The sequence below is a fragment of the Pseudanabaena sp. UWO311 genome, assembly GCF_006937785.1.
GTDB lineage: Bacteria > Cyanobacteriota > Cyanobacteriia > Pseudanabaenales > Pseudanabaenaceae > Pseudanabaena.
Window position 1 is genome coordinate 57,672 of the sequence record NZ_SJEE01000001.1, and the last position, 230,686, is coordinate 288,357.

Genomic DNA, 230,686 nt, shown 5'->3' on the forward strand with positions numbered 1-230,686 from the left:
CCAAATAATAGGAATGGTTTGTTGGTAGAACGCGATCGCATTAATGAGCGGTTTCAAAACAAGAGGTTTAGACGGTTTGCAAATATTACGCAGTTGATGGTCTTCTCTAATAATATGGAGTATGACAATCAATCAGAATCGAGTTCGCTACTGGCGGGAGCTTTTTATGCTTCGCCATCCTATAAAAATCATGATTTTAATTATTTTCGAGAAGAAGAATCACTAGATTTATCGGCACTTTTAGCAGATGAAAGTGAAGAGATTGAAAATTATGTGCTGAAGGATAATAATTTACAGATTATTAAACATAATCCTGAATTTATTACCAATAAGGACTCTGATACGCCGACAAATCGGTTGTTGACTTCGCTATTTAGCAAGGATCGTTTCAAGTTTATTTTGGGCTATGCGATCGCCTATTTAAAAGAAAGTCTTGGCTGGCAGAAACATGTCATGCGTTATCCGCAGATGTTTGCAACTAAGGCGATCGCGAAGACTTTAGATAAAGGGCTTAAAAAAGGGATCATTTGGCATACTCAGGGCAGTGGCAAGACGGCTCTGGCTTTTTATAATGTCAAGTTTTTGACGGATTATTTCCAACAAAAAAAGATTGTCCCTAAGTTTTATTTCATTGTCGATCGCATTGATTTATTAACGCAAGCTAAAGGAGAGTTTGAAAGTCGTGGTTTAAAGGTGAAGACCATCAGCTCAAGAGAAGAATTTACCAAAGAGATCAAGTCAACGAGTGTCATTCACAATTTGTCGGGTTCGCCCGAAATTACAGTGGTGAATATTCACAAATTTAAGGATGATCCTGATGTGCTGCGAGATGAAGATTACGATGTAAATATTCAGCGTATTTACTTTTTGGATGAGGTACATCGCAGTTATAACCCCAAGGGCAGCTTTTTAGCGAATCTGGAAGAATCAGATCGGAATGCAATCAAGATTGGCTTAACGGGTACACCTTTGTTGGGAGATGAGTATAATTCCAAGGTTCTATTTGGCGAGTATATTCACAAGTATTATTACAATGCTTCGATCGCTGATGGCTATACGGTGCGATTGATTAGGGAGGAGATTGCGACTAATTACAAGCTGATTTTGCAACAGGCTCTGGAGCAAGCGCAGATATTGCAAGGGGATATTGATAAAAAATTAGTATTTGCTCATCGGCATTATGTGGAGCCGTTGTTAGATTATATTTTGGATGATTTTGAGAATAGCCGATCGCGTTTTGGCGATCATTCTATCGGTGGAATGGTGATTTGTGATAGTTCAGAACAGGCAAAAATGCTCTATGAGATTTTTCTTGAAAGATTTCCTAATCTACAAAATTTGACAAATCCATCCTCTCGCCTAAGTGATGTTAGCGCTGAATATGAGGTGTTGCTCAACAAAAAGAAGACAAAGCAACGATCCAAGCTGACGGCGGCGCTGATTCTCCATGACATTGGCACTAAAGACGAACGCAAGGATTGGAGAGACGAGTTTAGAGAAGGTAGGATCGATCTGCTGTTTGTTTACAATATGCTGCTGACGGGGTTTGATGCGAAGCGGTTGAAAAAATTGTACTTAGGACGAGTGATTAGAAAACACAATCTATTACAGGCTTTGACTCGTGTTAATCGACCTTACAAGAATTTTCGTTACGGCTTTGTGGTGGATTTTGCTGATATTAGTCAAGAATTTGATGCGACAAATAAGGCTTATTTTGATGAGTTACAGGCGGAGTTGGGGGATGAGTTAGAGCATTATTCTAATCTGTTTAAGTCGAAGGAGGAGATCGAAGCAGAAATTGAAGAGATTGAAGATGTTCTGTTTCGTTACGACACGCGCAATGCTGATATTTTCTGTACACAAGTTACGGAAATAAGCGATCGAGAAACTGTTCTTGCACTGAAGAAAGCGTTAGGCAATGCGAAAAGCCTCTATAACTTGATTCGGTTAATGGGTCATTATGAGCTTTTGGAGAAGGTGGATTTTCAGCAGCTTAATCGAATGTATCAGGTGGCTAGCGATCGCTTAAATGCAATTAATACTCTTGAACGAATAGAAAGCGGTGCGGATGTAACAAATCTACTGAACGAGGCACTAGAAGAGGTGATCTTTTCGTTTGTGAAGATTGGGGAAGAGGAACTGGTACTGGCGGACAAGCTAAAAAATACGCTGAGGCGGACTCGTGAGGCTTTGGCTAGTAATTTTGATAAGACCGATCCTAAATTTATTAGTTTAAAGGAAGAGTTAGAGCGTTTGTTTAAGCAGAAAAAGCTGAGTGAGGTGAGCCAAGATGAGATGAATGCCAATATTGGTAGCCTAAATAAAATCTACGACAAGATTAAGGAGCTTAATCGTCAGAACAATCTCTTGCGAGATAAATACGACAATGACGTGAAGTATGTGCGGGTTCATAAGCGGATAGTGGAAGGCAAAAAATTGTCGCTGAATGAGCGCAAAATCTGTGAGGCTTTGCTGGGTATAAAGGTCAGCGCCGATGGGTTTGTTTTGCAAAACACGAAAATTCTAAATAATGAAGTTTATTTTAGTAAGGAGATGGTACTCTTACTAATTGGGCAGTTTACAGAGCAAAAAATCGAGCTAAATGCAGAAACCTCGAACTATATTAATAATCTGGTTGTGAAAGAATATATGAATGAATTTAATGGATTGGTTGGTTGAATGCGTTTCAAGGCTCTGGCTATAATATGAGAACTTAGTTCGTTAGTTAGGTAAACAAAAATGATTCAAGCTTTAGCTAAGACTGAATTGGTAACTTTTGCAGAATTCGCAGAATGGAAACCAGAGAATAAGTTTTATGAATTACATAATGGAGTAATTGTTGAGATGCCGCAGCCAACAGGAGATCATGAGGATATTGGTAGCTTTTTGGGTGAAGCGATTACGGCTGAATATTTGCGGTTAAATTTGCCTTATAGAATTCCTAAAACTGTTCTAGTAAAGCCCCCAAGTGCAGAATCTGCTTATGATCCTGATGTTTTGGTTTTAAATCGCTCGAACTTGGTAAATGAGCCGCTATGGAAAAAATCAGCAACAGTTGTGCAGGGATCATCGATCGCGGTGGTAATTGAGGTAGTAAGTACTAACTGGCGTGATGATTATTTAACTAAATTGAAGGAATATGAGGAGATGGGGATTCCTGAATATTGGATTGTGGATTATTTGGGAATTGGTGGTCGGCGGTTTATTGGTAATCCTAAGCAGCCAACGATTTTAGTGCATGAGTTAATTGATGGAGAGTATCAGGTAACTGCTTTTAGGGGAGATGATCGCGTTATATCACCAACTTTTCCAGAATTGAATTTGACGGCTAATCAGATTTTCCAAGCGGGTAATTAACAGGGATATGAATCAACTTAACGATACAGATTTTGGGCAAAAGATTAAAGAGTTGATCGATAGCCTCAAGGGGATTTGCGCTGCCTATGGGTTGGGGAATGATGGGAATGAATTTAAAATCATTACTCAGGTATTTTTGTATAAGTTGATGAATGATAAGTTTGCGTATGAGGTGAAGCAGGCTGTACCAAAGGCGATCGCTCAGTCTTCAAGTTGGGAACAGTCTTTAAAAGCGATGTCTGAGGCTGATTATGAGTTTTTGTTGTTGAAGTTGCCTTCTAATACGGCAAATTTAAAGCCCGATCATTTTCTGGCGACTTTGTATGAGAAGCAAAATAATCCTGATTTTGCGAAGTTGTTTGATGATACGTTGCGGGATATTGCGATCGCAAATAATGATATTTTCTCGGTCAAAACGGAAGGGGATACGAAGATTCCATTATTCGATCGCGTGAGTGAGTTTGTTACGGATACTTCTAAGCGCGATAATTTCTGTCGGGCGGTGATAAATCAGTTAATCAAATTTAGTGCAGAACATATTTTTACGCAGAAGTATGACTTTTTTGCGACGTTGTTTGAGTATTTGATTAAGGATTACAACAAGGATAATGGCGGTAAGTATGCTGAGTACTATACGCCTCATGCTGTAGCAAGGATTATGTCGGCGATCTTGGTGAAGGGGCGGGTGCAGAATGTGACGGTTTATGATCCTTCGGCGGGGTCGGGGACTTTGTTGATGAGTATTGCCCATGCGATCGGTGAGGAGCGCTGTACGATTTATTCGCAGGATATTTCGCAAAAGTCGTCGAGTTTGTTGCGATTAAATTTGATTTTAAATAATCTGGTACATTCGATTCCTAATATCATTCAGGGGAATACGCTAGAGCATCCCTATCATAAAGATGGAGCGCAGTTAGCGAAGTTTGACTATATTGTGTCAAATCCGCCCTTTAAGACAGATTTTAGCGATTATCGGGAGTCTCTGGACAGTAAGGATCATAAGTTACGGTTTTTTGCTGGGATTCCGAAGATTCCGCCAAAGGATAAGGACAAGATGGCGATTTATACGCTATTTTTGCAGCATATTATCTATTCCCTAAAGCCCAAGGGTAAGGCGGCGGTGGTGGTTCCGACGGGGTTTATTACGGCGCAGTCAGGGATTGATAAGGCGATCCGTCAGAAGCTAGTCGATGAGAGGATGTTGGCGGGGGTGGTGTCGATGCCGAGCAATATTTTTGCAACGACGGGTACGAATGTGTCGATTTTGTTTATGGATCGCGGCAATAAGGGTGATGTGGTGTTGATTGATGCGTCTGGGTTGGGAGAGACGGTGAAGGATGGCAAAAATCAGAAGACGGTGTTAACGGAGGCGGAGGAGGCGCAAATTATCTCGACTTTTAATGAGAAGAAAGCCATTGATGATTTTTCGGTGGTGGTGAGCTATGAGGATATTGCGGCTAAAAATTATTCGTTGAGTGCGGGTCAGTATTTTGATGTAAAGATCGAGTATGTGGATATTTCGCAGGATGAGTTTGAGGAGAAGTTAAGGGCTTTTTCTAGTAATCTAGATCGCTTTTTTGCGGAGTCTAGGGATTTGGAGATCGAGATTAAGAGCCAGTTGGCGGGGTTGACGTATGAAAGATAAGTTACATATTGGTATTGCCTGTAATATTACTACTGGTAAGCTCGACTCTAATCATGCAATTGAAGGTGGGGAATATCCATTTTTTACTTGCGCTGCCGAACCTATTCATATTGACCACTATTCATTTGACGGTGATGTTGTTTTAGTTGCTGGGAATAATGCTCAAGGCAATTTTCATATTAATAGATTCAAGGGAAAATTTAATGCTTATCAAAGAACTTATGTTTTAACAGCCAAAGAAAATTTCGACATTGATTATATTTATTATTCACTCAGATTAGAACTTAAACGCTTAAAAGAAAAAGCTCAAGGTTCGCAAACTAAGTTTCTTACAATGCCTATTCTAGAAGGTATAGCTCTTCGTGAAATAAATAGTAATATACAGAAAAAAATTGCAGATGTTCTTTCTGCTCTTGATGCCAAAATTGAACTGAATAATCGAATTAATGCTGAGTTAGAGAGTCTTGCTAAGACGATTTATGATTATTGGTTCGTGCAGTTTGACTTTCCTAATGCAGATGGCAAGCCCTATAAGTCTTCTGGCGGTGAGATGGTGTATGTGGATGGTGGAGGTTGCGATCGGGCAATTCCTGCGGGTTGGGAAATTGGATGTGTTTCTGATTTATTTGAAATCAATCCTTCTGAGACGTTATCCAAAGGAAATATTAGTGCTTATATAGATATGAGTGCTATCCCTACATCTGGCTTTATGACAGGAGAAATCCAATATAAACCCTTTAATGGTGGTATGAAGTTTAGAAATGGAGATGTTGTAATTGCAAGAATAACCCCATGTTTAGAGAATGGTAAAACAGGCTTAATTACATTACTAAAAGATAATGAGATAGGATTTGGATCAACAGAATTTATTGTTTTGAGAGGGAAAAATAGATCGTTAAGTAGTTTTGCAGCTTGTCTTTCACGCTCTACATCTTTTAGAAATTTTGCTATTTCAAATATGACTGGTACATCAGGACGTAAACGAGTAGATGCAAAAGCAATTGAAAGATTTTCTATCCCAATTCCTGAGAATGGATTGATTTCTCAATTTGAAAATGTTGTTAGTAGATATTTTCAGCTATTAACGATTAACACTAGAGAAAATCAACAACTAACCAAACTCCGCGATTGGCTGCTACCGATGCTAATGAACGGACAGGTCAGCATTAAGTAACCTTCAGCAGTTGAGATCTCCGACTTTTTCTATAAAATCAGAGATAACCTATGTCATGCACAAAAAAAGTCGGAGATCTGGATATCAGCAACTAACCCAACTCCGCGATCACCTGTTGACGATGATAGCGATCGGGCAAGTTAACATTAAATAAACCTAAATAAAAATAAAATCATGCAACTAATTGACATCACCCACGCCCAAACCCAACTCCCACAACTCATGCAAATCGCCCTGCAAGGCGAAGAAATCATCATCACCCGCAACAATCAACCAATCCTCAATCTAAGTCAAATATCCTCCACACCCAAAAGAAGACAAAGAGGCAGCGCCAAAGGACAAATCAAAATTGCACCCGATTTTAAAGCACCACTTGAAGTTAATCGCCAATGGTAAATAACAACTAAATCTAAATTGGCGATCGCCTGTTGGTGATGGTAGCGATCGGGCAAGTCAGCGTTAAGTAAATATTTCATTAACTGGAGAAAAAATGTGACTGTTACTTTAATCAATCAAACCTATACATTTGACGAATATTTAGCAATGGAAGAGCTTGCTACTGAAAAACATGAATATAAAAGCGGAGAAATTATTAGCATGACAGGTGGCACAACAGACCATAATAAAATCGCCTTAAATTTTGCCGCAAACTTAAAATTTGCCCTCAAAAAGCAAAACTACAACATATTTATCGGTGATGTTAAGCTCTGGATTCCTGCTTACTCAGAGGCAACCTATCCTGATGTGATGCTGATTGAAGATGAGCCAAATTATTACGGTACTGGCAAAACAACCATCACAAATCCCTCTTTGATTGTCGAAGTTCTATCAAAATCAACGCAAAATTATGATCAAGGCGAAAAGTTTTATTATTACCGCTCAATTCCTGAGTTCAAAGAATATATTTTAATTAGTCAATATCAATATTATGTAATGCAATTCAATAAAACAAATCAGGGCAAATGGATATTATCTGAATATCGAAATGATAATTCAGCATTATCTTTACAAACAGTGAAATTTGACATTTCTTTTGAAGAAATTTATGAAAATGTCAACCTCGGCTAACTTAAGAATTAATAACTATCTAAGATCCGCGATCGCCTGTTGATGATGGTAGCGATCGCGCAAGTTAGCATTAAGTAAATCAATCGTTAAAAACAATGAGTAAACTAGAAAAACTAATCCAAAAACTTCTAAGAGATCCACCTGAACTAAGCTATGACGATGTTTACTACATTCTCACTCAATTTAATTTCCAAGAAATATCTAACAAAGGAAGCCATCATACCTTTCGCAATGAATCAAGCCTCAAAATAACCATACCAAAGAAAGGAGGTCAAACCGTTAAAAGAACTTATCTCAAACAAATTGTAAAACTTCTAGAACTCGACAAATAACGCCATGAACACAGTACAAACTCTCAAGACCTTAGAAGACTATATCAACCTCAACTATCCCATCACCTTTTATCCAGAAATAGAAGGCGGCTATACCGTTGTTATCCAAGATTTATCTGGTTGCATCTCCACAGGTGAAAGTCTTCAAGAAGCTATGGATAACATTCTTGAGGCAAAGAGACAATGGCTTGAAGCTGCAATCCAATATAAAGATCCTATTCCGCTTCCTTCAAATATGATCTAAATATGCGATGTAAATTGAAATGTTTAACACCATAACCCTTAATTCTCTCGAACAAACCACAAGAAAAATCATTAGCTTGCTAGATCAGTTAACCCATGACTATCATCAAATACAACAAAATGAGGCTAAATATCTCATAGAAGCATTTTCTCTCAATGAGCAAGAATTCTCAATCATGGAAGAAATAGACCTAATTGCGACCGATTTGCGTGGTTATGCAAGTCAAATAAAAATCACTAATCAAATTCAAAAACCAGAGCAAGCATTAAAATATCTCCGTCAAATCTTTATACTAAGTAACCCTTTGGTTGCCGATCTATACTTTTCTCAGAAAGAGAAATTTCCCCTCACCCATCAGTATTTACAAAAACTAGACTACCTAAAGTTCTTGTTAATAGATTCACTAACAAATAATGGCGATCGTTAAAATCAACAATTAACACAAATCTGCGATCGCCTGTTGATGATGGTAGCGATCGCGCAAGTCAGCCTTAAGTAAACTTTCCTTTACACAATTACACCAGCTATGAGGATTTGACTTTTTATTTGTATAGGAGATTACCTGCCATAGTATGATGCTGTCAGCCCATAGCCAACGATTCCGTACAGTCATCACTATGCGTATCGCCATATTTACCGAGACATTTTTGCCAAAAATTGATGGCATCGTTACTCGCCTCAAATATACCGTCGAATATCTGGTCAAGCTCGGTAACCAAGTATTGGTGTTTTCGCCCGATGGTGGACTTAAAGAATACTGTGGTGCAAAGATTTATGGCGTATCAGCCTTTGACTTCCCGCTATATCCAGAACTAAAAGTAGCTCTCCCGCGTCCTTCAATTGGCTATGCGCTAGAGGAGTTCAAGCCCGATATTATTCATATTGTAAATCCTGCAATTTTGGGCATGGCAGGTTTATATTATGCCAAATCGATGAATTACCCACTTATGGCTTCCTATCACACACATTTACCCCAGTATTTGCAGCATTACGGATTGGGGTTTCTTGAGGGTGTGATGTGGGAATTGGTCAAAAATACTCACAATCAAGCAGCGCTGAATCTTTGTACTTCAACAGTGATGATCGATGAATTGCGATCGCATGGTGTCGAGAGGCTTGATCTTTGGCAGCGCGGTGTTGATACCGTGCAGTTTCATCCGAGATTTAAAAGCGCGGAAATGCGATCGCGCCTCACCCAAGGACATCCTGAAGAAGTTTTATTTCTGTACGTTGGTAGACTCTCCGCCGAGAAAGAAATTCAGCAAATTTTGCCAGTGCTAGAAGCAATCCCCAATAGTCGCCTTGCTCTAGTTGGAAATGGCCCCTATCGCCAAGAGTTAGAGAAGATTTTTGCAGATACTAAAACTAATTTTGTTGGCTATTTACGTGGGGATGATCTTGCCGCAGCTTTTGCCTCCAGTGATGCCTTTTTATTCCCATCGCGCACTGAGACTCTGGGCTTAGTTCTGCTCGAAGCAATGGCGGCTGGTTGTCCAGTTGTTGCTGCAAATTCAGGGGGAATTCCTGACATTGTCACCAATGGCATTAATGGCTATTTATTTGAGCCTAATGACAGCAATGGCTTGACCTTGGCAACTCAAAATCTTTTGCAAAATCGTAATGAATATATGTGCATTGAAGCCCGCTTGGAGGCAGAAAAGTGGGGTTGGGATGCTGCCACGCGACAATTGCAAAATTATTATGAACAGACAATAGAGGCTTGTAAACCAGTTTTAAGTGCTTAAAGTGCAGGAGAGTGGGCCCCTCTGGGGCACACTCTTACATAAAGAAGTATTGCGATCGCGCTCCCAAGCGGTATTGCTTCACAGTACAATGGCGATCGCTATCATTATGTCGTAAGCATAAATACTCTTTTGATTTCCCTTGAATCTGTCACCGAAATTTACCATAAACCATTGCTGTCTCTAGTTTTTGAGGCGCAATCAATACATCGGCAATATCATCAAACTGATGCTGTGCAGATGTGCACATTATCAAATATCAAATCAGGTCGCTGTCCTGAAGATTGTAAATATTGTCCGCAAAGTGCTCGCTATCCGACGGGGGTAGAGACTTATCCCCTGTTACCTTTGGATGAAGTGATTAGCCAAGCAAAAGAAGCTAAGCAACATGGGGCAACTCGTTTTTGCATGGGAGCAGCATGGCGCAATGCACCTGATGGGGAAGAGTTTGAACGGGTTTTGCAAATGGTCGAAGCCGTAGCAGGGATGGAAATGGAAGCCTGTGTAACCATGGGGATGTTGCGTCCAGATCAGGCTCAGCGCTTAGAAAAAGCAGGCTTAACCGCCTATAATCATAACCTCGATACTTCCGAAAGTTTCTATCCCGAAATTATTACGACTCGTACCTATCGCGATCGCCTCGAAACGATTCAGCATGTGGCTGATGCAGGTATTCAAGTTTGTTGCGGCGGCATCGTCGGCATGGGCGAAACTGACAGCGATCGCATTGATCTTTTACACACATTAGCAAACCTCACCCCACAACCTGAGTCAGTGCCAATTAACGCATTGTCTCCTGTTGCGGGAACTCCATTTGGAGAGCTTGAGGCGATCGATCCTTTGGTTTTAGTGCGCATGGTCGCAACTGCAAGAATCCTGATGCCCAAGGCAGTTGTGAGACTCTCCGCAGGACGCGATCGGCTCAGTGTCTCCGACCAAGCACTTTGCTTTCTCGCAGGTGCAAATTCGATCTTCTCCAGTGAGAAGTTGCTCACGACTGCTAATCCAGACTGGCAAGATGATGCGGAGATGTTTCAAAAATTAGGTGTAAAACCGAAAGAATTCGCATAATAAAAAAGGCTCCCTTTGGGAGCCTTTTTTATTATGCGAATTCAGGTCGCCCTTGAGACATAAAGTGCTTTTGTGAGCTCATTTCAGGCTCTCCATCCTTGGGAGAGCGCTGAATATAGGTTCCATCTGCTTTAAGATCCCAAGCTTGACGATTATCGGCTAGGATGATTTCTAGAATCTGCTTCAGTTCCTTGACTAGAGATCCTTCCTCAACGGGGGTAATTACCTCAACCCTTGCATCAAGATTACGCGGCATCCAGTCAGCACTACCGATATATACCTGCTCTTCGCCGCCATTACTAAAGTAAAAGATGCGTGAATGTTCTAAGAAGCGACCGATCACACTGATCACCCTGATGCGATCGCTTAATCCCTTCACCTTAGGACGAATACAGCAAATACCACGAATGATCAGATCAATATTTACACCGACTTGCGAAGCCTCATACAGCGCCGAGATAATCTCAGGATCGACCAGTGAGTTCATTTTAGCAATGATGTAGGAAGGATAGCCCTGCTTTTGATGTTCAATTTCGCGATGGATCAGTTTCAAGAATTTCTCGCGCATATTCACAGGTGCAACTAGCAGCTTGCGATAATCGCGCTGACGGGAATAACCAGTCAGGTAGTTAAACAAATCAGTCAAATCTGCACCCAAATTATCATTGCAGCTAAAAATACCAAGATCGCTGTAAAATCTCGCTGTTTTGGGATTGTAATTACCAGTACCAATGTGAACATAACGAACTAAGCGATCGCCTTCTTGCCTTACCACTAGAGCAGTTTTGGTGTGGGTTTTGAGATTCTTAAAGCCATATACGACATGTACTCCCGCATTTTCTAGCTTCTTCGCCCAGAGAATGTTATTCGCCTCATCAAATCGCGCTTTTAGCTCTACTAACACTGCTACCTGCTTTCCATTCTCCGCCGCCCGAATCAGCGCATGGACAATTGGAGAATCTCCAGATGTGCGATATAGAGTTTGTTTGATCGCAAGTACATTGTCATCATTTGCCGCCTCTTCGATAAACCTCTGTACTGTGGTGGTGAACGACTGATAAGGATGATGAACTAAAAAATCACCTTCGCTAATGATGTCAAAAATGTTCTTCCCATCCTCATCCCCTTGCTTTAATCGAGTATGAGTTACAGATTTCCATGGCTTATCTTGATACTCAGGCATTGGCAAAAAAGAGATCGCCATCAGACTACCTAGACCAATTAGCCCTGGGATATCGTACACATCAGCTTCAGTAATTCCTAATTGCTCAATCAACTCCTTACGGATTTCTGGCGGGATATCGCTAGCGATTTCCATCCGCACAACTGAGCCGAACTTTTGTTTGCGTAGTTCTTCTTGCAGAGCCGAAATCAAGTCATCTGCTTCTTCTTCTTCGATGTCTAGTTCTGCATCACGGGTAATCCGAAATGGATAATAACTGATAATCTCCATTCCAGGAAATAACGCATCAAGGTTATGGGCGATTACCTGTTCCAACGGCACAAAAGTATGATCGTCAGTTTCAGGGATTTTGACAAAGCGTGGTAATACATTTGGTACTTTTACTCGTGCAAAGTTTTTTTCCTTAGTGTCGCGATCGCGCACAATCACCACCAAATTGAGACTGAGATTAGAAATGTAGGGAAATGGATGCGCAGGATCGACGGCTAGTGGCGTGAGAACAGGAAATAACTTGTCTTGGAAATAAGCTTTGAGATATCGCTGATGTTTCTTATCGATATCCTTGTAGTCAAGGAGCTTCACTCCATGATTATGTAATTCTGGACGCAATGTATTCTCAAAAAATTCATGCTGCATCGTAACCAATGGCACAAGAGCCTCGCGAATTGCTTGCAACTGCTTTTCTGGATTAAGCCCATCATCGGAGATAATATCCATCCGCTCAGCAAACTTTTTCTTTACCCTAGCCACTCTAACCATAAAAAACTCATCAAGGTTAGTGCTAAAAATTGCAAAGAATTTAGCTCGCTCTAGCAATGATGTGCGCGAGTCAAGTCCTTCGCTTAAAACTCTCTTATTAAAAGCAATCCAGCTTAGTTCACGATTAAAAAAATACATAGAGCGATCAACTGACTTTTCATCTTGCTTGTCAATTGTCACTAGTGTAGATTCTGAGGTTTCTGACGACACAACACTTTCTATGATGTCAACTTCTAGCGAAACATCTAAATCTTTATTCTCTAAATCTTTTTTGGTTCTAGTCATAGGGGCAAAGCTATCGGCTGGAGTAAAACACTTAATACTAGATTAGCGAAGTATAGGTCATTACTATGTGAGCTTAAACACTTCTAAAAATAAAAGGCGGCACTTCGTGCCACCCTTTCTTTACAAAACTTAGCCTAAAAGTGCTTCGATATCTTTACGCAGACCAGTATCTTCAGGTGCAACGCTGGAAGGGTAGTATTTCACAACTTTACCTTCTTTATCAACTAGAAACTTATTGAAGTTCCACTGCACTTGGCTACCTGTGGTCTCAGTGAGGTACTTGTAAGTATCGGCAATACCACTGCCACTTACCTTCACCTTGCTGAACATATCAAAGGTGACATCATAGGTGAGCGAGCAAAAGCTCTTGATTTCTGCCTCAGTACCAGGTTCCTGTGCGCCAAAATCGTTGCTAGGAAAGCCAAGAATCTCGAATCCTTTGTCTTTGTATTCACGATAAAGAGATTCTAGTCCTTTGTACTGCTTAGTGTAGCCACATTTGGAGGCAACGTTAACAACTAAGGCGACTTTGCCTTTGTACTGAGCGAGATCGACTGGTTGACCGTCAATATTAGTGATCTTGAAATCGTAAAGAGTGGACATATTTTCGTTTTTAGGGTTATTTGAGAATTGTTAGTGTCAGCAGCAATTTTAGGGTTTTCAGCACGAAAATCCTAAAATTGCTGCATAGTTAAAAAACTTACTTAGCTTTTTATAGCGATCGCATGGCAAGTGTAATTATTCTGATTGGTGTACCCGCGTGTGGCAAATCTAGCCTCGCTGAGAAGATGTTGCGTGCTTCTAATCAGACTTCTCATCAGAATAGTAGCAGCCTCACCCATGGGCAAACCCAGCTAATCAGTCCCGATCTGATTCGAGCATCACTCTATGGATCAGCCGAAATACAGGGAGACTGGACAGAAATTTGGGCGCAGGTGCAAGAAGCATTTGCAAATGCAGCGAAATCGCAACAATCTGTAATATATGATGCCACAAACTATAAACGCGAATATCGTAAAAATATTATTGACCTTGCCAAAGAACACCGATTTAAGCCAATCACAGGGATTTGGCTAGATGTGCCGCTCTGGATTTGTTTATCACGAAATGACATGCGCGATCGCGTTGTCCCTGAAGATGTCGTAGTAGAAATGTATCGCACCCTTTCCTATAGCCCCCCAACCCTCAGCGAAGGCTTTGATCGCATCTTGCTGCGAGATCAGAAATTAGACAACGAATGGATTGACTGACGAAAGGCGTTGCTTAGCAACGCCTTTCGTTTATGGTTTGGTAACCAGTGTTTTACTTAACGCAGCAGTCTCTTGAGACTTGTTGTCATTGGGCATAATCTTTCGTAGAGCATCATTAGTTGACTCAAAACAATTCTCTTGTCCAATTTCCTTGAGTAAGCCACTGCGATCTAAAAGTTGCTCGACTTCAGGACGCAAACCACTCAAAAACAACTGGCAATTGTGGCGTTGTAAATCGTGATAAATCTCTTCTAGAGCAACTAGTCCAGTCGTATCCATACTCGGTACATAGCGCATTCTCAAAATCAAATACTTAACTTCAGGTGCATCACGAAGGAAGCTAACAAATCTCTCGGCTGCACCAAAGAACATCGGCCCATCAATCCGATAAATGGCGATTTGTTTGCCAAAATCTAGGGGTACGCCAGCAAGGAAGACATTATCTTCAGGCATTTTGACAAGACTGAGTTCACTCATCCGTTTGATAAAGAGAATACCAGCGGCAATTAGACCAACTTCCACCGCTAAGACTAGGTCAAAACAGACGGTAACTAGCCATGTCAGCATCATTACTCCGAAGTCAGCATAGGTAGTATGGATCAGTAGCCCGATCGCTTCCCACTCCATCATGCGAATACTGGTAATCATTAGGATTCCAGCGAGGGCAGCAAGCGGAACTTGCGAGGCAAGAGGTGCAAAAGCTAAGACGATCGCAGCAAGCGCGACACCGTGAATCACTCCTGATAAGCGAGTTTTACCACCAGCCCGCACATTTACCGCTGTACGGGCGATCGCACCAGTTGCAGGAATCCCACCGAAAAATGGCACGATCATATTCGCTAAACCCTGTCCAATTAGCTCTTGATCGCTATTGTGGCGATCGCTAACACTCATACCATCGGCAACCACGGCTGCTAATAAAGATTCGATGCTGCCTAATGCGGCAAGGGCGATCGCGGGATTAATCAGCTCTCTAATTAATTTGAAATCATTCCAATGGGGAATCCCTTGGGGTATTGGTAAAGATTGGGGAATTAGCCCAATAGTAGGTACTTCTAGATGCCATTGTGATTTGGCGATGACTGCGGCTATGGTAGCGACGACTAACCCAACTAAAGACCCTGGAATCGAGTGATTGATTCGGTTCCATAATAATTTTGTGCCTATGGTCAATAGGGCTAAGGCGATCGCTAACCAGTTATAGCCTTCCAAATTGGTGACAGTTTGCCAAAGTGCTTGGAGGAAATGCTCTTGATTTGGCAGGTGCAACCCAAAGAAATTATTTAACTGTCCACAAAAGATAATTACGGCAATACCATTGGTGAATCCTGCGGTGACAGGATAGGGAATGAATTTCACTAAACGCCCTAACTTTGCCACGCCGAGAGCAATTTGGATAATTCCCGCCATTACGCCAGCAATCCAAACTTTCTCGATGCCATATTTAGCGACAATTCCCACTAAAACAACAGCCATCGCTCCCGTGGGGCCCGTAATCTGCACAGGTGAGCCACCAAATACAGCGGCAACGACTCCAGCCACAATCGCTGTATAAAGCCCTGCTTTCGGCTCCACACCACTGGCGACTGCAAAGGCAAGCGCTAAGGGTAACGCGACGACTGCGGCGGTAAGTCCCCCCGTCAGATCGCCACGAAAATTACTAAATAATCCCTTGAAGGGTTTATTTTTGGGACTTTGATTGTTGCCTAAGCTTACTGCTTGTGCCATGAGATTCTAATTACTCCAATTTTTGCAGGGATTCCCGCATTTCAATTACATGATTGTTAAAAAGTTCTAGCGCCGCATCCAACACCTTAAAAATCGTGGGATCACCGACGGAATAGTAAGCAAAGTTTCCTTGTTTCCGCGATCGCACTAGGTTGTATCGCCGCATCACTGACAACTGTTGCGAAACTGCTGATGGCTCTGCCTCAATCCCCTGCGCGATCGAATTAACGCTCTGCTCACTGATCCGCAAAGCATCTAATATCTGAATCCGAACGGGATTGGACAAAACCTTAAATAAATCAGCCTTGAAATAACTCGGTTGAAATGTCATATGAACGACCTTACTCACTTACGCCTCCTAAACTTTACGAGATTGAGTTGCAAGGTTAAGAGTGTATTCAGTAGATCTTTTATACTTAAAGATGCATGTATTCTAACCTATGAATCTTCAAAGTATTGCGGATAAAAGGTAAAGAGGTAGCTTTTTATTTAGTGAAACTGATTTTGGGATTTTCAACGCTTCCGATGCTGAAAATCCCAAAATCGATTTTTTGAAAGCCCGCCTACGGGCTTTCAAAAAATCGATTTTTATAATCAGAATTGCTATTAAAAAATAATTGGGCTTTGTCTATTTCTCGTTTTGTGTTAGCTTAAATAGACTCAATCTCTAAGGGGTACAGTAGGTTAAAATGGCTAAGCGCCGCAATCAGAAAAAAGAAAAAGCTCTTCGCAACCAAGCGTATGCGCGTAAGTTTCGTAAGCGCACCCCAATGGGTCGCTTTGGGCGTAGAAGACCAATGGGCAGCTATAACGATCCAGAAGATTCTGAATCCAATGGAGCTGCTGATACAGGTGCAGCCGATACTGGCGCTGCTGACACTGGCGTTGGTGGCAATAAATTCTAATTTGAATTCTGGTGATTATATTCCAGTATTCTACGGATCATGACCACAAGTTTTGCCCTTGCTTTACATACAACGACTACCAAATTAGAGCTTGCGATCGCTGAACTTAACCCAAATTCTGATCGCAATCCTCAAATCTATAGCATTCACAAGCAGCAGTCATGGGAACTAGGCAGAGAACTATCTCTACAGTTACATGACTGCTTAGGTTTGTTTGTGGGTGACCGCGCATGGACTGATTTTGCTTTTTTAGCGATCGCCACAGGTATCGGTAGTTTCACTGGCACAAGGATTGGCATTGTTGTCGCAAGAACAATTGGCGAACAGTTAAATATCCCTGTATATGGGATTGACTGCCAAACAATTATTTCTAGAGCACAGCAGTCTAAACCAGCCTTATCTCTAAGTGAAAGTTTGTTAGCGATCGCTCACGATCAATGGCAAGCAGGTATTTATCCTAGTTGGCAAGATGCTTTGCCAATCTATGAATAAAAAGCAGAAGGGACGCTATGCGTCCCTTCTGCTTTTTCGTATCTCAAAGTGATAGAATTACAGTGTTGAAAGTACATAAAAGTTGAACTTTCTTAACTAGCGATCAATCGTTAGGATTAGAAGGGAAAGATTTTATTACTTAAGCAAAACCCACTTAAGACGGTAGTTATTCCCAGCTTGACCTATGCTTCAAGACGCGATCGCCATTCGTCAATATCAAAAGATTACCGACTCTCTAGTCGAAATGTCAGAACGTGGTTATCGTTCTACGGACGAAATGAGACTTTTTTTAGACGGTTATCTCTCGGCTCTACGCTTTACTAATGCTGTAGAAGCTCATCATATTCATCGTCTTGAAGAAGAAGTAATCCGATTTTTATATGATTCCTCCAACTTTGCCTCTCCTTATGAGTTTGAGTTTGAGGTTGAACGGGGTGAAAGATAAACGCTATGGCGAATCCCTGCTGTAAGCGGAGTTTGAAAGCGATCTTGCTTAACGACTTGTAACCCTTGTTGCTCACAAAATATATCTAGATGTTCACTCTCTTCGGGTAGCCATTGACCACGATATAGTACTGCTGTGCCGCTTTTTTTGAGAAATGGTAATGCGTAATCAGCACAAATATCTGGCTTGCCTACGGCTCTTACAAGGGCTAAGTCGTACTTTTTTTTATAATCTGAGAGTTTATTAATTTCTTCGCTACGCCCTGATAGCGCGATCGCATTAGATAATTGCAGAGTTTCAATTGTTTCTTGGACAAAGGCAACCTTTTTTTGCTTGCTATCTAACAAGATGACTTGCCACGACGGCTTGGCGATCGCGATCGGCAGCCCTGGAAACCCTGCACCAGTGCCAATATCAATTACCTTAAGATCTTCACGATCCCAGAAAGCTAATACGCCACGTAATGAATCCCATAAATGCTTTTCCCAAAAATCATCAGCAGCCGTAATCCGAGTCAGATTTTGTTTGCTATTGCCTTCTAGGACAAGTTCGTACAGCTTTTCAAATTGATCAATTTGATCAGGGGTTGGTGACCAGTTGAGGGTAGATTGCCAATGCTCGAATAGATGGGAAAAGTGGGGCATAAAAAACATGAAGTAAATACTGCGCTTCGCGCAATCTCTACTTTATACCAAAACACAAAATGGCTACGCCATTTTGTGTTTTTAAAACCCTTACGGGGTTTGGGTTTTAATTCACAGAAGTATTGCCACACTTTTGTGAATTGGTATTACTAGCGATCTCGGGATCTCTTATTCGATGTTTGTGGAATTTCGACATTAGACGATAAGATCAAACAAACATTAAGATTCATGTAGCATTGCTAAGCGATGATAGATGAATAGCTGCGCGAAGAGCTGTCGCTTATTGCCTGCTACCGATATAACAAAAAAATATAATAATTAAGGATGAAATCTAATGACCGAAGAACCTAAAGTGCGGACTGCTTTTACAAAAGATGAGCGCGGCATCTTGAATAATTGGGCAATCGAACCCAAGATGTATTTTGATGACAAAGCCGAGAAAAACTCTGACAATCAAGTCAATAAGCAGACTGGCAAAATGCCGAAAGGACGATTGGCAATGATTGGGATTACCTTGCTCGTCTTGGCAATGATTGGGATTACCTTGATTTCTATTGCTTAGGGCTTGGTCGTAAAATAAAGAAGCAATTTTTGGATGGCGCGGCTTTGCCCCGCCATCCAAAAATTGCTTCTTTGATTCAATTTCAGATTCTTTGGGTAGTTACTGGTAAAGAATTTTTACGAATTATCGGCTTCTAAAAATGGAGGTAAAGCTTGCCTTTGCTACTAGAATTATAATTTTATGACAATTCCCCAAGACCCAATTCAGTTTTTAACGCTTGCCGAAGCCCATGCGATCGATGGGGCTATGCTTTCCACGATGGAAAAATTTATGACTCGCATCACGATTTCATCAATGCGGATCATCACCAAAATTGCTCAAGAATTGAATATTCATGCTGAAGAGATCGGAGCTAGCCAAATCGTGCAATGGATTGAGCATGATTCGCAGATTCGTAAAGAGCAAGGTGAAGATGCTGCATTTTTGAAATGGACTTCACCGCATCCTGATTTAGACTTTGAAGATAATCGTCAGGATGAAGTTACACCTGCGAATCTTTCTAGTCATGAAAAATTTCTCACGCGCATGGTGATTTCTGCTATGACGGCATTAGTTGCGATCGCGAAAGATCACAGCGCTCACATCGAAGATTTGACCGTATCGCAAATAATTTCTTGGGTGGAACGCGATGCCAAAGTTAAGCGTGAACAGGGTGTCGAAGCAGCATTTTTATCATGGTGACATAAGGATATCGCTTAATTTTGACAATGCCCGAAACGATGAGTCTAGAGCGTCGCGCTAGTGATTGGGATTTCCGATGAACAAGTGAGCGCATATGGTCGCCGACTTGCCCGTGAAGAAGGTTTGCTATCGGGAATTTCTTCGGGTGCAGCATTAGCAGCAGCTATTGAAGTTGGTATGCGGGAAGAAAATCGTGATCGCCTAATTGTGGTCATCTTGCCAAGTTTTGGTGAGAGATATCTCAGTACAGCACTCTTTCTGAATCCTGATTTTGCCGCTAAGGCTACAGCTTCTACTAAACATTAATACCAATTCACAAAAGTGTGCCGACACTTTTGTGAATTAAAAACTAAACCCTGAAAGGGTTTTAAAAACATGGGACAAGCAGAGCTTTGCTCGGCAACCCCATTTGTTGAACTAAAGTTAATCTACTAATACCCAACAGATAAACCGTAGATTTTATTTGTATGATACGAAAAAGTATTGTATGGTATTTAAATACGGTAATCCTCCCAAGATGTCGTAGATTAATTTTTGGAGATATAAGCTCATGAGTTCAAGACAACATCCTTTAAGCACTTCCAAATCTGCGTTCAAGACGATCGCCAGCCTATTTAGCAGTATATTCAGTCATAAATGGGGACGTAAATTTGTCTCTTTCTTTCTAGCTGGTGCATTGATCAGTGTCACTATGGCTGCTTGCACAGCAACTACCGACACCAAACCCACAGCAGCAACTAGCCCAACAACTGGTGGTATTCCAGTTGCTCAAACAAAACCAGCAGGTGAGCCTAAAAAGGATGTTGAATTAACTCTTGTTTCCTTTGCTGTAACTAAGCAGGCGCATGAAGCAATCATTCCGAAGTTTGTCGAAAAGTGGCAAAAAGAGCAAAATCAAAAAGTTACTTTTAAACAAAGTTATGGTGGGTCGGGTTCTCAAACCCGTGCAGTTATCGATGGTTTAGAAGCAGATGTCGTCCACCTCGCCCTTGCTGCGGATACCAGCAAAATTGAAAAAGCAGGTTTGATCGATAAAGGATGGGAGCAAGAATATCCTAATGATGGAATTGTCTCTAAATCTATTCCAGTTCTAGTGACCCGCGAAGGAAACCCTAAAGGTATTAAGGACTGGTCGGATTTAGAAAAGGATGGCATTAGCTTAATTACCGCCGATCCTAAAACTTCGGGTGTGGCTCGTTGGAACTTCCTCGCTTTGTGGAATGCCGCAGTCAAAAAAGGCGGTAGCGATGAAAAAGCGCTAGAAGCATTGACAAAAGTATATACAAATGTGCCAATTTTGACCAAAGACGCTAGAGAAGCAACCGATGCTTTCTTTAAGCAAGGTCAAGGCGATGCATTGATCAACTATGAAAACGAGATTATTCTTGCTTCTCAAAAGGGACAGAAGGTTAACTACGTCATTCCTGATGTCAATTTCTCCATTGATAATCCGATCGCTGTAGTCGATAAAAATGTCGCAAAACATGGAACCAAAGAAGTCGCAGAAGCGTTTGTGAAATTCCTATATTCTCCCGAAGCCCAAACTGAATTTGCCAAGGTTGGTTTCCGTCCTGTAGATGAGACTGTGGCTAAAGAAAAACAATTTGTCGATCTTTATCCTAAAGTAAAAGATCTTTCAACCGTTAAAGATCTTGGTGGTTGGGATGCGATCAACAAAAAATTCTTTGCTGATGGTGCAGCTTTTGACCAAATTCAAGCCAAAATCAAGCGCTAGAAATTACTAGAAGCTAGCTAGTTTAAACATTTACAAGGGGCTTTAGCCCCTTGTTTGATATACCCCAAGCTTTTTGAAATTAAAGACAACATGGTCACGACACCTTCTTCTCTACCTGAACGAAAGCAAAAAGCTAATCCCGTTCTGAAGTTCCTTGGCAAAATACCTTGGACATGGGTAATTACTTTTACTTATCTGGCTTTCTTGCTGATTTTACCGATTGCTGCAATGCTGACAAAAGCCGCCAGTGAGCCATTTGAGAGCTTCTGGAAGACTGCTACTAGCCCACTCGCCCTATCTAGCTATGAAATTACTTTTGTAACAGCATTTGCTGCTGCCGCCGTAAATGGTGTATTTGGCACTTTAATAGCTTGGGTTCTAGTTCGTTACGAGTTCTTTGGCAAACGGTTTCTGGAAGCTGTAGTCGATTTACCTTTCGCCTTACCGACCGCAGTTGCAGGGCTTACCTTGGCGACTGTCTACAGCGAAAAAGGCTGGATTGGTTCATTATTTGTGCCATCAGGCTTCAAAATTGCCTTCACTCGTCTGGGAGTTTGGCTCGCCATGATGTTTATTTCACTACCTTTCATCGTGCGAACTGTCCAACCCGTTCTCACAGAATTAGAAAAGGAAATTGAAGAAGCAGCATGGTCATTAGGAGCTTCTAAATTGCAAACATTTGTGCAGGTGATCCTTCCTCCTCTAACACCTGCAATTCTTACAGGTGTCGCGCTAGGTTTCTCTCGCGCAGTAGGTGAATATGGTTCAACCGTAATTATTGCCTCTAATACCCCATTTAGGGATCTGATCACCCCAGTTTTGATCTTTCAACGCTTAGAACAATACGACTATGTTGGCGCAACCGTAATTGGGGTAGTAATGCTAGGCATCTCCTTTGTCAGTTTACTCACAATTAATTTATTACAAGCATGGAGTAAACGATATGGCTAATCTGGAGAATTCTCCCCAAAATTTTGAGGGTGTTCGCCCTCAAAATTTGCCAGAACCAATCAAAATCACTCAAAAAAAAAGTTGGGTTCCGACAATCTTAATTGCGATCGCCTTTATTTATCTGGGACTGGTATTGCTCATCCCTGCGGCGAATGTTTTTGTTACGGCTTTTAGTAAAGGCTTCGGTCCCATACTAGATGCTGTAAAACGACCCGATTTTCAAAATGCTGTCAAGCTCACCGTCAGCTTAGCGGTAATTGCATTACCTCTAAATACGATTTTTGGTTTAAGTGCTGCTTGGGCGATCGCCCGCAACAAATTCCCTGGGAAAGCATTATTACTAAGTATTATCGATTTGCCATTCTCGATTTCGCCCGTAGTTGCGGGTTTAATGATTGTCTTGCTATATGGTCGCCTAGGCTGGTTTGGCTCATGGCTTGAATCCAATGACATCAAGATCGTATTTGCCTTTCCCGGAATGTTACTCGCCACCATTTTTGTGAGTATGCCCTTTATTGCTCGTGAAGTAATTCCTGTCCTTGACGAAATGGGAACTGATCAAGAAGAGGCTGCGCGTACACTTGGCGCAAATGATTGGCAAATATTTTGGCGAGTTGTTGTTCCCAATATTCGTTGGGGATTACTCTATGGATTAGTTCTAACCAATGCTAGAGCCATGGGTGAATTTGGAGCTGTATCCGTAGTCTCAGGTAATATTGCCAGTAAGACTCAGAGTTTACCGCTCTTTGTTGAAGAATCTTATAAACAATATGAAACAGAAGTGGCTTATTCCGCTGCTGTGCTGCTTGCATTGCTGGCGGTAGTTACACTAATTCTCAAAGAAATCTTAGAACGCAGAACCAGTAAGGTTCAAAAATAAATGAAGATGGCAAAATCCATAAAATCTGAGACAACCCTTAAGGGATTCTCTAATTTCTGGGTTTTGTAATCCACTAAGCGTAAAAAAATTAGTTCTAGAAAGGAGTTTCTGTGATGACTGTTGATACTCGCCCTGTAATTAAAGATATTCGCCTTCGTATTCCCGAAAACTTGCATGAGGAACCTGTAATTTCACAGTTAACTTCCCATTGTGGTGTAACTGTGAATATCGTTTCCGCAACTTTAGGTGTAAATGCTGGTAGTGGCTGGTTTCATCTCAGCCTCAAAGGTAATGCTGCTCAAATTCAAACAGCGATCACCTATCTCAACGATCTAGATATCGAACTTTGGCAAGAGAATATTGAAACAAATACATCCCTTTAAATCAGAATCGTTACTAAGCAACTATTATGATCAGCAATTCTCATTTTGAGAATTTGTTTTAAGCAAAGTCCACTAATGGCAATATTTTTGATTAGCAATTCTCATTATGAAAATCGGTTTTTTGAAAGCACGCCATGGGCGTGCTTTCAAAAAACCGATTTTGGATTTTCCAGCGCCGCAGGCGCTGGAAAATCCAAAATCGGTTTCATAATGAGAATTGCTGGTTTCCGATTTAAAATTTGCAACAAATTACCTTAGTTTGTTATAATCATTCTCCGTTCGGCGGCATGGCCAAGTGGTAAGGCAGGGGTCTGCAAAACCCTCACCCCCAGTTCGAATCTGGGTGCCGCCTTTAACAAAAAAGAGTGAATGCATAGCATTCACTCTTTTTTTACCACGTAGTATCTTCAGCGATCTGCTTTCCTTCAGTTTGCAAATATTCCAGAAAAGCCTGAGCTACCACGGATAACTGCTTACCAGCCAGATGAATAACGTACCAGTTACAAGGAATCGGGAAATGCTCCACATCCAAAACTGCAATCTGGCCCGAAGCCCCCTCCAAAGCAATCGTGTGTCGCGACAAAACTGAGATTCCTAAACCACCTGCGATCGCCTGTTTAATCGCCTCATTACTTGCAAGCTCCATTTTTATTTTCGGAGTAACTTTGTGTTCATCAAATAGCCTTTTTACATATCCCCTTGTACCAGAGCCAGACTCTCTGGTGATAAATGGCTCATCCGCTAACTTTTGAATGGGAATATTTTTCTCGTTAGCCAAATGATGATCGTGACTTGCTAGAACCACTAATGGGTTTGACAAAAACTGATGAGACTTTACATCAGGCTCATCAGGAACTTGGCTAAGAATATATAAATCATCCTTATTCTCAGCAAGCCTCTCTAAAACACCGCTATGGTTAGTTACCTTCAAAGATATTTCTACCCCTGGATAACGCTGACAAAATGGTCCTAGTAAACGCGGGATTACATATTTTGCTGTTGTTACGACCGTGATCTTTAAATATCCCTGTTTTAGACCTTTCATATCGGCAACACTCATCTCAAATTGAGATATGCGCCCAAAGATCTCTTGACAAGTTGTAAATAACTCTCGTCCAGCCTGAGTTAAAAAAAGTTTTTTGCCAACCTGCTCAAACAATGGCATCCCAATTGCCTTTGTTAAATGCTTAATCTGCATCGAAACAGTTGGTTGTGTTAAAAATAGCTCTTCAGCAGCACGGGTATAGCTGCCGTGTCGAGCCGCTACCTCAAAGACCTGCAACTGATGCAAGGTAATATGAGTAGCTAATTGAGCATCAGATAGGCGGTAACTCATATTAGTGATAAAACCATAGATTATGTTCTATGATTTTATCACTAATATACATTTTTAGTCTATGCATTTAATCTATATAATCTTTTTTAGTGCGATTACCAGTAAATTTATGTAGATGAGCATAATTAATTTCAAACTCCAACCCGTAAGGTTGAGCAACCTTACGGGTATTAGACAGGTAGGCGGCGCTTCGCGCCGCCTACCTGTCTAATACCAAACGGGTCGGTGTAATTTATTTTGCATGAGAGCTGTTTTGCCATCTCCATCTATATCATTCTGGTTCTGTCGAATAAAAAATCAAAAGGTGTGGGTCTGGAATGAGATTAAGGCAACAAGTTACAAATTTATTTCGCTTTTTGACTCTTGCCTGTAAAGATGAGAGTTTTTTAAAAGCAATTAGAACAGTCGAAAACGTTGTTTCTAAAATAATGGCGATCGCGCTAGTATTTGTCATTTTTGGCGCACTATTTGACTTGTTGCGGATACTAACCTTTGATCTTTTTTTTACTGACCCAAGAGGAGCTTTTAGCATCCCTTTACTCAAAATATTTGGGATGTTTCTGAATGTATTGATTGCCCTTGAACTCATGGAAAACGTGACGGCTTATTTGCGCCATCACACAATCCAGCTAGAGCTAGTGATCATTACCGCCTTAACTGCGGTTGCGCGTAAAGTCATTATCTTTGATAGCAAAGCTGATGGTGACCTTACAGGGCTCGCGATCGCAGTGCTTTCTCTGTCTATCAGTTACTGGATTGTTCGCAACCAAAACAAAATTCACAAACATTAAAACCAATTTTTATGTTTGCGGTGCTTAAAGCACCGCAAACATAAAAATTGGTTTTAATGCGAAGAGCTGACTCCATAGCTTTTTAAGCTAAAATTATGTTAAGAATTTAATTTGTATATCAAAACTTTACCTACATATCTATATGACACAATCATTAACTAATTTTCTAGGTAGCCTTGTCGCAGGTGGCGTAGTACTTGGGCTGATCTTCGCAGCAGTGTTGCTCGTTAGCCGAAAGGATCGCATCATCCGCCGAGGTTAATCAAAACCCAAAAGACAAGAGGCGGCGCAAAGCGCTGCCTCTTGTCTTTTGGGTTTTGATTTAGAGAAATTTGCGCCATGGCAAAGCTCTCTGTTGTTATACTGAATGACGTAGATAGACTGAAAGCATTGTACTAGTTATACATACAGTGTTTGGGTCAAAAAATGCAGGTACTTTAGGAGAAATATAGAGCCATGATCAACATCGGTGGCAACCCGCTAATGATTCTTTTGGCAATTGTTGCCGCTTTAGGAGGCGTGGGTTTATATTTTGTGCGGAACTTTCGCCCTGAACTAGCCCGTGACCATGACATTTTTTTCTCGGCGATCGCCTTGGTCTATGGCATCATCTTGCTAGCTTTTAATTTTCGGATGGAAATTACTACTCAGCTAGCCCAAGTTTTGGTAGTAGGCTTCGCAGGTTGGTTTGCTGTAGAGTCCTTGGTCTTACGTCAAGCCTTAGCCAATCAAGCCCGAAGAGCACCTTCCTTCAACCCTCTGGTTGATGATGAAGAACCCATCGGTTCTGATTATCGAGTTGAGATTGATCCCACTCGTGAAATTGCGCCGCGCCGCGATCGCGATCCTTCGCGTCGGATGCGTGGTTCTATTTCTAACAGTGCCGAAGCAAGCGAACTTCGCGGAGATACCACTGATACACGCCGTTCACGCCGTCCAAAGCGCAGTAGTGGTGATTCCAATGGCAATGATTCAGTGATTGATATTGATGAAAGTGATATTCGTCCTGTGAGCCCCAAGCGTCGCCCACGACCTAGCGATGATAATATAAGCGGAGAACGCCCCAGAAATCGTAATAACGAATCTGACAACTTTGGTACTGGGGAATCTAACAAAGACAATGCTTCTGCATCTGGACGCAGACGAAGACCATCAAGCCGTCCTTCCCCATATGCCAATAACGACGGAGCAAATACTGATGATTTTTAGATTTATTTGCTAAAGTTAATCACAAATATAATTTTGATTTTATCTAGATTCACAACTATTTAAAGTTGTGTAAATAACTTTAAATAGTTGTGACCTCTCTCCGCAACTCCCATAAGTTTCAAAAATCCCCAGATTTTTTGAAATTGATATAAGCTATGAGTCTGAGTAGGGCAGTGACATATTAAACTGTTATTATCCCTGCAACTTGATTTGATCAACCATCACTTGGGCTTTCGATCAACCGTGAGTTATTGCGTTAATCCGAACTGTGCTAATCCGAATAATGAACCATTTGCCATGAATTGTGCGGCTTGTGGTTCTAATTTAAAGCTGCGAAATCGTTACCGAGCTAGTCGTCCACTTGGCAAGGGTGGGTTTGGTGCAACATTTTTGGCTGCTGATGAGGGTCTTCCTGGATTCCCATCCTGTGTAGTTAAGCAATTGCGCCCAAACACTCAATCCGCCAGTGTGCTGAAAATGGCGCGAGAATTATTTGAGAGGGAAGCTTTTACTCTTGGCAAAATCGGGAGTCATCCTCAGATTCCTCGCTTACTAGATTATTTTGAAGAAGATGGTAGTTTTTATCTGGTTCAAGAATTTGTCGATGGGGAAACTTTAAAACAAGAATTTGAGCGTCGGGGCGCATTCAATGAAATTGAAATTCGGAAAATACTTGCAGAAATATTTCCAGCACTAGGGTTTATGCATGAAAACGGTGTGATTCACCGTGATATTAAGCCTGCTAACATCATGCGTCGGAAGCAAGATGGACAGTTAGTCTTAATTGATTTTGGCGCAGTTTCTAGCCAAGTTAATAAACCCACAGCGGATGATGATCCCAGCGGTCTGTTAACTAACTTTGCGATCGGTACACCAGGATTTGCGCCGCCAGAACAGATGGCAATGCGCCCTGTTTACTCAAGCGATCTGTATGCTACAGCGATGAGTTGTCTATATCTCATGACAGGGCGATCTCCTAAAGATTTACCCCACGATCCCTATACAGGTGAAATTAATTGGAAATCGCAGGTTAAGCTTAGCGATCGCCTCAGAGTAGTTTTTGAGAAGCTCCTCCAGCAATCAGTTGCCCAAAGATTTCGCTCAGCGGAAGAAGCTTTGCGTGCTCTAGAGTCGGGCGGAATTCCTGAAGAACCACCCAAAGCTACAACTCCAGCAGCAAATTATGCCCCTCCAAGTGCACCTTCTTCTGTAACCGTGAGACCTGCCACTCAGATACCCAACTCACGCATTCAATCACAGAAACATGGCAATGGTCTTGATAATAGTGGCATGTTGACATCCGGAAATACAAGAACAGGTAGTCGGATCGGTACTGGCGAGCTTAAAGGTGGGCGTAGAGTGATTGTGGAATACAACCAAGGCAAACGTAACTTTGCTAACCAAGATTACACTAAGGCTGCTTTTGGTAGTGCAACCCTTACAGGCATTGTGATGAGCCGATCTAAGTTAGTTGAGGCAGACTTTTGTCATAGTGACTTAACTGGTGCTAGTTTTCAAGGGGCTAATTTATCTCAGGCTAAGTTGAATAGTGCTAATTTGCGGGAAGCAAAAATGCAACGAGCCATCCTGATCAAATGTGATTTGGGGAGTGCATCAATGATTTTGGCTGATTTGCGCGAGGCAAATCTCCAATCAGCTTATATGAGTAAGGCTGATTTATCTGGAGCTAATTTAAGTGGAGCTAATTTGAAGGGAGCGTATTTAAGTCAAGCAAACTTAAATGGTACAAATCTTTGTGGTGCAGATTTAAAAGGGGCTAAGATCTCTGAAGATCAATTAGCCCAAGCCAAGACGAATTGGGGTACGATTCGTCCTGATGGTAGTAAACGCTTATTTTAATAGCTTATATATTGGGGCAGCACGAACTGCGTCAAATAGCATGTATGAACGGACATTAATTTTGTGAGACTTACTGATAATCAACTGATTGCATTATTTACTGGCTGGCTTGGAGTCGATAATATTGTTTTATTCGATCGCTTAGCACCAAATTTGCATCAGCGAATTGTGAGTAGCCTTACTCCTGACAGCCTGTCACCTACCTGTGTACTTTATCCACAGACGATTGCTGACTTATCAGCTGCGATCGCGCTAGCTTACGAACATCGATTACGAGTTTTGCCTTGTGGTAATGCCACTAAGTTAGATTGGGGTGGGTTGGTAAGTCGAGCAGATGTGGTAATCAGCACATCAAAGCTAAATCAGGTAATTGAACATTGTGTCGGCGATCTCACAGTTACGGTTGAAGCAGGAGTGAAATATCAAGATTTGCAGACTAGCTTAGCCAAAGCAGGACAATTTTTAGCAATTGATCCCCCTTATAGAACTAACGCGACGATAGGTGGGCTTTTAGCCACAGGTAGTGCTGGTTCATTGCGACATCGCTACAACAGTGTGCGGGACATGTGCTTGGGTATTGAGTTTGTGCGAACCGATGGGGAAGTGGTGAAAGCAGGTGGGCGTGTAGTCAAAAATGTTGCTGGCTATGACCTGATGAAATTATTAACAGGTTCTTATGGAACTCTGGGAATTGCTTCTAAGATTACTTTTCGACTTTATCCATTGCCTGAATACACGCAAATTGTTGTGGTTACTGGCTCAGCTGAGGCGATTGCCAAAGCGCAGCAAAAAATTAGTACATCGGTACTTACTCCCACTGCCTGTGATTTACTGTCAGCAACTGCGATCACCGATCTTGGATTAGGACAAGGTATTGGCTTAGTTCTGCAATTCTCAAGTCTCAAGGCTAGCGTGATTGAGCAATGCGATCGCATTGCTACCTTAGCGAAAGAATTAAATTTAGAAGTGCAAATGCTGGGCGCGGCTGAAGAATTCTGGGAATTGTTAGAGATTATGATTTGGCAGGGTGAGCAGCGGAATTTGGTGCAACCCGACAATGATGAACATGTGGTTTGCAAGTTGGCAGTATTGCCATCGACTAGCACGTCCTTCCTCAAACAATGTGAACTAATTTTTGAAGAGCAATCCTATTATTTACAAATACATTCTGGAAGTGGATTAGGTGTTTTACGTTTAGAGGATTTGCAGGATTTAGGTGCGATCGCAAATCAGATCACTAAAGTGAGAAGCATTGCCGAATCTTGCGGTGGATTTCTATCAATTCTTGAATCACCACAATTGCTAAAGTTTGGGAATGTAACATTAGGAAATGCTTCTAGTAATCTCGAAAATGTCTGGGGCTATCGTGGCAATGCTAGAGATGTTATGGTTAAAATCCAACAACAATTCGATCCTAGGGGTTTGCTCAGTTGTGATCGCTTGTGATCACAAATTAATTTAGGAATATTCCCAAAATATCTTCTCATCAAAGGCTTGCCTGCTCTACCTCCTGCTTGCTTTTAGTTCGTCGAACTCATGTTTAATTAATCTTTCCTACTAACCAATAGGTCATCATTTCGCCCTTCCCTTTAACTGGAATCAAGCCGCGTTTCTCAAAATTAAATTGATCACGTAAACGGGAGTAAGTCTCTTCAGTGACTTGAATAGCCTTTGCGGCTCCCAATGATTCCATCCGACTGGCGACGTTGACAGTATCACCCCATAGATCGTAAATAAATTTCTTCGTTCCAATCACTCCAGCAATTACAGGTCCTGAATTAATGCCAATTCGCATCGAAATCTGGATACCTTCCCTTGACTTAACTTGAGAGATAGCCTTTTGCATATCGAGAGCCATACTAGCGATCGCAGCCGCATGATCAACTCTAGGTTCAGGCAATCCACTCACCACCATATAGGCATCACCAATAGTTTTGATTTTTTCGAGTTTGTATTGATCACACAAATTATCAAACATCGAAAAAATACGATTGAGTAGACCGACTAGTTGTACAGGCGACATGTGACTGGATAGCTCAGTGAATCCAACAATATCTGCAAACAAAACTGATACTTCCTCAAAGCCATCTGCCATGGAAGCACGACTATGCTTAAGCTTTTTTGCAATCTTTTCGGGTAGCATATTAAGCAGCAAACGCTCAGAACGCTCTTGTTCGGCGCGGAGTTCTTGTAATATGCAAATGCGTTCTGTCACATCGCGAAAATACCAGACCATCCCATAAAATTTGCCCTCAGGAGAATGTACCTGTCCTGAATAGCAATCAATCACGCGGCGATCGGCAAGATAAATTTCGCGTTGAGTATACTTCTCAGGAGAATCATAGGCATTTTCCAGAGCCTCAACTAATCCATCAGGTAATTGAAGATGATGTTGCAAAAGGCTTAGTAATCCTCCATACTCCACAGATTGCAGAACTGAGTCAGGAATTTGCCATAATTCGCAAAATTGATTGTTATAGCTAACAATACGACCTTGCTCGTCTACTGCCAGAACTCCATCAAATGAAGTTTCACGCTGAGCTTTTAAAAGTGAGTTACTACGCTGTAATGCTTCTTCAAATTCTTTGCGCTGAGTAATGCTTGATAATTCGCGCGATCGCACAAGTGAAATTGCTACCTGTTGGCATAGCGATCGTAATACTTGTAGGTACTCAGCTTGTAGTAGTTGGTTGCTAACGTTATCCTCTAAATAAATTGCTCCTAATAATTCTTCTGCTTCGCATAGAGGTATACACAACCCTGCTTGAGGAGAATTAGCCAACCAATAGGGGTCATCGGCAAAATGCGGATCAGGATTATCTTGATTCCAGATTGCTTCTATTTGATTGTCTAAGGTATATTGCACCATCAACATTGGCAGATTAGAAGGCTCAAAACCTGCTAATGTTATTCGCTGAGCTAATAATAAATCTGGCGATCTCTCAGATGTTATGGCAGCGATCATAAATTCTTTGTTGTCTGATAAAACGACAACACCAGACTGAGCTTTTGATAGATTTAATAATGCAGAAAGACCGATTTCAACGAGCTTGTCAACATTTAACTGTCGTGAAATGTCATGTGCTGCTTGGAATACAGCAACAAGATTAACTTGTGACTGATTGGCATTGTTTGTTGCGCTCATCAATTTCATCTATCACTAAATTTTGAGGGCGAATAATTGATCTGCGATCGTAATGAGAACAATGACATATATCAATCAGAGCCTGAAAAACTTGCTCAACCGTAACCCAAATCATCAATTTGTAGCATCAGGCATTTTACTGAACATATTGCATTAAAAAAGGAAATCGACCGCATAGCGATCGATTTCCTTTTTTAATGCAATATGTTCTGATTATAAAAATTGTTTTTTTGAAAGCCCCATAGGTGGGCTTTCAAAAAAACAATTTTGGTGCTGGAACCACAGTCGATTTCATAATTAGAATTGCTGTTTTTGGTACAGCTTATTTGAAAGTGTTGCTTTGCAACACTTTCAAATAAGCTGTTGTGGTTCGTTACTCTATTGTGCGAGTTAGCAACACTGGCACTGTCGCGTTGACTCGCACATAGTCAGATACTGAAGAGCCTAACAAGCGATCAAGATCGGGTAAACTACGTGCGATCGAAGGACGGCGATCGGGAGAACCAATCATCAAGAGGCTAGTATTCGACTCATCGGCAAGTTTGCAGACTTCTTTACCCATATCTCCAGTACTGATAAAAGAGCGCGATGGAATATTCATCCGTTTGAGTTTGGCGCTAGCTTCAACTAATACAGGGTCAGTGCTGACATTGGCATCTTCCTTGCGCTTCACTACTCTTGCTAAGAAGATTTCTACATCCTTTGCACCACTTACAATTTTAATAGCAAGATCAAGGCAGTTGTTGGATGAAGCAGAGCCATCGACGGAAACCATGACGCTACGAATGGTTTTGATGTATACATCGTCTTTAATCAGCAACATTGGTGCGTCGGCTAATTGGAAAACATACTGACTAACGGAGTTTGCCAAAATTGCCTGCAATCTCCCCATGCCACGAGATCCCATGATCATTAAATCGGGCTTCAGATCTTCAGCTACTTTGCAAACAACGTCTTTGGGTTCGCCTTCTTTGAGCATCGTTACGGTGGCATTACCTGATGTCAAACGCAAACTTTTGACTTCTCTTTCGAGAATCTTTTCACCCGCAATGCGATACTCTGTGACTGCTTCTGAGTTGGTTGCATTGGGGATTACATGCAGTACGTTAATTTGTAAAGTTTGCATACTAGGCAGGGCTAGCAGCATATTCATCATTTCGCGCGATCGCCCAGAACCATCAACAGCTAATAAAACTTGTTGAAACATACTTTTAGATATTTAATGAATTTGCTATATCTTGAGTAAAGCTTAATTACAAGGCGATCGCAGCAAAACGTTGAGATTCTTAAAAATTAAAACCAAAAAAAGGGGCGCTTAGCGCCCCTTTTTTACAGGGTAATTATTTGATTAGCGATCGCTGACTTTTCCGCAGCATTGGCAACTGCAAGAGAATGCAAAATACTCTCATGGCTGGTATAAAGCGGCGTACCTGTAAATAAATGCAAAAGAACGTTTTCGGTGTCTTTCTTAAACAAACCTCTTGTCGTCCCTGCGTCAAGTTCCAATGTTCCATCCACCGTAATTAATTTTCCCTTATCTCCAGAAAAAATCAGCGCTCCGTCACTCCCCTGTAACTCCATAATCCGCTCTGGCTGCCAAAAGTTTTCGCCTTTACTGTAGCCAATATCAGCAATAACTCCATTCTCAAACTGAAGTTGAGCATTGCAAACGCAGGAAGTAAAATGACGCGGCAAATTGTCGCCACTATAGCGTAACTGACAAGAGACAGACTTCACTTTTCCGAAGAGAACGATAATCCGATTGAGGCGAGAGACTGCTGCTGTCAGGGGGAATCCAAACAAATCTGGTTTGTAAGTCCATTTATCAGGAACAGGACGTTGTGGACTTTTAGTGGAATATCTTGCATAGAAGGGAGTGCCAATTTTAGCTAAATATTCCATCACCAATTGATGCACACCGCCCAAAAGTTCAATATGTTCGACATGCAGCATTAAGTTCTGTTGCTGAGCAAGTTTTACCAATTCCTCTGCTTCAGAAAGGCTAAATGAAAGGGGATACTCTACAATCACATGCTTGCCCGATCGCAAAGCTTGCCCAACAACCGCCGCATGGTCTCGATTAACATTACAAACCACAACTAAGTCAATATCGGGACGCATGACTAGTTCTGACCAATATTGATGCACATTTGCGATCGCGAATTCATTGGCGATCGCTTGTGCTTTTTCGAGATTTCCTGCGATCGCTGTCACGATAATTCGTGGATCTTGACTGAAGATTTCGGTGCGTAACTTGGCAACAAAGCCAGAGCCAACAATGCCAACTCGCAAAGGTTGATGAAAGGTCGCGTAACTGGTCATGATTTGGAAGTTATGTAATTATTGCAAACACGGAAGCCCTGCACTCAAGTGCGGGCTAAAAGCTCAAACCCGTTGAAACGGGTTAATTTAAGATAATTCTTCAGTCTGCTTCAGCAGACTTGAGCTTTTAGCCAAGAACTTGAGTTCTTGGCTTATTTGAGACGATTGAGCTTAGAAGGAGGTAATAGTTTGCGTTCTGGGGCAACTTTTTGACGAGGCGATCGCACGTAAAAAACTTTGCGCCCTGTTGTCTCATTCACCCAACGCGCAAAGCGACTCCAAACTTTTTCTGACAAATATTTCTGAGCAACGATCGCTAGCCCAATCACCACTGCGATCGGAAATACGGAATCAAAAGGATTTCCGTCACGACTGCCAACAAATAGCAGCACCACTGAGGAAATCAGTGCAGAGATTAGTAAAAATTGAAATTTAGACATATATTTCCTACAGTGTCGGTCAAATATAGCAATTTTTGATCAAGCGAACCAATAGATTTTTCAAAAGTGTTGCGAAGCAACACTTTTGAAAAATCTATTGGTTCGGGTTTGCACATAAAATCTAACGAGTTTTAAATGTTGTACCATCTTTAGCGATCGCTAGACATTTGGTAATAGCCGTTACACCAATTGCTTGCCATGCTTGTTGCATTGCTTGGGCGACTGATTCTATTGTACCCATTGGGGCTAAAGAAAGTAGTGTTGGACCAGCGCCACTGATTACCATGCCATAGGCTCCCGCTGCGATCGCTGCTGTCTGTACATCCTCCATGCCTGTGATCAAACTTTGGCGATAGGGCTGATGTAAGCGATCCTGTAGTCCTGCCTTAAGCCAACTAGCTCTCCCTGTCTGAATCCCATGGGTTAACAATGCCAAGTGAGAAGCGTTGAAAACTGCATCATGCATCGAAAATTGTTTCGGCAAAACCTTGCGTGCCTCGGCAGTCGATAGCTCAAAGTCAGGAATTGCGACAGCGATCGCAATATCTTGATGCCATTGTAAATCGCAAAATTCCCAGCCATCTGCTTGATTTGATGCCATCAGTTGACATCCGCCGAGCATCGCTGGAGCCACATTGTCAGGATGTCCTTCCATCGCGATCGCTAAGTCCAATAACTCCATGCGCTCAAGTGGTGAACCTGCCAAGAGGTTCGCGCCAAAAATCCCGCCGACAATCGCGGTTGCCGAGCTGCCCAAGCCTCGCGATAGTGGGATGGCTGTATCGGTATGAAATGCGATCGCGGGGATTTTGCGATCGATATGCTGATAAAGCTTAGCAATACCCTGATACACAAGGTTTGTCTCGTCCCGTTCCACCTTGTCTGCACCTTCACCCGACGCTGTGATTGTGAGGTGATCGGCTAGGGAGAATTCAAAACGGTTATAAAGTGATAGCGCAGCACCAAGGCAATCAAATCCGGGGCCAAGGTTGCCTGTAGTCGCAGGAACGGAAACTTCAAAAATGGTCATGTTGAAAAAATATGATAGATGTTATGTTCCAAGAGATTTAAGTTTTTGTAATTTAGATATCTGATTAATCTAGAACTAATTACTCAACCATATTCTTGAAACTTTTTAACAATGGTATTAACTAGTAAATCTATGCGGGGATTAGAAAATTTTGCCCCCATCTCAAGAAGATTTTTTTGACTATACTTAGACTCTCGGTTCTTATGGCTTAGAAATCTCAATAAAGCTTGAAATAAGTTTTTGCCACGCAAAGCTCTTGTATATTGACAGTAAATTTTCTCAATTATCTCTTCAGATGGATCGCTAAAATTGATGCTTTCTTTAAAACTATTAGACAGAGTATTGTCTGGACAAATTTGATTTATATGAACATCACATAAAACTTCCTTAATCTCTTGATATCGATTAACTTCAAAAGCGAACCAAATAGATAACTGCTTAATTAAGTCGTCAAATTTTTTTGCTTCATCATTATCAAGTAGTGTATTAAAAAATGATTCGATATAAAGATCATTCTCTAAGGAATAACCATCTGTAAACACTATTTTGTGTTCATATTCTTCTGGAACACCTTCAAAAAACCACATATCTTTGTCAGCAACAAAGATAACTTTAGATTTTTCAAATTCTTCTCTTCTATGAAAAATCTTAAGAAGTTTAGGTCTTGCTCCACAAGGAAAAATACTAACATCTTCAATAGCAATTCTACTTTCTAAATATCTTTTATATACTAGTGAATCATCATCTCCTTCAACCAAGATAGTTGGAAGTGTTGTTTTTTTTAAGTGAAGTATCAGTTCTTCCTCATTAAGATGTATCCTCCTACTCATTCACCTTTCTCCTGAGACAGAACAAATTCTTTGTCTGCATACTTAGAGTAAATGAAAGGAGAATGGGTAGCTACAATAAACTGATTACTGGACTGTTGCTTCATCAAATTGGGGAATAATCTACGCTGCCAATCTGCATGAAGACTTAACTCAGGCTCATCAATAAATATTATTGAGTCTTCATAAAATGCGTTATAGCAAAGGAAACTCAGCATTTGTTGTTCACCAGCCGACAACAATCTGGAATCAATTGCATCGGTTGACTCTCCAATGACAAAGTCATCAAGCTTAATACCTTTATAGCGTAAAACTTTGATCACTAGTTCAGATAGAATCTTAAAAGGTTTAAGAAGTTCATCACGCTTACTATTAACAGCGTTATTCGCTTGCTGAAGTTTAGTGAGAATAGTCAGAGCTTCTTGTTGATCACTTTGAATATCAGACTTAATACCTTCGATTTGATTACTCATTAAAGTACTAAATCTAAGAAACTCCTCATTAGTTTTTTCGGATGCATGAGCATAACGTGAAACTAGTAACAAACCAAGATCGTAAGTTGAGATAGAACATATAAATTTATGTGCTGCAATACTTAAACTTTTGGACAATTTATCAAATTCGCTTTTTATACTTACCTTATCACTATTCCTTTCACTCTGTAATATGCTAACTGTTAAAGGAAATGCACTTCTAAAAGGAGGACTAAGAGATTGCAATGGTTTTGCAATTCGCCCACTAGTTTGAACATTTGCCATTAAATATCCTCCCTCAATCCTTCTAAAAGTTGGGAAGAAAAGAGATGATGTATTACTTTCTATTATCAGTGATTGCAATGTTGCAATTTCTAGTGCTGAACTATATGAATCTAAATGAATAAGACCATTTTTTTGAATCTCATTGCCATTATATTTCCACTCAACAACAGTATCTTTACTGCTTAGAGATAGGTTAAAACAGCTTGTTTCTAAGTTAAATGATTCAAAGCTTATTTCAGATATAAGATGCTCGATATTTCCTGAAATGGCATACCAGAGTATTTTTAAGAAAGTTGTTTTCCCACAGCCATTGATGCCTGTGACAATATTTATATCATCGTGAAATCCTAAATCACAATCAACTTTATTATTTAGACCTTTGATAGAGACTCTTTTAAGTTTCATATTTTTTGCCGATCGTGATCGCTATTAATTGTACAAGAAATTTAGTGTAGGCGTTTTGGCTGAAAGGCGATCGCTGATCTGCAAATACTTTAGCGTTTTTGAAAATTGGTATAAAATTTTGATCGAGCACATCGAAAAAATGTAATGAAAGCCAATATCAAAAAGAAATTCAAAGTATTTCGCTAAATCATCTAGTCTACGATGATTAGTATTAACCTTTTGGGAGAGAGATGACCATGCTAGAGCTTTGGCTAGAAACTATCGCACTACTATTCAATTTTACGAAGGGCTTTAAAGTCTTATCTAGTCCCAAAGTTATTGGCTATGCGTTGATTGTCGCGATCGCAGCTTTGAGTGCGATCGCGACGGGCTTGGAGCTAAATGAAGTCCAAAGACTCGAAAGACAGACCCAATCAGCATTTTTTAACTGGCGTGGCCCGATTGCTCCACCTAAAGATATTGTGATTTTGGCGATCGACGATCTCTCCTTACGTCAAGGCGAATTTTATGATCCTAAAACTCGTCCCTTTTTAGAACCATTTCGCACGACCACATGGAAGCGGGTAGTCTATGCCCAAGCACTCGAAAAGCTGGTTAAAGCTGGCGCTAAAGTCGTTTCCTTCGATATTTTATTTGTGACTCCTGGAGATCATGGAACTGCTGATGATGGTAAGTTCCAAGCAGCGATCGCTAAATATGGTGAGAGAGCAGTATTCGCTGCTAGCTATGAATTTACGCAAATTGGTGAAGCGAATATTATGCAGCTTGCCTCGCCTGAAGGAGTTTTTCAATTAAAGCCAAATACGCTAGGACTAATTAATTTTCGTCCTGAAGTTACTGATGGAATTCACCGTTTGGGCGTGCAGCCGCCAGCAGATAGTGGGTTACCGATTGTGCCAACTTTTGCCGCTTCAAGTCTGGATGTAGCGAAAATTAATTATCCTAAACCCAAGGGCGATGGAATTTATTTCTTTGGTGGTGCGGATACATGGACAAATGCTCGACAACAACTTCCCTTTTATTATGTGATCGATCCATACAATTGGAATAGTGAACAACTTCAAGGTGGCAAATTTTTTAAAGATAAAATCGTTCTAATCGGGGCAACGGCTGCATCAAAACAAGATATTCAAAACTCAGCGATGGGGAGAATGGCAGGAGTAGAAATTCATGCCAATGCGATCGCTACGCTCATGCAAGGGAAAAGCATGGCTGGGCTATTTGCTAATCCAATGCAGGATGGTATCTTTACGTTGTTGTTTGTCGGTATATCAGGTGTTATCCTCTGCCGATTCAAGCGTCCAACTACCCAGATATTAACGGCTTTTATCATTGCGATCGCTTGGTTTGGGATTGGGTATGTCAGCTTTATTTACACCAGTACGATTTTGCCTGTGGCAATTCCTGCGATCGCAATCAGCTTAAATGGAATAGCGCTTTTAACTACAGGATCTATTGCCGCTCAAATTGATAAACTCTTGCTGCGACGCACTCTAGAGCGTTATGTCGCAGCGCCAATTGTCGAGGAAATTATCAATCAGCCAGAAGGTTTTCGTGATTTATTAGAAGGTCACACACTTAAAGCGGCTGTTCTCTTCTCGGATATTCGTGGCTTTACTACCCTCTCTAGCCGTCTTCCTGCGAAATTACTAATCCAACAGCTCAATACTTATCTTGGCGGAATGGTGGATGCGATTTTGGAATACCAAGGCACAATTGATAAATTTATTGGTGATGCGATTATGGCGGAATTTGGCTCGCCTGTCTCGCGGGGGGAGAAAGCCGATGCGATGAATGCGATTAATGCGGCTCTAAATATGCGATTGGCTTTAATGGAACTGCGTAAGGTCTGGCAAGCTGAAAACAAAATCCCTTTCTCAAATGGAATTGGCATTAATTACGGAGAGGTAACAGTTGGCAACATTGGCTCCTCGCGCCGCCTTGAATATGCAGTAATCGGAGATACGGTCAACGTGGCAAGTCGTGTCGAAGGAATGACTAAGGATCTTGAGACAGATATTGTCATTACTGGTGCACTTTACGAAATTGTCAAGGATGAAATCGATGTTGTTGATTTTGGCGATCATGCGCTCAAAGGTCGAGTAGGCAATGTAAGACTCTACGGTGTGATTGGTCTCAAGGGTAGCGATCGCCAAATTTATGATCAAGTTCATAATGATCTCAAGCGACATACTGCGGTGATTGACATCCTGAAAAAAGGTCAGCTACCACCATTGCGTTGATTAAGAGTGTGGCTTCGCCACACTCTTAATCAACGCGATAATTTGTGCGATCGCATTCGCATCTTCGCTCTTGTTCATATTCTCGATATACTCGTCACGACGCATATTAAGATCTGCGATCGCTGACAATAAACTTTCGCTAGTTAAATCTTCTTCAAACAGAACTGCACTATAGCCGCGAGATTGAAACGACTTAGCATTGAGGATCTGATCGCCGCGACTGGATAATTTTGATAGAGGAATTAATAAATTTGGCTTTCGTAAAGTCAAAAATTCAAATACAGCATTTGCTCCAGACCGCGACACAACTAAATCAGCGATCGCTAAAATATCCGCAAGTTCAGTTCCCAAATATTCAAATTGCTGATAGCGGGGATGTTCTTTAAGATTACTATCTAGATTGCCTTTACCACAAGCATGAATAACTTGATGATTTTGTGTAAGGATATCTAAAACTGAACGTACAGCTTGATTGATCTTTGCGGAACCCGTACTACCACCAACCACAAATAGAATTGGAAGCTCAGCATTAAATCCACATAATGCTCTCCCCTTATCTACATTTCCTTGAAGAATGTCAGACCGAATTGGTAAGCCAGTGTGCTTTACCTTTGCTGCATACTTTGCCAGATGTTTAACAGTCTCAGGAAATGTGACACAGACTTTGGTGGCAAAGGGAATTGATAGGCGATTGGCTAAACCTGAAGAAAAGTCTGACTCGTGGATAATTACAGGAATCCGTTGCAGCCAACTAGCAAAAATAACGGGAACGGTGACAAAGCCACCCTTAGAAAAAACAACTTTGGGCTTGATTTTGGCGATCGCAAAATAAGCATCAAATATGCCTTTAATTACTTTAAAAGGATCGATGAAATTCTGCCAAGAAAAGTAACGTCTTAGTTTCCCAGAAGAAATCCCGTAATAGGGAATTCCAGCTTCGGCAACCAGCTGTTTCTCAATCCCTTGTTTAGAGCCAATATATATAATCTCCCAGCCATCGGATTCAAGACTTGCAGTTAAGGCGAGATTGGGGCTAACATGACCAGCAGTGCCGCCACCCGTAAGTACAATTTTGGGTTTCTCGGCTAATTTTTTATGGTCTGATGGTAAGTTCGGCTGATCTTCGATCTGATTAGTTGCGCCCACAGGTATTTATTGTCTCTAGATATTAGATTATTGAGAATACTTATACCAAAGCACAAAATGGCGAAGCCATTTTGTGCTTTTACAACCCTGTAAGGGTTTGGTTTTTAATCCACAAAAGTGTGATAGCACTTTTGTGGATTGGTACGAATTATTCATTGCAAGTATTGTATCGATTCCATGGCAATTTTCCAATAAGCATCACTATGCATTGTAAAGCCCAAAGATTGTGAGGTGGCGTAAAGCGGCGACCCACAATCTTTGGGTAATATTTCTATTTTTGGATTTTGATAGGTTTTATGTGAAAATTAAATCAGGACACAAAAACTCAAAGCCAAAGAGTTATGAATCACATCTGGCAAGATTTCAAAAGACCAATCCGTAATAGTCTTAAATATGCAAAAGCTTTAGCCAAAGGATATCCATTCCATTATGCTAATCAGCAAAATCCCGATCATAGCGATCGCTACTTTCACAAATGGACTGAGTTCATTACTCCAATCCCTGATCGTGGCACACCAGAAATTCGAGCTAATCGGATTTGGAACTTGCAACTTGCTGCTCAAAAGCTGAACTGCCTTAACATCGCTCCACAAAAGATTTTTAGCTTTAGCGATCGCATAGGTGAACCGACTAAAACTAATGGGTTTCGGGAAGCTCCAGTATTTGTCCGTGGTCAGGTACTAACTGATGTGGGTGGAGGTTTGTGTCTAATTGCTACTAATATTTTTAATACTTTGCTTTATGCAGGATGCGAGATTTTAGAACGGCATTGCCATAGTATCGATGCCTATGGAGAATCAAGATTTTATGAGTTAGGACAAGATGCAGCGGTTGCGAATGGATATAAGGATTTAATCGTTCGCAACCATAGTCAAATCCCTTTACAACTGCGCTTTCAAGTATTAGAAAAGGAAGACAAGGTTAAGTCTAGTCTTTGGGGTAATGCACCAAAACCTTGGCAAGTAAGGGTGGAATCGCAAATCATTGAGCAGATACATCCATCAGATTCTCAATACCTATCAGGTTGGATTGTCAAAACTTCGCGTTATACCAAAAGTGAATTAGAGCAATCATCTACATGGCTACGTGATTATGAGGCTGTTAGCTGTTATCAGCCATGCATGAAGTCTTAATACGAGTGGTGGCGCGTGCCACTACTTGGTTTTTTTTGCTAAATTTTTTGAAAGTGTCGCAAGGCGGCACTTTCAAAAAATTTATTGGTTCGGACTAGGAAATTTAAGCCAAATCAAAAATTAGAATTTCGGCATTCCCTTTGCCAGTCAATTTCAAGTCGCCAATCTGATCACTAGAAATAGCATCTCCAGCATTGAGTAAGCGATCGCCTACTAACACACTGCCTCTAGCGACCTGTATCCATGCATAGCGATTTTGACTTATTGTATGTGTTACCTCAGCGCTATCTTCGAGAATAGAAGCATAAATATAAGCATCTTGATGAATAGTGACTGAGCGATCGCGTCCATCGGGTGAAGCGATCAACCGCAATTGGTTAAGCTTTTCCTCCCGTGAGAAAGAGATTTGTTCATAACTTGGCTTTACGCTCTCTTGATTCGGCAAAATCCATATTTGTAATAAATGGGCGGATTCCGTCGCTGAATGATTAAACTCACTATGGGTAATGCCAGTCCCAGCACTCATTCTCTGCACATCACCAACACGAATAACTGAGCCATTTCCCATGCTGTCCTTATGCTCTAAAGCGCCATCCAGCATGTAAGTAATAATTTCCATATCGCGATGGGGATGCGTTCCAAATCCTTTGCCACCAGCAATCTGATCTTGATTAATTACCCGTAATGAACGGAATGCCATATGTTGAGGATCGTAATAGTTAGCAAAGGAGAAGGTGTGATAACTATCAAGCCAGCCGTGATTAGCATGACCTCTTTCTTCTGATTTACGAATAGTCAACATAATTTTTACCTCTGGTAATTGTTTGTTTTTTTTGGATAATTTGCAGCGCTATTAGGCGCTGCAAATTGTAAATTAGAGTTTTGTATGCGCACCGTCACAGAATGGCGCATTACCAGTGTGTTTGCATAGACAGAGAGCAACTTTCTTGGTTTCAGTCACTTCAAAGGCAAGAGGTGTAAAACCTGTTCCTTTGTGTGCGCCATTACAATAGGGTTGATTAGTAGATTCACCACAGGTGCACCAGTAATAAGTTTTGGGTTCTAATTCCAAGACAACAGGTTTCTTGTCAACAATCTTAGGTTCGCTCATTATTTTTTCCAAATGCGTTGGTTACTGACAAAATTAAATATAATTGCTTTACACTCTTTTCGTAAAGTATGCACTTTTTTGTAAGGTACATACTAAAAAGATACTATGGAAAAATATTCTGATACTTTTATCATTAATCCTTTGCCTGATGTGGATTGTAGTGCTTCTTACCAGAGCGATCGCCTTAGTTGTCCTGTCGAAGCTACCCTTGAAGCGATCGGCGGAAGATGGAAAGTTTTAATCTTGCACGAACTGTTTAATGGCACGAGGCGCTTTGGAGAATTACATCGCAGTTTGCATGGCATCACTCAAAAAATGTTGACTCAACAATTGCGAGAAATGGAACACGATGGGCTAATACATCGAGAAGTTTATATGCAAGTCCCACCAAAAGTAGAGTATTCTCTAACACCTTTGGGCAAAACCTTACAACCTGTATTGGATGCGATGCATTTTTGGGGCAAAAGATATTTAGAACAGCAATAAAAAAAGACGCACTTTGTGCGTCTTTTTTTATCGTGAAAAAAGCGCGATCGCTTTATTTACTTACCGCCTTTTTTTAGCGCCAAGATTACTTCGACTTCGGCAGTGTCTGCATTAGGATAAACCGCAGTTCCAGCTAAGCCACGGATAGATTCAATCAAAGCTTTTGCCTCAGGAGGAGTTTTTGCTTTCTCGGCTGGAGGAATGAACGTTTGGAAAATACTCCAAGCGCGATCAGCATCAATATAGAAGTAGCCGACATTGTTAGAAGGTAGAGTGCTAATTACGGACTTGAAGGTCGGATCAGCATCGATCGCAGTCGCAGGCTTCGGCACGAATAGAGAAACAATGGGAGATGCCGTAATAAAGAATACGTCTTGTTGGCTCCAGCCATGAGAAACGATCGCACCAGCTCCAGCCGCCGACCATTCTGTAACTGATACTCCACCGACATCTTTTTTGGCTACCGTTGCACCATTCTTAGATGCAAAATCATCCAGTTTCTTAAACAAGGATTCAGCAGCAGCACGGTTTGTGGTTTGCAGCATTAATAGAGGTGCAAGCCCCTGAGATTGTGCCAAAATTCCTTCTGCTTTTCCAGATACAGCAGTGAAAGCAAATTCGCCGTCCATCCAGCCAAAGATATCCTTATCAAGATCGATCGCCAAGGGAGAAGTCTTCAGTTGGGTTCTGATTTCGTCGATTCCCTTCTTGACTTCAGGTGTATTATCGGCTGACTTGACAAATTGCTCCCATGAATTCTTGATATTAAACCCAGTGGTTAACATAAATGCTTGGGCAGGAATTTGACTGATAACCTTATTAGGTGAGTTCTTGAGGGCAGAAATAGCAGCAGGATCAAACTTACCAGTTGCTTTAAAGCGAATGCCTGCATCATCAATGCCAAATCCCATATTGACAGATTTAATCTGTTTCAATTGAGCTAGAGTCTGTGGAGGAATTGTCTCTGCTTCAGGGTTTAATGCAGCAAGCTCAACAATCGATCCACCAAAGTTAGGGATATAAAATTGGACAACAGGATTTTGGATCTTGAGATCGTCAGCACTTGCAGCACTTGCTAACGAAGCCTCACCTTTAAAGGTGTCGATCGCCATTTTTACATCCTCTTCACGAGGACTGAGGACGAGGTAGTCGCCAATCATGGCAGTTTTACCAGCCTTAGCACCTTCACCATATTGCGTAATTTGTACGCCTTTGTAATCAGTTTTAGTTTCTTTGCCGCCTGCTTTAGCCTTCACCTTGTCAGTTAAAAACTTCTCAGCTCCAGCCTTGTCTTTAACCTCAATTACGATCAGTCCATTTGGTTCTGTCTTGACTTTAGGAGCGTCTTTGTCCTGAACAAACTGAATCGAACCTGTATCGCTCATAGGGACATAGCGATTTTGAATAGCTGATTGTGATTTGCTAGGTAAGAGGTTGGCAGTTTTTCCAGAAGGTAAAAGGGCGATAGTCACACTTTTGCCAATCCAAGGCTTTACATCTTTTTCGTAGTCAAAGTCACTTGAAGCAAGTCCTTTCTTAGCATCAGTGATCGCTTTGTCGTAAAGCTTTTTAGTTTCTGGGGACAGGAACTGCTCAATTTTGGACAGAGAGGTACTGTCGGTTGATATAGAAATTGCTACCAAGGACTTTTTAGGCACAACTGCAAGTGTTCCCGCAGTACTACTACCTATCGGAGGAATAACTGGCTTATTAAGAAAGAAATAAGCGCCTACGCCTCCTGCAACTACTACAGCCGCGCCACCAATAATTGGTAGTAAATTTGGTTTTGTTTCAGTCATAAATGCATACCTCACACTTGTCAATTTCAATATGTCAGTATAGAGCTTAACTTAGAGGCATCCATAGACTCGATTCACTGATGTATTGTGAGTTCGCTCACATCAACCCTGTTTAAATAACAATTTAAAGCTTGTCCTAAATCCCTTATTTACTTATGTAGTGATACTTTCGAGTAGATATTCCTATCACAAACTACTTAGTAAAAATTGATACAAAATCATCCAAAAGGATGAGGCTTAAAAATTCAGCAATTTTAAAAAATATTTTGAAGAGATTTGATGCGATCGAAGTTGAGAAGCATAGCGACCCAAGCTCACTTAAAAGTCAAGCCATGCTGGGATAATTTGCCAAAAAATTCAGCAATTTTAAAAAATATTTTGAAGAGATTTGATGCGATCGAAGTTGAGAAGCATAGCGACCCAAGCTCACTTAAAAGTCAAGCCATGCTGGGATAATTTGCCATGCTTGACTAAGAGATTTATCTAATGTTTTGTAATTTGGTTCAAACTTACTGACTAATTTCCAAAATTTGTCTGAGTGGTTCATATGTACTGTATGACAAAGCTCATGAATCAACACATATTCAACTACATTGGTTTCGAGGAATAGTAATTTGTAGTTAAGGCTGATGTTGCGGTTGCCAGAACAGCTACCCCATAAAGTCTTTTGACTTCTTACTGCTGTAGTGCGATAGGGTAACTTGGCTCGGACACTGACTTTGCGTAGCCAACTAAACAAATGTTTTTCTGCCTTTTGCATTAGCCATTGCTTCAGGAAAAATTTGCAAGCTTCAACATCAGCAATATTGCCATTTACAACTAGCTTTAGCTCAGACTTATTTTCTTGGATCGCGATCGCTCTTGATTTCGTAGGAGAGTTACGATACTCGATCTGCCATTCTTCGCCTAGCGATCGCAGATTGATGCTATCAGGTAACTCATGGGGAGCCTGTGACTGAAAAAAAGCCTCACGCTGATCGAGTTTAAGCTGATTACGAATAATCCAATCGCGCTTTGTTTGGACAAGCTCAGGAACTTTCTGGCGATCGTAATCAACAGGGATAACAACTTCTAAACCAGCTTCTACAGAAAGAGAAAGGCGAACAGATTTGGCGCGATCGCTTACACGTACTGTGTAGGCTGGTAAATCAGAATTAATTAAAGACTTAGAACCAGAACCAGATGCCATAGGTTTAATCTTGAGCTTTAGTCTTGAAGCAAAATTGTGCCAGCAAATAGAGCATTTAAGCGATCTCGCTCACGGTGGGCATTACTTCGGTTAGTATATGTCCGCACTTGAATATAGGATTTCCCTTTAAAAATAGTCACAAAAGCATCGGGTGCAAGTTCACGTATTTGTTTGAGGGTGTTAGCGCTTACATTGGGAACTAGCACCCGATAAACCTTAGCAGTAGAAGTAGGTTTAGAAGTTGGGACTGAATTTGTGGGGACAGAACTTGTAGAGCTTGTTGATGGAGAAGCTATCAGAGATGCCCCAATTACTTGAGCTGCTAGCCCTTGACCTCGAAGCTTTGTCGCGATCGCACTGGCACTCTGTTGACTTGATAGTGGTGCAACTAAAAGCACCGAACGATTATTAAATGTTGCTAAAACTGCACTCTTTCCAGATAGAGCTTGCACCTGTTGAATTGCCATACTTGGTTCTTGGTTTAATTCCACTAAAACTACAGCAGCTTGTAAATTAGCAGGAATATCATTTACTTTTGTTGAGAAGGAATGTACAACTGCATCTAGTCCTAATGCGCGTAATTGATTTGCTCGAAATGTAGAAGACTGGATATTATCAAACCCACCAAAAAAAGTCATAGAAGTATTCAGATAACCACAGGGTACGGCGGCAATCGCGAGAAATTCTGGTAACTGGGGTAATTGATTGGCTGGACGATCCAGTACGACGACGTAACGACGATTAGTCAGTTGTTGACAGGTTAGTGTAGAGCCTACAGGCTGAGCGATCGCTGGATTACTGAGGCTGTTAGTTAAGGCAAGGCAAGTTAGAAAAATACTACTAGCGACAAAATTGGTGGCAATTGCCCCCGAAAATCTGCTGCTAAGTTTTAACGGTTTCATGCTGTTAAACCCATTACCTTTAGAGCCACTATTTTGGTCATCTCTTTGCTGACCAATTTGTCATAGTTGAGATATACCACTATATACCGTGAATTGTCATGACTAGAGCAAACTTTTTCGGTCTTGATTTATAGAAATCAACTGATATTTACAGCGCTTTGCGCTTCTAAAACACTGATCTTCATGCAGCTATGTTGATAGCGCTAATACACACAAGGCTCGCAAAGCGAGCCTTGTGTGTATTAAAACCCATTTTGGAGTTTTCGCAGATACTGAAAACTCCAAAAATATCTATCCTTCCCAGATTTTGGATAGGACTATTTGCGGGTCAATCTCTTTAAGCGATTGACCTGCGATCGCTTGTACATATTTGATGCGTTTTTCGGTAAGCGGGAGCAAATATCCAGCAGGAGTATTAGCGCCTAAAATCGCCACTATTGCTGTACCAACTGCAACACCCAATTGCATTGCGTCACCTTCAGCACAAATAAATAGATTTGCTGAGGCAATAAATGCGGTCAGCTTGCCGATATCCGTTGGACTAGTAATTATGAGATTTGTGACTTTGGCTGTTAATTGCTTCAGCAAATCAGCATTATTGACGCTGTCGATCGCCACAATTGGTAAATCGGGGAGTTTCGCTTGAATACTGAGCGCAATTGTTGCCCAACTCTCCGCAGGGTAGTTAGCATAAGCGCCACAATTTAGCAGGATAAAACCACTTTGCTGAATGCCGAGACGCTTCTGCTCGCTCGTGGCCCAATCCAAATCACTTTTGGCGAGCGTAACCTTAATTGGTGGACATAACTTCTGGATATTGATCGCCATCAGCAAGTTATGTTTTTGGACTGCTGCATATTCTTGGGGATCGGCAGTAATAATATTAGTCAGCAAAAAGTCACCCTGCCCTGCAAAGGATATTCGCTGGGGAATACCGCTTAACCACAACAAGATATTAATCGAAAAAATAGGCTGTGTAACGATCGCTGCATCATATTCACGATCGCGAATGGTTCCGAGTAAGTTGCCAAAATCTGCCAACGAGTTGCGATCGCCGAAATCAAACTTGAGGACTCGGTTCACAGATTGGCAAACGCGATAAGCTGCCATTGCCCGTGGTTCGACTACCACATCAATCTCGGCATTGGGATAACTTTGTTTAAGCGTATCCAGTGTCGGGAAAAATAGTAACTGATCGCCAGTTCCACCTGGAACCAAGGCCAGTATTCGCATCATATTTATACATCTCTAGACGAAGACCGTATGTAATATTACTTTGTTTTTGGGAGTTGATACAGATAGCATTAATACAATGTGATTCCGATAGCCGCCATTTATGCCGTGCGAATGAGAGCCTCAAGGTATAGCAAGGTATAGCTAGCTATTAACCACTCTAAAAAACAAAAGCGAGTGGCGGCGCTTTGCGCCACCACTCGCTTTTGTTTTTATATTAAATCTCCTAATAAACTCGATACTTCACCTTGCATATTGGTGCGATTGTCGTCGTAGAGCATGAGGGTATCGAGCTTTTTGTGTCGTGATAATTTCTGGACTTTACGTACATTGCCATTAGTCGCATCTAGAGCAGCTGTAATTGCAGAGTGCCGAATGCGATGCGGGGACATATGTTTAGAGATTCCTGCTGCTTGCGCAATCTGTTTAACAATTTGGTAAATAGCTGTCCCAGTCAGTCTATGTCCGCGATTAGCCAGGTCTAGGGAGTGAAATAATGGCTGATTTGAACTTTTTGTCCCAAAGCAAGATAGCCAGTCTTGTATTGCGCCAGCTGTTCCAGTGTTAAGACTAATGAGACTCTTTTGAGAGCCACGTCCTTTACCTAAAATTTGCAGCGATCGCGATTCATAATCAAAATCACCGATATTAGCGCTAACTACTTCATTGCGGCGGAGAGCATTGTCCCAAAGTAGTCTTAAAATCGCAAAATCACGTTTTCCTTTCATCGTGTCACGTTTGATGCTTAGTAACATGGTGCGAATACCTTCAGGCTTAATCCCCGTAGTATCACGATAGGTTTGGACTGTCTCAGTTTGGACATCATCAAGATTCCAATTGCATTTTCCTAATTTTGCCGCGAAGTTTACTAAGGACTTAAGCGCTGATAACCGCCGATTGATTGTGGATTCCTTTAAGCCTTTAGCAATTAGGTCTGATTTGTATCGCAAAGCGATCGCGATCGCCTCAAATCTATTCAATTGCAAAAATTGAGCAATTACAGCTTCAGTGGGCTTCTGCCCATAGGCTGCAAGGAAAAAATATCGCAAGTCTTTTTCGTAGGCGCGTCTAGTATTGAGACTCCGTTTGTCAGAAAGTAAAGCCGTTAATATATCGAGTTTACTTTCTGCAAGTGCGTAGGGAGTATTGCTGGAATTTGTTAATTGATCGTCTACTCTTATTTGAGACTCGCAAATCTCTAGCTGAGTCTCGTTTTGATTCTTGCATTCTAATTCAGATACATCGGTGATTCTCGATTGAGACTCGCGAGTCTCAATCATAGTCCTATTTTGCGTCTTATAATCTTGAATTAATACATATTTTTCTTGGCTAAATCGGAGCTGTTCGGGGGCGATCGCATTATTAACACCTGCATTAACTGCTGCGCGTTTGACAATCCCATAGATCGCTGTTCCCGTCAGCCTATGTCCATAATTAGCGCGATCTAGCGATATAAATAATGGTGAATGAGAATCCTCTAACCCATTCTCATCGCTGATATGAATCAAATTCAGCCAGTCTTGTAATGCGGTGACTGTGTTCAAGCTGAGACTAATAATTTCTGGCTGATTTTGCTGATCTTGACGCTTATAGGGTTGTTGAATCAGAAGCGATCGCAACTTAAAGTCAAAATCGCAAATACTAATAGCTGTAACCTGCTGCCGTTTTAGTGAATTCTCGATTAATAGTCGCAAAATTGCGTAATCGCGCTGACCTGCTAATGTGTAGCGATCGCAAGCCATGAGAATTCGCTCTAAACTATCTATTCCTAGATCTATCATGTTGGCTCATGATTTACTACTAAGGACTTTGTAGATAATCGCAATTAACGCGACACCTCCCAAAAAAGGTAGCCAATGGTATCGAACGTAATAGAAAAGATTATTAAAGAAGTAGCTAGCCTCACGAGATACCCATGCAGTGATTACGATCGCACCCACAAACATAGCGAAATACATAGCGAATTTAAGCATTGTTCTATTCCCTAAAGAATCTTTTTGAAAAATGAGTCGGTCATAAATGCAAGACAGATTAGTGTCCATGTACCTACCATACATACTATTCGTGGATACCAAAGCTTAACCATTTAAGTGCTTGTGATATAGCTGGTGCACTGGCAACAGGATTGTCCGTGAAAAACATCGTAACATTGAACATAAGGTGAGTAGCACGGATTGCTATAACTTTGCTTATTAGGCTTTTACTCATTTTTATTTTATCTGATATTCATTCACAATCATAATAAAAAGATTATGTCGCAAACTACTCCATATCAGCCTGTTTTACTAAGGTTATTGCATGGTGCGATCGCTTTACTTGTCTTTGCTGCATTGATTACAGGCTTTATGGTCTATGACCGTTTTGACAAGAGGTTTGGCACTCTTAATTTGCCAATAGTTCCCAATACTCAGGGTATTCATGGCACGATCGCTTTAACATTTTTGGTTCTCTTACCACTGTTCGCTTTATATTGCTTTCATATTGGCTCACGGCGATTAGTTCAGCCCCAATCCCTCGTTCAGCTTAAAGAGTTTAATAAACCGATTTGGTGGGTATCTCTACAGCGGCTCACAAATACAATCATGCTTCTATCTGCTACCTTTGCTGTGATTACAGGTCGGATGATGAAGGAAGAATGGTTACCTAGCAAAGAGTTAAATCATGTTTGGTATATCGGACATCTGATTTCATGGGTATTAATGATTCTTGCGATCGCAATGCATCTATTGATGAGCGCAAAGGTAGGTGGATTTCCACTATTAATATCTATCTATAATTGGAAAGTTCGCTCTGAAGACATGCCCAAGTCTTGGTTCAAAGGTTTTAAGCTGAATCCTTCCAGCAAAACTCTACTCATTTTTGAAATACTAGTTATAGGTGGCATTGCGATCGCCTTTGTTTTACCAGCCTTATCACCGCAGTAGGTTGGGCATTGCCCAACCTACTAAGAAAATAATTTGTAGTACTAGCACCCAATTTAAAAACATGAGAAAAAAAGACCTAACTTTACGCAGCGATCATGGCTGGGAGTCGGAAGAAGGATACAAGATCTTTGTTGCCGATCGCGGTGCGGTGCGGTTTGACTTCCCTAAAGATTGGATCGTTAAGTTTAAGGAAAAGTCCGTAAGCTTTCACGATTTTGAGCCAACCGACGATACAGGCGCATTAGAAATGTCCTTTAATCGTTTGCCTCCCCACGATTGGAATACCTTCCCGCTCAAAAAAGCCCTACAACAAGTCCTCGATGATGACGATCGCGAAATTCTCGCCAAAAGCAAAATTACTAGTGCTAATCGAGATGGCATGAAACTAGTCTGGGCGGATTTGCGATATATCGATGCTACGGAGAAGAGAGAAGCAACTTCCCGTATTCTGATTGGCATCGGCGGCAATGTCCAAGTCCTATTTACGTTTGACTACTGGACAGAGGGCGAAGAACAAATGCACGAGGTCTGGGAAGTATTATTGCGATCGCTGCGTCTTGGCTTATTTATTCCTGACCCCACTAGAGGTCATGTTGTTAACCCAAATTTAAACTAGCCAGCAACTTAGAGAAGAATCTTGGCATAAGGCTAGATGTAGTGATTTTTTACCGATGACTTAGCAGTCCAATGGTGTATTGTTAACTCACTAAAAATGATTTAGGATCATCGGCTTAAAACTCATCTTCTTAAAACTGTATTTTGCGGGTATTGAAATAATGGGAAAAGTAATAGCAACTGTAAATATGAAGGGTGGAGTCGGTAAAACTACCCTAACAGTAAATATTGCCACCTGCTTGGCTAAAATCCATCGCAAAAAGGTCTTAGTTATAGACTTAGATACCCAAATTAGTGCCACCCTCAGCATGATTTCCCCAGCCGAGTTTGCCAAATGCCGCAAAGAAAATCGCACATTGCGAAATTTGGTTAGTCAGGCGATCGCACGTTATGGCGTACAAGTTAATGATCCAGAAGAAAAAGTCTATCAAATCAAAGATCTCGTAATTCCTCATGTTTGCAAAGTGCAAGGTTTAGATCTATTAGTTGGTGATATCGATCTATATGATGAGTTTCTTGTCTCCGAAATGCTCTATAACCGATCACTGCTATACGATGAGAAACAAACCTTTCAGCAGACTTGGAGCAAGTTCGAGCAAACCTTAATTAAAAGTATTCTTGCTTCAGCGCTCAAAACCTATGATTTCATTATTCTTGATTGTGCCCCTGGGTATAACTTGATCACTCGCAGTAGTATTGTGGCAAGCGATTATTACCTAATGCCAGCAAGACCTGAGCCTTTGTCTGTAGTAGGGATTCAGCTATTAGAAAGACGGATTGAGAGATTGCGTGAAGTCTATCGAGAAGATAACTCAATCAATATCCAACTATTGGGGATTGTGTTTAGCATGTCCGCAGGATTTACTCTAAGCAGATATTACCAAAAAGTAATGGATCGAGTAGCTGCGGATTTTAGCAGTGCCAAGATTTTTAAAACGAAGATTCCCAATGATGTAAACATTGCCAAAGCTGTAGACAATTTCATCCCAGCTTCCTTAGCTAATCCCAATTCAGGCGGAGCAAAAGCTTTTGCTGAGGTTACAGTCGAGCTTTTGAAAAAGCTAGAAGTTTCTCTAGGCAAAAAAGAACAAACTTCTCGATTGAGTTTAGTTGACTTGGAGTAATTTAATGACAACTGAAAACAAGTCAACACATATTATTGAGCTTTGTAAGGAGCTTCTTGATGATATTGAGTTGAGTAGAATTAATTCTGAAGCAATTTTATTAAAGGCTACTCGTCTTGCAAGACTTTCTGGTTCAGATGAAATTAGACAGTGGCTCAGATATGAAATGTCTGGATATAACGCTACGGAATCTTTATCCCTCAAGTATATGACTCAAACAGGACGATGGATAGACAAAAATAGTAACAAGGGTTTTTGGGGACCACTTGCTCAGCATGAATCTACTATAGAGGCTTTGAAACTTCAGCTTATAACTTTAAAATTAGATAGTGTAGGCGGTGACAAGGCTTATATTGTTACACACAATATTGCAAATGAGGCAGAAAAAATAGTTAATAAGGTCTCACAGTTCAGCTCTATTAGTAGTCGTGTAAAAGGTTTGATTCATAACTTTGTCTCTGGTATTTATTATGAGAAGATTTTTAGTGGACTTTCTGAAAGTATATTTGAAACTTATAAATCATCAATTGATACATTATTAACTGGTAAATGTAATGATGTTCTTGAGAAAATACCTTCAATTTTTGAGCGACTTTCCAATGGTGAAAGTGAAGCAGTTAGTCATGCATTAACAACTTGCAGACGGATAATCGACTCTTTCGCTGATTCAATTAGTCCACCTAGCGAAGAAGCAATTGAGATAGATGGTAATACTCTTAAATTAGACGCAGCAAAACATCAAAACAGAATAAATGCTTATATTCATGTAAAGACTGATAGTAAATCTCGCAAGCAAAAGTTGCGACAAACCCTGAGTAATTTGTATGGCAGGGTATCTAGTGGTGTACATTCTGACGTTTCTGTTGATGAAGCTAAAGCTCTTTTCCTTGAAGTGTATCTTTTCCTCGGAGAAGTTTTATCTCTTGAAAATAAAGGCGATTAAAATAGAATTAGGAGTTTGATTTATGCTGATCCAGAAGATTGTCCAAGAACTGCAAGACTTACCAGAGGACAAGTTTGCTGAAATTTATGACCTAATTCATTACTTTCGACTTGGCTTAGGAAAAGAACCTTTGCAACCTCGGATTCCTGGTTTATTAATAGGAAAACTTGGTGACGCTTTTTTTGAGCCATTGCCAGAAGAGGAACTTCAAGCATGGGAATGAGTTATTTAGGGCTTCCTGAAAAAGTACAAAAGCTTGCTACATAATGACTTTAAGCTTTTTTTGCCATAACAAGTGCAAGGCTATAGCGTCTAGAGGCTTAAAATCCTTGCACTTCCGTGGAAAATCGCTGGGTAAATTTGGGAAATATGCGCCAAAATACTATTTTTAAGGCTGTATTGACTTTAAATTCGCTCTGTAGACTTTTTCAGCAAGCCCTATTTAATTCAAGTAATTCCTAAATGATGTATGAAAAATATACTTTTTAATTTAGGATTAGCGACACTCTCTACCCATGAGCTAGATGCTGTAACCCAATCAGAGTGGCATTTACTTTATATATTGAATAGTCTGCCAGAGCATATTGCTGAAACTTCTTTTGTGGCTATCCATGTTCCATTCTTCGCAATTATTTTCTGGTTAGGATTTAATGAAAACACTAGGATTAGAGAATGGTCAAGAATTGTATTTGCGATATTTCTGATTGTTCATGCTGGATTACACAAGAGGCTAGAAAATCACCCGCTATATACCTTTAACTCGCCATTGTCTCAAGGATTAATTTTTGGTGCTGGGTTATTGGGGCTTCTGTATTTAATAGTTGCTTATGTATCGAATAGTCGCAATTCTAATTATGACAATCGACCTCAAATGTAAAAAGCCGTGACAATAGTATTATCAGTTAGCAACTTTATTAATCGTGAAAAGCTTAAGGTAAAGACCAACGATGTATTTTTGCTTTCGGGATTGTTATGGCTAGATGGTGATGGGGCGAGACTTTATAATTAGGAGGATGACCAATCTATAACCCTCAATGATCCTGAAGCTTGCTCAATATTGCGATCGCATTTTTCTGATGAGTACCTTGGGGGCGTAATATTGCAAGCTTGGATAAAAGATGGAAATGAAGGGTTAGAGATTTATAATGTGTATTGGTTTGCTAGCTGTGAGCCAAACCATAATCCTTGCGCCCCAAGTAAATTTGGAGCAAAGATAATTATTCGACCTGTACCAGAGCAATATCAATATTGCAGAGAGCCTTTTTAGCTTGAATTTCTAAATATGCCAAAAATTGTGCAAATAACCATGCAAATAAATACAGAAGGCGATCGCATTTTATCTACTACTCAAACAACTAAATCTTGCCACCCCTGCGAAGGCAAAGGCTATATATCAATTCGTGATTGCTCTGGAGAAATTCAACGCGAAGAAAACTGCTCATTTTGCAATGGCTCAGGCAAAATCGAAATAGAGATTTGAATTTAAAAATCAATCAAGTGCTTACAAAGTAAAGATTTTGACATTAAGCATAAAAGCACTTGCCTAGTTTTTGTGACTATGCAAACATCTATTTAGAATTTATTCTAAATTTTAGATGAGATGTTCTCATGAAACGTTCTTTGTTAATGCCTGCTATAGCGATCGCGCTATTTAGTTGCGAATCTCAGCCAAATTCTGCGCCCACAACTCCAGTAACTGATGCTACACCTAAGCCCATAGTAGTTAAAGAACAAGCGATCGCTAAAGTATCATTGGTTGAAGAAAAGCCTGTGTCAGTATTATCAAAGAAAGATGCTAAAGAAACCGATGCTAAAGTTGGAATGGGTTTACATGTAGCGGATACCGTCCGCACACAAGGAAAAGGGAAAACTCAAATTGAATTTAATAATGGGATAGGATTTCGGATTGGTGGTAACTCAAGTGTACAGATTAAACCCAACAATCGACTTAATCTTACTGAGGGCAAGATGATCACTTGGGTAAAACCAGGTTTAAAAGTTCCAACTGAAATATCTACAGCCTATGCCACAGCTGCAATTCGTGGTACGACTGCTTTTGTCGAAATCCCTAAAGACCTCAATAAGGGTATTAGGTTTTTCTCATGGGAAGGAACGGTGGTAGTTAAGCTAGCCAATCAGTCAAAGGAAATTACTTTGTTAACTGGTGAAGAAATAATTGTGATTCCTAATTCCACAAAACCTCCTGTTGTGCGTCGGTTGACCCTAAATGAGTGGAAAGAAATTTCTAAAACCAGTGAATTATTGCGAAGCTTTAATTCTCCACTCCCCACTCAAAAAGTCATCGACAAGCTTGTTCCTGGACAATCAAGCCTCAGTCAAACGCCTCCAGATAAATAATCCTAGAGTTACTAAGCAACTCTAGGATTATTTATCTTCATCATTTTTTGATTTTAAAAGATTCAATAAAGCGATCAGCATCGGCTTGCGAGAATTTGTCTGAAGGAGATACTACAACTACCTGATAGAGACGAATATTATCTGCAATACAAATTCGTCCTTTTGCAGTTGCATCAATCGATTGAATTTTCCCAGTACCATCGAAATCTAGGCATGGCGATTCGCCAAGTTTAGACTCTTTGGAAGAATTGATTTTGCCTTGAATGCTACCAGTAATAAAACCTTTCGCACCTAGATTGATCCGTTCTTGGAGTTCAGAGTCAGTGAATTTTGCTGGGTAGTCATTATAGCTAACCATATAGGCTGAAGTATTGGACTCAGATATTGCCATATTTATCTTGACTGCACCAACTTCAGTCTTCTTTTCTTGAGACTGTTCTTGTGGTTTAGTTGGCATTTGCACGCTGAATTTCCCAGACTCAGAGCTGTAATCTTGCCAACCATTTGTAGCTGAGGGTTGAGGTTTAGAATCTGTATTTTTAGCTTGATCAGATGAATTGCTTGGAGTTGCTGATTTGGATGAACTTGCGGTTTCGTTTGTAGATGGGGTACAAGCACTTACAGCAAATAAAACCAAACTAACTGCAAAGGAAAGATATTTTTTCATGTTTATTGCATGTTTTGTTTTTAATTAGCAATGGGATGAGCATCCCGATAGAAACTACAGTTACGCTAATGCTTAAAGACTTAATTAGCAATAGTTTCAGTCGCCAAATTTTATCTTGATTCGGGATTACTCATGCAGGACTGCTCATATCATATCTATCAGAACTCCCTATCAATAACTAAAACTAGCTTACGAATTTAAGATTTATAGTTTAGCTTACGTAAATATCCAACGATTCCCCAAAATGCTTGCTGTGAAAGGATTTTAGTATTTTGAACGGTAATCAAAAATAGACGGTGAGACTACAAACAAGTCCTACAATAAGACATACAATCTTATTGTAGGACTTGTTTGTATGGAGGGTGCAAAATGCCTAGAGCGAAAGGTCAGCTAACAAAAAAGCAACAAATTGGGACACAAGGAATCAGATCGACTATCCCGTTAACGGTTTTTAGTGAGGATGAGGTCAAATTATTACTCTCCTACCTTTGGCACTGGGATATAGCCACAGACCAAGATAATAATCCTAAGCTCGTTCGTGCTTCCAAGAGTTGTAAACCAGCAATGGCGATCGGTCAGACTAACTACTGTAGATTGCGCTATAAGTTAGAAAATTTCCTAACACCAAAAAACCTCTAGCTTTCAAAATGATCGGAAACCCTAAACTTCCGATTTTGTTTTATTTCAGACTTAATGTCTTTGTTGTCTTCCTTTAGAGCTGCAAGTTCAGTATGAATAACCGCGATTTTCCCTAACACTTCAGTTTTTCCCACTTCTTGGGCTTGCTTTATCTCATTGATAGCGCTTGTCACTCTCACCGTACTGATAAGAATGCCAATAGCTAAACTAGCTTCGATTACAAACGGGGGCATAATTACAAATTTCCTAAGAATAAATTTGAATTGTCTAGTCTGATAACTTCGATAGATGGATCGTAGAGACTCTCGTAAATCGTGATAACTGTTACGGCTTTCAGCTTGGTTGATGGCACGATTACGAGCTTATATTTAGTCGCGGTTGAAATGTCGATATCGACTAGATTTTTATCGAATTTCAAGGATTGCGATCGCGCCGCCGTAAAGCCTAAAGTCGGGATAAATAGAAACGGTTGCAAACTTCCAAAATAATTAGAGTTGCCTCTGATTTGCCTTGAAATATTCGCAACCGATAGATCTATAACGAGCCTAGACTGTGTAAGCAATAGAGGGATAGCGTATTCACGTTTGAGTCCGAAATTGACGCTAGCCCTATGCAACAGCTTAAGGTTGTTCATTAGTTCCTACTTCTTGGAAGTATCGCCAGTCTCGTATTTTGTACCCGCTGGGGTAATAAATACCTTAGCCTTGCTGTTTTTTGTTAGAGCCTCAATAGCCTTACTGTACGAGCAACCAGACGGAACGATAACGGAATAGAATTGAACACCATCGGCAGAGCAACGAAGCTTCCGACGGGCGCTTTTAGTACCGTTCTTTCGAGGCAAGTATTTAGCCGTCTTAGACTTGTTATCAACTAGGCTAGGAGCTTTCGAGGCGGCTGCTTTCTTGAGTTTGATATCAAGAGCAGTAATGGTACTTTCTGAGACTTTTGCAACCAGATCGATAGAGGACTTTGCATTCTTGGGCTTAATGCTTGCGAACACAATCGAAACCTTCTTACCGCCTCCAGCGCTCTTTCCCTTAGTACCAGTCTTTTTAGTTGATGGCTTTTTGGTCGTTGCCATAATTTAGGATTCCTTTAAGAATGAGATTTGATTGAATCAAGAGAGATTTATGAGAGATAGAAAAAGCTATTTCTATCTCTCATAACCAACTACACGTAATCGAGTGCAGTGAGGGTGATTTCACCAGCCGAGCCGAAAGAAGGGGTAAAAGGAATTTGTGCGGTGATTGTTGCGATACGAGTTTCCAAGCTGATATCAACTTGAATATTCGTAGGACGATCGGTCTCAGGCGTAACAGCAAGTTCAGCAGCAGATAACTTTTGAGCGATTTCCAAGGTAGCACCTTGCAATGTTGTAGACTTCGCGGTACCAGTGCCGGGAACGAAAGCACTGTAAGAACCGCCTAAATAATCGGTTGGAACGGAAACAATTCCACCTGAAGTATTTGCACTTTCAGAGATTGGAAGTGTGACAGCAATATCGTAAGAATTTGTATCGAAATTCGCCGACATCGCGACATTATTTTTCGGAGCTTGGCTAGAGTTAGCAGCATTGCGAGTCTTTTCAGCTTCGTTCAACTTGCGAACAACTTCTACAAAAGCACCTGCTAAAGTTGTAGAGTCTAAATCTGAACCAGTAGGGGTATATACGGACATACGTTTAAGCGTTGGATGTGGAACGTTTACGAGGTTTAGTAATGCCTTAAAATCAAAAAATCGTAAACTCATAAAACCCCAAAAAGCTTTCACTAACTGGCATTTTGGTACATAGCGAAAACATTTCGACAGTAGGGGCGAAATGAGCTTTTATGCCTTTACGAAAATTTTTTTTATGACCATAATCAAACCCATAAATTTATTAAGAATTCGGGTTAATTGCAATGACAGCAATGGTTAAAACGGGGTCGCCCAGTAGTGCCCAACATCGCTTACCTGACAATGTCGATACGGTTGAAAAGGCTATTGCATGGGGTCTCGAAATTATGTGGGATTTATACGGAGCTTCAGAGTTCTACCCTGTAAAGAATGCAGCTCCCGTAATGAGAGTGCAAAAGAATACTTTTAAAGCTGGCAATGGCAAGCGGACTAATCTTTACTCGGTTTACCTTACTGTTGACGAGGATTTTGGGCGGGATGGTAACACGAAAGAATGGCTAGCTACTGAAGAAATCGGGGCCGCTGTGGCTAGCAATGGATTTAATAGCTAACAGTAAAAATTGAACTATAAACACTAAAATCGATGACTCTATTTACAAACATTTGGAATGCTGATCACGAATTTTCTGACGGCAATATTGAGATTGCAAACACTCTAAGCAGTCTGCGTAAAGCTTATATCGAAACTCTCGTTACAGGGCTTTCTGACAGCTTGGCTTATCCAATCTTGCTAGGGTTCTTATATCAGATTGATGCTAGCGCAAAGCGCTCGAAACCTTATCCAATTGTGTCTCAACGTCAAACGATCAATCTAGATTTGTCAGAGTGCGAGACATTCATTTTTATTCCATCAAATCGACTGATTGATGATTACACCTTGAAGTTGTATGTATCGACAGAATCAGGCGACGGGGAATCTGTTGACCTGACTGCATACGCTCTTAAAACTGAATTACCAGACTTTGACAGCTTCGTTACTCAAGAATCTCTAGTGACAGCTTTGAGTGACTATGCTTTGGTTTCACAACTGCCAGATCTATCGAGTTATGTGAGTGAATCAGAACTAGAGACGGCATTAAGTAACTACGTCTCGGTTTCACAACTGCCAGATCTATCGAGTTATGTGACTGAATCAGAACTAGCCACGGCATTAAGCTCAGTCGCTAGTTTTCAAAACTTTATCCCTAGTGCGACAAGCACAACCCTTGAAAGTGGTAAAAGCTATCAATCTACAGCATCAGATTTAGTTTTTACGCTTCCATCTTCGCCAAGTATTGCTGATGTAATTAAGCTAGCAACTGGTGATTTTTCGCTACTCACACGACATGGCAATGCTTTGCAGCGAATCTTGAATAGCAATACTTTTACTGTCACAGGCTCAAACAATGGAATCATGCTCAAACCTTATAGCTCTATTAGCTTGAGGTTCTGTGGATTCAATATATGGGCAGCTTTTGACAAAACCAGAACCGTAAATAATTTCACCCCAATTACTCAAGAGTCAACCGCGACAAAGAAAAACTACACAGCTACAGCCCCTGTAGCTGCATACGGCGCTCTCATTTCTGGTATTTGGAATGGAGTGAAATCATTAGGGGCACTTGCTAATGGATATCTCTCTGACGCAACCACAGGCGATATTTTAGTCACGGTTTCCGAACCAATTCTATTAAGCCAAATCAGGCTGTGCAATGGACAAGCTAATGTAGGGCTCGGAATCAATGATCCTTATTCTGTGAGAGACATTAAAATTTATGCTGGCAGTACAGATACAGCTGAATACTTAGGTGTATACACTTTTTCTAATACCAGTGCTGCTGAGGAGAACAAGGCTATTACTCAGAATACGGCTCCATCAAATACTTTCTTGTTTAGGGTGAATTCCGTCACGCCGCGAATAATCGGTATTTTAGAGCTTGAGCTTTGGGGGAAAGGCGCGACAGGGGGGGAAGTGTCGGTATCTTAGAGGAATTTGATTTAAAAGTTGATTTAATAAAAATATGGCAACCCAAAACTCATTAACTGCGGACCAACTGAGACAGCTAGAGAGGCAATTAAACCAAGGAGCTGTGCCGTTCAGCCCTCCTACCGTTCCTAGTGACAATGGTTTGCTAAGGCAGCCTCCAAACATCCCAAATACTGCGCCTACTGCATCACAAGCACAAAGACTGATTGAAGATCTAAACAAACGCACTGCGCCCACTCCAACAACAGCGCCCACACCTAGCACCCCTATCCCCCCGATAAATACACCGCCAAGCGCTTCTCTAGGGCAGAGGGTAAATACTGCCTTAACCTCTCCTATCTCCTTTCCTGCTGCTGACAAAGTAAATAATGTATTGAATAAAGCGGGAAATGCCGCTGCTGTTGCAAGTGTTGCGCTAAGCGTTGGTGGATCGCTTGCTAATGCTGTACGAAATCCTAATGCAAATGCATTAGCACAAAGCGCGGTAACCACTGCCGCTGGAGCTTTGTTACTTGCGCCAAATCCTTATGCTAAGGCGGCTGGGTTAGCTTTGTCAGTGTTGGGCTCTCCAATAGTTAATCTAGTATTCCCTAGTAAAGAAAATGTCGCTCCAAGCAGATCGGCGTTACCTTTTTCTGGAGGGCAAAACGATACACTGTATAGGCTTTATATTTCCTATACCGTAATAGCGACAGGGGCTAGAGTTCCATCCTTCCCATTCAACTCTATTCAGGGGGGGATACGTGGAGCTGAATCATTCACGAACATAAACGAATCGAGTGGAATAATCGTTTATGGGAAAGATGGACAGGTTTCATTCTCTGCAAATTCTTCTTTCTATAGAGATTTCACTTTAGATCGGGTAGAGAGAGTTGATGGGCTGCCAGATCCTGACAAAATAAATTATGTCCCTTTAGTTATTAATGATGGGAGGTCTACAGCTCCTCCTTTCGATTTCGACCCTAGCGCTATTGGTGACGCATTAAAGAAACTTGAAGACTTGAAAAACAGCGTCAATGGCTTAAGTGATGACAACGTAGAGATCCTTAATCAATTAAGGAATTTGGCTAATCCATCGACTTCTAATCCGTTGCAAAGTGCTCCTGTTGCTCCAAATTCAGCACCATTGCCAAGTATTGCGCCGCCTGATAGCAAAGCCCCAAAGAAGGATGATGATAAGGAAAGCTTGGCGGATAAGCTAAAAAAACTAGCGCCTAATAGTACTCCTTCGGCGGCTTCAGCACCTTTAGCCAAAGCTGGTAGTAGCAATCTTGTCGATCAAGTCAACCAGATAAAGAAAGCCAATGAAGAACATGCTCTAAAAGACACAAAAAATACTACACAAAATCAACAAGATAGATTTAGAGATCCGAAGGATTGCCAGTTTAGTTGCGAGAATTTGGCTAAGTGCTTTACTGATTTAAAGGTTCAAATATTTGATGGGTGTAATCCTGAAAATGGAACTGCGAAAACTAAGGAGATTACTATTCAAGTTTTGCCAAAGGATAAGGCTAAAACAGAGGCATCATTCAAGGAATTACTTGATATTAGGTCTAGAGAATGTAGCTTGAATGATCGTGTGCTATCGGTTCCAGAATACTGGCAAGTGAGGGTTGGACAAAAGCCACAGGCGGCGATTGTTTACCGTGAGTTTAAGGATGGTAAATTTACTAATAGCTGTTGGACTTTGCACATTCCACATTACACAGGGAATAAGAATAGCAAGCCGAATTTATCGCAATATAGCAAGGGTGAATCCAGTGCTATCTATGTCTGTAAGGATAATTCTCAATTACAGGTGTATGCCTCAACTGAGGCTGAAGCTAAGCGATTAATCAATCAATTAGAGAAGTATATTGACCCTAAATTTAGAGGCGATATCGTTAAGTATGGAACTCGTAAAGGTATCAAGAAAACCACTGTCCGCCCTGTGAGACTTGATTACTATTCGACTGGGCAATTGTCGCTTAGTCCTGATTGGAGTATTGCTTTATGAGCGCAATTACCGACGGCATGAGACAAGTATTTATAGAAACTTGTAGGCTCTATCAAGCGGAAAGAGAGTATAACTATTTGAATTATGGAAAGTATCCCTATAGGGAACGAAAAAACTCTGTTCAGATAATTGCTGATTTTAACGAGAATGCTTACAGTGTAAACGGTCTGTTTACTGTAGAGAGTGAATATACGCAGGTTTATCCGCCTGAAATCATTGAATCTATTGAGCAGGTTTTAATCGGTACTACGTCTGTTTTTACTACGATCTATGAGGTAATTGAGAATCCTATGCCAAATGAATCAGGGGTGATACTTACGGCTACAGTTACTCCCGAATTGCTTGCAGAATACGAGATATACAATACGATTATCACTCGTGATTATGTGGAGCGCGAAGCGGTCACGATCCAAGTCGTTAGTTATGCTTTTCCGTTTAATTGTGTGGCTGATAGTTTGGGTAGGTTAGTTTTAAGTTTTTAAGGAGTTTTAAAATGCTTACTATTTTTGAAAAGATTGAAAGAGGTCATGTCAACTTATCAGATACCAATAATGATAAAGACTTGATTATGTTTTATCTAAAACAAGCCTATAACGAAGGCATACAGGCAGGTAAAGAAGAAGTCAGAGTCAACATGGATAATATTTATAGGGCTATTTATATTTTTCTAGAGAATGGCAATGAAGAATTCTTTGATAAATAAAAGGCGATCGCAGATTTTGCGATCGCATCTATCATGAGCTAATATAAAAACATCGTGGTGATTTACAGCTTAAGCGCTGCCATGAAAAGCGATAGACTCGCTCGACAGATAAAGGGTGATAGCAGTCTTTGGGGTTCGACTCCCTGCAAAAACTTCCGCAATTGCGGCAATAACAAGAAAGGCGATCGCAAAATCTGCGATCGCCTTTCTTGTTATTGCCGATCTCTCAAAACATCCTCTATAGCCTTTTCGATTAACCATAGCCTAGACCTGTTCGGGTAATTTCTCCTTAGTCCTTCAAGAATGCGATCGCAAGTGGCTTGATCTCTTATTAGGGATAGCAGGTATTGTTCTTTCTCTCTCTTGTTTTCACGTCTTGAGACCTTGTTTCTACTAGGCTTGACTTTATCTAACTCATACTTGATTCCTAGCACTAATAAAATCAAAAATATTGACGAAGACACCACCACAAAAAGCCCTTGGGGTATCGTCAATCCGAAAAATACCAAGAAGTTTGCAAAAAGGAAAGCGATCCACCCTAACAAAAGTATGATCGCCGCCCAAACTAAATATTGAATAAGTTTTTCTAGTTGGTAACTACCCTGAAAAGCCCAAAATATCGTACCTGCGGCGATCGCAAAACATACCAATCCTAGAAATAAACTCATCTACCTTCCTGCACTCTCCGCGATCGCGACTAACCTATCACTAACAGCTCTATAAAGCTGAGTTAGATCTTGGATACTCATGGTTTTAAGTTGACCCATGACATATAGAGGGTTAACTGAATTATCAATCTTTTGATCCGAATCTCCGTTAATAGTTGACATCAAATCTTCAAGAGATAACCCAGCATAGTTGGCAATTTTAGATAAATTTGCCGAACTCGGACTATTAACTTCTTCGTTTTCCCATGCTTGTATTGCTCCATAGGTAACACCAAGAATGTGAGCGAACTCCTTCTGAGTAAGGGTTCCCCGAAGATTCTTAACTAATTCTGCAAATTTTCTTTTAGCATTGCTGTCCATGGACTTTACACAGAAACACATATATATGTTTTACCACAAATACACCTGTATGTATTGACACACTTATGCTTATGTGTTTAGATCAGATCTGTCCATATAAAACATACAGATATGTATACGATAGAAAAAGCACGGCTGAACCTTACTGTTTCAAATGACGCAGATGACAAGTTACGGGAGCTTGCTCTGAAGCATCGTAAGTCTTTAACCCTCAGCGAGATCGTTGAGGAAATGATCCATCATTGTGTTCACAATCCCAACTTCATCGAAAAACTCACCAAAAAAGAAGAGATCGATCGCTAGTTCCAGCTAGTAATCAATCTCTTCTTTTTTGTTTTTGCACAGACACATCAAACCAATTAGAGACTATGCAACCAAACAATCTTACAGCAACCATCTGGCTATCGCCTTACCGATTGACCTATCGGACAAGTGACCACGAACTCACAGGTGCAATCAACCGCCCCGATCCAGACCTCCTACAGAAAACCCTAGAGCGTCTCTACGCCTATCTAATCAACGAAGGCTATTCACCCCTAATTTTGCACATGGAGCATTAATTAACTATGACATTCCCACAACCCGCTGGCTATTACAGCTTGCCGCTATCAGAATCCGCAGAGAGTTTGATTACCAGCTTGGACTATAAACAAACCTTTAACTTGCTTTATGACGTTGTTTTTTGTGAATCCGCAGAGGTCATTGGTACTCGCTTTTATGCAATGAGCCTATCTCTAGTTAAGTGGTTTGAAGATGAGATCGACGCATTGAGTCCAGCAAACAAGATTGCTTTGATTCGTTGGTTAAGCGATCGCCTTGCATTCCTGCACAACGTACCAGTCCAAGAGGTGACCAAATGATTGACACACTCAAGATTGATTACCATCTCAGCTACTACAACGCCGCCGCAAGTACCTTAGCTAGAGGGATTGACGACCCAAAGGAGTTTGCAAGAGTTGACACCATTCGTAAGGCTAGCTTCGTAGCGATCGCTCTAGAGATAGGGGTAATAACTGCGATCGGTGCTGCCGATCTATCCCGTGAAGAGTGGGAAAGAACTATTTCTTGGATTAGTGATTACGAGAATAAGGAGATTGCAGCATGAGGAACTATGAACATTACCCACAAGCGATCGAAAGACTTGTTGATTTCACTGAAAGCATGGCTACGTTCTTGGATGATCTTGTTATTTCGATGCTGGGTGAGGATGCAGCCTGGTCTAACCATGTTGGGGTGGAGAGCATCCCTCTAAAGTACGTCGAGACAGATGTTGCCACCGTTTACAACCATAAAAACAAGGTTTGGCGACTCCGTAAAGAGGCTAATTCGCTCTTACTAATCGAAACTGATCACCACGTAAAGGAATGGGCAGAGATTGTATCCGAGGTGAATGAAACCTGTAAGCAGCAACGTAAACAGCTTGAGTCCCAACGGGGGACTATTGACCTAGCTCGCAAAGAAATTACACGGCTGGATAAGGTCATCACCGAAATGAAAAGTGATGTTGTCAACAGGTTTCACAGCATCAATATCTTGATTGCAACTTCAATCCGCAATTGCGATATAGGTCTATCTCACTGGAAGCGAGATGAACGTCTTAAGCATTTGAGAGATGTAGTACGCGACCAAATCAAGGAGGTGCAAAGCCATTGCCACTCCTACAATGACGACTTTTAACCAATTCATGCGATCGCAACTTTACCCAGTGAAATTGCGATCGCTATTTTTCAACAAGTTAAAAGATATGGCAAAGAAACCACCAAAGCCGCTATCCAAAGCCCAATTACACCTTAAAGCTTGCCATCTCCTAGGCTTGCCCCCCAGTTGCATTTTAAATGTTGTCCAAAATTCGGGTAAATCAAAATACTTCATTCATTACGTGACTCTTTCTCCCAGAAAGAAAGCAATTTACTCAACTGAGCTAGTTCCTGCCAAGGACTTAGAGAGGTCGAAACCATGCCGATGAACCGCAAACTTTATCCACCTGACTGGAATGCGATCGCTTTTGAAGTAAAGCAAAAGGCTCACTGGATTTGCCAGAAATGTGAAAAGCAATGCCTTAGACCTGATGAAGTAGCTGAAGCCCATAAAGATTGGGCTATTCATACACTCACAGTTCACCACATCGATCATGTGCCGATGAATTGCGATCGCAAAAATCTAATCGCACTTTGCAGCGTGTGCCACCGTCGCCAACACGCCCATGACAAGAAATTTGGAATCACCACCCATCAACCAAGTCTTTTTCAGCTATGAAATTTTCCATCTTTGATCACGTTCAATTCAACAAAACAGGTAGGGCAATATGTCCATCGTGCCTACTGACAAAGGGGGAAGGATACCGCAAATACAATTTATCGGTATCACTTCAACCCGCCGATCATGGTGCATACACTTGCCATCGTGGCTGCACAACCGAGCAAATCAGAGAGTCGATCGGGGATGCAAAGCCACTTGAGAAAACTTATATCCCTACAGCCAAGCCGCCTAAGCCAGTCGAGTATAAAAGCACCCGTGAGATTGAGTCACGGGCGCAATTGCTATTTGAGACAGCAGGGTATAACGCCCCCAAGGCTCTTCAATATTTATTAGACAGGGGGATTCAATCAAGGACTTTAGAGTATTTCAAGATCGGACTTACTTACAAAAAATTTCAGTGTGGGGAAAATTGGGAAGATTATCCTTGCATCTTCATTCCCTACGAAATTGAGACGGGTAAATGGTTAGGGAAATATTTCCCTAACAAATGGCTGCCAGAATCGGAACGACCAGAACAACAAATGGCACAACCATCGGTAACCGCACGATGGTACTTTACCTATCAACCTGATGGGAAAGAATTGTGGATTTGTGAGGGTGAATGGGATGCACTTTTATTAGGGCAAGCCCTCTATGACCAACAATTAGAGATCAGCGTCTGCACTGCAACTTGCGGCGCTGGTGGGATTCCTAAGGACTTGTCTCTCCTGATCCAATATGATCGCATCGTGATTTTTTACGATCGCGACGATGCTGGCGAAAAAGGTTCTGAGAAACTTGCTGAAGCAATTGGCGATCGCGCCTTTGTCTCAACTATTCCCGCCCCCGTTGATCACAAAAATGGCTTTGATATCACCGACGGCTTTAAAGAATTTGGCGATCAATACCTTGAAATGCTTATCCAAGCATCAGTTTCAGAAAATACTATTGATGTTGTTTCAGAGGAGATTGCTGCGGATAATCCACAAATTGCTGCGGATAATCCACAAATTGCTGCGGATAATCCACAAATTGCTGCGGATAATCCACAGGCGGCGCAAAGCGCCACAGAGGAACCAGAGCAAGAAGTTATCCATCTAGACCGATACGACCCCGACGAACCGCCAATTTCTGAGCATTTCAACCAAATTGCACAGAAAAAACTATTCAGTGATAAGCACTGGGTTTGCATCAATGACACCTTGCATTATTGGACAGGCACACATTACGAAGCCAGTCCCGATCCAGTCGAAAAGCGTCGCATCAGTGAATTTTGTAATAAATTTCTGGTCTACGATGACCGCACCAACAAGAGGACATACAAATATGCCAACGAGCAAAGCGTCAACGCTGTAATGAAATGGGTCAAAGTTGGCTTTGGTGTTGACCCTACAACCGTTAATCCCACAGGGTTAAATCTTGCTAATGGTGTATTAACTATTGAATGGGAAGGTAAAAAACCATCTTGGAAACTCAGAAATCATCACCCAAATTTGGTTTATACCTATTGCTCCAAAGTCAAACATGACCCCAAAGCCGATCATGAAACTTGCGATCGCTTATTAGTTGCGCTTGATGATGCACAGCGAGACGTATTTCTAAAAACCATAGCGGCATGTTTCGACTTGGCAAATGTGCGTAAAGTCATACCAGATCGTCTACGTGGTTTACTTTTGCAAGGTGACGGCTCAAACGGTAAGGACACACTCAGAGAAGCGATCGCTGAAATATTTTCTCGTGGTATCACTGGTTGTTCCCTGCGAGATTTCCAACAATATGACGAGGGCAAAAAGTTCCCACTTGCCAAGCTGGAATACAGTCGCATCAATTGGGCATCAGAGAACCACTCACGCTTAAGCCTTGACAGTCTGCAATCTCTTAAAAATGTGCTTACTGGTGATCCGATTGACATCGAACGTAAAAACGTAGATGACTATGACATCAAACCCGCATGTATCGTGCTTTTGAACTGCAACGAAGCACCGTCAATCGTTGGCGCACAAAAAGCCATTGAATCAAGATATGCGATCGTCAAGTTTGCCAAAACATTTACCAGTGACCCGCAATCACCAGACGAACTACCCGCCGATCCACGATTCAAAAACGACCCCGAATTTCTTCAAAATCAAGTCTGTCCATCTTTACTCAATCGCTTACTAGATGCACTGGTTACTCTTATGCAAGATGGTATCGATTACAAACCTTTGGCGGGCGCAATTCAAGAAGCGAAAGAAGCAAGCTGCCATTTAATTAGATGGGCGGCTGATATCAAATTAGAACAGGGTCGTGGACGAATCAAAGTTGGCGATCTTTATGAAAGCCTTAAATCTTGGTATGTCGATCAAGGCATTGTAGAAATCGAAACTACCTACAGAGGTACAGAGAAAAAAGAAAAATTTGATTGGCTTGACGATGGCAACCGATTCGATCCTTGGATAAAAGCATCTCGCATGATGAAACCAGCGTTAACCAAAATCTTCCCAAGAGCAACTTTTAGCGGTCGAACTAAGCAAGGCTTCTTTGTCTATGGTATCTGCTCTGTAAATTTTGCAAATTCTAATGATTTTGATTCATTTGATTCACCAGAGGAAGAAAATCAATATACAGAGATAGTTTTAGCCGATGAATCAAATGATGAATCAAATTATTTTGATTCGTATTTGGTGAATCAAAATAAAGCCAATCAAAATTTAAGTATTGGTGAATCAAATTTAAATGGTGAACCAAATTATTTTGGCGGTGAACAAAAAAAAGCTGACAACCACGCCATTGGTGAAGCAAATACATCTGGTGAACCAAATCTAGGTGTCACTAATAATTACTCACAGAAAAAATCAAAAACTTTACGAGTTGGCGATCGCGTTCGTGTCAAAGCGCCGCATTTCTTAGCGGGTAAAGCAGGTGATCTGCTTTCTTGCGATCGCGACAGAACACCGCAAGCAATTGTCGGTGGCGATGGGTGGGCGGTAACCCAGTATTTCAGTATCGATCAATTGGAGGCTTGCTAAATGTCTGAGCTTACGGAAATTGCAGCCATAATTCTTAAGCATCTCTCGGATGCTATGCTCAGTGCTGCTTCTGAGCTATCCAAAGGCAAAAATAGCGATCCCATTATCGAAAGCTCAAAACCTGAAACAGCTATCTTAAATGTCGGCTGTCATGTCATTTTCGATCTGAAAAACGGTAAACGGTATGGCGCTATTGTAAACAAGCTTGATGGCGATCGCCTTGAAGTCGAGAATAAGGAGATAGGTAAAAGCTGGACTATATCTATATCTGACGTGATTCAAGTTGTCAAAGGAGACTTTTATTATTGATAATTGGCTTACGAAATTGGCTAGCTTGCGTAAATATCCATTATCGTAAGCTAGGGGTTTTTAAGCAAATTCGTAAGCCAACTCTAAATAGAGATAGCTTACGAGCTGGTAGTCGTTACAAAATAGCGGTAGTGATTGAGTTGTAATGGATTGCAGATTTTAGATTCATGTTTGAATAGTTCTAGAGGAAAATGGAGATAGCTTAAGGCAGAGGTATATGGCAATGGGTCTGTATGAGTCGGATTTTTATCGTTGGACAATAGAGCAATCTGAAAAATTACGATCATGTGAAGTTGATGGGCTTGACTCAAAAAATCTAGCTAAAGAGATTGAATCTTTGGGGAGGCAAGAAAGTAGAGAGTTGCGGACTCACTTTAATGTTTTGCTTGGTCATTTGCTAAAGTGGCATTTACTGCCAAAAGAGCATAGTAAAGTTTGGCAAGTGACAATTGACAGCGAACGTCGGGAAGTTCACTGGATCTTGAGGGATAGCCCTAGCCTCAAAGATAAGCTTAGAGAAATAATTAAAGATAGTTATGAGGCGGCATTATATATAGTGGTGCTTGAAACTCCTCTGGGTGCTAAAAGTGTGCCTCAAGAATGTCCTTATACGATTGAACAAATTTTGGATTTAAATTTTCCTGAAGATATCGCTAAAGAGTTGGACTAAAGTAAGTGATTTAGTTGGATTTTGGTTGTGATAGCGATCGCTCTATAAGCTTAAATTTTCCTGATAGCAATAAAGATAAAAGTTGCCGTGCAAAGCACGGCAACTTTTATCTTTATTGCTATAGAGTAGATAAATCGTCTTAATCTATTGGTAAACCTAGCTAGAACTAATTTTATGTCGTCAAATAGTTCAACTACGCTATCTATGCAAACGGCGATCGCGAATGGAGCTTTACGAAGAGTGCATCACATTGCTCTGAATGTGCGGGACATGCAGGTTTCTTGTAATTTTTATGGCAACATTTTGGGACTGCATCAACTTGTTGGTGATGAGATTCCTAGTACTTTAGTTAATCTAGTAGCAGCAGGCAAAGTTGCGAATTTTAGAACTCCTGATGGCACTGTTCTCGATTTGTTTTGGGAACCTGAACTTACGCCGCCCGATCCTGATCCGCAGCAGCAATTTACTCGTGCTAATCATCTAGCCTTTGATATTGCTCCAGAACTTTTTGAGCAAGCGGTATCGGTATTGCGATCGCAGCAAGTCCAAATTGAGGGTGAGCCTGTTACTCGTCCTACTGGTAGAGGCATTTATTTTTATGACCCCGATGGATTTCTGATTGAAATACGCTGCGATCCTAGTTGACACAAAAGTTACGACATTTAAAAAACTAATGCTCGCGAAGTGGACAGTATCAGCTTTTGACTTAAGTTAGCTTTGCATCAATAAATTTTTGCCAAGTCTCGTTGGGCAGCCAAATTTTATGTAAATCCGCGATCGCTTGTTCGCGATCGCAATTGAGATGCAAGCGACGATAGAGATAGACAAAGGCAGAAACGCGCATATTCTTAGCACAATGGACAAAAATTCTTTGCTGTTGGCGTTGTTCCATTGCTTGCAGGAATTTGTCTAAATCTGCCATCGTTGGAGTTTTCCAATTTACAGGAATGGCTATATATTCCATTCCGAAAGATTGGACTAGTTGTGCTTCATTAGCAATCGCTCCGTCAGAAGTCGGTAAAGCCAAATTAATTACTGTTTCATAACCAGCATCAGCAATTGTCCGAAACTGTTTGACAGTTGGCTGTCCTGCTGTGGCTAGGTTATCGGAAATTTGCAGAAAGTTAATAATTTCTGCTAAACGATCACTATTTTGGTTCATAAATAATTTAGTTCCCATTTCTGTCTTGGCTGAGAAAAATAGATACAGAATCAAGAATGCGATTCCTCCCAAAAGTTGAAACCAACGATTATCCATAGTTTTTTAAGGTATTTGATTTGAAAATTGATTGGTGCTTATCGAGTCTCAAAACAAGAAATGTAGTCTACTTATAGGTCTAATAGAGTGTCTCATTATATTGAGATTAGATGAAAAAAGTCGTGATCGCAATTAGCTTGAAACTGACAATGTCATAGTGGCGTAACTTCATAAGTCAAAAGTATAGTAAAGTTCGCTAAAATAAATAGGAATTAATTGCAAGTAGATATACTTAATGGATCGACAACGCAGAAAAATATTAGAGTTGGGGCTTGGGGGAATGGGATTAATCGGCGGCGCGATCGCTTGTAGTCCGATCATCTCAAATCACAATAACGATCAGGATAAATCTTCAAGCAATCCGCCGAAAAAAATTGTGATTCCATCGATGAAACTTACAGAAGCATCGCAGGAAAGAATCAAAGTAAGCGGACTCGACCCGATCGCGACTTTACGAGAATTTGATTATGGGAAAGTTACCCAAGAAAATGGTCGCACAGTACGAGAGTTTCAGCTAACGGCGCAAAGTAAGACCGTAAAGTTAGACGCGGCGACTGACTTTATTACTTGGAATGTCAATGATCGCGTGCCTGGTCCAACCCTCAGAGCAACAGAAGGCGATCGAGTGCGAATTGCTTTTGCTAATAAAGGTGGGCATTCTCATTCATTGCACTTTCACGGTGAACATGCTGCGGAAATGGATGGAGTGAAACCAATCCGTAATGGTGCTGCGACTATCTATGAGTTTGATGCAATGCCCTATGGAGTGCATCTCTATCACTGTCATATTGAGCCAGTTGCCCGTCATATCAGCAAAGGTCTATATGGCATGTTCATCATCGATCCGCCCACACCTCGACCACCTGCGGATGAGATAGTTTTAATCATGGCTGGCTATGACACCAATGGAGATGGGCGCAATGAGATGTATGCCTTTAATGGTCTACCTCACTTTTATATGCAGCAGCCGATCGCAGTCCAGCAAAATCAGTTATTGCGCTTATATGTCCTTAATATGATTGAGTATGACCCAGTAGCAACATTTCATGTCCATGCCAATATGTTTCAGGTTTATCGTACTGGGCGCAGCATGTCTCCAAGTGAGGAGAGTGATGTGATCACAATGGGGACTGCCGAGCGACATATTCTGGAGTTGACCTATCGATTTACGGGTAAATATATGTTTCATCCACACCAAGATACGATCGCTGATGCTGGCTGTATGGGTTTGTTTGATGTGGTTGCTAGTTAAAGAGCATCAGCATTTTTATTTACATAAATACTTATTGATAATTATTAGCAACTTTCATGTTCTAATATTTGTAGATCACTTATTGCAAATAAATGGCATTACCTAGTTTTTCAATTACCCTTTTTCACCATTTAGCTATCTTCATGTCTTATCTCTTTTCTCTCGTTAAAAAATTATTTCAAACTGTAATTAAAACCAAAGCGTTTTTAGTTCTGTTTTTACTCTCACTAGTAAGCGCGATCGCGATATCGGCATGTACTAATGAGCCTAAGGTCTCAAAACCTCCGACTACAATATCTAGTAGTGCGACAAATGAGTCCAAAGCTGAGACTCCTAAAGACTCAAAAATGGCTGGTCATAATAGCAAAGTCAAAATCAATATTAACGAAGCAATTTTATCTTCGCTAGATAAAATTGAAGCCGAGTTAGGAATTGCTGGCTTGTCTAACAAAATCCAAGCAGCCAGACCCTACGCAAAGGTCGAAGACTTAGTTTCAAAAAAGGTGATAACTGCTGAACAATTTGAAAAGATCAAAGACATGGTTAGCATCGAAACTATTGTCTTGACAGGTGAAGCGAAGGATGTGGATTATTTGACCAAACTCGGCTTGATGAAAGGTCATATGATTGTGGCAAAAGAATTATTGGATCTTCAGAAACCAGATCAAGCTTTTCCTCACATCGAGCATCCTGTAGAAGAAATTTATGCTGATGTAGAAGCTCAACTTAAAGAGCGTAATGTCAAAGAATTTAAGCAAGTGCTAATGGATCTACAACAGTTGGTCAAGTCTAAACCTAACGATCCAAGCATCGCAGCTAAATATCAAGAGGCAATGGCTAGCATTGATACTGCGATCGCCGCAATTCCAGAAGCTCAACGTCAATCACCAAAGTTAGCGCTACAAGTAATCAATGCAATTCTTGATACTGCTGGCACTGAATATATGGCAGCGATCGCTAATGACAAGATCAAAGAGATTATCGAATATCAAGATTCTCGCGGCTTCACGATCTATGTGGAGCAATTGTATAAGAGCATTGCCGCAACAATGGAAAAGGATCATCCTGAAACTAACAAACAATTTATAGCTAGTCTAGAAAAGCTGAAATCAGCTTATCCTAGTCCGCTTGCTCCAGAGAAACCAGTTCTATCTGTTGCTGAGATGTCGGCGCTGATCAAAACGAATGAACAAGCTGCGACTAAAGTTTACACAAAATCATAAAGATCTAAAAGCTATAACGTCTGCTGCGCAGGCGTTATAGCTTTTAATTTGTAAATACCCATTACTAAACATTATCTAGATAATTCCATGGACTTCAGCTTAACTCTTCCAACCTTTGTCATTACCTTACGCGAAGGTGTTGAAGCCGCCTTAGTAATTGGCATTGTCATGGCATATCTCAAACGCGCCAAACGATCGCACCTTAATCGATGGGTATTTGCGGGTATTGGTGCTGGGCTCATAATTAGTGGCATAGTCGGCGTAATTTTTAATTGGTTTATGCAGAGCGTCGGTAGTAGCAATCCTTCTGTATCGCCAATTTTTGAGCCATTACTCGAAGGTGTGTTTAGTGTTGCCGCGATCGTCATGTTGACTTGGATGTTGATCTGGATGACAAAACAGAGTCGGGCTATTAAAGGAGAAATCGAAGGCTCTTTATCGAATGTGTTAGACAAAGGTAGAAAAGCTGGCTTAGGAATTTTTGGACTAATCTTATTTGCAATTTTGCGAGAAGGTTTTGAAGTCGTTTTATTTATTTCAGCAAAATTCCAAGAAGGATTTATGCCTGCACTTGGAGCCGTAACTGGAATCGCCGCTGCCACAGCGATCGCGTTCGCTTTATTTAAGTTTGGTGTTCAGATTAATATCCGTGCCTTTTTTAAAATCATGGGATTTATGCTGCTATCGATTGTTTCGGGGTTAGTAATCTCTGCTCTCGGACATTTCGACAATGCTTTACGGATTTTGTCTCAAAGCGATCGCAAGTCCGAATCAATTTGTTTCTACTACGAGCATTTTGTGCGCGAGCATTCTTGTGTCCTTGGCAATATGGTGTGGAATAGCAGCAAAGTATTACCTGCTGAGAAATTTCCTGGAGCGATCCTCAGTTCACTATTTGGCTATACTGACAAACTTTATCTAGTTCAAGCGATCGCTTATGTAATGTTTTTTGCGATCGTCGGAACAATTTATTACCGAAGTTTAGGCGATCGGCTAAAAACAAAATAAAAAAGGTTAAGTTTTAACTGTTGCTTCCTATAGCAAGCAGAACCTATGATGAGATCTAGGTGAACTCTAGTTTTTGAGGAAATTTCTATGACTACTATCCGTGAAGTAACTGGCGATCCTAATGAATTTTGGAGTGAAATAGGCTGGTCAGATATGACTAGTGCAGAGCAAGCACTCTGGTCACAATTAGGTTGGAGTGAAGAAAGCTGGGAAGAGGAGGATGATTTTCCTGAATGGGACGATTTGTCCGATGAAGATAAAAAAATGTGGGGTATCCTTGGCTGGACTCAATCTAGCTGGGAGGGAGAAGATGACATCCCTGAATCGGCAGAAAAACTCTGGGAAGACCTCACCAGTGAGGAGCAATCAGCGGCAACTCAGCTTGGCTATACCCAAGAGAAATGGGACGACGACGAGGAAGTCTAAGTCTTAAAAGCTATAGTCAGAGACTAGTCTCTGACTATAGCTTTTAGCGATCGCAACAATTTTAAAATTTCTGATCGCAAATTCACCCATTTCGCGTTAGAATAGCAAAGCACTTTGGGAGTGTGGCGGAATGGTAGACGCTACGGACTTAAAATCCGTTGACTGTAAGGTCGTATGGGTTCAAGTCCCTTCACTCCCACTTAAAAAATAGACTACGATGCATAGCACCGTAGTCTATTTTTTGGTTTTAGCTTATATTTACCATGCATCAATTATCTTTTGCATAGTTGGTTCCTTAATACCAGAGACTTTACTTATGACATCTTCGATAGATTGAAACTTTTGAGCATGGTGTTGCAATCTTTGCTCATGAATTGGTTTAGCAAGGCTGCGCTTACTTGGTTTCAATTGTGATAGCTTCCGTTCTAGATCGGAAAAATTCATTGTATTCAAATCATTGAGAACCTGTAAGACTTTAGGATCATTATTGTTAATAGACTTGTCTTTAGCCTTCGGTTTAGAACTCGACGTTTTAGATTTGGTGGTAGCAGCAGCTTTAGTGGTTTTAGATTTAACGGTCTTCTCAGGTGCTAATTCTGGGATTAGAGTGGTAGTTTTTGCTTGCGTCTCAAGGACTTGGCTAATAGGTACAAAGGATAATGACTGTTTGAAATCTAGTAAATGCGAGTTTAATTGCTGTGTAATTTGGTTGGCAAATACTTGCAAACTAGCATTGATCCTTTCTTCAACTATGCGATCTATAGTGGCAGATAATTTTTTCTCTAATCGAGTAGCGATCGCATCTTCCATTTGAGCTAAGTCTTGTTTTTCAGCTTTACTAGTCTGGGAAGAAGTGATTTCAGTTGATGAGGATGAATCCAGCGATCGCAAAAAATTATATTGCTCAAGAATGGTTGACTCTAGATCCGTTGGAACAACATAAGCGCGGATTGCCGTAAATTGATCATCAATTTCCTGAGCTTTGAGCGCGGCATAATATTCAAAATATCCTTCCAGAATTTCAAATGAAATTGGCGAGACTCTACGTAATAAAATTGGCTTTACCGTTCCGCCTGCCTGTAAAAACAAATTAGCAAGATGCTCAATTTGGCTCGATTGAAACTGAGATAGCTCTTGTGATGCTGGCGATACGATCATGTCAAGATCAATCGAAGAAGTGAGTAAACTCATGAGCGTAGTCCTATTTTCTCAAGCACTTCATTGGCTAACTCTTCAAACTCGGCGGCTGACATCGAATCTGGCTTAAAGTCAAAGATCGATTTAGGATCGGGGATTTGGCGATCGCCATCCATCACAAAGTTATCAATTGCTCGTGATAAATCTTCCCGTTGAAAAATTCGGGTTTCTAATACGGAAAATCCATATCGCTCTTTGATAATCTTCTCTTGCTTTGGTAGAGTTGATTTAATATAATTCGCATTTGTCAATATTTTAGAAGGTAAAACTCCCAGAATATTGATTGAGGATCGATTGGTAAAACTGCGAAAATCATCAATCTGTTCAATAAAGTTTTTGACATTGCGTAAACCTTCATTCGCAAAAGGTTTCAGATCAGATGGAATAATAAGGTAATCGCAGGCGATCAGGGCAATCCTTGCATAGAGATTGAGTGAGGGCGGCGTATCGATTAAGACTACATCATAGTCATCTTTCACAAGTTCCAACTTTTTAACCAGCTGAAATTTAGAACTTTCTTGGTCGATTAAAGCGTTTTCTTGCCAGATCAAATTAATATGCGCAGGAATAACATCGACTTCAGGATAGGTGAAGCTTCCCTTTAACGCGACATCATGAATAAAGTTGGATTTAGGAAAGAAGATAATATTGTAGACGTTGCTGTCTCTAAGATTGTCTTCTTCTTCGGTGTCAAACTTCATTAAACCTGCGGCATAGGTTGTGTTTGCCTGACTATCAAGATCAATAATTAATACCTTAAAACCCTTACGACTAATAGCGGCGGCAAGATTAATTGTGGTGGTGGTTTTGCCCACACCACCTTTGTTGTGATATATGGCGATCGTTTTCATGATTCTTGCTTGTAGAGATTCTAGAAGTGGAAGCGTATTACTCTCAGGAAATGGAAGTTTAATATCAATTGGAACAGGTAGAGCAGTCAAAGGGATAGGTTTATTTATAGATTTATTTGTAGCAAGTCCCGCTAACTTATCCCTGCCAATAATATCGCTAATTTTCTCAATTTTGTCAGCAATTTCTATGCCTTCACATTGGAAGATTAGCTCTATTTGATCGTCAACAAGTTCATAAATCCGAAAATCTTTCCCGTTAGTTAATACCCCATATATAACTTGCAACTTAGTTAAATAACGCCTCAGCCGCCGCACATGGAAATTGAGATTTTGTTTGGGATGTTTTGCTTCCATCACCACACAGGGCTTCGGTGATGGGTCATTAATACTTGGAAAAACTGGGGAAAGCAATGCTAAAAAATCTAAACGAATACCACTCAATGCGACCTCTTGATGCCATTTGCTCGGATCGTACCCAAGCGCTGGCAAAAGATATTGCACAATTAATTTGCTTTCGACCTCGCTTTCATTACGACAAAGTTTTGGATTAAAACTCATGTCAATGCCATAATCCCCAAAAAAACTAGATTCTTTTCCATCATATCCACTTTTAAGCCCCATTTCATTAAATAATCGCTATCGCCTCCAGTAATAATCACTTGGCTCTGAGGAAACTGCGATCGCCAATCATCTATATAAGCTTGCAAGCCCGCTATTAATAGGTGCGCCACTCCACCTTGGATTGCTTCATGCGTATTCGTCGCCCATCGTTTTGGCAAAGTTTCGGGGATTGGCAGATCTGGCAAAGCTGCTGTATTTTGATGCAAACAGGCAAACTGCGATCGCAGCCCAGCGATGATCGCTCCACCCATCAAATTCTTATGCGCATCAATTGCAGTGATGGTAATTGCCGTCCCCGCATCAATCACCATCACTGGGTAGCCATAGTTTTCACCAGCGCCATAGGCTGCCAAGGCGCGATCGCATCCCATTGTCGAGTACAAGCCTTGCAATGGCACATCAGCAGTTGCGATCGTCTGAGTCTGTGGCAAACGATGCCAACTGGTAATCATATCGGGAACGACTGAGGCGATCGCAATGCGTTCAAAATTTCTTGTTGCAAGTTTTGCTTCTAAGTTTGGTAATTGCTCGTGAGTATAGGCATATTCTTCAAGAATTTGTTTTTTGCTGTCAAAAATAACTGCCTTAATTCTGGTGTTGCCTATGGCGATCGCTAGTTGGATTTGGGACTTGCTCACAATATGCTTTTTTTCTAGAAAGATTAAGGCGGCGCATCGCGCTGTAGCCTTGCACTCAAGTGCAAGCTAAAAGCTCAAACCCTTTGAAACGGGTTAATGTATGAGTATTCTGTAGTCCACTTCAGTGGACTTAAGCTTTTAGCCTGCACTTGAGTGCAAGGCTTGAGTGCTTGAGTTATTGGTTTATTTGCGTAAGTACTAATATATAAGATTAAAATAAGACGAGCGATCGAGAAATACTCTCGCATTGTCGCCATATTTGCCAATTCATCACGTCTCTTCATAAAATTCCCCAAAATGGACTTCGAGCCAGCATACAGCCGCTATCCTCTTGCCTCAGTCAACCAAAGACTCGGAGCGCTAATCGTAGACTTTTTAAGTTGTTGGTTTATATCAGAGCTAACTTTGTCTCTGCTATCAGTCACATCATCTAGTCCCTTACGCTTCATCACATTTTTGGTGACTTGGTTTGTCTTCCGCGTATTTATTGCAGCACGCGCTCAAGGTCAAAGCTTTGGTAGATGGCTGATGAGTATTCGGGTCATTGATGCTGAATATGGCAAAACTGCTGGATTTGGAGCATTTTTTAAGCGAGAGATTTTTGTATTTGTTTGCTCCCTATTTCTAATCGAAACGATTACCTCTACGCTGATCGTATTTGCATGGATTCCTTTTGTTGCTGATGCTGCCTTTGCGATTGTTGATAACGAGAAACGTCAAGCCTTTCACGATCGCATTAGTAGCACGATCTCGATTCAAAGTCGTAAAGGATTTGCGATCGATCAAAAATTAGGCAAACTTTTTAATCAAGCAGGACAACAAGCCACCAAGATTTATCAAAGTCGTCAAGATCGCGATCTTTATGAAGATGACTATGGCGCTCCTCGTCCTAAACCAACCCCAAAACAAAAGCGTCGTCCTCGTACAAAATCTCGTCCACCACAAGATTTTAATTTCGGCTCTAATTATGAAAGTGAATACGATCGCACCTACACAGATCCCTATGCTGAGCCGTTAGATCCGCCTAGAAATCCTTATAAAGGCGATATTAAAGATTTTGATGATTGGAATAATGATGATGATTATGGCGATCGCCCAGACTCATATCAAGAGCCATATCAAGACGAACCACCAATTAAGCGATCGGCTCGTCGTCCTCGAAGGAAATGATTTTGTGGCTCGGCGAAGCCGCGCCACAAAACACGGGTAATACTTTTGGAGATACTCAAAGATGGTACAAGCCGCAGTTAAACCTTTCACTCTAGATGATTTTCTTGCCATGCCTGAGACTGAGCCAGAAAGTGAATATTTTGAAAAGGAGATAATTCAGAAACCAATGCCTAAAGGAAAACATAGCGCAATTCAAACAGAGTTTGCGGCAGCGATTAATGCAAATTTGAGATCAAAGCGTATTGCCAGAGCTTTCTCAGAATTGCGCTGTACTTTTGGCGGAATATCTATTGTCCCAGATATATCAGTTTTTCGGTGGGAGCATATAGTTCGTGACTCTAATGGCGAAATCGCTAATATTTTAGACATCCCGCCCGACTGGATGATTGAAATTCTCTCGCCAGATCAGCGTCAAACTAAATTAGTCAAAAAGATTCTATTTGCTCTGGAACATGGTACTGAGATGGCATGGTTACTAGATCCTGACGAGAAAGTAATCTTTATCTATAGGACTAATCAAGCTTTGCAAATATACGATCGCCCCGAACAAGTTATACCAATGCCAGACTTTGCTGGTGATTTACAACTTACTGTAGAAACCATTTTTAGTTGGCTCAGTGAATGAATTCTTACGAATAGACGGCGCGTCGCGTCGTCTATTCGTAAGCTTTGCGATCTTAAGAAAACAGGTTGCTTTCTGACTAAAGTTATAAACTTTCACTATTATCAACATTCATAAGTATTTATGGATGTATCCAAGGAAAAGACTTGGCATAAGGATATTAGTTGATGAACAAGATTCCGATAAAAATTGCCAAGGGTAAGATTAATGAGCTTGATACAGTTAATCTGACCAACTGCGATCGCGAACCTATTCATATTCCCAACTATATTCAACCACAAGGCTTACTGCTAGCCATAGCTGGACTAGACTTGCGAATTACTCGAGTGAGTGAAAATGCTCCAGAAATTTTGGGAATGCCAGCGATCGAATTGCTTGATCGACCCTTAGCTGATTTTATTGGTAGCGATCGCGGTGAACTGATCGAATCAATTAGAGCCTGTCTGGATTATAGCTTTGAGCATATCAATCCTTTGAACCTGTCGATTGCTAATGCTGAAGGTTTGGTATTCTCTTTTAATGGCATTGTCCATCGCGCCCCTAGCGGTGAGATTGTACTTGAATTAGAACCAGTAAAAGCAGATTCTGAGAGTGACTTTTTTCAATTTTATCGCCATATTAAAGTCACTTTGGCAAAAATGCAGACGACGCAAAATCTAGCTGCATTGTGTGACTTAGTAGTTCAGGAAATGCGTGAACTGACAGGATTTGATCGGGTGATGATCTATCGCTTTAATGAGGGCGGCGATGGTACAGTGATTGCCGAATCTAAGCAGGATGATTTAGAAGCATTTTTAGGAATGCATTATCCTGATTCAGACATTCCTAAGCAGGCTAAGTATCTTTACACACTCAATTGGCTGCGGTTGATCCCAGATGTAAATTATCAGCAGATAGGGCTAGTTTCCAACGATGCTACTACCTCGCTTCCACTAGATATGAGCTACTGTGGCTTACGAGCTGTGTCACCTCTGCATATTGAATATCTCAAAAATATGGGCGTTGTCGCCTCGATGTCAGTTTCTCTCATTCAGCAACAGAAGCTTTGGGGATTAATTTCCTGTCACCACCTCACCCCAAAACTTGTGCCCTATGAAATTCGCACCGTCTGTGAATTTTTGGGGCAGTTAATGTCAACAGAGTTATCTACTAAAGAGAATAACGAAAACCTCGACTACAAATTTCATCTGAAGATAATTCAAAGTCAATTTGTAGAACGTTTAACTAAAGTAACCAGCTCCAATTTTGTGGAAGAGATCATCTCAGACCACGAAGCTTTGTTAAATCTGACAGGTGCTTCGGGTGTGGCTGTATGTGATGGCGACGACATTATCTTGATTGGTCAAACCCCGAATCAAGAAGCGATGAGAACTTTGATCCCATGGTTGCGTCATCTTTTTAAGCAAGATATTTTTGTGACTGATAGTTTGTCTAGGCTCTATCCAATCGCTGAATATTACAAAAATGTCGCTAGTGGTCTGCTAGCGATGGAAATCTCCAAAACTCAGCGTCAATATATCCTTTGGTTTCGTCCTGAGATATTGCAGACAGTGACTTGGGCTGGCAATCCTGATAAACCCAATCAAATAGAATCAGATGGTAGTTTGACGATATTTCCGCGTAAGTCTTTTGAGGCTTGGCAACAGATAGTCAGTGGAAAGTCTAACCATTGGCTCCCATGTGAAATAGAAGCAGTGATCGAATTGCGACGAGCCATCATCGATATCGTGTTACGTCAATCGGGTGAACTTGCCAATATCAACTTAGAACTAGAACGGATTAATAACGAACTAGATGCATTTGCTTACATCGCTTCCCATGATTTGAAAGAACCCCTACGCGGTATTCACAACTACGCTACTTTTTTGTTGGATGACTATGGCGAAATCTTGCAGGGTGAAGGCGCTGAAAAGCTGCATACGCTCGTACGGCTGACTACCCGTATGGAATTACTCATCGAATCCTTGTTGAAATTCTCCCGCTTAGGCAGACAAGAGTTGCAAATGGACTCGATCGACCTCAATCAATTATTGCGGAATGTGACTGAATTATTTAGCATGAATCCCCAATGGGTCAACTGCAAGATTCGCATTCCCCGATCGCTACCAACTGTATTTGGCGATCGCGTTTTGATCGAAGAAGTATTTACTAATTTAATTTCTAATGCCTTTAAGTACAATAATCAGCCTGAAAAATGGGCGGAAATTAGCTGGATTGAATCTGATGGGCAGCCCCATAACATTTTTACTTTTTATGTGCGCGACAATGGCATCGGCATTCGCGAAAAGCATCTAGAATCTGTGTTTCGCATCTTCAAGAGATTACATGCATCTAGTAAGTATGGAGGTGGCACTGGCGCAGGGCTAACCATTGTTAAAAAGATTGTCGAGCGTCATGGCGGTCAAATCCACGTAGAATCAGCCTTCGGTAAAGGAACGACATTTTCGTTTGCGTTACCAATTCACAATATGAGTACTAATCAATGATTTCACCTAAAGCGAAGCCCACTCTCCCACTCTCCCACTCTCCCACTCTCCCACTCTCCCACTCTCCCACTCTCCCACTCTCCCACTCTCCCACTCTCCCACTCTCCCACTCTCCCACTATGAAACCTTACTCACAAAGGCTATTGACCTCAGCTTGGGACGACCTCACTCATCCTGTGATTATGATTGTTGAAGATAGTGATGAAGATTTTTATACCTTTTTGCGGGTCACTCAAAATATCGATTCATTTGTGCGATCGCAATATAAGTTTTTGCGGTTTCAGGATGGTGATGAAGCGTTAGATTACTTATTTCGTCAAGGAGATTATCAAAACCTAGATGCGCCTCTGCCAGTCGGCATCCTGCTAGATCTAAACCTTCCTGGCACTGACGGACGCGACATCATCAGAAAAGTTAAGCAAACTCCCCATCTGCAAATGACTCCAATTATTGTTCTGTCTACTTCTAGTAGCGCTCACGATATTCAAACTTGTTACCGATATGGCGCTAATTCATACATGCTCAAGCCGATGGGAGTTTTAGAAATGCAGCAGACTGTGCAAATCCTGTTTCAAAATTGGTTCCAATTTACGGTTTTACCTAGTTATGGACAATTCACCACCTAAGCCTATGAATGCTTTGCGTACTCCTACATGCACACCTCCATTGTTAAAGAAAAGCGATGTCGAGGAGCTATCTGTCCAAATTTCGCCATCAACTTCGATCAAAACTTTAACCAGAATTTTGATTGTGGATGATTCCGATATCGATCGCGATACCTATATCCGCTATCTACAATCGGATACAGACTACACTTATGAAATTATTGAGGCGGAAAACCTAGAAGATGGGTTGGAAATGTGGCGATCGCAAAGCCCTGAGATGGTACTACTAGATGTGAAATTACCTGATGGAGATGGACTAGAGTTTCTTGAAGCTTTTAGTGAAGGGAGCAATGAACAGCGATTACCTGTGATTGTTTTGACAGGTCAAGGTGACGAACAGACTGCCGTAAGAGCAATGAAACTAGGGGCGGCTGACTATCTAGAGAAAAAAGATGTCACCGCTGTCTCGCTCTGTATCAGTGTCGGTCAAGTACGCGATCGCATTGCACTTAATCAGCAACTTACGCGATCGCAACAGCAACAACAAGAACTTCTGCAAAATCTCCAAAAATATACAAATCAACTACAAAAACGGGAAGCAGAACTCGAAAGACTATCAGAGCGACTCACCTTGTCACTAAAATCTGGAGAGATCGGTTGTTGGGAATGGGATCTTGTCGAGAACACCATCCAATGGGATGTGCGAATGCGCGAACTATATGTGGTCACAGAAAGTTCTGACCTCGATCTCTACAATGTCTGGACAAGCGCTCTACATCCCGAAGATCGTGTTGCTGCCGAATCATCACTCCAGCAAGCCATCCTCGAAAAGGAAAAATATGAGTCTGAGTTTAGGATCATCCATCCCGATCAAAGCATCCATTTTATTCGCTCCTACGGAACCGTATTGCGAGATTCGGAAGGCTTAGCTCAAAGGATAATCGGAATTAATTTTAATGTTAGCGATCGCAAAGAAGTCGAAGAACAACTACTCCAAACCAATGAACAACTAATTAAAGCAACAAGACTTAAGGATGAATTTCTCGCCAACATGAGCCACGAACTCCGCACGCCACTCACTGCGGTTTTGGGCATGTCAGAAATATTGCAAAAGGAAATGTTAGGCTCAATAAATGAACGTCAACAGAAAGCACTGATTGCTATTAGAAAAGGAGGGCGACATCTACTAGAACTGATTAATGACATTCTTGACCTATCAAAAATCTCATCAGGCAAAGTGGAACTTGATCTGGAATCGGTCTCAGTGCAAAATGTCTGTGATTCTAGTTTGGTTTATGTCAAGCAGCAAGCATTTCAAAATCATGTAGAAGTTTATAGCAATATCGCCCCGAATATCAGCAATATTTTGGTCGATGAGCGTCGCCTCAGACAGATTTTAATTAATCTCTTGGTCAATGCTGTAAAATTCACACCCAAAAATGGGAAAGTCAGTCTTCTTGTTTCCGTAGGCTGTGGTGAAACATGGGAAGGTGAAGCCACTGTTCCCAATCAATTAAAGGATCAAGATTTGCCCATGATTCTTTTTCAAGTTACTGATACAGGGATTGGCATTGCTAGTAGAGATTTACACCGACTATTTCAACCCTTTGTCCAGCTTGACAGTGGACTAAATCGTCAATATGAAGGGACTGGATTAGGGCTAGTCATGGTCAAGCAGATTGCTGAACTCCATGATGGTCAGGTTATGGTCACAAGTGTGATCGGTCAAGGAAGCACATTTACCGTAGCTCTACCCTATCAAATGTCCGAATTTGCCACGCGATCGCCTGAGCTAATCACGCCATTCTCATTAACCACCGCCAAGTCAAAACATGCGATCGCGCCACTCATCCTACTTGTCGAAGACAATGAAGCTAATATTCAAACCTTCACGTCTTATCTAAGTGCTTATGAATATCAAGTGGTTTTAGCCAAGAATGGTGAAGAGGGAGTTGCCATGGCAAAAACTCACCAACCAGACATTATCCTGATGGATATTCAAATGCCTGTAATGGATGGACTACAGGCAACTCGACTGATTCGCGCTGAACCGAAACTCGCCACAGTGCCGATCATTGCCCTAACTGCAAGAGCTATGCAAGGCGATCAAGAACTTTGCATCAAGGCAGGCGCTAATCAATATCTTAGTAAACCCGTAGAACTTGAACAACTTGTCGGAGTGATTGGACAGTTCTTAGAAATGTAAGCCCTTGCAAAATTGCTGACAGCAAGTAATAACAATTCTCCAAAGAGCTATGATCACCATCGAAAAGAATGATGATTAAAACTTTGTAAAGTTTAGTACAATACTTAACATTCTCCTTGGTAAGTATTTAGACTTATTGACATGACACTAGACCAATTTCCTTGGCTTACCGCGATCGTCCTGCTGCCTCTCGTAGCTTCATTCCTAATCCCCATATTGCCAGACAAAGAAGGCAAAACTGTACGTTGGTATGCGTTAGGTGTAGGCATCGCTGATTTTATTTTGATGTGCTACGCCTTCTGGAAGAACTATGATCCGAGCAGCGCGACATTTCAACTCGCGGAAAAGTACACTTGGATACCCCAATTAGGTCTTAGTTGGGCAGTTTCGGTCGATGGCATCTCCGCACCTCTAGTTCTCCTGGCTGGACTTGTCACTACGCTATCAATCTTTGCAGCATGGCAAGTTAATATTAAGCCCCGTTTGTTTTACTTCCTGATGTTGGTGCTGTACGCTGCACAGATTGGCGTATTTGTCTCCCAAGACTTACTGCTGTTCTTCATCATGTGGGAAGTTGAACTAATTCCTGTATATCTGCTCGTTTCGATCTGGGGAGGTCAGAAACGCCAATATGCAGCCACTAAATTCTTGCTTTATACCGCCGCATCATCAATTTTCATCTTAGTTGCTGGCTTAGCGATGGCTCTCTATGGCAACAACCTCACCTTTGATATGGCTGAGCTAGCTCTCAAGGATTTCCCTCTTGCGCTAGAGCTTCCAGTTTATGCAGGTTTATTAATTGCCTTTGGCGTGAAGCTAGCGATTTTCCCTCTCCATACTTGGCTTCCTGATGCTCATGGTGAAGCTTCTTCACCTGTATCAATGGTATTAGCAGGTGTGTTGCTCAAGATGGGAGGCTACGGATTAATTCGTATGAATATGGGACTACTCGAAAATGCCCATGTTTATTTTGCTCCAGTTTTAGCAATGCTCGGTGTGATTAATATTGTTTACGGTGCGGTGAATTCCTTTGCTCAAACCAATATGAAGCGTCGCCTTGCTTTTTCATCAGTTTCGCACATGGGATTTGTGTTGATCGGCATCGCATCTTACACTGACTTAGGTATCAGCGGTGCGATGCTACAGATGATTTCTCATGGCTTGATTGCTTCTGTCTTGTTCTTCCTAGCGGGTGTTACCTACGATCGCACCCACACGATGTTAATGAACGAGATGGGCTATATCGGTAAAGTCATGCCCAAGGTATTTGCCTTATTTACAGTTGGAGCATTGGCATCCCTTGCTCTACCTGGAATGAGTGGTTTTGCTAGTGAAATTGCTATCTTTGTGGGTATGACATCCAGTGATATCTATAGCTCGACCTTCCGCACAGTAACGGTATTTTTAGCCGCTGTTGGTGTGATTCTCACACCGATTTATCTACTGTCAATGTTACGTCAGATTTTCTACGCTTCTGATGGCAACCCTACCTGTGATATCAATCCCTCCTGTGATATTTCTGACATTAGTCTCAAATCCCAAGGTAATCAGGAAGTAGTTTGTTTCGGTACAAGTTGCGTTTTGCCTAGCGAAGCTGATTTTAGCGATGCTAGACCTCGCGAAGTATTTATTGCAGTTTGCTTTTTAGTGCCAGTCGTTGCGATCGGGGTTTATCCCAAAATGGCAACCAATTTCTACGATGCAACGACAACAGCCATCAATTCGCAAATGCGTCTTGCCCATGAGCAAGTTGCTTTGATAAGGAATAATGAAACTTTTGCTGTGCAATCTTCTTTCCCTAACCTTTCTGAAGTTAAGGCTAAGACAGTTCTAGCAACTAAGTAGAAATTCTCACCAATGCAAAAAATAAAACAGCTCACTTATGTGAGCTGTTTTATTTTTTGCATTGGTTCGCATCGTAGATTTTATAGCTGTAATCAAAATCCAAATAAGAGTTGCAGCGCTTCGCGCTGCAACTCTTATTTGGATTTTGTGCCGTCGCACTTTTGTGGATTGAAAGTCAAACCCAGTAATAATAACAAAACAAACAATGGCATAGCCATTGTTTGTTTTGTTATTAATTGCGGCGGACTTTGGGAACTTGACGCGTAGAGAGATCGCTCTCATCTAAAATTTGCTTGACTTGAGGTTGTGACAAGACTATTTTCACGTCAGCAATTAAGCGATCGCCCCAGAGATTTTCCACAAGATAGGAGATTTTGCCATAGCGAGGATCGATTTTCATCGCTTCAACGCCTAGCTGAATTGCTTTATCGCGATCGCCTTTGCGATAAAAGGCAGTAGCAAGCGCAAGGGTTGGCTCAGCGGCGAGAAATTCGACTTTTTCAGCTTGCTTGAGAGAGCTTTGCCATTTAGCGATCGCCTGATCGACATTGCCACGCTCATACTCAACTAGACCGATATTATTCGTTGCAGCCCAAAACTTGGTATCAAGTACTAGAACATCGTTATAGATCGTAACGGCTTCGTCGTAACGTTTAGTCAAAAAGTAAGCGTTACCTAGGTCAAACATTGCCGTAGCAGCTTTTGGCTCAAGGGTTAAGCCCTGTTTGAGATTACTAATTGCTTCAGGATAATTTTTATTGCGGAGATAAGCTGCCCCCAAGCTGAATAAAATCGTTGGTTCGTCTTTTTTGAGTTGATGAGCCAAAGTCAACGAGGCGATCGCCTCGTCATATCGCTCTTTACGGAGATAGATACTACCAAGAATGCCTTGAGTTTGAAATGCTTTGGGCGCTAGTTGTACAGCTAGACGAGCGCGGGGTAAAGCTAATTCGTACTGCTCAAATTGAGCAAGTTGTGCAGCTTCTCTTGCCAAATTGAGCGCTTGCTCTTCTAAATTGCCAAAATTAATCCTTGTTGTATGGGGCAGAAGAGCTTGAGCGCGTAGTGGAGAGGCTCCAACGCTAACTGATGCAAGTATTGCCAGCAACCAAATTCGATAACGCACAGGTATAACTCTTACCAATTGTGAATATTGTGAATATACTTCAAATGATAGCGCTTCTTTATAAAAACCGATTTTTGGTTTGCGCGAAGCCCAGAAAATTAGGGAGAGGCGCAAAGCGCCTCTCCCTAATTTTCTGGGCTTTAAAGATTTTTTGAGTAGCGATGCTTGCTAGAATATCTCTAGAATATTGTTTGATTAATAAATCATATTTAAGAAAACTGCCATGGACTTCGTAACTTCCCTATTTTCCAGCATTAATTTTCAGCTGATTTTTCAATTGACCTGCTTGGCTCTGATTGTCATTTCTGGTCCTGTCATCATCTTTTTGTTATCAGCGAACAGTGGCGATTTGTAATTAAGCAACAAAAAAGAGGACGGTGCAACGCACCGTCCTCTTTTTTGTTGCTTAATGGCTAAGTCATTTTGTGTTTTGGTGTTATTTGGCTGTAGCTATAGTAGCCACACGGCTGGAAATACTAGTTATAAAGTCAACAAAGAAGCGATCGCCTTGTAATGCTGTAAATGTCTTTTGACATATTTGTTGAAGAGTCTTGAGCATTGCAGGATTAGCGATGATCGCAGATTTGGTTTCAGGTTGTTGCTCTAGGTACTCCACAAAGCTCATGCCACCGATATGAGTTAGATAGGCGGCAGTAACTGCTTGCATAGAGCCGCCGATCGCATAGGTGATGGCATTAACTTTAAAGAAAGAAGCGATCGCCGAAGTTGCAATTTCGATACAACCAAGTTGCATTAATTGCTGGGCTATGGTCATGGCAAATTGCTGGGCTTGTTGGAAATTTAGGGGGCGATCGTAGATTTTGGCTAGATCGATCAACATTTGTGTATTAATTGCAGCTCCAGCTAGTAAATCGATCGCAGGAATTGGGTTAGCAAAGACCGTAGTAGCAGCAATTAATTGATAGCGATTGATGATTATGGCTGCATCTTGGCGACGTTCTTGATGAATTGTGCGATTGATTTCTTGCAACAAATTTTTGATTTGCAGATGAGTGTTGTGTATTAGCAAATCTTCCCACTCGTTAGAAAGAATTTCTTCGATACGTTCTTTCAAGGGCTTCACGTCTGGCGGTACATCTTCCCACCATTCTTGGATCGCGTCATGACGCTCAGAAGCTTCAGTATTAGCATATTGCCGCACCTTAATTGGGCTAGGTTGGGCTGCGATCGCGACAATATCCGTAGCTGCTAAAAAATGTTGTGTGCGATCTTGCAGCTTCGCTAATACATGTTCGCGATCGCTTGGCAAATATAAGTCCGTCTTGTTAAACGCCAGAATTACGCGCTTACCCAATCCTGCAAGACGATCAAGTTCGCAATATTCGCTATTCGTTAAATCTCCTGCGGTCACAAAAATCATCAGATCGGCATTTTGAGCTATTTGTAGAGCTTCTAGTTCCCTTTGCTGCCCGACTGCACCCATTTCTTGCGTCCCTGATGTATCTAGCAAGGAAATTTGACGCTTTACTTTGTTTTCACTATGAATAGGCGTAATGCCAACTGGCGAAAAGCCGATAACTTGGTAAGCGTATTCTTGGCGTGTGATTGTAGTACCAATTGCTGCACTAGTTTTACCTGCCTTGCGTCCTAACAAAGCATTAATTACTGAGGTTTTGCCTGCTGACCCTGTACCAAAAACCACGATCCGAAAATGATTTTTTTGGAGATTACTGGTAATTTGTTGCGCTTGCTCATCTAAAGTTGCTCGCTTACTGATGTCAGCAATTTTGGCGATCGCCTTTTGCGCTTGCTGTAACTCTTTAAATAAGTAACTGCGATCGATTACTGTCGGCTGATCTAAATCTGAAGCAAAGCTTTTTCGCACATTCACAAACAAAAGCGTACCGCCGATCATCATCGTGGTTATGCTCAGTAAATGCCAGTCGTGCTCCAGCGCAAATAAACTATTTGCGATCGCGGCGACACTGACAATTCCTAAACCTATCAACAAATTTTTTGGCAAACTTCTGCTAGACAAGACTGTGCGATAGTTCAGCATTCACAACTTACTTTTGAAAATTTAATCTTAAATATCTTAAGCGTACAGTTTTACCATAAGCGTCAAGACAGCAATAAAAATTTTATAGCAATCTCCGACCGAAAAATCAGAAGCCCTGCACTCAAGTGCGGGCTAAGAGCTAAAACCCGTTGAAACGGGTTGATTTTGTTTAGTCAGCCTTGAGATGTAGATAGTAATGAGGTTAAAACGGGTTGATTTCGTTCAGTCATCTTCAGATGACTTTAGCTCTTAGCCCGCACTTGAGTGCAGGGCGACTTGTCTGTGCAGGGGGACTTGTGTGTAATGCTGTGAGAATATTGCTTTAATCACGATGGAGCGCAATACTTTGCGTTGCAACCCATCATAAATTTTTAGATACAGGCAAATGCTCAACGGAACGAATATTTTTTTGATTGGGATGATGGGAGCGGGTAAAAGCACCGTCGGTAAACACTTAGCCCAAAAATTAGGTTACAACTTCTTAGATACAGATCCACTCATTGAGAAATGTGCGGGGAAACCAATTCCTGAAATTTTCGCCAAAGATGGAGAAGATACATTTCGAGATCTCGAACAGCAGGTGCTTTCGCAGGTTTCCGCGTATACCCGCTTAGTTGTGGCTACAGGTGGAGGCATTGTCATGCGATCGCTTAATTGGTCGCATCTCCACGATGGCATTGTTGTTTGGATTGATGTACCGATTGAGACTTTGCACAAGCGTCTCAAAACTGCATCTGAGCAGCGCCCTCTTTTACAGACCGCTGATCCATTGCAAACCCTCAATGATATCTATGCTCAACGGCGCGATCGCTATGCTCAAGCTGATATATCGATCATGGTCACGGCAAATGAAACAAGCGAAGCTGTGTGCGATCGCTTGTTTGAGATGATCCAAACTCGAATTGCTCCTGATCGCCTTAAATAAATCGAACAATAAATCAACAAGGTTGCACCCCGCAGGGATGCAACCTTGTTGATTTTGGTTTGTAGGCGGTGATTCGCACCGTCTATAGTTTCTAGGTTTGCGATCTCAATCTTAGGAGTGCTAAGATAATTTTTTCAATTTGACAAAAATTGGCTTTGCATAAGCTAAAGAATAACTGTGCAAGTGGAACAAGAGTGATTCAATAAGCATCAACACTCTTAAAAAGTTGGGACTAACCGAAAATTTTAGTGCTGATATGACACCATCATCCCCTTCTCGCATACCATCCATGGATACTATTTCTACGATTGATGTAATTGCAGAGAGCGAATCTTCAAGCGAATTTCTGTCTGCTAAGCACAACAGTCCAGCCCCAGCTTTAACTGGTTTTCAAGATAGTTCTGATAAGAGTTCCAGCGCCTTAGCGGTGACCGCAGGAGGCAGTTTTGCCTCAGTTCTTGCGCCACTTACCCCCGAAAAATTTAGTCAAGTTGTTAGCGATGTTGAGCAAAGATTGCGCATCGTCAATCAAACCCTAGGAATGCTCAACACCGACTTTGATGTGATCCTTGATGAAATGCTGCAAGCAATTCGCGGCAAAATTGGTGAACTCCTGTCAGCCGATCGCACCACAATTTTCTTGTTAGATGCCGATAAAAACCAATTATGGACAAATGTGACTGGGGAAGATGGCAAAAATATTGAAATTCGGATTTCGACCGAACCGACAAGCATTGCAGGTGAAGTTGCCACCTATGGTCATATCGTAAATATTCCCTTTGATTTTTTTGATGATCCGCGATCGACTCAAGCTAAAAAGCAATTTGAGCGGACTGGTTATCGTACCTACTCCATGCTCGCCATGCCACTTTTGAACGATGACGAACAACTAGTAGCCGTGGTGCAGTTAATCAATAAGTTAAGAGTTAATGATCCCACTATCCCGCTTGAAGATAGTGTTGATAGGATTGGTTTTACTGAAGAAGATCAAGCTCTATTTGCTCAGTTCGCCCCATCAATGCGCCTAATTTTAGAAAGCTCTCAGGCTTTTTATTCGGCAGCTCAAAAGCAACGGGCAGCTGATGCGCTGATGAAAGCAGCCATGTCTCTCGGACAAAGTTTGGATCTAGAGGCAACCCTTAAGAAGGTGATGGATGAAGCCAAATTATTGATGAATGCCGATCGCAGTACTTTGTGGCTAATTGATCGCGATCGCAATGATCTCTGGACGCAAATTGTCGATCAATATGGATTAACCAAGGAATTGCGCGTGCCTATGGGCGTGGGATTTGCAGGGCGAGTTGCAACTACTGGTGAAGTCTTAAATATTCCCTTTGATCTTTACGAGCATCCTGATGCCGCCAACTCCAAAAAATTTGATCAAGCAAATGGTTATCGCACCTGTAGCCTACTTTGTATGCCGATTTTCAACTCTAATAAAGAGCTAATCGGGGTTACTCAATTAGTTAACAAAGTTCAGCGTGGCGATTTTCCTGAATACGATCCCAACACTTGGCCCTCATCTCCCGATCGCTTCAAAGCTAGTTTTAATAGTAATGATGAAGATTTCATGAAAGTCTTCAACGTTCAAGCAGGTGTGGCGCTAGAAAATGCCAAGTTGTTTGCCAAGGTCAAGCAAGAACAGCAAATGCAAAAAGACATTTTGCGAAGTCTGTCTGATGGTGTGATCTCCACGGACAAACATGGCAAAATTATTGCCGCTAACGAACGCGCTTATACTCTGCTTGGTGTTGGTGATGCTCTGCTAGAAGGGCGATCTGTATATGAACTAATTAATATTGAGAAAGCCAACTTTACCAAGTGGTTTGACAACAGTTTGACAGGTAGCGACGAAAAAAGCCGTAAGCAATATTATCCCGATCAAACTCTGCGCTCTACCGATGGCGAACAGCACAGCATCAATATTTCGATCAATACCATGTCTGAGGGTGATGAAGGCGAAGGTGTGCATGGTGCACTAGTGGTGATGGAAGACATCAGTCAAGAGAAACGCCTCAAGAGTACGATGTATCGCTACATGACCCAAGAGCTAGCCGAACAGCTTTTGGCAGGTGGTGATGCCAAGATGGGAGGCGATCGTAAGGAAGTTTCAGTTTTGTTCTCAGATATTCGCAGCTATACCACGATTACAGAATCTCTCGCCGCTGAAGATGTGGTAATGATGTTGAATGAATATTTTGAAACGATGGTAGAGGCAGTATTTAACTACAAAGGCACTCTGGATAAATATATTGGTGATGCCATCATGGCGGTATTTGGTTCACCTTTACCAATTCCTGATCATGCTTGGATGGCTGTCCAAACTGCGATCGATATGCGTCATCGTTTAAAAGAGTTTAATATCAAGCGCATTGAGCAACTGAAGCCCCAAAATCAACGAGAACTCGATATGGCGACAATCAGAATCGGTATTGGGATTAACTCCGATACGGTGATTAGCGGCAATATTGGCTCTACGAGACGGATGGAATTTACGGCGATCGGTGATGGTGTGAATCTCGGTTCACGATTGGAGGGTGCAAGTAAACAATATGGAACAGATGCAATCATTAGCGAGACTACTTACAAATTTTGTCGCGATCGCATCTGGGTACGTGAACTAGATTGCATTCAAGTCAAAGGGAAAAATCAACCTGTTGGTATATATGAGTTAATTGGTTTAAAATCTGATCCACTCAGTCCAGTCCAAGCTCAAGTAATTGAGCATTACCATGCAGCTCGCGAGCATTACCTTGCACGTAAATTTAGTAAAGCCGTAGCTGAGTTTGCCGAAGTCCTAGAGCTAGATCATCAAAATAAAGCTGCAAATATTCATATCACTCGTTGTCAGCACTTCTTGCTCAATCCACCTGAAGATAGTTGGGATGGAGTATGGAGAATGACTGAGAAATAAAAAGTAAAAAAGAGAGGAGTGCTTTGCACCTCCTCTCTTTTTTTGGTAATTAAAACCAAAATCCAGTCAGGTTTTTCAAAGCTGAAATTGGCTACGCCATTTTTAGCTTTGGGATAAATTCACTACAGGACTTGGTTTTGCTGTTACATTGTTTTCAAGTATCGTGATTATCTTGTACAGCGTTCGTAGATTTTATGGCAAAGCAAGGGCAGCAACAGCTAGATTTCGGGTTGGAGTCTAACGGGGGAAATATTATACCGACCTCATTGCATACGGAAATGCAGCGATCGTACCTAGAGTATGCGATGAGCGTCATTGTTGGTCGTGCCTTGCCCGATGCCCGTGACGGACTTAAACCTGTGCATCGCAGGATTATTTATGCCATGCATGAGCTTGGACTCGTTCCAGAGCGCCCATTTCGTAAATGCGCCCGCGTCGTTGGGGACGTATTGGGTAAATATCACCCTCATGGAGATCAATCGGTTTACGATGCCCTAGTACGATTAGTTCAAGACTTTTCTAGTCGATACCCGCTACTGGCGGGACATGGTAACTTTGGCTCCGTGGATAATGACCCTGCGGCAGCCATGCGCTATACCGAATGTCGCTTGGCGGCGATCGGCAATGAGGCGTTGCTAAGCGAAATCGAAGAAGATGTTGTTGATTTTGTCGATAACTTTGATGGCTCCGAGCAAGAGCCAGCGGTTTTACCTGCCCAGTTGCCGATGCTATTGCTCAATGGCTCTACGGGTATCGCTGTAGGTATGGCGACCAATATTCCGCCGCATAATTTGAGTGAGGTGGTTGATGGTGCGATCGCCTTAATCGATAATCCTAATTTATCTGATGAACAGTTATTGAGTTTAATCCCTGCACCTGACTTTCCCACTGGTGGGATCATTATGAATCAGGATGGTGTGCGAGAGGCATATCTAACGGGACGTGGAAGCGTGACGATTCGTGGTGTGGCTGGGGTTGAGCAGTTTGGAGGCAAAGGTACTGGCAAACGCCAAAAACTTGCCATCATTGTTACTGAGTTGCCTTACCAAGTAAATAAATCAGCATGGATCGAGAAAATTGCCGAATTAGTAAACAATGCCAAAATTGATGGGATTTCGGATATTCGGGATGAAAGCGATCGCGCAGGAATGCGCGTTGTCATTGAATTAAAAAAAGATATTTCACCTGAAGTAATTATCGAGCAGCTATACCGTCAAACTGCTCTGCAATCAAACTTTGGCGTAATTCTCTTAGCTCTCAAAGGTTCGCTACCAAAGCAGATGAGCTTGCGTGAGCTGTTGCAAGAATTTCTATCTTTTCGGGAAGAAACCCTTGCTAAGCGCTTTCGTTATGAACTGAAGAAAGCGGAGGAGAAATCACATCTATTAGAAGGATTAGTAATTGTTCTTCAAGATATCGATCGCTTAATCAGGATTTTACGATTTGCGAATAATAGCGCTCTTGCTAAAACTGATCTCCAAACAGAATTTGCACTATCTGAAACCCAAGCTGAAGCAATCCTCTCCATGCCTTTGCGTCGGATCACTGCTATTGAGCAACAAAAGATCCGCGAAGAATTAGAAACTTTGCAGCAACAAATTGCTCGGTTAGAGAGACTACTGGGTGATCGCCGCGAGTTGATGAAATATCTCAAAAAAGAACTACGCGATCATAAAAAAAGACATAGCGATCAGCGACGAACTCGCCTCGCATGGGAATTGTTGGAAAACCAGCAAGTTATTAATATTTCGCCAAGTGATGATCTAGAACTGCCAAAAGAACCCGCCAAAAGAGCTAAATCCAAAAAAACTGAAGGAGAAATCCAGATTCAGCAAACCCTTGAGACTGGGACTGTAACTGAGGAAATCACCGAAAAAACAAGCGATCGCAAATCCACTAAAGCAACAACTAATAAGCGACCTAATCTTGTAGAAGTCCCTCTCATCTCGCTAACAACTGAGCTAAATATTCCCATTGCAGAACCGCAGGATATGACCGTTCAGATCACTCATAAAGGCTATATCAAAGGCTATGAGAGTAATTCTAGAGCTGCACAATCTGCGGATTTAGGAGATGATGTCACGATCGCTTCCTATGACACCCGTAGCGATCGCGAAATGGTGGTGATGACTAGTTCAGGCAGAGTCTTTCCCCTTGCTCTTGCGAATGTGCCAATTGTCAAAGGTAAAGGACGGGCTACTCCTTTAATTACACTATTGCCCGATAGCACCGATCGCATCGTGTCGCAGTTTGTTTGGGAAAAGAATGCCGAATCGCCTGAAGGTTTAGTCTTGCTTTCTACTCAAGGCAAAATCAAGCGATCGCCGCTTTCAGAATTTGCCGACATGACTGCTAGAGGATTAATTGCCGCCAAATTTAAAGATGATGACTCACTTTTCTGGGCAGATATTGTCGGTTTAGAGCAAGACCTCGCGATCGCGACCTCCGCAGGTCGGATTTTGCGACTCAAAGCTGATGAGACTCAAATTCCTACCGTAGGGAGAGCCGCCGCAGGAAATATTGCTTTACGTTTAGGAAGCTCAGAAACTCAAATTGGTGTATCGGTTCTAGATTTGCAAGCCAATCCTAATTCTGAACTGATTTTAATTACTGCCGAAGGTTTTGCCAAGCGGATAGCGGCTGCAAATATTCGATCTGCGATTAGAGGTGCGATCGGTTCTCAATGCTTCAAGTTTCAATCGCGAGCCGATAAGCTAGTGAGCATGACTGCGATCGCTAAGCCTCGTCTAGATTTACCAGTCACGTTTTTGATCGGTCAAGAAGGCGACATTGGTTTAAGAACTGTACAAATGCCTCTGGGCGCAATTCCTTTAGAATCACCCAATAGTCAAGGACGTTCGATTTTTGCTGGTGAAAGTGATTTAGTGCGATCGGAAAAAGTAATCCGTGTAGTTGCCAAATAAAGGAGAAAGCCTCGCGCAGCGAGGCTTTCTCCTTTATTTGGCAATTCACAAAAGTGTAACAACACTTATGTGAATTGAAAACCAAATCCTGTAATGGTTTTAAGACATAAAATGGCTATGCCATTTTGTGCCTTGGTATAAATTTAGCTATGCTAGCAAAGCATCAAGTTTACCTTTAGAATCTAGAGCATGGATAGCATCACAGCCACCGATATGCTGATCGTTGATAAAAATTTGTGGGACAGAACGCTTACCATCAGAGCCTCTATCTGCCATCGCTGATCGCGCTGCTTCGTCCCCATCGATCACATATTCCGTATATTCTACGTTTTTCTTATCGAGCAAATGCTTTGCCCTTATACAGAAGGGACACATGCGCCATGTATAAATCTCAACCTTTGCCATAACAATTTCCTAAACTTGTTTAACCTAAGTACCTTGGCACATTTTAACAAATCTTAACGACTGATACATGCGTCGCCATGGAAGAACCCAAAAAAGTGTTGCCACGCTTCTGTGAATTAAAAAACAAACCCTATAAAAGCACAAAATGGCGTAGCCATTTTGTGCTTTGGTCTTAAGTGCGATCGCGAGGTGGAGTAGATGCAGGAATTGGTGAATTACTGCGATCGCGAGATGGAGTAGGTGCAGCGCTAGGAGAAGTATTTGGGGAAGGCTTTACATCTTGAGGTGATGGTGAGGCTGATTGCTCAGGCAGAATTGGTATTTTAGATATCACTTCTTCAGGATGACTTGGCGGAATCCCTTCACTGACAATAATGTCTTCGATTACTGTCTTGACAATTGGAGCCGCAACAGTAGAACCAAATGCATCTGCTCCAACAGGTTCATCAATCACAGCCAACACCACATAACGAGGCTCCTTCGAGGGAAAAATACCAACAAAGCTAGTGATCTTAGCATTGATATAACCGCCACCAGTAGTTGAAGCCTTTTGAGCAGTACCAGTTTTACCAGCAATCCGATAACCAGGAATACGTGCAGGTAAACCAGTCCCCTTCTCGACAACATTAGTCATCATTTCCACAACCCTCTGAGCTGTGGCAGGCGAAATGACTTGTCGTGGGGTTGGTAACTTCGGTTGATAATACTCTTCGCCTTCATCATTAATTAAACCTTTGACCACATGGGGCGTAAGTAACTTGCCACCACTGGCAAGAATGCCTTGCAATTGCACCATCTGAATCGGTGTGAGCGAAAATCCTTGTCCAAAAGAAGCCGTTGCTGGCTCGATCACATATTCAATGAACTGCTCTTGAGGCTTGAGAGTACTGGAGGTTTCCGCAGGTAGATCAATGCCAGACATATCTCCCAGCCCTATACGCTCTAGCCAACCATAATAAACCGATGGCTTCATGCGTTGGATGATATGCACCATGCCCACATTGCTCGATCGCTCTAGGATTTGGCTAATACTAAGAGAACCAACCGCACCAACTTGATCGTAGTCAAAGTTAGCCACAGGCCAGCCGCCAATAGTAAGCGCTCCTTCATCATTAAATACAGTGTCTGGCTGAATCGCTCCTGCTTCGAGTGCGATCGCAACATTAAGAGGTTTAAATGTTGACCCTGGTTCATACAGGTCAGAAACAGCCCAATTCTTGAAGAGTTTGACATCTGACTCATAATAGCGATTTGGATCATAAGTTGGCTCAGTCACTAGTGATAGCAACCCACCATCCCTAGCATCCATAACGATCACCGAGCCACGTTTTGCGCCAAACTTGACCATCTGTTGCTTGAGGATCTGCCGAGCGGTGCGTTGAATACGGGAATCAATCGTCATTTGTAAACTAGTGCGATCGCTTTGCAGCATTCCCGCAGGAATACGGTTAGGAATTAACTTGCCGTTACCATCTTGGGCAACTGATGGCGCTTGATCGGTACGCTCTAATAATTTTTCTTGACTAAGTTCGATTCCCGCTTGACCGCGATGATCGACATTCACATAGCCGAGTAGTTCCGCTGCGAGATCCTGCTGTGGATAAAGTCGATGCCGCTGTTGGACAAGATCTAACCCATCGAGACCCAAGCTAAAAATTAGATCAGCTTTTTCCTCGGATAGCCAATATTCGACTTGCGTAGAAGTAGTATCACGGGTAAGAACACTGAGCAATTTATCTGCGGGTCGTCTGAGGATTGGCGCAAGTTTTTCAGCGATCTCTTCAGGTTTCTTTTTGTAAAGATGAGGATGCGCAAATAATGTGTATACAGGACGATCTAAAGCTAAAACTGCACCTTTGCGATCGGTTATAGTGCGACGAGGAATAAATGGTCGCATGGTAAACATTTGCTGCCTTCGGGCTTTTTCGAGCAAATCAGGCGATGTGATCACCTGTAAGTATACTAAGCGCACAATTAAACCAACCATCGACAGCGCCAAAATCACCCAGATCATTACAGTTCGGCGTTTGAATAGATTAATTTTGGCAAGATCTTTGGGCAGAAGCGATGGGGTCATGACTATATTTTGGCAAAATTCTTAGCGAAATTCCTGACAAAGCTTTTGGCAAAGTTGGCGGAAGCGATCGCCACGCTGCTCGAAGTTAGCAAACTGGTCAAAGCTAGCACATGCAGGCGAGAATAGCACAGTTGGCAAAGGCTGGCTAGGGTGATTATGGGCACGACTGTGGGCAATATGGGATGCTTGTTTGACCGCGTTTTCGAGATTTTCTACGATTTGATAGTTTTTAAACCCTACGTCTTTGAGCATGTCGGCAAATAAAACCGCCGCTTCACCAATCAATAATACTGCGATCGCTCTTTGATGGATTTGCTCTAGCCATGCACTGGCATCACCTTGCTTCGGCTGACCTCCAGCAATCAATACGACAGGTGGTTTTACCGCTCTTAGTCCCACTTCCGCTGCATCATAATTTGTAGCTTTGCTGTCATTAATAAAAGCAATGCCTTCATAAAAACAAATATGTTCAAGGCGATGTGGCACACCTTGAAAATTGGAGATCGCCAGATCGATATGCTTAGACTCAATCCCAGCAATCCTTGCCGCCGCCACTGCCATCAATAAATTTTGACGATTGTGCTCACCCAAAAGCTGCCAATGGGCGATTGGGAAAATAGGCTCGCCACGAAACTTGACCCATCCATCAGCAATACAAGCCCCATCGGCAATCGCTTCTACCACATGCTCATCAATACCCGTCCAGATTGCTTTTGGCCACATCGCCGCTCCAAAATTGACTAGATATGGATCATTACCATTGAGGATTATGTTGGTAGATTGATCGATTAAACTAGCTTTGATGTTGCGATATGCCTCAAGAGTATAGTGACGATTGAGGTGATCGGGGGTAAAGGTAGTCCAGACACCAATTTGGGGTTTGACAGTTTGAGCTGATTCGATCTGATAGCTACTCAGTTCGGCAATAATCCAATCAGGAGTAAATTTTTGCTGTAGTACCTGTAAAGCGATTTCGCACGCGGGAAAACCAATATTGCCGCAGGCGATCGCATTTAGCCCCGCAGCTTTAAAAATTGACGCTGTCAGCGATGTGACCGTAGTCTTCCCATTAGTCCCTGTGATGCCGACCCAAGGAACATGTTTAAGATAGCGCCAAGCAAGCTCAATCTCACCGATCGTATCAATACTTAGCGATCGCGCCTGTTCAACTTCTTGCCGATCCCAAGGCACACCTGGACTAACAGCCACGAGGTCTACATTTTGCCCCGATTCAATTAATCTGGCAAAGTCAGGAAATCCTCCAAGCTCAACTGCAATTCCTTCCGACTCTAAAACTTGCTTACGTTGCTCTAAGCTGGGACTAACACTGCTATCACTAACTGTCACTTGCCAGCCATCAGCTTTAAGCAATTTTGCCGCAGAAATTCCAGACTGTCCCAGTCCCAGTACATACGCTTGATGCATGGCGATCGCTTGATTGATAAATTTATTAAATTAAAAAGTTAATATCCAAGGATACAGGAACTTGCGTAAGTAATTTAGGCAAAACCTTAAAACCCATGTTGCCCGCGCAGCGGGCAACATGGGTTTTGAATCTGAGGTTTATTTATATCGAAATGTCAGAATTATTGAGTCGGGCTTTATGCTACACAATAATTTGAGCCTTAAAGTTTGAGCCTTAAAGATAGTGGGCAAGTAGTAAGCTCTCTGAGTATTATTTTTGACATTGTTGCGAAGCACACTCAAGAGTCACAACAGGAAGCGGTATGTTGTTAATATCTTTAAAAAGACAAGCTAATTTACGGGTTACTGAGAAGCAAACCCAAAATTATCCTGTCTTTGACATTTCAAAACTGTTAAATATGTTTACGTATGGCGAATAAACCTCCCTTTTCAAGCAAAAAAGCGAATGCAAAAAGAAAGAGGAAGGCTGCCGTTGCTGCTGCCCCTATATCCAGACAAGCTTCAAACAAGAGTAGTTGGTTAAATAATTTACCGATTAGCTCCAAAATTATCTTTGCGATCGGTTCAACTAGCTTTCTATCATTAATTGGCTTTGTGATTGCCTCTTTGTATCTAAACAGTCACCTTGCGGCGATTGTTAACCAAGAGGCACAAAGGCAACTATCCGATGCCACATTATTTGTGTTTGGCTTAGGGACTATCTTGATTGCGGTTAGTTCATTAATTGGTTTGTTTATTGGTAATACCCTTAGCAAAAGGATTCAGGGTCTAGAAGCGATCGCTAGACAATACTCCTCAGGCAATTTTGATACATCTGTAGAGCTTGGTGCACGGGATGAAATTGGTAAGCTAGCTGAAGTTTTTAATCAGATGACTTTTAACCTTGCGCAAAACAAGCAAGATCAATCTACTGCCAAGATTGAAGCCGAAGCCCAAAATGATATTTTCCAAGATGAGATTTCTCACTTGTTGGATGTGGTTTCGGAGCTTGAGATGGGAGATCTAACAGCTAAGGCTGAAGTGAGTCCACATGCGACAGGTTTGATTGCAGATACGCTCAATCGTCTCTCAGAGCAGCTAGCTGAAGTACTTGCGGCAGTTTTGCAGACCGCGCAGCAAGTTACACTGCGTACCGATCGCCTTGAGAAATTAGCGATCACGGTATCTCAGAACGCTGAGCAGCAGGAATCTTTGGTGGTGCAAGCCCGTTTAGGAATTGAAGATGTAAACCAATTGGCTCAAGAAGCAGCTCAACTAGCGATCGCGGCTAACAAAGCTGTGCAGAGGGTACGCTCAGCTGTACGACAAGGGGAGGAGCAAATTATTTACTTGACAGCATCAATTGAGTCGCTACAAGCTGCGACCGTACAGATGGTGCAAAGGATTAAAAATCTGGGCGAATTCGTGGCTCTTGCCAAACAATTTGTGTTGGATCAAAAGCGTCTTGCCTCCCTAACTCAGGTGTTGGCGACCAATGCCTCGATGGTAGCGGCACGGGCGTTAGAACAACGAGATCCTGAACAATTTGTCTCTGTGGCAAGAGAATTTGAAGCGATCGCCTCGCAGGTAAATAACTTGGCAACCCAAACCAATCAGGGGTTAGTAACTTTGCAGCAACGGACGGGATTTGTTGATGTAGTCGTGTCGGGTATTGATCAAGATGTTCGCGATGTAAATAGCCTTGTGTCCGACTTTACGAATAGTGTGAATAGTTCAGAACAGTCATTTACCAATATCGCAACTGTAACCGAAGAGTTATCAGAAATTGGTATGGCAGTTACTGATTCTTCTCAATCAATTGCTGAAGCCGTAAAATTTAGCTTGGCATCGATTCAAGATATTGAATCGATTGCTGAACGTTCTGCTTCTCAAGCGCAGTTTACTCGTGATCAATCAGGCAAGATGGGAATGCTGGCTCGTCAGTTACTAGAAAGGGTACAGTTTTTTCGTTTGCCGCCAATGCTGGAAACAGAGGACATGGAAATTGACGAGATGGAGACTCTTGAAATTGAGGGATTTCAGGCTGTGAGCTAATGTTCGAGCATAATCACAAATTGATAGCGAATAGCGAAATGACAGCAAATTATGGCAAATTCTGAATTTGATGATTTACAATTGCAAGAAGAACTGCGTAATCTATTTGAATTAGATACGCAGAAGTATTTGCAATTATATGTGGATACTGTACATCAGCTAAATGCTGCCAATTGGCGTGAAGATATTCAGCAGCTATATAGGTGTGTGCATACGATTAAAGGTGGTTCTGTAACTGTAGGATTTCAAGCTGTACTTCAAGTCTCCACCATATTAGAGGATTTACTTTCCGATCTTCGCTATCTCGATATTGCGCCACCTTTAGCTGACGGGGAATTAGCTAAGTCTCTGATCGAAGCTGGCGAACTGTTGATTGGCTCTGTCCAGATGGGTGAAAAAAGCGATCCTGATGCAGCGATGAAGTATATTCAAACCTTGCGCGATCGCATTCAATCCGAATATCTTCCTGAATGGAACGAAATGCGCCAAGTTCAGCAAGAATTTGCTGATCAAGGTTTTGATTTGGTCATTCTTGAGCTAGAAATGGCAATTGAAGATTTGCCACTTACAGGGGAAGTCCCGACAGAGACTGCTGAGATCGCCAAGCAAACGGTTGCCCAGTTGCAGGAAATTGGTACAGAAATTAATTTGGCGACTACTTGGCATGATTTTTTGCAAAAGGGTAGTGAATTATGCGATCGCCTAGATTGTGAGTTATGGCATACAGAATGGATGCCATTTCTGCAAAAGGTCAAAGAAAGCGCTCGTCAGGGAGGAATTTTTGAGGTTGAGCAAGAATCAATTATTTCATCTTCTAATATAGAATCTGGATTAATCGCTGGCAATGATGTTTCATCTTTCATTAATTCTCAAGTTTCTCTTACGACAGATATTCAAATCCCTGTGCCACTTGATCGCCTAGAGAGATCATCTCAATATCTAGTTGAGACATTAATGGCAACTCGCGCCACGCAAGGATTTTACCAATCTGTTTATGCGAATTTATTACCATTAGTCTCACTTGCTCAAAATAGTGTGCAGTACATTACCCAACTGCGGGAAGTCCAAGATGATTACGCATTATTAGATTCTTCTGGAGAACAGGATGGTCTGAAGATTGAGCGCTATCGTCAAGGCTATACAGCAATTAACCGTTTATTGGAAATCAGTCTGCGTTTGATAGAGTTAGGCTCAGAAACAGGCGAATCGGCAAGGCGAACTGCTGATAGCATCCAAGTTCTTGATCGCAGCTTGCGGAATCTCCAGCAAACCATCGAAGAAAGTCGTCTTATTCCATTCTCAACACTAGCTTTTAGATCGAGAGGGATTTTACGAGATCTAATGACTAGAGTTGGTAAAGTTGTTCAATTCACGATTATTGGCGAACAATTGGAACTTGATGCCGGTACACTTCGTAGTTTAGAACCTGTGGTACTTCATTTATTGCGTAATTCCTATGATCATGGGATTGAAGATACACCGAATCGAGAGCAATCTGGCAAACCTTTACAGGGGAAAATCGAGCTGTCTCTAAAACGACGCGGTAGTATGTTTGACCTTAGCATTCGTGATGATGGCAAAGGAATTGATCCTGATCTCATTAGTCAAATTGCCAAATCCAAAGGACTGCCACTTACCGATACCAGTACTTCTGAGCGTCTCCTCAATGTACTATGCCAATCTGGCTTTACTTCTACTACGGTCGTTAGCGATATTTCAGGTCGGGGCGTAGGGATGGATGTAGTAGCAAGCCAAGTTGCACTAATGAATGGCAAGCTCAGTCTTGTGTCCCAAATCGGTAAAGGTACAGCTTTCACAATTCAAGTCCCTGTTCCACATTTGTTTGTACGATGTATGCTCTTGCAAGCAGGCGATCGCACTTTTGCGGTTCCTACTTCCGAGATTTACACAACTACTTTGATGGAGGGTTTGCTCTGGCAAAAGACAGATCGTTCTGACTATACAATTGAAGTGCAAGAAGATTCGGGTAAAGTACCTGCGATCGATCTTTATCAATATTGGCAAGGTCAAACGGAAACCAGAACGATCCTGCCATCTGCGATCGCAGTGAGAACGAAACAATCAGGTAGCGATCGCGGTATTTGGTTGATTGCTGACACCTTGATTGGTCAGAGTGATTTGCTGGTGAATCCAATTCCAGCGCCTTTGTTTGCGCCGATCGGCTTAATCGGGATGAGCCTGATGCCTGATGGCAAACTTATTCCTGTAATTGACGCACTTTCCTTTGTCGAAGTCTTCTTCTCCTCGGATGCTGAACGACTCACAATTTCTAGTTCTCAATCAAATGCTTCCTTCCTCGAACTATCCAGCGATCGTCAGATTTTAGTAGTTGATGATGCGGCACTAATGCGGCGAAGAATTGAGAGCAGCTTATCACCGCAAGGATATGAAATTACAACTTGCGATGATGGGATGGATGCTTGGCAATGGTTGCTACGGTATGGTCAACCAGCTTTGCTAATTACTGATATTGAGATGCCACGTATGGATGGATTCACGTTGATTGATCGCTGTCGTCAAGCAGGATTGGATATGCCAATCCTTGTGATTTCATCACGTCTTGCGGAAGAATGGTCTCGCGAGACAACTCGTCTTGGTGCAACTGATTATCTCACTAAAGGTTTCTCGACATCGGAGCTAGTGAATAAAGTTAGCTCTCTACTCAAATTAATAGCTTGTGACTAATTGAGCTTTTGAATCAGGTGATGTTAGCTCAAAAACCAAGAATGGATTGGCTGCGCGGAGCGCAGCCAATCCATTCTTGGTTTTTGATTTGTCCTAAGACAAGTGACATTAGCTATACATTGCTAAGCAGTTAATCCTAAAGATTCGTACAAAGTGTGTAAAGTCTAGAAGCTAGTAGAGATGGAGGCATATCTATTTCTTTAGGGTGAAAGGATTATAAGCAAATATAAAGACATGCATTGCATGTCTTTATATTTGCCGATATTGCCGATATTTTTTATGTTCGTTTAAAATTACTTCTTGGTTCTTCGTCAGTGGGTACTATTGGCGGCGATAAATTAACTAGTACTTTATCTACTCGGTTGCCATCCATATCCACGACTTCAAAGCGCATTCTCTCCCAAGTGAAATGTTCACCAACCATGGGAATATGTCGAAGATAAGTCATCATCAGCCCACCAAGAGTATGGTAATTGTGTTCTTCTTCATAGGGGAGCTCTTCAACTTCGAGAATCTCTTTGAGGCGATCGCTAGAAATCATGCCATCGATTAGCCAAGAACCATCTTCTCTTTGCATAGCATCGGGATCACCTTGACGATCATTTGATGGCAGATCCCCAACGATCGCTTCGAGTAAATCTGTAAGGGTTACTAGCCCTTCAACACCACCATACTCATCGGTCACCATTGCGACGCGATCGCCAGATTGTTTAAACTGCTCCAAGACACTCAAAGCACTTGCAGTCTCGGCAACATATAGAGGAGGACTACTAGCTTTGACTAAATCGATGGGAGTACCATTGAGACTAGCGTTGAGAAATGCTTTGATCTCAACAATACCTACACAATCATCAAGATTTTCTCTTGCAACAGGAAAGCGGGAATGCCCACTGTTTAAAACTTCGCGCTGTGTTTCTTCAAAAGGCGCATCAACATCGAGCCAGTCGATTTCTGTGCGTGGAGTCATCAGAGATTTAATGGGGCGATCACCTAAACGAAAAACACGCTCAACCATGTCATGTTCCGCCTCCTCAAACATGCCTGATTCGGCTCCTTGAGCAATCATCACCTTAATTTCTTCTTCTGTAACTTGCGATTCTTCAGTTACCTGAATTCCTAATAAACCAAGTAAAGCTTCTGTTGAAATACTTAGTAAATACACAACAGGAGTACCAATATTGGCAAGAAATCGCATCGGTGGCGCAACTGCACAGGCAATCTGCTCAGCATTGCTCATCGCTAATCGCTTAGGAACAAGCTCGCCAACTACTAGAGAGAGGTAAGTGATGATACCAACCACGATCGCAAAGCTAATGGTTTTGCTATAGGGTTGTAACAAAGGGACGGTATCGAATGTCTGCTGCAAAGTTTGAGCGACGGTTGCACCACCCAATGCACCGCTTAAAATTCCGATTAAGGTAATCCCTATCTGAACGGTTGACAAGAAATTTGTGGGTGAAGCGATCAATCTTAAAGCTGCTCTGGCTTTTGCATTTCCTTCCTTTGCCCATTGCTCTAGGCGCACTTTGCGAGCAGATACGATCGCTAGCTCGGACATCGAAAAAACACCATTGACAAGAATTAGTAAAATGATGAGTAAAGCTTCAGAAGCGACGGAAGACATTGTTTTGGGGCAGAACGACTTTATAGGAATCGTTTGTGAAATTTATTAATAGTAGATATATATTCTCATACCAAATTTTGTGTCAAGTTTCTTAAGACTAATAATAAAGGTCGCAATTATAATTTAAAACCCGATTTTGTGGTTTGTATAGCTGTCGGCAAGTTTACTAAGACATAAAACCCAAGAATTGGTTGGCGGCGCGGAGCGCCGCCAACCAATTCTTGGGTTTTGATTTGTCCTAAAAAGGTGTGTCACTTTGTGACACACCTTTTTTTATTGGGTTGAGGTACTTAGCGGCTATAGAGTTGTGTAATTTCGAGTAGGCGATCGCTAAGATCTTGGTTGAGCAAATTGGGATCGCTATAGCGCCAGCCCCAATTTCCTGTCGCAGTTCCTGGTGTATTCATGCGACCACTGTTATCTAAGCCAAGGACATCTTGCAGAGGCACGATTGCAATTACCGATACTGCTGCCATCGCTATACGGATCAGCACCCAGTTAATCGGCTCACCTGCGGCAAAACCAACTATATATTTGTAAAACAATTCTTTTTCGTATCTGCTAGCTCGCTGCCACCAGCCCACAGCCGTGTCATTGTCATGAGTTCCTGTATAAACTGCACAATTGCGGACGTAATTGTGGGGTAAATGAAAATTGTCGGAGCCACCTCCAAACGCAAACATGAGGACGCGCATCCCAGGAAACCCAAAATCATCGCGCAACTTATCAACTTCAGGAGTGATCACGCCCAAATCTTCGGCAAGAATTGGCAACTCACCCATCACCTCATTCAGCTTTGTAAATAGCTCAGTTCCCGGGGCTGTTTCCCATTCGCCATTGATGGCTGTTTCTTCACCTGCGGGTACTTGCCAAAAAGCTTCAAAGCCTCGGAAGTGATCGATACGAATAATATCAACATACCGATTTAAAAATCTGAAGCGATCAATCCACCATGCAAAGTTAGTTTCTTGGAGATATTCCCAGTTATAGACTGGATTGCCCCATAGTTGACCTGTGGCGCTGAAATAGTCGGGTGGGACTCCTGCCATTTGGGCGACTTCATAGGTTTCAGGATCAAGAACAAAGTTTTTGGGATTTGCCCAGACATCAGAGCTATTGTGCGATACATAGATGGGAATATCGCCAATAATTTGAATGCTTCGCATATTGGCATATTGCTTGAGTTTCAACCATTGATCAAAAAAGATAAATTGCACAAATCTTTGAAACTCAATTTGGTCATGCAATTCTTCACGCTTTTGTTGTAATGCTTGAGCTTCCCGTCTAGCGATCGCAGGTTCCCAATTATTCCAAAGGATTTTAGGATTTTGTTCATGCAGTGCCATGAATAGCACATAGTCTTCGAGCCAATCAGCTTCTTCGTAGCAAAACTTTTTGAATTGCTCTTGGAGCAAATACAGATCGTGGTGATGTTGGAGATCTTGATCGACATATCCTTGTTTGAAGCGCTCAAAAGCAATCTCTAGCAATTTGCGTTTGTATGGCATCACTGCCTCAAAATCAACCCGATCTTGATTAAATTCAGGAATATCCGCCCAATCCTCTTCTTTAAGCAAATATTGCTTTGCTAAAAGCTCTGGGCTGATCAGATACATGCTACCTGCGATCGCGCTAAAGCTCATATAGGGAGAATTCCCATATCCTGTTGGGCCAAGGGGCAGCACTTGCCATAGCTTTTGACCACTACGCGATAAAAACTCAATAAACTGATAAGCCGTCTCTCCTAAATCCCCGATCCCAAATTTACTGGGTAGTGAGGTTGGATGTAATAAAATTCCACTAGAGCGTTGAAAGGACATAAACACAAAATAAAAGCTTTTAGTTCTGGCTTTACTTTACCGCCTTATGTAGAGAAGTTTGCAAATGAGCATATGCTCATTTGCAAACTTCTCTGGCAAACTTATTCAAAAATCTGGACTAAAGGACAAGAAAAGTCTGGTAATAATGGTGAAGTAAGAGTATCACTAACAAATAGAGTCATTTCTAATTTGAGAATTCCATTTTCTCGGCGATAAACTTGAACTTGCTTATTTCTCCAATCAGCGATCCAATATTCCAAAATTCCCCGTGATGAATAGAGTTTCAACTTAACTTCGCGATCGCGTTTTTCGTTTTCTGTCCCTGCTGATAGTACTTCTATTACCAGATCAGGCGCACCACGAAAATGTCCAGAATCATCAATCAATGCTGCATGTCTCTCATTGCTCAGCCACACCACATCAGGAATGACATCATCATTATCACCAAAAACCACCCCTGCGCCAATCTCGGCTTCACCTAATTTTGTAGCTACCGACCAAATATCTAAAACAGTAAAAAATCTGCCACAAGTTTTTTGATGTTTGTTGTGGGGCGCTCTAGTCACGTAAAGTTCTCCATTAATAATTTCATAACGGTTACCGTTTTCGGGTAGTAGCTCTAAGTCAGCACTTGTCCAGAGAAGTTTGTCTTCAGGGGCATTATTTGAGAGATTGGGTGGTGCGATCGCCTGAGTCATGATGGTTTCCTAATCGGAGCGATATGGTAATTATAGCAATCATCCCCATTTGACAGAATTTTGGATTGAGAGACATTTCGTCAGGTCAGAGCATTCCCACCATAATTTATGGTTTTTCAGATTCCCTCTCTAAAGAATGGACAATGCGGTAATTGCGAAAAATTACTTCGCGAATGGATTCGCGTCCAGTTTATTTGTGCCATGTTTTTAGACTGAGCATGGCTTGTGAGTGGGTAAGCGTGTCTCCTGTCTGAATTTTTTGTAATCCTGTCTCTAATTTGTAGAGAAAATAAAGACGCTCTAATATCTCCTCAAAGTCAACATTTTGAGGGAGTTCGGTGACTGCATTGAGAACTTTTTCTTTAATTGTCATCTTATTAGATTTCTTGTTTGATGATTTCAAGTATATTGCAAAAAAATTTGATCGCCAAAGGCGAAATGGGGAAATACAAAGGGCAAGAGGGTAAAAGAGTAAAGGGTAAACTAAGTCCTCACTAAGAAGAAGCGATAACTAAACGAAAACCAATTTGATCGTTCCGAAGACGCGCGATGCCAAAGTCGCGAGAGGCAGCACAACAGATCCTAACTTTGCTGTCCCAAGAACCGCCACGGAGCAGGTAAGAATGATTGTCATTATTGTCCACATTAAAATTATCCCAAGCTTCATTACCGTTACTTTTTAATTTTTCTGGCTTGTCATCATAGCTATCGTGCCACTCATCTAAGCACCATTCCGACACATTGCCGCTCATGTCATAAATGCCAAGCTCATTAGCCTTTTTCTGCCCCACAGTATGCGTATTACTGCCAGAGTTATCGTCGTACCATCCCACTTCATCGAGATTGTTACTACCTGAATACTCATAACCTTTACTCTGATTAGCACCCCTTGCTGCATATTCCCATTCAGCTTCGGTGGGTAGTCTTACCGCTCGTCCTGTCTGTTGCGACAGCTTCTGACAAAAGGCTCTAGCCTTATGCCAAGACTCACCAACAACAGGCTGCAAATCTCCTTGAAACTTTTTATCGCAATTTATCGATCCCTGTTTTTTCATCACAGCTTGCCATTGAGAATTAGTCACCGCATATTTGCCAATTAGAAATTCTTTTAAAGTTACCTGATGCTCACCCATAGCAAAACTTCCCGCAGGGACAAGTACTAGATCTAAGGTGATGCCATTTCCAAGGTCAATAGTTAACGGATTCGGTTCTGGTTCTTTACTTACATTGCGCTTCCCAGACTCAACAGCAGGATTAGGCGCTACTTGTGGCGATGTGCCAAGATAACGCTCCACCGCCAAACCTTCAATTTCTGCGATCGCTTCATAGTCTGTCCCATCCACCGCCAAAACCTGCATCCACAAACGTCTCGCCAGATAAAGATTTTTGTTGCGATGTGCCTTAAAAGCATCCTTCTTAAGAGGTTCTAGATCGATCTTTTCTGCATATTTCGGCATCAAAATCAAATGTCCTTTCTCTTGTGGATCGAGCATCATGCGCGGAGTTTGTCTAGTCTTCGCCAATTCAGGAACACGATGCTTGAGATAAGTAAGTATTCAACTTCGCCGCCGTTGCACAACGACCTTGCAAGCCAAGCCCCTCCACCAAAGCGTAAGTAAATGCCCCATGCTGAAGATCGTCAACCTCATAGGAATATTCCGACGGACTACAAGCCGCAATACTTATCACATCCGCAATTTTGGCAACTCTCTCAGTTTCACGCCCAATTCCTTCCCCTGATCGCGTGTCACCGTTGCGCCGCACCTGATTGCGACAAGCGTCTAGCGCCAAAATTACATTACCCGCGCCACTTCCGCGCAAATTTTGGATTACTTGATTGACTGAAATTCCTGTGTCCACAACATTATCGGGATCGCCATCGCTCGGCATCAAATAATCGATCCCATCACATAAAATGCCATGCCCAGCAAAAAAGAACCAAAAGTTATCGCTTTCATGGAGAAATGGCTGAGCAAAAAGCTCCTTAAATACCTTCAGCAAATTGTTGCGAAAAGGCTTAGTCGTCTTGCCATCAAGATCTGGCGAATCATCGGAAAAATAGAAAATGCGATCAAACTTTGCCTCATTTCCTAAAAAATCACAAATATGCAGCGCGTCATTTTTCGCATACTTCAAATGATGCAAAAACTGATATTCATTAACCCCGATCGCGATCGCCCAATTCGCCATAAACTCTAATCTTCCGTCACCCGTTTAAACTTGAGCTTGATCGCACTCTTGCCGCTAGCTTTAGCACCACTGCCGATCAGCCGAATTTCGCCCTCAGCCCCAATCTCCACCGATAGCTCGATTTCGTCGAGACACATTCCCGCCGTTTCTTAGCCTCCTTCTCAGCACTACTAAAAACCCGCCCCACCATTTGCAAAAAGCCCGACATCTTTTGTTCGAGTTCAGCAACAGTTAAGGTCTTTTCTTGCTTAATATTTTTACTTGATTGAGCCTCACCGCCCCACCCTCTGGGATGAGCAACAGAGCTACCCGTCTGAGTTTGATCTTCATAAGGCTCGACTGCGATCGTAATCATCTCGAAATCAGCATCTTGAGTCATGAATTTTTGCTGCGACCAAATTACTATTAAATTTATTGTGGCATTTAGAGCTTACAAAAACCTATTTCTTATTTAACCAAGCTTCTAAATCAGCCAAACTCTCAAAATCCAAAACTGCCTCAGCAAGATTTTCTAAACGAGGGACGTGCGACCTGATAATTCGCGAATGCAGCTTTGGCGGCAAAGTACCAAACTTGCGCGTAAGCTGCTTCAAAATAATAATTGTAAGCGCATTCTTCATGCCCTCTTGGCGACCCTCTTGGCGACCCTCTTGGCGACCCTCTTGGCGACCCTCTTGCAAAATTTCTTGATATGTTACAGACTCACGCATGATATCTCTCCTCAAAATTTGCTTAATGATGTTTTTATTTAAAACTAGACCCGCTAACACATAAGTTGCTGCTGCTATAGTTTTACGAGTATTTAGTTCAGGGATTTGATCGATTTTTTGAGCGATTTCTTGGAGCAAACTTTCTTTGTTTCTGTCACTGACCAGTATAGCAAAAGGCAACATCCCCACATTCTCTAAAAATTTATCAGCAGACTGTTCCCATAATCTAATTACCTCAAATTCGTGAGAAGTTTTGCTGCCTTCAAATTTGTTCTGATAGACTACATCCGCACTTGTTTCTTTCAGGTAAATCACAACTTGGTGGATGTTTTTATCAGGAAATCTCCTTGTTGCGCGTACCCAATAGTCCAGCATCCGAAACGGAATTTGGCGATCGGCTTTGGTTTGAAACTCTAAATGTAATAGCAGTCCTTCAGCTTCGAGCAAAATCAAACTATCTGCACGAATTGGCTCCACTGCCAACTCTTGAGGTTGCACTTGAGTAAGCTGAATTGCTTCACCAAGCAGCCATGTGGCGATGTCAGTAGAATAGGTCTCAGCAATAAATTTGCAGATGTTATCGAACAAGGTTTCTGAAATTAGCTATATATGGCTATTTAGGATATAGCAAAAGTTCCAAATTGCAATACGATAATTTAAAGTATTGTGGCGAAGATGCACCATTTAAAAGGGTTATTTTCTACATATTCAAATAATCCCATCGGCTGCCATTTCTTCGCGAGTGTAGTTAATAGAAAAATCTAAGAAGAAGCCGTAAAGTTCGATCTCTGCAACCGCAGGAAAAAGACGCAAAGTACTGATGCCTAAATTTTTAGGATTATCTGCTAGCCAACCAAAAGCTTCTTTAGTATGTGCTCTCACGGTTAAGACTTCACCATCTGAGGTATGGCGAAGAGATAGCTCAGCATCCCCTGGTTTTAAGTACATTTCGCTATAAATTTGCCCTAGCATTCGCCATTGCTGCCGCCAATAAGTCATCCCTTGCCTCTCATGCTCGATCGCATATTCAGCCAAGTTTGCAATATTCTGCCAAGTAATATCTTCTCTCTGAAAAATTAGACGCAGCTCATTGATAGCTTGTTCGCATTCTCCTTCAAATTTAAGTAATGGGATCGGATCGGCTAAACGACGAGGTGTTTTGCCCAAAGTCATTAGTGATTGAATAACGGTTGATTCTATCTGGCTGGATAGCTGCTCCTTTGCTTTTTGAGTTTGCCAGATTACGCCTTGTTGAGTAGTGGCATACAATGCAGGCAGACGATTCAGTACATATGCACATACATCATCAGCACCAACTTTGCGCGGCAAAACATTTGCCATATGGATCAATTGATTTTTTACTTCTTGTTTTGCTAAATCTTCTAAAACATTGATTAGGAAGTAAGAAGCTGAAAGGATATAGGAGTTAAGTTCAGGATTTGGCAGTTCAACGTTATTATGCCAATCCCGATGCTCATGCTGATGAGCATCTTTACGATTTAAATAACCTTTAATTTCTTGCAATCGATTGCGATCATTAATGCTCAAACTTAAATATTCTGGTGTGTGACTGACTAGACTGAGTGCTTCCTGAAAAACCTGCGGTACTTGATGCCATTGCAAAGTCGGCTTGCTAAAAAGTTTTTGTAATCTGGTCAGAATATGAGCGGGTGTATCGACCTTACTAGCCTCAATTTTTGTCGATTTTCGCAAAGGATCACGCTTTACTCCCAGCAAAGCCTGCTGAACAGCACTGACTATCTGCGGCTGGAGTTCACTATGGGCTCGTTTGCGTTGCTGTAACCATCCTCGGCTTGTACTTGCATAAAGAACAGGTAATCGATTTAGCGCAAAAGCAGCTACCTCGCTAAGGTTAATTGCCTCGCGGGCGGTTTTGCTGAGATGGTTGAGTTGTTCTTGTACTTCGACGACAACGATTTCCTCAAGAACATTTTTGAGGCTAGTCATAAGCTTTTACTGCTAGAAATTTTACGTTTGATAACCCTTATACATATTTACTAAGCTGCCCAAAATTAAAGTAATGCATAGCAATCGTTAAAAAGCTCCAAAACTAGAGAATAGCGCATTTTGCAAGGCTCATCGTGGTTACTCTAGGGAGAATTAGTATCAAAAATTGTCATTTGTGCTTCATTTCGCGGCTCCTTGCTCGGTCGAGATGCTGACTTTGCCAAGCGATCGCCTTTAGTAGCTCCACCAGACGATCGCAATCCAGTGGCAATATGACTGTTTTTTGCAATTTGTTCTAATACTTGCTTAGCACGACTGATCACACTTGCAGGCAAGCCTGCTAAACGCCCCACTTCAATCCCATAGGAACGATCAGCGCCGCCTTCTTGAACTTGATGCAAAAAGATGATTTCATCTTCTAGTTCTTTGACAGTCACTTGGAAATTTGCCACATTGGGCAGCAAGCTCGCTAGTTCATTAAGCTCATGGTAATGGGTTGCAAAAATCCCGCGTGCTTTGATTTTATTAGCGATATACTCCGCAACTGACCATGCGATCGCCATGCCATCAAAAGTCGAAGTGCCGCGTCCAATCTCATCAAGCAGTACTAAGGAATGATCCTTAGCATGATTGAGAATATTTGCAGTTTCATTCATTTCCACCATAAACGTAGATTGACCTGTGGCGAGATCATCGACTGCGCCAACACGGGTAAATATGCGATCGCAGATTCCCAAAGTCGCCGATTCCGCAGGAATAAAACTGCCTACTTGAGCCATCAGTTGAATTAGTCCAACTTGTCGCAAATAAATACTTTTACCGCTCATATTGGGACCAGTTAGCACGATTAAATCTGGACAATCAGGAGCTTGATCATCATGCCCTAAATAGGTGGAATTGGGAACAAAGAAACCTGCGGGGAGGGACTGCTCGACAACTGGATGACGACCATTATAAATAGCGATTGCGCGATCGTTGGTAATTTGGGGACGGCAATAGTTATAAGTAACGGCTACTTCAGCTAGGCTACACAAGACATCGGCAGCGGCGAGGGCAGTAGCGAGGATTCGCATTGGTTCGATATGCTTAGCCGTAAGTAGCCGCAACTCCACAAATAGGTCATATTCCAACTGCTTTAATTCACTATCAGAATTGAGAATTCTTGTTTCTCGTTCCTTTAGTTCTGGTGTGATATAGCGCTCTTCATTGGTGAGAGTTTGCTTACGGATGTAATCTGCTGGAGCCTGTTCGCTTTTGCCGCGCGAGATACTGATGTAATAGCCAAAAGCCTTGTTAAACCCAACTTTGAGCGTGTTAATACCCGTGCGTTCTTTTTCCTGCTTCTCAAAAGAGGCTAGCCATTCCACATCATCACGGCTCTGTTGACGCAGACGATCGAGTTGTTCATTTACGCCCGAACGAATGATATTGCCTTCGGTAATATAAATCGGTGGTTCTTCAACGAGCGTGCGTTGTAACTGCGAACCAAGTTGCAACAGTTCCGATGGCACTGACTGTAAAGCTTTTAAATAGCGAGAATTAGATTTGGCAACAACATCAGCAACATCGCGCATTCTTTCTAGAGACATTGCTACAGCAATTAGATCTCGTCCATTTGCTGTACCTGCTCCAATGCGACTGCATAGACGTTCGATATCATAGATTTGGCTCAAACAACTTCGCAAATTTTTGCGGAGAGAATGTTGTTTGAGCAATTCGGTAATAGTATCAAGACGTTCATGAATGGCGGCGATATCCTTGAGAGGTTGCAACAGCCAACGCCGTAAAGCACGGCTCCCCATGCCTGTTGTAGTTTTATCGAGCGCCCATAATAGCGAACTATAGTAAGTGCCATCACGCACAGTTTGGGTGATTTCTAAATTGCGGCGCGTTTGGTTATCGAGAATTAGATAATCGGCGATCGCATAGGTAGAAATTCCTTGCAATGGCATTTTTACACTTTTTTGCGTGGATTCTAAATATTCTAAAATGCCACCTGCTGCTCTAATTGCTAAAGGTAGGGCTTTACAGCCAAAACCCTCCAGCGATCGCACTCGGAATGTATCAAGAATACGCTGCTTGGCTTCAGCTAAGGCAAAAGGAGCTTGCGATCGCGGTGTATAGCAGAAGCTTTCAGGCAAAGCGCTATAAGGCTCAGGTAAAACGGATTGTTTTTTCTGCGAAATTCCTTCCCAAAATGCTCCAGTTTTCTCAGCTTTAGAACCGCGAAACAATTGCGGATTTGGCACATCGATGGGAATCAAAACCTCGGCAGGCTGTAACCGTAATAGTTCTTGAATTAAATGCTCGGTGCTATTTAACTGCGTGACCGAAAACTCGCCTGTAGAAATATCAGTGTAAGCTAAGCCCCAATTCTCGCCGCCATTTGCGATCGCTACCAAAAAATTATTTTTCTTAGCCGCCAGCATTCCCTCTTCGATCACTGTGCCTGGGGTAATTACTCTGGTAACTTCGCGGCGAACTAGTCCCTGAGCTTCGGAGGCTGCTTCCATTTGATCGCAAACAGCGATCGAGTAGCCCTTTTCAACTAATTGATTGGCATAGCGATCGAGGGCATGGTGAGGAATCCCTGCCATGGCAATACGTCCAATCGTTTTGCCCCCATCACGACCTGTTAGCACCAATTCCAATTCCCGTGAAATCAGCTCGGCATCTTCAAAAAACGCCTCAAAAAAATCCCCCAACCGATACAACATCACCGCATGAGGATACTGCTCTTTCATCTCAATATAGTGCTGCATCATCGGTGTGAGCGCATCTCGATTAACTAGAGCCGACGATAGAGCTAATTCAGCCATTCAAATTTTGGTCATAAAACAATGTTATCCAACCATTGTAAATGGCATTTTGACTCTATTACATAGCAATTACAACGCTTTGCTCTCAAACCCAAACCAAGAAACTTTTTGAAAGCGTTGCTTCGCAACGCTTTCAAAAAGTTTCTTGTGGATTGCTATAGCGTTGATGTGGCGCGAAGCGCCACATCTCATTTTGGGGTTTTACCTAGCTATAGCCTATAATCAAAAGGTAATTATTCATGGTTTGGATCTAGGTGGCACTTAAGTTTAAATTTGCGATCGCCTCCGATTTGCATATCGCATTGCCCCACACGATTTGGCAGCATCCTTCGCGATTTCACCTCGTTGAGTATAGTATCCCCGCATTTAAAGAGGTGCTGTTGCAACTGGCTAACCTAGATTTAGACTTTCTGCTTTTGCCTGGAGATCTCACTCAACATGGTGAACCAGAAAACCATCAATGGCTATCGGATTGCCTCGCCCAACTTCCCTATCCAGTCTATGTGATTGCAGGAAACCATGACGTACCAAGAATAGAAACTTTTGATCAGTTTGCTCCTCACTATACTAAGTTTGGGTTTGAGGATGGTCTGAGCAAACCAAATAAACTCTATTATGAGTGCGAAGTACTGCCTAATGTCCGCCTAATTGGATTGAATTCTAATCAATTTGATGAAAATGGACAACAAATTGGTTGGATTGACGAAGAGCAGTTAGATTGGTTGCAATCGGTTCTAGAAAATCAAGACTATGAATTGAATCTAGTAACCATTCATCATAATGTGTTGGAGCATATGCACGATCAGTCATGCAATGCACTTGGTAAACGCTATATGCTTGGTAACACTGAGCGCTTGTGCAAAATTTTACATCAAGCAAATGTGAAGCTTGTTTTTACTGGACATCTGCATGTGCAGGATATTGCCTATAGCGATCGCTACAATCTTTATGACATCACCACAGGCTCTTTGGTCAGCTATCCTCATCCATATCGCGTTCTCAGTTACATTTCCGATGCATCAGGCGATCGACTAGAGATTGAATCTTTTCGAGTCAAATCAATTCCTGAGCAAGCTGATTTATTACAATTCTCGCGGGAATGGATGGGGGATCATTCACATCCATTTGTTCTAAGATTATTGACGCATCCCCCTCTTAATTTACCTCTAGAACTTGCCGAGACTCTCACTCCTGAACTTCGCTATTTTTGGGCTTATATTGCTGATGGTGATGCTAAGTTTGAGTTTCCCAATTTCCCTACAGTAGCGAAGGAATACTTTGAAGCATTTAGTGATATTCCTCCCAAGGATAATAATATTACGCTAGTTCTCAAATAGACCGAAAAAAGGTGTCACTTTGTGACACCTTTTTTTCGGTCTATTTCAGGATTTAAGAAAAATTTATTGATTAGATAAACTAGGCTTAACCCGATAGTGTCGAGAAACACATAGGATAGCGAATATGTACCTCATGCTTTTATGACATATACGTTCTCAAGTTTCAACCTTAACTCCACAACTTCGGTATCTGACTGGCGGCGATCGCTCGAAGAGATTTATCGCGGCCGCACCATGCATACCTACAAAAGTGGACAAATCGTTCCCATGTATCCCCATGAAGTATGGGTCGTTTGTCGCGGAGTAGTGCAACTTAATACTTTGCACCCTTCAGGCGATGAAGTTTTGGTTGGCTTTGCGGTGCAAGCAATGCCCTTTGGCTTACCCCTAACAAACCTTGATCCATATCAAGCGATCGCCTTATCAGATATTGACTTGATGCGCTTCACTTTGCTCGAACTAGAGAATTCTCCGCTACTTTATCAAGGAATTTTGCAACACCTCAATCGTCGCCTTCAGCAAACAGAATCTCTGTTAGCGCTAGTTAGCAACAAGCGAGTTGAAGAACGCCTCCGACAAATTTTGCTTTTGCTTAAGCAAGAAGTAGGCATTCCTGTTGAAGATGGTACTCGTCTAACCGTGCGCCTTACACATCAACACCTTGCCAGCGCCATTAGCAGTACTCGTGTCACTGTGACTAGAGCAATGAAGCTATTGCAAGATGAAGGATGGCTAAAGGTTGATCGAGATCGGCATATAGTTCTTGTGTAGACTTACGGCGCTTTGCGCCCAAACCCAAACAAGAAATTTTTTAAATGTCTTGCTTAGCAAGACATTTAAAAAATTTCTTGTTGCTGTAATAAAAAGGGTTGTGACGCAAAGCGTCACAACCCTTTTTAAATATAAGAAAGGGTGCTTAGCGCCCTTTCTTTATTTCTTGAGAATGGTAATAACAAGAGCAGTGGTTTCAGTTACGGGCTTAACACCTTCAGGATAGGCGATTTCGCTAACATGGACACCCTTGCCGATATCAAGATTAGTAATATCGATTTCAAAGCTTTCAGGGATATTGTTAGGAGCACAAGCTACACGTACATAGTTCTTGATGGTGTCAATAGAGCCACCGCCAACTTTTACACCTACTGGAACACCAACAAAGTGCAATGGAATGTCAACTTCGATCTTCGACTGAGACTCGATCGCAAAAAAGCTGAGGTGATAAATAGCAGGTTTGTAAGGATGATTTTGAACTTCACGCAACAGTGTTTTGCCTTTGAAGTCGCCATCAGTTACATTTACTTCGATCATTGTGTTATTGATCGTTGCCTCACGCAATAAAGTAGTTGCTTCTTTAGCATCTAAAGTAATGGAGATTGACTCAGATCCTTTGTGTCCATAAACAGTCGCAGGAATTTGACCATTACGACGGAGGGCGCGATTGTTTGCTGGAGGACGAGTAGTAGCGTTTATTTGTAGTTGCATTTTGGTAATTTAGTGATTGGTGATATGGTGATTAATTTTTAATTTTGTTTTTATAAAAATAAAATTAAAAAATCTAGACTCTCAACAAGCCACGCTTGGGCCCATGAATTGGGTCTTCCACGATGATGGTTTGTCCTCGGCTTGCGCCTAGAGAGATGATCGCGATCGGAGTGCCTGTTAGATCAGCAAGAAACTCAAGATAGTCTTTTGCTTCTTTGGGCAAATCCTCAACGACTTTGCATTCACTAGTTGATTGCTTCCAACCAGGAAGGGTTTCGTAGATGGGGATTGCTCTAGCAAATGCCCGAGCATCACTTGGGAAGTCGTGGACGACTTTGCCATCAAGTTCGTAGGCAGTACAAACTTTGATTTCTTCGAGATCGTCGAGGACATCAAGTTTGGTGACAGCAAGGCAATCTAGTCCATTAATGCGAACCGCATAACGACCAATTACGCCATCAAACCAACCACAACGGCGTTTGCGTCCCGTGGTTGTGCCAAATTCTGCACCGCGCTCACCGATGTGATTGCCAATGTCATCATGCAACTCAGTTGGGAAAGGTCCTTCTCCAACACGAGTTGTATATGCTTTGGCAACACCGATCACGCGATCGATGCAAGTTGGTCCTACGCCTGCTCCAATACAAGCACCGCCTGCAACTGGGTTTGATGATGTCACATAAGGATAGGTTCCATGATCGAGATCAAGTAAAGTTCCTTGTGCGCCTTCAAACAAGATATTGCGACGTTCACGGATAGCTGCGTCAATTTTTAGTGAAGCATCGACCACATGAGAGCGCAAGCGATTTGCATAGCCTCGATATTCTTCGATGATTGATTCGACATCAAGCGGTTCTAAATTATAGAGCTTTTGTAAAACAATGTTTTTTTGCTCGATCGCCCAACGCAGCTTTTTCGGCATACGTTTTTCATCCATCAGATCAATGATACGAATACCAACACGCTCAGATTTATCAGCGTAGGTTGGTCCAATACCTCGTCCTGTCGTACCTATCTTATGCTCAGCTCTTTGTGTCTCAGAGGCACGATCAAGTTCACGGTGGTAGGGCATCGTGACATGGGCGGTTTCAGAAATAAACAGGTTCTCTGTTGATATACCCAAATCTTTGAGTCGATCCACTTCTTCAAGAAGCACCTTCGGATCGATCACAGTGCCATTGGCAATGATACATTCCGTTTTGGGATACAGGATTCCTGATGGAATCAGGTGTAGCTTAAAGGTGCGATCGCCAACGACGACCGTATGTCCTGCATTATTACCGCCTTGATAGCGGACAACGACATCTGCGGAGCGGCTCAGCAAGTCGGTAATTTTGCCTTTACCTTCATCACCCCACTGCGCCCCAATAACAATTACATTAGCCAAGGGTCTTTATGCTCAATCAATAAAATCTCACAATCATCAATCATCTCAAAGGATTGTATTGATTGTCAATCACTTTCTTTAAAAATCAGAAATTTTAATTATAAAATCGATTTTGGGTTTTCTAGCGCCGCAGGCGCTAGAAAACCCAAAATCGATTTTTTGAAAGTCAGCCGCAGGCTAACTTTTTATTTTTTCTTACGCTCTTGGTAATCAACCAAAGTTGCTAGCTATAGTAACAAGCAAAAAATGCTTCTATAGTTGCAGTCACTCGTCTTAGGCCAAATCAAAACCCAAGAATTGATTGGCGGCGCGAAGCGCCGCCAATCAATTCTTGGGTTTTGATTTGGCGACAGCTATAAAAAAATAACGACATGCTTCGAGTGAAAAATCATAAAGGTGATACCCAGCAACTTCGCGTCTGTGACAATATCCGCATTCCAAGGTCAAAAATCACAGAAGATTCGCGTGATACCCAAGTGCGAAGCGATATTGTCGATATTGCTGAGGCTTTTAATTCTTCAAACCTAGTCTCAGATTTTCTTTTGCTTTTGCCTATTTCGTTGAACTCACGTTAATTACAAAATGGGCGGGCTTTGCCCGCCCATTTTTGTTTATGGATGTACTAGCCATGCCCTCTGAATTGGCTGAACGATCGCTTGTACTAGTGAAGATAATCGCGCAATATCCTGTAGACCTTGCTCTGTCTGGACATTAATCCCTTGCTTATAAATGCTATAGCCTTTAGTCCGTGACACTCTTATGCCACAGTAGTATTTAGGTTCTAGTCCTTGAGAAATCAATTTCTCTCGCCAACTATCGAGATTCTCTTGTTGCTGAATGTCGTCTAAATGCGAAATATCCGTAGCACGCAATAAATCGCGATCTAGAAAGCGGCGACACAAATCCGCAAGAGTGCGATCGCTACTATCACGCCATCGATGGATGTGATAAGCAAAAACTATGTCATCGGAAGCAAAATATTCTTCACAAGTCAGAGATTGAGGCTCTTTGGTTAGCCAAGCCATCATCGTGCGATCGCTGTATATTTGCTCTTCGTCATTCGTCCCGATTAAGACTTTGGCTCTGCGAAAAATTCTCTCTAATAAAAATCTTGCCGCCAAATTTTTGGGATGGTTATAGACCTGCAGATACATAAAATAACGCACCGTCAAATAATGCTCGATTGCCACCATTCCCTTGCGACCAATTACTAAGTTTTGAGAAATCGGATCAAAACGCAGAGCCAGTAAAATCCGATCAAGATCCAACTGCCCATACTTAGCACCAGTGAAATAACTATCTCGTTCTAAATAATCAAGACGATCGCAATCGATTTGACTAGAAATTAGCTGATAAATAAATGGCACGGCATATTTTTTCGTAAAGACTTTTTCTAAATCCGCAATTAATTCGGTCGAGTAACTATTCAGAACCTCAGCAATTTTGCTGAACTTCAGCAATCTCAGAGTCCATATTTCATGATTGCTCCCAAAAACTTCTTCCGATGCATGACTATAGGGCCCATGCCCAAGATCATGGAGCAGAGCAGCTACTAATACCAATGTCCGATGGATTGCTAGATATGGATATTTGGTGGCGATCACATCGAAAGCACGACGTGTCAGAGCCATTACACCCAAAGAATGCGTGAAACGAGAACCCTCAGCCCCATGAAAGGTAAAATAAGCAATATCTAGTTGACGAATTCGTCTCAATCGCTGAAATTCAGGTGTGTCAATCAATTGAATCAATAAAGCTTCAGAGCGATCGCTACTATCAAGAGTGATCGCGCCGTGAATCGGATCGTTATAAGTACGTGACTTGCCAAAGTGCATAAAATTAAATGGGCTGTGATACAAATCACATTGCACAGACTACGGATATCATAAGTTAGTAAGTATAAATATGATTCTTGACTGCTCTTTTTTGACAATATCCAAAGGTATTCCAAAGATATTCCAATAAAGAGTTAAATATCTAATACAGATTACAAGTCTAATTATCTGCTCTATGGGCTTAGCAGTTACTGATTTCTCACATTAAGAAATTGGTATGGAAATAAAAATAAATAGTTGCTACTCAATGCTTATTTGGACGAGCTAGGTAGTATAAAAATACGATGAATTACGGTAGTTTTGTTTCTATTGCACAGTTAACAGATATTCATTTGTTTGAAGATATCGAAAGTTCTTTGGTGGGTATTCAGACTGAGGCTTCTTTTCAAGAAGTTTTAACTGATATAAAAAGAACTTTACCACAGACTGATTTATTGCTTTTGACGGGGGATTTAACTCAAGATGGTTCTGCTGCATCCTACAATCGTTTGCGCCGATCACTTGATAAGTTTGGTATTCATTCCTATTGTTTAGCAGGTAATCATGATGATTTGCTTTTAATGCAAAGTCAATTACCCAGCGAATACGTTCATCTAAGTCGATCTCTAGATGTCGGGAAATGGAGGATTTTGTTACTTAGCTCCGTCGTCGTTGGCGCAGTACATGGATACTTAGCAGATTCAGAATTAGCATGGCTAGAAGATAATCTGTATGCTTATCCTGATCGTCCGACCTTAATTGCTTTTCATCATCCTGCTGTACCACTAGGCTCTCAATGGATCGATGGAATTTGTTTAGAAAATCAAGATCAGTTTTGGGAAATATGCGATCGCCATCCCCAAGTTGAAGTTGTCTTGAATGGACATGCTCATCAAGACTTCGACCAAATTTATGAAACACCCCATAATTCAGTCCGTTGTCTGGTGACACCTTCGACTTGTATTCAATTTCAGCCTCAAAACCACAAGTTCCAGATCGATAGTCAGCCACCTGGATTTCGTCATCTAAGGCTTTATCCTAATGGAGTAATGGAAACAGAAGTGCATCGACTCAAGGTTGGCAGCTTCCATCCTGATCTTGCTGCGAGCGGTTATTAAAACGTCGAGAGTGTTGCTTTGCAATATTCTCGACCAAAATATTGAGTTTTATTTCAGCACAAAGCGCTGTAGGATAAAAAATCGCTAGATTTTTTATCCTACCCTTTACAAATGCAACCGCTACAAATGCAACCGCAGATCATTGTTATTAAAATTGGCACATCTAGTCTTAGTCATCCCGAATCAGGAGATTTGCAACTAGCGACGATCGCCAAATTAGTTGAAGCGATTGTGCATTTGCGGCGGGAGGGGCATAGTGTTGTTTTAGTTTCTTCGGGAGCTGTAGGAATTGGTTGCGGAAGGCTCGGACTGAAACAACGTCCGCGCAAAATTTCTAAAAAGCAAGCCGTGGCTGCCGTAGGTCAAGGTCGTTTAATTAGGATTTATGATGACTTTTTTGGTTCACTACAGCAGCCTGTCGCTCAAGTGTTATTAACAAGAGGAAATCTGATCCAGCGTCAACATTACATGAATGTCCATGCAACTTTCCATGAGTTGTTGGAGATGGGGGTTGTCCCAATAGTAAATGAGAATGATACGGTTGCAGTAGATGAGCTGAAGTTTGGCGATAATGATACGCTTTCAGCATTGGTAGCAAGTTTGGTCGAGGCTGACTGGTTATTTCTATTGACCGATGTTGATCGCTTATATACTGATGACCCACGTCAAAATCCTGAAGCAAAGCCAATTGAATTTGTAGAATATTCAGAACTACAAGAACTTAGGCAAGCGATCGGTGAGAAGCAGGCACTAGGAGCACAAGGTGGCGGTACTCAATGGGGAACTGGCGGTATGACTACAAAGCTTGATGCGGCACGAATTGCTTCAGCAGCAGGAGTTCGCACAGTAATTACGCGAGGGGCTTTCCCCGATCGCCTGTCTGCGATTCTCCGTGGCGAGAACTTTGGTACACAATTTGCTGCTCAACCCAAAACTGTTAATGCGCGTAAACGTTGGATTGCCTATGGCATGGTTCCTCTCGGCAAGCTGTTTTTAGATGATGGAGCTGTGACTGCGGTTATTCGCAAAGGGCGATCGCTATTACCTGCGGGAATCACCCAAGTAGATGGTAAGTTTGAAGCAAATGAGTCTGTGAGTCTGTGCGATCGTGATGGTAATGAAATTGCCAGAGGCATCTCAAATTACAGTAGTAGTGACATTCTTCGCATTCTCGGTTCTCAGTCAGAAGATATCCCTAAATTACTAGGCTTTGACGGCGAAGAAACCGTAATTCATCGTGATAATTTAGTCAGTCTTTAAAATCAAAAGAGATTGCCCAAAAGGGGCAATCTCTTTTGATTTGTTATTGTTTTAGTAAAACAATAATTTCCGAGAAATTGTGGCGATCACAATAGTGGCGCATACAACTAAAAACTGCCCTGATAAAACTTGGACAGAATATTGCCAAAATGAAGTTTGAATCGCCGTAAAGTTTGGCATTTGAATTGCAATTAAATAGATTATGCCGATCGCATGAATGGCGATTAATCCACCAAAACAGCTGATTGCCATCTGCGCTAAACTTGGTGGTCGCAAAAAAGCTAGAAATCCACAAAGCCATCCACCAAATACAAATCCAAGTAAATATCCAAAAGCGGGAGATTTAAGGTAGCTTAAGCCACCACCTTGATAAAATACGCCAAATCCGCTTAAGCCCAAAGTAATATAAGTGATTTGCGACAAGAGCGCCGCGTAACGTCCACCAAGACAACCTGTGAGGAGAACAGCACCAATTTGCATAGTCACACTAATCGATTCGATCGCAACATTATTTCCCTGACCCGCAAGGGTCGGTAGGAGCATAGATGGTTGAACGAAGGTACTAGCAATTGTCAGCAACAGTCCAGACAATGCCCACATTAGCTGTAGCGGTTTTGGCACAGGTGTCTCAGTCAGAAAAATAGATGCAATATAGAATCGTACATGAATTATGACTCAAAAATTGAGATGCAGCGCTTTGCGCCGCATCTCAATCACATCTTAATTAGGGTTGCACGGCTTCACCGCGTAACCCTAATTAAGATGTGATTGGACAATTTCGAGCATATTGCCATCAGGATCGCTTAAAAATAAAATTCTTTGTCCCCAAGGCATCAAAGTTGGCGGAGAAATCATATCTACGACAATATTTGTCTGCTGATCGCATATTTCCTGATAAACCTGATCGAGATTATCAACGGTCATTGATAGCAAAAATGGATTGCCACTGATAATCTGCTTACCGCGATCGCCAAATAATTTTGGCAACCAACTGCGATCGTAAATCCCAATTTTTAGTTTGCCGCTATATCCTTCTGCGCCATCAGGTTTAGCAGGTTTTTCAAATATAAAGCCCAAAACATCACGATAAAAAATCAGCGATCGCGCTACATCGGAAACAAATAGAGCAATGTAATCGATTTCCATAAATTTAAAATAATAATTGGTGGCGCTTCGCGCCGCCAATTATTATTTGCTATTGCAAGAATTTTACCAATGCTTCTGCTTTTGACCATGCTGCACCACTTTTAAGGATTTCTGAGGCAAGGATCACACCTTCTGCCCAAGTACTCGCAGCACCACCAATTCGTAATGCTAAGCCACTATTGAGGGCGACACAATCAGCTTGAGCTTGGCTGCCTTTACCTTGCAAAACTGCACGTAAAATATCCGCATTTTCCTGAATATTGCCTCCCTTTAGACTCTCAAGCGGTGCAGAAGTTAATCCTAATTCTTGAGGTGCGATCGCCTCTTCAGTTACGATACCGTTGCGCAAAAATGAAATGTCAGTAAGATCGCCCAAGCCTGCTTCATCCATGCCTTCGCGACTATGTAAAACTACAGCTTGCTGGCGATCAAGTAACCGTAGAGATTCAGCGACAGTATGCGTTAAGGACTTACTATAAACTCCTAAAACTTGAGCTGTAGGATGAAGAGGATTCACCAGAGGTCCAATCAAGTTAAATACAGTACGCACACCTAAGCTACGACGGATTGCTCCAACTGCTTTCATCGCAGGATGCCAACTCGGGGCAAATAGAAAGGTGATTCCCACCGCAGGCAAAGCTTCATAAATCTTTTCTGTGGACGTACTCAGGTGAATACCGATCGCTTCTAAAACATCCGCCGAGCCAGAGCGACTAGAAACCGCCCGATTTCCATGTTTCGCCACAGGAATTCCCGCTGCTGCCACCACAAAAGCTACAGAAGTAGAAATATTAAAAGTCGAAGCACCATCGCCACCAGTGCCACAGGTGTCAATCAAAGGTTTTGATCGATCAACAATATGACCAAATTGATCTTTAAGCTTTTGCCCTTCACTTTGAGATTGCAACACATTTGCCATGGCAGCTAATTCAGAAGCTTCGATCCCTTTAAATTGCAGAGCGGTCAAGATCGCCCCCGACAACTCAGGTGCGATCGCTCCTTCTAACCAACCCTGCATCAGCGCCGTAGCCTGTTCGCTCAATAAGGTCTGTCTATCCATAAGCTGCTTTAGCAGTTGAGACCAATTATGTTCCATAATCTCTTCTATATGACACTGTGTATTGCTTACAAGAATACAATGCTTTGCGTTCAAACCCGAATCAAAAAAATAAAAGTGTTGCGAAGCAACACTTTTATTTTTTTTGATTCTTTATAATGAAAATCGCTAATACGTTACACTGCCTTATTCTTTCTATCAAATAGAACTAAAAAAGTTTGGACAATCAACTTGAGATCATACCAAATACTCCAATTTTTACGATATTCAATATCGTAATTTACGACCTCACCAAAAGTTCTCACATTAGAACGCCCATTCACTTGCCATACGCCAGTAATTCCTGGTCTCACATCTAGGCGATTCCACTCTGTATAGCGCTCATCATGATATTCAACTTCCAATTCATAGGAGTTGATCTCATCAAAGGTAGGCGGACGAGTTCCGACCAAACTCATATCTCCGATCAAAACATTCCAAAATTGGGGGAATTCATCAAGACTAGTTTTTCTCAAAAATTTACCAACTTTAGTAACTCTTGGATCATCGGCATTCTTAAAAAATTTGCCACTCATAGTCGTATCATCTCCATCCGCAATAGGCACATTTGAAGTTGCCTCAACCTGATTCTCGACTTTTACTTTAAGCTGCTCAGCATTTTTAACCATTGATCTAAATTTCCAAATTCGGAATGGTTTGCTTAATAGACCACAACGAATTTGTCCAAACAGAACATTACCTTTGCTCTCAACCATAATCGCGATCGCGATCGGAATAAATAAAACAGCAGTGAAACTTAAGCCAATTAATGAACCAACTATATCTATTAGCCTTTTAATAGGGTTCCGAACTGACGGATGTACAGGTACGCTGGGATCGATGTCAATAAAAGGGAAGAAAAATTTAAGGATTGGATAAAAGATCCTGAGAACAGGGATTTTCTTGAGTAATTGTTGTGTCCGAAATAGCAACAACCCAGACATCGTAATGTTTTTAACTTTAGTCCTTTGGATTGAATTAGAGAATCGGAATGTATTACTAGTTGGCTCAGTAATGAACAAATTACTAATAGAAGATAGTTTAATCAAATCACCAACAGCGTCACTCACACTCCACAAAGCCAATTTAGTGTCATTTGCTGTAGCCATCCTAAGACAATTGGTTAAAGCCCCTAAGCCAGCACTATCCATAACCGTAGTGTGACTCATATCGATCACAATCTTTTTATAGGTTTCATCAGTATTGCAAAGAGTTTGAAAATCAACCAAAAATTCTCTTGCCGTAGAAAACACTAATCTTTCAGGACTAAAGATAAATGCAACCTCATCAAAAGTCACAATTGAAGCCTGTTTATAGTCTCTATTTTGAGTTATTTCTCGGTTACTTCCATCACTAACAGGAATGTAAACAGACTTGGGATATCTATTTGCGATCGCTCTACTTCTGACGACCATTAGGTCGAGCACGTTTAATTTCATGAGTAACCATGCTGGTAACCCAATATCTTGGAAGCGAGTCTTTGATTCTACGAAAACAACTTTACTACCAAAAAAACATCTGGCAATAAATAGATAAGGAAGGGAAAACCCAGAGCCCGTACAAACAACGAGATCAGGCTTCTGAATAGGTAAAACCTTAAAAGCTAGAAATACATTGCGGATGAAATTTATGAGGTTGTCTTTTACAGGAGCATATCCCCAATAGCGAATAACATTCTCAATTTCTCTTTCAGTTGTAATCGTACGTACAGATATCCATGAACGATCGCTATAATTTTCCCAAAAGCCCTTAAGGGTTTGCATATAACGAAAATACCCCCCAGCAGCGCAGATAAGCATTAATTTCTGTGATGGATATCGATCTTTTAAGTATTCACATAATTGAGTCTCATTAAGATTAGGATTTATCGTTGATTGTTGTAACTTAATAAACTTAACTAAATCTCCAGGGGATCTAGCAATAGCAACTCCTCTATGCTCAAATTCGTCGGCTATCTCCATTTGCCGATTATCGATGTATTCTCGAAATCGCTGTAAACGAGGGACGAGGACATATGGGGTATCTTTGTCTTCTAAAAGCTGAGCAATATTTTCGTCGCAATGACTAATAATTAAATTAGCTCGATCAACAAAGTTCAAAAAATCTTGCTCAGATAAATTGCGATAAGCTGTAGAACCATCAGGTAAATGCGTTGAAAAACCGTACTGGACTAACACATCTTCATTAATTAGTTGGTACTTAATTAACAACTCTATCCAATGCATTAGAGCGTTAAATTGGTATTGTTCTGTCCCAACTGTGATTAAAAGCATGTCTCAAGCCTTATTACATCAAAACTAAACAATTTCTAGGATATCTAGTATTTTATGCCTAGAGAATTATAGTAACGCTAAAGTTGACTAGCTGAGTCTATCAAACATTACAATAACAAATAAAATAATTGCAAAATTCTAAAATTTATGACAAAAGCTATTTGGAATGGTGTTGTGCTTGCGGAAAGTGATCGCTGTGAAGTCGTGGATGGCAATCAGTACTTCCCTGCTGATGCTCTGAATATGGAATATTTCAAGCCTAGCAATACTCATACAACTTGTGGCTGGAAAGGAGTGGCGAGTTATTACAGTGTTGAGGTTAATGGCGAAACTAACAAAGATGCAGCTTGGTACTATCCTGAGCCAAAGGACGCTGCAAAGCAGATCAAAGGTCTTATTGCATTTTGGCGTGGTGTAAAAGTCCAACCATAAATAATAAGCCGCGCAAAGCGCGGCTTATTATTTATGGTTGGACTTTTACACAAAATGGCTACGCCATTTTGTGTTTTTAAAACCCTCACAGAGTTTGGTTTTTAATTTACAGAAGTGTTGTCACACTTTTGTGAATTGGTATTAACAGCCTTAATATGGGCTTGTCGGGAAATGGGGGAATTGACTCGGTAGATAGCACTACGGGGTAAGACGCGCAAAATCTCTTCGGTTGTAGTTATGCCGACATTGAGCTTATCGATCGCTGCAAGTCGAAATGAATTAAAGTCAATTTCATTAAGATAACGATTCATTTGGGTAATTGTGCCTTCATAAATCATTTGGCGAAAAGCATCATCAATATCGATCAATTCGACCACAGCTTCGCGTCCAATATATCCAGTGAAAAAGCATTTTTCACAACCTTTGCCTTTACGCCAACGACTGGGATCAATATCTTCGCGATCGAGTTTAAGAGATTGCAGCTCTAATAAAGATGGATGATGAAGCGCTGAGCAATGAGGGCAGTTTTTACGAATTAGCCGCTGAGCGACCACACCCAATAAAGCGTCACTAATCAGTCCTGGATCGGGTCCTAGATCTTTGAGGCGAGGAATCGCACTAGCAGCATCATTCGTATGCATTGTCGATAGAACTAAATGTCCTGTTAGAGCGGCTCTTACAACGGTTTCAGCGGTTTCAGGATCTCTAACTTCTCCCACCATCACAATGTCGGGATCTTGTCGTAAAATAGCCCGTAACCCTGCGGCGAAGGTCATGCCTGCGGGTTCGCAAACTTGAGTTTGGGTGATATTTGGCAAGATATATTCGACAGGATCTTCAACGGTGATCACGTTTACATGTTCTTGAGCGATCGCTTGCAAACTTGTATAAAGGGTACTAGTTTTGCCCGAACCCGTGGGGCCAGTCATGATGATCAGGCCTTGGGGCTGTCGTAACCAACTGTCGTAAATTTTTAGAGTGCGATCGCTAAATCCTAAATTTTCTAAATGATTCGAGAAAGGATTGTCGCGAGGCAAAAGCCTAATTACTGCTTTTTCACCGCAGACACAGGGCAATGTGCTCACGCGCATATCGAGATTACGATGCAGACTCTCATCGCTGGTATATTCTTTGCCAATGCGTCCGTCTTGAGGACGGCGACTATCGGCGATATCCATATCGGACATCACTTTCAGGGCGACAATAATTTTGCGGCTAATTTCGAGGGGCAAGGTTTTGATATCGCGCAAAATGCCATCAATGCGAAAGCGGACTCTTAAACCTGTGGGAGTTGGCTCTAGATGAATGTCACTGGCGCGATGTTGCAAGGCGATCGACATTAAGGCATTAATTCGCCTTGTCTGATCAACGGCTTGAGATAAATAAAGATCCGTAGCCTCGACAATATCAACTTGCTCAGTCTCCCCTGTGAGCGGATTGATCGCCTGTGCTGAATGGATCTCGTTAGGATTAGGAATATTTTGGCGACGAAACCATGTACGGTAGCTCGTCGTAGTAATTTTGATCGTTTTGATGTCAGTCAAGGTGCGATCGCTGATCAATTTGATATGGTCATCATTTAAAGGCTTGGGACTTCCAATATAAAAACAGTTGCGCCACAGTAAAAGAGGAATTACTGGTGGCAAGATACTACGATCTTCAAATTCCCGAAAGAAACGGTGCGTTAGCTCTTGGTCAAGCCAAGATAAATGCACATTGCCTTCAATATCTACTAAAAAATTCAATGCTTCTTCGCAGGTCGCGATGTTGCCATGTCGCAGCCTTTTCCAGACTGATTCCCCTACATGCCCCGATGTTTCATTCATAATTTGGTAAGCTCCGCGTCAGAACTTGAGCATATCTTTCGTCAAATGAATTGAGAAGAATGAACCTCTAAGAGGTTCATTCTTCTCAATTCATTTGATCGTATTTTTTATTGAACATTTTTTTAGCTTGATCATAAACATCGACAGTGATTGGCGAGAAGCTATTATCCTGAGCATATTTTTCAATCTTTTTACGCGCAAATGGGCGCACAAAGAAGGGAATATCTTTCAGTTTGGCTTCGGCTTCAGCCGTCCATACGATCTTTTCACTCATTGATTTTTAGAATTTATTTGTATTTTTTGTTTTACTTGTTGCTTTACAAAGTTTAACCTAGAGACACCAAAAAAGTAGCGGGGCAAAGCAACGCTACTTTTTACCTGCTACATTGCTGAGCAAGAAAGTCTTCCCGGATCCATCCCCTAGTGCCACTTGGTCTGTACTCCACATAGTACCAAGTATTTCCTTCAGTATCTTGATCTTCAACTCTCTTACCAGAATCGTTATTGAGCATGTTTACATACTGCCCAACCAACAAGTACGAACGACTTCTAAACTGAGTACCAGCGTCATCTCTCAGATTCACCCGCGAACCCGTTGTTCTTCCGACGATTTGCACATAACAATCACTCAATGACTGCGCTGATGCGCTGGGAGTAGGCTGCATAGACAATGCCAAAAATGGCGCGATCGCAGTTACAAGAATTTTTTTAATTTTCATCGAATTTAAAGAGATCTGTTGACTCTAAAGAAGATGTATAAATCTTACCCATTTACAATCTAGATGCTATCTAGGTAAAAGCCAAATGACGTATCGCGATGATATTGGGCTTTTGGACTATTCCCAAGCAGCTACAAGCTCCAAGGCTTCATCACACCAATCAATCCAGCCTTGTTCAAAGTTGATCCCTCGGCGGAGCGTTAAATAGGCAAAACGAGACTCTTTGGGACAATCTTGAGTCGAACTAAAAAAGTTCCGTTCGATCGCTTGATAAGTTTCTAGTTGTTGCTGATGTAGTTGGCGATGGTGTTTGATCTTTTGGGTGATCGCTTCTTCAGGAATGAGATAACCCGCATAGATTTTAAGTAAAAATTCATCTTTAACGGTTGCAACTTCGCTAGATTGCAGCAGCCATGTTTTCAGATGTGCTAGCCCAGTATCAGAAACTGAGAATATTTTTTTGTCGGGTCGTCCTTCTTGGGCGATCACTTCAGCCACGATCAAACTTTGCTGCTCTAGCTTAGTTAACTCACGATAAATCTGTTGGTGTGTGGCTTGCCAGAAAAATCCCACCGTACCATCAAATTGTTTGGCGAGGTCATAACCGCTTTTTGGTTCGCAAATCAATGAAACCAAGATGGCGTAAGCAAGGGTCATATTTTTGAAAATTATCTAGACTTGAGATTGACATATGCACTTAGTTGAGTATATATTATCTTTTGTATTCAATTAAGTGCATATTAGCTTAGTTGAATATAGAAGAACAAACCAGCTATCTATAGGAGACAGAATAATGAATACTTCTCAACAAGATTTTCAAGTTATTTTTGGCACAGGTACTTTAGGTAAGATGATTGCGCAGCAACTTGTCGCACAGGGCAAGCAAGTCAGGATGGTAAGTCGCAGTGATCGGACGAATTTGCCACAAGGTGTGGAATTGCTTCTCGGTGATGCTGCCGATCCACAATTCACGCAGAAAGTTTGCCAAGGAGCAGAAGTGATTTATCACTGCGCGGGACCAAAGTACAATTTCAAAGCTTGGGTAAAAGAATTTCCTCCCTTGCAGCAGGGTATTCTCGCTGGTGCGATCGCTAGTGGTGCAAAGCTGATTTACGGCGATAGTCTCTATGGCTATGGCAAAGTCAAAGAAACGATGCGCGAAGATATGCCCTATGACGCAACTACAAATAAGGGTAAGATCCGCGCTCAACTTGCGGAAACCTTAATGACTGCTCATCGCGCAGGAAAGGCACAGGTAGCGATCGCCAGATCTTCTGATTTCTATGGTGAGGGCGTTCACAATTCTGTATTTAGCGATCGCGTGTTTATTCCTGCCCTGCAAGGTAAGCCTGCCGAAGCGATCGGTAACTTGGATCTACTTCATACCTATACCTACATTCGAGATTTTGCTAGAGCGATGATCATTTTGGGAGAGCACGAGGAAGCGCTCGGGCAAGTCTGGCATGTTCCCAACGCGCCCACGATTTCCACAAGAGAAATGTTGAATATTCTTTTTGAAGAATTGGGACTACCCGCAAAAATGAATGGCATGGGTAAATTGATGATGCGAATTGGTGGATTCTTTATTCCTGAAGCCGCTGAATCGGTAGAGATGATGTATCAATATGAGAATTCATTTGTTGTTGACAGTTCTAAGTTTGTCAGGGCTTTTGGCGATATTGCCACACCTCATCGCGAAGCAATTCGCAATACAATTGCATGGTATCAGCAATATTTACAAACTCAAGCTGAACAAGATTCTGTAAAAAATGAAGTTCGTAAATCCATGAAGAATGTTGCAGCAACCTAGAGAAATCTCAATCCTAAATCTATGACTATCATCGATCCTAATCAAGTTCCCATCCGCACAGGCAGTAGCTATCCCGATCGCTTTAAACCCGTAGTTGAAGGACGCGAGAAAAAACGTTTAGGTGATGCCGCAGGATTGAAAAACTTTGGTGTAAATTTAACCACACTTCAACCAAAATCGCGATCGGCACTCTGTCATTGGCATACAAAACAAGATGAATTTATCTATGTTCTATCAGGTGCATTAACCTTGATTACCGATGAAGGCGAATCGATTTTATCAGCAGGACAAGCGGCGGGATTCCCTGCGGGTGAGCCCATTGGGCATTGTCTTTATAATCACACCGAACAAGTAGCTACTTATCTAGAAATCGGCGATCGCACTCCCAACGATCAAGGACATTATCCCGATGACGATCTTGTTGCCATAGCAACCGAACAAGGTTGGCAATTTACCCATAAAGACGGAACAATCTATTCTTCTTAGAATCCATTAAAGAGAAAATCATGACTACAACTATTCACAAGCATTCACAGCAAGCATCTTGGGCAAAGGTGATCGCTAAACCAGCTAGCGAATTTCCTCTCACTCAACTCTCGACAATCTCTGGTCAAATCCCCGAAAATCTCAAAGGTTCTCTCTATCGCAATGGACCCGCAAGATTAGAACGTGGTGAATTTCATGTGGGACATTGGTTTGATGGTGATGGCGCAATTCTGGCGGTACATTTTGCTGAAGGACAAGCGCGTGCAACCTATCGCTATGTCCAAACAGCAGGATATCTCGAAGAGGAAAATGCTGGCAAATTGATTTATGGCAACTATGGCATGAACGCCACAGGCAAATGGTGGCAACGTTTCGGCAAGACTTCTAAGAATGTGGCAAATACTTCTGTTCTCGCTTTGCCTGACAAACTTCTCGCATTATGGGAAGGTGGCTTACCGCATTCTCTAGACTTGGAAACATTGGAAACAAATGGTTTAGAAAATCTCGAAGGTTTGGAAAATCGACTTCCCTATTCGGCTCATCCTAAGCGTGATGCCAATACTGGTGAGATTTTTAACTTTGGGGTTTCCTATGGTAAGAATGCGATTTTGCATCTTTATCGCAGCGATCGCAATGGCAACCTGATCAAAAAGAATCAGGCAACTTTGGCAGGACTATCAATGATTCATGATTTTGTCCTCGCTGGGGATTATTTAATTTTCTGTGTACCACCTCTGCGGATGAATCCATTTCCTCTGCTCCTGAATTTAAAGAGTTATAGCGATTCATTAGCTTGGAAACCTGAAGAAGGAACAGAAATTTTAGTATTTGATCGCCATAATCTCGAATTAGTCAGTCGCAATGTCGTTGAGCCTTGGTATCAATGGCATTTTGGTAATGGCTATAGCGATGGCGATGGCAATCTTGTCTTTGATTTAGTTCGCTATTCAGATTTTACTACCAATCAATATCTCAAAGAAATTGCCTCTGGCAAAACTAAAACCGAGGCAAAAGGCACTCTCTGGCAAATGCGCCTCAATCCAAACACAGGCATATTTCTGGAATCTTCGCAATTATGCGATCGCGGTTCTGAATTTCCTACTGTTGCCCCTTCGCAAGTTGGACAAAACTCTCGCTATACCTATCTTTCGATTCATCGACCTGATGCTGTCATCAATCAAGAACTATTTGGTGCGATCGCTCGTTATGACAACCAAACTCATACTCTCACCGAAGCCAATCTCGGCACAAATCGCTATCCGATGGAGCCAATTTTTGCACCTGATCCATCCAATCCTGACAATGGCTATGTGATCACTGTTGTATTTGATGGCGATCGCGAATGTTCAGAAGTCTGGGTATTTGATAGCGATCGCCTTGAACAAGAACCAGTTTGTCGTCTAGATATGCCCAGTATTGTACCAATGGGGTTTCATGGTACTTGGCGATAAAAAATCGAGGGACAATTCATGAATTGTCCCTGCGCCTAATAATTGGTATAAAATCATTTCTGTTAGATTAACTAGTTACTTGAAAATCTAACAAATTTTTTTTATATTAAGCGATGCCACCAAGGTTACAAGTCAAAACTGATGATTGCTCTCCTCTAGGGCTATATGTTCTTCAATATTTAGAAGAGCAAGACATTAGTATGAATCACCTTGCCGAATTAACAGGCGTACCACAACCAAGACTCAGAGGAGCTTGCTTTAAAGGAACTTGTCCAACTCCTGAGACTTTAAGGAAATTGGCAAAAATAATGGGTAAGCATCATTTAGAGCTTTATACCTTGGCATATCAGGGCAGGATCGAGCAGGCTCCTGACGATGTAGATGACAACTTGCTAGATATTTTAATCAGGCAAATGTTAGAAACATCTCGTGAGTTTAATCTTGCTATGCCAAAAGTTCAACCTTCTAAAGCAAAGATTCGCAAAGCTTTAATCGAGTTAGGTTTTCGAGAAAAACGCGAAGAGATTAATTAAAAAGCAGAAATTTATACTGGCTATGAGACTTTACAAACACACTCTAAGTGATACACATAATTAGTGAATGATAATTTCATCTTTTTTATACACTAATATATGCAGATATTAAAGCTCAAGAGTAGCCCAAAAATGAATAGTCCTAAAAAAACAAAAAAAGTGACTTCAGGCTCTCACCTCATAGCTTTTATCAGTCTTTCCTTAGGATTTAGTGGACTATTATTTGGAGCCTCCGCATGGAATGTTTGGTCAACGTATCAAGCCTTTGACAAAGCGATCGCCAATCAATTTAAATTACAAAATTTGAGCAACCAAATCATCTACTACGATGAAGTGTTAACCATGTCTGCGCGAATGTATGCTGGAACAGGCGATTCTAAATGGGAATCTCGATACAATCAATTTGTGTCGCAGCTAGAAATTACAATCAAGCAAATTATCGAACAAACTCCTAATACTTATAATGCCAATGCCAAAAAGACTGATGAGGCTAATCTCAAGCTTGTTGATTTGGAGACAAAATCGTTTGAATTAGTCCACCAAGGCAAATCGTCAGAGGCAATGCGTATTTTATCGGGGACTGAGTATGAATCTCTAAAACAAATCTATGCCGATGGCATACTAACAACTCGAAATGCGATATTACTAGAAACTGAGAGTAGTCTTGATCGCTATCGCCAGTTTTTGTTCCAATCGTTGTTACTTGCAGGATTGAGTTTTCCGATTTTATTAGTAACAGCCACGATCATTATTTTGCGAGTTAAAGGTTTTGTAAGGGAACGCAGACTAGCCCAATTATCTTTGCAAGAGTTAAATCAACATCTAGAAATTCGCGTTGAACAAAGAACTCAAGATTTAAAGTCTGCTAACGCAGAAATTACCTATTTGAACGAGCGATTGCAGGAAGAAAACCTGCGAATGAGCTCTGAACTGGATGTGACACGCCGTTTGCAACAGATGATGCTACCTCTAGATGAGGAACTGGAAACCATCAAGGAGCTTGATATTGCGGGATTTATGGAGCCATCAAATGAAGTTGGTGGGGATTATTACGATGTTTTACATCACTATGGACGGGTCAAAATTGGCATTGGCGATGTCACTGGACATGGATTAGAAAGTGGTGTTTTGATGATCATGGCACAAACAGCAGTGCTAACTATGAGCGTTTTACAGGAAAAAGATCCCATTCGGGTTCTTAAAGCTTTGAACACTGTACTGTATGAAAATGTTACAAGGATGAATTCTGACAAAAATATGACGCTTCTGTTGATTGATTATTTTCAAGGACAACTGAGTTTAGTTGGACAACATGAAGAGGTAATTGTCGTCAGAGCAGATGGTACTGTAGAGCGAATCGATACTAATGATTTGGGCTTTCCCCTCGGATTAGAGGCTGATATTAGTGCATTTATCATGCAAGCTCAAATTAAACTTAACCCAGAAGATATTGTCGTGCTCTATACAGATGGTATTACAGAAGCAGAAAATCCAAATCGTCAGTTTTATGGACTAGAACGTTTATGCCAGCTTGTTCAAAATCATCGCCAAGAATCCGCTCAGTTAATTTGTGAAGCTATTATTCAGAACCTTAAGACTTTTATCGGCTTAAGTCGAGTTTATGACGATATAACTCTACTCGTGATCAAACAGCTTCAATATTAGGATTTATCAAAAAACAAGAGAGAGTTACAGCGTAAAGCGCTGTAACTCTCTCTTGTTTTTTGATTGGTGAAACGGTGCGAAGCGTCGCCTCACCAATTTAATTGTGTAGCTTATCTTTTATCGCTGCGGCTAAGTCCTGAAAACGGCGTGGATCTCCCTCGCTAACGGCACTAAGCCGTTCTTCGTTCTTCATTTCATAAAGATGATTGAGAATATTCTGCCAATCATCCGATGTTAAAGGAGATTCTTTTTCTTGAACTGCTGAGATTTTTTGAGAAATATCAAAATTACTTGTATAAGTTTGTTGGAGCCTCTGCTGCAACCTTTGTTGAGCTAGCCAGACACGAGCACGAATCGCCAACACCTCATCGTTACATCCCATTAGATTAAATTGCACTTGAATTTCCGATCGCCATGTGGGAAGTTTATTAGCGATCGTAATCGCTAAAGCCTCTAAACCTACCACAGCCGCATAGCGCACGACCCATTCTTCATCTTGTTGTGCTACAAACAATAATGCATCTAAAGCTTCTTCCTGCGCCATTTCACGGAGTTCATCAGGAAACCAACGCCATTTCATCATCCCTAGCCCTTTGACCGCAGCACGACGAACACTCATCGCAAAGTCGGCAGTCGCCACACCAAGCAAAGTTATCAAACCTCTAGGATCGCCTATGCCAGCTAAAGCGCGGATCGCCCACGATCGCGCTGTGTAGTTGTGCATATCCAATAGCTCTAGCAAAGCAGGTACGGCAGGATTTCCTAACTTGATTAATCCATCCACCGAAGCAACAGCAGCACCAGGATTGTTGTAGCTCAGAGCCTCAATCAAAATGGGAATAGCACCTACTAATTGAGCATCAGCTAGATTTTGAACAGCTTCAAGTAAAAGCTTAGAAGAATCTGCTTCTTCTACAGCCTGTATTAGTTGAGTAAGGCGATCAGTCATAGGTTTAAAAAGTAGGGAAGCGCAAAGCGCTTCTCTACTTTACAATAAATCATCCATCAGAGCCATGACTCTCACCGCACCTTCTGTAAGTTCTGGAGGTATCGCAAGAGGAATTTGTTTTTCTAACAATCCTTTCAGGCAAATTAGTTTGAGGCTATTTTCCGCAAGCGTATCGCCGATCGCTTCCGCCGCAGCCAAATAACCGATCGCGCCCAAATCTGAAAGAACCGTGCGCCGCAATTGCAAATCGTCATTAGACAGAGCCATGATTAAGCGTTCGCCATATTGGTTAGCCACCTCCGACTCCGAAAGTTGATACATCGCTCTTGCGGCAGCATATTGCACTTTAGGGATTGGATGCTCTAAAAATGGCAAGATATCAGGAATCGCTCCTACAGCTCTTAATGTTCCTAAGGCTTCTAAGAAAGCATCATAAGGGTGTTCTGGTTCTGCGTCAGCACTAACTTTAAAATTAGGATTTTTGATTAACTCGAATATATATGGTACGCAGGAATCATCACCCAACATTTCTAAGGATTGAGCAGCAGCTTCACGAACATAAAAGTCATTGCATTCTAACGACTTGATTAATGCTGGAACTGCCCTGCGATCGCCCAGTTTCCCCAAAGCCCTTGCCGCGTTGCGCCGTAATGGATACCCTCCCGCTTCAGTGCGATCGGCTTCATCAGCCAAAGCTAAAATTAGTAGGTCAATCGCTTCTGGCAAATTCACTCGAAAACGTCCTAACCACCAAGCTGCATAAACTCGCAATCCCAAGTCTTCGCTCTGGAGATTGATTAGAGCTTGTTCGATTGTTAATTGATTGTCGTCTGGAATGCCAGATTCTTCGTTCATAATTTTAATTTGGTCGTAATAAATGGCTCTCGCTCCATTAAAAAGCAAAAAGCACCCCCGAAGAGGTGCTTTTTATTTTAAAGCGAAGAATTAGCTAAGAGCATTGATTGCATAATCGATGTAGGAGTTAGCTTCAACAGCAGAGTCTCCAGACAAACCATGGTTAGCCTTAACATACTTAAGAGCTTCAACATACCAGCTAGGAGAAAGATCAAAGGTGCGGTTGATTTCAGCAATACCAGCAACCAAGTAATCATCCATTGGACCTGTACCACCAACTACGCAGCAGTATGTAACCATACGGATGTAGTAGCCAATGTCACGTACACACTTGTCTTTGCCAGTTTGGCTAGAAGCATAGTTAGGACCAGACATCGAGGTGGTGTAAGGGAACTTGCTGTAAACTGCATTAGCAGCGCCAGAAGCCAAGCCAGAAGCCTTTTCGCTCAATGCTTTAGCAGCAGCTAGACCAGCAGTTGCTTGACGGAAACGACCAAAAGCAACTTGGGTTTCGGTCGAGCTAAGGAAACGACCTTGAGAATCGGCGGCGGATACTGCTTCGGTTAAAGGGGTTTTCATTGTGGGATGTTCTCCAAAATAATCTTGTTAAGGTAAATACGATCTGCTGAAAAATTCATTAATTCAGTCAGAAAGAAATGGAATCAATCAAAAAACTTAAATTATTCAGTCTTTAGTCCAGTCTATAAAAGTCAAGACTAAGAAACTAAAACTAAGCAACAGAAGCAGCAGCTTTATCAAAGTAGCTACCGATTTCACTCATTAGAGCTGAGCAATCGCCACGGGTAATACCATTGGAATCGTTAGCGATCGCGATTGCAGCATCCTTCATTTTGCCGATACCAGCAGCAACGGAAGTACCAGGAGTACCAAGAGCCAAGTAGGTTTCTTTCAAACCATTGAGGCAACGATCTTCCAAGATGCTTGCATCGCCAGAATAGATAGCATAGGTAACATAGCGCAATACGATTTCCATGTCACGTAGGCAAGCAGCCATACGACGGCTGGTGTATGCATTTCCACCAGGAGCGATCAAAGCAGGCTGTTCAGCGAACAAAGCACGAGCAGCATTAGCAACGATTGCAGAAGAGTTGCTGGTGATGCGGTTTACAGCATCCAAGCGCTTGTTGCCATCGGCAACCATTGCACTTAGAGCATCAATTTGGGAAGCACTGATATAAGCGCCTCTGGAATCGGCTTGGGATACTACCTTTGCAAATGCGTCGTACATAATACTGTTATCTCCAGTTTTGTAATTATCTTTTATTTTTTATGTCATCCTCAAACTAATTAAAGTCTGATGGACGATTGACCAATCTAAACCTTATCTGATTTTTATTTCAGAAAACCTTAGAAAAATCTTTGTTTTAAATAGTTGGGAAAGCTGACTCAATTAGATAAATACTTTGTTTCTATCAATCTCGCTCAGTTCAATTTCCTACCTATTTGTTTATACTATGTCGTTGGATCGTTTTTCATTACAGATTGTCACAATTTATAACGGGTTGTTTCAAAATCTCGTTTTTTTGATCGCGATCAGCAGTCAGATCAAGATCCTAAAACCAGAAATTGTTTTCAGGAATTCACTCTGGGAAAGCTTTCTAGGTTTTTGATCTTAAATGACATTGTGGCGATCGCATTTAGCTAAATTTCTGAGAGATTAGGGTATGAGGATATTCAGAAACCCCTTTGCCTTAATGGTTATAAGCTTTGCTGTATAGCAACTAGCAATTACTTGAGCTTTGCAAGCCAGCATCGCTAAATCATTATGATGTGCCGACCAATCGCAAAGGCACAATTCTTTCTAAAACTTGCTCTGCCGACAATAATCGGGTAATACGTACCTGAGCGATCGCGGGTTTACTATCACTAGAGTCGCTACTTCTTGGTAATTCTTCTGGAATCACTTCTATAGCTTGGATCACTTCTTCAACTTTATAGAGAATCATTTCCTCTTTTCCATCAACAAGGTAAATCCCAACGGGAATGATGATCGGCTTGCGTCGCCATGCCATGTCATTCCATAACCCAGTGACCTCCCATACTCTTCTTAGTCGCCAACCTTGAGACAGAAAAAAATATTTCACGCGAGCTTCTCTCTTTTCAAAATATTGTTCTTCAAACTTCGCTCTTAGCGACAACTATAGCTAAGAAAGAATAAGGTGGTGCAAAGCACCACCTTATTCTTTCTTAGCTATGTTCCAATTTGCGCTCTAAGTCAAACAGAAATCCGTGAATGTATTCTTCAGTCCATTCCGAACCGTAGAATCGATTAAACATTCCCCTTGCAGGATCTTTCTCAGCTCGATAACGTAAATATCTCAGCTGGGCTTCTTTAATTTCAGCTAATCTCTGTTCATTAGTGATGGGCTCAGCGCGATCGCAAAAGTCTAAATAAGCCTGAAGATAATCTTTAAAAGCATGGAACACATGAGTTTCTACCACTTCATTTTCTTTTGGTCTAGTCCATAAGAAAGCAGGAGAGAAAAACTGACTTGCTTCTTCAGGAAAATCACCACCCCAAGTTAAATGTTGTTGATAGGACTCAAAAATCGGCAAAATTGGCTTGGTATATTTATCTTGATAGTCTGGATCGTCCCGAAACAATGGTTGCATATCCAATGCAATCAGATGTCCCCCAGGGAGCGTGACTAAGTCACCCCCAAAAAATGGCAAGTCATAGTTTAAATGCGGAAAAATGACAAAATTTAAAACTTGAAGTGAGCTTCCACCTTGGACATGGGCTGCCCGAATTTGACGAAGCTTAGATGACTGATAGCCAAAACTGGTAGTCAAGACTTCATTCTGGTGACTTCCCTTGCCAACGATCGCCGATTTGGACTCGAATCCTTCAGGAATTGGATATGGCTGCAAATCAGGCAATCGTTCTTTTAAATAAGCGATCGCATGATCCAAGAAAGGTTGATATAGAGTCATTTAAGCCGTCACTGCCAAAGGCTTAGCATCTTCAAACAAAAATTCGTACAAAAACTTCTCAGACCAATCATGCCCAAAGTAACTGCTGAATAGCCCAGAGGCAGGATCGCGATCGGCACTATATTGGTCATAGTCTTTCTGAGCTTTAACGATTCGCTGAATATCGGACTGATCCAATAGAGGCGTTGCATCCGCAAGCATTGACCAATAGAGATTCAAATAATCTTTGAATGCTTCTAGCACTCTGGTTTTGACGGTTTCAGAATCTGTTTTGGCAAACAATAAATATTTGGAGAAGTATTGATTGGCATCATAAAACTTCATTTCCAAATTTTGCGCTAAGTCTGGATACTTATCGTGTAACGTTTTGAGGGGATAAATATATTTCTCAAGATAAGCAGCATCTTGAAATAATGGCTGAAAGTCCATCACAATCAAGTTCTTGACCGATCCAAATGACAAAAAATCAATTCCCAATAGTGGCAAGTCATAGTTATGGCTTGGATAAATGACGCTATTAAAAATTTGGGCGCTTGCACCTGCATCAATGTATGTGTAGCGAATTTTGCGAAATTCCGAACATTGATAGCACCAACTCCGAATCGTTGCAGGGTTACGGCCGCGATCGCTAACACAAGACTCTAAACCTTCTGGTATCAAGCGGCTTTGCAAGTCAAACCTTTGAAATAGCGACTGTTCTAGATAGTCAAGAAAAGGTTTATACATGAATTTTATGTAAAATCAGATATTTATAAAAGTTTCTTTTGAGTTCTTAAATCACAACAATACGAGATCGGTTCTTTATCTAAGGTGAATATGAGAAACTAGTTAATAATCCTTAATACAGCCATTACGAATCAAATAAATAAAGGCAGCGCTTCGCGCCGCCTTTATTTATTTGTGGTTTTATTTACCCTAGATATAGTTGTCTGAGCTTTTTTTAAGTAGTTAGCGCAGCTTCAGAAACTAAAGGAAATCCTAGTGCTTCCCTCTGAGCGTAATAAAGCTTGGCAACTTGACGTGCTAAGTTGCGAATTCGGCCAATATAGCGCACCCGCTCTGTTACCGAAATTACACCCCGCGCATCTAACAAATTAAAGGAATGTGAACATTTCAAAACATAATCAAAGGCTGGTAATACAAGTTCAGCTTCTAATAAATGTCCTGCTTCTTTCTCGTATTGTAAGAACAATTCAAAGAGCAAATCTGAATCCTGTGGCTTGCCGCCATAGTTACCAAAGTTATAGCCACTATGCTCGACTTCGCCTTGGTGATGTACTTGTCCATATTTGATGTCGCCTAACTGTGGGTGCGATCGCCACACAATGTCGTAAACCGAATCCACCCCTTGCAGGTACATGACTAGACGCTCTAGACCATAGGTAATTTCCGCAGAAACAGGGCGACAGTCTAAGCCCCCAACCTGTTGAAAATAGGTGAATTGGGTGACTTCCATTCCATCTAGCCAAACTTCCCAACCAACACCCCATGCGCCGAGGGTCGGTGATTCCCAATCATCTTCGACGAAGCGGACATCATGATCGTCGGGATCGATGCCGAGATGCTTAAGGCTGTTTAGATATAGATCCAGCACGTCATCGGGCGATGGCTTGAGAATTACCTGAAATTGATAATAATGTTGCAAGCGATTAGGATTTTGTCCATAGCGTCCATCGGTGGGGCGGCGGCATGGCTCAACATAGGCTACGCTCCATGGTTCTGGGCCGATCGCTCTCAAAAATGTATGCGGACTCATTGTGCCAGCACCCTTCTCGATGTCGTAGGGTTGAGCAATCAAACATCCGCGATCGCTCCAATATTTTTGCAACGCCAAAATAACCGACTGAAAATCCATGCTGTACTAGGCAATAACACTTTAGCCTTTTATCCTATCAGCGATCGTGTCGAAAATCCTCTAGATTCAGGTCTTGACAGCAATTCTCATTGTGCAGGGTTTTCACCGCCTGCGGCGGTGAAAACCCAAGACTGGTTTGTGCTCAAAATTGCAAGCCGCACAAATAAATCACATTTGCAGCAAATATTTTTCGCTTCCTAATTCGTCTAGCTTATCTTGCTTCTCCATCACCATATCTGCCAAAGATTGACGATATGTTATTACCTGTTGGAGAAGATCAGGGTTGTGACTAGCTAGAATCTGCACTGCTAGTAGCCCTGCATTGTCAGCATTACCGATCGCTACGGTCGCCACAGGGATTCCCTTAGGCATTTGCACAATCGAATAGAGAGAGTCAACACCACTAAGTTGTCTGGTAGAAACTGGTACACCGATTACAGGCAAAGGTGAAAGCGCCGCTACCATACCAGGTAAATGAGCTGCACCACCTGCTCCTGCAATAATGACCTTAATGCCACGAGTATGCGCTGTTTTGGCAAATTCCACCATTCTTTCGGGTGTGCGATGAGCAGAGATAATCGCAACTTCATGGGAGATTTCAAATTTTTGGCAAATTGCGATCGCGCCTTGCATGGTGGGTAGGTCAGAGTCACTGCCCATGATGATGCTAACTTGTGGATTTTGCATATTTTGATTTTTTATATAGCTATAGCATTAGTAGGGTGCGTTACGCTGCGCTAACGCACCATTGTCAACAAAATTAGAGGGTGCGTTACGCTATGGCTAACGCACCCTACGGTAAATCTGTTAATACATACGAGTGATAGCGCGAAGCGCCGCCTCTCGTGTTTATCAACTCGATCGCAGTTCTAAGCCCAAAACTTGAGTATGTTCTCCACGCGCTTGAGTTACGCCGATGGTGCGTTCTGATGCTTCGATCATCGGGCGGCGGAGACTGACGACGATAAATTGAGCAAGGTTTGCTTGCTTACGAACCATTTTTGAAAGGCGCTCCACGTTGGAACCATCAAGGAACATATCGACTTCATCGAAAGCGTAGAAAGGCGAAGGGCGATAGCGTTGCAGCGCGAAGATAAAACTAAGCGCAGTAAGAGATTTTTCGCCTCCAGACATTGATGAGAGATTCTGCACTTGTTTGCCTTTGGGGTGAGCAACAAGGGTTAATCCGCCACTGAGAGGCGCATTAGGATTTTCAAGTTGTAAATAACCGTCACCATCTGAGAGTTCGTTAAAGATTTCTTTGAAATGTCCATTTACTGCATCAAAGGCTTGCATGAAGGCACGTTGACGCAGGGTCGTGAAATTCTCAATGCGGATTAAGAGTTCAGTACGTTCTTGATTGAGGGTTTCCAGACGGCTACTGAGTTCGTCGAGGCGTTGCGATGTGGCTTCGTACTCAGCGATCGCCATCATATTGACTGGTTCCATTGACTGAATGCGCTTGAGTAAGCGGCGTTGCTCTAGTTGCAACTGCTCAAGGGTCATGGTTTCGGGAACTTCAGGCACAATGTCAGGAAGTTCAATTTGGGCAAGTTGCTCTGTAAATTGAGCAATTTGCTGTTCCAGTTCGGTTTGACGTTCGCGATTTTTTTGTAACTGCCATTCTTGTTGTTGAAGTTGTTGCTGTTGAGCACGCAGCGATCGCTCACAGGCATCACGCTCTTGTTTTGCAGCGCCAATGGTTTGTTCAAGCACATCAAGACGAGCCTGATAGGAGACGATCGCTGCTTCAGTTTGTTTGATTTGATGCTGAATTTGCGATGTACTATTCATCAGCTCTGCTTGAGTGCCTCGTAGCTCTTGGAGACGAACTTGGCGCTGAGCCATTTTCTCTAAGGCGAGTTTATGTTTGTTCTCTAACTCACCTAGTTGTTGCTTGGCGGTGCGCAGTTCGATTTCTGCACTATTTAGCAGCGCTTCTTGTCCTTGCATTGCATCTTGTGCTTGCAGCCAACGGGTGTGAGTTCCCGATTTTTCTAGTTCTGTCAGTTCGGCGCGTTTGACTAGTAGCTTAGCTTCCAGTTCGGCAATATTGCCATCGAGTGTACTCAGTTGTGATTGCCCGATTTCGATCGCAGCGCGAGTTTGTTGAATTTGATCTTGTAGACGAGTGCGATCGCGACTATTGCGTTCGATTTGTTCGTAGATGCGATCGCGCTTGAGTTGGGATTCCCGATGAGTAGTTCTTGCTGATTGTAGTTGCTCTTCATACTTGGCAATGCCCGTTAATGCGCCACGCAAACGGTGATTTAGGCTGGCTAGCATCTGGTCAATTTCTAAGAGGCGATCGCGCAGTTGTTTGGTTTCCGAAGATTCGGCAGGCTTAGCATTACCAAAATGCAGACTGCTATGTAGAGGAGCGCTGCCGCCAGTCATTGCGCCAGATGTTTCAAGAATTTCACCTTCCAATGTCACCATACGATGCTTGCCGATATGAAACCTCGCTTGAGTGAGGTTCTCGAATACGAGGGTGTTCCCAAACACAAAGGAGAATACATCTTGATAGCGGTCTTCGTAGGTGACGAGATTAAAGGCATAGTCGATCGCGCCAAGTCTCTGAGCTTCGGTGCGCGAAGGAAACTTAGCAGCATTTAGTTTGTTCAACGGTAAGAATGTAGCGCGTCCTGCTCTCTCACGTTTGAGTAAGGCGATCGCTTCTGATGCAACTTCATCATTATCCACAACCAGATTGCCTAAGCGGCCACCAGCACAAATTTCTAAAGCTAATTGATAACGAGGCTCAACTAATCCTAACTGAGCGACCAAGCCGTATACACCTGACATATTTGCTTCGATTACGACTTGAGAAGCTCTGGTTCCTTGGACTTCTCGGCTTGCTTGGACTTGGGCTTCGAGTTTGTCAAGTTGTCGCGTTTTCACTCGCTGCTCTTGAGTAATGCGATCAATCGTTTCATTTTGAAGTTGTACTTCTAACTGCGCTTCTGCGAGATTTTTCGCTAAGGTTTGAACCAAAGCCTCAGCACCACTGACTTCTGCTTCTTGCAATCGCAAAGCATCTTCTAATGACTGATTGGAGAGCATGTCAACAGCATAACGTCCTTCACCTGCCTGAATCTCTTTGAGTTCCTTTTCTTGTGATTCTAATTGGAGCGATCGCTGATTGAGGACCTCTCTAAGTCTTGTTTGCTCTTGCTTTTGCGGATCGAGAGATGCTTGAGCGCTATCAACATCTTGACGAAGTTGTGTTTGCTGACGTACCCATTCTGAGGAAGCTGATGCGATCGCTTGCACTTCCTTGCGATATTGGGAAACAATCGATGACTGTTGATCGCGAGCTTTCTCAGCAGTAGCCGCTGATTCTTCTTTAAATTGCTTCTGTGATTCTAATTCTTCAGACTCGCGTAAGAGTTGATCGATTTCTTCTTGGGTGCTGACAATATGATTTTGATTGTTTTGATAGGAACTAGTTAGTGACTGCTGCTGACGCTGCAAACCGCGCAATTCCGCCTGTTGCCCAGACAAATTGCTAGAAACCGAGAGATATTCTTCTTCACCGAGAGTATGGACGCGATCGCTAAGTTCGTTAAGCTGAACTGTCCCCGTCTCGATTACCTGCGAGAGTTCTGCTAATGACTTCTCAATATTGCCGCATTGTTCGCGATTATTAACTAATTCAACATTACGCAATGATTGCTGATAAGTAATCTCCCGCTGTTGCAGCACCGCCTCCGATGCTTCCATGCGCTCATATTCCAGCCTTAGCGCCTTATATTTCTCTGCCTTAACGCGATCGCTCTTTAGTTTCTCTTTATTGGCAATCAGTTCCTGCTCAACAATCCTAAACCTCTCTTCTTGAGCTTTAACATCATCTAATTTATCTTTGGCGGTCGAAATTTTGCGATCGAACTCGCCTACACCCGCCAATTCATCAATGATCTCCCGCCGCTCCCGCGAATTCATGGAGATAATGCCCGTAACATCCCCTTGCAATACGACGTTATAACCTTCAGGATAAATACGGAACTTAGCTAATTGCTCATGCAATTCGCTCAAGTTACATGGTGTTCCATTAATATAATAAGTAGATGTATAAGTCCCCTGTGTAGTAACACGCAACTTGCGCATCACCGTCCATTCGCCAATAGTTTGCCCTTCCGCAGTAGGAATCTCTACCCCTTCACTTTGTAATGCTGCCATTTCTGCCTCTTCAAGGGCAAAGGTCACGGTGACGATCGCTTCGACCATCCGCCCCTTTTTACTATGGGCTTGGTTCACCAAGTCTGGCAAGCGATCGGCCCTCATGCCCTTAGAGCCTGCCAGCCCCAGCGCAAATAGCAGTGCATCGAGAATATTCGACTTACCCGAACCATTGGGACCCGAAACCACTGTAAACCCAGTCAGTAGTGGGATTGACACGGTCGAGCCAAAGGATTTAAATCTGGTGAGTTCTACATTTTTAATGTACATATTCGATATACGCAGTGGCGATCGGGGGGCATACTCAGCAAAAAAGTAGCGTAGCTATTTTCTTGCTGTCTCTAGGATGTCAATTTTTGACAGCACGAAAGTGCAAATACGTTATCACATCTTGTCAAAAATGGCATAGGTATCCTCAAGATTTTTTGCAGGTTATAATTAGTTTCAATGAATTTAGACAAAAATTTCATGTATCCCAAAACTCCTCTCTTCCAGAAATGCCTCCTGTTTTTGGAATCACTACCCAATATTAAGGCGACTATTCAAGGCGAGCCTTATTTTTCTAGTGAGGTTTTAGCTGATGGAGAGTTAATAATTAGTACATCTAATAAGACGGCTAATTATATATGTGAGATTAAAACAGGGATAACAAATGACATAGTTGAGCAAGTTGCTGAATATTTTGCCAATTTAGCGAAAAGACTGAATGATAAACAAAGACCTTTATTAGTTACTCGTAATTTATCTAGTCTGGTTGTAGATCAACTAATAGAGAGAAACATTGAATTTATTGATATTGATGGAAATATCTATCTCAATAGTCCAGAGATTTATATAGTAGTTCGCAATCAAACTTCAAAAGAAAATACAAATAAATCTTTAGAGATCACCGTTCCTGTATTGCAAGTAATATATTTCATTCTTAAAGATCCGTCAATTATTGCAAGTGACGGAATTAATGGAAGTTATGAAAAAATTGATTGTCTTCTTGGAAGTGGTATTACCCCTAAGACAGTAAAAAATACACTGGAAAAACTTCAAGAACTTGATTACATTAAACGTACTAGTGAAGGATATAAAATCATTGACTACATTAAACTCCTTGAAAGATGGGAGTTAGGATATGCTGAAAGATTACGTTCAAAATTGTTAATAGGAACATTTAGATATATAGGGAAACAAAACTTTTGGGAGATCGAAAATAAACTTAAGCTATATGCTCAGAAATATGGCTATTTAATTGGTGGCGAACTTGCCGCTTCAATAATGACTCAATATCTTCGTCCTGTAGGAGCTACACTACACATTCACAAAGATCATTATTACTTTCCGCTAGTAGTCGATCTAAGGCTAAAACCCGATCCTGATGGAAATATAGAAATCCATCAAAGACTTGACAGACAAAGTGATCAGCACGATCACAACGGAGAATTAAATAATCTTATTAATCCACTACTCGTTCATGCTGAACTAGTTCGTACTGGGGATAGTCGTTTGAAAGAAACAGCCCAACTTATTTTCGATAAATATATTGCGGAACTAGCGCAAAAGTGATGATTGATTCTAGAGAGAGGAAGGTTTTAGCCGATCTAATAGCCATTGTCAAAACACTTGATTTACCAATGATTTTGGTTGGTGCGGGAGCTAGGTTGATAATATTCGATCAAAAGTTCGGAGAAGGAAGAGGAACGAAAGACTGGGACGTAGCAATATCTATAGATAGTTGGGAATCCTATCAAACCCTACGTGAAGCTCTTATCAATGCTGATCTTCCACGCTTTAAGTCTACGAAAACTCCTCATAGATTTAGACATATTGAAACTGATATTGATGTTGATATAGTTCCTTTTGGTACAATTGGTGAGCCAGACAAACAAATTATTTGGGCTGATAGTGGCAATCCCATGAGTGTTTTGGGTTTTGAAGAAGCACTATCTTATGCCACAATCACGAATATTGATGATTTGGAAATTCAAGTCATTGATATCCCCTCTTTTATAGTCCTTAAAGTTTTTGCTTGGGGCGATCGTGGAGAAAGAACCAACAAAGATTTAGAAGATATTGAATTCATTCTATCGAAGTATGAAGATGATGATCGAGTTTACAATGAATTAGAAGAAGAGCTTTCTAGTGGGGATGTTGACTTTCTTGATGCCAATATTTATCTACTTGGACAAGATATTTACAGAATGCTCCAAGACAAAACTATGGTTGAGCTAAATAAATTATTGGAGGAAATGATTAAAAAGTTTGATTATGCTGAAGAAAGATCTTTTGGCTATATGCTACAAGTCTTGCACAAAGGCATTTTCTCGCTAAACCCAAAAGCGTGAAAATTTCGGGGTATTTTTGATGAGATCGCTGTGTCTTAAAGTCTGATTGAGATTTTGGGTTTTGTGAGGTGTAGCGATCGCAGGTTACAAAGTAGGTGACGAAGATGGGTCTATTATGCTAAACGAAACCTTAGCTTTTACCTTTACCTAATCTATTCAGCCAAAACCCTATGAAAGTTGACGTATATAAGCTTCCTCAAAATAGTCCAGATGATCTCACAGCGCTAGAAGCAGCGATCGCATCTAGCGAAATTAATCCGCAACAGATTGTAGCAATTTTGGGTAAGACAGAAGGAAATGGCTGCGTCAATGACTTCACACGCGGCTTTGCGGTACAAACCTTAAAGAACTATCTTGCTAATTTTGTTGGGAAAGAAAAATCTGCATCGATTGTTTATGTGATGTCTGGTGGGACTGAAGGAGCTATAAGTCCCCATTTGACAATTTTCACTAGTCAGCCTTCTCAACCACATAGCCCAACCCGTAAGGCTTTGACCTTGGGAGTGATTCATACCCGTGATTTTACCTCTGCGGAAATCGGCTCATTAACAATGGTCAAGGAAGTGGCTCTGGCAGTTCATCAAGCGATCGTATCCGCAGGAATAGCCAAAGATGACGTACATTTTGTCCAGATTAAATGCCCACTTGTCACCAGTCGCGATCGCTTGCTAGATGATATTCAATCTACGAGTAAATCCGTAAGTAGCTATCAGTCAATGGGCTACTCACGAGGAGCCTCAGCCCTAGGGGTCGCAGTAGCATTAGGTGAAGTTCAACTAGAAGATCTCACCTCAGATGATATTTGCCAAAATTATGCTTTGTATTCCACTGTGGCTTCCACTTCCGCAGGAGTAGAGCTACGCAACTGCGAAATTTTAGTATTGGGAAATGCACCGACATCAACCAGTAATTTTGTCATTGGTCATAGTGTGATGCAACATGCCCTAGATATCCAAGCCATAACTAATGCGATCGCCTCAACAGGTCAAAAAAGCGATCGGATTGTAAATATATTTGCTAAAGCTGAAGCTGATCCATCTGGAGAGCTGTTGGGAAGAAGACATACGATGATGGATGATTCAGATATTAACCACACAAGGATGGCTAGGGCTGTAGTTGTTGCAGTAGTTGCCTCAATCGTCCAAGATCCAATGGTCTATGTATCAGGAGGTAGCGAGCATCAGGGACCATCAGGGGGCGGACCTGTTGCTGCGATCGCCCGTATTGACTAATGGGCATCTCTAAAAATAGATCTAGGCATGACAAAGATTTTGATAATTTTAGGTCAATTGTCTGACAATATTTTATTAATAGCTAGACTAGGTATTGTAGATTCATTGAATGCAGTTTTTGTAAAAGCAATGATTGAAAAATCTGGACAAAGTATAATGGGACTTGTTATTAATGGAGTACTTCCTAATCATGATCCAGAGAGCAAGAAGTACTTCGATAATGCATATTATAAAGATAAGATTTCTTTGAATTCTAACGCTACTAATACCACTAATGAGTCTCCACAAGCTGATTCATCCGAATTCTCAAATATATAGCCACACAAACGATTAAAATAGGTAGGATGGGCGGCGCTTAGCGCCGCCCATCCTACCTATTTTAAAACACACTCAAAACGCAAGAGAAATTTAATGGCGATCGCATTACCAAAAAAAATCATGCTTCTTGGCTCTGGTGAACTAGGTAAAGAGGTTGTTATTGCTGCCCAAAGACTTGGTAATACAGTGATTGCAGTTGATCGCTATGACAATGCGCCTGCGATGCAAGTAGCCGATTATCGAGAAATTATTTCGATGTTGGATGGTGATGCTCTTGAGGCAGTCGTGAAAAAACATCAACCTGATCTGATCGTGCCAGAAGTAGAAGCTATCCGTACCGAGAAACTGCTTGACCTCGAAGCGCAGGGTTATACCGTCATTCCTACTGCCGCCGCCACTAACTTCACCATGAACCGCGATCGCATTCGGGATTTAGCAAGTAACGAATTGGGCTTACGTACTGCCAAATACTCCTACGCCACAAGCCTTGATGAACTGAAAAGCGTTGCTGTCGAAATTGGGTTCCCAAACGTGATCAAGCCTGTTATGTCTTCCTCTGGCAAAGGTCAATCCGTTGTGCGAAATGCCGATGAATTGGAAAAAGCTTGGGATTATGCGATCGCTGGAGCGCGAGGTGATACTGCCAAAATTATTATCGAAGAATTTATCAACTTTGAAGTCGAAATCACCCTATTAACAATCCGTCAATGGCAGGGAGAGACTTTATTTTGTGAAGCGATCGGGCATCGTCAGGAACGAGGTGACTATCAAGAATCGTGGCAACCCGTCGGCTTAACCAGTGCCCAAGTCAAGGATTCACAGGACATTGCCCGCAAAGTTACCGATAAACTTGGTGGCGCAGGGCTCTTCGGTGTGGAATTTTTCATCACCAAAGATGAAGTAATTTTTTCTGAACTGTCTCCCCGTCCCCATGACACAGGAATGGTTACTCTTATCTCCCAAAACCTTAACGAATTTGAACTTCATTTACGTGCAATTTTAGGCTTGCCTATTCCCACGATTGAATTGCTCAGTCCGTCGGCAAGCGCAGTCATTCTTGCCAGTGAAACCAGTGACAATATTTCTTTTGCAGGTGTAGAAGAAGCTCTTGCGATTCCTAACACCGAAATCCGTTTGTTTGGTAAACCAGATTCTCGACCCTACCGCCGCATGGGTGTCGCTTTGGCTAAAGGGAAAGATGCTATAGAGTCCCGTCAAAAGGCAACAGAAGCTGCCGCCAAAGTCAAAATCATCTAATTGACACAGGGGATTATAAGGTGAAAAGCCTTCATACCTCATTCAAAAACTCACGCATCATTTGATTAACCAACTGCGGTTGTTCCTGCTGCACCCAATGACTGCAATTAGGAATATAGCGAATCTGCAAATCCTGCACATACTCCTCTGTACCATAGGTTAATTCCTTACCCAAAGCCCGATCCTCCTCACCCCAAATCATCAAAGTCGGAATTTTGAGAATACCCCACACTTTCTTTTGGGATAAATAGTTAGGTAGATTTCGATAGTAATTAATCGCACCAGTCAAAGCTCCGCGCTTAGCAAAAGCATTCTTATACTGCTCGATATCCGCATCCGTAAATGCACTCTGATCGATCGCCATCCCTCGAAAAGCCTCCCCAATTAGTCGATAGTCATCTAACTGAATCAAGAACTCAGGCAAAAATGGAATTTGAAAGAACGCAATATACCAACTCTTGAGCATCTGCTGCGGTGTCTTTAGCCCAGACGCAAACATAGCAGGATGAGGCAAATTCATCACAATCAAACGATTCACCAATTCAGGATAGGCATAGGCAAAAGACCATGCGATCGCTCCTCCCCAATCATGTCCAACGAGAATACAGCTCTCATAGCCCAAACCTTTGATCACGCCTTTGATATCTTCCACAAACTCGGACATCACATAAGCAGTTTGATCTTGAGGCTTATCGCTATCGTTATAACCCCGCAAATCAACAGCCACAACCTTATAATCCTTAGCAAATTCAGGGATTTGATGTCGCCATGAGTACCAGAATTCAGGAAATCCATGCAGGAATAACATCAGCGTACCTTTGCCTTGAGTAACATAGTGCAGTTTTATGCCATTCGTATCAATAGCGTCGTGATGCCAAGTTTGGTCGCTCATAGGTATGCAGTTATTCGCGTTGTGGCTAAGTCCAGCCTGACTATTATAGACACTCATTACTCTGTGATTTATACCAATTCACAAAAGTGTCGTCACACTTTTGTGAATTAAAGACCAAACTATGTAAGGGTTTTAAAAACACAAAATGGCGTACATTTAGTGTTTTGGTATTATCCTCCCATCGTGAAATTGTGCGATCGCTTAGCTAACCAATCAGAGGATCATTAACAGTATCCCCATACCAATTAACAATAAGAGTCCTTCTGCAGTGCTACGCATCCCTGTAACATTGGCAAATAGGAATTGCTATTATCCAGATAGAGCTTGCTTGCAAATTTCGATCCCCTGAACTAGGGATTGCGCTCTCCATTTATGAGAGGCTGGCGTAAAACATTCTACTAATTGATGTTTCGTCCATTCATAATTTTGGTGAGAATTTCCCCAGTGATGAGCGCGATTTTCAGCCCGAAGTGCTTGCAAGACTTTAATTGCTAGATAAGTCCCAAACTCTGCCGTTAGTATATTATAGCGACATTCTGGTAAAAGATTTTGACACCAAGTTCCTAAACCGCCGCGAATCTGATATGACACGCCTTCTGTACTAGAAATTTCAACTACATCTGCTCCAAATCTTTCTGCTAATCTTTGAGAAGATGTGGGTTGTGTCAATCCCAGCAAAAGTTTATAAGTTCCCCACTTTCCCAGCCCTGTATGGAAATCAATATGCAATACTTCTGATGCTTTACCAATCCATTGAGGCAAATTAGCAGCAAGAATTTCTTGGGTTTTCGAGGGTCTGTTGCCACCAAAGAAAAGCCCTTTTGGAAAATCATACTGTCCTACGGGAAGAGTATTCCTTAAGCTAGTCATGCTATGTTTCAAGATTAGCCAAATAGCATGCAATATATAGGGTTCAAATTTTGATGGTGGTGAAGTTGGATTTAGGAAAGCATTAAATTTAGAGTAATTCTTAGGACTATCCGTAAACTCTTCTTCAGGCAGTAAAAAGTTGCAATTTAAGTCCACATTGTCTTCATTCCAACGCCTTCGCCATGCAAAGCCATAGGGATTTAGGGCATGAATGAGTACTACTCTCGTATCAGGAGATCGGGAAGCGAGGATTTGCTGTTGTTCTAGCAAGGCTAATTGAATTGCTGATCCTAAGAATCCCTCAACCCCATGTAATCCACTGGAAATTACTATGGTTCTTTTTGGGTTGGATGTAACAGAAATCGCTACATCAATAGTTAATTCTTCACCAGTTGGACTAACTTGATCGATTGGATAGGCTGTGCAATCGTAACCACAAGCTAAAGACTTTGCTCGAAAACGCTCTCGTGCGATCGCATAGTTTGGTGAAAATGCTTCTAAATAGTTCACAAATTTTGCCTCAAAATAATAAGATTAAAAAAATTCGTTGAAGCAAATGCTATTTCAGGTTCTGGTTAAAGAAATCAGAGACTTTTCTAATGTAAATTTGAGGATTTGTATTGTAGCTTTCGGCATGTTTAGTCGCTGAAGTCTCCCAATAAATTGATAGAGGATTTGCCGATTTCAAAGCATAGGCTTGATTTACAGGGGTGAAGGGGTCAGATCTGCTATGAATAATCAACATAGGACGAGGAGCAATCTTTCCAATTTCGTTAACTGGCTTAGACTGGGTGAGATTGTAACCAGTGAGCCAACTTCCAAACATCATTGTTGATGGCAAAAAAATATTGGGAAGTCCTGAAACATTGCTCCAATTCTGTTGCATCACTGGGTAGACTTCGGCATAGGCGCTATCCGTAACTAAGGCTCCAATATCAGAGTCTTCTGCGGTTGCGCCGATCGCAGTTGATGCTCCCATAGAAACACCAATTACGCCTATTGATTTAGGCTGATAGCCTCTACTTTTCAACCAATTCACTGCCGCAATCACATCTCGTCTTTCGGTGATCCCAAAGGTAAATCTGGCACTATCGCTTTGTCCGTGACCGCGCAAGTCAATCATTAAAATCGTAAAGCCCTCACGATTCAATCCCGCCGCAAATCCTGGGAAGTGACCATCAAATTCTACTGTACGACTGGAATTCATCCCATGTACGAGGATGATCGCCTTCTGATTAAGTTTTGAAGGAAGAAACCATCCTGCGATTTCTACTCCATCAGCAGCTAGTAAATGAACGTCTTCAGGAGGTTTACTAAAGACTGAGACTGCTTGGGGATCAAAAATCCTGCTAGGAGTTGAGAGGATATTTGCAGCAATCACAGAGATTCCTATGTATGCTGTCAATAGAGATGCGAAGATGCCAATCGTAATCTTGACAATATTCTTTTTAAACACATTATTAATTTAGGCTGCATCAAATTGGAATAGTATTTTTTCTAGAACCGTATTTACCAATGCCAGCGCATTGCATTGGCTAGGTCGGCGATTGAGTAGGAATAAGCATGTACGTCAGGAGTAGCATTGGCTTGCCGATCGCCATAGGTTTGTGCCATGACGACGACTGGTAAGGCTAACGATAGCGAGATGATAATTGCTTTAACTTGAAAACCCTTGAGCCAAAAATTCTTGTTCATGTCTAACTCCGATTAGATGTAGATAACGCTTGTCTAATAGGATGCCTGAGTTAATTTGGGCGAAAGACTCACTTTTAGGATCAGTTGCAGGATCGTCAATAGGATCGACATTTTGCGATCGCTATTGCCGCGATCTGTAAAATAGGGCTAGCAAAGCTTGCTAGCCCTTCAAAACTATGGCGAGAAACTATGGCAAAAGCGTCTAAACGAGGACAGCAAATACTCAAGGACAAATTACGTCAGCTTGGACTGTCCCAGACTGCTAGCCAAGTCCTAGAAAGGGCTGGATCGATTGGTGTGGCTAAGCGTTTTTTTCAGGGGGATGATATTCGTCAAGATACCTTCATGCAGATCTGTGAATTTTTGGGTGTGGATTGGCAAGAAGCGATCGCAAGGACTCCTCAAATCGATTTAAAAGAGGCGCAGCAAGTTCGTAATTTCTATGGGCGTACTGGTGAACTGCAACAGTTAGAACAATGGGTAATGGGCGATCGCTACCAAATTGTCACCATTTTGGGCATGGGTGGCATGGGCAAAACGACCTTAGCATCGCAACTCGCCCATCAATTAAAAGAAGAATTTGAATTTACGATTTGGCGATCGCTCCGCAATGCCCCATCTTTCGAGAGCATCCTCACGGATATTTTGCAGTTTCTCTCCCATCCGCAACCGCTTGAACTTCCCGATCATTTACCCGCCCAGCTTGACCTCCTGATTCGCTATCTAGATGCGCGGCGATGTTTGCTGGTAATTGATAACTGGGAATCGATTCTGAGCGATCGCTATTACTATAGGTCTGGCTATGAAGACTATGGCGATTTGATTAGATATATCGGCGAACGTAGCCATCAAAGCTGTTTGGTGATGACCAGTCGCGAAGCACCACCCGAACTATCGCGATTGATGGGTGACAAAGTGCGATCGCTACCTTTATCGGGCTTATCGCAACAGGATGGATTGCAGATATTCGAGCGAGAATCGATTGCGGCAAACGAGGCGGAATGGCAGGAAATCATCACCCACTATGCGGGTAATCCCCTCGCTCTTAAAATTGTTGCCGCAGGGATTCGCGATTTACTGGGCGGTGATGTTGCTCAAATGCTAGCCTTGATGCGGGAAGGAGGACTGACCTTTGGCGATATTCAGGATTTGCTGCATCGGCAATTTTTGAGGCTATCGGAAGCGGAGCAGGAGGTGATGTATTGGCTAGCGATCGCCCGTGAACCTATTTTGGCAATCAGTTTAAAAGAGAATCTACTATCGCGAGAATCAAAACTAAGACTAATCACGACTCTGGAATTGTTGAAAAAGCGATCGCTAATTGAAGTTACGGCTAATGGATTTACCCTTCAGCCTGTGGTAATGGAATATGTCAATTATCAATTCATCGAAAAGATTTGTCAGGAGATTGACTGCGCTGAACAGAAGCTGAATTTACTCCATAGTCATGCTCTCATTGAAGCCACTGCCAAAGACTATATTCGTGATGCTCAGACTCGCTTTATCCTCCAATCTGTTGCGGATAAGGCAGACTCTCAAGCGATCGCCTTGGCGTTAACGAGACTAAAGGCAGAAATCCAACCTAAGCAAGGCTATGCAGGGGGTAATTTGTTGAATCTTCTCTGCTATCTGCATATCGACCTGACGGGTTATGATTTCTCTAATCTATCGATTTGGCAAGCTGATCTTAGAGAAGTGGAACTGCATCGAGTAAATTTCTCTAACTGCGATCTAGCTAAATCCGCTTTCCGAGTCACCTTTAGCAGTGTGATGGCGACTGCCTTTAGTCCCGATGGCAAAATTTTAGCTACTAGCGATGTCAGGGGCTGGATTTATTTTTGGCTCGTGGCGGATGGCAGTCAACTCTTCAAAACTCAAGCCCATAGCGAATTTATATTTGCACTTTCCTTCAGTCATGATGGTCAGATGATGGCTAGTGGTAGCCTCGATCGCAAAATTAAGCTGTGGAATGTGCAGACAGGAGAATGTGTCTTTGCAATGGAAGCCCATGCTATTGGAGTTGCGAGTCTTGCTTTTAGTCCTGACGATCGCCTGATTGCTAGTTGTGGTGGCGATCGTACAGTCAAGTTAACTGAAGTCAAGACGGGCAAATGCTTGATGACCTTAGAGGGACATGAGCAGATCGTGCGATCGGTTACCTTTAGCCCTGATGGTCAAATGGTTGCTAGTTGCAGCTTGGATCGCACCATTAAGCTATGGAGCGTGCAAACTGGAGAATGTCTGCGAACCATTGTCGATGCTAGTGCGGTCTATGCCCTCGCCTTTGCGCCCCAAAGCGTAGCCCATAGTTCAGAAGCACAGCTTGCTAGTGCTGGTGAAGATTGCCTGATCAAGATTTGGGATGTTCATACGGGACAAATCGTGAGTGCGATCGCAGGACATCAAAAACAGATTTGGGCGATCGCTTTTAGTTCCGACGGTCAAATGCTGGCGAGTGCAGGTGATGATGAAACTGTGAAGCTTTGGTCAATGAGTACAGGTGAAGTAATTAGAACTCTGTATGGTCACAAAAATCGCATTTGGTCGGTTGCCTTTAGTCCCGATGCGAAGGCGTTAGTGAGTGGCAGCGACGATCGGATTGTGAAGTTATGGGATGTGGAGACGGGGCAATGTATTAGAACGATTCAGGGCTATCACAGAGCCACGAAGCCTGTTGTCTTTAGTCATGATAGCAATACTCTCTTCTCCTTTAGTTATGAAGAACAGAGCGTCAGAGTTTGGGATATTGAGAGGGCAAAATGTTTGAAAAATTTCGATCTGGGTACATCGGGAGTGATGCAAGTCGCCTTTAGCCCTGACCAGCAAACCTTTGCCTGTGGCAACTATGACCATACGATCAAGATTTTTGACGCTAAAAATGGAACCTGTTCTCAAATCCTCCAAGAACATTCGACTTGGGTGAGATTTGTGATTTTCGCTCCTAATGGCGAGATGTTGATTTCAGGAAGTGGCGATCGCACGATTAAGCTTTGGCATTTGCCAACGGGAGAATGCTTACATACTTTGTACGGTCATACCAGTCCTGTTCAATCCCTCGCGATTCATGCCAATGGTGAAATCCTTGCTAGTGGCAGTTGGGATGGCGTGATTAAAATTTGGGATCTGCGATCGCATAAATGTCTAATGACTTTAGCGGGACATAGCGATCGGGTGGAAAGTTTAGCCTTTAGTAAAGATGGGATGTTGATTAGTGGTAGTATGGATTACACGGTTAAGTTCTGGGATCTGGCAACTTTTGATTGCGTGAGAACTCTGCAAAGTCAATTTCCTGTTTGGACAATTGCCCTAAGTCCAACTTCGCCGATTCTAGGGATAAGTGGCAATACTTCAGAGATAAAGCTGTGGAATTGGAACACTAATAGTTATTTGGAACATTTAGATGGAGAGTTCGGGATTGGCTACATGGGCGATCTGATTTTTAGTGCTGATGGTCAGCTTTTAGCCAGTGGCGGCGAGGATGGGACGAATCGACTTTGGGATATGCAAACTGGCAAGAGTTTAAAATTGCTGAAAATTCCTAAGCCCTATGAAGATACTAATATTGCTAAGGTAAAGGGATTGACTGAGGCACAAAAATCTACACTCAAAGCATTAGGTGCAATTGAAAGTTTTTGTACGAATAATTAGTGGAGCACGTCTTCGCTACGCACCACTAATTATTCGATGGGAAGGGGGTAGTTTTTACAGTTTCCAAATTGTCAATTGTAACTTGAAAACTTTATCATCACACTTTTATGCAATGGCAAAAGAACGCCAATTGTCACGATATAATAGTAAATCTGAAGAAGCGATCGATGGAGTCCTCCTCAGTTTAGGATCAACCTTAATATGCTTACTTACTCATTGTTAGAACAGATCTTAATCAAGCTGGGATATGCTGTAGATTTTAATCTTCGTTATCATGCGAAATTAACGGCTTTTATTCCCGTTGATGGTTATGACTCAGATATAGAGCTTGAATTTCGAGAAGGCTATAGCAGCGAATTAGGTGATCGCGAAGCGTTACTCCAACTTGAATGGTTGATGGCTGATGGCGAAAGTTGTCTAGTTTTAGATAGTCACTCGTTGGATGATGTCGATGAAGTTCCCTATGTGTTTACCACTGAAAAGCTGATCTTAAGGAAAGTGTTTGACCAGATATTACAGGAAATTGCTCAAGTTTCTGATAGTGCTTTACTCTCAACCCCAAACCAATAAATTTTTATATAGCAAAACCCAGCAATAATATCCAAGAACAAAATGGTACACCATTTTGTTCTTGGATATTATTGTTATTACTACAGCGATCGCAATTGACCATGAACGGCTAACCAGATACAAGCTGGCTCAATGCTAGTATATTCAACCCGATGTTTTTGATGAGCTGAGATCATCAGATAATCTCCTGCTTTAAGCCTTGCCACAGATCTATCTCCATAGGATATCACTGCTTCGCCTTGCAACAAAACCACCCATCCATCTGCATCCTGATCGTACCATTGCCCTTCGGGAGTAGTTTGTCCAATGGAGAAAATCCTCTCAATACGAATATTTTGACCAGTTTCTATTGGCTCAAATTGCTCTGCTTGATTTATGCCTAGGGGTAGCTCGTAGATATTGGGCATGGTTCTAGTTTTCTGTCTCTTCAGATAAACCAGTCCATCCAGTATCTTCTAACTCATTAATCTGACGATAAAACTTTTGTAAATAACTGAGATCGCTAGCAAATAAATTTTCGATTACCGTCGAGCTAATCTCTTCTAGTCCTCCTAATTTAGTAATTACCCTAGCTAAAATAATTACAGTCGCATAAGCAGGATTACTCCTTACTCGCGGATCACGCATTGGGACAATCTCATCGATCGCTCTAGACAAACGCATTACACCTTTGCGATGCAGATTTCCATCTCCATCGACATAGCCCTTGGGTAGAGTAAATTCAAACTCTGTTTGAATCATATTTGAACCATATGTTAATCATAAGCGTTTAAATAATCTATTAATTAATCCGTAAAAAGTCGCTAACGCATAACTCTACTTCAGTAATCGCAAATTCACTAGCATCAGCTTTAAATTCGGAAACTTTGTAACGCATCGGCCAAGCGCCATTAAATCGAAACCTTGCTTTTTCTGTAGCAGATTGGTCATAAACAGTAATGTCCCCATCTCGGAGTTGTTGCGCCCAGTTACCATCTTCCACTGCTTTTAACCATTTCCACATGGTCATGGAAATATTCAGCCCTTGTTTGAGAGTAATATTCTCGCTTTTGACATTTCCTGGAAGCTTTGTGCGGATAACCCGTCCTTTTGTCGAACCACTCCTCCCCCATACTTGCGGAGTAACTTCAACAATTTCAATTGCTTCTTGACTTCGCGACAATCCGCTACATTCCATAAAGTAGCCATCAATTTTTTCTAGACTACCTTGTAAAGTAATTTCTACATAAAATCTAGACTTAGCTAAAAATTCTATTTGCTGTTCGTCTGCCATCAAATCACCTTCTTGCAAATTTTAGTATGAGTGGTGCTGAGCACCACTCACAACTCTTCTTAAGTTTTGCGGTGCAAAGTCTCATATACAAATTCAATTGTCTCAGTGGCTAGTCCTTCAGAACCAGCTTCTAGCTTAATTGATTTATAGCTAGAAGGCATAACCCCAGTCACTTCCCAAGTAGCAGCAGCTTCGCCGCCCTGATTGTAAAGAGTGATTGTGCCAGTTTTGCGCTCGCCTTTGGTTTGAGTTCCACCACCTGCGAACGGTTCGGAATGTGAGGAACTATACCATTTGATTAAGCGATCGTCTCCAACGGTACAGACAAACTCAACAGTAAGCTTACTGTTAGTTGCACCTGTAACAGTAGCTTGAATTACTGATGCACCCTTTTTTGTTACTCCATAGGACTTGCTATCTCCAGCTGTTTGGAGAGTGGAACCAATACCACTGACTTTTTTTACAACCAAGTCCTCCAGCCCCGTTAAGCTAAAGTAATATTTAGAAGAGGCTAAAATTTCACCTGCTGCCATATTTTTGTGCCCTCAAAATTTTGATAATGCGATAAACATGTGAGCGAATCTACTTCACTCGATTGATTTGCTCAGCGATAATTTCATAGGTTTCAACAGCCAAATCTTTGCTTTCAGAGCTGAAATCACTTACTTTATAAGACTTAGGCCAACAGTTGATAAGATCCCAACGAATTACCTCATTATCGCCACTATCATATGCAGTGATTGAACCATTCTTCCGATTTGCTGCCCATTCCCCTTTGCCTCCTTCGCTTTTAGGCATAACAGCTAGGAACCAATTATAAAATGCCATGTCTCCTTCGGCGACATAGACTTCAATGGTGACATTGGGGTTTTCTTCAAAACCTGCCGATGTACTTTGCCAAATAGTTTTGCCGCCTTTGGTGGATGCTAGTGGCTTTTCATGTCCTGCGGTTTGACCCGTAAAAGTAACTTCAGAGACACTTTTAATTAGTTTTTCTTCCAACCCAGCAAATTCTACATAGTATCGACTAGTAGGAATTGGTTTAAGTTCTGCCATTCTTCCTCCTTGAAAGCTGATTTACAGGTTTGCGATGATAAATAACTATTTTAAAATCTAAAGCTATCAATCGGTAAGATTCACAGCATAAATCTTAAAATAGGGATGAATAATTTTAGGGATTTATATAAGAAGAACACCCATAGGGTGTTCTTCTTATAAAAATAGTTAACTGTTAGGTGACCATTGGCTGACGCGGAAGATCACAAATTCAGCAGGACGGACAGGGCAAATACCGACCTCGATGTATAAGCGACCCATCATCATGGTTTCGTGGGTATTTAGAGTGGCATCACATTTGACATAAAACGCTTCTGAGGAAGCGCCGCCAAATAATGCGCCATTCCGCCAAAGCCCTTCTAGGAAGTTATTGACAGTACGAGATACTCTTGCCCATAGATCTGTGTCGTTGGGTTCAAAGACAACCCATTGAGTACCTATTTCAATCGATTTCTCGATATAGCTAATCAAGCGGCGGACACTGATGTAGCGCCATTGAATGTTGTCTGGTTCGACCAAAGTACGTGCGCCCCATACTTTAAAGCCACGATTGTAGCTAGCAAAGTTGCGGATGCAATTGATGCCGATGGGGTTCAGCATTTCTTGCTCACGCATGTTGGTTTCATAGGCTAAACCAAGCACGCCTCTGGGGGTGTCGTTAGCAGGAGCTTTGAAAATACCGCGTGATTGGTCGGTGCGACACCAAAGACCCATAACATGACCACAGGGTGGAACGTAGGATGGTTTGCCGCCCTTACGAGGATTGGCGACTTTGATCCAAGGATAATAGAGAGCGCCAAACATGGAGCGACGGTTGAACATGCTCAACCATTGGGCTACGTCTTGAGGCTTTTGCCGATCAGGTGGTACGGCTTCCATGCCTTTGGAGGGCTTGATCGGTGGTGGATCGATTACAGCCATGCGGAATGCGGGACCGGGAAAAGCGTTTTCGCACATGCTGAGCATCATTTCCATGACACCATGTACTTGATCGATGTCGATGAGTCCTGCTTCATAGACGCGCATTAGGTCTGGGCAAGCAATCATCGCTGTTTCATCGATTTCAAACATGCCTTGAATGCCAGTGCGATCGTCTCTCTGTCCTAGCAGGTCACGAGCAAAGCGATCAACGCTGGAAATGTAAGGAGGAGGTGCAATTTCGTAAGCACCATTGGCGGGACGACGGGAGAGAGGCTGTCCGCTAGTGGAGATGTCAGCGATGGTGACATATTCTGAATCAGCGATCGCAGTTACAACATAGTCAGCAACATCTGTAGCTACCTGTGGATTCATCGAGACATGCTCGTATTTTTCCAGTTCTTGCCCACCTTGGACAACGACTACGTTGAAAAATTCACCAGTATTTAGGGGTGGCTCGGCATCGGCAGGAGCATCTTCAGGCAAAGGTTTGGGAGTGCTTTCTTGAATGATGACCTTGATGCGATCGCCTGTTGAAGGTAACGCTAACTGGCTCTCAGAAGCTGCGGCTGGCTTGATGTTAAACATCAAGGTAGGCTTGTTGTTCGATGTGCCAATGCGAAGTGCAGTTGCCTCAGGGGCTGGAGGCTCAGATCCAGGAAGTCTAGTGCCAATGCTTGTTACCCAGCAGCGTCCCCCGCCATTAACAAACCAACCATTAACTGCGAAGGGCAAGTAAGCATCAAAGTCGGTGTATCCATCCGAGCCTGGGGCTGCGAAATATTCGCGATATTGATCCCAAGATGTAACCATCATTGGTTTGAAAAGATCAGCATCACCGCGTACGTCTTCGGTAAATCCGATAAAACCTGCCACACTGAGGCTGATGCCTTCAATGGGACGACTGCCTTTATCAACCTCTTCGACGTATACGCCCGGGGCGAAGTAGTCTAGTGCCATATGCCACCCGTAATAACTATGTCTATAGACATATACAGTAGGGATAATCAAAATTAAGGGTTATTAGACTTTAGTCTATACTTCTAAATAAGTAACTCAGCATAATTAAAAAAACAAAGTCAAAGCCTATATCGCCCACTAAGTGGGCGATACGGATTTTGGGTCTTTTTAGCTACTTACTTCTAAACAAAGATCTATAGCAAATGATCTATGACAACAACGGCTCAGATAGTATCGGTTTTATTGGTAGAAGATGACTCCAATTTTCGGCGCGGTTTACATACACTGCTGAGTTTTTATAGTGACGATTGTTATCTACAGTTTAAAATTGTCGGGGAAGCGACATCTTGTGAGCAAGCAATTAAACTGGTAGTCGAGCAGAAGCCTTCTTTAATTCTTTTAGATGTCAAACTGGATTTAAAATCTCCCGAAGATAGTGGACTAAAAGTGCTAATGGATCTCAAAAAATTAGATTATCATGGCAAAGTTTTAATTTTGTCGGCGCATCGTGAAGATGAATTAGTATTTAGAGCAATGCAATTGGGAGCAAGAGGATATGTGGCAAAAGATCGCATTGGCAGTCAACTTTATGAGGCAATTTCAACGGTTATGAATGATGAAATTTTCTTGCCGCCTGATATTGCCACCAGCTTCTTTCGGATTTTTCATTTTTATGCAGGGCGATCGCTACAAGGGCATTCCACCATCCATCTTACCGAGCGCGAACAGGAGGTATTGAACTGGCTAATTAAAGGAGCCTCAAACGAAGATATTTCTCGCTATCTCCATGTGACGATCGCTACCGTCAAAGCGCATCTCACTAGTGTATTTGAGAAGTTAGGTGTGGCTAGCCGCACTCAGGCAATCGTTAGAGCGTTGAAATTAGGTTTGGTGAGTGGAGATGAGTAATTATTTGGCGATCGCGACGGTAACGGCTACATTGCAGAGGGTCTTGCAGTCAGTCATTCAACAGGATATCGAAGGGGCACGAGCCACTACCTTAGCGCCTGGAAGTATCTCTACTGGTGCGCCAGAGGTAGGAGTCAATATCTTTTTATACCAAGTAACCAGCAATCCTTCCTTGGCGAACTATGACTCTACTCCTAATCGCACAAAGGGGAATCCTCTCAATCGTCAAGTAGCGGTGGATCTTTGCTACATGATGAGTTGTTATGGTAATGATGCTGAACTACAACCACAAAGAGTATTGGGAAGCGTAGTAAGCACCCTTGCAGACAAAAGAATTCTTACGACAGAAATGATTCGTTCGACATGTAATGACTCAACATTTCCATTCCTATTAGATTCCGATCTGGCTGATCAGATTCAACAGATCAATATTGTGCCCATAGATATCTCGTTGGAAGATCTATCTAAGGCTTGGTCAGTATTTTATCAAGTTCCCTATGTGTTATCGGTTGCCTATCGAGCTTGCCTTGTGGTTGTCGAAGGTCGAGAAAACTTCCAGAGAGCTTTGCCGATTCGCGATGCTTCACCCGTAGGATTGGTTCCATTTCCAGCATCTCCCTATATTGAGAAAGTTGTGGCTCAGGGTAGCCAATTTGAGCCGATTGTAATCGGTAGTTTGATGATCATTCGTGGGCGATCTCTCCAGAGTCAGACTGTAGAAATCCATGTCGGGGATTTGGTAATTACGCCAACTTCAGTGCAAGATCGCGAAATCACTTTTTCTCTTGCGAATATGTCTTTACCACAAATCCAAGCTGGTGTGCAGAGTTTGCAAGTCATTCATCGCATTAATAGTACTTCGTCGTTGATCACCAATACGATCGCATCGAATGTGATGCCATTTGTCCTATGTCCGACGGTTGTGAATGTGACTGTAACTCAACTAGAAGCGATTGAGGAAGATTTGCGATCGGCAGTGGTGGTGGTGCAGTTAGATGTGCTGGTGAGGGAGAAGCAGAAAGTAGTTTTAGCTTTGAATGAATGGACTACTGATAGTCCTTCTGTCTATCTATTTGATCGTCCACCTTTACCTCAGACTAGTTCTACAGTCGAGATTCCAATTACGAATGTTAAGGCTGGTGAGTATTTAGTGCGAATGCGAATTGATGGAGCTGAGAGTAAGCTAGGCGTTGATGACGATCCTGATAGTCCAACTTACAATTGGTACAACAGCCCTAAAATCACGATTACGTGATGCAATCTCAAAACCCCAAAAAAGAAACGCATCCGCTACGCGGATGCGTTTCTTTTTTGGGGTTTAAGCTCTCTCGTGCTAAATTTATACTGCGAAGTTTTTTAGGCAGTATGTCTCACCCTATTTATCTAACGAAATCCGATCTTAAGACTGCCCGCAGTTGTACAACCAAACTTTACTACAAGAAGTTGGGCTATCCTACTGTCGATCGCGTTGATGGGTATACCAGAATATTAGCCGATGGCAATTTTATAGTTAGTAAAATTGCCCACTTGCTTTATCCAGACGGGATCTATATTTCGGCAAATCTCAAGACTGAGGAAAGTCTGATAAATGCTGCCCAAGAAACGATCGCGTATTTACAACAAGATAATGTAATTCTTTTTGAGCCTGTGCTCTATCACAATCATAAGCTTGCCCGTGCCGATATTCTGGTGAAACAGGGCGATCGCACTGAGATTATTGAAATTAGAGCTAAGGGATTTGATAGTAAGGCTCACGAAGACTTAATCAGATATCGCAAGCTTTCCTACTTTCGCAATAAACGCACTGGTAAAGTCGGCGGTGAATGGAGATACATCATTGAGGATGTCGCTTATCAAGTTGGGATTTTGCAAGAAATGCTGGCTCAACATTTACCAGATCTCCAAATTGAGATTGCTCCTTACTTGCTTGTACCTGATCGTGCAAAAACCACATCAATTGACAATCTTGCCTCCTATTTCCAAATACAGCGCTTATCTACCCATCGCAATTCCTTCTCTAAATTTAATGGTATCGCCGTTAATTTTACTGGAGATGTTCAAGAAATAGAAAAAGATCAATTTCTCACCAAGGTCAGTATCGAAACTGAAGTTGCTGAATTAATCGAGCCAACGCTCACTTCTGCTCAAAAATATCTAGATTACTTAATTGAGCAGTCGTCTGAAATCTTTGCGCCGATTAGTAAGGGCTGCAAAAGCTGCGAATATCGGGCTAGCGATCGCGATGATCGAGATGGATTTAGGCAATGTTGGGGCGATCTGGCGGATGTAGAACCCCATGTCTTGGATCTCTATCAAATGGGTAGAATTGGTGGACATGAAACGCCTCTAGTCAATGAGATGATTTTGCAAGGGAAGGCAAGTATGTTTGACGTTCCCTTAGAAGTACTCGATGATGATACTTATAGCTATCGTCAGTTGATTCAGATTGAATATACCCAAAAGAACAAAGAATGGGTTTCTGAACAACTTCCGACAATCCTCAAACAGATTGAATATCCGATTCATTTTATTGATTTTGAAACCTCGCGGATGGTAATCCCCTATCGGGCAGGGATGCAAACGTACGAGCAAGTGGCTTTTCAGTGGAGTTGTCACACGATCGCAGAGCCAGAAGCCCCTGCAATTCAAACAGAGTGGCTTGATTTAGAAAATACTTTCCCAAATTTCCAGTTTGCAGAATCATTGATGGAAGTTCTTGGCGATCGCGGTACTATTTTGACATGGGCAACCCATGAGAATAGTGTGTTGCGTGATATCTACTATCAAATGCAGGTCTATGGATATCACAATCCTCAGTTACAAACATGGCTTGCTAATACTGCCAAATTAGGAACTAAGGGCAAATCCAATTTAGTCGATATGAATGCTCTCACCCTTAAGCATTACTTCCATCCATTAATGAAGGGGCGGACTTCTCTTAAATGTGTGTTGCCTGCCATTTGGAAAACGAATCCCTATTTGCATGAAATTCCAGATTTTCAGCAATACTATCGAGAAGTAGATGGCGAAATCCTCAGTCCCTATGATGTGTTGCCGCAATTGCAAATAGGCGATCGCATTCAAGTTGTGAATGAGGGTGCTGGCGCAATGCTAGCCTATCAGGACTTAATGTTTGGCGAAAATCGTAATCTGGGGATTGATAATCAAGCTATGCGATCGCAATGGGAAGAATTGCTCTATCAATATTGTCGCCTCGACACGATGGCAATGGTGATCATTTGGAAGCATTGGCAAAAATTATGCGCTGAGGTGCTTTAGGAACCGAACAAGCCAAAGAACTCAAGTTCTAGGCTAAAAGCTTAAGTCCACTGAAGTTGACTACAGAAGACTTTCAAGTGCCTTGTGCAACCCTTGTCAACGGGTTTTATCTTTGAGCATCGCACTTGAAAGCAGGGCTTTTGCGCAACCCGTTTCAACGGGTTTTAGCTCTTAGCCCGCACTTGAGTGCAGGGCTTCTATCTAAATTTTCCGTAACGGATGGAATTAATTAAGCGTTTTGGAAAACTGATTAATCCTTTCCATAGTTTAATAATTAAGTTTTCGATTTTGGCAACGATCGCATCAATCCAAATGAGCAATCTCATCACAGGATTATTGGAGTAGCCCCAAAGACTTGCTTTTGCCTCAATCCATGCTCGTAAAGGGCGATCGCTCTCGTATTCAGGACTTTGTGATTGATACATCTGTAATTCTTCTTCAAAAACTAGGCTGCCATCAAGTTGATCTTGGGAGAGCTGAGTGGTGGTGGTTTCAAAATTTTGTAACTCGCTGGATGAATGGATTGCTGTCCGATCTGGTGATTTGCTGAATGCAATGGATTCATATTCCAATGGAAGCGGCCAGGGCCCGTTATCATCGCCAAATAAATCTTCCATCGTTAACCAAGCCTCAGTGCTAGGCGTGATATCCGAGGTTTCATCTAGAGTTGGTTGCGATTTACTAAAGAAATAGGCGATCGCATCTTCGATTAACTTTTGTAGGCGTTCGAGTTGATTGTCGAGTTTGAGCGCATCAGAAAATTCTGACTCAATATTTGGATCGTTACTGGGGTAACTATTCGCTCTGGGCTGAAGGGTATCATTTGTTTTTGCTTTCAGGAAGTCGGGCTGGGTTCCGCTGATAACATCGGAATTGATGTCAGGATTACCATCTAGCGATCGCTTGCCAATGAAATAATCTATGGCGGCGGCGATGAGATCGCGTAGCCGATCAAGATTGTTAGTTTCGGCTAGTGGGGGTTGTTCTTTGATACTTCCAGATTTTGCGGCATTCACCCGTCTCCTTCTTAACTTGGGGCTATCGGGTAATGCTTCTGCATCTGAGGATTCTGTACCGAATATTTCTGCAACTTCTTCGTTGCTCTCTAAACTCTGATCTTGAGGCTGAGTTTGGTTACCAAAGAAGTAGGCGATCGCAGCTTCGATCAAGCGGCGTAATTGCTCTAGTCTTTTGTTTTTGCCTAGAGCGACATTTTCAGATAGCCCGTTATTTTCTTTTAATGAGTTTTGTTCTGCTTGGGCTTGGTCTATCTGTTGCCGCCAGATTTCGGCAAGGAGACGATTGGCGATTAGTTTTGGTTCTAGTTCTGAGGTTTCGGTGGTTGAGAGGTTTTCTGGCTGTCGCTTGACGATCGCAGATATTTTGCGATCTAGTTGCGTTTTGGTGCGATCGATCCAGTCTAAAAATTTGGCTAATGGACGAAAAAATAATGGGATTTCAGGCTTGGGTAGGTCATTAGTTGGCTCTACTTTTTGATCTGTTGTTTGATCTAGTTCTTGCTTTACAGACTTTGGTAATAGCCCTGTTGTTTCTGGTTGCGATCGCAGTTTTTCTTTGGGATCAATTTTGCTGCGATCGAGAGTGGGGAAAATGCGTTTGGTGGTCGAGGTGAGGAGGTATATAGGATATAGGGCTGCTTTGGCTACTTGATAGGCGAGCAAGCGCGGTAATTCTTGGATGGGGAGTCCTGAGAGTTGGCGAATTTTTTGATCGAGCGATCGCCTTACGCTGCGTCCGAGTTGGGCGGGTAAGGATGTATCAATCCAATTAAAAAGTCGGCTTTGAAATCTTGGCATGACTACCATCATAAAAAAGAAAGGCGCGATCGCGCTTTTCTTTTTTTGTTCTAACTACGCACCAAGTTCTAAAATATCTGCAAATGGCAGATCTTTAGCAACTTCTATGACAGTGATTTTGCCATTTTCTACTACAGTATTGCCCATAATTGTGTCGTGCATTGCTTCAAATTTCGATGCTGCGTCAATAGTGCATTCAAAATGAAGTGTTACATGGTAGAGCTTGCTAATTGCTTCGCCATCATGCGATCGCTCTACCGTCAGCATATCTACATTTTGCTGATCTTCTGCAATTTGGCGATACCGATCGGCTAACTGTTCAAGGGCGATCGCGATCGCGTGTTCTTGGGTTTTACCGTAGGAATTAATGGTGTTTTGGGATGGATCTGGTGATGGGTTTGATAAGTGGCAAAGATAGTAACCGTTATCTTCAAGGGTTACATTAATGGAAATATTTTCATTAATCAGTTTGGGACTGGTTTCACTCATATATATTTTTTTCAAAGGGATATTTTGCTTTCATCGATAAATTGGAGCTGCGTTGTGAGGTTGATGGGTTACGCGATCGCTAACCCATCCTACATTTATTTCTTCAAAAGCTGAGGAGTTGTATATTCCTTAATTCCTGCTAGGCGAATGGCGTTGCAGCCTAGTTTAAAGGCAAACTCGTAGGGTTCTCCTGCACCGATCGCTGCATAAAAACCAACGGCAAACTCAATGGCGGCGCGATCGCCAATAGTTTGACTCATCCCGATTACATATTGAATTTTTTGGCGGATTGCTTCGGCTTGAGTTTCGCTATAGCAAGCATTGAGGACAACGCATTCAATGCGATCGCCGAATATATCAAAGAGATCGGCTAGGTCTTCTCCACCAATTAATTTAAATTGTCCATTGATATCTTCAAATACTAATCCATCTTCATCGGCTCCATGCCCTGAGAAATGAATGATTTGCGGTTTGAAGTCTAGCATGGCTTGCTGGATATCTCTAGGACGAACAGCCACAGCAGTTTTGATGGGTTCTGTGCCATAACCTGCAAGACGCAAGCGTTCTTTGATGTCGCGTTCTTCTTGTTGCAGTCGCAAAGAGACGGAATTTTGAGGATTTGCGGCAAGCATGAGGATCGTTTTCATGGGTGTAGCCTCGTCTTTTAATTTATTGATTTGTGGTGATGCAGACTCTACGTTTTGATTGAGGCTAGTGTTTTGTATCCCAGTATTTGTGCCTTGGGTTTTCAAATCACCTGCAATCATCTGTCCTGTTGGTGCGTAGAAGTTATAGGTGTTGCCTCGGCTTTCAGCTTTTTCATTGCGCGACCGTCTATCTTCGATACTACTAATGTCATCGCCTATGTAATCAACTCTGATCACTTTTTGACGTAACTCTAGCGATTCATAACCATCCAGTAATTGACGGATATTGATAGTTATGTTGAGTTTCCCGATAGGATAGTCCTGAATACCCATTGCTTCAAGTCCAAGTAATTCTTGATAGTCGAGGGGTGGATGTTGGAGATGGTTGGGAACGGGAACCCATTTAGTGATTTCAAGGTTAGGGAGTGAAGAGTGAATTCTTTTGAAAGTATCGCGAAGGATACCAAGAAATAAGCGGCGAGTTTCTTTGCGTCCGCTAATAGTGATAAAGATTTTTTTGTCTTCAGAATCGGCTTTGATACGAGTAATATTATAGATTTCATTGTTTTCTTTGTAATGCAACATTACACCACTGCGCCAGTAGATTTGATTATGAATTTTTTCATGAGTAAGAACGATAAAGCGGGAAATAATGCTTTCAGGGAGGACTCGGTAATGGTATTGAAATTCGAGGGTTTCGCCTTGAAGCCTCGTTTCGTCTGGCTGATCTTTGGGTAGAAGTCCTGCGATCAGGAATTGGGGTGGACGATAATCTAGTTCAAAACAAAGCTCAAATTCTTTCATTAGCCCGATGAGATAGCTATGGCGCTTAGTGGGATAGCGTTCTGGATCGAGGATACGAGTCAGATCAGAAGAGGTAAAGACACCTTTGGTTTTAGTTTTAAGGATTTCGTCGCTGAGCATGGCATAGATACCTTCTGTCACCCATTGAGGTTTGAGAACATTAGTATCTTTGAGAATGGGATGGTCTCGGAAACTGAGAACTAAGCCGAGGCGATGTAGAAGGTCGATCAGTTGTTCTTGATTGTGTTCTTCGGGAATTTTATTCTCATTGCAAATGCTGAGATAACGGCTATGAGTAATAAAGTCTTCGGGCATGGATTCGAGTTGTTGTTTTACTTCAAACCACGAAAGAGGAATGAGATCGTAGACTTCTTTCAGGTTCCCAACTTGCTTTATAATTGCAGTGCGAAGATCATCAATGCCAATATTGTCTTGGCAAGAGGTTTCGATTATGTCTTGGATATTGGGATATTTTTCGCGCAGTGCCTTGCGGTTGATGTCCAGTGGTTGTTCATCTTTTTTATTGCCAACGATAATTACAGGGGACTGTCCACCAAAGCTTTCAATCAGTTTTAGCCAATATTCAATTCGATTTTCTTCTTCGCTGGTGCGACAGTTGCAGACGAGGAGATAGAGGCTACGTTTGGTTAAGAAGAATTGATGGGTGGCATGATAAATTTCTTGCCCTCCAAAGTCCCAAACATTGAGTCGAATATCATTGGCATTGATCTTCACATTCCAAGTCTCCACATTAAGACCGTCAGTTTGAGGCTGATTTTTATCAAACTTATTGCGAAGTAAGCGCTCAATGAGAGATGTTTTGCCTACACTGCCTTGTCCAATGAGTAGGAGTTTAGCTTCATGAAGTGGACGGCTTTTATGAAGCAGACGGAAGTAATTGAAAATTTTTGCCGCATCTTTTGAATCAAGTACTTCTGGAGAGATCGCAAGAAGATTATTACTCAAGTCGAGTTTTTTTAAGTTAGTTAAACTTTGAATCCCATCTGGTAGTTTTTTGATTTTGTTGTTTGAGAGATCAAAATAAGTGAGCTTGGTTAAACTAGCTATGTACAAAGGAATTCTTTGGATTTTATTTTTAGAAACGTTAAATGAAGTTAGATTAGTTAAGTTGAAGATCTCAGATGGTATATCCTGAATCTGGTTATGAGAGAAGTCAAGCAAAGTTAGATTGGTTAAATTGAAGATCTCAAATGGTATATCCTGAATCTGGTTATGAGAGAGATCAAGCGAAGTTAGATTTTTTAGATTTGAGATCTCAAATGAGAGATGATTAATGAAGTTGTTTGACAGATCAAGCGATTTTAGTGATGTTAAGCTTGTGAAACTAGGAATTTTCGAGATATTATTGTTTGAAAGATTAAGCGAAGTTAAGTTGTTTAGGTTTGAGATCTCAAATGGGATATCATGAATCTGATTATGAGAGAGATCAAGCGAAATTAGATTAACTAGGTTGAAGATCTCAGATGAAAGATGGTTAATAAAGTTGTTTGACAGGTCAATCGATTTTAGTGATGTTAAGCTTGTGAAACTAGGAATTTTTGAGATATTGTTGCTTGAGAGGTTGAGCGAAATAAGCTCTGCTAAGAAAACTATATTCGCAGGAATTTCAAGCAATCCCATGTCTGATAGGTCTAGTTCCTTTACATCGCTGCGGTATTTCCCACAGTGATCTATAAATTTTTCTAGTGATCCAATTTGATCCCATCTCATAACTTACTCCATTTCCTTCAGAAACATCTCTGCATCACCCAAAAATCTTGTAGCGGCTTGATTTTTATGACTAATTATAAACTAGTGATCGGTCAGTAGGTTTAGAGATAGGCATCGCGTCTGGTATCGCCGTGATTCGGTTGCCAGAGAGGTCAAGCGAAGTCAGATTTGCTAATTGGGCGATCTCGTCTGGTATCGCCGTGATTTGGTTGTATGCAATATGAAGTTCTTTGAGATTGGTTAATTGAAAAATCTCTCGGGGAATAGCAGTTAAAAAATTTCCTCCAATCGTTCTTTCTTCGTGGCCATACTTTCCTAAAATCAACTTTTCCAGACTTTGCAACCGTCCAATTTCGCTCGGCAATCCTTCCAGATCATTCCCCGACAGATCGAGTTCCGTCCAGCCCTCTCGTTCTGCTTGTGCGATTATTGCCAATAACTCTGCATCGTTCATAAGGAAAAAGTAGAAAGGAAAAAGGAAAAATTGGGATTTCGAGAATTATAAACAATTTTGAGCTTTAGGATTGTTCTATCCAACGGCAAAATCTGTAAACTGGCGCATATAGCTTGAATGAAAACCATTAACGATATTCTGCTTAGGAATCCCCATCTCCGCAAGCCTAAGAGAAATATCAAATTCTGTTCCATTATGTTGCACCCAAATTTTTCCATCCTTGATATCTAAATGCACCACACAGCCATAGATACGACGATGATTGCGCCAACCAACATGGACTAATTGATAATGATCGCGTTCTACATCAAAAATCAACTGCGACTCAACCTCACCATTTGCCGAACCATAACTTGCCAACTCCGTCAGCAAATCTTGAATCTTTTGCCGATACTCATCTAGTTTTGCCATTTTATAATCTCCTGCTGCTCTGGCATATAAACCACTAGTTTTAGTTGATACTGTTCAATTGTAGTTTGCACAAAAGGTAATTGAAAAAAAGAATCATAAGCACTTAATGGAATAGCTAAATACAGTGTATATTCTGGATACTGCCCCTGCATTAATAGACGATAGTTGAGATACTGCCCCAACGCTGTATGAAATTCCGACACAGCCGATCCACTAAGAAAGCTTTTTATTTCTACGGCAATTTTTTCGTTTCTGCGCTCTGCGGCAATTATTCGCTCTGCCCCCAAATCCACATACAAAGAGCCCAATCCAAACTCTAGAGCCAGAGGATCGTGAGTTATCTGCCAATTGTCTCTTTCTAAAGCTATTTTGACAGCATCATGAAAAATATCGCGTGCAGACATATGATTATTGTGGACTCTCTGATTCCTGATTAACTTGGCGATCGCCCAACTCAAACGTCAGAAAATCAATAAAGTGTAGTACCTGCTGCTGTTGCGCAGTTGGCAATTTCTGCATTTTACTCAAAGCCTTTTCTAATATCGTCATTCTTTGAATCCTCCTGCATACTTAATCTAACAACATTTAACATTTTACAAGATTTTTTAGATAGGCGGTCGGCGGATGTTTATTTGCATAATTTCTAAAGAATAAGCATTTTGTGTATGGTTTAAGAGATTGCCCCTCTTAAACCATACACAAAAAACTCTACAGGTTAACTGCGATCGCAATCTCATCACTCGCATAAAGTGCAAGATCAATGAAGTTTCCTTCCACAACTTGACCATTAACCGTCATCTGCTTAGCATCACTATGATTAACCACAGTTAGCGAGAGAACCTTACCGCGAAACTTGCGTTTAGCCGTAAAACCAGACCATTCGGCAGGAATTTTCGGGTCAATGATCATGCCATTAAAAGTGGGTTGGAACCCTAAAATATGATCAAGTCCAATGCGTAACATCCAAACTGCCGTTCCAGTCAGCCAAGAATGACTTGCCTGTCCTTGAGTCTCATGGTCAGGGCTAGTCACATATTCAGGATACACATAAGGCTCAGTTTCAAAGCGATCGCATTTTGCATCCGTTGCTTGTGAAGAATTAATCGGCATCATCCGACGATAGATTTCCCAACCAAATTCTGTATCACCATTGAGCAGAGAAGCCAGCACAAACCAAGCCGAAGCATGATTAAACACCGCGCCATTCTCTTTCTTCCCTGGGACACAACGACTGATTAAACCAACCGTATCATCGATTTCCGTAAAAGATGGCGCAACAATCTGCATTCCAAAAGGTGTAGCCAAATGTTCTCGACTACTTGCCATCGCTTTGTCTGCGCGATCCTTCGGCGCGAGTTCCGAAATCACCGCCCAAGATTGCGCGTTCAAAAAGATTTTGCCCTGTGTTGCTGACGATACGCCAATCGGTTCGCCATTATCTCGGAATGCTCGTAAATACCAATCGCCATCCCAACAGATATCATTAGTAACTTGGCGCAGATGCTCATAGAAGTTTTGAAATTTTTCTAAGGACTTGCGATCGCCTTGATGTTCACATACTGGCAGAGACTTATTCAACACATAGCCCAAAAAGAAAGCTCCCCAAGTGGTTTCGCCCTTGCCCTGTGAACCAACATGATCGAGCGTATCATTCCAATCGCCTGTAAAAATGCGCGGCATTCCCTTCTCGCCTGTATTTGCGATCGCAAAATCCAGCGCCCTGACCAAATGTTCATAGACAGTGCCTGAACTATCGTCATGATAGGGAACAACTTCTTCGAGAATCGAGAAATCTCCTGTTTCCTTGAGATATTCCACAATCCCAAAGGGAATCCAAAGCGGTGTATCGGAATGGTTAGTGCGTTCGCCAGTATTGGTCAGCACAAAATAATTATGTAAAGTGGAACCATCCTTAAACTGGAAGTTGAGAGCCTTAATTAATCTTTCGCGCACTCTCGCAGGATCGACCATCACCACACCGAGAATATCTTGGAAGCGATCGCGCATTCCCGTCCCAAACAACAATCCGCCATGATAATAACCAGAATTTCTCGCCATATCAAAAGTAACAGCCGCCTGATACTGATTCCACACATTGAGCATCGCGTTAAATGCTTCATCGGGTGTTTGCACTTGTACACAGGATAAATGCTGATCCCATTTCTGTTTAAGTTGCATTAATTTACTGTCAGCAACCTCCACAATCTTGCCCCCCTTTACAAGGGGGGTAGGGGGGATCTCTTTCGCCGCAATCTCCAAAACCACTGCAAAATCAACAGTTCCATTTGCCGCCAACGAAATCTTCGACTGCAAAGCCACAACAGGATCGCCAGCCGTAATTTCCGTATTCTGCATCACTCCCGTTTCTACTGCCACAGGATTTGCTTCCGATCGCCATCTGCCAATGAAAGTATCAAGACTACTATCAAAACCTGCGATCGGCAAACTTTGCGAGAAATAAATTTGATACTTCCAATCAATATTTGGCTGCTTAACGGAAACGCCTTTATTCAGCACCCAATAACGTCGTGTGGCAACCAATGCTTGCAAATCTTTGTCGAAATGAATATCCGTAAAATGCTTGTCATTAGGTTGATTGATCTGATCATTGAGAGCATTCCCCATCAACAATTCTAAGAAAGAATAAACTTCTAAATCTCGCGCCTGTCCTGAAAGTTCCGTTAACTTCACTCGCCAAATTTCGGCATTGGTATCTGTCGGAACGAAGTACGTGATTTCCCCACGAATTCCATTGATCTCAGTTGTGATTTTGGTGTATCCCTGTCCATGACGACATTCATAGAAGTCATAGTTAAGATTGATAGTAGGTGACCAACTTAATGACCAATACTTCCCTGTTGCAGTATCTTTGACCATCACGTAACGTCCAGGACGATCCCAAGGGAGACAGTTATAGCGCATCCGACTGATACGGTTATCGCGTGGCGATTCCAAAAAGCTGAAGCCTCCGCCTGTATGGGAAATCAGCCCTGCATATTGGCTATTCCACATATAGTTAAACCAAGGGCGCGGGGTGCGCGGATCTGTAATCACAAATTCCCGATTATCTTCGGTGTAATAGCCGTATTGGTTTGCGATCGCCACAGTTTAAAATATCCTTTCTTTGTATAATGAGGTTTATGCGATTTAATAAAGAACCAATTTTTTTATGGTGTAGCTCAGCCGCGCCATAAAAAAATTGGTTCTTTATTCTACTGATTGCGACATAGATTATCTCAATTTTTTATCTCAATTTTTAGGATAACTTCAAATAAAACTATGACAAATGCAATGATTTCTAAGTTAGTAGTTGGATTTGCTTCATTGGGGGCGATATTTGGCACTGTTTTCCTGAGTCCACAAGCAACCACACCTCAAACTCAGCATTCAGCGACTATCGTCCAAAACTCCAGTTATACAACAATAGCTAAAGCTCCTGTTGCTAAAGCGCTGACTATTAATAAAGTTCATATCTTTCAGGGAGAAATTAACCGCCGAGGCTTAGCAGTTGGTTATCATCATCGTCCTAATGGCAAAGACAGCAATAATGCCAAAATGGTCAAGCTGACAGGCTTACCCAATAGACAAGGCGTTTATATTGGTCGCGTCGAAATTCGCAACCCTGCCAATGGTCAATGGGTTAGCAAGTTGTCCAGTTCTACTTTTTTCCCAGATCAGTGGACTCAGGTTCAAGTCTTGTCAGAAATCCAAAGTGCTTTCGCCTCATCTAACAAAACTAAAGAACCTTGGCAAGGCACTTCCCCAAGTGGTTTAAAAATCGAAGGTTATTACAATAAAGCCACAAATACAATTACCACCGCTTATCCCATTTATCGCAGGTAAGTAGCTAGATTCTGTCCCGCTCAATGCGTGGACTGGGATTTTAATAGTAGGGTGAGTTAGCGAAGAGTAACGCACCGTCAAAGCTAGAGAGTGCGTTACGCTATGGCTAACGAACCCTACAGTAAATCTAGTAGAAATACCAAACAAGTCACCTTCCCATTCATAATATTTCCTCCAGAGCATGAAATGATCAATATCAAATTTTACCGAGATGCGGAAGGCTATTTTAAAGCTGACACTGAGCCTAAATATCAACTCCTTAGTCAATATTTTCAATCAGAAGTGCAAGGTGTTGCTGCTGTATGTGAAGATCTTTTAGTTGCGATCGCAGAGATTGAAATAGGCGATCGCCATTTATTGGAAGGAGTTGGTAATACATGTGGTTTGGAACTCACAGCAAATCAAGCAATGATCTGGAACGAGTTTAGTGAACATGAGCTAACTTTAAAACTTTCTCTCTCAGATTTCAAACAAACTTTAGAGGATTGCTTAAAATTTTTACAATCTGCTTAGCCAAGACCCTGCACTCAAGTACGGGCTAAAAGCTAAAACCCATTGAAACGGGTTAAATTTCTTCAGTCAGTTTCAACCGACTTTAGCTTTTAGCCAAGAACTTGAACTCTTGGTTTATGCTAGAAAGTCTGCCAATTGGGTCATCTGCGTGCATGTATCTTAAATCTCTCCACATCAAGCAGTTTCGCAACTATATCGATCAAGAAGTTAACTTCACTGCCCCAAAAACCGTGATCGTGGGCAACAATGCTCAGGGTAAATCTAACTTGCTCGAAGCAGTTTTGCTATTGGCGACTTTGCGATCGCATCGTGTGAGTAAAGATCGTGACTTAGTGCGAAATGGTGAGGCGATCGGTGAGATTATCGCAACTTGTCAGCGATCGCGATCGCCTGAAAGCTATCCCGTAGAATTATTGATGCGAATGCGGGCTAGTGGCAAGCGGACTCTAAATGTGAATGGAGTAAATCAAGCAAGGCATTTGGACTTTTTGGGCAACCTAAATGCAGTCATGTTTTCGAGTTTAGATCTGGATTTGGTGCGGGGTAGTCCAGAGAGTCGGCGCAATTGGTTGGATACAGTATTAATTCAATTAGAGCCGATTTATATCAATCTTTTGCAACAATATAATCAAGTTTTACGGCAGCGCAATGCTTTATTAAAGTCTATCAAACAAGGGCAAATCCAATATGAACCCCAACAAATGTCGCTTTGGGATGCTCAACTAGTAACTGCGGGCACAAGATTAATCAGAAGGCGATCGCGTTTATTGGAAAGATTAACGCCGATCGCCCATACATGGCATCAATCAATTAGCGGTGGTAGTGAACATTTGGAAATTAATTACTTGCCCAAATTTGCCTTCTCACCAACAGATACCGTCGAGAATATTCAGCAATCTTTTTTTGAGGCGATTTTGCAGAAAGCAGTGATTGAGCAACATCAAGGCACAAGCTTAATTGGTCCCCATCGTGATGAGGTTGCTCTGACAATTAATGCTACGCCTGCGCGTGAATATGGCTCTCAAGGACAACAGCGCACTTTAGTACTGGCGCTAAAACTTGCTGAGTTAGAATTGCTAGAATCGGTAGTCGGAGAACCACCGTTATTGCTATTAGATGATGTGCTTGCTGAGCTTGATCTCCAAAGACAAGATCATTTATTGAATGCGATCGGCGATCGCGTTCAGACAATTATTACCACTACTCATCTTGGTTCGTTTGATGCCCAGTGGCTAAATTCCGCCCGAATTTTTCAAGTAGAAAGTGGCAGAATTTTATTTTAAAACAGAAAAAATACAAGCTTGCTTTGCAAGCTTGTATTTTTTCTGTTTTAAATATTATTCTTCGTCGTCTGCACCAACTTGACGCAAATGAATATGTTTACGACCGAGGCGAATTTCTAACTCATCACCAGCTTGTAAACCCATCAATTGTGTGTATGCTGAGCCGATTAGTAGGTTGCCATTTTTTTGGACACTAACACGATAACTGGCACTACGTCCGCCTTTACCACTACCTTTCGCTTCAAGCTCCACGCCATCTGCTTCCATCAAGGCATTATAAAACTTCATCAAGTTAACACGAGCTTGATTGTTTTTAGTAATAGTGGCATACCCACAAGCTTTAGCTTTTTCTTCTTTTGAAAGATGTTCAAGTTCTTTGACTTTCTGTAGCAATGCATCACCAGAGAGTTGAACTGGTTGTTTAACTTTTGCCATTTGTTCTTAATAGTTTAATATTGAATATTTTTACATTAGTATCTTAGATAATTGTACTACTAGTCAAACTTTTTCACGAACATATACAACCTATTTTTTTAATGCTAACTATCATCTATATCTAAATTAACTAGCTTAATAAATAACGAGTTAGTCGCGAGATGTTTATGTGAAAGTATAAAATTTATGCTGATAGTATAGAATTCCGTGGTAACTACAAAGACAATTTATATCAATCTGAAACCTCAAAAAATAAAGGCTATATGACTCCTCCGTAAATCGCAAGTTTCTCATCGCTAATCCATGCCCAAAGTTGATCGCCATAGGAAAAGTGCCACCATTCATTTGGATGCCGACGAAATCCGCTATAAGTCATTACTTGATTTAACAATTCCCGATCGCGATTAAACCTCACTGATTGCGCATTACGAAAACTGGCAAAATAATTGGGCTCAGAGCGATCGCTAATCTCATCAATTGGCGATCCCATATCAACTTCTTGAAGATCGGCATCAAATAAAGTTACGTCGATCGCAGCACCAGTGCTATGAGGCGGAGGCATTTTCGGATCATGACTGGGAATAGCCCAAAATTTCATCACTTCTGCCATAAGTGAATTTTTTTTCTCCTCAGTGAGATTTTTTACTTCCAAATCCTTACTTTTGGCTAACTGCGCGAAACTATAATCCACCATAAATTGCTGCACAGGAATTGGGCGATAGGCATCAAAAATTGCGATTTGATAATTGGGGCAAATTGTTTGTAAATAGGCTTGAGATTTTAGTAATTTTTCTAAAACGCCTTGACGCACAAAAAAAGGAGAGCGATCGCCGTAGGGTGCGCCTAATGACATATATGGATGAGGATTGATTTTAAAGATGTCATCTGGAATTGCTACCAGTGGCTCATTGCACTCAGCGATCGAAATTCTTTGATATGGCTTTGACATGATTTGTAGTAATTTTTGTTAAAAGAAAAAGTAAGGCTGTAGGGGCTTAGCATTTGCGCCACAATTCTTTAACGCATCACAGAAAACCCGATCTGCAAATGCTAAACCCTTTGCGCTTTCGTAGACATATTGTCCCTGCGTTACAAGTTTTTGGGCAAAGCATTCCCAGATTAAAGTAATCTAAAAAGCATAGATTTCTGTGGGAATGCTTTGCCCCTACATCAGGGAGCGCGAATAAATGAAGACGCTAACCGCATTATTTAGAATTACTGCATTACTTTTGACTAAATTGCCATATACGGCTCAATCATTAATAATGAGTAAATACACTTAGCGTACAAAAGTTAACAGTTTATCGGATATACTCCGCTAAACTTTTGGCTACGTTATTTTTGATGTGAGGAGGACAAGGCGATCGTTTACACAAACACTTCAACCAATACAACTACAACCAACAATTTACAGCCTATGCAATCGACGATGGATCTCGGTAATGCTTCACAAATTGCTTCACAAATCATTGAGCCTATCGACTTAACCACGATCGAATCTTCTGAAATGGCACAAATAGAACCCAACTCTCCTGTCCTCCGTATCATTGGCAAAGCGAAATTGTCTGGGCATGTCCCCATTAGTGGTGCAAAAAATTCTATCCTTGCCCTCATGGCAGGTACACTTTTATCGTCAGAAGGATGCCGTATTCGCAATGTCCCTAACCTCGCTGATGTTCAGCGCATGAGTGACATTCTAGAAACTCTTGGAGTAAAAATTTCTCGCAATGGCGAAGTTCTCGATCTCGATACCAGCAAATTGACGACAAACTCTGCACCTTACGAATTGGTAAGTAAGATGAGAGCGAGTTTCTTTGCAGTTGGTTCACTATTAGCAAGACTCGGATCAGCAAAAATTCCTCTCCCAGGTGGCTGTGCGATCGGTGCACGTCCTGTAGAACTACATGTGCGCGGTTTGCAATCTCTAGGAGCATTTGTGCAGATCGATCATGGCATCGTTCACGCCCATGCGATGAGTCCCAATGGACGTTTGCAAGGTGCAAAGATTTATCTTGATTACCCAAGCGTCGGTGCAACTGAGACATTGATGATGGCAGCGACACTTGCTGAAGGACAAACCATTATTGAGAATGCAGCTCTGGAGCCTGAAGTAGTCGATCTAGCCGATCTTTGCATGGCGATGGGTGCAAAGATTCGTGGTGCTGGCACAAGTACGATCATCATTGATGGTGTCGAAAAGCTTCATTTTGCTGATTTCACAGCGATTCCCGATCGCGTTGAAGCGGCAACTTTCATGGTGGCTGCTGCGATTACGCGATCGACCTTATCAATGTCGCCTGTGATTCCTGCGCACCTTACTGCCGCAATTTCTAAACTGCAAGATATCGGTGTCACCGTGCGTCAAGATTCGGACAATATGATCACGGTTATTGGTGGCGATAACTATCGTGCTGTCGATATCGAAACCCTGCCTTATCCTGGGTTTCCTACCGATATGCAGGCACAGTTTATGGCTTTACTGACCATCTGCGAAGGCAATGGCGTAGTCACCGAAACTGTATTTGAAAACCGCTTGCAACATGTTGCTGAACTCAATCGCATGGGCGCAAATATTCGCCTCAAAAATAATGTTGCCGTGGTGACTGGTGTGCCCCAATTGTCGGGAGCTCCTGTAATGGCGACTGATCTACGTGCTTCAGCCGCACTGGTGATCGCAGGACTAGCTGCCGACGGTGAAACCACTGTCATGGGATTGCATCACCTCGATCGCGGTTACGATCGCATTGAAGAAAAGTTACGCAATGTTGGTGCAAAGCTTTATCGTACGACTGAAGCGATTCCCGTATAATTCAACAGTACAAGGAATTTTTTACAAGTGTTGAGAAGCAACACTTGTAAAAAATTCCTTGGGTTTTAAGAAAGCGCAACGCGCTGTATTGTTATTTGATAAAAATTCATGACCGAGCTTTGCGCGATCGCCCTAGGTAGTAACCTGAGCAGTGAAATAGGTGACTCCGAAAAAATTGTCCGTTCTGCGATCGTGCAACTTTCAAGCTTTTCCGAAATTGAGATAATTCGTGTTTCGCGTTGGTATCGCACTAAGGCGATCACTTTGCCTAATTCTCCACCCCAGCCTGACTATATAAATGGTTGTGCGATTTTAAAAACCAGTTTGCAGCCGCTTCAACTTTTGCAATTGCTTTTCCATACAGAACAAATGTTTGGTCGTGAACGCCGCGAACGTTGGGGTGCAAGGACTCTCGATTTAGATTTATTACTTTATGGCGATCGCCAAATTGATAATCCTGAATTAGTGATTCCACATCCCCGTATGTGCGATCGCGCTTTTGTGTTATTACCTCTAGCTGAGATTGCTGCTGATTGGATTCATCCGATCGCTGGTATTGCGATCGCTAGCCTTGCCCAAAAGCATACCGTCTTAGATTTATAGTAAAAGTACTAGATAAGTAAGGAGGAGGCAAAAGAAAACTATAAATGCCCAGATCTCCGACTTTTTGTATGCTTGTCAAAGGTAACTTATACTTTCCGAGAAAAAGTCGGAGATCTTAACTTTTAACTTTGACTTAGAAGTCTACTCAGAATATAGGAACAAAGGGTTTGTCAAAAACATCTATTTCCATAGTGTCCAAGTTATTGCTTTACTATGCGCCACAAATACTCAGATTGGAGAATTAATGCTTGGGGAATGAGCATTGGTTTGCTATTTGCCTTAACCCCTAGCGCATTTGCCGTAACACCTGCATCAGTTAGCCAAGATGCTGATGTACCTTGGTCAAGTGTTGTTGAAAATCCTTTCGACGGTAAACTTGTTTACGATAAGCACTTTACCGATAATTTTGCTTTTGTTTCCAGTTGGTCAAAGCAAGGAATTAAAGCAACCTATACTGAATATTGGTCAGATGTGGTCGGTTATCGCCGTTCTTGGAAAAGTCGTCGCGTCTGGCGACACGATCGCTACATTGATGAGCGCTATAGCGATCCAGAGCCTATTTATGAAAAAAGATCGCGGCTGCGATCGCCAAAAGCCCTCTTATTTAGCGCTCAAGGCAAAATTTACACCTACACAGGTGGCGAAGTTGGCGATGAGCTATCTGCTGCTTTAGCCAGTTTACCCGCAAGCAGTACAACTATTCGTGCTGTTTGGATTAACGATCAGACTACAGACTTTCCTGTTGGAGCAGGTACTGTGGAAGCATGGAAGACCATCTTTAAAGTTGCGCCACCACCTTCTCGTTTTGGCAATTAGGAATAAAAAAGCGCCCGAAGGGCGCTTTTTTATTAGAGCATTTTTTGGAAATCAAGAAAAAGAAAGCACCCTAAGGGTGCTTTCTTTTTAGAGAGTTTGATCGTTGTTAGGGCGTGGGCGGACACGGCTCGGAGTCGTATCTGGCTCAGGTAGAGGCGTATATTGATTGCCCGTAAAATCTTTGGTGACGCGCAAACGCTGGCTTGTGATCGTAATGCCCGACTCGCGTACCAACACTACAGATATCCAGCGATCGCCTGAAGAAAAAGGAGCTTGACCAATTTTGAACAACCCGCCCGCACGCAAGGGACGCAGATCGATCATATTTTCATTCAAATAATTTTTAGCTTCTACAGGTTCTTCGATCGCTGCACCTAATAATAAACTTGTGCCAAGTGGTTCCGTAACGATCGCATCAAGGACATATTGACGACCCACACCAATCAGCTCAGGGATTTTGAGCTTAACAGGAGGTGGCGCATCACCAGAACTCAGCGAAGAATTTTCTGCTAACACTTGTTGAGAAACAACTTGTAATTGACCATTGGTGCTTTTGTAGGTCTGAGTAGAAATCAGTCTGGCATCCAATTTGAAGTTATCATTCTCGGCTCCCCGTACTCCTTGGATCATCGTTACTGTTTCCGCAGTAATTAAGTCACCTTTTTTTTCCCATTTTGAAATTTCAGTGCGATAGGAAATATTTTTATATCGTTGCCAGAGTTGGCTCAATAACTGTTTGTAGCGATCGCGGTTTAGCCCATCGGAATGATTGAAAGTCGGAGCATAATATTTCATCACCGCTTCGATATCTTGCTTGCTGGCAGCTTTGTCTAAAGCAAATACGATATTTTCCAGCTCGGCTGGAGCAGGCTTAGATGATTGGGCTGCAAATGTAGGATCGACGATCGGCGCGAGTGTGGCAGTTGCCGCAGCAACAAGTAACAAACTAATTCTTTTGAACATGCGTAACTCTAATCAATAACCTGTAAGGATGAGCTTGCGAGTATAAATTTGTCTACGACAAATTTATACTCGCGATATTTAAGGATGGGATTGTGAGTATTAGTTGGTCTACGACCAACTAATACTCACGGTATTTAAGAATGCGACAAAGCAACAAATTGTTTCTCAGTTATACGCCCTGCTTGGTATAGTGTCTCATTTATTTCAGAGATTTTTAACACCGCGTGGGGTGAATATCCACTTGCTTGAATGCGATCGCATACTCCCGACTCATGATCTATAAATACGACGATATCACGCACCTTTAATCCACAGCTTTCAATTTTTTGCGCTCCCTCGATCGCACTCTTGCCAGAAATCAAAATATCATCAACCACGACAATGGTTTCTCCTGTTTCATAATTACCCTCGATCAAGCGTCTGGCTCCATAGGCTTTCACCTCCTTACGCGGAAAAATCAATGGAAAATTTAAACGCAATGCTAAGCCTGAAGCCGTGGGCAAGGAGCCGTAGGGAATCCCTGCAATGCGATCAAATTTAAGATTTTGCAAGATTTCGGCATAAGTACCAATTACTGCATCAAATACTTGAGGATTGGAGATAATCCGCCGTAAATCGATGTAGTAGGGGAAAATTTGACCTGAGGCCTGTACGGTTTCTTCAAAGGTAATGCAACCAATATCAAACAATTGCAAGATTAGATTCGCATGGGGATGTCCAGCTTGATCGAGCAAACAAACATTTGGCATCCACAAATCGCAAGCAGGACGATGATGATGGGTTACCGCGATCGCCTGATTGACTTCATCCCGTAGCGATCGCACTAATTGGGCTGGTTCACCGATCGCTAGCGCGTCCTGATTGACAGGCAAAATCAAACCGCCACCATTGGCATCTAACCCCGCGTTGAGAATTTCTGCTAAATTTTCGATACTCTGATGATTATCTTGACCACCACCTTGGCTACTTGCCCAAATACTTCTTGCTAAGATTAAGCGCTCAGGAGCTAGCGATCGCACCTTTGCCAAAGCATCAGGATTTTCTGCACCAATCTCTAGCGCTAAACCCTCTATTCCCGCCCAAGCTTGACAATTTTGCACCACATTGAGATACAAAGGCTTATCGGAATTGGGATATTCTTGAAAAGTTTGTGCGGTTGTATTTGATGAATAGCAGCTCACAAAAATCGCCTTATCTGGATACATCAAAAATCGCGCCGCCAAATCTTGTCCAATATAGGGACTCAAGGTAATCGCATCCACACCCCACTGCTCAAAGGCTGTCTTTGCCATGACACTGCTGCTATTTAGATCCGCGTGCTTAGCATCGAGAATGATCGGAATTTCTGGCGGAATCGCCGCTAAGGTCTTGGCTAATAGCTCCAACCCGCGCGCACCCAAAGCCGTATAAAAGCCCAAAGTTGGTTTATAAGCACAGACCAGATCAGCCGTGGACTCAATAATAAAATTCATCCATTCCCATAAATAAGCCACAGTGCGATCGGGATATGCTCCAGCATTCATCTCCGAGTCATATTTGGCTTTGTACTTGACAGGCATCACTTCAGGATTGGGGTCAAGACCCAAACATAAAATGCTCTGATTTGTCGCGATCGCAGTCCTGAGTTTTGAGGCAAAGCTCATAATTTAACGGCTTAGATGCAAGCAGATTTTTTGAGGTTGCAACAAATATACCGCTTAGATCTTCATTATTTTTGGTTCTGTAATATTCTGGGTGGTGCGGCTTTGCTACCTAAAATATTGCAGAACCAAAAACTGGTTTTCTTGATCGATACCTGCTATAAATAGCGGCTTTTGCTGACAAGTATTTATCTGCAAAAACAACTTTTTATCTGACTAATAATCGCAAGTTGCCATATTTGATCGAAATTTCATCAAAATTGATGTAGAATCTCCCTCGTTCCTGTTACACAAATCTTCAGAGCATTATCCCTAGCCTTCTACAAGTCTTATCACAAGACTTTTTGTGCATTTTTGTACGGCTTGTAGCTTGCTCTCAACCGTCCTACAGCGCAACGTTCCTATGCAAAACTTTATGTCTCGCTCCCACCAATTTAATTTATTGACCAATCGCAAATTAGCCAATAAATCCAAATCCCTGAACCTGCGTCTGCTATCACTGAGTCTGTGTGGCTTGACTAGTAGTTTAGCGATCGCAACACCTACAGCTCACGCAAACCGTCTCGAAACCTTTGTCTACGATTTAACTGATAGCAGGATTGAATTTTCTGTCAAAAATGACATTGAGCCCAAGGGAACTGTCATTAGCAACCCTACCCGCATCGTGATTGACTTGCCTGGTATTGTCTATCAGGGCCCAACGGTAAGACGACGTGTAGGCAAAGGCGTGCAAGCAGTAAGGGTTGGACAGGTTGATGCAAATACCACCAGAATGGTCGTGGAGTTTTCGCCTGAAGTTAAACTTAATCCACAGGATTTACGCCTCAAGTCAAGACAGCCAGGACGCTGGACAATGCAACTTCCACAAAATATTTCGGCGATCGACCTCAATAGGGTTTCTAACTTTACTTTGCCTATAACAGGAGCAGCCATCAGTTCTGGATTTGGATGGCGAGTACATCCCATCACGGGTGAGAGGAAATTGCATAAAGGTGTGGATTTTGCTGCGCCCACAGGCACACCAATTTTTGCAGCAGCTGAGGGTGAGGTCACCTATGCAGGATGGACGGATGATGGCTATGGCAATGTTGTCGAGTTGCGCCATGACAATGGCGAGCTGACGCTTTATGCTCATACCAATAGAGTGTATGTATCCAAAGGACAAATTGTGAGCAAGGGACAGGCGATCGCAGAAGTAGGCACGACGGGACGGAGTACGGGGCCACATCTACATTTTGAGATCCAACCCGATGGCAGAACTGCTGTCGATCCGATGGATTATTTACAGCTTCGCCAAGTAACTCTCGATTTAGCTTCTAATAGCTTTAAAGATTAAAAAAGAGATGATGTGCCGCGCTATGCGCAGCACATCATCTCTCAAACCAAAAAAAATTGAAAGCGTTGCTTTGCAACGCTTTCAATTTTTTTTGGTTTGAGAGATAGCAAAGCGCCGATTGAAGAGAAAGCTCTAGTGCTTTCTCTTCGATCAGTCTGAGTCTAGCTTCTGAATGTATGTACCTAATTCATTAAAAGTGCCAGCATAGGTAACCGTGGGGGTCGTGTAGCCTTTAAGATCCACAGAATATTGCTTTAGGGGTAGTAAAACCGCTGCATATGGTGTATGACCATAAGTCATAGAGCCAATCGCTACATCTAGCCCCAATTGCTTAGTTGATGACTCCAATCGGAAGGCAGCATTAACCGTATCACCAAGAGCCGTGTAGTCTGGGTGCTCACTAGTTCCCATTTGTCCAACCATCGCATATCCAGTATTTACACCTGCACCAACGCGCAATTGAAATGGTAATTCAAACTGTTGATTAAGTTGATTGCTCATTTCATAAAGCTCATGCAGAGCGCGGTAGACCTTGAGCATGTCTTGAGTTGCCACAGTCTCTGAGCCGCTTCCAGCGTCATGAATCCAGACGGTCATGACCGCATCGCCAATATATTTGTCTACCCAACTGCCGTAGCGATCGATAATCTCTCCAGCACGACGGAACCAAGTGCCGATCGCTTCTGAAAGAATCTGCTCATCCATTTGCTGCGTTAGTTTCGTAAAGTCCCGAATATCAACCACTAACACCGTAATTAGTTGTCGCTTGTGAAGCATGGCAGTCGCGGCTGCATCGGTATTCTCGTCATTATTTGGACGTGCGTTGGTGTCGGGGGATGTGATTGTTTCTGGGCAGTAAAATTCTAACTTTGTTTCGCCTAGGATGATGCGATCGCCATTTTTTAAGCTCACAGGAATGGTCACTCGCTTGCCATTCACAAATGAACCATTGCGACTACCAAGATCGATTAGAAAATAGCTGCTTTCGCCAACAATTTGAAACATGGCGTGGTTGCGCGATGCACATTTATCAGACAAAGGAATATCATTTTCTGAGCCTCGTCCTAATGTCCAAGAATAAGCATTCACAAGAGGAATCTGCATCGTATCATCAGATCTGTGAAGTACGATATGTGGTTTTTCATCCCAAATTGTGGCAGGCTGACTCACAAGGTTATTAACCCTCAAATATAAATTTACGAGTGGATCTAAGAATTTTTGCGTCTCTTTGAGTCTTTGCTTTTGCTAATATACCGTTTTTTTGATGGTTGCAAGTAATCGGTCAAAAACCTAGCAATTCTCATTATGAAACCAATTTTGGGTTTTCCAGCGCCGCAGGCACTGGAAAACCCAATTTTTAAAATGAGAATTGCGATCAAAACCCAAAACCCAAATAATAACGGTAGCGCGAAGCACTACCGTTATTATTTGGGTTTTGGTCGCGATAATTTTGTGGCAATGATGCTGAGGGGCTGATTAACTGACAGATCTCTGTAGGGGCAGGTTTAGTAGATCCGTGATTGTTTTACAGCAAAGCTTTTAGCAAAAACTGCCCCTACGGTTAAAAGCTGATTTCAACAGTTTTGTCAGTCAATCAGGCTGAGGGGTGATGCAAAATAAACGCTAATACCATAACTTATTTATAAGTACCTCGGCATAATTCAAAAAATAGAGTCAAGATCTGTACTGCTCGCATAGCGAGCAGTACAGATCTTTGGGATTCTGCCCAGCTGCTTATAAAATTAATTTCTCATATTGTCAGCTTTGATCAAGCTTAATCTCGATGCAAACTACTGTCTCCCCAAAACAAGAAAATAATAAACTCAAAAGTCTCTGGAAAAAGCCTTGGTTAGTTGTAGTTTTAATCGTTGTTCTTCTAGGTGGTGGATTTATTGTCTTTCGCGCCTTAGCTAGTAGAGATCAAAGCTCAACTCTAGTCAATGATAAAACTGAACAAGTTGAATCAAAGTCTCTAGCGATCAAAATTAAATCTAGTGGCTCTGTTGTCCCGATTGAAACCGTGAATCTCAGCCCGAAGCAGGCTGGAAAACTAATTGAGCTATTAGTTGAGCAAGGGGCAAGAGTAAATCGAGGACAGGTGATTGCCAGAATGGACAATGCTAACTTGCTACCGCAACTTTATCAAGCTCAAGCTAGTGCCGCTGCCAGTGAGGCTAATTTAGTCAAATTACGCAATGGTAGTCGTCCTGAAGATATTGCGGCGGCTCAGGCTAGGGTAGAAGCTGCTCGCGGTCGTTTAGATGCAGCCCGATCGCGTTTAGCTTTAACCAATATGAAAACGAATCGTTTTCGGAGCTTACAAACTGAGGGCGCGATTTCTAGCGATCGCTTTGATGAAGTTGTAACTGACGATCGCAGCGCTCAGGCTGATTTGCAAACTGCTCAAGCTAATCTGGTTGAGGCTACTCGTCTATTAGAAGAATCACGTAATGGAAGTCGTGCTGAAGATATTGCTCAAGCGGAAGCACAACTTGCTCAAGCGATCGCAGGTATCAGAATCATCGAAGTCCAGATCGAAGATACGATTATTCGCGCTCCCTTTGCGGGGATTATCACCCAAAAATATGCCAATGCAGGAGCCTTTGTAACGCCGACAACGACAGCTTCGGCAAGCAATTCTTCTTCTTCAACTTCAATTGTAGCGATCGCGAATGGCTTAGAGATTATAGCGAAGGTTCCTGAAGTAGATATTTCCCAAATCAAGATTGGTCAAGAAGTGGAAATTGTTGCTGATGCTTTTCCGACTGAGGTGTTTAAGGGAAAAGTCCGTTTGATTGCGCCTGAAGCAATCATTGAGCAGAATGTTACGTCATTTCAAGTGCGTGTAACTTTAGAAACTGGCAAAGATAAGTTGCAATCGGGAATGAATACGGATTTGCGCTTTATTGGCAAACAAATTGATGGTGCTCTGGTTGTGCCGACGGTGGCGATCGTCACGCAAGAAGGCAAAACAGGTTTATTAATTGCTGATGAAAAGGGGCAACCCCAGTTTCAACCTGTGACGATTGGTTCAACTGTAGACAATCAGACTCAAATTTTAAGTGGTGCGAAAGTAGGTGATCGCGTATTTGTGAAACAACCAGATAAAAAGCCATAAAAAAAGGGAGTCTCGAAGAGACTCCCTTTTTTGTCTAATATGTTGGGGAACAAAAGCGATCGCTAAATTTTTACATCTAGCGATCGCTTCAGTTACAATTTAGTCAATGTCGTTATTAGCGAGGTATTGATTGGATGGGCAGTCTAGCTTCTCAACTTGTGGGGCTGGGCTATCTGGGATATGAGTCGATGAGGGTAGGTTAACGAGAGTTACACCAATTGTCATGAGATGTGATAGCACAAATCCGCTAATTTTGGCGATGAGTGGTAAGCGTTTCCAAGGGATTTCTAGCTCTAGGTGCAGTCCTTGCTCGTTAGCGGAGATTTCTAATTGGGTGTCGTTGATTGCTTGGTTATCTTTGTTGTTATCGATATTGTTAGCCATGTCCTTTAGCTCCTATTTTAAAGTTTAATTTTTCTGGACTAAACCTATTAAAATGCCTGTCAGAAGGGTGTCTGAGGATAATCAATGCGGATAATCAGCAACTTTAGAAAATACTTTTCAAATCCTGAAAAGCATTATTTAGCAAGGCTTTTGGGGCTTTGGGTAAGAATTGCGGATTTTCAGCAGTGGTTTGTTGATTTTCAGCAGGTGGAGGTGAGTTTTGGCTAATTGGAGATTGAGTAATGAGGGATATAAACTTTTTAACGAACGACTAAAAGCTAATGGCTGGGATTCGCTTAACAAAACTGAATTAGCAACATTGCTAAAAGCGGATCGCAATAACATAGTGACGAATTTGCTTAATAGGGATCATGAAGGACAGCTATCAAAACTAAAAGCTGTCATGATCCGTCTGGGATTAGATGAAGATGATGTTGAATCAGATAGTTTTGCAAGACGATATTTTGAAGAAGTTAAAACTCCTGCTAAATCTCTATCTGACGATAAGCTAGAATCTGGAATATTTCAGAGAGAAGAGATAGCGACTAACTCAAACACAAACTCATTTACTCAAAATCCTTTTGTTCCTCGTTCAGGGACTATTAACGATCCTGAACATTTTTTTGGGAGAGATAAGGAGATATATGACGTTTTTGAGGCAATTAACTCTGGTGACTGTGTTGAGTTGTTAGGAAAGCAACGACAAATCGGTAAGTCATCGATATTAATTCAGATTAAGAACCTTGCAATTACAAAATTTAGAGATAAATGGGAACCAATCTATCTCAATTTGAATACAATTCATACGGAACCAGATTTTTATGAATCTTTTTGCGATGAATTGAATATATCTGGTTGTACTGGTAATGACTTAAAAAGGCAGTTTAGGAAGAGACAAAACCGCATACTTTTACTTTTGGATGAGACAGAGAATTTAACAGAAAAAGGTTTTACAAGGGAAGTAAGACAGTCTCTAAGAGGTTTTGCAGATGAAGGTTATCTGATTTATGTTGTAGCGGTTTTTACGCCGCTCAAAGAAATGTTTAAAGATAGTCATGAGCAAGGGAAAACTTCACCTTTTCAAGATAGGTGTACGACAACGGTGGAAATCAATCCTTGGGATGAGAAAACGGTGTGTAGGTTTATTACTTCAAAACTAGAAAATACTGGAGTTTGCTTTAGTAATGCAGAAATAGAAAAATTGTGGTTAGAGAGCCAAGGTCATCCACAAAAACTGATGAAAGCTTGTTTTGATCTATATCGTCAATATCGCTAAAACCTATGACCGAAGAAACATCCACAGCACAAGTCCCACTCCTCGACCTCGCGCCAAAACTCAAGCGTCCACTGTCACTCTGGAATCCTCTTGATTATCTATTGTTGCTCTATTGGGTGTTCTATTTCCCACAAGCAATTCGTTGGTATGTGGAAACCTATTGCGAACCTGAACCCGAATCAGACCGACTAACATGGCAACAACGCTGGCAACTAGTCATAAACTCGCGCAAACGCCACCTAGCACTCATGGGATTACTTCTGGAAATAGCTGTTCCTATATCGATCTTTTTTAGTTTGGAAAGTGTCGGCATTCCAATTAATGAGAATTATCTTGAGTTTTCTGTGATTTTATCAGCTGTGATAATGGTTTTGACGCTATTTACGTCGAAAGGTTTGGAGATAGGTTCGTTGTATGGTTTGTTTTTGGGGATTATGGGTTTGGCAGCGTTTGGGGGGACTGGTGGGGCAGGAGGTGTGACTGGTGGGGCAGGAGGTGTGACGTTATTTGTGGTATTTGGTGTGACATTTGTTTCTAGGGCTAGTATAGCGGGTGGTGTGGCTTTGAGAGTAGCGAGTAGTATGGGGTCGTGTGTCACGATGGGTTTGGTATTTGGTGCGGGTGCGGGTGTGACATATGTTTTGGCGTTATGTGTGGCGAGCAGTGTGGCTATATTACGTCTAGATAATCTATTGCTCTCGCTTGGTTCCATTCCTAGAACTACACCCTTAACCTTACCTTGCCTTAGACATCAGCTTGACATTTGGCTTAAATCTGACTGGCAAAGCGGTCTGATGAATGTAAACCAACTCTTAAAATATTCCCTCCAATTTATTTCCGTTGATGTTTCACTTAACAAAGAACTTAATAGATTAGATTCTAGCTTGTTAGTTTCTCACATTGCTGCACTCAGCGATCTTATTTGGGATTGGGAAGTGCTGCGTTACACTTCAGCTTCTCTCACGGATGCCCTCAAAGCCGAATTTGTTGAAAATATTATTTGGCTCCCTTACAAATCATGGTTTGCAAGCCGTTGGGGAGCAAATCGAGATCTCCGTTTTGACACAGATGCTCATACTGCCGCCGCAGGTTTTTGGTATCTCTATGAAGCCTCAAAAGCTAAAGAAGTTGACGAATCTATTTCAAGTCTGACAAAAGCTGTAGAAGTATTTGAGAATTTAAGACAGATTAGACATGGCGATGAGATGTGTAAAATTGTCATAAACCTACGAAACTATAGTAAACCAACGAATCTAGAAGAGTTATTAAATATTCCCTCAACTGAATTTCCTAATGAAGCAAATTTTAATACCCCTAATTCACAAATATTTTCAGGGTTAGATATTTCCGATATCACAGTTAAACCTGCGCTTAAATCAGTATATTTTATTCCGATATCATTTATACCACCAGAAAAAGCAGAAGATAATATCTCAGGAAATTCTCCTCGCGTTGCAGCCGTTAAATTCTTAAGACTTGCATTTGATATTTTACGTCCTCAAACATGGAATTTAATTAGTAAATTATCAATTGCCCTCTCACAGATTCAAACTATTAGTCGCTCCACATCTCGTACCACCCGTTCCTACTCTCTAAACAGCGCTCTTGGACAAATCACAGAAGTCCTTAAAATTATTGATACGTTACCGACTGAAGTTTCTCGTGTCGAAAAACCAATCCTAAAAGATATAGCTATTCGCTGGCGCGATATCCTTCTCAGTGCAGCCAGTGAAATCGGACAAATCGAAATTGACAAACCGATCGCGAATCCCTACACCATCGGCGATCCTGTTATAGGTGAGCGTTTCATCGGACGAGAAGACATTCTCCGCCAACTCGAAGAACTCTGGTTTATCAACACTAGTCCACAATCGGTGATCCTCTATGGACATCGCCGCATGGGTAAAACCTCCATCCTTCGCAATGCCACCACCAAAGTTAATAGCGAAGTTCGCGTTGCCTACGTTAACCTCCTCAGCGTTAGTAGCGCCAACAACGGCATTACCGACATCCTCATGGCAATTTGCGACGCACTCGAAGAAGTTACCGAAATTCCTGTACCAAGCAATAACGACCTACTCCAATTCCCAGAAACCACCTTTCGCCGCTATTTAGAACAAATCACGAAAACCTTCACAGGCAAAGGACTCATCATCTCTCTTGACGAATTTGAGAAAATCGAAGAACTGATCGATGCAGGTAAACTCAGCAAAGATTTTCTCGGCTTCCTGCGTGGCATGGTGCAAATGAGCAGCAAACTCGCCTTTGCCTTTGCAGGACTGCACACCCTCCAAGAAATGAACGCCGACTACTTCCAGCCCTTCTTCTCTAGTTTTATTTCTATCCCCGTTACCTTCCTCACCCGTGAGGCAACTCACCAAGTCCTCGCCAACCCCGATCCCGAATTCCTACTCGAATACGAACCTACCGCCCTTGACCATATCTACGACCTTACCAACGGACAGCCCTACCTCACCCAACTGATCGGATTCCAACTCGTGCGCCTATTTAACGACTATGTATTCGAGCAAGGCAAACCACGCGATCGCACCTTCACCATTGATGATGTACGCACCATCTGCTCAGGCGAAAACTTTTTCGCCACAGGCATTAACTACTTCAATGGAGTCTGGCAACAAGCCGCCGAAGGTGCAGCTCATCAACAAGACATTCTCAAAGCCCTAGCCCCTCATCCCCAAGGACTCAACGAATCAGAACTAATCTCACAAACTAATCTACCTAGCGAAACTCTACAAGCCGCCCTCAAAACCCTCAAAGATCACGACGTAATTCGCGTTCAAAAAACTAATGAGATGGTTAATTATGCGATCGCTGTCGAACTCTCCCGTACTTGGGTCGTTAGATACAAACTGAGTAATACTTAGCCTGTCGCTCTGCCACTCCTTTACCATCCCTCTTCACGCCTGCGAGATCGAATTTTTTTCGCGATTTTCAACACTTCACCCTAACTCATTGTTGGTAACCAAGAACAACCTACAAGATTTTGATCGACAGTTGCTAAAGTTAGTTCATAGAAAATAGCTGAAGCAGCGATGAAGCGATCGGCAGGGTCTTGATGCGGTAACTCGATCTGGCGGCTTAAAAGTGCAATATCATGATTTAAGTTTGCTTCACGAGTTTCTAAGTTATTTAACGCTAATCCTATCCAGATTCTTGCTTCAGGTTTCAAAGAAATACGTTTTTTTTCAGCAAGTAGTAAGGTTTCCCAAATGCTAATTGGACTAAGCTAAAGCTCAGTGGATGAATCGGCGATCGCGGATTGTAGCTGTAGCGATAGGCGATCGTCACCAAGTTGATACCAAAGCCAAATATGAGTATCCAGCAGTAGTTTCACTGAAGTACTTCCCATACATTTTCAGGCAATGCTGGCATAACAATATCTCCCACAATCTCTCCGCTTCCTTTCAAGCTCCCAAAAGCTGGGCGTTGTTTTTGAGGCGTGGCAGGATAGATAATTACCCAAGGCTTGCCATTATGAAACACTGTTAGGGGTGTTTTGGTCTGCTGAATTTCTGTGAATAGATTCAATAAGGCTTGGGGTAGTTCGGCGGTACTCAGTTGTCCCATAAGATTTTGTTGTATTGATAAGGGCAATATATCACAAACATTTTTTATGATTTTTCTAACAACTGTTCCAGAGTCTCAGGAAAATCGCCATGCCTTAGCACCATTTTTTAATTTAGTCTCATCAATCGGTGTTTCATCCGCATCAAAAGCAAAAAAAGGAGTCGCTTCGCGACTCCTTTTTTTGCTAAGCAGCAACTGCTTGTTTGAGTGGTTGCCAAGTCACTTGGCGATCGCTACCTGTTTCAATCACGATTTTTACTCTGGGATCGCGATCGGGAATCTGGCTTAAAGTCTCAAGTTCTTCCTTAGATAGGTATTTACCCTCGATCAGCCACACAACTAAGCCCTTAGCTTTAGGAGGTAAAGCATTGAGGCGAAACTGGATCGCGGGTGGGATGAAATATGTGCGAATCTCGGTTTTGCCAAGGTGAGAAGGACGCACACCATGAACTCCAGTGAGATAGCTATTCACATCACCTAAACCACGCGCAGAAATGAACAAAATGTCATAACCCGCATTCTTCAGTCTAAGTTGGTAGCGACCTTCATATCCGCCTTCTGGGGGAACGCGCATTGCTAAAGCGCCTGCCTTTTCTAGGTCTTTGACAATTTTATCGGTTGCAATCAAGGGCATGGTGACATCCTATGCTAAACGCTAAATATAGAGCTAACAGTATTTTATACCTAGAAAGGAAAAGGATGCGCGAAGCGCATCCTTTTCCTTTCTAAAAAATGATCCAAAACAGGAGGATGTACTCATTCGACAACTTGGACATCAACATCGATAGTACCTGGTGGGGTAAGCCGTACAAATTTATTTTGCTGCTCTTGCAAAGGTTCACCACAGTTAGGACATTGAAACTGACTTGACCTTGAGGCATTAAAAGTTGTGTCGCATATAGGACAATCTGCTGTCACGATGCTGCGTTTAATCCACCATTGCAAACCAAAAAAGGCGACGACAGGGACGACTGTAATGAAACCAATCAAAATGAAAAACGAGTTAACTAGCCAACCTAGCCCGATCGCACTAAAAGCCCAAAAAACAAGCATAGTTGTTAGCCAAAAACGCACACCTGACCAGCGATCGCCACCGCCGCCGCCGTTGGGAAAATTATTGCCAAATGTGTAGTATTTCATTAGTTTCAGTCCCTGTATTTACCCTGTATTTGCATAATAGCGATCGTAACACTCTTATCTAATGTTGCCCTTCTGTCATTGGGTATGGTTAACCACAAATAAAGATTAGAGGCGGCGCTTTGCGCCGCCTCTAATCTTTATTTTGTGCCGCCGCAAAAATTTGTGTCGTCGCTATTTCCAACGATCGCTATAGAATTAATTTTGTAACTCACGGATATACTTGCGGAATCAACGTGAACCCAGCTAGAACAATTTGTCTTGGATTCGTGGCTGTCATATCAATTGGGACATTTTTACTAATGCTGCCGATATCATCTAGTAACGGCACATGGTCAGATCTGATCACCGCTTTATTTACCTCTACTTCTGCTGTATGCGTAACAGGTTTATCTGTAGTTGATGTCGGTAAATTTTATTCATTCTGGGGACAACTGTTCCTGACATTGTTAGTTCAAGTAGGCGGCTTGGGCTATATGACCGCAACTACTATCCTCTTATTGCTGATTGGACGTAGATTTAGCCTAAGGGACAAAGTGACTTTGCAGTCCGCATTAGATACCAATGGTATTCGTAGCGGTCTGCAATTAGTTAAGTCGATCATTGCCGTGACCATGTTATTTGAATTGACAGGGGTATTTGCCCTAATGCCCATCTTTAGCCAAAAAATGAGCTTTACGGAAAGTGTTTGGCAATCAATTTTTCATAGTGTTAATGCTTTTAATAATGCTGGTTTTAGCCTATTCACCGATAATTTGATGGGCTATGTGAATTCACCGATGGTCAGTATCATTATTGGCTTACTGATTATCTTTGGTGGCATCGGCTATCAAGTTATTTTGGAGGGTTATCTGTGGTTAAGAACAAAATTTTCACGCGATCGCGATTACATCTCCTTTAGCCTAACCTTCTGCGTAGCCACAAGCACAACCATTGCCTTACTCCTATTTGGAACTATATTTTTCTGGTTTACAGAGTTTAGTAATAGCGAAACATTGGGTAAATTGCCACTGTTTGATCAGATCGTCGGTGCATGGTTTCAGTCGGTTACTACGCGCACGGCTGGCTTCAATACGATTGACAATGGCAAAATGACTGTAACTGGGATATTTATCACGATCGCCCTAATGTTTATTGGTGCAAGTCCTGGAGGCACAGGCGGTGGGATTAAAACCACAACTGCGAGGATTTTAGCTAGTTGTACAGGCGCAGCATTACAGGGGCGAGATCAAATCAATCTTTATAAGCTGCAAGTACCAAATGGTCTGATCTTAAAAGCTGTTGGTGTCGCAGTGGGTTCATTATTTACAGTAATTTGTTCGACAGGGTTACTATCCCTAACTGATCGCAATATAGGCTTTATAAATATCCTATTTGAAGCAACTTCAGCTTTTGGTACAGTTGGCTTATCAACGGGGATTACCTCCGCGCTCTCACCAGCAGGTCGCCTTGTAATCATTGCCACGATGTATATCGGTCGGGTTGGCGTATTACTATTGATGGCAGCAATCTTTACTGATACCCGTCCTAGTTTGATTAAATACCCTCAAGAGTCGATGCTGGTAGGTTGAACGACTAAAGACAGAGCTTCGCTCTGTCTTTAGCAATGTGTAAAATTAAATCACCGTAAGGAATACAGGAAAATTTTGTGGATATATCTTCTTTAAGCTTTTTTCGCAGTCTGCGCCACGAGAATAAGCAATTTGCCGTGATTGGCTTAGGGCGATTTGGGCGATCGGTATGCTCGACCCTTGATCGCTTAGGGCATGAGGTCTTAGCTGCTGACAAAGATGAAGAGAGTGTCAGTCATGTACGTGCCAATAACCTAGCGGCGCATTGTATCCAATTAGATTCCACTAATCCACTCGCACTCAAAGAATCTGGCATTCTCGAAATTGATACGGTGATTGTTGCGATCGGCAATTTTTTAGAAGAGAGTATTATCACTACACTTAATGTGAAGGAAGCGGGAGTGAAGCATGTTGTTGCCAAGGCTTCATCTGAAGTACATGGTACTTTGCTCAAAAAAGTTGGTGCGGATCTAGTCGTTTATCCTGAAGCAGAAATGGGAAGAGCTTTAGCGCGATCGCTGACTCAACGAGGCATTTTAGAACGCTTTGAACTCGATCCAGATAACAGTATTGTCGAAGTGATGGTTCCTGAAGAGTTTGATGGGAAAACAATTCTAGAACTAAAGCTGCGTGGTCACTATGGCGTAAACGTGATTGCCGTTAGCCACGATCAAAAGTTTGAAATCAACCCTGATCCAAACCAAAAGCTGTTCAAAGGATCAGCGATCGTTGTAATTGGCAGCAACAAGAATATTAGTCGTCTGCCAATTTCCTGTGATTTGTTCAATAACGATGGAACCTATGTAACGACGCAGTTACCATTACATCAATCATCAGAAGTTAAACTTAAATAGAACAATCTAAGAGCAAGCACCCACTTAAATAGCTACTCTAGTTAAGACATAAGCCCAAAGAAGAGTTGTAGCGCAAAGCGCTACAACTCTTCTTTGGGCTTTGAGTAGAAGCTTAATTCTAATAAGTGTTTTTAACTAAACCTTAACTATTTTTAGGCGCACGAAATATAATGTGTCTAATTTAACAAAAAATTTTACTTTCGGAGTCCAAATGATTAGACATACCCTTGCAGATAATCTGGCAGAGGATTTTCACAACGCGGCAAGTGCTCCTGTTCCTACTCTGGCAAATATTTGGGCTAAGAAGTATATTCAAAATCTGCAAGCGGATTCCACTAAGCAGGATATTAAATCTAATAATTTAGAAGAAATCTTATCACCACAGAGGCGTGAAGCTACAGCTAAAAACCTACTGCAATCTCTGCGCTTCTCTAGTGCTCAGGCTTGGGCTAAGACTGAAAATTTATTAATGGGGCAGTTGCAATCCCATGGTATTTCCGCAGATTTAATCGATCCTTGGGAAATCGCCACAGATTCACGTTTTATGTTAGAGCAGGTTCTAAAGGTCTATACAGAGAATGCTGATAATCGGCTTTTAGAGATAGACTTGAACACAAATGGGCAAACGTTGAGTCTAGCGAGTCATACTCATCTGCCAACAATTGGACAACTCTCAGTAGCGATCGCTCAAAACGTCGGTAAGATTCGCAAAAAATACACATCGGTTGATGCGCGGGCGATCGGCTTTGTGAGTATGCAGTTTCATTACAGTGGGCAGTTACTTCTCGACTCACTCCCACCACTCGAAAAATTGATGGTCAACTCTTACTTCAAAGTCATAGACGATCATCTCTACATGCCCTTGCAAAGATGCTACGAAGCAGCTGGAAATCTAGACTATGATGACATTGCTCTAGAATCAGTGCGTCATTTGCTTACATTAACTAGTGAAATTGCAAGGCAAGTTTCTCAAAAAACACTGATTATGCATTCAGACTATCAGTGCTATAACGGCGTGCTGAGCTCACCTCAAATTCGCATTTCCAGCTTGCGCGATATTGAGATGTTTCAGGTTTATCTCTGTCTATGTGTTCTCGAAAAAAGCGTTGCTTCAATTCAGCAAGAGCTTTTCCCCCTCTGTATTATGCTCTATCCACCGTTAAAAGTTAGTTGGGAACTAGTGCGAACTTTGTTAAGACTACTTTCTCAAGAAATGCAAAATTATCTTAGCGAAGAACATGTTCACCAGTTCGAGCCATATCTCACCACCTTGAATGAAATGTTTGGTGATGATGTGCTGCCCGAAGCCCGATAATAATAAAGCTTAGAATATTAAACCTATAAGCTTGGTACAAAAGTTGCGAAACCTGTGACTTTTGTACCAGATTTGAGTTTGCCATCCGAAGCGCAGAACAGCTACGAACAGAAAAAATTAAGCATGACCTGTATTTGTACGATTAGCCAAGCGATCGCCATTACTTCGGCAACGGTTGCCAATATTGACGAAAACGCGCAAAACAACATAGAGATAAGGGGCGTTATTTCCGATAGCCGCAAACTCAAAGGTGGAGAGTTATTTGTAGCTTTAACTGGCGAGAACTTTGATGGTCATATGTTTGTGGCAAGAGCGATCGCCCAAGGAGCAGTAGCCGCACTCGTCAGCCATGAATGGGCTAGCTCGGTTGCCGCAGTCGGTTTACCAGTCTTAGCAGTTGACGATATAATCACGGCGTATCAAGATCTAGCCCGCTGGTGGCGATCGCAGTTTTTACACCCAGTTGTATCGATTACTGGCTCAGTGGGAAAAACTACTACTAAAGAAATTATTGCCAGTATGTTGGCTAGCTATGTTGAGCCTGATCAGCGAGTTCACAAGAGTCAGGCTAACCATAATAATGATATTGGTGTGGCGCAAACTTTGTTGTCGATTGATCCTGAGCTGGATCGTTTTGTAGTTGTAGAAATGGGGATGCGTGGTCTAGGCGAAATCGAACGCCTCGCCAAAACGGCTTTGCCAACGGTGAGCGTAATCACTAATGTGGGAACCGCACATATTGGCAGATTGGGTTCGCGAGAAGCGATCGCTCAAGCTAAATGCGAACTTTTAGCAGAGACTTCACCTACTGGCACGGCAGTTTTAAATGCTAGTAATCCCCTTTTACTAGAAAGTGCCAGCAAAGTTTGGCAAGGTAAAATAATCACCTATGGCTTAGGTATTGGGGATATCAATGGTGAACTAATTGATACTCAGTTACATGTGGAAGGTCTAACTTGGGACTTGCCCTTACCAGGTCGCCATAATGCTTTAAATTTTTTGGCAGGTCTAGCAGTTCTCAGAGCCTTAAATCTCGATTGGGCTCGGACAATTCAAGGTATTGGGAAACTCGATCTGCCATTTGGTAGAGCGCAGGTATACGAGTTGCCTCAAGATGTGATGATTCTTGATGAGACTTATAATGCTTCCCCTGAAGGAATGTTAGCCGCTCTACGCCAACTAGCTGATATGCCTGCAAAGCGTCATTGGGCTGTTTTAGGGACAATGAAAGAATTGGGGGAGATGTCTACTCAATTGCATCGTCAAGTTGGTGAAGCGATCAGTAACTTAGGAATTGAAGGCGCGATTATCTTGACCGATGGCGAAGCGGATGCGATTTTGGCAGGAGCTAATGGTTCATTGAAATATGCGATCGCCTGTCAGTCCTATGACGATATCACCCAGACGCTTTTAGAAAAAGTTAAAAGTGGCGATCGCATTCTGTTCAAAGCTTCGCGATCGGTTGGGATGGATCAAGTTGTCAAGGCATTTCGCCAAACTTGGCAATAGTTTGTTTTTACAGCAATTATCGATCAAACGAACCACTAGAAATTTTTTGAAAGTGTTGCAAAGCAACACTTTCAAAAAATTTCTGGGTTTGGTTTTGAATGATAAGCGTAGCTATTTATGTAGTCTTTAGAAGCTGTTTCTGAATAACTGTAATTAAATGAGATAGTTGCACAGGTTTAGCGAGATATTCATTCGCACCAACAGCTAAACATTTTTCGCGATCGCCTGCCATCGCCAAAGCTGTGAGAGCCACGATGGGAATATTGTTTACATCAGGATTTGCTCGTATAGTTTCAATTGCGCTAATTCCATCTATTACTGGCATTTGAATATCCATCAGAATCAGATCAGGGTTTTGGGCGATCGTCATATTGATTGCTTCCTGACCATCAGATGCAAAAATCAGCCGATATCCTCTACTAGTTAAATAATTAGAGAAAGTCTCAATATTAATGGGATTATCATCTGCTAGCAAAATCAAAGGATTAACAGCTAGATTATTCCCTAAATTGCTTACTTGTTTAAGATTCTGATCGAAGGAATCTAATGGAGGCTCAGCTTTATCTGATTGACCTAATTCAATCGATTCTGTATAGGGTAAAACTATCGAAAAACAACTACCCTCACCAACTTGACTAGTAACACTCACATAGCCACCATGTAATTCTGTAAGCTGCTTAACGAGAGTAAGCCCCAACCCCGTACCAGAATATTGTCGGTTTAGACTACTATCGATCTGCACAAAAGCTTGAAATAAATTACTGATATCTTCTGGAGAAATGCCAATACCTGTATCAATAATTGAGAAGACCATTGTATAAGAGTATTCAGCATTTAGCTCTGTTGTTTCTGATGCTTGTAGCTTAACTTCTAAGCAAACTTTCCCCCCTTTAGGTGTAAACTTGACCGCATTGCTAAGCAGATTTATTAAAGCTTGCCTCATCCGTCGTTCATCAACTGTGATCATTTTGATGCTGTGATTGATAGACAACTTGAGTTGAATATTTTTCTGATTAGCGATTTGCTTAACAAAGTTTAGGCTAGATTTGCAGAGATATTCGATCGCTACGGAACTAAGCTCTAGATCTAATTTACCTGCTCCAATTTTGGCTACATCCAAAATGTCATTAATTAATTCTAATAAATGCCGACCACTAGTTTCGATTAGGGATAGCGATCGCATCTGTCGCTCGTTTAAATCTCCAAATACTCCCGTCATCAAACCTTCAGACATCCCCAACACAGCATTAAGCGGAGTCCGAAGTTCATGGCTCATATTGGCAAGAAATTCATCCTTTAGTCTAGTCGCTCTAGCAAGCTCACTATTAGCCACGCTTAGTTGCTGATTGGTATCCTGAAGCTCTTGAGTACGTTGCGCAACTCTTGACTCCAATTGTTGATTGAGTTGATATAGCTCATCGATCGCTTCTTGTCGTTCTATCTCTGCACTAGCTAAAGATTTTTCAGTTTGTTTGCGATCGCTAATATCTTCGATGACCCCGACAAAAAGTGGTGGCTGACCAACTTCATCCAATATTTTAGAACTAGTTGTTCGTACCCAAATCATTTCCCCATTTCGGTGAAAAAGCCGTTTTTCCATTTGATAGCTTTCACTTTCATCAGACAAGACTTGACTACGCAGTCGCAAATTATCTTCTATATCTTCAGGCAGCATGTTGTCAGTAAATCGCATTAATTGCAATTCATTTTCAGAATAGCCGACCATTTCTTGATAGCAGGGATTAGTACGAATGAAATGACCATTTGTATCTGTAATAGCCATACCCACTGGCGACTGTTCAAACATGGCGCTCAAGAGAGATTCGCTTGCTCTTAAGCGTTGTTCACTCTCCCTTAAAGCTATTTCTGCAATCTTGCGATCGCTAATATCTTCAGCAATAGCAGCCATTTGCTCAATTTTTCCATTAGCATTTTTTAAGGGAAAGCAGCGCCCCCATATCCATCGAATAGTGCCATCAGGACGAATAATTCGATACTCATCACTAAAGAATCCACTATTAACCGTTAATTTATAAAGCTGAAGGACTTTATCAATATCTTCAGGATGGATAGATTGCATCCAAACTTCTGGATTTTGATATAAATACTCACTTGAGTGTCCCCAAATTTCAGAATATCGAGGACTTACATACACTACCTTCCCAGAGCTAAATTCACGAAGAATAATTGCTCCACGATTATTCTCAGCGAATTGACGAAACATATTATTACTGTCTGCTAGGGCAAATGTGCTTGCTTGCACTTGGCTCTCTAACAGTTTATTGCGACTTTCAAGTAGTTCTAGTTTCTCTTGCTCTAGTCGAGACATCTTTGTTTCTAGCGTCGAGACTAATTTATAAATCTCGGTAGGCTGAAGGGTATTGAGCAAATCAGTTTGGCTAATGATACCTTCCATTGTTCCATCTGCATTAGTCACGATTAAGTGATTAATCATCCGTTCTTGCATTATTTCTCGCACTGTCCAAAGCGTCTCATCTGGACTGACTGTAGCAACTGGAAAGCTCATTACTAGTTGTACAGATGTTGTCACCAGAGCTAACTCTAAAGCAAGATATTGAACGATATCGCCCTCAGTTAAAATTCCTATAGGCAATAAGCCATTATCTCCCTCTTCTATGATCACTACTGAGCTAACTTTTTGTTCCAGCATTAAGTTGGCAATCTGTGCGACCGAAGCTGTAGAATCTGCATAAATTACATGAGTAATCATGACCTCCTTAACCTGACGCAAACGCAACATATCAATGGGACGAAGTAATTGCCGTAAACTCTCATGGGTGAGCAATCCAACGATTTCACCGAGATCATTTACTAGGGGCAAATGTCGAATTCGATAGCGATGAAAGCGATTAATCGCCACAAGTATATCGGTAAATTCCCACTCCAACAGCGCTTGAACTGGATATACCATTACCTCCGCGATCGCAGTTTCGAGAAGAGTTTGCGCCGAATTTTGGACTAAAGTTTCAGGATTTGCATTTTGTCCACATAGCTTAACCAAGTCACGTTCAGTCAAAATGCCAATTAATTTTTTTCCTTCAGTTACTAAAATGCAACTGTTTTGGGCATGTGCTAATTGCAAATTTGTTTCTGAGTCAATCTCACATAATAAATTGCAAGTTTGTCGGCCTACACTCATCAGGGTGATCGCGTCGGCAACAGTTGCACTTGCAGCGATCGTTAAGGGAGAGCGAATAATCGCTTGTTCTAGTGGTACTTCCTGACTATTCGTATACATAGGTGAACCCACAAAATTTTATAAAATTTCTATACAAACATCCCTTGGCTAAATTCTACTTTAAGTTATTGATTTTTACTTGACAATCACAAATTTGCCAGCAATTCTCATTATAAAAATCGGGTTTTTGAAAGCCACTTTGGGCGGGCTTTCAAAAACCCGATTTTGGTATTTACAGAGCCAAAGGCTCTGTAAATACCAAAATCGGGCATAAGCAATAAATTCCAAACCCTTAAGGCTGCGCCTCTGCGGGGGGGCAACCTTAAGGGTTTGGCTGTCTAATGGATTAAGTGTGTCTAATTAAAGAGAATTCCTGCGAATTTGCTAGCGATTGTCATTATGAAACTGAATTTGAATTTTGTTAACCTAGATGCTGAGTACAACAGTTCTAAATATGAAAACAATTTTGGATTGTGTGTGTTAATGCTGCTGGAAGACTATCTCAATAGTATTGAAATTTGCTAAATATTTGCCAAATATTTGCTTAACACAGAAAAAAAGAATAATTCATATAGTATAGTAATCTTTAAACCAGTCTTCCAAGATAGACTCAGGTAAAAAGTTTGTTTAATAGTTTTTTTAACTGTATCTAAAGCTACTTAGTGAGATTCTTATGATTACTTTGTAAACAGATACTTTATATCAGCAGGTGGTAAAGATATATGTCTATATTCTATTTGCCTATGATTTTCAGTATTGCTTATCCATGCTACTTACCAGACTTGCTCTTGTGGACACATCAATTCAATTACAACCTAAGTTTATTCAAGATTTGAAGCAGTTACATGTCCTGTTTCAACAGGCTACTGGTGAATTGTTGGTAACTGGAGACCAAGAGACAGATCCAGCTTGGAATATATATTTTTATCTAGGACGTTTGGTATATGCAACTGGAGGCAAACATCGTGTCCGCAGGTTGGCTAGAGCGATTCGGCAACATTCACCCAATGTAAATATTCAAGAATTACTAGAACAGGCTAAGCCTAACGCCGAAGCTTGGGAGCTAAAAATTATTGAACAGGCTATCCACGAAAATTCGCTGACTACTGAGCAAGCTCGATCAATTATTCAGTCAAGTATTCATGAAGTCTTTTATAGTCTTAGTGATCAAAAAAATCCCAAATCATCTTGGAAACCACTAGAAGCCTTAGCCTTTAAGCCAATCGTTGCCCTGCCTACGATCCAGACCCTAGATAGCGTTGTTGTAGCTCAATCAAGGTGGCAACAGGCGGGATTGTCGCATGTACAGAATATGATTCAAGGGTTTTCCTTTGATTTAGCGCCCTATCTGGCTAATCCAGATCAATTAGACGTGATGTTAAATGCTGATGCCATCACGAGCAAAACCTATAAAACTCTCAAGAAAATTGTTAATGGCAAAAATACTCTATGGGATATGTCAATCATCATGCACTGCTCGATGATTGCCGTGATGCGATCGCTATTACCTCTTGTCGTAGATGGAATTGTAGCTTTTCGCGAAGTTCCTGATTGGATATCACCAAATTGGAAACAGCCTAGTAAGCCAATTAATGTCCCACTTCGAGGTTTGATTGCTTGTATTGATGACAGCCCTCAAGTAGCAGTTGAAATGAAGCGAATACTTGAACCATTGGGCTATGAAGTTCTGGGCATTACTGAGCCTTTACAAAGTGTTAGTACTTTATTGCAACGTAAGCCCGACTTAATTTTTCTTGATTTGGTGATGCCAAACACTAATGGTTACGAACTATGTACTTTTTTACGGAAAACCACCACATTTCAGGAAATCCCTATTGTGATTTTGACTGGACGAGATGGGATGATTGATCGGGTAAGAGCGAAGATGGCTGGCTCATCGGACTTTTTGAGCAAACCACCAGATCCTGTGAAAGTTTTGCAAATATTGCGCAAGTTTTTGCAGATTCCTGAGCTTAATTAGCTTAGAGAAGCCACTAATTCAAAGCATTTACCTTAATAAATCATCAATCAATAACACATTAAAGGAAAATTTTTATATGAGTACGATTTTAGTCGTTGAAGACACAATGACTCAAGCGGAGATTATTACAGGAAGTCTTAGAAATGCTGGGTTTAATACTATCTTGGCAACGAACGGCGATGAAGCTCGAACTAAAATTAGCCAACAAAAGCCCAGTGCTATTGTTATGGATGTGGTTTTACCCAATGAAAGTGGATTTGAGTTGTGCCGAGACCTAAAGGACAAGCCAGAGACTAAAGATATACCGATCATTCTTTGTTCTACTAAGAGTGGTGAGATGGATAAATTTTGGGGGATGAAACAAGGCGCATCGGCTTATCTGACCAAGCCAGTTGATGCTGCTGAACTGATCCGTACAATCAAGTTGCTAGTAAAAGATTAGGAAAGCGATCGCTATGACAAATCAGATGATTAGCAGTCAGAAAAAATCAACTCAGCTAGCTAAGTATCACGCTGCGATTGAGCAATTTCTGTCATTTTATTTGGATGCGAATCAGCAAGCTTTACTGCCAACTCAACAATTACTCGAAATCGTCAAAGTTAGTCTGGTAGAAATAACCGCGATCTCAGGGCTAGCTCCCAGCATTATGGGCATATATAACTGGCGGGGAGATGTGATCTGGGTCGTTGATTTAGCTAGTCTTTTAGGATATAAGCCTCTTTATGCACAGCAATATGAGCAGGAGAAACTTCAGGACAAATGCCACATTATATTTCTGCGTAGTCAAGATAATGTAATTGGCTTTGCAGTACAGCGTGTGGGGCAGATAGTTAAATGTGATATTTCCACAATTCAAACTTCAGATCTCACATTTGCAAATCCAGCTATGATGCAGGCTTGTCGAGGCTATTGGTTGAGTGGGGCAGAGGAAACTTTTTTAGTAATTGATGGCGATGCGATTGTCGAGATTGCAAGTAAATAGATTAATTTCTGGTCATAACCACGTTATGCTTTTGTCGTAATTTTTCTGGGATTTGACTGATTGAAAATTACAAGTTTTATTTTTAAATACTTTTTAGATATTTAGGGAGCAGGATCAATAATGTTGACACAAAATAATCAGCCAAAAAACCAACCTCAATCAGCAGATGCTGAAATAAATGGTAATAGCGCTACTGCAACTAATGCAGAGTCTCTCGAAAACTTACTAGAAGATGCCTTTTCAACCATTCCTCAAGAGCCTAAACAAAAAAAATGGGGCTGGAGATCGCTGTCTCTGCGGAACAAGGCAACGTTATTAGCAGTATTGATTAGTACGATTCCTGTAGTCGCGATCGGTAGTGCAGCTTACTACTTCTCTAGCCGTTCACTTGATGAACAAATTCGTGAATCGCAGCTGCAAAAGATCAGTACGGTCGCTAACAAAATCAATCGCTTTATATATGAGCGTTATGGCGATGTTCAAGTACTGGCAAGTCATCCTATTTTCACAAATCGCAAGGCTCAAGCTGTTATTAACCTAGCCGATCGCGAAGCTATTTTGAATGACTATGCCAAAGTCTATGGCGTATACAACCTGATTGCGTTTGCGGATTTGGAGGGGAACACGCCAATTCGTTCAACGATTACAGATGATCCTGCACCAAATATCAAAGAACGTGACTTCTTTAAAATGGCTTTATCCACAGGTAAGCCATTCATTAGTCAGCCTGGGAAATCAACCGTTACCAAAAAAGTTAGCTTGTTTTTATCCTCTCCTGTAAAGGAAATTGGCTCAGATAAGCTTATTGGCGTTGTGCGGACAAGGATACCAATTGAAAAACTTGAGGATGTTGTTAAAGATGGTGTTAGTGAAGATGAAGAATACCATTTGATTGATGGGGCAGGCAAAATGTTTGTAGTCAAAGAAAAGGAAGAATTAGATAAATCAGCTAAAGAATCATTTCCCAGCCTAGCTTCTGCGATTGACCGCAAGACTGCTGCTACAGAAATCAGTATCGATAGTGGTAAAGAGCAACTCTTAGCCTATTTCCCATTGCCTAATTTTCAGAATATGCCCAATCTCAATTTGGGCGTAATCTTATCGATTGAGACTCGTTTAGCCTTTAAACCCCAACGCGATCTGTTAATTACTCTAGCTACTGGAACAGGCATTACTACTATATTAGTAGCATTGTTAGCAGCTTTTATCGCCAATCGAGCTGTAAAACCAATTCAAGAAGCGGCTACAGTGGCCGAAAAGATTGGGCTAGGCGATCTAGATACTCGCCTTGAGGTAGTGAGTGAAGATGAGCTAGGTGTTTTGTCTAGTAACATCAATGGCATGGTCGAGCAACTCAAGTATCTGAGTGACATTCAGCAACAAGAAGCAGGAAGATTGGAAAATGCCCGTAAAGAGGCGAGAGCAGAAGCCGATGAACGGGCGGAACAACAAAAACAAGAAAAAGAATTTTTGCAACGTCGTGCATTAGAGCTATTGATGGAAGTTGATCCTGTTAGTCGTGGTGACTTGACGATTCGGGCGAACGTAACTGCTGACGAAGTTGGGACGATCGCTGACTCGTACAACGCGATTATTCGTAACTTACGGAAACTAGTAGTTGAAGTGCAGGGAGCCTCACAATCTGTAACCCAAACGACTATCAGTAATGAAATATCAGTGCGATCGGTTTCTAATGAAGCATTGAAGCAGTCGGAATCGATTAACTCAGCGCTACAGGAAATTAAAGTCATGACTGAGTCAAGTCGAGGCGTAGAAAATAGAGCCAAACAAGCCGAACAGGGAATGCAAGTAGCAGTATCAGCCCTGCAAGAAGGAGACGAGGCGATGAACCGCACGGTTGAAGGGATTTCTGAGATCCGTGAAACTGTGTCGGAAACTGCGAAAAAGGTCAAACGTCTGGGAGAAACTTCACAAAAGATTTCGCGGATTGTTAACTTGATTAGTAACTTTGCCGCCCAAACTAACCTACTAGCTCTTAATGCTGCGATTGAAGCAGCCCGTGCTGGTGAAGAGGGACGAGGATTTAGTGTGGTTGCGGAAGAGGTTCGAGATCTGGCGGAACAGTCGGCAACATCAACGGCAGAAATCGAACAATTAGTAGAAGAGATTCAATCTCAAACTAATGAAGTAGTTGCAGCAATGGAAACTGGTACAGAACAGGTAGTCGCAGGGACAAAGCTTGTCCAAAATGCTCGTGAAAAGCTAAATCAGATTTCGATGGTGAGCAAACAAGTAAACTCAATTGTGCGCGAGATTGCGATCGCTGCGAATACCCAGACTAAAACCTCAGATCACATGGGTGAGACAATGCAAAGTATTGCCGCAATTGCTGAAGATACATCCAAGCAGTCCGAAGACGTAGCACGATCGTTCTCTGAGCTTTTGCAAGTTGCTCAAGATTTACAGGTGAGTGTATCTCAGTTTAAGGTTGCTTAAGTTAAAGATGGTCAAAGATGGTCAGCGCTTTTCGCTGACCATCTTTATTAAATATTAATCATTAGATTTAGAGAAAATTATGTTACTTAAAGACAAACCTGAGATGCCATCACCTGAGGATGCAGAGAAAATCTCACTTGTAACATCATCAGAAGACAGACAGATTTCGTTAACAAAGGCGAGATTGCCTAGACCTAAAGTCCCTTTTTGGAAGTTGCCCTCACAAGCTTGGAACAGCTTGGGTGTACGCTGGAAATTATCGATCGTACTATTGTTGGCTTCGGGGCTGCCAGTATTAATCGTGACCCAGACACTGGTTAAATACTCAGAACAGGCTGCTCTTAGAGAATTACGTACTTCAGTAAAAGAGAAAGGTTCGTTTTTTGTTTCGGAATATGTGCTTTGGACAAACAATGAAAGTAAGAAGGATGCCGAAGCGATCGCCAAAAGTATTGAAGATTCTAACTTGGATCTAAGCGATGCAACTGCCCTAGCCCCTAAACGTTCTATTCTGCAACCATTACTTCAAATGAGCGGCGAAGGGCTCGATCCTGAATCGATTAAGAATGTAAAGTTGATCACAGATAGCAGTGGTCGCAGTATTGAAGGAAATGCACTTGTTCTAAATGATGATTTTTCTAAGTTTCCACCGTTAGCAGCTAAAGACCAAAAGGAATTAGTTCCTCAGTTTTACAGACAGGAAACAGTCCCAGCGAATAGCAATTTATCGAATCTGCCGATTGTTAAAAATGCGATCGCGACTGGCAAGCCGATGTATGGAATTGAATTGGTAAAATCAGCCGATCTACAAGCCTTAGGATTAGAAAAGCAAGCTAACATTGGCATTCGCCCCCAAATAACACAGGGGCTTATAGCATCAAAGCAGCCAGCTCCAATAGGAACCTACGACACTGAGCAGGGTAAGTCTGGCTTAGTAAGTATGGCGGTATATCCAATCAAGGTCAAAGGACGTGTAGTCGGGACTGCTGTGGTGGGAGCCTTGCTCAATCGAAACTATGGCATCGTTGATAAGTTTTCTAAAAGATACAATATTCCCACAGCAACGATTTTTGCACAAGATTGGCGAATCACCACCAACGTTCCTTATGTCGATCCGAACACTAAAAGCGCAGATAGTACCAGAGCGATCGGCACTCGTGCGGCGCGTGAAGTGTCGGATGCGTTGCTACAACAAGGTCAAGAATATATTGGGGAAACGAATATTACAGGTGTCAATTACTTGACATTTTATGCTCCTCTTTATGATCACCGTAAGCTACTTGATGATACTGCCAAGCCCGTTGGCATTGCTTCTGTGGGTCTTCCTCTATCCGAAGTTCAAGAACTGTTAAGCATCTTGTCTAATGATGGCTATATAATCGCCTTGATTTCGATTGTGATTGCTAGTGCGATCGGTTTAATCATTGCTGGCTCTTTTTCCAGCCCCTTGCGCCGTTTGTCAAGTTTCACTCAAAAAGTGGGTCGTGGCGAAATGACCGAAAGATTAGCTGATAGCGATCGCGGTGATGAAATTGGCACCCTGTCACAAGAGCTCAACAACATGGCTGAACAGCTAGAAATGCTGATTGCTGAGAAGCAGCTAGAAGCAGAGCGTATCGCGGTAGCTAGGCAGGAGGCAGCTAAAACCGAGGCAGAATCACGTATTCAAGAGCAACGTCAAGCGAAGGAATTCCTACAAAAACGAGCCTTGGAATTACTGATCGAAGTTGATCCAATCAGTCGTGGTGATTTAACTATTCGCGCTAATGTCACTGAAGATGAAATTGGCACGATTGCTGACTCCTATAATGCCACTATCAGAAACCTCAGTAAGCTGGTACTAGAAGTACAATCTGCGTCTCAGTCAGTATCTCAAAACGTTTTGAAGAATCAACCAACTATGGAAAACGTATCCAATGGAGCTTCAGAACAAGTAATAGCGATTAATCAGACTCTTGCAAGAATTCATACGCTCACCGAATTGATCGCAGGTGTAGAAATGCGTGCAGTTCAAGCGGAAGCAAAGGTGGAATCAACGAACCAAGTGCTGATTGAAGGTGATGCGGCAATGAATAGAACAGTTGAAGGCTTCACGGCAATTCGTGAGACTGTAGCTGAAACCGCCGAAAAAGTGCAGCAATTAGGAGAGGCTTCCCAAAAAATCTCGAAGGTTGTCAAACTAATTAGTGGGTTTGCCAATCAGACCAATATGCTAGCGTTAAACGCTTCGATTGAAGCCGCAAGAGCTGGTGAGGAAGGTCAGGGCTTTGGTGTAGTTGCTAACGAAGTTCGTGCACTTGCCCAACGTTCGGCAAAAGCTACCACCGAAATTCGACAGTTGATCGAGGAAATCCAAGCTCAAGTTAGTGCCCTGATCAAAGCAATGGCAACGGGGACAAAACAAGTAAACAGTGGTTCACAATTGGTTGAAGAAACCCGCCAAAAGCTAACTGATATTTCGGTATCTAGCCAACAAGTTAACCAATTGGTGAGGGAAATCGCTCAATCAGCTTCTTTGCAATCACAGACTTCGGATCAGGCTAGCCAAACGATTCAAAACGTAGCTGAGATAGCCACTGCCAACTCTGGCTATGCCCAAAACCTCAATGATTCCTTTAGCGAGTTACTTAAAGTTGCCGAAGAATTGCAAGTTAGTGTAGCTCAGTTTAAAGTCAATACTTAGAATCCATAAAGAGAGAGAATCAGGCAAAAAAGCAGGATAGCAGCCATGTACAGCACAGAAACAGAAATCCATGATCAGGCTTACCAATTTTTTAAGCAAGAAGCACCTGAATTTTTGCAAACGATTGAGACAGGCTTGCTCTGTTTGCGTGAAGATCGTAGCACCAATAATATCCATTCGATCATGCGAGCTGCTCACTCGATCAAAGGCGGTTCCGCTAGCCTCAATCTCGAAGGTATCAAAACGGTCGCTCATCAATTAGAAGATGTATTCAGATCGCTATACCGTTTTGAAGGCGAGATTGATGCCGATGTAGAAGGTCTTTTGTTTCAAGCTTATGATTGCTTGCGTTTGCCATTGATGGATCAACTGCAATCAGGACAATACGACTCTGCTGCTGCGATCGCAGCAGCAGAACCAGTATTTGAAGTGCTAAAGATGTATTTGGGTGATACAGATGAAGATGTTGAATTACCAACAGCGGCTGAGTTAGGTGTTGATATTGTTCAGATCGTCTTTGAAGGTGATGTGCAACAGGGTCTTATCCGCTTACAAAATGTCCTAGCCAACCCTGAAGGCATACCTGTGGCTGGGGAAATTCGAGCGCAAATAGAAGTATTCAGCGGTATTGGTGAATTACTAAATCTGTCTGGGTTTAAAGCGATCGCCAATGCCACCCTAAAGGCTCTTGAAAATAATTCTGACAATCCCATTTTGGTAGGTCAAGTTGCTGTTGCTAATTTTGAAGCTGCCCGTGATGAGGTTTTGGCTGGTGATCGCGCTCAAGGTGGGCAACCCAGTCCAGAGTTAATTGCCTTAACAAAATCTCATTTTCAAGCTAGTCAAACCCCATCTAGTCAGATTGAGACAATTCCAACATCAACAATTTCAGACTTGATGGAGGAGGATCCTTTTGAGGCAGATTTTGACAATGCTGACGATTGGTTCCAGTCTTTAGAGAATGAACTCAATGAGATTAATTTTCCAGATCCTAACTCAGAACTAGAACTTGAAACACAGACTGATTTAGCCCCAGACAATTTCTTTGGTGATTCTCTAGAAGCAGAATTAGATTTATTTGCTGATAATCAAGAATTTGATCGTTTTGACGATATCGAAGTCATCAATTCTGAAAATCATACTGATTTATCAGAAACAAAAACAGAAAATGATGCATTTGATTTTGATGTTGATAATCTTGATCAAGGTTTTGATATTTTTACTGAAACGATAGGTCAAAATGCCAATAATTCTATAGAAATAGATCGGTTTGAAGAAGGAGATGAAGTAGAAGAACTAGAGAAAATAGATCCGTTTGAAGAAGGAGATGAAGTAGAAGAACTAGAGAAAATAGATCCGTTTGAAGAAGGAGATGAAGTAGAAAAAGTATCAGATATATCTGCACTCTCTAATTTCTTTGAACCTCAAGAAGCCTCATTAGCAAATACATCTTCTTCCAAATTAGCTGGAAATGAGCCACAGCTTCCCAAGACAATACCTGCTAATTATATTACCCAAGAGGCTGTCAGTACAACTAAAAATGCAATTCCTTCTATTGCCGAAACTATTCGCGTTGCAATACCCAGATTAGATCGATTAAATAATTATTCTAGTGAATTAGTAACGCAAGATAATGCTTCAATTCTTCAAAATCAGCAGCTTCAAGCCAAAATTGAACGCATTCAAAAGCAATTTAAAGGTTTTGATCAGCTCTCTAAAAATTTACAAACTTGGCTTGATAAAGCGCAGCGATCGCAGGTTAGAACTCGAGAGATGACTGTAGATTCTCCTCATCCCGATACCTCAGAGACTAATGCGATCTCCAACAGCTTTTCCCCTTCTACGACTCTACTGGCAGATTTCGATCCATTATTAATGGATTCCTATAGCCATCTGCATAGTTTTATCCAAGAAGCGCTCGAAGATATTGCGCAAATGGATGAAGGGATGCGCGACATGACAGTTTTAATGCAACAGACGCAACAAACGCAAAGGCGCAAGCAGCAAATTCTCAAACAAGTACGTTATGACTTGCTGTGGTCGAGAATGTTGCCACTGGGAGATATTCTCAGCAGTTTGCCGCGCATGGTGCGGGAGATGTCAAACAAATATAACAAGCAGGTCAATCTAAAATTAATTGGGACAGGAACATTAGTTGATAAATCGATATTAGAAAAACTTTATGATCCCTTTGTACATCTAGTCCGTAATGCTTTCGATCATGGTACTGAACCAGCTCAAAATCGACTAGATCGAGGCAAGCCCTTGATTGCCAGTATTGAAATTCGTGCTTATTATCGCGGCAATCAAACCTATATCGAAATCAAAGATGATGGTCAAGGGATTAATCCCGATAAAGTCAAAGCAAAGGCGATCTCATCTGGTTTATTATCGTCTGAACAAGCCAATCAGATTACTGATGAAGAAGTTTATCAGTTTTTGTTTGAACCTAATTTTTCGACAGCGGCTGTAGTGTCTGAGCTCTCAGGTCGAGGGATGGGGCTATCGACTGTCCAAGAGCAAGTTCGTAGTCTTAAAGGTTCAATTGAAGTCAAGTCGGAACTAGGACAAGGTACGACTTTTACGATTAAACTACCGCTTACTTTGAGCATTGCTAAGCTGATGATTTTCAGCATTCAAGAACGATTATTGGCGATCGCGATCGATAGCTTACTAGGTATTATCACCGTTGATAGTAATGACATTCAAATTATCCAAGGTAATGAGTTCTATCGTTTTGAAGATCGGTTAGTTCCTTTATATCCAATATCTTTATTTGCTGATGGTTATCCATTGCCCAAGCAGTCCCTAGATATGTTTAACACGGAGTCATTTACGGAAGAGAATCAGACTACCTTACTGCTTTTTTCTGATGGCGAGCAAGTTGTAGCTCTCCCTATTGATCGGGTGCTTAATGAGCAGGAGTTAGCGATTAAACCTTTTGGAAAAGCAATCACACCGCCACCTTATTTATACGGTTGTACAGTTTTGGGCAATGGAACACTTGTACCCGTAATTGATAGTTCAGTTTTGCTCTCTATCAAACAGTCTACCAAATCCTTGCTATCAGCATCGCCATCCGCAGACGCATCTACTAACACACCTTTATTGGAAGCAAAGCCTGTTGCGCCTAAGCGAAAAACAATCTTAATTGTGGATGATTCACTCACTGTTCGCCAAGCACTGTATTTGACCTTAGAAAAATACGGCTATCAAGTGATTCAAGCTGGTGATGGACGCGAAGCTCTCGAAAAGCTTGCTAGATCTTCTGAAATTCAAGCAGTGTTGTGTGATGTGGAAATGCCGAACATGAATGGATTTGAATTTTTAGCTGCTTGTGGTAAAGATGTCCGTTATCGAAAGATACCTGTAGCCATGCTTACTTCCCGCAGCGGTGCTAAGCATCGCGGCGTTGCTCAAATGCTAGGGGCTTCAGGATATCTCACCAAACCCTATTTAGAGCAAGAATTAATCAAAACTATCCAAGGGCTAATCGTATAGGCGGCTCGAATCTCTTCCTATATCAGATTTCACTATCCGAATTAATAATTAAGTACTATGCTCAGCAACAAAAAAAAAGTAGAAACGCTTAAATTCCTGATCTTCACGATGGCAGACCTCAATTTAGCGATCGGCATTGAGAGTGTGGTGCGAATTATCCCTTTACCTAAAATTCATCGTAGTGGTGATAAATTATTGGGAATAGCGAACTATGAAGATCAAGAGGTTTTAGTCATTGATTTGTACAAGCGAATCTATGGTAAGGAGATAAATCTAGCTAAAGGCTTTTTGGTAATTTTTTCGGGTCTAAACTCTTTGTTTGGCATTACGATCGCCAACTTACCAAATGTGGAGAATGTTTCTGTAAATAGTTTGCAGCCAATACCATCTGCATATCGCGAGCTTGACACATTAGGAATTGCTAGTCACACAATGCAAGTCTCCATTAAAAGATCTAATCCACAAACTGTATTTCTACTAGATTCCGAACTGTTGCTAAAAATGGCAGCTTAGCAGCCTGTCGGAGCATTGATTTCTGTCAAATAAGATTTACTGTAGGGTGCGTTAGCCATAGCGTAACGCACCGTCTGGACTTTGATGGTGCGTTACGCTGCGCTAACTCACCCTACAACTAACTTAACTGCCGCCAAAAAGAGCAAGTGTTGCGAAGCAACACTTGCTCTTTTTTATCTAGAAAGCAGCGATCGCCTTTTCGACGATGGCTAAAGCTTGGTCAATCTCCTCAGCAGAGACGATCAGAGGTGGCACAAAGCGCACCACTTTCACACCCGCAGGAACTAGCAGCAAACCATTTTCAATTCCTGCCGCAACCACATCACGAGCTTGGATATTGCTAGACTCTTGCAAAACTAACCCATCGATTAAGCCCCAGCCACGGACTGAAGCAATATGCTGAGGATAGCGATCGCAAATAGCTTGTAGTCCAGTTCGCAATTGCTGACCACGCTCTCTCGCATTGGCAATCAAATTATCCTGAACCATCGTGCTACAAACGGCTAAGGCAACCGCACAGACAAAAGGATTACCACCGAAGGTACTCGCATGATCCCCAGCCTCAAACACATCGCAATGCGCCTTACACATCATCGCGCCAATGGGAATGCCGCCGCCTAATCCCTTTGCTGAAGTGAAGATATCGGGCTGAATGCCAAGATTTTCATAACCCCAGAGCATTCCACTACGTCCCATACCAACTTGAACTTCATCAATAATTAACAGAATTTTCTTCTCGTCACAGATTTCACGAACCCGCGCAAAGTAAGCGCGATCGCCAGGATTTACACCACCTTCACCTTGTAGTGGTTCGAGCATGATCGCGCAAAGTCTACCTTCATACTTTTTGACAGCATCTTCAAGGGCGGCAATGTCGTTATATTTAATGTAGTCAAATCCTTGGACAAGGGGCGCAAAATTCTTGTGGTATTTAGGTTGCCCCGTTGCTGTGACAGTAGCAAGGGTACGTCCGTGAAAACTAGCATTTGCGGTTAAAATCAAGGGATCTTCAATGCCGAGCTTAGTATGGGCATACTTACGAGCTAATTTGATTGCGCCTTCATTTGCCTCAGCACCAGAGTTACAGAAAAAAGCCTTATCCGCACAAGAGTTTTGTACCAGCCATTTAGCCAATTGACCTTGAGGCGCAAAATAGAACAAATTAGAGGCATGGTGTAGAGTTTGGATTTGTTCAGTTACGGCTTTGACCATTGCGGGATGCGCATGTCCCAACGTACAAGTAGCAATGCCCGCTACAAAATCCAAATATTCTTTACCTGTGCTGTCCCAGACTCGGCAACCTGCGCCTCGCTCTAAGGCGATCGGGAAGCGAGCATAGGTACTCATCACATATTGATTAAACTCGGAAATAGGATCAGTTGAAACCTGAGTATCTGCCTGAACTTGAGATTGTACTTCTAACGTAGTTGGAGACATGGATAAAAATGTGATAATGCTGTTAATTTCATTATGAATGATACGAGAGTTTTCGTAAGTACTTCTGTAGTGGAATTAGCTAATAAACCCAAAATTTTTATTGAAAGTTTTACTTTGTAAAACTTTCAATAAAAATTTTGGGTTTTACTTCAGCGCTTTGCGCTGTAATGATATTGCAGTAGTCGCGGTAGGAAAAAATATGCCATATATTATTCAAAGTCAAGGTACTCCCCATGAGCGCATCTGCGATCTACGACATGGTGTAAATACGATCGGGCGGGGACTAGATAACAGTATCGTCGTCGAAGATGATGCGCGAAGTCTTTCGCGGCATCATGCGGAAATTCAGGTAACAGATAAAGGCTTATATGTTACGGACTTGAATAGTAGTAATGGCACTTTTGTTAATCAGGTCAAGATTATCCAACAAAAGTTAAACCATGGTGATTTAGTTCAGTTTGGTAGTGTCGTATTTAGATTAGTTGACGAGTCACAATCTGCGGATGATTCTGCTAGTCAAAAAGTAGTTCCAAATTCAGGCTTATCGATTTTAATGAGAGTTTCTCCAGAGAAATCTCGTGTAAATATGCAAGATTTGCTAAAACAGCAGAAGTTAACAACATCAGGCTCAGTGTTGATGATTCAGGGTACAGACGAGGTACAGAGGACATCAGCAAAGCTAAGAGTTTTACTAGAGGTTAGCCAAGAATTAGCATCTCCTGAAGCTTACTCAGCTCTACCTGAAAAGATTTTAGAATTATTACTAAAAATCATGTCAGTTGATCGCGCAGTCTTATTATTAGTCGATGAAAAAACTGGACTACTAGAACCAAAAGCCTATAGATTTAGCAATCCTAACTCCACAGCCGATCTTGATTTTTATAGTCGTAAAATTACTAATTTTGTATTTCAACAGGGAGATGCGATTATCAGTGATGACGCTTCGCTTGATCGCCGTTTTGATAGTTCGCAATCTATCATTCAACAATCGATTCAAGCTGCGATGTGTGCGCCATTAAGACCCAGAGATCAGACAATCGGTGTTCTGTATGTGGATAATTTATCCCGTGGTCATGCCTACAATAAAGAAGATTTAGAGTTTTTAAGCAGCTTAGCGAATCAGGCTGCGATCGCGATCGAAAATGCTAACCTCTATCGCAACATGCAATCAGAAGTAATTCGTCGCACTAAATTAGAGCGATTTTTCCCCGCCGCAGTCAGTCAAAAGATCGAAGAAGGTTGGGATCTAAATCGGATTATCGAAACGGAAGTGACCGCTCTGTTTTCTGATATTAGTGGGTTCACAGAAATGACTGCACCAATGCAGCCCCGTAAGGTTCTCGAATTTTTGAATGAATATTTCAAAGTAATGGTCGAAGATATCGTCTTCCCATTTGGTGGCACATTAGAGAAATATATCGCTGATGCCCTTTTAGCAGTGTGGGGTTCACCCTATCGAAAAGATGATGATGCAATCATGGCGGTGAATGCTGCGATCGCAATGCAATGGGCGATGAAAGAGTTAAATGAACAGTGGACAGAACAAGGACGCGATCTGCAAATCCAGATTCACATTGGGCTAAATACGGGGATGGTCGCTGCTGGAAATATAGGATCTGAGAATCTCATTCAGTACACTAATATTGGCGACACCATGAATGTGGCGAGCCGAATTTGTACAGCCGCAAAAGCTGGAGAAGTCTTTATTTCTGAAAGTACAAGGACTCATATTGCCATTCATAATCTACCGCTAGAGAAGCTAGACCTAATTAAGGTGAAAGGAAAAGAAGAGCCATTACAGCTATATCGAGTCCTTTGGGAAAATGTTGATATTAAAGAAATGCTTAGTAAAACCAAAACTAGTTTTTCGAGTTTGCCCTAGCATTTGACAGCAATTTCCGATCAAACCCAAATAAATGAAGGCGGCGCTTCGCGCCGCCTTCATTTATTTGGGTTTGATGCCCTAAGCAAAACTTTCATTGCTATAGTCACAAAAAAAGTCGGGGATCTGGGCATTTATAGGTTTCTTTCGCTGACCTACTTAAAGTGGCGCAGCGCTTACACACGAATTTAGATTAATATAGCTGAAGAGTAAATGCCCCAAATTGACTAGCAACTTTGATCTATGACAACTGCAAACCAAGGAAATCGATCTTTCTGGCGCTTGATCATAAATGACACCACGGGTTTTGTGGTGAAGCGACTCGGACAGGCAGTTATTGTCGTTTTAGGTGTGTCAATTTTAAGTTTTTTTGCAATTACTAAGTCCCCTGGTAATTGCTTCTCAGATCTACGAAACAATCCTAATACTCCGAAAAAGACAATCGAGCAGTTGGAAAAGCAACTGAACTACGATAAACCTGAAGCAATCCAATATCTTTTGTGGTTGCAGAATACGTTAGGTGGGGATTTAGGAGTGCGTTGCCAAGGTTTAGCACCTGTCACACCGCTAATTGTTGAGCGGGCTGGCAATACACTTTTGATGTCTATTGTGTCCCTGCTCACGACATGGCTGTTAGCAATTCCCCTCGGTATTTACAGTGCGGTTAAACAAAATACTTGGAGCGATCGCCTAATTCAAATAGTAAGCTACGCTACCCAAGGTTTTCCCAGCTTTGTTTTGGCAATCCTCTTACTGATGTTGGCTCAAAATACTGGCTGGTTTCCTGTGGGAGGTATGACGAGTATTAACTTTGCGGAGCTATCTCCTTTTGGGAAGTTTCTCGATATTTCCCACCACATGATTTTGCCGATCTTGACTTTGACTGTGGTTAGCTTTGCGGGATTACAAAGAATTATGCGCGGTAGTTTACTGGACGTGTTGCGTCAGGACTATATCAAAACTGCCCGTGCCAAAGGATTACCAGAGAATAAAGTGATCTACGTCCATGCACTGCGTAATGCGATCAATCCTTTGCTTACTTTATTAGGATTTGAATTTGGGGGACTATTAGGTGGTGCATTTATTACTGAATTCTTTTTTAGCTGGCCAGGGTTAGGAAAGCTTCTCTTAGATGCAACTAAAGAAAAAGATACTAATCTGGTCATGGCGGGGCTGATGTTAGGGACTTTGATGCTAGTCGTTGGCAATCTTATTGGTGACTTATTACTCAAAGCCGTCGATCCACGCATCAAGCTTGATGATATGGAATAAAAAAGCGGCGCAATGCGCCGCTTTTTTATTCTCAAAAATTGGTATTAAAGAATATTTGAGATGATGTCAAGAATCACATTTTTAATTGGATCAATCACAATCACATTGGAGCCTACGACAATAATATTCGTATTAGCAGGTAAATTGACGTAGTTTACAACAGATACAGGAAGTAAGACTTTCTTAGCGATACCAGGGGGGAGCCCTTTCCCACGGGCTAGATTTTTCTGAATCCCTGGGGGTAAAGAACTGACTTGAGTGTAGATTTGCTGACGTAACATGTTATTGATTAGATAGCTATAGGTACTTGTCCCACGGATAATCTCTACGATTTGAGTCCGTTGAATTGTAGTCAGACTGATTGTTTCTATTGATGTGGTCGTCGTGGTTACAGTAGTTACGGCATCTTTCTCAGGCTTAACTTTATTTGGCTTTTTTGCTTCGACTGTACTAGCTAGTAAAGTGCTGCTCCCCAAAGTTAGAATGCACAGTAATAAAGCGGATTTTTGCTGCCAGTGCATAATTAATCTATCTCCATAGTTTTAAGAGTCAACACAATCTCTCGTTACTACATAGACTCCTAAATTTTTAATTTGTTCCTTTTAAGACACAAAGACTAGCAATAGCAGAAATGCACAGCTGTAAAGCATGAAGCCATAGCGATAATTGCTAAAATCTATAAAGCTGTCGCTTATGGTTAGCAATGTTTCCTTTACATGATGATAATCCGACTCAAGATACTTCCATAGTTGTCTATGTGCTGATCTTAATAAATGTGCTTATTTATGGATATCAAGCTAGTTTGCCAAATTTTCAACTGGGAGAATGGTTTGGAAATTGGGCGCTATTTCCCAAAGAATTAATTGCTAATCCTGCAAAAGGGGCAATTGCACTAGTATCATCACAGTTTCTCCATGGCAATATTTTCCATTTAGTTGGGAACATGTGGTTTCTCTATCTATTTGGCAATCATCTCGAAGACCAACTTGGGCATTGGAAATTTTTGTTTTTTTACTTGTTTTGTGGAGTTGTTGCAGGAGTTGGTCAAGTGATCACTGCACCAATGTCTTTGGTTCCGATGGTGGGAGCTAGTGGCGCGATCTCAGGTGTAATGGGTGCATATCTAATTCGCTTCCCCCGCGCAAGGATTTTGAGCTTAGTATTTTTAGGTTTTTTTGTAACGGCAATTCCGATTCCTGCGGCAGTATTTTTGGGACTATGGATTGCAGGTCAAACTGTTTATGCGGCTATGGCGAATCCTAATTTACCAGGGGTGGCTTATTTGGCTCACATTAGCGGCTTTGCGATCGGAGCGATCGCCATGCTTTTATTCTCAAAACGAAAAAGATAAAGGGCGGCGCAAAGCGCCGCCCTTTATCTTTTTTGTTGGTTATGTTGGCTGAAAATTTGCAGAATCAGCTAAAAATCCGCGTAAACGTCGAGCAATTAATTCACGACTACCCATTCTCCGCCCTAGCTCTTTTTCTAAAGCTCCCACTGGTGTAAGATTTTGTGGTGCACGGGGATCGCGAGTGGGATGAGAAGCATATTGGGGAATTAAGTATGTGCTCTGATCAGCGATCACCTTAGCTCGTTCTAGGGGAATTGCTCCATCTAGGTCAATGCGAATAATTCCATGTAAATCATGATAACCCAGCTTTTTATAGTTCAAATCTTTACTGCCAGATCGCAAATACCAACTGAGATTCGAGCCATTGCTATTAGAAATCCTAAAAATCGGTGTTCGCTCTCCTACCTTAAGCGATCGCATAACTTGAGCATTATCACCCTTGAGATAAGCTTTACCCATTGTTTTCACATAGCCCATCGTATCGTAGGGAGTTTGATAAACCCGATAAAGCAAAGGCCCATCGCGAACAATTAGTGTATTTTCTTTGATTAATTCTTTATTTAAAGAGAGAGCATTAGCAATCCGCAGTTCTTCGTCGAGCATTTCGCTTTGAACTAATTGAGAAGGAGTATCTGGTTGATTGTTGCTGCTAGTCAAACAGCGATCGTATTTTAAATCACCTCGACCACTTACAGGACAGGGAA

General features: G+C 41.9%; 217 protein-coding genes, 2 tRNA genes and 4 pseudogenes (2 of these 223 only partly in view). 120 read left to right on the plus strand and 103 right to left on the minus strand.

From position 1 onward, the window contains the following. The 9 genes from PseudUWO311_RS00255 to PseudUWO311_RS00295 form a co-directional block, all read left to right on the plus strand. Nucleotides 1-2,679, plus strand: partial view of a type I restriction endonuclease subunit R gene (locus PseudUWO311_RS00255; protein WP_142653089.1) — the 3' portion only. Its footprint begins 411 nt before the window's first position; the window shows 2,679 of its 3,090 coding nt (coding positions 412-3,090); its start codon lies beyond the left edge, outside the window; the stop codon is at nt 2,677-2,679. Between the two features lie 60 nt (nt 2,680-2,739). Continuing rightward, on the plus strand, nt 2,740-3,357 hold the full coding sequence (locus PseudUWO311_RS00260) for a Uma2 family endonuclease (protein WP_142653090.1): 618 nt from the start codon (nt 2,740-2,742) through the stop codon (nt 3,355-3,357). Between the two features lie 7 nt (nt 3,358-3,364). Next, nucleotides 3,365-5,002, plus strand: a complete 1,638-nt coding sequence (locus tag PseudUWO311_RS00265) for a class I SAM-dependent DNA methyltransferase (RefSeq protein WP_142653092.1) — start codon at nt 3,365-3,367, stop codon at nt 5,000-5,002. After that, on the plus strand, nt 4,992-6,176 hold the full coding sequence (locus PseudUWO311_RS00270; protein ID WP_142653093.1) for a restriction endonuclease subunit S: 1,185 nt from the start codon (nt 4,992-4,994) through the stop codon (nt 6,174-6,176). Before PseudUWO311_RS00265 ends, PseudUWO311_RS00270 begins: the two co-directional genes overlap by 11 nt. Nucleotides 6,177-6,350: 174 nt before the next feature. After that, nucleotides 6,351-6,572, plus strand: a complete 222-nt coding sequence (locus tag PseudUWO311_RS00275; protein ID WP_190303344.1) for a type II toxin-antitoxin system Phd/YefM family antitoxin — start codon at nt 6,351-6,353, stop codon at nt 6,570-6,572. A gap of 96 nt (nt 6,573-6,668) precedes the next feature. After that, nucleotides 6,669-7,244: a Uma2 family endonuclease gene (locus PseudUWO311_RS00280; protein WP_223807386.1), complete on the plus strand. Its 576-nt coding sequence runs from the start codon at nt 6,669-6,671 to the stop codon at nt 7,242-7,244. A 95-nt stretch (nt 7,245-7,339) separates the two neighbouring features. Continuing rightward, a complete protein-coding gene (locus PseudUWO311_RS00285) occupies nt 7,340-7,576 on the plus strand; it encodes a type II toxin-antitoxin system HicA family toxin (protein WP_142653096.1) in 237 nt (78 codons plus the stop codon). Nucleotides 7,577-7,580: 4 nt separating this feature from the next. Beyond that, the gene (locus PseudUWO311_RS00290) at nt 7,581-7,820 is read left to right on the plus strand and encodes a type II toxin-antitoxin system HicB family antitoxin (protein WP_142653098.1); all 240 of its coding nucleotides are present in this window, start codon (nt 7,581-7,583) and stop codon (nt 7,818-7,820) included. Between the two features lie 19 nt (nt 7,821-7,839). Beyond that, nucleotides 7,840-8,247, plus strand: coding sequence for a hypothetical protein (locus PseudUWO311_RS00295; RefSeq protein WP_142653101.1), 408 nt, complete (start codon nt 7,840-7,842; stop codon nt 8,245-8,247). 9 nt (nt 8,248-8,256) lie between these two features. Here the strand turns inward: PseudUWO311_RS00295 and PseudUWO311_RS00300 are convergent, their stop codons facing one another. Continuing rightward, nucleotides 8,257-8,451, minus strand: coding sequence for a hypothetical protein (locus PseudUWO311_RS00300; protein ID WP_142653103.1), 195 nt, complete (start codon nt 8,449-8,451; stop codon nt 8,257-8,259). Between PseudUWO311_RS00300 and PseudUWO311_RS00305 the strand changes: the two genes are divergently transcribed. Continuing rightward, nucleotides 8,438-9,565 (plus strand): glycosyltransferase family 4 protein, encoded by a 1,128-nt coding sequence (locus PseudUWO311_RS00305; RefSeq protein WP_142653105.1) that lies wholly within the window; start codon nt 8,438-8,440, stop codon nt 9,563-9,565. The genes PseudUWO311_RS00300 and PseudUWO311_RS00305 overlap by 14 nt on opposite strands. Before the next feature lie 129 nt (nt 9,566-9,694). Beyond that, a complete protein-coding gene (gene bioB / locus PseudUWO311_RS00310; protein WP_142653107.1) occupies nt 9,695-10,633 on the plus strand; it encodes a biotin synthase BioB in 939 nt (312 codons plus the stop codon). A gap of 31 nt (nt 10,634-10,664) precedes the next feature. On the opposite strand, the gene ppk1 is transcribed toward bioB, so the two are convergent. Both ppk1 and PseudUWO311_RS00320 read right to left on the minus strand, forming a co-directional pair. Beyond that, nucleotides 10,665-12,860: a polyphosphate kinase 1 gene (gene ppk1 / locus PseudUWO311_RS00315; RefSeq protein ID WP_142653109.1), complete on the minus strand. Its 2,196-nt coding sequence runs from the start codon at nt 12,858-12,860 to the stop codon at nt 10,665-10,667. A 129-nt stretch (nt 12,861-12,989) separates the two neighbouring features. Further along, nucleotides 12,990-13,463 (minus strand): glutathione peroxidase, encoded by a 474-nt coding sequence (locus PseudUWO311_RS00320; protein WP_142653111.1) that lies wholly within the window; start codon nt 13,461-13,463, stop codon nt 12,990-12,992. A gap of 122 nt (nt 13,464-13,585) precedes the next feature. Between PseudUWO311_RS00320 and PseudUWO311_RS00325 the strand changes: the two genes are divergently transcribed. Continuing rightward, nucleotides 13,586-14,110, plus strand: coding sequence for an AAA family ATPase (locus PseudUWO311_RS00325; protein ID WP_142653112.1), 525 nt, complete (start codon nt 13,586-13,588; stop codon nt 14,108-14,110). A 30-nt stretch (nt 14,111-14,140) separates the two neighbouring features. Here the strand turns inward: PseudUWO311_RS00325 and PseudUWO311_RS00330 are convergent, their stop codons facing one another. Both PseudUWO311_RS00330 and PseudUWO311_RS00335 read right to left on the minus strand, forming a co-directional pair. Continuing rightward, a complete protein-coding gene (locus PseudUWO311_RS00330) occupies nt 14,141-15,838 on the minus strand; it encodes a SulP family inorganic anion transporter (RefSeq protein WP_142653113.1) in 1,698 nt (565 codons plus the stop codon). A gap of 10 nt (nt 15,839-15,848) precedes the next feature. Then, complete coding sequence (locus tag PseudUWO311_RS00335) at nt 15,849-16,169, minus strand: ArsR/SmtB family transcription factor (protein ID WP_142653114.1); 321 nt, start codon at nt 16,167-16,169, stop codon at nt 15,849-15,851. A gap of 358 nt (nt 16,170-16,527) precedes the next feature. Between PseudUWO311_RS00335 and PseudUWO311_RS00340 the strand changes: the two genes are divergently transcribed. The 3 genes from PseudUWO311_RS00340 to PseudUWO311_RS00350 all read left to right on the plus strand — a co-directional run bounded on the left by PseudUWO311_RS00340 (nt 16,528) and on the right by PseudUWO311_RS00350 (nt 17,680). Further along, nucleotides 16,528-16,743, plus strand: coding sequence for a hypothetical protein (locus tag PseudUWO311_RS00340; RefSeq protein WP_142653115.1), 216 nt, complete (start codon nt 16,528-16,530; stop codon nt 16,741-16,743). 39 nt (nt 16,744-16,782) lie between these two features. Then, the gene (locus PseudUWO311_RS00345; protein ID WP_142653116.1) at nt 16,783-17,235 is read left to right on the plus strand and encodes a hypothetical protein; all 453 of its coding nucleotides are present in this window, start codon (nt 16,783-16,785) and stop codon (nt 17,233-17,235) included. A 184-nt stretch (nt 17,236-17,419) separates the two neighbouring features. Next, nucleotides 17,420-17,680, plus strand: a complete 261-nt coding sequence (locus PseudUWO311_RS00350) for a DUF6761 family protein (protein ID WP_142653117.1) — start codon at nt 17,420-17,422, stop codon at nt 17,678-17,680. On the opposite strand, the gene rsmG is transcribed toward PseudUWO311_RS00350, so the two are convergent. Beyond that, a complete protein-coding gene (rsmG, locus tag PseudUWO311_RS00355) occupies nt 17,641-18,324 on the minus strand; it encodes a 16S rRNA (guanine(527)-N(7))-methyltransferase RsmG (RefSeq protein WP_142653118.1) in 684 nt (227 codons plus the stop codon). The genes PseudUWO311_RS00350 and rsmG overlap by 40 nt on opposite strands. Before the next feature lie 334 nt (nt 18,325-18,658). Here rsmG and PseudUWO311_RS00360 point away from each other — a divergent pair, with 334 nt between their 5' ends. The 8 genes and pseudogenes from PseudUWO311_RS00360 (at nt 18,659) to PseudUWO311_RS00395 (ending at nt 23,868) form a co-directional block, all read left to right on the plus strand. Beyond that, nucleotides 18,659-18,886 (plus strand): chlorophyll A-B-binding protein, encoded by a 228-nt coding sequence (locus PseudUWO311_RS00360; RefSeq protein ID WP_142653119.1) that lies wholly within the window; start codon nt 18,659-18,661, stop codon nt 18,884-18,886. Between the two features lie 180 nt (nt 18,887-19,066). Continuing rightward, nucleotides 19,067-19,567 (plus strand): hypothetical protein, encoded by a 501-nt coding sequence (locus PseudUWO311_RS24540; protein ID WP_142653120.1) that lies wholly within the window; start codon nt 19,067-19,069, stop codon nt 19,565-19,567. Nucleotides 19,568-19,627: 60 nt separating this feature from the next. Further along, nucleotides 19,628-19,873, plus strand: a pseudogene (locus PseudUWO311_RS00370) (cysteine synthase A); the annotation flags it as partial. Between the two features lie 244 nt (nt 19,874-20,117). Then, a complete protein-coding gene (locus PseudUWO311_RS00375; RefSeq protein ID WP_142653121.1) occupies nt 20,118-21,302 on the plus strand; it encodes a sulfate ABC transporter substrate-binding protein in 1,185 nt (394 codons plus the stop codon). A 90-nt stretch (nt 21,303-21,392) separates the two neighbouring features. Then, a complete protein-coding gene (gene cysT, locus PseudUWO311_RS00380; RefSeq protein ID WP_142653122.1) occupies nt 21,393-22,253 on the plus strand; it encodes a sulfate ABC transporter permease subunit CysT in 861 nt (286 codons plus the stop codon). Further along, nucleotides 22,246-23,133, plus strand: coding sequence for a sulfate ABC transporter permease subunit CysW (cysW, locus tag PseudUWO311_RS00385; RefSeq protein ID WP_142653123.1), 888 nt, complete (start codon nt 22,246-22,248; stop codon nt 23,131-23,133). Before cysT ends, cysW begins: the two co-directional genes overlap by 8 nt. A 113-nt stretch (nt 23,134-23,246) precedes the next feature. Continuing rightward, nucleotides 23,247-23,516, plus strand: coding sequence for an NIL domain-containing protein (locus tag PseudUWO311_RS00390; protein WP_142653124.1), 270 nt, complete (start codon nt 23,247-23,249; stop codon nt 23,514-23,516). 281 nt (nt 23,517-23,797) lie between these two features. Beyond that, nucleotides 23,798-23,868 (plus strand) — tRNA-Cys (locus PseudUWO311_RS00395). A gap of 39 nt (nt 23,869-23,907) precedes the next feature. Here the strand turns inward: PseudUWO311_RS00395 and PseudUWO311_RS00400 are convergent. Next, complete coding sequence (locus PseudUWO311_RS00400) at nt 23,908-24,852, minus strand: LysR family transcriptional regulator (RefSeq protein WP_103668235.1); 945 nt, start codon at nt 24,850-24,852, stop codon at nt 23,908-23,910. A gap of 317 nt (nt 24,853-25,169) precedes the next feature. Here PseudUWO311_RS00400 and PseudUWO311_RS00405 point away from each other — a divergent pair, with 317 nt between their 5' ends. The 5 genes from PseudUWO311_RS00405 (at nt 25,170) to PseudUWO311_RS00425 (ending at nt 30,158) form a co-directional block, all read left to right on the plus strand. Further along, nucleotides 25,170-25,643 (plus strand): phosphate-starvation-inducible PsiE family protein, encoded by a 474-nt coding sequence (locus tag PseudUWO311_RS00405; protein ID WP_142653125.1) that lies wholly within the window; start codon nt 25,170-25,172, stop codon nt 25,641-25,643. Between the two features lie 142 nt (nt 25,644-25,785). Then, on the plus strand, nt 25,786-25,905 hold the full coding sequence (locus tag PseudUWO311_RS00410; protein WP_142653126.1) for a photosystem II reaction center X protein: 120 nt from the start codon (nt 25,786-25,788) through the stop codon (nt 25,903-25,905). A gap of 194 nt (nt 25,906-26,099) precedes the next feature. Further along, complete coding sequence (locus tag PseudUWO311_RS00415; protein ID WP_142653127.1) at nt 26,100-26,852, plus strand: Ycf66 family protein; 753 nt, start codon at nt 26,100-26,102, stop codon at nt 26,850-26,852. A 243-nt stretch (nt 26,853-27,095) separates the two neighbouring features. After that, entirely contained in the window at nt 27,096-28,712 is a 1,617-nt protein-coding gene (locus PseudUWO311_RS00420) for a serine/threonine-protein kinase (RefSeq protein WP_142653128.1), read from the plus strand. Nucleotides 28,713-28,775: 63 nt separating this feature from the next. Further along, nucleotides 28,776-30,158, plus strand: a complete 1,383-nt coding sequence (locus PseudUWO311_RS00425; RefSeq protein WP_142653129.1) for an FAD-binding oxidoreductase — start codon at nt 28,776-28,778, stop codon at nt 30,156-30,158. Nucleotides 30,159-30,252: 94 nt separating this feature from the next. Here PseudUWO311_RS00425 and PseudUWO311_RS00430 read toward each other — a convergent pair whose 3' ends face one another. From PseudUWO311_RS00430 to PseudUWO311_RS00460, 7 genes are all read right to left on the minus strand, one after another. Then, on the minus strand, nt 30,253-31,857 hold the full coding sequence (locus tag PseudUWO311_RS00430) for an adenylate/guanylate cyclase domain-containing protein (protein ID WP_190303345.1): 1,605 nt from the start codon (nt 31,855-31,857) through the stop codon (nt 30,253-30,255). Between the two features lie 373 nt (nt 31,858-32,230). After that, entirely contained in the window at nt 32,231-33,064 is an 834-nt protein-coding gene (locus tag PseudUWO311_RS00435; protein ID WP_142653130.1) for a universal stress protein, read from the minus strand. Nucleotides 33,065-33,186: 122 nt separating this feature from the next. Further along, nucleotides 33,187-34,179 carry a Gfo/Idh/MocA family protein gene (locus PseudUWO311_RS00440; RefSeq protein WP_142653131.1) on the minus strand — a complete coding sequence of 331 codons (993 nt, stop codon included), beginning with the start codon at nt 34,177-34,179 and terminating at the stop codon, nt 33,187-33,189. Nucleotides 34,180-34,331: 152 nt separating this feature from the next. After that, nucleotides 34,332-34,619 carry a hypothetical protein gene (locus tag PseudUWO311_RS00445; RefSeq protein ID WP_142653132.1) on the minus strand — a complete coding sequence of 96 codons (288 nt, stop codon included), beginning with the start codon at nt 34,617-34,619 and terminating at the stop codon, nt 34,332-34,334. 121 nt (nt 34,620-34,740) lie between these two features. Then, on the minus strand, nt 34,741-35,649 hold the full coding sequence (thrB, locus tag PseudUWO311_RS00450) for a homoserine kinase (protein ID WP_142653133.1): 909 nt from the start codon (nt 35,647-35,649) through the stop codon (nt 34,741-34,743). 83 nt (nt 35,650-35,732) lie between these two features. After that, nucleotides 35,733-36,479 carry a DUF4435 domain-containing protein gene (locus PseudUWO311_RS00455; protein ID WP_142653134.1) on the minus strand — a complete coding sequence of 249 codons (747 nt, stop codon included), beginning with the start codon at nt 36,477-36,479 and terminating at the stop codon, nt 35,733-35,735. After that, nucleotides 36,476-37,639 carry an AAA family ATPase gene (locus PseudUWO311_RS00460; RefSeq protein ID WP_142653135.1) on the minus strand — a complete coding sequence of 388 codons (1,164 nt, stop codon included), beginning with the start codon at nt 37,637-37,639 and terminating at the stop codon, nt 36,476-36,478. Before PseudUWO311_RS00460 ends, PseudUWO311_RS00455 begins: the two co-directional genes overlap by 4 nt. 230 nt (nt 37,640-37,869) lie before the next feature. Here PseudUWO311_RS00460 and PseudUWO311_RS00465 point away from each other — a divergent pair, with 230 nt between their 5' ends. Further along, complete coding sequence (locus tag PseudUWO311_RS00465; protein WP_223807387.1) at nt 37,870-39,882, plus strand: CHASE2 domain-containing protein; 2,013 nt, start codon at nt 37,870-37,872, stop codon at nt 39,880-39,882. On the opposite strand, the gene PseudUWO311_RS00470 is transcribed toward PseudUWO311_RS00465, so the two are convergent. Further along, on the minus strand, nt 39,883-41,010 hold the full coding sequence (locus PseudUWO311_RS00470; protein ID WP_411729368.1) for an undecaprenyldiphospho-muramoylpentapeptide beta-N-acetylglucosaminyltransferase: 1,128 nt from the start codon (nt 41,008-41,010) through the stop codon (nt 39,883-39,885). It abuts the gene before it with no gap. A 359-nt stretch (nt 41,011-41,369) separates the two neighbouring features. On the opposite strand from PseudUWO311_RS00470, the gene PseudUWO311_RS00475 reads away from it, so the two are divergent. Beyond that, nucleotides 41,370-42,161 (plus strand): VanW family protein, encoded by a 792-nt coding sequence (locus PseudUWO311_RS00475; protein ID WP_142653137.1) that lies wholly within the window; start codon nt 41,370-41,372, stop codon nt 42,159-42,161. A 103-nt stretch (nt 42,162-42,264) separates the two neighbouring features. Here the strand turns inward: PseudUWO311_RS00475 and PseudUWO311_RS00480 are convergent, their stop codons facing one another. Both PseudUWO311_RS00480 and PseudUWO311_RS00485 read right to left on the minus strand, forming a co-directional pair. Beyond that, complete coding sequence (locus tag PseudUWO311_RS00480) at nt 42,265-42,963, minus strand: pirin family protein (RefSeq protein ID WP_142653138.1); 699 nt, start codon at nt 42,961-42,963, stop codon at nt 42,265-42,267. A 72-nt stretch (nt 42,964-43,035) separates the two neighbouring features. After that, complete coding sequence (locus tag PseudUWO311_RS00485) at nt 43,036-43,272, minus strand: CDGSH iron-sulfur domain-containing protein (RefSeq protein WP_094530166.1); 237 nt, start codon at nt 43,270-43,272, stop codon at nt 43,036-43,038. A gap of 105 nt (nt 43,273-43,377) precedes the next feature. On the opposite strand from PseudUWO311_RS00485, the gene PseudUWO311_RS00490 reads away from it, so the two are divergent. Then, nucleotides 43,378-43,758 carry a winged helix-turn-helix transcriptional regulator gene (locus PseudUWO311_RS00490; protein WP_142653139.1) on the plus strand — a complete coding sequence of 127 codons (381 nt, stop codon included), beginning with the start codon at nt 43,378-43,380 and terminating at the stop codon, nt 43,756-43,758. 56 nt (nt 43,759-43,814) lie between these two features. Here the strand turns inward: PseudUWO311_RS00490 and PseudUWO311_RS00495 are convergent, their stop codons facing one another. The 6 genes from PseudUWO311_RS00495 to PseudUWO311_RS00520 all read right to left on the minus strand — a co-directional run bounded on the left by PseudUWO311_RS00495 (nt 43,815) and on the right by PseudUWO311_RS00520 (nt 50,854). Further along, nucleotides 43,815-45,557 carry a DUF3352 domain-containing protein gene (locus tag PseudUWO311_RS00495; protein WP_142653140.1) on the minus strand — a complete coding sequence of 581 codons (1,743 nt, stop codon included), beginning with the start codon at nt 45,555-45,557 and terminating at the stop codon, nt 43,815-43,817. Nucleotides 45,558-45,987: 430 nt separating this feature from the next. Beyond that, nucleotides 45,988-46,746: a M48 family metallopeptidase gene (locus tag PseudUWO311_RS00500; RefSeq protein ID WP_142653141.1), complete on the minus strand. Its 759-nt coding sequence runs from the start codon at nt 46,744-46,746 to the stop codon at nt 45,988-45,990. 17 nt (nt 46,747-46,763) lie between these two features. Next, complete coding sequence (locus PseudUWO311_RS00505; protein ID WP_142653142.1) at nt 46,764-47,648, minus strand: hypothetical protein; 885 nt, start codon at nt 47,646-47,648, stop codon at nt 46,764-46,766. A 291-nt stretch (nt 47,649-47,939) separates the two neighbouring features. After that, nucleotides 47,940-48,884, minus strand: a complete 945-nt coding sequence (locus PseudUWO311_RS00510; RefSeq protein WP_142653143.1) for a glycosyltransferase family 9 protein — start codon at nt 48,882-48,884, stop codon at nt 47,940-47,942. A 209-nt stretch (nt 48,885-49,093) separates the two neighbouring features. After that, on the minus strand, nt 49,094-50,662 hold the full coding sequence (locus PseudUWO311_RS24545) for a tyrosine-type recombinase/integrase (protein WP_142653144.1): 1,569 nt from the start codon (nt 50,660-50,662) through the stop codon (nt 49,094-49,096). 6 nt (nt 50,663-50,668) lie between these two features. Beyond that, nucleotides 50,669-50,854 (minus strand): hypothetical protein, encoded by a 186-nt coding sequence (locus PseudUWO311_RS00520; RefSeq protein ID WP_142653145.1) that lies wholly within the window; start codon nt 50,852-50,854, stop codon nt 50,669-50,671. Nucleotides 50,855-51,133: 279 nt separating this feature from the next. On the opposite strand from PseudUWO311_RS00520, the gene PseudUWO311_RS00525 reads away from it, so the two are divergent. The 9 genes from PseudUWO311_RS00525 (at nt 51,134) to PseudUWO311_RS00560 (ending at nt 56,845) form a co-directional block, all read left to right on the plus strand. Then, nucleotides 51,134-51,805, plus strand: a complete 672-nt coding sequence (locus tag PseudUWO311_RS00525) for a cytochrome b/b6 domain-containing protein (protein WP_142653146.1) — start codon at nt 51,134-51,136, stop codon at nt 51,803-51,805. Nucleotides 51,806-51,866: 61 nt separating this feature from the next. Then, nucleotides 51,867-52,421 (plus strand): hypothetical protein, encoded by a 555-nt coding sequence (locus tag PseudUWO311_RS00530; RefSeq protein WP_142653147.1) that lies wholly within the window; start codon nt 51,867-51,869, stop codon nt 52,419-52,421. A 160-nt stretch (nt 52,422-52,581) separates the two neighbouring features. Next, entirely contained in the window at nt 52,582-53,544 is a 963-nt protein-coding gene (locus tag PseudUWO311_RS00535; protein WP_142653148.1) for a ParA family protein, read from the plus strand. A 4-nt stretch (nt 53,545-53,548) separates the two neighbouring features. Beyond that, nucleotides 53,549-54,487: a hypothetical protein gene (locus PseudUWO311_RS00540; protein WP_142653149.1), complete on the plus strand. Its 939-nt coding sequence runs from the start codon at nt 53,549-53,551 to the stop codon at nt 54,485-54,487. Between the two features lie 22 nt (nt 54,488-54,509). Next, complete coding sequence (locus PseudUWO311_RS00545; RefSeq protein WP_142653150.1) at nt 54,510-54,710, plus strand: hypothetical protein; 201 nt, start codon at nt 54,510-54,512, stop codon at nt 54,708-54,710. Nucleotides 54,711-54,956: 246 nt separating this feature from the next. Next, nucleotides 54,957-55,364: a DUF6713 family protein gene (locus PseudUWO311_RS00550; protein ID WP_142653151.1), complete on the plus strand. Its 408-nt coding sequence runs from the start codon at nt 54,957-54,959 to the stop codon at nt 55,362-55,364. A 6-nt stretch (nt 55,365-55,370) separates the two neighbouring features. After that, nucleotides 55,371-55,496 (plus strand): hypothetical protein, encoded by a 126-nt coding sequence (locus tag PseudUWO311_RS24550; protein WP_263402879.1) that lies wholly within the window; start codon nt 55,371-55,373, stop codon nt 55,494-55,496. Nucleotides 55,497-55,820: 324 nt separating this feature from the next. Continuing rightward, nucleotides 55,821-55,967, plus strand: a complete 147-nt coding sequence (locus PseudUWO311_RS00555; protein ID WP_374937743.1) for a molecular chaperone DnaJ — start codon at nt 55,821-55,823, stop codon at nt 55,965-55,967. A 128-nt stretch (nt 55,968-56,095) separates the two neighbouring features. Then, a complete protein-coding gene (locus PseudUWO311_RS00560) occupies nt 56,096-56,845 on the plus strand; it encodes a FecR family protein (protein WP_142653152.1) in 750 nt (249 codons plus the stop codon). A gap of 40 nt (nt 56,846-56,885) precedes the next feature. Here the strand turns inward: PseudUWO311_RS00560 and PseudUWO311_RS00565 are convergent, their stop codons facing one another. Then, nucleotides 56,886-57,512 carry a hypothetical protein gene (locus PseudUWO311_RS00565; protein WP_142653153.1) on the minus strand — a complete coding sequence of 209 codons (627 nt, stop codon included), beginning with the start codon at nt 57,510-57,512 and terminating at the stop codon, nt 56,886-56,888. Between the two features lie 369 nt (nt 57,513-57,881). Between PseudUWO311_RS00565 and PseudUWO311_RS00570 the strand changes: the two genes are divergently transcribed. Next, entirely contained in the window at nt 57,882-58,151 is a 270-nt protein-coding gene (locus PseudUWO311_RS00570) for a hypothetical protein (protein ID WP_142653154.1), read from the plus strand. On the opposite strand, the gene PseudUWO311_RS00575 is transcribed toward PseudUWO311_RS00570, so the two are convergent. The 4 genes from PseudUWO311_RS00575 to PseudUWO311_RS00590 form a co-directional block, all read right to left on the minus strand. Further along, entirely contained in the window at nt 58,148-58,384 is a 237-nt protein-coding gene (locus PseudUWO311_RS00575) for a hypothetical protein (RefSeq protein ID WP_142653155.1), read from the minus strand. The two genes, PseudUWO311_RS00570 and PseudUWO311_RS00575, sit on opposite strands and share 4 nt — an antisense overlap. Before the next feature lie 2 nt (nt 58,385-58,386). Next, entirely contained in the window at nt 58,387-58,785 is a 399-nt protein-coding gene (locus tag PseudUWO311_RS00580) for a hypothetical protein (RefSeq protein ID WP_142653156.1), read from the minus strand. A gap of 6 nt (nt 58,786-58,791) precedes the next feature. After that, nucleotides 58,792-59,232 (minus strand): hypothetical protein, encoded by a 441-nt coding sequence (locus PseudUWO311_RS00585; RefSeq protein WP_142653157.1) that lies wholly within the window; start codon nt 59,230-59,232, stop codon nt 58,792-58,794. Nucleotides 59,233-59,321: 89 nt separating this feature from the next. Further along, nucleotides 59,322-59,900 (minus strand): hypothetical protein, encoded by a 579-nt coding sequence (locus PseudUWO311_RS00590; protein ID WP_142653158.1) that lies wholly within the window; start codon nt 59,898-59,900, stop codon nt 59,322-59,324. A gap of 152 nt (nt 59,901-60,052) precedes the next feature. Here PseudUWO311_RS00590 and PseudUWO311_RS00595 point away from each other — a divergent pair, with 152 nt between their 5' ends. The 5 genes from PseudUWO311_RS00595 to PseudUWO311_RS00615 are packed head-to-tail and all read left to right on the plus strand — an operon-like array spanning nt 60,053 to nt 64,493. Beyond that, nucleotides 60,053-60,379 carry a hypothetical protein gene (locus tag PseudUWO311_RS00595; protein WP_142653159.1) on the plus strand — a complete coding sequence of 109 codons (327 nt, stop codon included), beginning with the start codon at nt 60,053-60,055 and terminating at the stop codon, nt 60,377-60,379. A gap of 32 nt (nt 60,380-60,411) precedes the next feature. Continuing rightward, nucleotides 60,412-61,794 carry a hypothetical protein gene (locus tag PseudUWO311_RS00600; protein ID WP_142653160.1) on the plus strand — a complete coding sequence of 461 codons (1,383 nt, stop codon included), beginning with the start codon at nt 60,412-60,414 and terminating at the stop codon, nt 61,792-61,794. A gap of 34 nt (nt 61,795-61,828) precedes the next feature. Further along, the gene (locus tag PseudUWO311_RS00605) at nt 61,829-63,790 is read left to right on the plus strand and encodes a hypothetical protein (RefSeq protein ID WP_142653161.1); all 1,962 of its coding nucleotides are present in this window, start codon (nt 61,829-61,831) and stop codon (nt 63,788-63,790) included. Then, on the plus strand, nt 63,787-64,272 hold the full coding sequence (locus PseudUWO311_RS00610) for a hypothetical protein (RefSeq protein ID WP_142653162.1): 486 nt from the start codon (nt 63,787-63,789) through the stop codon (nt 64,270-64,272). The genes PseudUWO311_RS00605 and PseudUWO311_RS00610 overlap by 4 nt, the downstream gene beginning before the upstream one ends. 11 nt (nt 64,273-64,283) lie before the next feature. Beyond that, nucleotides 64,284-64,493 carry a hypothetical protein gene (locus tag PseudUWO311_RS00615; protein ID WP_142653163.1) on the plus strand — a complete coding sequence of 70 codons (210 nt, stop codon included), beginning with the start codon at nt 64,284-64,286 and terminating at the stop codon, nt 64,491-64,493. Between the two features lie 212 nt (nt 64,494-64,705). Here PseudUWO311_RS00615 and PseudUWO311_RS00625 read toward each other — a convergent pair whose 3' ends face one another. Next, nucleotides 64,706-65,161 (minus strand): hypothetical protein, encoded by a 456-nt coding sequence (locus PseudUWO311_RS00625; protein ID WP_142653165.1) that lies wholly within the window; start codon nt 65,159-65,161, stop codon nt 64,706-64,708. Next, a complete protein-coding gene (locus PseudUWO311_RS00630) occupies nt 65,162-65,521 on the minus strand; it encodes a helix-turn-helix domain-containing protein (protein ID WP_190303346.1) in 360 nt (119 codons plus the stop codon). A gap of 111 nt (nt 65,522-65,632) precedes the next feature. Between PseudUWO311_RS00630 and PseudUWO311_RS00635 the strand changes: the two genes are divergently transcribed. The 11 genes from PseudUWO311_RS00635 (at nt 65,633) to PseudUWO311_RS00685 (ending at nt 72,391) form a co-directional block, all read left to right on the plus strand. Next, complete coding sequence (locus PseudUWO311_RS00635; protein WP_142653167.1) at nt 65,633-65,824, plus strand: hypothetical protein; 192 nt, start codon at nt 65,633-65,635, stop codon at nt 65,822-65,824. Between the two features lie 65 nt (nt 65,825-65,889). Continuing rightward, a complete protein-coding gene (locus PseudUWO311_RS00640; protein WP_142653168.1) occupies nt 65,890-66,081 on the plus strand; it encodes a hypothetical protein in 192 nt (63 codons plus the stop codon). Nucleotides 66,082-66,087: 6 nt separating this feature from the next. Next, nucleotides 66,088-66,381 carry a hypothetical protein gene (locus PseudUWO311_RS00645; protein ID WP_142653169.1) on the plus strand — a complete coding sequence of 98 codons (294 nt, stop codon included), beginning with the start codon at nt 66,088-66,090 and terminating at the stop codon, nt 66,379-66,381. Next, nucleotides 66,378-66,626: a hypothetical protein gene (locus tag PseudUWO311_RS00650; RefSeq protein ID WP_142653170.1), complete on the plus strand. Its 249-nt coding sequence runs from the start codon at nt 66,378-66,380 to the stop codon at nt 66,624-66,626. The genes PseudUWO311_RS00645 and PseudUWO311_RS00650 overlap by 4 nt, the downstream gene beginning before the upstream one ends. Next, entirely contained in the window at nt 66,623-67,198 is a 576-nt protein-coding gene (locus PseudUWO311_RS00655) for a hypothetical protein (protein ID WP_142653171.1), read from the plus strand. The genes PseudUWO311_RS00650 and PseudUWO311_RS00655 overlap by 4 nt, the downstream gene beginning before the upstream one ends. Further along, nucleotides 67,185-67,487 (plus strand): hypothetical protein, encoded by a 303-nt coding sequence (locus tag PseudUWO311_RS00660; RefSeq protein ID WP_142653172.1) that lies wholly within the window; start codon nt 67,185-67,187, stop codon nt 67,485-67,487. The genes PseudUWO311_RS00655 and PseudUWO311_RS00660 overlap by 14 nt, the downstream gene beginning before the upstream one ends. Then, nucleotides 67,484-67,777 carry an HNH endonuclease signature motif containing protein gene (locus tag PseudUWO311_RS00665; RefSeq protein ID WP_142653173.1) on the plus strand — a complete coding sequence of 98 codons (294 nt, stop codon included), beginning with the start codon at nt 67,484-67,486 and terminating at the stop codon, nt 67,775-67,777. The genes PseudUWO311_RS00660 and PseudUWO311_RS00665 overlap by 4 nt, the downstream gene beginning before the upstream one ends. Continuing rightward, nucleotides 67,774-70,767, plus strand: a complete 2,994-nt coding sequence (locus tag PseudUWO311_RS00670) for a DUF5906 domain-containing protein (protein WP_142653174.1) — start codon at nt 67,774-67,776, stop codon at nt 70,765-70,767. Before PseudUWO311_RS00665 ends, PseudUWO311_RS00670 begins: the two co-directional genes overlap by 4 nt. Then, a complete protein-coding gene (locus tag PseudUWO311_RS00675) occupies nt 70,768-71,076 on the plus strand; it encodes a hypothetical protein (protein WP_142653175.1) in 309 nt (102 codons plus the stop codon). A 217-nt stretch (nt 71,077-71,293) separates the two neighbouring features. Next, on the plus strand, nt 71,294-71,746 hold the full coding sequence (locus PseudUWO311_RS00680) for a DUF29 domain-containing protein (protein WP_142653176.1): 453 nt from the start codon (nt 71,294-71,296) through the stop codon (nt 71,744-71,746). Nucleotides 71,747-71,950: 204 nt separating this feature from the next. Continuing rightward, a complete protein-coding gene (locus PseudUWO311_RS00685) occupies nt 71,951-72,391 on the plus strand; it encodes a VOC family protein (RefSeq protein ID WP_142653366.1) in 441 nt (146 codons plus the stop codon). Between the two features lie 61 nt (nt 72,392-72,452). On the opposite strand, the gene PseudUWO311_RS00690 is transcribed toward PseudUWO311_RS00685, so the two are convergent. Beyond that, a complete protein-coding gene (locus PseudUWO311_RS00690; protein WP_223807388.1) occupies nt 72,453-73,004 on the minus strand; it encodes a protein tyrosine phosphatase family protein in 552 nt (183 codons plus the stop codon). Between the two features lie 235 nt (nt 73,005-73,239). On the opposite strand from PseudUWO311_RS00690, the gene PseudUWO311_RS00695 reads away from it, so the two are divergent. From PseudUWO311_RS00695 to PseudUWO311_RS00715, 5 genes are all read left to right on the plus strand, one after another. Next, nucleotides 73,240-74,256 carry a multicopper oxidase domain-containing protein gene (locus tag PseudUWO311_RS00695; RefSeq protein WP_142653177.1) on the plus strand — a complete coding sequence of 339 codons (1,017 nt, stop codon included), beginning with the start codon at nt 73,240-73,242 and terminating at the stop codon, nt 74,254-74,256. Between the two features lie 143 nt (nt 74,257-74,399). Beyond that, a complete protein-coding gene (locus PseudUWO311_RS00700; protein ID WP_142653178.1) occupies nt 74,400-75,479 on the plus strand; it encodes a helix-hairpin-helix domain-containing protein in 1,080 nt (359 codons plus the stop codon). An 87-nt stretch (nt 75,480-75,566) separates the two neighbouring features. After that, a complete protein-coding gene (locus tag PseudUWO311_RS00705; protein WP_142653179.1) occupies nt 75,567-76,487 on the plus strand; it encodes an FTR1 family protein in 921 nt (306 codons plus the stop codon). 87 nt (nt 76,488-76,574) lie between these two features. Beyond that, nucleotides 76,575-76,913, plus strand: a complete 339-nt coding sequence (locus PseudUWO311_RS00710) for a hypothetical protein (protein ID WP_142653180.1) — start codon at nt 76,575-76,577, stop codon at nt 76,911-76,913. A 116-nt stretch (nt 76,914-77,029) separates the two neighbouring features. Then, nucleotides 77,030-77,112 (plus strand) — tRNA-Leu (locus tag PseudUWO311_RS00715). A 59-nt stretch (nt 77,113-77,171) separates the two neighbouring features. Here the strand turns inward: PseudUWO311_RS00715 and PseudUWO311_RS00720 are convergent. Genes PseudUWO311_RS00720 through PseudUWO311_RS00730 form a run of 3 tightly spaced genes read right to left on the minus strand, consistent with a single transcriptional unit; the run spans nt 77,172 to nt 80,220 of the window. Next, a complete protein-coding gene (locus PseudUWO311_RS00720) occupies nt 77,172-78,104 on the minus strand; it encodes a hypothetical protein (protein WP_142653181.1) in 933 nt (310 codons plus the stop codon). Continuing rightward, complete coding sequence (locus tag PseudUWO311_RS00725; RefSeq protein WP_142653182.1) at nt 78,101-79,519, minus strand: AAA family ATPase; 1,419 nt, start codon at nt 79,517-79,519, stop codon at nt 78,101-78,103. Before PseudUWO311_RS00725 ends, PseudUWO311_RS00720 begins: the two co-directional genes overlap by 4 nt. Continuing rightward, a complete protein-coding gene (locus tag PseudUWO311_RS00730) occupies nt 79,516-80,220 on the minus strand; it encodes a type III pantothenate kinase (RefSeq protein ID WP_190303347.1) in 705 nt (234 codons plus the stop codon). Before PseudUWO311_RS00730 ends, PseudUWO311_RS00725 begins: the two co-directional genes overlap by 4 nt. 297 nt (nt 80,221-80,517) lie before the next feature. On the opposite strand from PseudUWO311_RS00730, the gene PseudUWO311_RS00735 reads away from it, so the two are divergent. The 6 genes from PseudUWO311_RS00735 (at nt 80,518) to PseudUWO311_RS00760 (ending at nt 89,154) form a co-directional block, all read left to right on the plus strand. After that, nucleotides 80,518-81,390, plus strand: a complete 873-nt coding sequence (locus PseudUWO311_RS00735) for an RDD family protein (RefSeq protein WP_142653184.1) — start codon at nt 80,518-80,520, stop codon at nt 81,388-81,390. A 61-nt stretch (nt 81,391-81,451) separates the two neighbouring features. Continuing rightward, a complete protein-coding gene (locus tag PseudUWO311_RS00740) occupies nt 81,452-82,015 on the plus strand; it encodes a Uma2 family endonuclease (RefSeq protein WP_142653185.1) in 564 nt (187 codons plus the stop codon). Between the two features lie 164 nt (nt 82,016-82,179). Continuing rightward, nucleotides 82,180-84,498, plus strand: a complete 2,319-nt coding sequence (locus tag PseudUWO311_RS00745; protein ID WP_142653186.1) for an ATP-binding protein — start codon at nt 82,180-82,182, stop codon at nt 84,496-84,498. A gap of 119 nt (nt 84,499-84,617) precedes the next feature. Next, nucleotides 84,618-85,124, plus strand: a complete 507-nt coding sequence (locus PseudUWO311_RS00750) for a response regulator (protein WP_142653187.1) — start codon at nt 84,618-84,620, stop codon at nt 85,122-85,124. Further along, entirely contained in the window at nt 85,105-87,309 is a 2,205-nt protein-coding gene (locus PseudUWO311_RS00755; protein ID WP_142653188.1) for a hybrid sensor histidine kinase/response regulator, read from the plus strand. Before PseudUWO311_RS00750 ends, PseudUWO311_RS00755 begins: the two co-directional genes overlap by 20 nt. Nucleotides 87,310-87,450: 141 nt before the next feature. Then, nucleotides 87,451-89,154, plus strand: a complete 1,704-nt coding sequence (locus PseudUWO311_RS00760) for an NAD(P)H-quinone oxidoreductase subunit 4 (RefSeq protein WP_142653189.1) — start codon at nt 87,451-87,453, stop codon at nt 89,152-89,154. A gap of 232 nt (nt 89,155-89,386) precedes the next feature. On the opposite strand, the gene PseudUWO311_RS00765 is transcribed toward PseudUWO311_RS00760, so the two are convergent. Continuing rightward, a complete protein-coding gene (locus PseudUWO311_RS00765) occupies nt 89,387-90,394 on the minus strand; it encodes a tetratricopeptide repeat protein (protein ID WP_223807389.1) in 1,008 nt (335 codons plus the stop codon). A 109-nt stretch (nt 90,395-90,503) separates the two neighbouring features. Here PseudUWO311_RS00765 and psb30 point away from each other — a divergent pair, with 109 nt between their 5' ends. Next, complete coding sequence (psb30, locus tag PseudUWO311_RS00770) at nt 90,504-90,635, plus strand: photosystem II reaction center protein Ycf12/Psb30 (protein WP_071590161.1); 132 nt, start codon at nt 90,504-90,506, stop codon at nt 90,633-90,635. Nucleotides 90,636-90,716: 81 nt separating this feature from the next. On the opposite strand, the gene PseudUWO311_RS00775 is transcribed toward psb30, so the two are convergent. Then, a complete protein-coding gene (locus PseudUWO311_RS00775; RefSeq protein ID WP_142653191.1) occupies nt 90,717-92,300 on the minus strand; it encodes a DUF697 domain-containing protein in 1,584 nt (527 codons plus the stop codon). 385 nt (nt 92,301-92,685) lie between these two features. On the opposite strand from PseudUWO311_RS00775, the gene PseudUWO311_RS00780 reads away from it, so the two are divergent. The 3 genes from PseudUWO311_RS00780 to PseudUWO311_RS00790 all read left to right on the plus strand — a co-directional run bounded on the left by PseudUWO311_RS00780 (nt 92,686) and on the right by PseudUWO311_RS00790 (nt 99,063). After that, entirely contained in the window at nt 92,686-93,225 is a 540-nt protein-coding gene (locus PseudUWO311_RS00780) for a shikimate kinase (RefSeq protein ID WP_142653192.1), read from the plus strand. Nucleotides 93,226-93,481: 256 nt separating this feature from the next. After that, a complete protein-coding gene (locus PseudUWO311_RS00785; protein ID WP_142653193.1) occupies nt 93,482-96,139 on the plus strand; it encodes an adenylate/guanylate cyclase domain-containing protein in 2,658 nt (885 codons plus the stop codon). Between the two features lie 194 nt (nt 96,140-96,333). After that, nucleotides 96,334-99,063, plus strand: a complete 2,730-nt coding sequence (locus PseudUWO311_RS00790; RefSeq protein WP_142653194.1) for a DNA topoisomerase (ATP-hydrolyzing) subunit A — start codon at nt 96,334-96,336, stop codon at nt 99,061-99,063. A gap of 147 nt (nt 99,064-99,210) precedes the next feature. On the opposite strand, the gene grxC is transcribed toward PseudUWO311_RS00790, so the two are convergent. From grxC to murD, 3 genes are all read right to left on the minus strand, one after another. Further along, nucleotides 99,211-99,468: a glutaredoxin 3 gene (gene grxC, locus PseudUWO311_RS00795; RefSeq protein WP_142653195.1), complete on the minus strand. Its 258-nt coding sequence runs from the start codon at nt 99,466-99,468 to the stop codon at nt 99,211-99,213. A 172-nt stretch (nt 99,469-99,640) separates the two neighbouring features. After that, nucleotides 99,641-101,545 (minus strand): peptidoglycan D,D-transpeptidase FtsI family protein, encoded by a 1,905-nt coding sequence (locus PseudUWO311_RS00800; RefSeq protein ID WP_142653196.1) that lies wholly within the window; start codon nt 101,543-101,545, stop codon nt 99,641-99,643. 21 nt (nt 101,546-101,566) lie between these two features. Then, nucleotides 101,567-102,970 carry a UDP-N-acetylmuramoyl-L-alanine--D-glutamate ligase gene (murD, locus tag PseudUWO311_RS00805; protein ID WP_142653197.1) on the minus strand — a complete coding sequence of 468 codons (1,404 nt, stop codon included), beginning with the start codon at nt 102,968-102,970 and terminating at the stop codon, nt 101,567-101,569. A 408-nt stretch (nt 102,971-103,378) separates the two neighbouring features. Here murD and PseudUWO311_RS00810 point away from each other — a divergent pair, with 408 nt between their 5' ends. Together PseudUWO311_RS00810 and PseudUWO311_RS00815 are read left to right on the plus strand one after the other, a co-directional pair. Then, nucleotides 103,379-105,004 carry a methyl-accepting chemotaxis protein gene (locus PseudUWO311_RS00810; protein ID WP_142653198.1) on the plus strand — a complete coding sequence of 542 codons (1,626 nt, stop codon included), beginning with the start codon at nt 103,379-103,381 and terminating at the stop codon, nt 105,002-105,004. Between the two features lie 51 nt (nt 105,005-105,055). Next, a complete protein-coding gene (locus PseudUWO311_RS00815; RefSeq protein ID WP_142653199.1) occupies nt 105,056-107,710 on the plus strand; it encodes a response regulator in 2,655 nt (884 codons plus the stop codon). Nucleotides 107,711-107,987: 277 nt separating this feature from the next. On the opposite strand, the gene PseudUWO311_RS00820 is transcribed toward PseudUWO311_RS00815, so the two are convergent. The 10 genes from PseudUWO311_RS00820 to mutS form a co-directional block, all read right to left on the minus strand. Then, nucleotides 107,988-109,334, minus strand: coding sequence for a hemolysin family protein (locus tag PseudUWO311_RS00820; protein ID WP_142653200.1), 1,347 nt, complete (start codon nt 109,332-109,334; stop codon nt 107,988-107,990). 290 nt (nt 109,335-109,624) lie between these two features. Next, on the minus strand, nt 109,625-111,154 hold the full coding sequence (gene malQ / locus PseudUWO311_RS00825) for a 4-alpha-glucanotransferase (protein WP_142653201.1): 1,530 nt from the start codon (nt 111,152-111,154) through the stop codon (nt 109,625-109,627). A gap of 101 nt (nt 111,155-111,255) precedes the next feature. Further along, nucleotides 111,256-111,852: a Uma2 family endonuclease gene (locus PseudUWO311_RS00830; RefSeq protein ID WP_142653202.1), complete on the minus strand. Its 597-nt coding sequence runs from the start codon at nt 111,850-111,852 to the stop codon at nt 111,256-111,258. 190 nt (nt 111,853-112,042) lie between these two features. Further along, a complete protein-coding gene (locus PseudUWO311_RS00835) occupies nt 112,043-112,225 on the minus strand; it encodes a hypothetical protein (protein WP_142653203.1) in 183 nt (60 codons plus the stop codon). Nucleotides 112,226-112,346: 121 nt separating this feature from the next. Next, nucleotides 112,347-113,348 (minus strand): formylglycine-generating enzyme family protein, encoded by a 1,002-nt coding sequence (locus PseudUWO311_RS00840; RefSeq protein WP_142653204.1) that lies wholly within the window; start codon nt 113,346-113,348, stop codon nt 112,347-112,349. Nucleotides 113,349-113,376: 28 nt separating this feature from the next. After that, on the minus strand, nt 113,377-114,042 hold the full coding sequence (locus tag PseudUWO311_RS00845) for a caspase domain-containing protein (protein ID WP_142653205.1): 666 nt from the start codon (nt 114,040-114,042) through the stop codon (nt 113,377-113,379). Nucleotides 114,043-114,118: 76 nt separating this feature from the next. Continuing rightward, nucleotides 114,119-114,421 carry a hypothetical protein gene (locus PseudUWO311_RS00850; RefSeq protein ID WP_223807391.1) on the minus strand — a complete coding sequence of 101 codons (303 nt, stop codon included), beginning with the start codon at nt 114,419-114,421 and terminating at the stop codon, nt 114,119-114,121. Nucleotides 114,422-114,482: 61 nt separating this feature from the next. Then, entirely contained in the window at nt 114,483-115,340 is an 858-nt protein-coding gene (locus tag PseudUWO311_RS00855) for an Rpn family recombination-promoting nuclease/putative transposase (protein ID WP_142653206.1), read from the minus strand. Between the two features lie 120 nt (nt 115,341-115,460). Then, nucleotides 115,461-116,720: a late competence development ComFB family protein gene (locus PseudUWO311_RS00860; RefSeq protein WP_142653207.1), complete on the minus strand. Its 1,260-nt coding sequence runs from the start codon at nt 116,718-116,720 to the stop codon at nt 115,461-115,463. Nucleotides 116,721-116,863: 143 nt separating this feature from the next. Continuing rightward, entirely contained in the window at nt 116,864-119,539 is a 2,676-nt protein-coding gene (gene mutS / locus PseudUWO311_RS00865; protein WP_142653208.1) for a DNA mismatch repair protein MutS, read from the minus strand. A gap of 254 nt (nt 119,540-119,793) precedes the next feature. On the opposite strand from mutS, the gene PseudUWO311_RS00870 reads away from it, so the two are divergent. Together PseudUWO311_RS00870 and PseudUWO311_RS00875 are read left to right on the plus strand one after the other, a co-directional pair. Continuing rightward, nucleotides 119,794-120,876, plus strand: coding sequence for a metallophosphoesterase family protein (locus tag PseudUWO311_RS00870; RefSeq protein ID WP_142653209.1), 1,083 nt, complete (start codon nt 119,794-119,796; stop codon nt 120,874-120,876). 141 nt (nt 120,877-121,017) lie between these two features. Next, nucleotides 121,018-121,647: a Crp/Fnr family transcriptional regulator gene (locus PseudUWO311_RS00875; protein WP_142653210.1), complete on the plus strand. Its 630-nt coding sequence runs from the start codon at nt 121,018-121,020 to the stop codon at nt 121,645-121,647. A 159-nt stretch (nt 121,648-121,806) separates the two neighbouring features. Here the strand turns inward: PseudUWO311_RS00875 and PseudUWO311_RS00880 are convergent, their stop codons facing one another. Beyond that, nucleotides 121,807-122,358 carry a 50S ribosomal protein L25/general stress protein Ctc gene (locus PseudUWO311_RS00880; protein WP_142653211.1) on the minus strand — a complete coding sequence of 184 codons (552 nt, stop codon included), beginning with the start codon at nt 122,356-122,358 and terminating at the stop codon, nt 121,807-121,809. 73 nt (nt 122,359-122,431) lie between these two features. Beyond that, nucleotides 122,432-123,745: an adenylosuccinate synthase gene (locus PseudUWO311_RS00885; RefSeq protein ID WP_142653212.1), complete on the minus strand. Its 1,314-nt coding sequence runs from the start codon at nt 123,743-123,745 to the stop codon at nt 122,432-122,434. Nucleotides 123,746-124,116: 371 nt separating this feature from the next. Between PseudUWO311_RS00885 and PseudUWO311_RS00890 the strand changes: the two genes are divergently transcribed. Further along, a complete protein-coding gene (locus PseudUWO311_RS00890) occupies nt 124,117-124,320 on the plus strand; it encodes a hypothetical protein (protein WP_142653213.1) in 204 nt (67 codons plus the stop codon). Nucleotides 124,321-124,356: 36 nt separating this feature from the next. Here the strand turns inward: PseudUWO311_RS00890 and PseudUWO311_RS00895 are convergent, their stop codons facing one another. Next, nucleotides 124,357-125,580 carry an HD domain-containing protein gene (locus PseudUWO311_RS00895; RefSeq protein ID WP_142653214.1) on the minus strand — a complete coding sequence of 408 codons (1,224 nt, stop codon included), beginning with the start codon at nt 125,578-125,580 and terminating at the stop codon, nt 124,357-124,359. Between the two features lie 284 nt (nt 125,581-125,864). Between PseudUWO311_RS00895 and cpdA the strand changes: the two genes are divergently transcribed. Continuing rightward, complete coding sequence (cpdA, locus tag PseudUWO311_RS00900; RefSeq protein ID WP_142653215.1) at nt 125,865-126,677, plus strand: 3',5'-cyclic-AMP phosphodiesterase; 813 nt, start codon at nt 125,865-125,867, stop codon at nt 126,675-126,677. Between the two features lie 126 nt (nt 126,678-126,803). Next, a complete protein-coding gene (gene proB / locus PseudUWO311_RS00905) occupies nt 126,804-127,937 on the plus strand; it encodes a glutamate 5-kinase (RefSeq protein WP_142653216.1) in 1,134 nt (377 codons plus the stop codon). A gap of 51 nt (nt 127,938-127,988) precedes the next feature. Here proB and PseudUWO311_RS00910 read toward each other — a convergent pair whose 3' ends face one another. The 4 genes from PseudUWO311_RS00910 to PseudUWO311_RS00925 all read right to left on the minus strand — a co-directional run bounded on the left by PseudUWO311_RS00910 (nt 127,989) and on the right by PseudUWO311_RS00925 (nt 132,452). Then, entirely contained in the window at nt 127,989-128,558 is a 570-nt protein-coding gene (locus tag PseudUWO311_RS00910; RefSeq protein ID WP_142653217.1) for a biotin transporter BioY, read from the minus strand. A 132-nt stretch (nt 128,559-128,690) separates the two neighbouring features. After that, on the minus strand, nt 128,691-129,083 hold the full coding sequence (locus tag PseudUWO311_RS00915) for a VOC family protein (RefSeq protein ID WP_142653218.1): 393 nt from the start codon (nt 129,081-129,083) through the stop codon (nt 128,691-128,693). A 49-nt stretch (nt 129,084-129,132) separates the two neighbouring features. Then, a complete protein-coding gene (gene trpD / locus PseudUWO311_RS00920; protein WP_142653219.1) occupies nt 129,133-130,179 on the minus strand; it encodes an anthranilate phosphoribosyltransferase in 1,047 nt (348 codons plus the stop codon). 137 nt (nt 130,180-130,316) lie between these two features. After that, nucleotides 130,317-132,452, minus strand: coding sequence for a sugar transferase (locus tag PseudUWO311_RS00925; protein ID WP_142653220.1), 2,136 nt, complete (start codon nt 132,450-132,452; stop codon nt 130,317-130,319). 147 nt (nt 132,453-132,599) lie between these two features. On the opposite strand from PseudUWO311_RS00925, the gene PseudUWO311_RS00930 reads away from it, so the two are divergent. Then, a complete protein-coding gene (locus PseudUWO311_RS00930) occupies nt 132,600-132,884 on the plus strand; it encodes a DUF427 domain-containing protein (protein WP_142653221.1) in 285 nt (94 codons plus the stop codon). A 101-nt stretch (nt 132,885-132,985) separates the two neighbouring features. Here the strand turns inward: PseudUWO311_RS00930 and PseudUWO311_RS00935 are convergent, their stop codons facing one another. From PseudUWO311_RS00935 to PseudUWO311_RS00950, 4 genes are all read right to left on the minus strand, one after another. Further along, nucleotides 132,986-134,710 (minus strand): GspE/PulE family protein, encoded by a 1,725-nt coding sequence (locus tag PseudUWO311_RS00935; protein WP_142653222.1) that lies wholly within the window; start codon nt 134,708-134,710, stop codon nt 132,986-132,988. An 85-nt stretch (nt 134,711-134,795) separates the two neighbouring features. Next, a complete protein-coding gene (locus tag PseudUWO311_RS00940; RefSeq protein ID WP_103668490.1) occupies nt 134,796-134,984 on the minus strand; it encodes a PCP reductase family protein in 189 nt (62 codons plus the stop codon). A gap of 100 nt (nt 134,985-135,084) precedes the next feature. Continuing rightward, nucleotides 135,085-135,429, minus strand: coding sequence for an SH3 domain-containing protein (locus PseudUWO311_RS00945; RefSeq protein WP_142653223.1), 345 nt, complete (start codon nt 135,427-135,429; stop codon nt 135,085-135,087). 117 nt (nt 135,430-135,546) lie between these two features. Beyond that, on the minus strand, nt 135,547-136,086 hold the full coding sequence (locus PseudUWO311_RS00950; protein WP_142653224.1) for a PadR family transcriptional regulator: 540 nt from the start codon (nt 136,084-136,086) through the stop codon (nt 135,547-135,549). Between the two features lie 136 nt (nt 136,087-136,222). Between PseudUWO311_RS00950 and PseudUWO311_RS00955 the strand changes: the two genes are divergently transcribed. The 5 genes from PseudUWO311_RS00955 (at nt 136,223) to PseudUWO311_RS00975 (ending at nt 141,374) form a co-directional block, all read left to right on the plus strand. Then, the gene (locus PseudUWO311_RS00955) at nt 136,223-137,239 is read left to right on the plus strand and encodes an NAD-dependent epimerase/dehydratase family protein (RefSeq protein WP_142653225.1); all 1,017 of its coding nucleotides are present in this window, start codon (nt 136,223-136,225) and stop codon (nt 137,237-137,239) included. A 21-nt stretch (nt 137,240-137,260) separates the two neighbouring features. Further along, on the plus strand, nt 137,261-137,725 hold the full coding sequence (locus PseudUWO311_RS00960) for a cupin domain-containing protein (RefSeq protein ID WP_142653226.1): 465 nt from the start codon (nt 137,261-137,263) through the stop codon (nt 137,723-137,725). Nucleotides 137,726-137,745: 20 nt separating this feature from the next. After that, nucleotides 137,746-139,176, plus strand: a complete 1,431-nt coding sequence (locus tag PseudUWO311_RS00965; protein WP_142653227.1) for a carotenoid oxygenase family protein — start codon at nt 137,746-137,748, stop codon at nt 139,174-139,176. Nucleotides 139,177-139,289: 113 nt separating this feature from the next. After that, nucleotides 139,290-139,709, plus strand: a complete 420-nt coding sequence (locus tag PseudUWO311_RS00970; RefSeq protein WP_142653228.1) for a helix-turn-helix domain-containing protein — start codon at nt 139,290-139,292, stop codon at nt 139,707-139,709. Between the two features lie 132 nt (nt 139,710-139,841). Beyond that, nucleotides 139,842-141,374 carry a PP2C family protein-serine/threonine phosphatase gene (locus PseudUWO311_RS00975; RefSeq protein ID WP_223807392.1) on the plus strand — a complete coding sequence of 511 codons (1,533 nt, stop codon included), beginning with the start codon at nt 139,842-139,844 and terminating at the stop codon, nt 141,372-141,374. A gap of 97 nt (nt 141,375-141,471) precedes the next feature. Here PseudUWO311_RS00975 and PseudUWO311_RS00980 read toward each other — a convergent pair whose 3' ends face one another. From PseudUWO311_RS00980 to smc, 10 genes are all read right to left on the minus strand, one after another. After that, nucleotides 141,472-142,323 carry a HEAT repeat domain-containing protein gene (locus PseudUWO311_RS00980; RefSeq protein ID WP_142653230.1) on the minus strand — a complete coding sequence of 284 codons (852 nt, stop codon included), beginning with the start codon at nt 142,321-142,323 and terminating at the stop codon, nt 141,472-141,474. Between the two features lie 39 nt (nt 142,324-142,362). Then, nucleotides 142,363-143,178 (minus strand): HEAT repeat domain-containing protein, encoded by an 816-nt coding sequence (locus PseudUWO311_RS00985; protein ID WP_142653231.1) that lies wholly within the window; start codon nt 143,176-143,178, stop codon nt 142,363-142,365. Between the two features lie 90 nt (nt 143,179-143,268). Beyond that, the gene (gene cpcA / locus PseudUWO311_RS00990; protein WP_142653232.1) at nt 143,269-143,757 is read right to left on the minus strand and encodes a phycocyanin subunit alpha; all 489 of its coding nucleotides are present in this window, start codon (nt 143,755-143,757) and stop codon (nt 143,269-143,271) included. A 151-nt stretch (nt 143,758-143,908) separates the two neighbouring features. Beyond that, nucleotides 143,909-144,427: a phycocyanin subunit beta gene (locus PseudUWO311_RS00995; protein ID WP_142653233.1), complete on the minus strand. Its 519-nt coding sequence runs from the start codon at nt 144,425-144,427 to the stop codon at nt 143,909-143,911. A 535-nt stretch (nt 144,428-144,962) separates the two neighbouring features. After that, entirely contained in the window at nt 144,963-145,283 is a 321-nt protein-coding gene (locus PseudUWO311_RS01000; protein ID WP_142653234.1) for a hypothetical protein, read from the minus strand. Between the two features lie 103 nt (nt 145,284-145,386). Next, nucleotides 145,387-146,133, minus strand: coding sequence for a phycoerythrobilin:ferredoxin oxidoreductase (locus tag PseudUWO311_RS01005; protein WP_142653235.1), 747 nt, complete (start codon nt 146,131-146,133; stop codon nt 145,387-145,389). Further along, complete coding sequence (locus PseudUWO311_RS01010) at nt 146,134-146,859, minus strand: 15,16-dihydrobiliverdin:ferredoxin oxidoreductase (protein ID WP_142653236.1); 726 nt, start codon at nt 146,857-146,859, stop codon at nt 146,134-146,136. It lies immediately after the preceding gene. A 214-nt stretch (nt 146,860-147,073) separates the two neighbouring features. Continuing rightward, complete coding sequence (gene glyQ / locus PseudUWO311_RS01015; protein ID WP_142653237.1) at nt 147,074-147,988, minus strand: glycine--tRNA ligase subunit alpha; 915 nt, start codon at nt 147,986-147,988, stop codon at nt 147,074-147,076. A gap of 168 nt (nt 147,989-148,156) precedes the next feature. After that, a complete protein-coding gene (gene purE / locus PseudUWO311_RS01020) occupies nt 148,157-148,675 on the minus strand; it encodes a 5-(carboxyamino)imidazole ribonucleotide mutase (RefSeq protein WP_142653238.1) in 519 nt (172 codons plus the stop codon). A 165-nt stretch (nt 148,676-148,840) separates the two neighbouring features. Then, nucleotides 148,841-152,437, minus strand: a complete 3,597-nt coding sequence (gene smc, locus PseudUWO311_RS01025) for a chromosome segregation protein SMC (RefSeq protein ID WP_142653239.1) — start codon at nt 152,435-152,437, stop codon at nt 148,841-148,843. Between the two features lie 240 nt (nt 152,438-152,677). Between smc and PseudUWO311_RS01030 the strand changes: the two genes are divergently transcribed. The 5 genes from PseudUWO311_RS01030 to purT all read left to right on the plus strand — a co-directional run bounded on the left by PseudUWO311_RS01030 (nt 152,678) and on the right by purT (nt 157,307). Further along, nucleotides 152,678-153,721: a type IV toxin-antitoxin system AbiEi family antitoxin gene (locus tag PseudUWO311_RS01030; RefSeq protein WP_223807393.1), complete on the plus strand. Its 1,044-nt coding sequence runs from the start codon at nt 152,678-152,680 to the stop codon at nt 153,719-153,721. Beyond that, nucleotides 153,721-154,500 (plus strand): hypothetical protein, encoded by a 780-nt coding sequence (locus tag PseudUWO311_RS01035; protein WP_142653240.1) that lies wholly within the window; start codon nt 153,721-153,723, stop codon nt 154,498-154,500. Before PseudUWO311_RS01030 ends, PseudUWO311_RS01035 begins: the two co-directional genes overlap by 1 nt. A gap of 170 nt (nt 154,501-154,670) precedes the next feature. After that, nucleotides 154,671-155,732 (plus strand): ring-opening amidohydrolase, encoded by a 1,062-nt coding sequence (locus PseudUWO311_RS01040; RefSeq protein ID WP_142653241.1) that lies wholly within the window; start codon nt 154,671-154,673, stop codon nt 155,730-155,732. A gap of 27 nt (nt 155,733-155,759) precedes the next feature. Further along, nucleotides 155,760-156,050: a hypothetical protein gene (locus PseudUWO311_RS01045; protein WP_142653242.1), complete on the plus strand. Its 291-nt coding sequence runs from the start codon at nt 155,760-155,762 to the stop codon at nt 156,048-156,050. Nucleotides 156,051-156,143: 93 nt separating this feature from the next. Then, nucleotides 156,144-157,307 (plus strand): formate-dependent phosphoribosylglycinamide formyltransferase, encoded by a 1,164-nt coding sequence (gene purT / locus PseudUWO311_RS01050; RefSeq protein ID WP_142653243.1) that lies wholly within the window; start codon nt 156,144-156,146, stop codon nt 157,305-157,307. A 31-nt stretch (nt 157,308-157,338) separates the two neighbouring features. Here purT and PseudUWO311_RS01055 read toward each other — a convergent pair whose 3' ends face one another. From PseudUWO311_RS01055 to PseudUWO311_RS01070, 4 genes are all read right to left on the minus strand, one after another. Then, nucleotides 157,339-158,199 (minus strand): alpha/beta fold hydrolase, encoded by an 861-nt coding sequence (locus PseudUWO311_RS01055; protein ID WP_142653244.1) that lies wholly within the window; start codon nt 158,197-158,199, stop codon nt 157,339-157,341. A 309-nt stretch (nt 158,200-158,508) separates the two neighbouring features. Beyond that, nucleotides 158,509-159,579, minus strand: a complete 1,071-nt coding sequence (locus PseudUWO311_RS01060) for a M14 family metallopeptidase (RefSeq protein WP_142653245.1) — start codon at nt 159,577-159,579, stop codon at nt 158,509-158,511. Nucleotides 159,580-159,628: 49 nt separating this feature from the next. Then, nucleotides 159,629-160,525, minus strand: a complete 897-nt coding sequence (locus tag PseudUWO311_RS01065; RefSeq protein WP_142653246.1) for an alpha/beta hydrolase — start codon at nt 160,523-160,525, stop codon at nt 159,629-159,631. 53 nt (nt 160,526-160,578) lie between these two features. After that, nucleotides 160,579-160,764, minus strand: coding sequence for a hypothetical protein (locus PseudUWO311_RS01070; RefSeq protein ID WP_142653247.1), 186 nt, complete (start codon nt 160,762-160,764; stop codon nt 160,579-160,581). A 189-nt stretch (nt 160,765-160,953) separates the two neighbouring features. Between PseudUWO311_RS01070 and PseudUWO311_RS01075 the strand changes: the two genes are divergently transcribed. Together PseudUWO311_RS01075 and PseudUWO311_RS01080 are read left to right on the plus strand one after the other, a co-directional pair. Further along, nucleotides 160,954-164,412, plus strand: coding sequence for an NB-ARC domain-containing protein (locus PseudUWO311_RS01075; protein WP_142653248.1), 3,459 nt, complete (start codon nt 160,954-160,956; stop codon nt 164,410-164,412). Between the two features lie 201 nt (nt 164,413-164,613). Further along, nucleotides 164,614-164,982, plus strand: a complete 369-nt coding sequence (locus PseudUWO311_RS01080) for a hypothetical protein (RefSeq protein WP_142653249.1) — start codon at nt 164,614-164,616, stop codon at nt 164,980-164,982. A gap of 80 nt (nt 164,983-165,062) precedes the next feature. Here PseudUWO311_RS01080 and PseudUWO311_RS01085 read toward each other — a convergent pair whose 3' ends face one another. The 6 genes from PseudUWO311_RS01085 to PseudUWO311_RS01110 all read right to left on the minus strand — a co-directional run bounded on the left by PseudUWO311_RS01085 (nt 165,063) and on the right by PseudUWO311_RS01110 (nt 169,189). After that, on the minus strand, nt 165,063-165,389 hold the full coding sequence (locus PseudUWO311_RS01085; RefSeq protein WP_142653250.1) for a cupin domain-containing protein: 327 nt from the start codon (nt 165,387-165,389) through the stop codon (nt 165,063-165,065). A 4-nt stretch (nt 165,390-165,393) separates the two neighbouring features. Then, the gene (locus PseudUWO311_RS01090) at nt 165,394-165,723 is read right to left on the minus strand and encodes a hypothetical protein (RefSeq protein WP_190303348.1); all 330 of its coding nucleotides are present in this window, start codon (nt 165,721-165,723) and stop codon (nt 165,394-165,396) included. Nucleotides 165,724-165,763: 40 nt separating this feature from the next. Next, nucleotides 165,764-166,255, minus strand: a complete 492-nt coding sequence (locus PseudUWO311_RS01095; protein ID WP_142653251.1) for a phage tail protein — start codon at nt 166,253-166,255, stop codon at nt 165,764-165,766. A 59-nt stretch (nt 166,256-166,314) separates the two neighbouring features. After that, the gene (locus tag PseudUWO311_RS01100) at nt 166,315-166,788 is read right to left on the minus strand and encodes a phage tail protein (protein ID WP_142653252.1); all 474 of its coding nucleotides are present in this window, start codon (nt 166,786-166,788) and stop codon (nt 166,315-166,317) included. Between the two features lie 49 nt (nt 166,789-166,837). Next, nucleotides 166,838-167,311, minus strand: coding sequence for a phage tail protein (locus tag PseudUWO311_RS01105; protein WP_142653253.1), 474 nt, complete (start codon nt 167,309-167,311; stop codon nt 166,838-166,840). Between the two features lie 168 nt (nt 167,312-167,479). Next, the gene (locus PseudUWO311_RS01110) at nt 167,480-169,189 is read right to left on the minus strand and encodes a phage tail sheath family protein (protein WP_142653254.1); all 1,710 of its coding nucleotides are present in this window, start codon (nt 169,187-169,189) and stop codon (nt 167,480-167,482) included. Between the two features lie 210 nt (nt 169,190-169,399). On the opposite strand from PseudUWO311_RS01110, the gene PseudUWO311_RS01115 reads away from it, so the two are divergent. The 3 genes from PseudUWO311_RS01115 to PseudUWO311_RS01125 all read left to right on the plus strand — a co-directional run bounded on the left by PseudUWO311_RS01115 (nt 169,400) and on the right by PseudUWO311_RS01125 (nt 173,377). Further along, nucleotides 169,400-170,098, plus strand: coding sequence for a response regulator (locus tag PseudUWO311_RS01115; protein WP_142653255.1), 699 nt, complete (start codon nt 169,400-169,402; stop codon nt 170,096-170,098). Next, nucleotides 170,091-171,353, plus strand: coding sequence for a DUF4255 domain-containing protein (locus PseudUWO311_RS01120; protein ID WP_142653256.1), 1,263 nt, complete (start codon nt 170,091-170,093; stop codon nt 171,351-171,353). Before PseudUWO311_RS01115 ends, PseudUWO311_RS01120 begins: the two co-directional genes overlap by 8 nt. Before the next feature lie 110 nt (nt 171,354-171,463). After that, a complete protein-coding gene (locus tag PseudUWO311_RS01125) occupies nt 171,464-173,377 on the plus strand; it encodes a DUF2779 domain-containing protein (protein WP_142653257.1) in 1,914 nt (637 codons plus the stop codon). A gap of 197 nt (nt 173,378-173,574) precedes the next feature. Here the strand turns inward: PseudUWO311_RS01125 and PseudUWO311_RS01130 are convergent, their stop codons facing one another. The 9 genes and pseudogenes from PseudUWO311_RS01130 to PseudUWO311_RS01160 all read right to left on the minus strand — a co-directional run bounded on the left by PseudUWO311_RS01130 (nt 173,575) and on the right by PseudUWO311_RS01160 (nt 182,835). Then, the gene (locus PseudUWO311_RS01130; RefSeq protein ID WP_142653258.1) at nt 173,575-175,194 is read right to left on the minus strand and encodes a hypothetical protein; all 1,620 of its coding nucleotides are present in this window, start codon (nt 175,192-175,194) and stop codon (nt 173,575-173,577) included. 54 nt (nt 175,195-175,248) lie between these two features. Then, nucleotides 175,249-175,683: a hypothetical protein gene (locus PseudUWO311_RS01135; protein WP_142653259.1), complete on the minus strand. Its 435-nt coding sequence runs from the start codon at nt 175,681-175,683 to the stop codon at nt 175,249-175,251. Nucleotides 175,684-175,778: 95 nt separating this feature from the next. Further along, the gene (locus PseudUWO311_RS01140) at nt 175,779-178,100 is read right to left on the minus strand and encodes a COR domain-containing protein (protein ID WP_411729369.1); all 2,322 of its coding nucleotides are present in this window, start codon (nt 178,098-178,100) and stop codon (nt 175,779-175,781) included. A 30-nt stretch (nt 178,101-178,130) separates the two neighbouring features. Continuing rightward, nucleotides 178,131-178,865: pseudogene (locus tag PseudUWO311_RS24775) on the minus strand (leucine-rich repeat domain-containing protein); the annotation flags it as partial. Nucleotides 178,866-178,935: 70 nt separating this feature from the next. Then, entirely contained in the window at nt 178,936-179,319 is a 384-nt protein-coding gene (locus PseudUWO311_RS01145) for a leucine-rich repeat domain-containing protein (protein WP_142653261.1), read from the minus strand. Nucleotides 179,320-179,394: 75 nt separating this feature from the next. Beyond that, nucleotides 179,395-179,730, minus strand: a complete 336-nt coding sequence (locus PseudUWO311_RS01150) for a XisI protein (protein ID WP_142653262.1) — start codon at nt 179,728-179,730, stop codon at nt 179,395-179,397. Next, nucleotides 179,718-180,134 (minus strand): element excision factor XisH family protein, encoded by a 417-nt coding sequence (locus PseudUWO311_RS01155; protein WP_142653263.1) that lies wholly within the window; start codon nt 180,132-180,134, stop codon nt 179,718-179,720. The genes PseudUWO311_RS01150 and PseudUWO311_RS01155 overlap by 13 nt, the downstream gene beginning before the upstream one ends. A gap of 4 nt (nt 180,135-180,138) precedes the next feature. Beyond that, entirely contained in the window at nt 180,139-180,279 is a 141-nt protein-coding gene (locus PseudUWO311_RS23840; protein WP_190303349.1) for a hypothetical protein, read from the minus strand. Between the two features lie 159 nt (nt 180,280-180,438). Further along, nucleotides 180,439-182,835 (minus strand): GH36-type glycosyl hydrolase domain-containing protein, encoded by a 2,397-nt coding sequence (locus tag PseudUWO311_RS01160; protein WP_142653264.1) that lies wholly within the window; start codon nt 182,833-182,835, stop codon nt 180,439-180,441. 174 nt (nt 182,836-183,009) lie between these two features. Between PseudUWO311_RS01160 and PseudUWO311_RS01165 the strand changes: the two genes are divergently transcribed. The 3 genes from PseudUWO311_RS01165 (at nt 183,010) to recF (ending at nt 185,369) form a co-directional block, all read left to right on the plus strand. Continuing rightward, on the plus strand, nt 183,010-183,573 hold the full coding sequence (locus PseudUWO311_RS01165) for an EndoU domain-containing protein (RefSeq protein ID WP_142653265.1): 564 nt from the start codon (nt 183,010-183,012) through the stop codon (nt 183,571-183,573). Between the two features lie 102 nt (nt 183,574-183,675). Further along, nucleotides 183,676-184,086: a hypothetical protein gene (locus PseudUWO311_RS01170; RefSeq protein WP_142653266.1), complete on the plus strand. Its 411-nt coding sequence runs from the start codon at nt 183,676-183,678 to the stop codon at nt 184,084-184,086. Nucleotides 184,087-184,238: 152 nt separating this feature from the next. Beyond that, entirely contained in the window at nt 184,239-185,369 is a 1,131-nt protein-coding gene (gene recF, locus PseudUWO311_RS01175; protein WP_142653267.1) for a DNA replication/repair protein RecF, read from the plus strand. Nucleotides 185,370-185,423: 54 nt separating this feature from the next. Here the strand turns inward: recF and PseudUWO311_RS01180 are convergent, their stop codons facing one another. Beyond that, entirely contained in the window at nt 185,424-185,804 is a 381-nt protein-coding gene (locus PseudUWO311_RS01180) for an AbrB family transcriptional regulator (RefSeq protein ID WP_009628945.1), read from the minus strand. A 259-nt stretch (nt 185,805-186,063) separates the two neighbouring features. Beyond that, nucleotides 186,064-186,753 carry a M15 family metallopeptidase gene (locus PseudUWO311_RS01185; protein WP_142653268.1) on the minus strand — a complete coding sequence of 230 codons (690 nt, stop codon included), beginning with the start codon at nt 186,751-186,753 and terminating at the stop codon, nt 186,064-186,066. A 468-nt stretch (nt 186,754-187,221) separates the two neighbouring features. On the opposite strand from PseudUWO311_RS01185, the gene murA reads away from it, so the two are divergent. The 3 genes from murA (at nt 187,222) to PseudUWO311_RS01200 (ending at nt 190,032) form a co-directional block, all read left to right on the plus strand. Beyond that, nucleotides 187,222-188,613: a UDP-N-acetylglucosamine 1-carboxyvinyltransferase gene (gene murA, locus PseudUWO311_RS01190; RefSeq protein ID WP_142653269.1), complete on the plus strand. Its 1,392-nt coding sequence runs from the start codon at nt 187,222-187,224 to the stop codon at nt 188,611-188,613. Nucleotides 188,614-188,721: 108 nt separating this feature from the next. Then, the gene (gene folK, locus PseudUWO311_RS01195; RefSeq protein WP_142653270.1) at nt 188,722-189,216 is read left to right on the plus strand and encodes a 2-amino-4-hydroxy-6-hydroxymethyldihydropteridine diphosphokinase; all 495 of its coding nucleotides are present in this window, start codon (nt 188,722-188,724) and stop codon (nt 189,214-189,216) included. A 213-nt stretch (nt 189,217-189,429) separates the two neighbouring features. After that, nucleotides 189,430-190,032 carry a hypothetical protein gene (locus PseudUWO311_RS01200; protein WP_142653271.1) on the plus strand — a complete coding sequence of 201 codons (603 nt, stop codon included), beginning with the start codon at nt 189,430-189,432 and terminating at the stop codon, nt 190,030-190,032. 87 nt (nt 190,033-190,119) lie between these two features. On the opposite strand, the gene PseudUWO311_RS01205 is transcribed toward PseudUWO311_RS01200, so the two are convergent. Next, a complete protein-coding gene (locus PseudUWO311_RS01205) occupies nt 190,120-190,995 on the minus strand; it encodes a hypothetical protein (protein WP_142653272.1) in 876 nt (291 codons plus the stop codon). 134 nt (nt 190,996-191,129) lie between these two features. Further along, a complete protein-coding gene (locus PseudUWO311_RS01210; RefSeq protein ID WP_142653273.1) occupies nt 191,130-192,638 on the minus strand; it encodes a bifunctional orotidine-5'-phosphate decarboxylase/orotate phosphoribosyltransferase in 1,509 nt (502 codons plus the stop codon). 412 nt (nt 192,639-193,050) lie between these two features. On the opposite strand from PseudUWO311_RS01210, the gene PseudUWO311_RS01215 reads away from it, so the two are divergent. Then, nucleotides 193,051-193,971, plus strand: coding sequence for a peptidoglycan DD-metalloendopeptidase family protein (locus tag PseudUWO311_RS01215; protein ID WP_142653274.1), 921 nt, complete (start codon nt 193,051-193,053; stop codon nt 193,969-193,971). A 150-nt stretch (nt 193,972-194,121) separates the two neighbouring features. On the opposite strand, the gene PseudUWO311_RS01220 is transcribed toward PseudUWO311_RS01215, so the two are convergent. Beyond that, complete coding sequence (locus PseudUWO311_RS01220; RefSeq protein WP_142653275.1) at nt 194,122-195,141, minus strand: adenylate/guanylate cyclase domain-containing protein; 1,020 nt, start codon at nt 195,139-195,141, stop codon at nt 194,122-194,124. 135 nt (nt 195,142-195,276) lie between these two features. On the opposite strand from PseudUWO311_RS01220, the gene PseudUWO311_RS23845 reads away from it, so the two are divergent. Continuing rightward, on the plus strand, nt 195,277-195,447 hold the full coding sequence (locus PseudUWO311_RS23845) for a hypothetical protein (RefSeq protein WP_190303350.1): 171 nt from the start codon (nt 195,277-195,279) through the stop codon (nt 195,445-195,447). A 307-nt stretch (nt 195,448-195,754) separates the two neighbouring features. Beyond that, nucleotides 195,755-197,089 carry an efflux RND transporter periplasmic adaptor subunit gene (locus PseudUWO311_RS01225; protein ID WP_142653276.1) on the plus strand — a complete coding sequence of 445 codons (1,335 nt, stop codon included), beginning with the start codon at nt 195,755-195,757 and terminating at the stop codon, nt 197,087-197,089. Between the two features lie 99 nt (nt 197,090-197,188). Here the strand turns inward: PseudUWO311_RS01225 and PseudUWO311_RS01230 are convergent, their stop codons facing one another. Continuing rightward, complete coding sequence (locus PseudUWO311_RS01230) at nt 197,189-197,473, minus strand: hypothetical protein (protein WP_142653277.1); 285 nt, start codon at nt 197,471-197,473, stop codon at nt 197,189-197,191. A gap of 220 nt (nt 197,474-197,693) precedes the next feature. On the opposite strand from PseudUWO311_RS01230, the gene PseudUWO311_RS01235 reads away from it, so the two are divergent. Both PseudUWO311_RS01235 and PseudUWO311_RS01240 read left to right on the plus strand, forming a co-directional pair. Beyond that, a complete protein-coding gene (locus PseudUWO311_RS01235; protein ID WP_142653278.1) occupies nt 197,694-198,749 on the plus strand; it encodes a hypothetical protein in 1,056 nt (351 codons plus the stop codon). 5 nt (nt 198,750-198,754) lie between these two features. Beyond that, nucleotides 198,755-201,634 carry an AAA family ATPase gene (locus PseudUWO311_RS01240; RefSeq protein ID WP_142653279.1) on the plus strand — a complete coding sequence of 960 codons (2,880 nt, stop codon included), beginning with the start codon at nt 198,755-198,757 and terminating at the stop codon, nt 201,632-201,634. Between the two features lie 80 nt (nt 201,635-201,714). Here the strand turns inward: PseudUWO311_RS01240 and PseudUWO311_RS24780 are convergent. From PseudUWO311_RS24780 to PseudUWO311_RS01260, 4 genes and pseudogenes are all read right to left on the minus strand, one after another. Next, nucleotides 201,715-202,104, minus strand: a pseudogene (locus PseudUWO311_RS24780) (type II toxin-antitoxin system VapC family toxin). Further along, on the minus strand, nt 202,101-202,337 hold the full coding sequence (locus PseudUWO311_RS01250; protein WP_142653280.1) for a type II toxin-antitoxin system Phd/YefM family antitoxin: 237 nt from the start codon (nt 202,335-202,337) through the stop codon (nt 202,101-202,103). Before PseudUWO311_RS01250 ends, PseudUWO311_RS24780 begins: the two are co-directional and overlap by 4 nt. A 184-nt stretch (nt 202,338-202,521) precedes the next feature. Continuing rightward, nucleotides 202,522-202,971: an NAD(P)H-quinone oxidoreductase subunit N gene (locus tag PseudUWO311_RS01255; protein ID WP_103666871.1), complete on the minus strand. Its 450-nt coding sequence runs from the start codon at nt 202,969-202,971 to the stop codon at nt 202,522-202,524. Nucleotides 202,972-203,093: 122 nt separating this feature from the next. Next, nucleotides 203,094-203,477, minus strand: a complete 384-nt coding sequence (locus PseudUWO311_RS01260; RefSeq protein WP_103666872.1) for a hypothetical protein — start codon at nt 203,475-203,477, stop codon at nt 203,094-203,096. Nucleotides 203,478-203,710: 233 nt separating this feature from the next. On the opposite strand from PseudUWO311_RS01260, the gene PseudUWO311_RS01265 reads away from it, so the two are divergent. The 4 genes from PseudUWO311_RS01265 (at nt 203,711) to PseudUWO311_RS01280 (ending at nt 208,723) form a co-directional block, all read left to right on the plus strand. After that, nucleotides 203,711-205,045: a TrkH family potassium uptake protein gene (locus tag PseudUWO311_RS01265; RefSeq protein ID WP_142653281.1), complete on the plus strand. Its 1,335-nt coding sequence runs from the start codon at nt 203,711-203,713 to the stop codon at nt 205,043-205,045. Nucleotides 205,046-205,122: 77 nt separating this feature from the next. After that, complete coding sequence (locus PseudUWO311_RS01270) at nt 205,123-205,899, plus strand: potassium channel family protein (protein WP_142653282.1); 777 nt, start codon at nt 205,123-205,125, stop codon at nt 205,897-205,899. Nucleotides 205,900-206,110: 211 nt separating this feature from the next. Continuing rightward, on the plus strand, nt 206,111-207,214 hold the full coding sequence (locus PseudUWO311_RS01275) for a hypothetical protein (protein WP_142653283.1): 1,104 nt from the start codon (nt 206,111-206,113) through the stop codon (nt 207,212-207,214). A gap of 54 nt (nt 207,215-207,268) precedes the next feature. After that, on the plus strand, nt 207,269-208,723 hold the full coding sequence (locus tag PseudUWO311_RS01280; RefSeq protein WP_263402883.1) for a UDP-N-acetylmuramoyl-tripeptide--D-alanyl-D-alanine ligase: 1,455 nt from the start codon (nt 207,269-207,271) through the stop codon (nt 208,721-208,723). Between the two features lie 115 nt (nt 208,724-208,838). Here the strand turns inward: PseudUWO311_RS01280 and PseudUWO311_RS01285 are convergent, their stop codons facing one another. Then, nucleotides 208,839-211,982, minus strand: a complete 3,144-nt coding sequence (locus tag PseudUWO311_RS01285; protein ID WP_142653284.1) for a PAS domain S-box protein — start codon at nt 211,980-211,982, stop codon at nt 208,839-208,841. A 706-nt stretch (nt 211,983-212,688) separates the two neighbouring features. On the opposite strand from PseudUWO311_RS01285, the gene PseudUWO311_RS01290 reads away from it, so the two are divergent. The 7 genes from PseudUWO311_RS01290 (at nt 212,689) to PseudUWO311_RS01320 (ending at nt 224,040) form a co-directional block, all read left to right on the plus strand. After that, on the plus strand, nt 212,689-213,903 hold the full coding sequence (locus tag PseudUWO311_RS01290) for a response regulator (protein ID WP_142653285.1): 1,215 nt from the start codon (nt 212,689-212,691) through the stop codon (nt 213,901-213,903). Between the two features lie 76 nt (nt 213,904-213,979). Then, nucleotides 213,980-214,345, plus strand: a complete 366-nt coding sequence (locus PseudUWO311_RS01295; protein ID WP_142653286.1) for a response regulator transcription factor — start codon at nt 213,980-213,982, stop codon at nt 214,343-214,345. A 13-nt stretch (nt 214,346-214,358) separates the two neighbouring features. Beyond that, a complete protein-coding gene (locus PseudUWO311_RS01300; protein WP_142653287.1) occupies nt 214,359-214,886 on the plus strand; it encodes a chemotaxis protein CheW in 528 nt (175 codons plus the stop codon). Nucleotides 214,887-215,006: 120 nt separating this feature from the next. Then, the gene (locus tag PseudUWO311_RS01305) at nt 215,007-217,343 is read left to right on the plus strand and encodes a methyl-accepting chemotaxis protein (protein WP_142653288.1); all 2,337 of its coding nucleotides are present in this window, start codon (nt 215,007-215,009) and stop codon (nt 217,341-217,343) included. A gap of 79 nt (nt 217,344-217,422) precedes the next feature. Next, complete coding sequence (locus PseudUWO311_RS01310; RefSeq protein WP_142653289.1) at nt 217,423-220,026, plus strand: methyl-accepting chemotaxis protein; 2,604 nt, start codon at nt 217,423-217,425, stop codon at nt 220,024-220,026. A gap of 45 nt (nt 220,027-220,071) precedes the next feature. Beyond that, nucleotides 220,072-223,527, plus strand: coding sequence for a hybrid sensor histidine kinase/response regulator (locus tag PseudUWO311_RS01315; protein ID WP_142653290.1), 3,456 nt, complete (start codon nt 220,072-220,074; stop codon nt 223,525-223,527). A gap of 57 nt (nt 223,528-223,584) precedes the next feature. Next, the gene (locus PseudUWO311_RS01320; RefSeq protein ID WP_142653291.1) at nt 223,585-224,040 is read left to right on the plus strand and encodes a chemotaxis protein CheW; all 456 of its coding nucleotides are present in this window, start codon (nt 223,585-223,587) and stop codon (nt 224,038-224,040) included. 177 nt (nt 224,041-224,217) lie between these two features. Here the strand turns inward: PseudUWO311_RS01320 and PseudUWO311_RS01325 are convergent, their stop codons facing one another. Then, a complete protein-coding gene (locus PseudUWO311_RS01325; RefSeq protein WP_142653292.1) occupies nt 224,218-225,477 on the minus strand; it encodes an aspartate aminotransferase family protein in 1,260 nt (419 codons plus the stop codon). A 199-nt stretch (nt 225,478-225,676) separates the two neighbouring features. Here PseudUWO311_RS01325 and PseudUWO311_RS01330 point away from each other — a divergent pair, with 199 nt between their 5' ends. Both PseudUWO311_RS01330 and PseudUWO311_RS01335 read left to right on the plus strand, forming a co-directional pair. Beyond that, entirely contained in the window at nt 225,677-227,359 is a 1,683-nt protein-coding gene (locus PseudUWO311_RS01330; RefSeq protein WP_142653293.1) for an adenylate/guanylate cyclase domain-containing protein, read from the plus strand. A gap of 243 nt (nt 227,360-227,602) precedes the next feature. Next, the gene (locus tag PseudUWO311_RS01335; RefSeq protein ID WP_142653294.1) at nt 227,603-228,631 is read left to right on the plus strand and encodes an ABC transporter permease; all 1,029 of its coding nucleotides are present in this window, start codon (nt 227,603-227,605) and stop codon (nt 228,629-228,631) included. 166 nt (nt 228,632-228,797) lie between these two features. Here PseudUWO311_RS01335 and PseudUWO311_RS24785 read toward each other — a convergent pair. Then, nucleotides 228,798-228,885: pseudogene (locus PseudUWO311_RS24785) on the minus strand (hypothetical protein); the annotation flags it as partial. Nucleotides 228,886-229,334: 449 nt separating this feature from the next. Here PseudUWO311_RS24785 and PseudUWO311_RS01345 point away from each other — a divergent pair. Then, a complete protein-coding gene (locus PseudUWO311_RS01345; protein ID WP_142653296.1) occupies nt 229,335-229,982 on the plus strand; it encodes a rhomboid family intramembrane serine protease in 648 nt (215 codons plus the stop codon). Nucleotides 229,983-230,021: 39 nt separating this feature from the next. On the opposite strand, the gene PseudUWO311_RS01350 is transcribed toward PseudUWO311_RS01345, so the two are convergent. Further along, nucleotides 230,022-230,686 carry the 3' portion of a hypothetical protein gene (locus PseudUWO311_RS01350; RefSeq protein ID WP_142653297.1) on the minus strand. The gene runs 412 nt beyond the window's last position, so the window shows 665 of its 1,077 coding nt (coding positions 413-1,077); its start codon lies beyond the right edge, outside the window; the stop codon is at nt 230,022-230,024.

Excerpts from the sequence above, each read along its gene's own strand:
- PseudUWO311_RS01290 (WP_142653285.1), top strand. The coding sequence starts at position 212,689 with ATGCTACTTACCAGACTTGCTCTTGTGGACACATCAATTCAATTACAA.
- PseudUWO311_RS01185 (WP_142653268.1), bottom strand. The coding sequence starts at position 186,753 with ATGTCAAAGCCATATCAAAGAATTTCGATCGCTGAGTGCAATGAGCCA.
- PseudUWO311_RS01010 (WP_142653236.1), bottom strand. The coding sequence starts at position 146,859 with ATGTATAAACCTTTTCTTGACTATCTAGAACAGTCGCTATTTCAAAGG.
- PseudUWO311_RS00700 (WP_142653178.1), top strand. The coding sequence starts at position 74,400 with ATGTCTTATCTCTTTTCTCTCGTTAAAAAATTATTTCAAACTGTAATT.
- PseudUWO311_RS00375 (WP_142653121.1), top strand. The coding sequence starts at position 20,118 with ATGAGTTCAAGACAACATCCTTTAAGCACTTCCAAATCTGCGTTCAAG.
- PseudUWO311_RS00960 (WP_142653226.1), top strand. The coding sequence starts at position 137,261 with ATGACTATCATCGATCCTAATCAAGTTCCCATCCGCACAGGCAGTAGC.
- psb30 (WP_071590161.1), top strand. The coding sequence starts at position 90,504 with ATGGACTTCGTAACTTCCCTATTTTCCAGCATTAATTTTCAGCTGATT.
- PseudUWO311_RS00800 (WP_142653196.1), bottom strand. The coding sequence starts at position 101,545 with ATGACCCCATCGCTTCTGCCCAAAGATCTTGCCAAAATTAATCTATTC.
- PseudUWO311_RS00615 (WP_142653163.1), top strand. The coding sequence starts at position 64,284 with ATGCTTACTATTTTTGAAAAGATTGAAAGAGGTCATGTCAACTTATCA.
- PseudUWO311_RS01070 (WP_142653247.1), bottom strand. The coding sequence starts at position 160,764 with ATGAACAAGAATTTTTGGCTCAAGGGTTTTCAAGTTAAAGCAATTATC.
- PseudUWO311_RS01275 (WP_142653283.1), top strand. The coding sequence starts at position 206,111 with ATGATTAGACATACCCTTGCAGATAATCTGGCAGAGGATTTTCACAAC.
- PseudUWO311_RS01300 (WP_142653287.1), top strand. The coding sequence starts at position 214,359 with ATGACAAATCAGATGATTAGCAGTCAGAAAAAATCAACTCAGCTAGCT.
- PseudUWO311_RS00405 (WP_142653125.1), top strand. The coding sequence starts at position 25,170 with ATGAGATTAAGGCAACAAGTTACAAATTTATTTCGCTTTTTGACTCTT.
- PseudUWO311_RS01315 (WP_142653290.1), top strand. The coding sequence starts at position 220,072 with ATGTACAGCACAGAAACAGAAATCCATGATCAGGCTTACCAATTTTTT.
- PseudUWO311_RS00665 (WP_142653173.1), top strand. The coding sequence starts at position 67,484 with ATGAACCGCAAACTTTATCCACCTGACTGGAATGCGATCGCTTTTGAA.
- PseudUWO311_RS01310 (WP_142653289.1), top strand. The coding sequence starts at position 217,423 with ATGTTACTTAAAGACAAACCTGAGATGCCATCACCTGAGGATGCAGAG.
- PseudUWO311_RS00705 (WP_142653179.1), top strand. The coding sequence starts at position 75,567 with ATGGACTTCAGCTTAACTCTTCCAACCTTTGTCATTACCTTACGCGAA.
- PseudUWO311_RS00580 (WP_142653156.1), bottom strand. The coding sequence starts at position 58,785 with ATGAACAACCTTAAGCTGTTGCATAGGGCTAGCGTCAATTTCGGACTC.
- cpcA (WP_142653232.1), bottom strand. The coding sequence starts at position 143,757 with ATGAAAACCCCTTTAACCGAAGCAGTATCCGCCGCCGATTCTCAAGGT.
- PseudUWO311_RS00505 (WP_142653142.1), bottom strand. The coding sequence starts at position 47,648 with ATGAAACCGTTAAAACTTAGCAGCAGATTTTCGGGGGCAATTGCCACC.
- PseudUWO311_RS00530 (WP_142653147.1), top strand. The coding sequence starts at position 51,867 with ATGAGAAAAAAAGACCTAACTTTACGCAGCGATCATGGCTGGGAGTCG.
- PseudUWO311_RS00675 (WP_142653175.1), top strand. The coding sequence starts at position 70,768 with ATGTCTGAGCTTACGGAAATTGCAGCCATAATTCTTAAGCATCTCTCG.
- PseudUWO311_RS00890 (WP_142653213.1), top strand. The coding sequence starts at position 124,117 with ATGCTTCGAGTGAAAAATCATAAAGGTGATACCCAGCAACTTCGCGTC.
- PseudUWO311_RS00600 (WP_142653160.1), top strand. The coding sequence starts at position 60,412 with ATGACTCTATTTACAAACATTTGGAATGCTGATCACGAATTTTCTGAC.
- PseudUWO311_RS01210 (WP_142653273.1), bottom strand. The coding sequence starts at position 192,638 with ATGAGCTTTGCCTCAAAACTCAGGACTGCGATCGCGACAAATCAGAGC.
- PseudUWO311_RS00540 (WP_142653149.1), top strand. The coding sequence starts at position 53,549 with ATGACAACTGAAAACAAGTCAACACATATTATTGAGCTTTGTAAGGAG.
- PseudUWO311_RS00545 (WP_142653150.1), top strand. The coding sequence starts at position 54,510 with ATGCTGATCCAGAAGATTGTCCAAGAACTGCAAGACTTACCAGAGGAC.
- PseudUWO311_RS00645 (WP_142653169.1), top strand. The coding sequence starts at position 66,088 with ATGACATTCCCACAACCCGCTGGCTATTACAGCTTGCCGCTATCAGAA.
- PseudUWO311_RS00345 (WP_142653116.1), top strand. The coding sequence starts at position 16,783 with ATGACCACAAGTTTTGCCCTTGCTTTACATACAACGACTACCAAATTA.
- PseudUWO311_RS00320 (WP_142653111.1), bottom strand. The coding sequence starts at position 13,463 with ATGTCCACTCTTTACGATTTCAAGATCACTAATATTGACGGTCAACCA.
- PseudUWO311_RS00260 (WP_142653090.1), top strand. The coding sequence starts at position 2,740 with ATGATTCAAGCTTTAGCTAAGACTGAATTGGTAACTTTTGCAGAATTC.
- PseudUWO311_RS00985 (WP_142653231.1), bottom strand. The coding sequence starts at position 143,178 with ATGAACGAAGAATCTGGCATTCCAGACGACAATCAATTAACAATCGAA.
- PseudUWO311_RS00780 (WP_142653192.1), top strand. The coding sequence starts at position 92,686 with ATGCTCAACGGAACGAATATTTTTTTGATTGGGATGATGGGAGCGGGT.
- PseudUWO311_RS00325 (WP_142653112.1), top strand. The coding sequence starts at position 13,586 with ATGGCAAGTGTAATTATTCTGATTGGTGTACCCGCGTGTGGCAAATCT.
- PseudUWO311_RS00290 (WP_142653098.1), top strand. The coding sequence starts at position 7,581 with ATGAACACAGTACAAACTCTCAAGACCTTAGAAGACTATATCAACCTC.
- PseudUWO311_RS00710 (WP_142653180.1), top strand. The coding sequence starts at position 76,575 with ATGACTACTATCCGTGAAGTAACTGGCGATCCTAATGAATTTTGGAGT.
- PseudUWO311_RS00860 (WP_142653207.1), bottom strand. The coding sequence starts at position 116,720 with ATGACTAGCCTCAAAAATGTTCTTGAGGAAATCGTTGTCGTCGAAGTA.
- PseudUWO311_RS00340 (WP_142653115.1), top strand. The coding sequence starts at position 16,528 with ATGGCTAAGCGCCGCAATCAGAAAAAAGAAAAAGCTCTTCGCAACCAA.
- PseudUWO311_RS00535 (WP_142653148.1), top strand. The coding sequence starts at position 52,582 with ATGGGAAAAGTAATAGCAACTGTAAATATGAAGGGTGGAGTCGGTAAA.
- PseudUWO311_RS01295 (WP_142653286.1), top strand. The coding sequence starts at position 213,980 with ATGAGTACGATTTTAGTCGTTGAAGACACAATGACTCAAGCGGAGATT.
- PseudUWO311_RS01145 (WP_142653261.1), bottom strand. The coding sequence starts at position 179,319 with ATGAACGATGCAGAGTTATTGGCAATAATCGCACAAGCAGAACGAGAG.
- mutS (WP_142653208.1), bottom strand. The coding sequence starts at position 119,539 with ATGGCTGAATTAGCTCTATCGTCGGCTCTAGTTAATCGAGATGCGCTC.
- PseudUWO311_RS00755 (WP_142653188.1), top strand. The coding sequence starts at position 85,105 with ATGGACAATTCACCACCTAAGCCTATGAATGCTTTGCGTACTCCTACA.
- PseudUWO311_RS00570 (WP_142653154.1), top strand. The coding sequence starts at position 57,882 with ATGCCTAGAGCGAAAGGTCAGCTAACAAAAAAGCAACAAATTGGGACA.
- purT (WP_142653243.1), top strand. The coding sequence starts at position 156,144 with ATGGCGATCGCATTACCAAAAAAAATCATGCTTCTTGGCTCTGGTGAA.
- PseudUWO311_RS00750 (WP_142653187.1), top strand. The coding sequence starts at position 84,618 with ATGAAACCTTACTCACAAAGGCTATTGACCTCAGCTTGGGACGACCTC.
- PseudUWO311_RS00295 (WP_142653101.1), top strand. The coding sequence starts at position 7,840 with ATGTTTAACACCATAACCCTTAATTCTCTCGAACAAACCACAAGAAAA.
- PseudUWO311_RS00930 (WP_142653221.1), top strand. The coding sequence starts at position 132,600 with ATGACAAAAGCTATTTGGAATGGTGTTGTGCTTGCGGAAAGTGATCGC.
- cysT (WP_142653122.1), top strand. The coding sequence starts at position 21,393 with ATGGTCACGACACCTTCTTCTCTACCTGAACGAAAGCAAAAAGCTAAT.
- PseudUWO311_RS00275 (WP_190303344.1), top strand. The coding sequence starts at position 6,351 with ATGCAACTAATTGACATCACCCACGCCCAAACCCAACTCCCACAACTC.
- PseudUWO311_RS00560 (WP_142653152.1), top strand. The coding sequence starts at position 56,096 with ATGAAACGTTCTTTGTTAATGCCTGCTATAGCGATCGCGCTATTTAGT.
- PseudUWO311_RS01040 (WP_142653241.1), top strand. The coding sequence starts at position 154,671 with ATGAAAGTTGACGTATATAAGCTTCCTCAAAATAGTCCAGATGATCTC.
- PseudUWO311_RS00605 (WP_142653161.1), top strand. The coding sequence starts at position 61,829 with ATGGCAACCCAAAACTCATTAACTGCGGACCAACTGAGACAGCTAGAG.
- PseudUWO311_RS00775 (WP_142653191.1), bottom strand. The coding sequence starts at position 92,300 with ATGCTGAACTATCGCACAGTCTTGTCTAGCAGAAGTTTGCCAAAAAAT.
- PseudUWO311_RS00520 (WP_142653145.1), bottom strand. The coding sequence starts at position 50,854 with ATGCTTAAATTCGCTATGTATTTCGCTATGTTTGTGGGTGCGATCGTA.
- PseudUWO311_RS01085 (WP_142653250.1), bottom strand. The coding sequence starts at position 165,389 with ATGCCCAATATCTACGAGCTACCCCTAGGCATAAATCAAGCAGAGCAA.
- PseudUWO311_RS00735 (WP_142653184.1), top strand. The coding sequence starts at position 80,518 with ATGGACTTCGAGCCAGCATACAGCCGCTATCCTCTTGCCTCAGTCAAC.
- PseudUWO311_RS00595 (WP_142653159.1), top strand. The coding sequence starts at position 60,053 with ATGACAGCAATGGTTAAAACGGGGTCGCCCAGTAGTGCCCAACATCGC.
- cpdA (WP_142653215.1), top strand. The coding sequence starts at position 125,865 with ATGAATTACGGTAGTTTTGTTTCTATTGCACAGTTAACAGATATTCAT.
- PseudUWO311_RS01035 (WP_142653240.1), top strand. The coding sequence starts at position 153,721 with ATGATTGATTCTAGAGAGAGGAAGGTTTTAGCCGATCTAATAGCCATT.
- PseudUWO311_RS01285 (WP_142653284.1), bottom strand. The coding sequence starts at position 211,982 with ATGTATACGAATAGTCAGGAAGTACCACTAGAACAAGCGATTATTCGC.
- PseudUWO311_RS00435 (WP_142653130.1), bottom strand. The coding sequence starts at position 33,064 with ATGTTTCAACAAGTTTTATTAGCTGTTGATGGTTCTGGGCGATCGCGC.
- PseudUWO311_RS00790 (WP_142653194.1), top strand. The coding sequence starts at position 96,334 with ATGGCAAAGCAAGGGCAGCAACAGCTAGATTTCGGGTTGGAGTCTAAC.
- PseudUWO311_RS00475 (WP_142653137.1), top strand. The coding sequence starts at position 41,370 with ATGAATCACATCTGGCAAGATTTCAAAAGACCAATCCGTAATAGTCTT.
- PseudUWO311_RS00815 (WP_142653199.1), top strand. The coding sequence starts at position 105,056 with ATGGCAAATTCTGAATTTGATGATTTACAATTGCAAGAAGAACTGCGT.
- PseudUWO311_RS00725 (WP_142653182.1), bottom strand. The coding sequence starts at position 79,519 with ATGAGTTTTAATCCAAAACTTTGTCGTAATGAAAGCGAGGTCGAAAGC.
- recF (WP_142653267.1), top strand. The coding sequence starts at position 184,239 with ATGTATCTTAAATCTCTCCACATCAAGCAGTTTCGCAACTATATCGAT.
- PseudUWO311_RS00590 (WP_142653158.1), bottom strand. The coding sequence starts at position 59,900 with ATGAGTTTACGATTTTTTGATTTTAAGGCATTACTAAACCTCGTAAAC.
- PseudUWO311_RS00445 (WP_142653132.1), bottom strand. The coding sequence starts at position 34,619 with ATGTCTAAATTTCAATTTTTACTAATCTCTGCACTGATTTCCTCAGTG.
- PseudUWO311_RS00915 (WP_142653218.1), bottom strand. The coding sequence starts at position 129,083 with ATGGAAATCGATTACATTGCTCTATTTGTTTCCGATGTAGCGCGATCG.
- PseudUWO311_RS00465 (WP_223807387.1), top strand. The coding sequence starts at position 37,870 with ATGACCATGCTAGAGCTTTGGCTAGAAACTATCGCACTACTATTCAAT.
- PseudUWO311_RS01105 (WP_142653253.1), bottom strand. The coding sequence starts at position 167,311 with ATGGCAGAACTTAAACCAATTCCTACTAGTCGATACTATGTAGAATTT.
- PseudUWO311_RS01165 (WP_142653265.1), top strand. The coding sequence starts at position 183,010 with ATGACAAATGCAATGATTTCTAAGTTAGTAGTTGGATTTGCTTCATTG.
- PseudUWO311_RS00550 (WP_142653151.1), top strand. The coding sequence starts at position 54,957 with ATGAAAAATATACTTTTTAATTTAGGATTAGCGACACTCTCTACCCAT.
- PseudUWO311_RS00810 (WP_142653198.1), top strand. The coding sequence starts at position 103,379 with ATGGCGAATAAACCTCCCTTTTCAAGCAAAAAAGCGAATGCAAAAAGA.
- PseudUWO311_RS00330 (WP_142653113.1), bottom strand. The coding sequence starts at position 15,838 with ATGGCACAAGCAGTAAGCTTAGGCAACAATCAAAGTCCCAAAAATAAA.
- PseudUWO311_RS01120 (WP_142653256.1), top strand. The coding sequence starts at position 170,091 with ATGAGTAATTATTTGGCGATCGCGACGGTAACGGCTACATTGCAGAGG.
- PseudUWO311_RS00695 (WP_142653177.1), top strand. The coding sequence starts at position 73,240 with ATGGATCGACAACGCAGAAAAATATTAGAGTTGGGGCTTGGGGGAATG.
- PseudUWO311_RS00350 (WP_142653117.1), top strand. The coding sequence starts at position 17,420 with ATGCTTCAAGACGCGATCGCCATTCGTCAATATCAAAAGATTACCGAC.
- PseudUWO311_RS00305 (WP_142653105.1), top strand. The coding sequence starts at position 8,438 with ATGCGTATCGCCATATTTACCGAGACATTTTTGCCAAAAATTGATGGC.
- grxC (WP_142653195.1), bottom strand. The coding sequence starts at position 99,468 with ATGGCAAAGGTTGAGATTTATACATGGCGCATGTGTCCCTTCTGTATA.
- PseudUWO311_RS00390 (WP_142653124.1), top strand. The coding sequence starts at position 23,247 with ATGACTGTTGATACTCGCCCTGTAATTAAAGATATTCGCCTTCGTATT.
- ppk1 (WP_142653109.1), bottom strand. The coding sequence starts at position 12,860 with ATGACTAGAACCAAAAAAGATTTAGAGAATAAAGATTTAGATGTTTCG.
- PseudUWO311_RS01130 (WP_142653258.1), bottom strand. The coding sequence starts at position 175,194 with ATGCCAAGATTTCAAAGCCGACTTTTTAATTGGATTGATACATCCTTA.
- smc (WP_142653239.1), bottom strand. The coding sequence starts at position 152,437 with ATGTACATTAAAAATGTAGAACTCACCAGATTTAAATCCTTTGGCTCG.
- malQ (WP_142653201.1), bottom strand. The coding sequence starts at position 111,154 with ATGTCCTTTCAACGCTCTAGTGGAATTTTATTACATCCAACCTCACTA.
- PseudUWO311_RS01180 (WP_009628945.1), bottom strand. The coding sequence starts at position 185,804 with ATGGCAAAAGTTAAACAACCAGTTCAACTCTCTGGTGATGCATTGCTA.
- PseudUWO311_RS01305 (WP_142653288.1), top strand. The coding sequence starts at position 215,007 with ATGTTGACACAAAATAATCAGCCAAAAAACCAACCTCAATCAGCAGAT.
- PseudUWO311_RS00485 (WP_094530166.1), bottom strand. The coding sequence starts at position 43,272 with ATGAGCGAACCTAAGATTGTTGACAAGAAACCTGTTGTCTTGGAATTA.
- PseudUWO311_RS00680 (WP_142653176.1), top strand. The coding sequence starts at position 71,294 with ATGGCAATGGGTCTGTATGAGTCGGATTTTTATCGTTGGACAATAGAG.
- PseudUWO311_RS00455 (WP_142653134.1), bottom strand. The coding sequence starts at position 36,479 with ATGAGTAGGAGGATACATCTTAATGAGGAAGAACTGATACTTCACTTA.
- PseudUWO311_RS24545 (WP_142653144.1), bottom strand. The coding sequence starts at position 50,662 with ATGATAGATCTAGGAATAGATAGTTTAGAGCGAATTCTCATGGCTTGC.
- PseudUWO311_RS01215 (WP_142653274.1), top strand. The coding sequence starts at position 193,051 with ATGTCTCGCTCCCACCAATTTAATTTATTGACCAATCGCAAATTAGCC.
- PseudUWO311_RS01075 (WP_142653248.1), top strand. The coding sequence starts at position 160,954 with ATGGCAAAAGCGTCTAAACGAGGACAGCAAATACTCAAGGACAAATTA.
- PseudUWO311_RS00940 (WP_103668490.1), bottom strand. The coding sequence starts at position 134,984 with ATGAGTGAAAAGATCGTATGGACGGCTGAAGCCGAAGCCAAACTGAAA.
- PseudUWO311_RS00655 (WP_142653171.1), top strand. The coding sequence starts at position 66,623 with ATGAGGAACTATGAACATTACCCACAAGCGATCGAAAGACTTGTTGAT.
- PseudUWO311_RS00360 (WP_142653119.1), top strand. The coding sequence starts at position 18,659 with ATGACCGAAGAACCTAAAGTGCGGACTGCTTTTACAAAAGATGAGCGC.
- PseudUWO311_RS01230 (WP_142653277.1), bottom strand. The coding sequence starts at position 197,473 with ATGGCTAACAATATCGATAACAACAAAGATAACCAAGCAATCAACGAC.
- PseudUWO311_RS01225 (WP_142653276.1), top strand. The coding sequence starts at position 195,755 with ATGCAAACTACTGTCTCCCCAAAACAAGAAAATAATAAACTCAAAAGT.
- PseudUWO311_RS00635 (WP_142653167.1), top strand. The coding sequence starts at position 65,633 with ATGTATACGATAGAAAAAGCACGGCTGAACCTTACTGTTTCAAATGAC.
- PseudUWO311_RS01335 (WP_142653294.1), top strand. The coding sequence starts at position 227,603 with ATGACAACTGCAAACCAAGGAAATCGATCTTTCTGGCGCTTGATCATA.
- PseudUWO311_RS00945 (WP_142653223.1), bottom strand. The coding sequence starts at position 135,429 with ATGAAAATTAAAAAAATTCTTGTAACTGCGATCGCGCCATTTTTGGCA.
- purE (WP_142653238.1), bottom strand. The coding sequence starts at position 148,675 with ATGCAAAATCCACAAGTTAGCATCATCATGGGCAGTGACTCTGACCTA.
- PseudUWO311_RS00440 (WP_142653131.1), bottom strand. The coding sequence starts at position 34,179 with ATGACCAGTTACGCGACCTTTCATCAACCTTTGCGAGTTGGCATTGTT.
- PseudUWO311_RS00955 (WP_142653225.1), top strand. The coding sequence starts at position 136,223 with ATGAATACTTCTCAACAAGATTTTCAAGTTATTTTTGGCACAGGTACT.
- PseudUWO311_RS01115 (WP_142653255.1), top strand. The coding sequence starts at position 169,400 with ATGACAACAACGGCTCAGATAGTATCGGTTTTATTGGTAGAAGATGAC.
- PseudUWO311_RS00415 (WP_142653127.1), top strand. The coding sequence starts at position 26,100 with ATGATCAACATCGGTGGCAACCCGCTAATGATTCTTTTGGCAATTGTT.
- proB (WP_142653216.1), top strand. The coding sequence starts at position 126,804 with ATGCAACCGCAGATCATTGTTATTAAAATTGGCACATCTAGTCTTAGT.
- PseudUWO311_RS00835 (WP_142653203.1), bottom strand. The coding sequence starts at position 112,225 with ATGACAATTAAAGAAAAAGTTCTCAATGCAGTCACCGAACTCCCTCAA.
- PseudUWO311_RS00495 (WP_142653140.1), bottom strand. The coding sequence starts at position 45,557 with ATGACTGAAACAAAACCAAATTTACTACCAATTATTGGTGGCGCGGCT.
- PseudUWO311_RS00950 (WP_142653224.1), bottom strand. The coding sequence starts at position 136,086 with ATGACCCTTGCTTACGCCATCTTGGTTTCATTGATTTGCGAACCAAAA.
- PseudUWO311_RS01170 (WP_142653266.1), top strand. The coding sequence starts at position 183,676 with ATGGCTAACGAACCCTACAGTAAATCTAGTAGAAATACCAAACAAGTC.
- PseudUWO311_RS00935 (WP_142653222.1), bottom strand. The coding sequence starts at position 134,710 with ATGAATGAAACATCGGGGCATGTAGGGGAATCAGTCTGGAAAAGGCTG.
- PseudUWO311_RS01240 (WP_142653279.1), top strand. The coding sequence starts at position 198,755 with ATGACCGAAGAAACATCCACAGCACAAGTCCCACTCCTCGACCTCGCG.
- PseudUWO311_RS00585 (WP_142653157.1), bottom strand. The coding sequence starts at position 59,232 with ATGGCAACGACCAAAAAGCCATCAACTAAAAAGACTGGTACTAAGGGA.
- PseudUWO311_RS00510 (WP_142653143.1), bottom strand. The coding sequence starts at position 48,884 with ATGATGCGAATACTGGCCTTGGTTCCAGGTGGAACTGGCGATCAGTTA.
- PseudUWO311_RS00785 (WP_142653193.1), top strand. The coding sequence starts at position 93,482 with ATGACACCATCATCCCCTTCTCGCATACCATCCATGGATACTATTTCT.
- PseudUWO311_RS00845 (WP_142653205.1), bottom strand. The coding sequence starts at position 114,042 with ATGGCGAATTGGGCGATCGCGATCGGGGTTAATGAATATCAGTTTTTG.
- murA (WP_142653269.1), top strand. The coding sequence starts at position 187,222 with ATGCAATCGACGATGGATCTCGGTAATGCTTCACAAATTGCTTCACAA.
- PseudUWO311_RS00965 (WP_142653227.1), top strand. The coding sequence starts at position 137,746 with ATGACTACAACTATTCACAAGCATTCACAGCAAGCATCTTGGGCAAAG.
- PseudUWO311_RS01125 (WP_142653257.1), top strand. The coding sequence starts at position 171,464 with ATGTCTCACCCTATTTATCTAACGAAATCCGATCTTAAGACTGCCCGC.
- PseudUWO311_RS01200 (WP_142653271.1), top strand. The coding sequence starts at position 189,430 with ATGCGCCACAAATACTCAGATTGGAGAATTAATGCTTGGGGAATGAGC.
- PseudUWO311_RS00660 (WP_142653172.1), top strand. The coding sequence starts at position 67,185 with ATGACGACTTTTAACCAATTCATGCGATCGCAACTTTACCCAGTGAAA.
- cysW (WP_142653123.1), top strand. The coding sequence starts at position 22,246 with ATGGCTAATCTGGAGAATTCTCCCCAAAATTTTGAGGGTGTTCGCCCT.
- PseudUWO311_RS00830 (WP_142653202.1), bottom strand. The coding sequence starts at position 111,852 with ATGACTCAGGCGATCGCACCACCCAATCTCTCAAATAATGCCCCTGAA.
- PseudUWO311_RS00625 (WP_142653165.1), bottom strand. The coding sequence starts at position 65,161 with ATGAGTTTATTTCTAGGATTGGTATGTTTTGCGATCGCCGCAGGTACG.
- PseudUWO311_RS00685 (WP_142653366.1), top strand. The coding sequence starts at position 71,951 with ATGCAAACGGCGATCGCGAATGGAGCTTTACGAAGAGTGCATCACATT.
- PseudUWO311_RS00850 (WP_223807391.1), bottom strand. The coding sequence starts at position 114,421 with ATGACTCAAGATGCTGATTTCGAGATGATTACGATCGCAGTCGAGCCT.
- PseudUWO311_RS00490 (WP_142653139.1), top strand. The coding sequence starts at position 43,378 with ATGGAAAAATATTCTGATACTTTTATCATTAATCCTTTGCCTGATGTG.
- PseudUWO311_RS00525 (WP_142653146.1), top strand. The coding sequence starts at position 51,134 with ATGTCGCAAACTACTCCATATCAGCCTGTTTTACTAAGGTTATTGCAT.
- PseudUWO311_RS00875 (WP_142653210.1), top strand. The coding sequence starts at position 121,018 with ATGACATATACGTTCTCAAGTTTCAACCTTAACTCCACAACTTCGGTA.
- PseudUWO311_RS01205 (WP_142653272.1), bottom strand. The coding sequence starts at position 190,995 with ATGTTCAAAAGAATTAGTTTGTTACTTGTTGCTGCGGCAACTGCCACA.
- PseudUWO311_RS23845 (WP_190303350.1), top strand. The coding sequence starts at position 195,277 with ATGAAACCAATTTTGGGTTTTCCAGCGCCGCAGGCACTGGAAAACCCA.
- PseudUWO311_RS01135 (WP_142653259.1), bottom strand. The coding sequence starts at position 175,683 with ATGAGTGAAACCAGTCCCAAACTGATTAATGAAAATATTTCCATTAAT.
- PseudUWO311_RS01090 (WP_190303348.1), bottom strand. The coding sequence starts at position 165,723 with ATGATTCAAACAGAGTTTGAATTTACTCTACCCAAGGGCTATGTCGAT.
- PseudUWO311_RS00740 (WP_142653185.1), top strand. The coding sequence starts at position 81,452 with ATGGTACAAGCCGCAGTTAAACCTTTCACTCTAGATGATTTTCTTGCC.
- trpD (WP_142653219.1), bottom strand. The coding sequence starts at position 130,179 with ATGGAACATAATTGGTCTCAACTGCTAAAGCAGCTTATGGATAGACAG.
- PseudUWO311_RS01155 (WP_142653263.1), bottom strand. The coding sequence starts at position 180,134 with ATGTCTGCACGCGATATTTTTCATGATGCTGTCAAAATAGCTTTAGAA.
- PseudUWO311_RS01255 (WP_103666871.1), bottom strand. The coding sequence starts at position 202,971 with ATGCCCTTGATTGCAACCGATAAAATTGTCAAAGACCTAGAAAAGGCA.
- PseudUWO311_RS00995 (WP_142653233.1), bottom strand. The coding sequence starts at position 144,427 with ATGTACGACGCATTTGCAAAGGTAGTATCCCAAGCCGATTCCAGAGGC.
- PseudUWO311_RS00975 (WP_223807392.1), top strand. The coding sequence starts at position 139,842 with ATGAATAGTCCTAAAAAAACAAAAAAAGTGACTTCAGGCTCTCACCTC.
- PseudUWO311_RS00925 (WP_142653220.1), bottom strand. The coding sequence starts at position 132,452 with ATGCTTTTAATCACAGTTGGGACAGAACAATACCAATTTAACGCTCTA.
- thrB (WP_142653133.1), bottom strand. The coding sequence starts at position 35,649 with ATGACCATTTTTGAAGTTTCCGTTCCTGCGACTACAGGCAACCTTGGC.
- PseudUWO311_RS01055 (WP_142653244.1), bottom strand. The coding sequence starts at position 158,199 with ATGAGCGACCAAACTTGGCATCACGACGCTATTGATACGAATGGCATA.
- PseudUWO311_RS00460 (WP_142653135.1), bottom strand. The coding sequence starts at position 37,639 with ATGAAACTTAAAAGAGTCTCTATCAAAGGTCTAAATAATAAAGTTGAT.
- PseudUWO311_RS00410 (WP_142653126.1), top strand. The coding sequence starts at position 25,786 with ATGACACAATCATTAACTAATTTTCTAGGTAGCCTTGTCGCAGGTGGC.
- PseudUWO311_RS00335 (WP_142653114.1), bottom strand. The coding sequence starts at position 16,169 with ATGACATTTCAACCGAGTTATTTCAAGGCTGATTTATTTAAGGTTTTG.
- PseudUWO311_RS01325 (WP_142653292.1), bottom strand. The coding sequence starts at position 225,477 with ATGTCTCCAACTACGTTAGAAGTACAATCTCAAGTTCAGGCAGATACT.
- PseudUWO311_RS01260 (WP_103666872.1), bottom strand. The coding sequence starts at position 203,477 with ATGAAATACTACACATTTGGCAATAATTTTCCCAACGGCGGCGGCGGT.
- folK (WP_142653270.1), top strand. The coding sequence starts at position 188,722 with ATGACCGAGCTTTGCGCGATCGCCCTAGGTAGTAACCTGAGCAGTGAA.
- PseudUWO311_RS00270 (WP_142653093.1), top strand. The coding sequence starts at position 4,992 with ATGAAAGATAAGTTACATATTGGTATTGCCTGTAATATTACTACTGGT.
- PseudUWO311_RS23840 (WP_190303349.1), bottom strand. The coding sequence starts at position 180,279 with ATGACGATATTAGAAAAGGCTTTGAGTAAAATGCAGAAATTGCCAACT.
- PseudUWO311_RS00880 (WP_142653211.1), bottom strand. The coding sequence starts at position 122,358 with ATGCAACTACAAATAAACGCTACTACTCGTCCTCCAGCAAACAATCGC.
- PseudUWO311_RS00720 (WP_142653181.1), bottom strand. The coding sequence starts at position 78,104 with ATGAGTTTACTCACTTCTTCGATTGATCTTGACATGATCGTATCGCCA.
- PseudUWO311_RS00430 (WP_190303345.1), bottom strand. The coding sequence starts at position 31,857 with ATGAGCGCAACAAACAATGCCAATCAGTCACAAGTTAATCTTGTTGCT.
- PseudUWO311_RS24540 (WP_142653120.1), top strand. The coding sequence starts at position 19,067 with ATGACAATTCCCCAAGACCCAATTCAGTTTTTAACGCTTGCCGAAGCC.
- PseudUWO311_RS01045 (WP_142653242.1), top strand. The coding sequence starts at position 155,760 with ATGACAAAGATTTTGATAATTTTAGGTCAATTGTCTGACAATATTTTA.
- PseudUWO311_RS01110 (WP_142653254.1), bottom strand. The coding sequence starts at position 169,189 with ATGGCACTAGACTACTTCGCCCCGGGCGTATACGTCGAAGAGGTTGAT.
- PseudUWO311_RS00745 (WP_142653186.1), top strand. The coding sequence starts at position 82,180 with ATGAACAAGATTCCGATAAAAATTGCCAAGGGTAAGATTAATGAGCTT.
- PseudUWO311_RS00285 (WP_142653096.1), top strand. The coding sequence starts at position 7,340 with ATGAGTAAACTAGAAAAACTAATCCAAAAACTTCTAAGAGATCCACCT.
- PseudUWO311_RS01330 (WP_142653293.1), top strand. The coding sequence starts at position 225,677 with ATGCCATATATTATTCAAAGTCAAGGTACTCCCCATGAGCGCATCTGC.
- PseudUWO311_RS01250 (WP_142653280.1), bottom strand. The coding sequence starts at position 202,337 with ATGGGACAACTGAGTACCGCCGAACTACCCCAAGCCTTATTGAATCTA.
- PseudUWO311_RS01080 (WP_142653249.1), top strand. The coding sequence starts at position 164,614 with ATGCTTACTTACTCATTGTTAGAACAGATCTTAATCAAGCTGGGATAT.
- PseudUWO311_RS00690 (WP_223807388.1), bottom strand. The coding sequence starts at position 73,004 with ATGGATAATCGTTGGTTTCAACTTTTGGGAGGAATCGCATTCTTGATT.
- murD (WP_142653197.1), bottom strand. The coding sequence starts at position 102,970 with ATGCATCAAGCGTATGTACTGGGACTGGGACAGTCTGGAATTTCTGCG.
- PseudUWO311_RS00500 (WP_142653141.1), bottom strand. The coding sequence starts at position 46,746 with ATGGCATCTGGTTCTGGTTCTAAGTCTTTAATTAATTCTGATTTACCA.
- PseudUWO311_RS00575 (WP_142653155.1), bottom strand. The coding sequence starts at position 58,384 with ATGCCCCCGTTTGTAATCGAAGCTAGTTTAGCTATTGGCATTCTTATC.
- PseudUWO311_RS00565 (WP_142653153.1), bottom strand. The coding sequence starts at position 57,512 with ATGAAAAAATATCTTTCCTTTGCAGTTAGTTTGGTTTTATTTGCTGTA.
- PseudUWO311_RS00980 (WP_142653230.1), bottom strand. The coding sequence starts at position 142,323 with ATGACTGATCGCCTTACTCAACTAATACAGGCTGTAGAAGAAGCAGAT.
- glyQ (WP_142653237.1), bottom strand. The coding sequence starts at position 147,988 with ATGGATTTTCAGTCGGTTATTTTGGCGTTGCAAAAATATTGGAGCGAT.
- PseudUWO311_RS00895 (WP_142653214.1), bottom strand. The coding sequence starts at position 125,580 with ATGCACTTTGGCAAGTCACGTACTTATAACGATCCGATTCACGGCGCG.
- PseudUWO311_RS00480 (WP_142653138.1), bottom strand. The coding sequence starts at position 42,963 with ATGTTGACTATTCGTAAATCAGAAGAAAGAGGTCATGCTAATCACGGC.
- PseudUWO311_RS00670 (WP_142653174.1), top strand. The coding sequence starts at position 67,774 with ATGAAATTTTCCATCTTTGATCACGTTCAATTCAACAAAACAGGTAGG.
- PseudUWO311_RS00630 (WP_190303346.1), bottom strand. The coding sequence starts at position 65,521 with ATGGACAGCAATGCTAAAAGAAAATTTGCAGAATTAGTTAAGAATCTT.
- PseudUWO311_RS00265 (WP_142653092.1), top strand. The coding sequence starts at position 3,365 with ATGAATCAACTTAACGATACAGATTTTGGGCAAAAGATTAAAGAGTTG.
- PseudUWO311_RS00820 (WP_142653200.1), bottom strand. The coding sequence starts at position 109,334 with ATGTCTTCCGTCGCTTCTGAAGCTTTACTCATCATTTTACTAATTCTT.
- PseudUWO311_RS00300 (WP_142653103.1), bottom strand. The coding sequence starts at position 8,451 with ATGGCGATACGCATAGTGATGACTGTACGGAATCGTTGGCTATGGGCT.
- PseudUWO311_RS01345 (WP_142653296.1), top strand. The coding sequence starts at position 229,335 with ATGTTTCCTTTACATGATGATAATCCGACTCAAGATACTTCCATAGTT.
- PseudUWO311_RS00760 (WP_142653189.1), top strand. The coding sequence starts at position 87,451 with ATGACACTAGACCAATTTCCTTGGCTTACCGCGATCGTCCTGCTGCCT.
- PseudUWO311_RS01150 (WP_142653262.1), bottom strand. The coding sequence starts at position 179,730 with ATGGCAAAACTAGATGAGTATCGGCAAAAGATTCAAGATTTGCTGACG.
- PseudUWO311_RS00400 (WP_103668235.1), bottom strand. The coding sequence starts at position 24,852 with ATGAGTTACCGCCTATCTGATGCTCAATTAGCTACTCATATTACCTTG.
- PseudUWO311_RS00650 (WP_142653170.1), top strand. The coding sequence starts at position 66,378 with ATGATTGACACACTCAAGATTGATTACCATCTCAGCTACTACAACGCC.
- PseudUWO311_RS00640 (WP_142653168.1), top strand. The coding sequence starts at position 65,890 with ATGCAACCAAACAATCTTACAGCAACCATCTGGCTATCGCCTTACCGA.
- PseudUWO311_RS00840 (WP_142653204.1), bottom strand. The coding sequence starts at position 113,348 with ATGATGCTCGATCCACAAGAGAAAGGACATTTGATTTTGATGCCGAAA.
- PseudUWO311_RS00970 (WP_142653228.1), top strand. The coding sequence starts at position 139,290 with ATGCCACCAAGGTTACAAGTCAAAACTGATGATTGCTCTCCTCTAGGG.
- PseudUWO311_RS01100 (WP_142653252.1), bottom strand. The coding sequence starts at position 166,788 with ATGGCAGCAGGTGAAATTTTAGCCTCTTCTAAATATTACTTTAGCTTA.
- PseudUWO311_RS01320 (WP_142653291.1), top strand. The coding sequence starts at position 223,585 with ATGCTCAGCAACAAAAAAAAAGTAGAAACGCTTAAATTCCTGATCTTC.
- PseudUWO311_RS01095 (WP_142653251.1), bottom strand. The coding sequence starts at position 166,255 with ATGGCAGACGAACAGCAAATAGAATTTTTAGCTAAGTCTAGATTTTAT.
- PseudUWO311_RS01005 (WP_142653235.1), bottom strand. The coding sequence starts at position 146,133 with ATGACTCTATATCAACCTTTCTTGGATCATGCGATCGCTTATTTAAAA.
- PseudUWO311_RS00610 (WP_142653162.1), top strand. The coding sequence starts at position 63,787 with ATGAGCGCAATTACCGACGGCATGAGACAAGTATTTATAGAAACTTGT.
- rsmG (WP_142653118.1), bottom strand. The coding sequence starts at position 18,324 with ATGCCCCACTTTTCCCATCTATTCGAGCATTGGCAATCTACCCTCAAC.